Raw genomic sequence first — 226,915 nt, forward strand, 5'->3', positions numbered from 1 at the left:
CGGCCGCGATGGCCGCCGCGCTGCGGGCCATCGAGGGCGCGATCGAGCGGTCCGAGGCCAGCCCGACCGCCGCGGGCGCCGAAGCGGACGACGAGGGCGAGCGCTATGTCTCGCTGCGCCAGCGCGCCTGGCCGCTGATGGAGATGATGAAGCGGTCGCTCGCGGCGAACGTGCCGATCGTCTGGGGGGTGTGAGCGTCCCGTGCAAGGCGAGGCTGCACACGGGCCATCCCGGAACGGTTCGCCAGCGCACAGACTGGCGAACGCCGGCGACACAGACTGGCTGCCCGCCCTGGTCGCGAACCGGGGCCATTCACCGCCGAGGCACCATCATGACCATCGCACGCATCACCGAGATCAGCAGCGTCAGCACCAAGAGCTTCCAGGACGCCATCGAGCAGGGCGTGGCGCGCGCCCACAAGACACTGAAGAACGTCATGGGCGCCTGGGTGAAGGACCAGGAGGTCAGCGTCGACCAGGGCAAGGTGACGGGCTACAAGGTGATCCTCAAGGTGACCTTCGTCCTCAACGACTGAGCGCCGGCGCGATCGGCCCGCCGCTGCGGCGGGGCCGCATACTTCGCGCATGACCGACCCGACGCCCAGCGGAACCCGCGCCACCGAACCGCGAACACGCATCGTCGGCATCGGGGCCTCCGCCGGCGGGCTGGAGCCGCTGGAGCAGTTCCTCGCCCAGGTGCCGCCGGGCAGCGGCCTGGCCTACGTCGTCGTGCAGCACATGGACCCGCACCACAAGGCGATGCTGAGCGAGCTGCTGCAGCGCGCCACGGCCATGCCGGTGCACGAAGTCACCGAGTCGATGCGTGCGCAGGCCGATCGTGTCTACGTGATCCCGCCGAACGCCGAGATCACGGTGGCCGGCGGCGTCTTCCATCTGGCCGAGCCTTCCCAGCCGCGCGGCCAGCGGCTGCCGATCGACGTCCTGTTCAGCTCGCTGGCGCGCGACCAGGGCGAGCGCGCCATTGGCGTGGTGCTGTCGGGCATGGGCTCGGACGGCACCCAGGGGCTGCAGGCGATCCAGTCGCTCGGCGGGCTGACGCTGGCGCAATCGCCCGAGTCGGCGCAGTTCGACTCGATGCCGCGCAGTGCGATCGCCGCCGGCTGCGCGGACATCGTCGCCCCGCCCGGCGAGATGCCCGGGCGCATCCTCGCCGTCCTCGGGCAGCACGCGCCGTCCGAGCTGGCGGCGGCCGCCGCGTCGGCGCACGGCCAGGACGCGCTGGGCACCATCCTCGCCCTGCTGTACGAGCACACCCGTCACGATCTGGCCGCGTACAAGCCGAGCAGCCTGGTGCGCCGCATCGGCCGCCGCATGGCGGTGCACGGCCTCGAGACGCTGGACGCCTACGCCGCCTTCCTGCGCGAGAACGCCCACGAGCTCGATCTGCTGTTCAAGGAAGTGCTGATCGGCGTGACCGCCTTCTTCCGCGACCCCGAGGTCTGGCGGGAACTGCAGGACGAAGTCCTGCCCGCGCTGCTGGCCGGCCATGCCGGCGACGCAGGCCCGCTGCGCGCCTGGGTGGTGGGCTGCTCGACGGGCGAGGAAGCCTACTCGCTGGCGATGATCTTCACCGAAGTGGTCGAGGCATCGCCGGCCCACCGCGGCCGGCAGCTGCAGGTGTTCGCCACCGACCTGAGCGCCGATGCGATTGCGGTGGCGCGCTCCGGCCACTACCCCGCGTCGATCGCCAGCAACGTGCCGCCCGCGCGCCTGGCGCGGTTCTTCGCCGAACAGGCAGGCGGCTACCAGATCGACAAGCGCATCCGCGAGATGGTGTTGTTCGCGCAGCACGACGTGATCCTCGATCCGCCGTTCACGCGGCTGGACGTCCTCTCCTGCCGCAATCTGCTGATCTACTTCGGCGCGGCCCTGCAGCAGCGGCTGATGCCGCTGTTCCACTACAGCCTGCGGCCCGGCGGCGTGCTGCTGCTCGGCGCTTCGGAGACGGTGGGGCGCTCGCAGGCACTGTTCCGGCCGGCCCACCCGAAGTCGCGGCTATATTGGCGCAACGACCATGGCATGGCCTTCGGATCGGTGTACTTCCCCACGCCGCGCCGGCCCGCGTCGCGGCTGGCCACGCAGGAGACTTCTCTGCCCCACCTGAACGCCCCCCCGGCCAACCTGCAGGCGCTGGCCGACCAGTGGCTGCTGCAGAGCGCTACACCAGCGGCGGTGATGGTCAATGCTGCCGGCGACATCGTCTACATCAACGGCCGCACGGGCCGCTACCTGGAGCCGGCGGCCGGCAAGGCGAACTGGAACATCCACGTGATGGCCCAGCCGGGCATCCGCGCACAGCTGGCGGTGGCGCTGCGCAGCGCCTTCCAGGACGGCGCGACGGTCGAGCTGCGCGGCCTGCGGCTGGACGACGCGTCGCCCGGCAGCGTGGACATCACCGTGCAGGCCATCGCGCAGCCCCGGGCGCTGCAGGGCATGGCGATGATCGTCTTCCGTGACGTCGCCGCCACGCCGAGCCCGCGCGGGCGCAAGCACCGCACGGCCGGCGCCGTGGACCCCTCCCTGGCCGAGGAGCTGGCGCGTGCCCGCGAAGAGATCAGCGCGCTGCGCCAGGAGATGCATGCCTCGCAGGAGGCGCTGCAGGCCGCCAACGAGGAGCTGCAGTCGACCAACGAGGAGCTGCAGTCGGCCAACGAGGAGCTGACCACCTCCAAGGAGGAGGCGCAGTCGATGAACGAGGAGCTGCAGACCATCAACGGCGAGCTGCAGTCCAAGCTCGACGATCTCTCGCTGGCGCAGAGCGACATGCAGAACCTGCTGAACAGCACCGACATCGCCACGTTGTTCCTCGACAACGAGCTGAACGTGCGCCGCTTCACCGAGCAGATCTCGCGCGTGGTGCACCTGCGCGAGGGCGACATCGGCCGGCCGCTGAGCGAGCTGGCCACCACGCTGATCTATCCGGAGCTGCACGCCGACGTCCGGGAGACGCTGCGCACGCTGGCGTTCAGCCAGAAGGAAATCCCTACCACCGACGGACACTGGTTCTCGGTGCGCATCATGCCGTACCGCACCCTGGCCAACGTGATCCAGGGAGCCGTGATCACCTTCGTCGACATCACCGTCGCCAAGCAGCTCGAGTCGCGCCTGCGCGAGGCGTAGAGTCGGCGCAAACAGCAACGCGAGACACCATGGCAAACCATCCGATTCCTCACGAACGCCTGGCGGACCTGCGCCGCCGGGCTTCGACGCGCCTGACCGGCGCGCCCGCCGGAGCGCAGCCCTATGCGGCGTCGGACGCCCTGGCCGTGCTGCACGACCTGGCGTCTTCGCCGGACACCGCGGCCGACGCGCTCGCGCTGCTGCACGAGCTCCAGGTTCACCAGGTCGAGCTGGAGCTGCAGGCCGAGGAGCTGCGCGAATCGCGGGCCGAACTCGAGTCGATGCTGCAGCGGCAGATCCAGCTCTACGACCATCTGCCCGTCGGCTGCTTCACCATCGATCGGCAGCTGGTCGTGCACGAGCTCAATCTGCGCGGCGCCGCGCTGCTGGGCGTGCCGCGCGAGGAAGCCTATGGGCTGCGGCTCGACGCCTTTCTGTCGAGCCAGGGCGCCCAGCGGCTGCGCGCGATGCTGGACGGCACCGACTCCGCGATCCTGGAACTGGCGCCGCGGCAGGGTCGCGCCTGTCAGTTGCGTGCCGAGCTCGGCGCCGATCCGGCGGCAGACCGCTTCTTCCTGACGCTGTCGGGCGCCCAGTAGCCGCACCTCCGCGCGAACGGCCGCCGAAGTGCTGTCGACCGACGCATGAGCGCGCCGACATCGACACCGAGGCTCGATCGCCAGCTCTACAAGCGCTTCCTCCAGGTTGCCGGCGGCTTCTGGCGCTCCGAGGAGCGCGGCCGCGCGCGCCTTGCTCGTGGCGCTGGTGGCGCTGCTGCTCGCCCAGACGACCGCGAGCGCGCTGATGAACCAGGAGGCGGGCGAGATCACCTCGGCACTGGCGGCGGCCGATGCGCCGCGCTTCTGGGCCTCGATCCAGCGCTTCGTCGCCGTGCTGGTGGTCGCGGTGCCGCTGTAGGCCTTCTGCTACCACGTCCGCGACAACCTCGGGCTGCTGTGGCGCCGCTGGATGACCCACCACCTGCTCGAACGCTACCTCGGCGACCGGGCGTTCTACCGGCTCAACTCGGTGGCCGGCATCGACAACCCGGACCAGCGCATCTCGGAAGACATCAACGCCTTCACGCAGCAGTCGCTGTGCTTCCTGATGGTGGTGCTCGGCGCGCTGATCGAGCTGATCGCGTTCACCGGCGTGCTGTGGGCGATCGCCCGCGGGCTGCTCTCGCGGCCGCGCTACGTGATGCTCGACGAGGCCACCAGCGCGCTCGATGCGGCCAACGAGGAATCGGTCTGCCAGCAGCTCGTCGAGATCGCCACCACGCCGGTCAGCGTGAGCCACCGCGCCTCGCTGGTCCGCTACCACCGCCACGTGCTCGAGCTGCCCGGCGAGGGCCAGTGGTCGCTGCATCTGGCCGAGGGCTATCGATTCAGCTGAACCCGCCGGCGCAGCGCCGGCCGCCGTCAAGCTGCCGGTGCGTCTTCGCGCTTGGCGGGCTGGTCGCTCGCCGCCGGACTCGATGCGTCTGCCAGCGGCCCCGCGGCCGCACCGACCATCATGCCGCCGCCGGTCAGCACCGAGTTGGCCTCGCGCTCGGCTTCCCCGGGCTCCATCGGCATCTGGGCCGCGGGGTCCGGGTCCTGCGACGGAATGCCATGCCCGGGACGGGCTTGCCCGGCCAGGTCCTGATCGATTCGGACGGTCTTCGGAGTCGGAATTGCGGACATGATCATGTGCCCTCGTGCAGCCCATGCTTGCCCGGCGCGGGCGCCGCGTCTGTACTTCAACGCACAGAACCACGACGCGCGTTGCGCCATGCTGGCATGGGGTGGCCGGCGCTGGCGCGGCGGGACGGCTTCGGGCCGTGCCGCTCGAACGTGAACCGGCCACCCCGACCTTGTCGTCCAACCTGCGGGGTGCTGCCCATGAAGCTCTGTCCGATCGCCATCGCCGTCACGTGCCGGCGCTGCCCCATCGTCAAGGTCTGCCCGGTGAAGCGGGTCATCGGTGACTACGTCGACGCCCCTGCGGCCAGGCCCAGCAGCGGCCGGGCGAAGAAACCAAAGTGACCCGGCGCGGAATGCCGTGACGCGACCGGCTCGCGCGGCGTCAGCCCTTGGCGCTTCTGGTGGTCGGAGCCCTGGGCATGGCGATCGGCGGGCAGGTCGCGCACGACGACCGGAACCTCCTGCAGACCGGCACGAATTGCTGCGCGCAGGGGCTGGGCGCCGAAGTGGACCTCGTGCCGGCCATCGCTGTCTGCAGGGTGCACAACGAGCGGCTGCAGGACGCCGCGCTGCTGGATGTCCTCGACAAGCTCGTCAATCGACTCCTCGCGGAACCCGGTGCGCGGGTTGTGCGCGTCCTCGTAGAGCAGCGACACGGCGAGGAGCAACGGCCTTCCGTCGTTGCCGCTGGGCATGGCTGCAGCGGTTGAGTTCGCCGCTGCATCGGGGCTCGAGACGTCGGCATGCGTCGCGGCCGCTGCCGGTTGATGGGACGCTGATGCCCCCCGGCTCAGCGTCGAGCAGGTCGAGCTGAACCTCTCTGGACTTGCTCCACGGCAGGCGGATGAACGCATCGTGCCGCGGCCTTTCAAGACGGGGAAGTACCCGTCAAGCGTTGCGCTGATGCACGTCGTCGTCCCGCATGCACTCAAATGCACCTGGGATGTCCCTGCAAGTCCAGCCATCGTCACGGGTGGTTTCAACATTCTTTGACTCGCCCCTGCTGAAGCGTGACGCACCGTCCTGACCGGTCACTCGAACCTGCGCGCCATGCGACTTGGGCCTATGCATGCGCGCTCCCTGACGCGAATGCCGTCGGCAGCGGTGAACTGCGACTTCCCGGCGCGCAGCCGGCTGGCTCGCGTCGTTCAATGCATGAGCGTGACGACCAGCACCAAGGCACCCAGACCAAGGTTGACCGACACCCAGGTTCGGATCTGCACCAGGGCCGCCCCACCGGCGGACCACTCGGACGCGGCCACGGCCCGGCCGAGCCCGTTGAACAGCGCGAAGCGGATGTGCATGAAGATCGCCACCATGGCCACACCCAGCACGGCCATCACGGTCCACGCGAGCGGCATCTCGAAGCTGCCGCCTGACTGCACCACCTGTTTGGCCACGCGGCCCAGCATCCAGACGCCGCTGGAAAGTGTGAGCAACGATGTCACCAGCACGGCCTTGAAGAAGCGGCCCAGCACGTCGTGCATCAGGCGCAGCCGCACTGGTGGGTCGAGCTGAGCGACGGCTGGCCGCAGGAAGAGGTGCGCGAACACCATGCCGCCGATCCAGACGACGACGGACAGCACATGGACTGTCTTGAGGATTGCATCGATCATGGGTTCATTCCATTCGTACTCAGACCCAGCTCGCGATCCAGTCGCTGCCCCACGCTCCGGCGGCCAGCAGCAGGCCGATGGTGGCCGCCATCGCCAGCGCCGACATCAGAAGCCCCAGGACAAGCACAACACCGTCGCGGAACACCAACCCCAGCCCGACGAGCATCAGCGCCAGTGCCGGCAACACGTTGCCGAAAGGAACGGGCAAGACGACGAGAAGCGCCATGGCCCCTACCGCCGGGGTGATGAGCGAGCGCCGCCCGACGACTGCCAGGTGGCCAAGACGGGCCCGGGCGAGGCGACCGGCCAGCGCATAGGCTGACGCCAGCATCGACAGCACCCGCTGCGCCCATTGTCGCGGAAGCTCCAGCTCCGCCACTCGTTGCGGCAGGCACGGCTCGGCCTGGCCGTTCCACATGGCCACGGCCAGGGCCGCCATGCCCAGACCCAGCACCGTGCCGACGCCGGGCACGGGCAACAGACAGGGCGCGGCCAGCAGCAGAAGCAGCGTGCCGTGGGCCTGTGGCCCATGGGCCTGCACCAGGGCCTGCATCGTCACCCGGTCCTCCTGCAGCGCTGCCGCTGCCTCGCGTAGGCGCTGCGAGATCGGGGGCGTCATGTCGGCTCGGTGACCGCGGGCTGGCCGCGCGTCTTCCACAGCGACACCAGCACACCGCCGGCGATCAGGCCGAAGGTGACGCTCAGCGAGATCACCGCGGGGATCTTGCCGATGATGCCGACCAGAAAGATCTTGCTGCCGATGAACACCAGCACCAGCGCCAGGGCGTACTTCAGGTACTTGAAGCGGTGGATCATCGCGGCCAGCGCGAAGTACAGCGCCCGCAGGCCCAGGATGGCGAAGATGTTGCTCGTGTAGACGATGAAGGGGTCGGTGGTGATCGCGAAGATGGCCGGCACGGAATCGACCGCGAAGATCAGGTCGACGAACTCCACCAGCACCAGCGCCAGGAACAGCGGTGTCGCGAAGCGCTCCAGTTTGCCGGTCTTGGAATCGGTCTCGCGCACCCAGAAGGCGTTGCCGCGCAGGCCCTCGGTCACGCGCATGTGCCGCTTCAGGAACTTCAGCAGCGGGTTGTTCGCGATGTCCGGCACATGGTCGGCAATGATCCACATCTTGATGCCGGTGAAGATCAGGAACGCGCCGAACAGGTACAGCACCCAGCTGAACTGGCTGACCAGCGTGGCACCCAGCGCGATCATGATCGCGCGCAGCACGATCACGCCGAGGATGCCCCAGAACAGCACCCGGTGCTGGTACTGCCGCGGGATGGCGAAGAAGGTGAAGATCAGCGCGATGACGAAGACGTTGTCCATCGACAGCGACTTCTCGATCATGAAGCCGGTGTAGTAGTCCATGCCGCTCTGCGCGCCCAGGTACCACCACACCCAGGCACCGAAGATCAGCGCCACGCTGATGTAGCCCCCCGACAGCAGCAAGCTCTCGCGCACGCCGATCTCGTGGTCGTCCTTGTGCAGCACGCCCAGGTCGAAGGCCAGCAGCGCGACGACGATGCCGACGAATGCCAGCCAGACCCAGGCCGGCTTGCCCATGAAGTCGGAGGTGAGGAACGGAATCAGGAAGTCCATGGTGCGGCTTCAGACGACGGTGCTGACGACGGTGCCCACACCCAGCAGCCCGCTGAACACACCGAGGAGTGCAACGTCGCGCTTCTCATTGCCCAGGCGCCAGGCGTGGAAGGTGACGCCTGCCAGGGTGGCGAAGAGCGGCGTGCTGGTCTCCATGGTGGTGCTTCGGGTCTGTTCGAGTTGATGTTGGATCGATGAGCGTGGTACCGCGCGATCAGCCGGTCGCCAGCGAAGGGCCGGCGCCTGGGCCGGAACCACCGCTGCCGCGGCGGCGCCACATCGCGATAAGCAGGTGAAGGGCGGCACCCAAGAGCAACAGGAGCACGCCACCCATGGCCCAGACCACCCAGGTCGCCACGGTGAGCCCGCCGGCCAGGGCGGGCGCGGCCTGCAGCAGGCTGTCGACCAGCGGCCCCAGCCCCGCCACCATCTGCGTCATGGCCTGCAACAGTTCGGCCGGCACCCAGGGTGCCAGCCAATCCGGCAAGGCGATGCTGCCGACGCCTGAGGCGGCTCCGGTGAGCGCCCCCGCGTTGGAGACGGTCCAGACCGCCACGGCATGCAGCGCCCAGGCGGCCAGGGACCACAGTGCGAGCAGCGAAACGACGGCAAACCAGCTGAGGGCGTAGAACATGATGCAAGGACGGTCGAATGATCGGATGCCTGAAATGTGGGGACGGTTCGCATTCGAACAAACCAGAGCCGAACGCACCTATAGTTCGGTTTTCCCGAACCGGAGAACGTATGCTGAACTACCGACACCTGCACTACTTCTGGGTCGTCACCAAGGAAGGCGGCTTCGCCCGGGCCGCCGAGCGGCTGGACATGGCCGTGCAGACCATCAGCGCGCAGGTGCGGGAACTGGAGAAGGCGCTGGGCCATCAGCTGCTCAAACCCGCGGGCCGCGGCGTGGCCCTCACAGAGGCCGGCCAGGCCGCCTTCGCGCGGGCCGAGGAGATCTTCCAGCTCGGCCAGGTGATCCCCGAGGAGGTGCGGGAAGCGGCCAGCGGCCAGGTAGCACGCCTGGCAGTCGGCTTCTCGGACGGCATCTCCAAGCTGGCGGCGCACGCCCTGCTGGAGCCGGTGCTCGGCACCCCGCACCTGCGCCTTGTCTGCCATGAGGGCGAGTTCGAGCAGTTGCTGAGCGAGCTGGCGCTGCATCACCTTGACGTGGTGCTCGCGGGTCAGGCGGCGCCGCGCAACCCCAATCTGCGCCTGTCGAGCGAGCGCCTGGTCGATGCGCCGGTCGAGTGGTACGGGCCGGCACGCCTGATCGGCAAGCTGGAGCGCGAACGGTTTCCCAAGAGCCTGACCGACCTGCCTGTGCTGCTGCCCACCGGCCACTCGGCGCTGCGCACGACGCTGGAGCACTGGTTCGAGACGCAGGGCCTGCGGCCCCGCATCGTCGGCGAGTTCGAGGACAGCGCACTGCTGGCCGTCTTCGCCGCCCGCGGGCTGGGGGTGTTTCCGGTCAGCCGGCTGGGGGCCGACGACATCGGCCTGATGCGCGGGTTGCGACTGCTGGGCAGCAGCGAGGGCGTGAAGGAGGAGATCCACGCCATCCGGTCGCGGCGCGGCCAGCACCATCCGCTGGTGCAGAAGCTGATGGCCGCTGCGGCAGCCCGCACCGACGCCTGAGAGCGCGCCGGGCAGCCCGCCAGGTCAGGCCGGCTGCAGCACCTTCGCAGCCGGTTCGGTCCGGTGCATGCCGCCGATGCCGTGCCAGTGCTGGCGTGCGACCGCCACGACCAGGGCTTCGGCATAGGCCAGATGCCGGTCGGCCTCGGCCGCCGCGCCCGCCAGGTGCAGCACCTTGGCCTGTAAGGCGGGAGCATCCACCTCGGCCACCAGCGAGGCCAGGGTGTCCTCGTCCACGATGCACATCATCGAGCCGCGGCCGTAGGCACCCATCAGCAGGTCCTCGCACAGGGTGTGCACGACCTGCGCGAACGAGCCCGGCTTCAGCCCGAGCTCATGCTCGACCTGGAGATGCTGCAGGGCTTCGATCTCGGAACGGCAGACATGGCCGTCGGAGATCAGCACGAGCGCCACGATGCGCGCGGCGGCTTCGGGACTGTTGCGGGGGTAGCTGCGCATGGACGGATTCCTTTTCGATGAGCGATGGTTCGGATGACAGGGCGAGTGGCGTCAGAAGCCTCGGTGGCGATGTCGCTGAATGGCGTCCTGCCGCCTGCTGTCGACCTGGATCGGAATCGGCACAAGCGCCGGCGCCGGCCGAGGCACCCAGGTCCTCATCGACGCCTGCAGCGATCGCACGACCTGGCCCAGACGATCGCGCAATGGGGAAATGAACGTCGGCAGCATCTTCATGGTGTTTGGTGTGGAGAGAGTGAACATGCATCGAATGTGGGCCACGGCGGGGTTCGAAGGAAGCGCAGTTTTCAATCTCCCAACTCAGGAAAAGCCGAACCGCCTCAACGGTACAGTCCGGCCGGCGAAGACCCCGTCCGTCCGTTCCGCCGTCGTCGGGTCGGTTCCCTTGGGGACCGACCCGTGGACGCCGGCGCCTGCCACCACGCGACCACGACGAGGAGGCTGCGGAAGTTCCTGGCATCTCCGCTCGCGCGCTGGGAGGCCCCTGCGCACGCGGCATCAAGTGCCTGCCAGGGTGCCGGCGCTCAGTCGTGGACTGCCACCCGCGCCGGCCTGACCTCGCTCACCGTGGTGCGAACGAAGGCGCCAGCGTCTGCGGCAAAGTCCCATTGCTCGATCTGGCAACTGCCCGGTATCGAGTCCCGGCCCCAGCGCAGCAGATTCACCGAGTTGGGCACGCCCGGGCGCACGCGGGTCGAGACGGCGGTCCCGGCCTGCACTGCCCACATCGGCCGCACCAGGCCCTTCAGCGCCATGACGTACGGCAGGTGGATGTGGCCGCCCATGACGAGGTCGGCGCCGGCCGCGGCCCAGCGCGACAGCGCGGCGTGATGTCCGTGAAGACGGTTGGGCAGGTCCTCGTCGCGTGTCACGGCGATCGGCTGGTGCACCACCACCACCCGCAGTTGCGTCGTTGCGCCGCCTTCGAGGAGTCCGGCCACGCGCTCGATCTGCGGCGGCGAGATCTGCCCGTCCTTGTGGCGCCACGCTCGCGTGGTGTTCACGCCCACCACCAGGAGCTCCGGCGAGCGGTGCACCGGTTCGAGCTCGCTACCGAAGGCGGCGCTGTAGCGCGCATAGGGGCGCCGCAGGCGCGTCCACAGGTCGATCAGCGGAATGTCGTGGTTGCCCGGCACGGCCAGCAACGGCGCGCCCAGCCGGTCGGCGAAGGCGCGTGCGGCGCGGAACTGCGCCGGTCGGGCACGCTGCGTGATGTCGCCCGACAGCACGACCAGATCGGGCCGCTGCTGGCGGGCCAGGGCGGCCAGCGCGTCGACGACGATCGCCTGCTCGGTGCCGAAGTGCGGGTCGGAAACCTGGAGCAGGACCGTCATCCGGTGGCCTCCCCGCGCCGCCGCGCCAGCAGGTACAGCGGCTTCGCAAGCACGCGGAAGTCCAGCGGCGCGTGCAGCATCGTCACCTCGCCGTCGAAGGCCACCTTCACCCCGCGCCGCCCCTGCGGCAGCGTCGGCTTGACCACCATGTGCTGGAACTCGAACCGTTCCACGCCAGCGGCCTCGCCCAGCCGGCCCATCGCGCCGTGCAGCATCAGCCCGATCATGGATAGCGTACCTATGGGCCGCAACATCAGGGCAGCCACGCTGCCGTCGCCTGGCGTGCCGTCGATGGTGTCCTCCGGCTCGGCGCCGAGCTGCTGCAGTTGCAGCCGGTTGTTGCCTACGAAGAGCGTCAAGGTCTGCACGTCGCGCACCGTGCCGCCCATCTCGATGTGCACGCGCAACCGGCGCTGTGCGCGCAGCAGCGTCGCGCACCCCGCCAGGAACGCCACCCAGCGGCTGCGCCCGAAGCGCGCCTTGTATGCTTCGCGGTCCTCCAGCAGGTCCGGGTAGAGCCCGAGGCTGGCATTGACGAGGAACACCCGGTCGTTGACGCCGGCCACCTGCACCGGCACGGGCGTCGACCGCAGCAGCAGGTGCACGGCCTCGGTCGGGTCGACGGGAATGCCGTGGGTGCGGGCGAAGTAGTTGAAGGTGCCTTGCGGCACCACGCCCATGGCACAGCCTGTGGCATGGGCCGCCTGGGCCACGGCATTGAGCGTGCCGTCGCCCCCGACCGCCACCACGGCGGTGTGGGTTGACATGGCCCGTTGCGCCGATTCCTGCGCCACGCGGCTCAGGCTTTCGGGACGGCAGAAGTGCAACTCGCCACGCCGCCCCTGCGCATGCAGTGCCCGCTCGATGACAGCGCACCGGGTGCCCGCATCGCTGCTGCCCGCGGCTGCATTGATCACGAACTGGATCGGTGCCTCAGCGTCGAACTCGGGACTGGGGGCCATGGTCGTCGGGGTTGGTCGATCGGGTCGGGCGCGGAGCGGGGCGAACGGTGTGCGCCCTGCGAAGTTTGCCGTCGAGGCTGTGGATTCCGTTCAGGTTTTTTCGAAGCTAGGCGATGGGAAGTTCTGCTTTGGCCGTTCGCGTGCGACCCACAGATTGCATCCGTTGCCAAGCGAAGAAGGCCACGACATGCAAAGCCATCTCGAAGAACTGCTTGCGCGCATCCGCGCCCTTCAGTATGAGGTCGAAGAAGAGTACCGCCAGCAGCGCAGCATCTGGGAAGCCAGGCGCCGGGAACTGGCCGGTGATCTGTCGCGCCAGCAGAGGCGCTACAAGATCGGACTGTTCCGCTTCCTGCGACGGTCCAGCGCGCTTGCGATCCTCACCTCGCCGGTGATCTACCTGGGCTGGATCCCCTTCCTGCTGATGGACCTGTTCGTCACGATCTACCAGACGATCTGCTTCCCGGTCTACCGCATCCCCAAGGTGCGGCGCTCGGACTACCTGGTGTTCGACCGCGAAGACCTGCCGTACCTGAACGCGATCGAGAAGTTCAACTGCTTCTACTGCTCGTACGGCAACGGCGTGGCTGCCTACACCCGTGAGGTGGCGGCCCGGACCGAGCAATACTGGTGCCCGATCAAGCACGCGCGTCGGATCCGCGATGCCCATGGTCGATACCCGAAGTTCTTCGACCACGGCGATGCGGAGGCCTTCCGCCAGGGGCTGGCACGGCTGCGTCGGCAGTACGAGGAGGGCGACTCGGAGCATGAAGCTCGACACTGACGCCCGTGCAACTGCAGCAGGAAGAGTGTCGACTTGGTCTGCCGCCGAACACTTCGGGGAGAACCTCAGGCGGCGCGCAACGGGATCACGTTCGTGCCCGCGGCAAGCGCCTCGATGCGATCTGCCAAGTACTGCAGCGCCCTCTTCCGATCGGCCGCCAGTTCCATGTGGCTGTGGGCCGCCACGGTAGCGTTCTTCTCGCTGTGGCCCAGCAGCAGCTCGACCACATCGCGCCCGAACCCATGCTCGCGCAGCAGCGTTGCCGCCGTGCCGCGCGTCCCGTGTGGGCTGCAGTCGGGCACGCCAAAGTCGATGCGCTTGAAGAAGTGGTTCAGCGTCACATCGCCCATCGGCACGCTGCCGCGGAAGATCGACGGGAAGACGTACTCGCCGTGCCCCGCGAGCTCGTGCATCTGGCGCAGGATCTCGACGGCCTGGCGCGACAGAAACACGCGATGTGGCTTGCCCATCTTCATGCGCTCGGCGGGGATGTCCCACTGCGCGGCGTCGAGGTCGAACTCGGGCCATTTCGAGCGCAGCAGTTCGCTCTTGCGGGTCATCGTCAACAACAGCAGTTTGGTCGCCGCGATCGTCGTGGTGTGCGCGCCCTGCTCGTCGAGCTTGCGCCAGAAGGCCGCCAGGTCTTCGCGCCCGACGGCATGACTTCCAGCACCAGGCCGCCGCCATCGGGCAGGTCGTAGCGCTTGTCCTTCGCCTTCGCGCTGTCGATCGTCGCGGGCTTCAGGACGTAGTTGATGTGTCGCATGAGGGCTGCCCCAGATGGGGCCACGGCCGCCCCCTGTGGCCCCGTCCCGTTGCGATGTCAAGAAACAGCCAGGGACGCCAGAAGACAAAAACCCCAGTCGAATCAACGATCTGGGGTTTCGCGTGGGACCATCCGGGACGTCCGGAGACGCCCCGGGACGCCGTCACATGTGCTCGATCATCACCTGCCCGAAGCCTGAGCACGACACCTGCGTCGCACCGTCCATCAGGCGCGCGAAATCGTACGTCACCTTCTTCGACGCGATCGCCTTCTCCATCGAACTGATGATGAGATCGGCTGCCTCGGTCCACCCCATGTGGCGCAGCATCATCTCGGCCGACAGGATTTCCGAGCCCGGGTTGACGTAGTCCTTGCCGGCGTACTTGGGCGCGGTGCCGTGCGTCGCCTCGAAGCAGGCCACGGAATCGGACAGGTTCGCCCCCGGCGCGATGCCGATGCCACCGACCTGCGCCGCGAGTGCGTCGGAGATGTAGTCGCCGTTGAGGTTCAGCGTGGCGATCACCGAGTACTCCGCCGGACGCAGCAGGATCTGCTGCAGGAAGGCGTCGGCGATCGAGTCCTTGACGATGATGTCCTTGCCCGTCTTCGGGTTCTTGAACTTGCACCACGGGCCGCCGTCGATCAGTTCGGCTCCGAACTCCGTGCGGGCCAGGGCATAGGCCCAGTCGCGGAAGCCACCCTCGGTGAACTTCATGATGTTGCCCTTGTGCACGATCGTCACGCTGGGCTTGTCGTTGTCGATGGCGTACTGGATCGCCTTGCGCACCAGGCGCTCGGTGCCTTCGCGAGAGACCGGCTTGATGCCGATGCCCGAGGTGTCCGGGAAGCGGATTTTCTTCACGCCCATCTCGTCGATGAGGAACTTGATGAGCTTCTTCGCCTTGTCCGACTCGGCCTCGTACTCGATGCCGGCGTAGATGTCCTCCGAGTTCTCGCGGAAGATCACCATGTTGGTCTTCTCCGGCTCCTTCACCGGCGAAGGCACCCCCTTGAAGTACTGCACGGGGCGCAGGCAGACGTAGAGGTCGAGTTCCTGGCGCAGCGCGACGTTCAGCGAGCGGATGCCGCCACCCACCGGCGTGGTCAGCGGCCCCTTGATCGACACCACGTACTCACGCAGCACCTCCAGCGACTCGGCCGGCAGCCACACGTCGGGCCCATACACCTTGGTGGCCTTCTCGCCGGCGTAGATCTCCATCCAGTGGATCTTCTTCTTGCCGCCATAGGCCTTGGCCACGGCCGCGTCGACCACCTTGATCATCACGGGCGTGATGTCGAAGCCGGTGCCGTCGCCCTCGATGTACGGAATGATCGGGTTCGCCGGAACGTTCAGCGAGAAGTCGGCGTTGACGGTGATCTTCTGCCCGCCTTCGGGCACCTTGATGTGTTGGTACATGGAGAAGTCGCTCCGCGCTGGGCTGGGGGTCGTATCGGAAGGCGGAATTCTATTCCACGGTGTCTGTCATTCGACTGACATCCCGAGGGCGCGCAGCGCCGGCAGCGCGGCGCGCCAGCTCAGAACGGCAGGCAGAAGTCGCTGCCCATCGCCGTGGCCAGGCCATGGGCCAGCGCCCACGCCGACGCCCCTGCCAGCATCAGGCCGGCGATGCGCACGGCCAGCCCCTGGGCCTGTCCGGCATGGCGTCCGGCCAGGCGCAGCCACAACGCCGGCCCGAGCCACAGACCCAGCGCCGAGCCGGCGGCGAACAGCGCCATCAGCGTGGCGCCTTCGACCGGTCCGGAGCCGAGCGCGGCGACGACGAGCGCAGATTGCAGCAGGCCGCAAGGCAGCACCCCCCACATCGAGCCCGCCGCCGCAGCGCCGGCCGGTCCCTGCAGCCAGATCACCCGGCGCGCCGACGACCCGGCGCGGCCGAAGTTTTCGATGAAGGCCGGCTGGCGACCGCGTACCAACAGCCACAGGCCAAGCGCCAGCGCGGCAACCTGCAGCAGCGTCCACAGCGGCCGCAGCACGGCCACCTGGGCGCCCTGCGACGCCAGCCAGGCGACGCTGCCCGCGGCCAGTGCACCACCGGCCGCGTAGCTCGCCAGCCGCGCAAGATGGAACGCCAGCGTGCTGGAGGCCTGCGCCACGCCGCCCGCGCAACCGCGCACGATGCCCGTGCAGGCGGCGCCGCACATGGCAGCACAGTGGGGAGCGCCGGCCAGCCCCATCAACAGGGCGGTGGTGGCAAGCGCGGCGTTCATGCCTCAGATGATGCGCGAGAAGCGTTCGCGCGTGCGGTCCGCCTGCAGGTGCTTGTCGAACACCATCGCGACGCTGCGGATGAAGTACCAGCCGAGCGCAGTGACCTGGATCGCCGACGGCTCGATGACCACCAGCCCCGACTCCTCCAGCGCGCGAAGCTGCTCCAACTCGGCGGCGAAATGCTTGCGCACGTCGATCAGGTGCGCCAGCTCGATCGACTCGAACTCGAGCCGGCCCTGGCACATGATGGCCATGATGACCGCGCGGCGCAGCAGATCCTCGCGCGTCAGCGCCAGGCCGCGCACGACCGGAAACTGGCCGTGGTTCACCGCGTCGTAATACTCGGGCAGAGTCTTCGCGTTCTGACTGTAGGTGGCGCCCACGCGTCCGATCGACGACACGCCCAGGCCAATCAGGTCGCAGTCGGGCTGCGTGCTGTAGCCCTGGAAGTTGCGGTGCAACCGGCCCTGCCGCTTCGCCGCGGCGAGCGAGTCGCCGGGCAACGCGAAATGGTCCATGCCGATGTACTGGTAGCCGTGGCCGACAAAGCCGGCGATCGCCTCGGACAGCATGCGCACCTTGTCGCCGGCCGGCGGCAGCGCCGCGGCATCGATGCGGCGCTGCGGCTTGAAGCGCTGCGGCAGGTGCGCATACGAATACAACGCGATGCGCTCGGGCCGCAACTCGGCCACCTCGCGCACGGTGCGCTGCAGCGACTCGGGCGTCTGCTTCGGCAGGCCGTAGATCAGGTCGACGTTGGTCGACTCGAAACCGAGTTCACGGGCCGAAGCCATCAGCGAAGCCACCATCTCGCGGCTCTGCACGCGGTGCACGGCCTGCTGGACGGCCGGGTCGAAGTCCTGCACGCCGAAACTCAGGCGATTGAAGCCGAGGCTGGCCAGGTGCGCCAGGCGTTCGTGGTTGACTGTGCGCGGATCGACCTCGATCGACGTCTCCGCCCCGGGCGCGACGCGGAAGGACTTGCGCAGCACGCCCATCACGCGCGTCAGTTCGGCGTCGCTCAGGAAGGTCGGCGAGCCGCCGCCGAAGTGCAGTTGCGATACCGCTTGACCGGCGCCGAGCCGCGCGACGTGCAGCGCGACCTCCTTTTCGAGCGCGTCGAGGTACTCGGCGGCTCGCTCATGGTGCTTGGTGATGACCTTGTTGCAGGCGCAGTAGTAGCACAGCGACTCGCAGAAGGGGATGTGCACGTAGATCGACAACGGACTCGCGCCACCGATCACGCCTGCGCCCTCGGCGCGCTGGTCGAGTGCGCGGGCATAGTCGTCAGGCCCGAAGGCGTCGACGAAACGGTCGGCGGTCGGGTACGAGGTGTAGCGCGGGCCGTTGACGTCGAGCCGGCGCAGCAGCTCTTCGGTCACGACCGGTCGATCGGTGGAGGCGGACGTCAGCATGAGACAAGACTGTGCCTTGCCCTCGGTCAAGCGCCTTGACCTGCATCAACAGCGTTCCAAGTGGCGATCCGGAGAATAATCCCATGCGATCAACCACCCCGGAAGTGATGTTCATGACCGCGTCGCCAGCCAGTCGAAACACGGACGCCGGCCGCGCGTCGGAAACCGCCACAGCCACACGAAGCACCATGAATTCTGTCGCGCCGGTCCGGGCTGAGGCCTTCAAGGTCGCATGCTCCAACTGCAATCTGCGGGAGCTCTGCCTGCCGGTCGGCCTGTCCGACCCCGACCTCGAACGCCTGGACACGCTGGTGGCCAAGCGCCGCTCGGTGACGCGCGGTGACGCCCTCTTCCGCGCCGGCGATTCTTTCCAGTCGCTTTACGCGGTGCGCACCGGCTTCTTCAAGACCTGTGTCTCGTCCGAGGACGGTCGCGACCAGGTCACGGGCTTCCAGATGGCCGGCGAACTGCTCGGCCTGGACGGCATCAGCCACGACCGCCACAACTGCGACGCGATCGCGCTGGAGGACTCGCAGGTCTGCGTGATCCCCTTCGGCCAGCTCGAGGAACTCTCACGCGACTTCACGCCGCTGCAGCACCAGTTCCACAAGATCATGAGCCGCGAGATCGTGCGCGACCACGGCATGATGCTGTTGCTGGGCAGCATGCGCGCGGAGGAACGCCTCGCGGCGTTCCTGCTCAACCTGACCCAGCGGCTGCAGGCGCGCGGGTTCTCCGCCTCCTCGCTGATCCTGCGCATGACGCGCGAGGAAATCGGCAGCTATCTCGGCCTCAAGCTGGAGACGGTGAGCCGAACCTTCTCGAAGTTCCAGGACGACGGGCTGCTCGAGGTCAAGCAGCGGCACATCCGAATCCTCGACGAAGCCGGTCTGCGGCAGCTGATCAGCAGCACCGCCTGCTGAGGCGCATCGGCACTTATCGCGGCCAGTCGCGGCCGCGGTCGGCGTTGATGTCGTCGGCGCTGGTATCGAGCAGCGCCGTCAGCGCGCCGGCGATCGCGATCACGCCCCAGAAGATCAGAAAGGTCACGGTGTAGACGGCCTGGTGCGACCAGTTCAGCGCCTCGCCGCCGAACCAGTGCAGGTCGCCCGGGTCGACGACCACGAACACCAGCATCTCCAGCACGCCGGCCATCAGGAAGGCCGGCCAGAGCACGGTCAGGGCGCGCTGCTTGAGAAAGGCACCGGAGATTCGCATGTCAGGGCCGCGGCGTGGCCGCGTGGTTGCGCCCCTGCATCGCCGGCGCCAGCGTGTCCTTCGGACTCACCTTGGGCGCAACGTCATCGCCCGGGCGGATCTCGCCCTGTGTCGTGGTCGCGATCACCGGGTCGATGTGATTCCAGGCGATGACGGCGGTGGCAATGCTGGCCACCACCACCGACAGCGGCCCGCCCACCACCATCCACACCGTCGGCACGCGCCACCAAGGAATCGGCTTGTCGTTCGGGTTCTGCATGGTTCTCGTCCCTTTTCGGTTCAACGTGGCACGACGAAGGTCGACTTCTCGTGCACCGAGACTTCGCCGCCGGAGCCATCCGGCAGCCGCGTGATGGTGAAGCGTAGCGGATGTGCACCCGGGCCCAGCGCGCCGGCGGTGGCCGGTGGCACCTGCACCGCCACCGGGACCCAGCGAGCCTCGGTCGAGCCGACCTCGACCTCGTTCTTGGAGGCGACGACGGCGTCGCTGAGGCCTTCCACCTGGATGCGGAAACGGTGGGGCCGCTCGTTGGCGTTCATCAACTGCAGCCGGTAGACGTTCTCGATGCGGCCGTCCTCGACCAGTCGCGCGAGCGCACCCCGGTCACGCACCACGTCGACGCGGAACGGCGTGCGCAGCAGCAGGCTGGCGCCGAAGGCGGCGACGATGAGGATCATGATCGCCGTGTAGATCAGCACGCGCGGACGCAGCACGCGGCGCAGCATCTGTTCCTTGGTCCATCCTTGGGCGATGCCGTTCTGCGTGGCGTAGCGAATCAGCCCGCGCGGATAGTTCATCTTGTCCATAACGCTGTCGCACACGTCGATGCATGCGGCACAGCCGATGCACTCGTACTGAAGGCCCTTGCGGATGTCGATGCCCGTGGGGCAGACCTGCACGCACAGCGTGCAGTCGATGCAGTCGCCCTTGCCGGCAGACTTCAGCGCCTCGTGACCCATCGACTTCGGCCGCGAGCCGCGCGGCTCGCCGCGCGCGGTGTCGTAGCTGATGATCATCGTGTCGTGGTCGAACATCGCGCTCTGGAAGCGTGCGTACGGGCACATGTACTTGCAGACCTGCTCGCGCATGTAGCCGGCGTTGCCATAGGTGGCGAAGCCGTAGAACAGGATCCAGAACCACTCCCACGGGCCGAAGCCGAGGGTCATGGCCTCGGCGGCCAGCGTGCGGATGGGCGTGAAGTAGCCGACGAAGGTGAAGCCGGTCCACAGGCCGAAGGCGATCCAGACCGCCTGCTTGCCGCCCTTGCGCAGCAGCTTCTCGCCGTTCCACGGCCCCGCATCGAGCTTCATGCGCTTGGCACGGTCGCCCTCGATGCGGTTCTCGAACCACATGTAGATCTCGGTATAGACCGTCTGCGGGCAGGCGTAACCGCACCACAGGCGCCCCGCCACCGCCGTGAACAGGAACAGTCCGTAGGCGGAGAGGATGAGCAGGCCGGTGAGGTAGATGAAGTCCTGCGGGTACAGGACCAGGCCGCCGATGTAGAACCGGCGGGCCCCGAGGTCGAACAGCACGGCCTGGCGCCCGTTCCACTGCACCCAGGGCAGTCCGTAGAACAGGATCTGCGTACCCCAGACGAGCACCCAGCGCCAGGTGGCGAACCATCCGCTGACGGCCCGCGCATAGATCTTCCTCTGCGCGGCGTACAGCGAAACGATCTCGCCCGCCGCATCGGGGGCCTGCGCCCCCGGGGCGGCTGCGTGCGTGTCAGACATTCACTCTTTCCATCACTGCGCCGCGCCAGGCTGCGACAGGCTCCAGACGTAGGCGCCGAGCACGTGGATCTGCTCGGGCGTGAGGCGCGAGGCCTGCTGCGGCATGACGTTGGTCTTGCCGTTGTTGATCATCGCGACGATGGCCTGCTCGCCCCAGCCGTGCAGCCAGACCTTGTCGGTCAGGTTCGGTGCACCCAGCGCCTGATTGCCCTTGCCGTCGGCACCGTGGCAGGCGGCACAGGCACCGAACTTCGGCTTGCCGAGCTGCGCCGCGAGCTCGTTGTGCGGGCTGCCCGAGAGGCTCAGCACGTAGTGGGCGACGTTCTTCACGTCCTCCGAGGTGCCGACCGCGGCGGCCATCGGCGGCATCGCCCCCTGGCGCCCGCTCGTGATCGTCTCCTTGATCTTGTCGTGGGTGCCGCCGTACAGCCAGTCGCCATCGGTCAGGTTGGGGAAGCCCTTGCTGCCCTTCGCGTCCGAGCCGTGGCAGGCCGCGCAATTGTTGATGAACAAGCGCTCGCCGATGGCCATGGCCTGGGTGTCCTTGGCCAGGGCTTCTGCCGGCTGGCTGGTGAACTTGGCGTAGACCGGCGACATGGCCGCCTGTGCCTTGGCCTGCTCGGCCTCGTACTGCCCGGCGCTGGACCAGCCCAGCTTGCCCACCGCACTGCCCAGGCCCGGGTAAAGCACGAGGTACAGGCCGGCGAACACCACGGTCAACACGAACAGGCCCATCCACCAGCGCGGCAGCGGGTTGTTCAGCTCGCGCAGATCACCGTCCCAGACGTGGCCGGTGGTGTTGTCCTGCGCCATCACCTTGCGCTTGCTGGCCACGATCAGCAGCAGCAGGCAGGCGACGAGGCCGAGGATGGTGACGGCGGCGATGAAGATCGACCAGCCGTTGTTGATGAAGTCGCTCATTGTTGGTTTCCTCCACGCGAGGCACCTTCGGCGCCCTGCTCCTCGGCGAACGGCAGTTGCGCCGCTTCGTCGAACCCTGCACGGTTGCTGCGCGACCACGCCCAGGCCACGATGCCCAGGAAGGCGATCAGCGAGAACACGGTCACGATGCTTCTGAGGTCATTGATGTCCATGGTCCGCCCCCTCACTTGGCCGCACTGGCGGTGCCCAGCACCTGCAGGTAGGCGATCAGCGCTTCCATCTCGGTCTTGCCCTTGACCTCGTCGCCGGCCTTGGCGATCTCTTCGTCGCTGTAGGGCACGCCGATCACGCGCAGCGACTTCATCTTCGGCGCCATGTCGGCCGGATCCACGTTGGACTTCTCCAGCCACGGATAGGCCGGCATGTTCGACTCCGGCACCAGGTCGCGCGGATTGATCAGGTGGATGCGGTGCCAGTCGTCGCTGTACTTGCCGCCGACACGGTGCAGGTCCGGACCGGTGCGCTTGCTGCCCCACTGGAAAGGATGGTCGTAGACGAACTCGCCGGCCTTGGAGTAGTCGCCATAGCGCAGCGTCTCCGCGCGGAACGGCCGGATCATCTGCGAGTGGCAGTTGTAGCAGCCCTCGCGGATGTAGACGTCTCGACCGGCCAGCTGCAGCGCGGTGTAGGGCTTGAGGCCCGGCGCCGCCTGCGTGGTCGACTTCTGGAAGAACAGCGGGACGATCTCGACGATGCCGCCCACTGCCACGACCAGCAGGATCAGCACGATCATCAGGAAGTTGTTGGTCTCGATCTTCTCGTGGGAGAGACCGGTGGCTTGGTTGTTGGCCATTTTGTTGCTACTCCTCGGTCTCAGGCGTGGGCAGCCACGGCCGGGATCGGCACTGGCTCGTACTTGCCGGTGGTGGCGGTCTTGATCACGTTCCAGGCCATGATCAGCATGCCGCCCAGATAGAGTAGGCCACCGAGCAGGCGGATCACGTAGAAGGGGAAGGTCGCCTTCACGCTCTCGACGAAGCTGTAGACCAGCGTACCGTCGGGGTTGATGGCGCGCCACATCAGCCCCTGCATCACGCCGGCGATCCACATCGCAGCGATGTACAGCACGATGCCGATCGTGGCGACCCAGAAATGCAGCTCGATGGCACGCACGCTGTACATCTGCTTGCGTCCGAACATGCGCGGGATCAGGTAGTACAGCGTGCCCATCGACACCAGGCCGACCCAGCCGAGCGCGCCGCTGTGCACGTGGCCCACCGTCCAGTCGGTGTAGTGGGACAGCGCGTTCACCGTCTTGATCGACATCATCGGGCCTTCGAAGGTCGACATGCCGTAGAAGGACAGCGAGACGATGAGGAACTTCAGGATCGGGTCGTCACGCAGCTTGTGCCACGCACCCGAGAGGGTCATGATGCCGTTGATCATGCCGCCCCACGACGGCGCGAGCAGCACCAGCGAGAACAGCATGCCCACGCTCTGCGCCCAGTCGGGCAGCGCGGTGTAGTGCAGGTGGTGCGGGCCGGCCCACATGTACGTGAAGATCAGCGCCCAGAAGTGCACGATCGACAGGCGATACGAGTACACCGGGCGCTCGGCCTGCTTCGGAATGAAGTAGTACATCATCCCGAGGAAGCCGGCGGTGAGGAAGAAGCCCACCGCGTTGTGCCCATACCACCACTGCACCATCGCGTCCTGCACGCCGGCGTAGGCCGAGTAGCTCTTCGTCAGACTGACGGGAATCGCAGCGCTGTTGACGATGTGCAGCAAGGCCACGGTCAGGATGAAGGCGCCGAAGAACCAGTTGGCGACGTAGATGTGGCGCACCTTGCGCACGCCGATGGTGCCGAAGAACACGATCGCGTAGGACACCCACACGACGGCGATGAGCAGGTCGATCGGCCACTCCAGTTCGGCGTACTCCTTGCCCTGCGTCATGCCCAGCGGCAGGGTCAACGCTGCCAGCACGATGACCAGCTGCCAGCCCCAGAAGGTGAACCAGGCCAGCGGCCCGCCGAACAGCCGGACCTGCGAGGTTCGCTGTACCACGTAGTAGCTCGAGGCGAACAGCACGCAGCCGCCGAAGGCGAAGATCACCGCGTTCGTATGCAGCGGCCGCAGTCGGCCGTAGCTCAGCCACGAGATGCCCAGGTTGAGTTCGGGCCAGGTCAGCTGCGCGGCGATGATCACGCCGACCAGCATCCCCACCACCCCCCACAACACCGCGGCGAGCGAGAACGCTCGTACCACGGCGTCGTCATAGACCGGCCCGCCCTTCGCGGCCGCCGACGCGGTATTGACCATCGGAAACGCTCCTTCCTTCACTGTCCTGTTTCTGGATGAAATCATTGTTCCCTGCAGGGTCATTTGCGGGCTTGATCGCTGTCAATGTTTTCCGAAAGCGGGAACGCCGGCGCGTCGTCGCTGCCGAGAATGCGCTCACCCTCGCGCTCGAGATCGTCGAACTGCCCGGCGTTCAACGCCCAGGCGAAGATGCCGATGATGGCGAACACGAGCACCACGGACAGCGGAATGAGCATGAAGAGGATGTCCATGCGGCTCAGTCCCCGGCTGCGCTGTCGGGATCGATGCGTGCGAGGCGAAGTGCGTTGAGCACCACCAGCAGCGAGCTGGAGGCCATGCCGATTCCGGCCGCCCAGGGCGGCAGCCAGCCGACCAGGGCCAGCGGCACGCACGCCGTGTTGTAGAGCGCCGCCCAACCCAGGTTCTGGCGGATCACACGCAGCGTGCGCCGGGCCTGCCGACGCGCCAGCACGACGTCGCCAAGCCGCTCGCCGAGCAACACCACGTCGGCGCCGCTGCGCGCCACCGCCGAGCCGTGCGCGAAGGCGAACGAGACATCGGCCCGCGCCAGCACCGGCGCATCGTTGAGTCCATCGCCGACCATCGCCACGCGGCGGCCCTCAGCCTGCCAGGCAGCGACGGCGTCGAGCTTGTCGGCCGGCGTGGCGGCGCCGCGCACGTCGGCGATTCCCAGGCGCCGCGCCAGCTCCGTGGCGCGATCCGGTGCGTCGCCGGAGAGCAGCGCGACGCGCACGCCATCCGCCTGCAACCGGGCCAGCGTGGCCGCCGCATCGTCGCGGACCTGCTCGCGCAGCAGGAACTCGGCGCGCACCTCGCCCACGGGGCCGAAGCACAATGCGCCGTCCGGGGTGTCCGCCGGCGCGGCGCCGACCCACTCGCGACGGCCCAGCCTCCAGGTCACGCCATCCTCGGCGTGCGCCTCGAGGCCCTGACCGGGGACCTCCTGCACATCGCCCCACGCGACGTCGCCGTGCACCGGATCGGCCGCCTGAGCCAGCGCGCGCGATGCCGGATGCGCGGACAGCGCCGCGAGCGAGGCCGCCCTGGCCAGCAAAGCCGACGCATCGTCACCCGCGTGCGGCACGCGGATGTCGCCGAGTTCCAGCTGGTCGCGGGTGAGCGTGCCGGTCTTGTCGAACGCCACGGTGTCGATGTCGGCCAGCGCCTCGAGCGCCTCGATGCGCTGCAGCAGCACGCCGCGCCGCGCCAGTCCCCCCGTCGCGGCCAGCAAGGCCGACGGTGCGGCCAGCGAGAGCGCGCAGGGGCAGGTGACGATCAGCACCGACACCGCCACCCAGATGGCACGGGACGGCTCGAGCACCGACCACACCGCCGCCGCTCCGGCAGCCAGCGCGAGCACGGCCCAGAGGAACGGGCCGGCGATGCGCTCGGCGTGCAACACCAGGCGCGGACGCTGCGTCAGTGCACTGCGCATCAGCGCCACGATGCCGGCCTGGCGCGTGTCCTCGCCGAGGCGCAGCACCTGCATGAGCACTGGCGCGCGCAGGTTGATGCTGCCGGCCACCACCTCGTCCCCGGCCTGCTTGGGCACAGGCGCCGATTCGCCGGTGAGCAGCGCCTCGTCCGCGAGGCTGCGGCCTTCGAGCAGCACGCCGTCGGCCGGAAAGGCCTGGCCGGCCGGCACGCGCACGCGGTCGCCGGCGACCAGCCGGGCCACCGCGACCGCCTCGACAAGGCCGTCCTCGCGCAGCCGCTCCACGCTGTCCGGCAGCCGTGCCGTGCCGGCCTCCAGCGAGAGCGCCACACGATGCCGCGCACGCAGCTCGAGCCAGCGCCCGCCGAGCAGGAAGAAGACGAACATGGTCAGCGAGTCGAAATACACCTCGTGGCCGAACAGGCCGCCCGGGTCGAAGGTGGCGCCGGAACTGGCGACGAAGGTGACGGCGATGCCCAGCGACACGGGCACGTCCATGCCCATGCGACGCTGCTTGACGCTGTTCCAGGCACCTGCGAAGAACGGACCGGCGGAGAACAGCATCACCGGCAGGCTCAGCACCCAACTCGCCCACTGCAGCAGGCGCAGCATGTCCGGCGTGATGTCGCCGGGCTCGGAGACGTACGCCGGCGTGGCGTACATCATCACCTGCATCATGCAGAAGCCGGCCACGAAGAGCCGCCACAGCGCCTTGCGCTGCTCCGCTTCGCGCTGCGCACGGGCGCTCGCCGCGGCATCGGGCACGGCGCCATAGCCAGCGCGGCGTACGGCCTCGACCAGCGCCGAAGCCCGCGTGCGTTGCGGATCCCAGCGCACCAGCGCCAGCGAGGTGGCGGCGTGCACACGCGCCTCGCGCACGCCCTCCACATCGAGCAAGGCGTCCTCGATCACACCGGCGCAGGCGGCGCAGTACATGCCGGACAGGCGGAACTGCGAGGTCGCCTCGCGCTCGCCGCCCTGCCCCAGCGCCCAGGTCGTGAACGACGCCTGGTTCAGCGGATCGTCCAGCGCGCGCAGGTCGGGGTCAGCCGCACCGGCGACGGCGCGTTCAGTCATTGCGGAGGCCACCTTGATAATCTACCTCCGGAACCCCACATGCGCATGACATACATCAAGCCCCGCGTGCTGCTGGCCGCCGTCCTGAGCGCGCTGGCCAGCGCCGCCTTCGCGCAGGACGCCGCCCAGCCGCGCCTGCCGACGACCCGCCTCGCGGCGGGCTTCCACCTCATCACGGCCGAGGTGGCGCGCACACCCGAGCAGCGCGCCATCGGCCTGATGCATCGCCCCAGCATGCCTGCCAACGAGGGCATGCTGTTCGTGTCCGAGCAGCCCGGCCAGCAGTGCTTCTGGATGAAGAACACGCTGCTCCCGCTCTCCATCGCGTTCATCGCCGACGACGGCAGCATCGTCAACATCGAGGACATGAAACCTCAGGCGCTGGACTCGCACTGCTCGAAGAGGCCAGTGCGTTTCGCGCTGGAGATGAACAAAGGCTGGTTCGACAAGCGCGCCATCAAGCCGGGCGCGAAGCTCACCGGCGCACCCTTCGGAAACTGAGGCGCTTGCCGCGCACGAAGAAAAAGGCCGGTCGACGACCGGCCTTCTTCGTGGGTGACGCCTGGCGCGGCGATCAGCCGAAGTTCTTCTGTGCGAACTCCCAGTTGACCAGCGAGCCGAGGAAGGTCTCGACGAACTTCTGGCGCAGGTTGCGGTAGTCGATGTAGTAGGCGTGCTCCCACACGTCCACCGTCAGCAGCGGCTTGTCGCCGGTGGTCAGTGGCGTGCCGGCGGCGCCCATGTTGACGATGTCGACGCTGCCGTCGGCCTTCTTCACCAGCCAGGTCCAGCCGGAGCCGAAGTTGCCCACCGCGCTCTTCACGAAGGCCTCCTTGAAGGCGGCGTAACTGCCCCACTTCGCGTTGATCGCCGCAGCCAGCGCGCCCTGCGGCTCGCCGCCGCCGGCGGGCTTCATGCAGTTCCAGAAGAAGGTGTGGTTCCAGATCTGCGCGGCATTGTTGTAGATGCCGCCGCTGGACTTCTTGACGATGTCCTCGAGCGACATGCTCTCGAACTCGGTGCCCTTCTGCAGATTGTTCAGGTTCACCACGTAGGCGTTGTGATGCTTGCCGTGGTGGTACTCGAGCGTCTCCTTGCTGTAGTGCGGCGCCAGGGCGTCGATCGCGTACGGGAGCGGCGGCAGGGTGTGTTCCATGGTGTTCCTCTCTTCTCTCGATGGGGTCGGGTCGGCGCGCATTGTAGGCAGGCCGGCAAGGCCCTGCCCGCGAGGTTGCTGCTTCACTCCCGGGCCGCGGCTGCCACGGCCACCACGCTCAGCTCGGCATGGCCGTCGGCCAGCGTGGCATGGAGGTCCTGGCCCACGTCGAGCTGGCGCACCGAATGCAGCACGCGGCCCTGGCCGTCGGTCAGCCAGGCGTAGCCGCGTGCGAGCACGTGCTGGGGATCCAGCGCATCCAGGCGCGGCCCGAATGCGTCGAGCCGCCGCTCGCGCGAGCGCCGGTCGACCGCGGCGCCGCGCACCAGACGCTGTGCGAGTTGGACGAGTTGCAGGCCGCGACGGTCGCAAAGATGCTGGCCGGCGCCGAGCAGGCGCTGGCCGAGCAGCGCGAGCTGCTGCCGGCGCGCGCGCACTCCTTCGGCGGGCCGGGTGAGCCGCAGCGACAGGCTGTCCAGGCGTTGCGCCTGCGTGTCCAGCATCGCGTGCAGCCGCTGGGTAGCGCGCCGCTGCAGCACGGCCAGCGTCTCCATGCACGCCTCGGTGGCCGGCGCTGCCAGCTCCGCCGCTGCGGTGGGCGTGGGGGCGCGCAGATCGGCGGCGAGGTCGGCGAGCGTCACATCGGTCTCATGGCCGACGCCGCAGACCACCGGCACGCGACAGCCGGCCAGCGCGCGCACCACACGCTCGTCGTTGAAGGCCCACAGGTCCTCCAGCGATCCACCGCCTCGGCACAGCAGCAGCGTGTCGACCTCGCACCGATCGGAAGCCGTGGTCAGCGCCTGCACCAGCGACGCCGGCGCCTCGGCGCCCTGCACCAGGCTCGGATAGACGATCACCTCGACATGCGGGCTCCGCCGCGCCAGGGTGGTCAGCACGTCGTGCAAGGCGGCGGCAGCCAGTGAAGTGACGATGCCGATGCGCCGCGGAAAGGCCGGGATCGGGCGTTTGCGCTCGGCGTCGAACAGGCCCTGCGCCTCGAGCGCGGCCCTCAGGCGAAGGAACTGCTCGAACAGCGCGCCCGCGCCTGCACGCTGCATGCCTTCGACGATGAACTGCAATTCGCCGCGCGGCTCGTAAACGGCCAGGCGCCCACGGAGTTCGACCAGTTGCCCGTCTGCCGGCGCAAAGTCGAGCAGGCCGGCAGCGCGGCGGAACATCGCGCAGCGCAGCAACGCGGCTGCGCCGTCGGAGTCTTTCAGGCTGAAGTAGCAATGGCCGCTGGATGCACGCATGAGGGCGGACAGCTCGCCGCGCACCACGCACACGGGAAAGCGCGCAACCAGTGCGTCCGACACCGCCTGCACGAGGCCGGCAACGCTCCAGACGAGGCGGCCGGGCGCCTGCGCCGCCGACTCAGCCACGCGCAAACCCAATGCCGGCGCGGGCCGAGAACTCCACAATGGGGCGCCGCGCGGCTTGGTGTGCCTGGATGCCTGTCACGGCGTTGTCATCATCGTGCAAGTACTTGATTTTCAATGACTTCTCAGTGCACAAGATTTCAGCATTCCAGCCCTGCACGTGATTTCGCGCGGCCTCACACGCGACATTCGCCGGTTGCCCACAAAGTTATCCACACCAACGGTGGATTGCCTGCGGATGCTTGGCATCCGGATCGCGCCCGAGGCGCCGGCCGTACACCCATCGACTATCATCGCGCCTCGCCAAAGACCTGACTGCTGTCTTCGAAAGGGCTCGCTTGTTTTCGATCATACAAGCCGCTGGCTGGCCGATCTGGCCGCTCATCATCTGCTCGATCATCGCGCTGGCGCTCGTGGTGGAGCGCCTGTCCAGCCTGCGGGCCGCGCGCGTGGTGCCGCCGCGGTTGCTCGAGGAGGTGCTGTCGGTGACACGCGCCAACCTCCCCTCGCCGGATGTCGTCGGCAAGCTTGCCGACAATTCCATCCTCGGTCGCGTGCTCGCCAGTGGCATCCGGGCGGTGACTGCCGAACCGCGCATCACCGAGGAGGCGCTGCGCGGCACCTTCGAGTCGGCCGGTCGTGCCGCCGTGCACCGCATGGAGCGCTACCTGAACACGCTGGGCACGATCGCACAGTCGGCGCCCTACCTGGGACTGCTCGGCACGGTGATCGGCATGATCGAGATCTTCGCCTCGCAGTCGCCTGGAGGCAGCAATCCGGCGCAACTCGCACAGGGCATCTCGATCGCGCTGTACAACACCGCATTCGGCCTCATCGTGGCGATTCCGGCGCTGATCTTCTACCGCTACTTCCGCGGCCTCGTCGACCAGTACACGCTGGACATGGAGCAGGCCGCCAACCGCCTCGTGCCGCACCTGCTGCGCTTTGCCGTGCCACGCGGCGGCGCCAGCGCCTGAGGTCGCGATGTCGCTGAACTTCCGCAAGGGCCGTCCCGAGGAACCGGAGATCAACCTGATCCCGTTCATCGACATCCTGCTGGTCGTGCTCATCTTCCTGATGGCCTCGACCACCTACTCGAAGTTCACCGAACTGCAGGTCACGTTGCCGGTGGCGGACGCCGAGAAACTGCGCGACCGGCCGCGCGAGATCGTCGTGCTCGTCAGTGCCGACGGCCGCTACGTGGTGAACCGCAAGCCGGTCCAGGGGCGCAGCGTGGAAATCCTCGCGGCCGAGCTGACCGCCGTGGCCGACGGGGCGCAGGACCTCGTCGTCATCGTTTCCGCCGACGCGACCGCAGCGCACCAGAGCGTGGTCAACGTGATGGATGCCGCGCGCCGCGCCGGGCTGCCGCGGCTGACCTTCGCGACCCAGAACTCGGGCGGCGAAACGCGCTGAAGCGCGCGCTCGCCCGTGTCGATGCCGCCCTCCTTCACCGCCGGCCTGCAGCAGGCCTGGCTGTCGCGCAGCGCCCTGGCCTGCTCGCTGCTGCCGCTGGCCGCGCTCTTCGCGGCGCTGACCGCCGCGCGCCGAGCGCTCTATCGACTGGGCGTGCTGCGCGCCGAACGCATCGATGTGCCGGTGGTGGTGGTCGGCAATCTCATTGCCGGCGGTGCCGGCAAGACACCGACCACGCTCGCCTTGCTGGCGCTGCTGCGACGCGAAGGCTGGCATCCTGGCGTGGTGTCGCGCGGCCACGCACGAACGTCGGTCGGCATCGTGCATGTCGAGCCCGACACGGCGGCTGCGGATGCCGGCGACGAGCCGCTGCTGCTGCGCCTGCGCGGCGGCGTTCCGGTGTGCGTGGGCAGGAACCGCGTCGCGGCCGCGCGGGCGCTGCGCGCCCGCCATCCGCAGGTCGACATCGTCGTCTGCGACGACGGCCTGCAGCATCTGCGCCTGTCGCGCGACGTGCAGGTGCTGGTGTTCGACGAACGGGGGACGGGCAACGGCTGGCTGCTGCCGGCCGGTCCGCTGCGCGAGCCGCTGCCGTACGAACTGCCTGCGCGCAGCGTGGTGGTGTACAACGCCGAGCGGCCGAGCACACCCCTGCCCGGTCATCTGGCGCACCGTGCGCTGGCCGGCGTGGTGCCGCTGTCGGACTGGTGGCGCGGCGCCGCGCCCCGGCCGTTGGCGCTGTGCGAGCTCGTCGGCCGGCCGCTGCTCGCCGCGGCCGGCGTGGCCCGCCCGCAGCGCTTCTTCGCCATGCTGCGCAAGGCCGGGCTGACGATCGTGGAACATCCGCTGCCCGACCACCACGACTTCGCGCGGCTGTCGTGGCCGGCCGGCAGCAGCGACGTGATCGTCACCGAAAAGGACGCCGTGAAGCTGCGCCCCGAGCGCGCCGGCGGCGCTCGCCTCTGGGTGGCGGCGTTAGACTTCCGTTTCGATGCGGACTTCGAGCGTGACTTGCTCGCGCTGCTGCCGCCACGCCCCGAACATCGCGCCTGATCCCATGGAAACCCGTCTGCTCGAACTGCTGGTGTGCCCGATCTGCAAGGGCCCGCTGGAACACCGCCGCCCGCCGGTCGATGAACGGCACGAGCTGGTCTGCCACGCCGATCACCTCGCCTTCCCGGTGCGCGACGGCATCCCGGTGATGCTGGAGAGCGAGGCGCGGCCGCTGACCGACACGCCGGCGTCGTGAGCTTTACCGTGCTGGTGCCGGCGCGTCTGGCCTCGACGCGCCTGCCGAACAAGCCGCTGGCCGACATCGCCGGGCTGCCGATGATCGTGCGCGTCGCGCAACGGGCGGCAGGCTCGTCCGCCGCGGCGGTGGTGGTGGCGGCGGACCATGCGGACATCGTCGCTGCCTGCTCCGCGCACGGCGTGCGCGTCGTGCTCACCCGTACCGATCACACCACCGGCAGCGACCGCCTTGCCGAGGCCTGCGAACAGCTCGGCCTCGACGGCGACGACGTGGTGGTCAACGTGCAGGGCGACGAACCGCTGATCGAGCCGACGCTCGTCGATGCCTGCGCCGCGCTGCTCGGCGTGCGCGCCGACTGCGTGATGAGCACCGCCGCGCATCCGATCGCGTCGCGCGCCGAACTCGACAACCCCAACGTGGTGAAGGTCGTTCTCGACGCGGCGGGTCGCGCACTCTACTTCTCGCGCGCGCCCATCCCCTGGTGGCGCGACGGGCGAGCGGCGCAGACGGCACAGCTGCAATCGCCGGCGCCGCTGCGCCATGTCGGTCTGTACGGCTACCGGGCCGGCTTCCTGCGACGCTTCCCGGCGCTCGAGCCGGCACCTTTGGAGAGGCTCGAGTCTCTCGAGCAGCTGCGCGTGCTCTGGCACGGCCAGCGCATCGCGGTGCATGTCACCGAGCATGCACCCGGCCCCGGCGTCGACACGCCCGAAGACCTCGAACGCGTGCGCGCGCTGTTCACGTCCTGAGCCCTCGGCGCCACGAGGGAAGCGTCAGTTTCACGCAGGGACACGCGTGTTATTCTCGTTTTGATCCGGTTCGACGAGGTGCCCTGCATCGTCGTGACCCGCAGCACAAAGACAAACGAGGCAATCCCATGAGACTCATCCTGTTGGGCGCACCCGGCGCCGGCAAGGGCACCCAGGCAGCGTTCATCTGCAAGCACTTCGGCATCCCGCAGATCTCCACCGGCGACATGCTGCGCGCAGCGGTGAAGGCCGGTACCGAGCTCGGCATCGCCGCCAAGCGTGTCATGGATGCGGGAGGCCTCGTCAGCGACGACATCATCATCGGCCTCGTCAAGGAACGCATCACGCAGCCGGACTGCGCGAACGGGTTTCTCTTCGACGGCTTTCCGCGCACCATCCCTCAGGCCGACGCGATGAAGAGCGCTGGGGTCAAGCTCGACATCGTGCTCGAGATCGACGTGCCGGACGCTGCCATCATCGAGCGCATGAGCGGCCGCCGCGTGCACGTGGCGTCGGGCCGCACCTACCATGTCAAGTTCAACCCGCCCAAGGTGGCGGGCAAGGACGACGAGACCGGCGAAGACCTGATCCAGCGCGACGACGACAAGGAAGAGACGGTGCGCAGGCGGCTCGAGATCTACCAGAACCAGACGCGCCCGCTGGTCGAGTACTACACCCGCTGGGCCGCCACGGGAGAAGCAGGCGCACCGCGCTATCGCAAGATCGACGGCACCGGCAGCGTCGACGAGATCACCGCGCGCGCGCTGGCCGCGCTGAACTGAGGAAGGGACTCATGGACATCGCAGGCAAGGTCTTCATCGTCACCGGCGGCGCATCCGGCCTGGGCGAAGGCACGGCGCGCATGCTCGCCGCGAATGGCGGCAAGGTGGTCATCGCCGATCTGCAGGCCGACAAGGGCGAGGCGCTGGCCAAGGAACTCGGTGGCGTGTTCGTCAAGTGCGACGTCAGCCAGGAGGCCGACGGCCAGGCCGCCGTCGCCGCGGCCCTGAAGCTCGGCAAGCTGATGGGACTGGTCAACTGCGCGGGCATCGCGCCGGCGGCAAAGACGGTCGGCAAGGATGGCGCGCATGCGCTCTCGCTGTTCGCCAAGGTCGTCAACGTCAACCTGGTCGGCAGCTTCAACATGATCCGTCTTGCCGCCGAAGCGATGGCGAAGAACGAACCCGAGCCCACCGGCGAGCGCGGCGTGCTGATCTCCACCGCCAGCGTGGCCGCCTACGACGGCCAGATCGGCCAGGCGGCCTACTCGGCATCGAAGGGCGGCGTGGTCGGCATGACGCTGCCCATCGCGCGCGACCTGGCGCGCAACGGCATCCGCAACATGACCATCGCGCCGGGCATCTTCGGCACGCCGATGCTGTTCGCGATGCCCCAGGAAGTGCAAGACGCCCTCGCCGCCGGCGTGCCCTTTCCGAGCCGCCTGGGCACCCCGGCGGACTACGCCAAGCTGGTGCACCAGATCATCGTCAACGACATGCTCAACGGCGAGGTGATCCGCCTCGACGGCGCCATCCGACTGGCGCCGAAGTAGGCCCCCCGCCTCGCGGTCGCTGCGCCCCCGCCCCCGAGGGGGTGCCGTCCGGCCCCGGGACGGCCCAGCGCCGGGCGATCAGCTCTTGCGGCGCGCGTAGAGGCTCCACAGGCGTGCCAGATCGGCGGTACCGTCGGCGCCGCCGACGCTGCGCAGCGTCGCCTGCGCCTTCGGATCGCCGGCCAGCACCTGCGCGATGCCGAGGTGCAGCTTGGCGTCCTCCGGGCGCTTCAGGCCGCCCTTGGCAATGCCCTGCTGGATCAGCCGCAGCCCCTTCGCGGTGTCGCCGCCGGTGGCCTTCGCGTAGCCCAGCTTGACGAGCGCATTGCCGTCCTTCGCCGACAGCGCCTCGGCCTCCTCCGCCGCCTGCCCTGCCTTCGCCTCCTCGATCTTCCTCGTGACGAGATCACGCAGGCGCTTGTGGCGCTCCGCTTCGGCGCCCGTGCCCAGCACCCCGGAAGCGAAGCCCTTGTCCACCACCTGCCTGGCTTCGGCCTCGTGACCGGCCTGCAGCGCGAGTTGCCCCATTTCCATGAAGTCGGCGGCCGAGCTCATGCTGCCGGTGGCGAGGCTGAGCCGGTAGGTGTCGAGCACCAGCCGGTCGCTGAAGCCGGGCTTGCGCTGCATGCGGCTGAGCAGGTCGACCCAGTACTCCTTCTTCGGGTAGTAGGTCACCAGCCGCTCGAGCGCGAACACGGTGGTGCTGGAGTCCTTCATCTGCGCGGCCGCGTTGAGCAGCAGGTTGAGGCGGTCCTGAGCCGGCGGCGTGCCGCTCTTCTCGGTGGCCTGGATCTCGGCAGTCAGCTCTCGCGCAGCGCCCGCGAAGTCGCCACTGAGGTACTGGCTCTGGATCAGCAGCGTGCGCATCGAGCCGCTGCTGCCCCCCTCCTTGAAGTAGCGCTGGCCCCACTGCATGGCCTTGGCGTAGTCCTTGGCGCGGTAGTAGCCACCGGCGATCGATTCGGCCATGCGCGCCTTGTCGGTCGCGGAGACCTTGCCACTGGCTGCCAGCGCCTCGAACGAGCGGGCGGCCGTCTCGACGTCGCCGGCCCCCGACGCCGCGGCGATGCGCATGCGCTCGACGAGGTAGCTCTCGTTGGCGCTCTTGCCGCTCACGGCGTCGGCCTCGCGCACCTTGGCCAGGGCGTCCTTGTACTTGCCGCTCTTGATCAGCTCCTGCGCCGATTGCAGCGGCTTGCCCACTTCGGGCCGCACCGCCTCCTGCGCCTGGGCGCCGAGGGCGAAGAGCAAGGCCGCGGCCAGCGCGGTGATTCGAAGATGCTTCATGGCGCTATTTGACGAACTGCTCGTTGCCCACCATGCCGAGCTTGGTGACGCCCAGGCGCTGCGCAGAGGCGAGCACCATCGCGACCGACTTGTACTCGACCAGCTTGTTCGGCCGGATGTGCACCTCGGGCTGGTCGGCTTCGGCCGCGACCTGCGCGAGGCGCGCCTCGAGCGCGCTGCGGTCGGCAAGCGCCTCGCCGTTCCACAGCACGGTGCCATCGAAGTCGACGTCGATCGTCACCACGACCGGCTCCCGCGTGGCCGGCGGCGGCGTGCCCGACGGCATGTTGAGATTCACGCTGTGCAGCTGGATCGGGATGGTGATGATCAGCATGATCAGCAGCACCAGCATCACGTCGATCAGGGGCGTGGTGTTGATGTCGACCATCACGTCCGGGTCGCCCGAGCCGGAGCCCGAGCCGATGTTCATTCCCATGCGTTCACCCCTTCGGCGGCGGTTCGGTCACGAAGCTGATCTTGGCGATCGCTGCGCGCTGACAGGCGAAGACCACGCGCCCGATCGACTCGTAGCGCGCCTTCTCGTCGCCGCGAATGTGCACCTCGGGCTGCGGGTTCATCACCGCCACCTTCTTGAGGCGCTCGAACAGCGCGTCGCTGTCGCTCACTTGCTGGTTGTTCCAGAACACGTCGCCGTCGCGATTGACCGAGATCTCGATGTTCTCGGGCTTCGTCTGGCGAGCGATGTTCGTCTCCTGGGGCAGCTGCATCGCAATGGACTGCGTCACCACCGGGATGGTGATGAGGAAGATGATCAGCAGCACCAGCATCACGTCGACGAGCGGCGTGGTGTTGATGGTGCTGTTGACTTCGTCCTCGTCGCCGCCCGAGCCTACGTTCATGGCCATGGCGCTTCTCCTGGTCGGCCCGCGATCAGCGCGCCTGCTTGGCGCCCATCAGCACGCCGTGCACGTCGGCCGCGAAGCCGCGCACCGAGTCCATCGTCACCTTGTTGCGACGCACCAGCCAGTTGTAGCCGAGCACCGCAGGCACGGCGACGGCCAGGCCGATGGCGGTCATCAGCAGGGCCTCGCCCACGGGGCCGGCGACCTTGTCGATGCTGGCCTGCCCGGCGATGCCGATCGCGGTCAGCGCGTTCAGGATGCCCCACACCGTGCCGAACAGTCCGATGAACGGAGCCGTCGAACCCACGGTGGCCAGGAAGGCCAGTCCATCCTGCAGGCGAGACTGCACTTCCTCGACGGCACGCTGCACGCTCATCGACACCCAGGTGTTGCGGTCGATGTTCTCGGTGAGCGCGCCCTCGTGGTGGTCGCCCGCCTCGATGGCCGTCTCGGCGATGAAGCGGAAGGCGCTGCCGTCCTTCAGCTTCTTGGTGGCCTCCTGCAGGCTGGCGGCCTTGAAGAAGCCGCCGCGCGCCGCCTTGGCCTCGCCGCTGATCTTCAGGCTCTCGTACAGCTTGGTGACGAGGATGTACCAGCTGCCCATGCTCATGATCACGAGGATGATCAGCGTGCCCTTGGCGACGAAGTCGCCCTGGGCCCACAGCGCCTTCAGACCATAGGGATTCTCGACCTCTTCCTTGCTGACGCTGGGTACCGGCGCGGCAACCGGCGCAGCGGTTTCCTGGGGCGCCGCTTCAGTCGGCGCGGAGGCGGGCGCCGCCTCGGGCGCGGAGGCCTGCGCGAAGACGGTCTGCGGCGCCAGGCCGACGAACAGCGAGAGGACGGAAGCGATGATGTATTGACGCAATGACATGGTTCTCTTTCTGGGTGTGCAGAGAAATGGAAAGGCGAGCGATGGGCCGGGATCGGGCCGCGCTCAGTCCAGCTTGTAGAGGAACGGCACCTGGACGACCACGTCCTGGCCTTGTCCTTGGCAGGTGTACTCCTGCACGATCTGCGTCGCGGCGCGCGCGAAGATCGGATGCGACGAGCGCAGTGCCTTGACGTTCTTCACCTCGCCGTTGGGGCCGAGCGTGAACTGCATCAGCACCTCGCCCCGTTCGAGGCCGGCGCGGGCCGCATCGCGCGGGAACGACGCATCGCCCATTTTCTGTCGATAGTTGGAGCAGGCGACCGCGGCGGAAACCGGCGCCGGCGCAGCGGGCGGCGGTGCAGGCGCAACCACCACCGGCGGCGGGGCAGGCGCGATCACCACCGGTGCGGGAGGCGGCGTCGGCGTCACGGCCGTGATGGTCGGCTGCGGCGGCGGAGGCGTCGCGATCTGCACTTCAGGCGGCGGGATGAACGGCGGCGGAGGGGCTTCGAGCCGCGGCGGCGGCGGCACCACGATCTCCGGCGGCGGAGGCGGTGCCTTGACCTCTTCGATCACCTTGGTCTCGATCGGTGCGCGCACGACCTCGACCACCTTCTTGGCGAGGCCTGTCACCAGTGCGTACACGACGAGCACATGGAACAGGATGACAGCGCCGATGCCAACGAGGTGTCGCCTCGGATCGCGCTGCCGCTGAGCGAAATTCATGTCCTGGGGTCTCCAGTTCGCGGGCGGGCAAGGTTAACAAAAATGCCCGCCGGCTCGTGACCAGCGGGCATAGAGCTACAAATGAAACGTTGACCGGCGCGCGTCAGAAGAACTTGTAGGCTGCGCGCAGCATGAGGCTGCGGCCGAGCGGGTCGGTGAAGCGCGGATCATAACCACGCTGGAACGTGGTCACCTGGCCGGACAGCGGCGGATCGCGGTCGAACAGGTTGTTGATGCCGGCCGTCAGCGACAGGTTCTTCACGCCCGTCCAGGTCACCGCGAAGTCGTGCAGCGCATAGCTGGCGACACGATTCACGCCGTCCTGGTCGACATAGCCGCTCTTGAAGCGCTGGGCCAGCAACGCACTCCAGTCGCCCATGTTCCAGGTCGCCGTGGCGACGTGCTGCCAACGGAACACCGGCGCATTGTCGGAGTAGCGGCCGACGGCGCTGATGAAGGCGCCACCACGCTCACGCTGGTACTTGTACGAGGTGACGTAGGTGCCGTCCATGCCCAGGCCGAACACGCCCATCGCCGTCGCACCCGAGCGCCAGTTGACCGACAGGTCGATGCCGCGCGTCTTCAACTCGCCGAGGTTCTCGGTCGGCGTATCGATGTAGGCGATCGGATCGAAGGTCGGGAAGTTCAGGCAGGTGTCGATGTCGGAGCGGATGATGCCCGATCCGGTGGTCGGCAGCTGGCTGCAACGCACGAAGCGGCCGGTGTAGTTGGCGGCGCTGCCGAAGATCTCCTGTTCGGGCAGGCCGCTGATCAGGTTGCGGATGTTCACCTGCCAGTAGTCCACCGAGAAGCTGAGGTTCTGTGCCGGATCGAACACCAGGCCGACGCTGAAGTTCTTCGCCTTCTCGGGATCCAGCGCATCGGCGCCCAGGCCGTTGGGAATCGGGCCGACCTGGCGCTGCAGCACCTGCTGGTCGCACACCACGCCCGCCGAGGCGCCAGGCACCGCGGTGCCGCCCGGACACAGGAGCGGATCGTTGTAGTTGTCCGACGTGAAGGTCAGCGACTGCGGCTGGTTCAGCTCGTACAGCGTCGGCGCGCGGAAGCCGGTGTTGGCCGAGCCGCGGATCAGCAGCTGCCGCGTGGGCTGGTAGCGGATGCCGATCTTCGGGTTGACCGTGTTGCCGGTGCCGCTGTACTTGTCGAAGCGCAACGCGGTCGTGACCTCGAGCTCCTTCGTCACCGGGATGTTCAGTTCGGCATAGGCCGCGGCCATCTTGCGATCGCCGCTGGTGTCGCTGTCCGGGTCGATGCCCAGGCTGCCGAGTTCCGCCGTGATGTCCGTCGCCTCGAAGGCCGACTTCTCGGTGCGATACTCGACGCCGAAGGCCCCGGCCAGCATGCCCGAGGGCATCTGCATCAGTTCCTTCGAGACGCGCAGGTCGACGAAGTTGACCTTGTTCTCGCCGATCAGCGTGTCGGCAACGACCTGCGCGGCCTCGATGGCATCGAGGCCGGCCTGCGTCTGATCGCCGAACGGGTTGATGACGCCGTCCCACACGCCGCGCTGAATCAGGCCGTCGTTGACGTAGCCGCGGCTGACCGAGGCGGTGCTCTTGTTCTTCGTCTGGCCCAGCGCCGTGCGGTAGTCCCAGCCCGCGAAGAGGCCGGAGAGTTCGACCATGGCACGCGACGTCGTCGTGTCGTCGCCGCTGGTGCGCTTGCCCGCAGGGACCTGGCGCCAGTTGACGACTCCGCCTGGCACGAAGACCGGATTGAGCGGATCCGGTGAATCGATGTCCGGGATGCCGCCCGGGGTGAGTGGCGCACCTGCGGGGAAGAAGGGACTGGTCGCCGGCATCAGGTGGCTGGTCGGCGCTGGGGCGACGCGAGCCGTGCTCTTGTTGTTCGCGTGAAGGTACTCGGCAGAGAGCGTGTGTTCCGGCGTGAGGGCGAACGAGCCACGCAGCAGGCCGGTGACCTGCTCGTTCTCGGTGATGATGTCGATGTCGCGGGTGAAGTCGTAGCGGCAGGCCGTGCCGGCCGGGTTCGGGATCGACGAGGGCGGATTGCAGGTGGGCAGCGTGGGCTCGAAGCCGTTGAGGTCGCCCGGGAACGACGAACCACTGGTGCCGGCCGTCACCGCGCCGCGGATGACGCCGGTCTTCGAGAACGGACGATCCTTCGCCTCGAGCGCGTTCTGCTTGCGGAAGTCCAGGCTGCCGAAGATGTTGAACTTCTGCTCGGCCAGGGAGCCGTAGCCGCCCGAGACGCTGACCCGGTTCGAGTCGCCGCCGCCATCGCCGCGCGGCTGGATGGTCTGCGCACTGACGTCGAGGCCCTTGTACTCACGCTTCAGGATGAAGTTGATCACGCCGCCGATGGCGTCGCTGCCGTAGATCGCGGAAGCGCCATCGCGCAGCACTTCGATGCGGTCCACCGCAGCCAGCGGGATCGCGTTCAGGTCGACGGCCGCCGCGTCGAAGGCGTGGTTCGCCAGGCGACGGCCGTTGAGCAGCACCAGGGTCTTGTTGGAATAGCTGCCCGTCGGGCCGCTCAGGCCGCGCAGGTCGGCTTCGGCCTTGCCGCCGGTGGTGCCGCCGATCGCCGCGCTGGCGCCGAAGTTCGACTGGTTGGCGGCAATGCGCGCCATCGCCTGCTCGGTCGTGGTGACACCCTGCTTGGTGAGTTCCTCGACCTTGATGACCGTCACCGGCAGTGCCGTCTCGGACGAAGCACGGCGGATCGACGAACCCGTGATCTCGACACGCTCGAGCGTCTGCTGGGCATACGAGGGCACGCTCGCGAGGCCGATGACGCCTCCCAAAGCGGCCAGCACCGCGGCACTAACCTTCGTTCTTCTGAACATGTGATCTCCTCTGAAAGCGATGGACGATTGATCGATAGACCCTGCCCCGAGCAAGACACATGCCGCCTTTGTAAGCCGGCTGCGTCCCGTCTGCGAAGACATGTAAAAGAATTGTCACCACAGCGGCGCGAGGACTTGTCTAGGGGTTTCCTTGACACGGCGCACGTTCGCGTGCGCTGCCATGCCGGGCCGTCCATCAAGCCCCGGCGCCCAAACCCCCGCGTGGCGCGGCTTTGCCGAGGTGGTGCGCGGCGCAAGGCGGCGGCGTCGATGCGCGCGATGGCGCTTCGCCTAGGTGCATGTCCCTAGGATCGCCCGAATCCGTCGTTGGCTGTGTGCAACATGCACAGTCGCGCAGCCGCCTTGACATGGCCCTCGCCCGGACCCACCGTGCGGCCGGCACGATCACTGCCCTTCGCGATGAACCCACGCGCCCTTCGCCGTCGCGCCTTCGTCGGCCTCGCGCTTGGCGGATCGGCCATGCGCGCGTTCCCGTCCGTCCCGGTGATGGTCGAGGTCTGGGTGGACCTCAGCGAGCCGCCACCCCAACCCGGCATGAGCGCATCGGCAGCGCGAGCGCGCCGGGAGCGCGTGGCCGCCCAACAGGACGCCGTGGCGGACGCATTGCGGGATCTTGGCGCCGTCGAGCTGGCCCGCGTCCGCGTCACACGAAGCTCGGTCGCGGTGCGCATCGATGCGGCAAGGATCGATGAGCTCAGAGCAATCCCCGGCGTCAAGCGGGTTCGCCCTGCCCGCACGCGTCATCCACCCAAACCAATGCCTTGAGCCCCTGACCCCCGTGTCGGCCGTTCACGCTCGTCATGTGCCGTGATGCAGTGGCGAGCCGGGTGGGAACGACAGGACTGCAGGTCATCCGCCTGCGGCGGCGGGGACTCGCCGGACGCAACGTCCGCTGATGGCGCGCAGGCCACGGCCCTTTCGGCGGCCGCATCTGCCTATCGAACCCCGGCGCCCGAGGGCGCCACGGCCAGCCGCATCGACGCGCGCCTGCATGGCGCGCAGGGCCAGGTCAGGGTGTGGGTGTCTCTGCAGCAGAACTCGATGGCCGCGCAGCGCGCGACCCTGGCCGAGGCCGACGCGCTGCTTGCCTCCGACCGCATGGCGATCAAGTCCGCCGCCTCGCTTCGTGCAGGCGTGGCCGAGCATCGCCTGCGCATCCGCGACGCGCAAGGCACCATGGCTGCTCAGCTCAGTGCGCTGGGCGGCAAGGAACTGGCTCGCGTGCAGAACGCGCACAACGCCATCGCGGTGAGCATCGATGCCGCGCAGCTCGAGCGCGTCGCCGCGCTCAGCGGGGTGGCCAAGGTCCGGCCCGTGCTCGACTATCAGCTCGACCTCTCCGCCACCGTCCCCTACGTGGGCGCCACGGCGGTGCAAAGCGGTGGTGTCGATGGTTCCGGCGTCACCGTGGCGGTGCTCGACTCGGGCATCGACGACACGCACCGCAACCTTGGCGGCGAAGGCACGGCCGCCGCGTACGCCGCCGCCTACGGCACGTCGACGAGCGATCCGGCCAACACCACGCTCGACGGCTTGTTCCCCACGGCCAAGGTGGTGGCAGGCTACGACTTCGTCGGCGAGTCCTGTCCGAAAACGCCCGAAGCTGCCGATCCCGACCCGATCGACCTCGAAGGCCACGGCACGCACGTGGCCGACATCATCGCCGGCCGCAGCCAGGACGGCTCGCACAAGGGTGTCGCGCCCGGCGCCAAGCTGGTGGCGGTGAAGGTGTGCAGTGCCGTGGCCACCTCCTGCAGCGGCATCGCGTTGCTGCAGGGCATGGACTTCGCGCTCGACCCGAACGGCGACGGAGACACCAGCGATGCTGTCGACGTCATCAACATGTCGCTCGGCTCGTCTTATGGCCAGATCGAGGACGACCTGACGCTTGCCGCCACCAATGCAGTGCGGCTCGGCGTGGTCGTCGTCGCCTCCGCCGGCAACAGCGCGAACAAGCCCTACGTCGTCGGTTCGCCGTCGATCGCCCCCGGGGTGATCAGCGTCGCGCAGACCGAAGTGCCGGGCGCCGTGGCGATCCCGCTGATGGTGAACTCCCCGGCCTCGATCGCCGGCACCTACGCGAACACGCAGACGATGGACTGGGCGCCGGTCGGTGCCGGGGTCAGCGGTGACGTGGTGTTCGTCGGCCGCGCGTGCCCAGGCGACGCTCTGCTGGCCAGCCCGGCAGGAAAGATCGCCCTGGTCGATCGCGGTGCCTGCGCGATCAGCCTGAAGGTGGACGTGGCTGCCGACGCCGGCGCAACCGGCGTGCTGGTCGGCCTGGTGGCGCCGGGCGACGCGGTGTCGTTCTCCTACGGCGGCGGCGACACCTTCGTGCCTTCGCTCGTGATCCGGCAAACGCTGTCCAGCGCGATCAAGGGCCGCCTCACCGCCGGCGACACCGTCAACCTGACGATCTCCCCGGCCGGCGGCATCCCGCTGGTCGGCAGCATGGCAGCCACCTCGTCGCGTGGCCCGTCGATCAGCGCGCAATCCATCAAGCCCGAGATCGGCGCGCCCGGCGCATCGCTGTCGGCCGAGGCCGGCACCGGTGACGGGCAGACGGTGTTCGGCGGCACGTCCGGCGCGGCGCCGATGGTCTCCGGCGGCGCGGCGCTCCTGCTGCAGGCGTTCCCGAACCGCCGGCCCGAGCAGATCAAGGCGATGCTGATGAACAGCGCCGAGACGACGATCTACACCAACCCCGCACTGCTTCCGGGACAGCTCGCACCGATCACGCGCATCGGCGCCGGCGAGATGCGCGTGGACCGTGCGCTGGCCCTGAGCTCGCTGGCCTACAGCCGCGAGTCGAAGTCAGCATCGCTGTCCTTCGGCACGGTGGATGCGTCGGGACCGGTGGTGATCGAGAAGAAGCTGCGCATCGAGAACCTCTCGCGCCAGAGCCGCAGCTACAGCATCACGCCGAGCTTCCGCTACGCGGACGACCAGGCCAGCGGCGCGGTGAGGGTGGTGGTCAAACCCTTCGCCCACGTCTCCGGCCGCAGCCACGAAGAGATCACCGTCAAGCTGGTGATCGACCCGACCAAACTGCCGGAGTGGACACTCAATGGCGGCCCGCAAGGCGGCAACGGCGCTGCGCTCAACGGCCCGGAGTACGACGGCTACCTTACGCTGAACTCCGGCGGCGAGAAGCTGACCGTGCCCTGGCACGTGCTGCCGCGCAAGGCCACCGAGGCGAGCGCCGAGCTGAGCGGACACGGCAATCCCGGGCCGTCGCTGAAACTGCGCAACCGCGGCGTCGAGGTATCGGCGTACGAAGTGTTCTCGCTGACCGGCCAGAGCACGAAGATCCCGAAGAGCGAGATCCCCGGCCCGGGTTCCAACCAGGCGGTGATCGACATGCGCTCGGTGGGCGTGCGCTACCTGCCCGACGTGCTGGGCCCCGGCGCCGACGTGCTCGAGTTCGCGATCAACACCAACGGGCGTCGGGCGCACCCGAACTACCCGGCGGAGTTCGACATCGAGATCGACGCGAACGCAGACGGCACGCCGGATTACGTGGCCTTCAACGCAGAGAACGGAGGCTTTGCCGCCAGTGGCCAGAACCTGGTCTTCCTGGTCGACCTGCGCACCGGGTCCGCCCGCGCGTTCTTCTTCACCGATGCCGACCTGAACTCGGGCAACGTCATCTTCTCGGTGCCGGTGAATGCCGGGGCGGGAACCATGGCCTACACCCGCGGTGCGACCATCGGCTTCAGCGTGTACGCGTTCGACACCTACTTCAGCGGCATCAACACCGATGCGATCGAGGGCATGCGCTTCACGCCGGGACAGCAGCGCTTCGGTGTCGTCGGCGACGTGTCCGGCACGCTGGAGGCGCGCGGTGCTGCCAGCGTCGGCGTGACGACCGCGACGCTGCCCGACACGCTGAGCAGCGAGCGGGGCCTTCTGCTGATGTACCGCCGCAATGCCGGCAAGGAGGCCGACGCGATCCGTATCCGCTGATCGGCTTCCGCTTCGACGACGAGGGGCCGCGCGAGCGGCCCCTTTCTTTCCTCCCGCACCGCCTCGCGAGGCGCGCTCAGCCGGTCGCTGGCACCGCAATGCGCGGCACGGCGGACAGCAGCGTGCGCGTGTATGCGCTGCACGGCGCGCCCAGCACCTGCTCGACGCTGCCCTGCTCCTCGATGCGGCCGCGCTGCATCACCGCGATGCGGTCGGCGATGTACTCCACCACGCCGATGTTGTGCGTGATGAAGAGGTAGGACACGCCGGTGTCGCGCTGCAGGTCGCGCAGCAGGTTGAGGATCTGCGCTTGCACCGAGACGTCGAGCGCCGAGGTCGGCTCGTCGCAGACGATCAGGCGCGGTTCGACGGCAAGCGCGCGCGCGATCGCGATGCGCTGGCGCTGGCCACCGGAGAACTCGTGCGGGTAGCGCTGCAGCGCATCGCGGCGCAGGCCGACCTGGTCGACCAGCGTGAGCAGCCGCTCGCGCCGCGCCGCGGGAGCCAGATCGGGGCGCAGGGCGATCAGGCCCTCCTCCAGGATGTCGATCACGCGCATGCGCGGGTCCAGCGATGCGAACGGATCCTGGAAGACGATCTGTACCGCGCGCCGCGCCTGGCGCAGCGCCTCGCCTTCCAGCGTGAACAGGTCCTGGCCCTGGAAGCGTGCCTGTCCGGAGATCACCGCCTGATCACGCAGCAACTGCACGATCGCCTTGCCGGTGGTCGTCTTGCCGCAGCCCGACTCGCCGACCAGCGCCAGCGTGCGGCCCGCCGGGATGTCGAAGGACACACCGTCGACCGCCACGAAAGCGGCGGCCACGCGCTGCAGCAGGCCCTTGCGGATGGGGAAGCGCACCGACAGGTCGCGCACCTCGAGCAGTCGATGTTCGGTCTCCTCGCCGCTCGGCGCCTCGCGTCGCAACGACGCAGCGTCCGCGACCATCGCGTCGGCGGCGACGCTCGCGCCGTCGCGGTAAAGAAGGCAGCGCACGCTGGCACCACCGACCGTCTCCATGCCAGGCAGCGTGCGGTGGCAGGCATCCATCGCACGCTCGCAGCGCGGCGCAAACCGGCAGCCCTCGAAATCCTGCCACAGCGGCGGCACGGTGCCGCCGATCGCGGCCAGCGCATGGCCGCGCTTGCCGGTATCGGGCAGCGCGCGCAGCAGCGCTCTTGCATAGGGATGGCGGGGCGAGGAGAAGAACTCGGCCGCGCTCGCCACCTCGACGATCTGCCCGGCGTACATCAGCGCCACCTGCTGCGCCATGCCGGAGACCACCGCGAGGTCGTGCGTGATGAGCAGAAGCCCCATGCCCTGCTCTTGCTGCAATTGCCTGAGCAGGTCGAGGATCTGCGCCTGGATCGTCACGTCCAGCGCCGTGGTCGGCTCGTCGGCGATCAGGAAGTCGGGTTCGCAGGCCAGCGTCATCGCGATCATCACGCGCTGCTTCTGGCCCCCCGAGAGCCGGAACGGGTACTCGTCGATGCGCCGCTCGGGTTCGGGGATGCCCACCCTGCCCATCCACTCGACCGCCCGGGCGCGCGCCGCCTGCCCGCGCAGTTCGGTGTGGCTCTCGATCGCCTCGACGATCTGTTCGCCGACGCGCATCACCGGGTTCAGGCTGGTGGCCGGCTCCTGGAAGATCATGCCGATGCGCCCGCCGCGCACCGAACGCATGCTCGCTTCCGGCAGGGCCAGCACGTCGTGGCCCTCGATGAGGATGCGGCCGTCGGTGACGCTGCCGTTGTCCGGCAGCAGGCGCATCAGCGCCAGCGCCGTCATGCTCTTGCCGCAACCCGATTCGCCCACCAGCGCGAAGGTCTCGCCGCGGCGGATGGCCAGGCTCAGGCCGTCGATGGCGCGCACCAGTCCGGCGTCGGCGTCGAGGGCCACCTTGAGGTCGTCGATCTTCAGCATGTCGTCGTCCGCCTCAGGCCGCGATGCGCTTGATGAAGCGCGGTCGGAAACTGCGCGCGCGCGGATCGAAGGCGTCGCGCACGCCGTCGGCGAACAGGTTGGCGGCGAGCACCAGCGTGACCATGAAGCCGAAGGCCGCCGCGAAGCTCCACCACACCACCGGGTCGCGGCTCATCTCGCTGCGCGCCAGGTTGATCATGCCGCCGAAGCTGTTCATCGACGGGTCCACGCCCACGCCGACGTAGGTCAACACCGCCTCGTAGAGGATCAGGTCGGAAAAGCTCAGCACCGTAGTGATGAGCACCAGGTGCATCACGTTGGGCGCGATGTGCTTGGCCATGATGCGGGCATGGCCCACGCCGAAAGCGGTAGCAGCCTGCACGTACTCGAGCTCGCGCAGCTTCAGCGTTTCACCACGCACCAGGCGGCACAGCGTCGCCCAGCCGGTCAGGCCGAGGATCACGCAGAGCAGGAAGATCTTCAGGTCCGAGCGCTCCAGGCCGGTCTCGAACAGGTCCGGGTTCTTGTCGAGGAAGACCTGCACCATCAGCACGCAGGCGGCGATGAGCAGCACGTTGGGCACCGAACTGAGCGTGGTGTAGGCGTACTGGATCACCTCGTCGACCCAGCCGCGGAAGTAGCCGGCAAGGATGCCCAGCACCACCGCGAAGGGCAGCGTGGCCACGGTGGCCAGCGTGCCGATGACGAAGGCTGTGCGCACGCTCTTCAACGCCTGGTAGAGCACGTCGTTGCCGGTGCGATCGGTGCCGAACACGTGGTAATGGCCCATCAGCGCGACCATGGCGCCGCCGACCAGGCAGATCACCGCGACGGTGCACAGCGCGGCGCGCAGCGGCAGGTCGGTGCGGTCGGCGGCGATGTCGCGCAAGGCGCCGCCCACGCCGTGGTGCGAGCCGCGGATCAGCGCGGCCGCGGCCAGCGCGATCAACGCGGCCACCAGCAGCCCGCCGAGGGCGCCAGCGATGGCGCGCGCCGCCACGTCGCCGGCCCACTGCGTCGACGGGTCGGCCAGGTGCGCACCGCCGTGCTTCAGGCGCGGAAAGTCGCGCACCGGCTGACCGTCGCGCTCCATCGGCTCCTTGTTCAGCCCGCGCCAGGCCAACGGTACCGAATAGCCCGTCTCCCGCATGTCGATCTGGCGCGCCATCATCGCGTCGAGCAGGCTCTCGGTGCTGGTCGCGTAGAAGGTCTGGGTGCCCGCAGGCATGCCCGGCGGCGGCGGCAGCGCGCGGCGGAAGTGGATGCTGTCGGCCAGCGTGACCAGCGCGAACAGCACCAGCACGATGCCCGCGGAGAGGGCCGCGGGATCGCGCAGCACCTTCCACCAGTTGGCGCGCAGGTTGTCGTTGACGCGGATGCGCCAGCCGTACCAGGCGAGCGCGATCAGCATCGCGTACAGGACGACGTCGGTCCAGAGCAGGACGATCTTCGGCATGGTGTTCGTCTCGTTGGTCTCAGGACAGCCGCACGCGCGGATCGGCCCAGGTGTAGGCCACGTCGATGACCACGTAGCTGGCGATGTACAGCAGTGCGCCGAGGAAGACCATCGAGCGCACGATGGCGAAGTCCTGCCCGCTGATCGCCTCGATGACGAAGGCGCCCAGTCCCGGGATGCCGAAGAAGCTCTCGAACACCAGGCTGCCGAGGAACACGTAGGGCAGGTAGGAGCCGGCGCTGGTGATGATCGGGATCAGCGCGTTCCGCAGCACGTGGCGGAACAGCACCACCGCCTCAGACAGGCCCTTGGCGCGCGCGGTGCGCACGTAGTCCTTGCCGATCTCCTCGAGGAACATCGCGCGGTACAGGCGCGCCTCGCCGCCCAGCCGCGACAGCAGCGACAGCATGATCGGCAGGACGAGGAACTTCACCGCGTCCAGCCCCGGCGCGTAGCCGTTGATCGGCACGAGGCGCAGCACGCGCGAGAACAGGTACTGGCCGACGATGATGTAGAAGAGCGCCGAGATCGACAGCATCAGCACGCACAGCACCACGCCCCAGAAGTCGATGCGCGAGTGGCGGAAGAACACCAGCAGCAGCGCGAACGCCGTGCTGGCGATCACCTGCAGGATGAACAGCGGCAGCGCGAGCTGCAGGCTGACCACCATGCGTGTCTTGATCTCGTGGCCGATGTCGATGGCGTTGCGCGCGTCGGAGCGGCCGAATTTCAGCGCGAACAGCGACACCGAGCGCTCCCAGACGATCGTCCGGGTCAGCTTCGACGTGCCCTCCTCCTTGGCGTTCCAGTACAGCGGCTTGTCGTAGCCGCGCTCGGCCTTCCACTTGTCGATCTGCTCCTGCGTGACACGCTTGCCGCCGATGTTCAGCCGCGCCATGTCGTCGGGCGTGTTGACGGTGAAGAACAGCACGAAGGTGAAGAGGTTGACGCCGATGAGGATCAGCACTCCGTAACCGAGACGGCGGACCAGGTAGTTCAGCATGCTCAGGCCCCCGTGGCCGTTGCCGCGGCGGCGGCGTGCTTCGGCTTCGCGGTGGCGAGCTGGCGTGCGCGGTAGCCGCGCCACGCCAGGCCGACGAGCAGCAGCAGCGCCGCGGCGATCAGCGCCAGCGGCCAGCGCACCGGCTGGTTCCACTCGGCCTGCTTGGCCACGCGCATCGCCGGGTCAATGCGGTAGTACTTGGCGAGGTCGCGCACCAGGATGCTCGGCTTGCCGTTGTGCGCCCAGGGCTGGAAGGCCAGCGCCACGTAGGGCCAGTAGCCCCAGGCCCAGGGCGCGTCCTCGCGCACGATGGCGACCATCTGGTCGATGACCTTCTGCTTCTCGGGCCCGTCCTCCAGCGTCTGCATGATGCGGTAGAGGCGGTCGTACTCCGGGTTGCTGTAGTTCGCGGTGTTCTCGCCCTGGTTCGGGTACTTGGCGTTCGGCCCGTAGAGCAGGAAGAGGAAGTTCTCCGCGTCCGGGTAGTCGGCCAGCCAGCCCCACCAGAAGATCTGCTGCTTGCCCTTGAGCATCTTGTCCTGGAACTGGTTGTAGTCGGTGGCGCGGATCTCCAGCTGCACGCCGAGCTTGCCGAACTGCTTGACCATCCAGTCGAGCTCGGACTTCAGCTCCGGTGTCGGCGCACGCTGGTAGTCGTAGTTCAGCACCAGCGGCTTGCCGGTCTTCGCGTCGCGGCCCTCGGGATAGCCGGCCTCGGCGAGCAAGCGCTTGGCGTCCTCGATGCTGCGGCGCACCGGCTGGCCGTCGACCTCGCGGTGCGTCACCGGGTTGATGCCGCCGGGCTTGCCCTCGCGCGAGCCGAACATGCCCGGCGGCACGGGTCCGTGCGCGGCGACCCCGCCCTTGGTGCGGAAGATGCGCCCGTAGCCCTCCTCCCAGTCGATGGCGATCGACAGCGCCTGTCGCAGCTTGCGGTTCTTCAGTTGCTGCTCGGGCGTGTCGCCCTTGCCGACCACCGGGTCCAGCCAGTTGAAGCCGAGGTACCAGTTGTTGATGTCGGTGACCTGCGGGAAGGCGAAGCCGCGCGCCTCGTATTCGCGCTTGACTTCGTCGGAGTCCTCCATGTCGACGCGGAAGTCCACCCCCCATTCGGGACGCTCGATCTCGGGCACGTCGAGGTAGCCCTGCTTGAACATCTCCTTGCGCGGCACCTTCTCCTTGACGATGGTCGAGACGACGGTGTCGATGAAGGGCATGGTCTTGCCGCAGTCGTCGAGCAGCCCGGCTTCCTTGTCGCCGGGCTCGCCCTCGCACGGATAGGGCTCGCCGCGGAAGTTGGGGTTGCGCTTCATCACATGCCGGCGGTCCTGCACGTACTCGGTCATCATGTAGGGGCCCGTGCCCACCGGCCACTTCACCAGCGACAGGCCGTTGGCATTCATGCCCGGCTGCGCATAGAAGGCGTCGGCTTCCCAGGGCACCGGCGCGGAGAAGGTCATCGCCAGCCAGTACTTCCACTGCGGGTACCTGCCCTTGATGCGGAAGCGGATGGTGTGGCTGTCCAGCGCCGTGACGCCGGCCAGCGGCCACTTGCGGAAGTCGAGGAAGGGCTTGTCGACGGTCGATTCCGGCAGGCCCTGCAGCAGCTTGGCGTCCTCGGCCTTGATCAGCTCGGCGTATTCCTTCAGGCCGACCACGTACTCGGAGAAGATGGCGAAGATCGGCGCCTCGATGCGCGTGGTGGCGTGGCGCTTGAAGGCATAGACGTAGTCGTCGGCGACCAGCTCGCGCGTGCCCTGCTGGGCGAAGTCCCACGGCGAGCGCTTGTCGCCGACTTCGCCGGGCTTCATCGCGTGGTAGAGGTACTCGCCCTTGTCGTTCTTCGCGAAGGCCGGGTGCGGCGCGAAGAGGATGCCCTTCTTCAGGCGCACGTCGTAGATGCTCTCGGCGATCTGCTCGGTCGGCGCGTCGTCGGGCAGCGGCTGCCCGGCCTTGTCGACGTAGTGCGGCTTCACCACCGCCTCGGCCGTCTTCGGGATCAGCGTGTACGGCCGCTTCAGGTAGTGGTAGGCGTACAGCGGCTCGTAGGCCGAATAGGTGTAGGGCGTCTCGGGGTTGCTGTACGACGCCGTCGGGTCGAGGTAGCGCGGCGAGCGCTCGTCGAAGGAGTTGAAGAGGGTGTTCGTCGCCGCCGCCCCGTCCGGGTATGGGCTGTTGTTGCAGGCGGCCAGCACCAGCGTCAGCACCACAGCGACCCGCGCGCCCCACCGTTTCATCGGACCGTGCATGCGGTCGTCCCCTTCGTCGATCGGGAGCCCGTCGCAGGCTTGACGCGACGGCTCCGCCAAAAGAATCTGCCCCCGACGAACACCGGCTTGTGGCCGGGTCGCCGAAAGGCAGTCGCGGATCATAAGCGCCCCCGAAGCCGCCTCGCTCAGGGTTTCACCGGCCGCCGCCGCCGAAACTTGGGGCCCGGCGTCGGTTTAGAGCGGTGACTCCAGAGGTGCGGCTCACCATCCGATGAGCACGTCGCGTGCCTGCACGACGAGCTGGACGCGCGCCCCCACCGGCAGCGTCAGTTTGGTCGGCACATGGCCGAACGGCAAGCCGGTGAGGATGGGCGCACGGGTGGCGCTGCGCACCTTCGCCACCATGCTCTTCATCGTGTAGCCGCGGTCCAGCGGCGACTTCTTCCAGTCGGTGAAGGCGCCGAGCAGGACCGCCTTCTGCGCGTCGAGCACACCGGCCTGCTGCAACTGCAGCAGGCTGCGCTCGACGCGGTAGGGATGTTCGTTGACGTCCTCGAGGAACAGTACGCCGCCCCTGATGCGCGGCCAGTGCGGCGTGCCCAGTAGCGAACTGACCATGCACAGGTTGCCGCCCCAGAGCACGCCCTTCACGTCCAGGCCGTCGTAACCCGCCTCGGTGCGGAAGCCGACGGCTTCGAGTTCGCCGCTCATTGCCTCGAGGAAGCAATCGCGCGTGACCTCGTCCACCGCAGCGGCCGTCTTCTCGCCGTGCTCGCCCGCCTCCCGCCCGAAGTCGTAGCAGGCCATCGGGCCGGCCCAGGTGCGGCCGCGCCCATGGGCCAGCAGGCCGAGCTGAAGCACGGTGAGGTCGCTGTGGCCGACCCAGCGCGTGCCCTGCTCCACGCTGCGCGCCACTCGCTTCCAGTCGATGCGGTCGAGCAGTCGCGTGAGCCCGTAGCCGCCGCGCGTGGCCATGGCGATCGAAGGCGCCTGCGATGCGACGCGGTGCAGCGCGGCCAGGCGCGTGTCGTCGTCACCGCCGAATCGCTGGTGGCGATCGAGCGCGGCCTCGTCGAGCTGCACGTCGAAGCCGAGCCGAGCGAGACGCCGGGCGGCCAGGCGCAGCGGTCGTGCCGACGCCACCACCCCCGAAGGCGTGAACAGAGTCAGCGAAGTCATGCGGAATCCACCGGCGGCGGCACGTCGAGCTCGATGGCTTCGCCGGCAGGGATGGTGTCGGGCATGTCCTCGGCACGCTCGCCACGGCGCTGGCGATACTGCTCGCGGCGCTCGGCGAAGAACTCGCGCAGCAGCTGGCCGCACTCGTTGCCAAGCACGCCGCCGACGATCTCGGTGTGGTGGTTGAGCTGGCGGTTGGCGAACAGGTCGACCACCGACCCTGCCGCGCCGGTCTTGGGGTCGAAGGCACCGAAGACGACGCGCTTGAAGCGCGCGTGCATCAGCGCCATCGCGCACATCGCGCAGGGCTCGAGCGTCACGTACAGCTCGCACTCGGGCAGCCTGTAGTTGGCCAGCAGGGTGGCCGCATGGCGCAGCGCGACGATCTCGGCGTGCGCGGTCGGATCGTGCTCGGTGATCGGGCGGTTGTAGCCGGTGGCCACCACCTGTCGTCCGGCGGGCGTGTCGCGCACGATCACGGCGCCTACCGGCACCTCGCCGACCAGCCAGGCATTGCGCGCCTGATCGAGCGCCAGGCGCATGGACAGTTCATCCTTCGGATCGCTCATGGCCGCAAGCCTTCGACGCCTGCGGCGGCGCGGATCGGAGATTCCAGCGAGGACTCGCTGCAGGTCGCGGATCGCATCAGGCACGCCCCTTTCTGCGCCTATTGTGGCGGCAACCTCGACCGTCGCGCCGTGCGGCCCTCAGCCTGCGCCACGCGCCCAGGGCGAAGCGGCGCGGCCCTGGCGAGGGAGGAAGCCGGCGACGCTTCCCTGTGCCGGACTCCGCGCGGGGCCCGTCGCGGGAAGGGTCAAGCGCCGCAGCGCCGGGCGTTTCATTTGTCCACATGTATAGTGGTTCCGGCTGTGCCGGACCCGTGGCACGGGATGCCGGCTCAGCATCGCACTGATGACAAGGACTCGATATGACGCCGACCTCACGCGATACCGGGCAAGGACCCGAACGACTGCGAGCGGACGCGACGGCCGCTGCGCTGGTCTCCGGCAGTGCGCTTCGCGACGCCGACCTGCATTACTTCCGGGAGGGTACCCACGCCCGGCTGTACCGCGTGATGGGCTGCCAACAAGGCGATGGTGGCAGCCACTTCACGGTCTGGGCCCCCTCGGCGGCCTCGGTCGCCGTCATCGGCGACTTCAACGACTGGCGCGACGACGCCCATGTCGCGCAGCCGCGCGCCGACGGTTCGGGCCTGTGGCAGGTGTTCGTGCCGGGCGCAGCGCCTGGCCACCGCTACAAGTACCTGATCCACTCCCACACCGGCGAGCGCATGGAGAAGGCCGATCCGTTCGCTCGCTACGCCGAGCTGCCGCCGGCAACCGCCTCCATCGTCTGGCACGGCGACGACCATGTCTGGCACGACGACGCCTGGATGGGCAGCCGCGCGGGCCGCAATGCGCTTGACGCGCCGATGTCGGTCTACGAGGTGCACCTCGGCTCGTGGCGCCGGCGCGCCGACGGGTCGATGCTCGACTACCGCAGCGCGGCCGTCGAGCTGGCAGCGTACGTCTCCGGCCTGGGCTTCACCCATGTGGAGCTGATGCCGATCACCGAGCACCCGTTCTACGGCTCGTGGGGCTACCAGACGACGGGCTACTTCGCACCGACCTCGCGCTACGGCACGCCGCAGGACTTCAAGTACCTCGTCGACACGCTGCACCAGGCGGGTGTGGGCGTGATCCTGGACTGGGTGCCCTCGCACTTTCCCGCCGACGCCCACGGCCTGGCACGCTTCGACGGCACCTACCTCTACGAGCATGCCGATCCGCGCCAGGGCTTCCATCCCGAATGGAACTCGTCGATCTTCAACTACGGGCGCAACGAGGTGCGTGCCTTCCTGTTGTCCAGCGCGATGTTCTGGCTGGACGAGTTCCACATCGACATGCTCCGTGTCGACGCGGTGGCCTCGATGCTGTACTTGGACTATGCGCGCAATGACGGCGAGTGGATCCCGAACCGCCACGGTGGGCGCGAGAACCTGGATGCGATCGACTTCCTGCGCCTGCTCAACCAATCTGCCTACCGCGACCATCCGGGCGTGCAGATCATCGCCGAGGAATCCACCGCCTGGCCGATGGTCTCGCGCCCGACCGACGTGGGCGGACTCGGCTTCGGATTGAAGTGGAACATGGGCTGGATGCATGACACACTGGCCTACATGCGCGAGGACCCGGTGCACCGGCGCTGGCACCACGGCAGGCTCACCTTCTCGATGGTCTATGCCTTCAACGAGAACTTCATGCTGCCGCTGTCGCACGACGAGGTCGTCTACGGCAAGGGCTCTCTGATCAACAAGATGCCCGGCGACGAGTGGCAGCAGTTCGCGAACCTGCGGCTGTTGCTGGGACACATGTGGGCCCATCCGGGCAAGAAACTGCTGTTCATGGGCGGCGAATTCGGTCAGCGCAGCGAGTGGTCGCACGATTCGGCGCTCGACTGGCAGGCGCTGGAGGGCGAGCATCACCGCGGCCTGCAGCGCTGGGTCGAGGACCTGAACCGCCTGTACCGAAGCAAGCCGGCCCTGTTCGAGATCGACTTCGAGCCAGCAGGATTCCAATGGATCGAGGCCGACGATGCCGAACACAGCGTGCTCGCGTTCCTGCGCAAGGCGCGCGACGGCAGCACGCTGCTGGTCGTGGCCAACTTCACGCCGCTGCCGCGCGAGAATTACCTCGTGGGGGTGCCGCATGCAGGGCACTGGTGCGAGCTGCTCAACAGCGACGCCACGCTCTATGGCGGCAGCGGCATCGGAAACCTGAGCGGCACCGACACCGTTCCCGTGCCGGCACAAGGACACTTCCAGTCCTTGAACCTGCGCTTGCCGCCATTGGGGATATTGGTCCTCGAGCACGAAGGGGTTGCTGCATGAGCACGGACGACACCATCACGCCGATCGGGGTGCACGAGGGACGCATCCGGGTCGTCATCGAACACATCACGCCGTGCGTGGACGCCGGCCGCTTCGCGATCAAGCGCGTCGTGGGCGAGCCGGTGGTCGTCGAGGCGGACTGCTTCGCCGACGGTCACGACGTGGTGGCCTGCGAGCTCTTGTGGTGCCAGGCCGGCGCGGAGTCCGCCGCCTGGTCGAGCCGCCCCATGCGGCCGCTGGGCAACGACCGCTGGCGAGCCGAGTTCACCGTCGGCGCCATCGGCGACTGGCACTACACGGTGCGCGCCTGGGTCGACCCCTTCCTCTCGTGGCGACACGACTTCGCCCGCCGCGTCGAGCTCGACGACGTCCGGGTCGCAGCGCTCAGCGGCGCGACGCTCATCGAGGAGGCCGCTCGTCGCGCCGAACAGGCCGGCGACGGCGAGTTGCTCAGGGCATGGGCACACGAACTCGTGCAGGCCGTTCGGGACGGCGCCCCGCTGGAGGCGCTCATCCGGCTCGGTCTCGACGAGGCGCGCGGCGCGATCGCGCAGCGCCACCCCGATCTGAGGCACGCGCTCACCGAGTCACGGGTCTTCCGCGTCAGCGTCGAGCGCGTGCGGGCGCGCTTCTCGTCGTGGTACGAGTTCTTCCCGCGCTCGGCCGCCGGCGACGGCAAGCGGCACGGCACCTTCGCCGACTGCGAGGCCTGGCTGCCCTACGTGAAGGCCATGGGCTTCGACGTCCTGTACTTTCCGCCCATCCATCCGATCGGGCGCCAGCGCCGCAAGGGCATGAACAACACGCTTGACCCGCGGCCCGACGACGTCGGCAGCCCCTGGGCCGTCGGCGCCGAGGACGGCGGGCACGACGCGATCCTGAACGAGCTCGGCACGCGCGAGGACTTTCGACGGCTGCTCGGGCGCGCCGCCGAACACGGCATCGAGATTGCGCTGGACATCGCCTTCCAATGCTCGCCCGACCACCCCTGGGTGCGCGAGCACCCCGAGTGGTTCAGGAAGCGAGCCGACGGCAGCATCCAGTACGCCGAGAACCCGCCGAAGAAGTACCAGGACATCTACCCGCTCGACTTCGAGTCGGAGCAGTGGCGCGAGATGTGGCAGGCGCTCGCCGGCGTATTCGAGTACTGGGCCGCACAAGGCGTGCGCATCTTCCGCGTCGACAACCCGCACACCAAGGCCTTCCCGTTCTGGGAGTGGGCGATAGCCCGCGTGCGGCGCTCCTTCCCGGACGTGATCTTCCTGTCGGAAGCCTTCACGCGACCGCGCGTCATGCATCGCCTGGCCAAGCTCGGCTTCAGCCAGTCCTACACCTACTTCACCTGGCGCAACACCAAGCAGGAGCTGACCCAGTACTTCACCGAACTCAGCCAGGGCCCCGGCCGCGAGTACTTTCGGCCCAATGCCTGGCCGAACACTCCCGACATCCTTCCGGCCGCCCTGCAGTACGGCGGCCGGCCGATCTTCATGGCGCGGGTCGCGCTGGCTGCCACGCTGGCGGCCAACTACGGGCTGTACGGACCGGCCTTCGAACTGCTCGAGCACCGTGCCCTGCGCGAAGGCGGCGAGGAATACCTCGACTCCGAAAAGTTCCAGCTGCGCGCCTGGGACCGCGATCGCCCGGATTCGCTGGCCGACTTCATCGCCATGCTCAACCGCGTGCGCCGCGACAACCCCGCGCTGCAAAGCGACGCCGGCTTGCGCTTCCTGCGCATCGACAACGAGCAGATGATCGCCTACGCCAAGCTCACCCCCGACCTGTCGAACATCGTCGTGTGCGTCGTCAACCTCGATCCCCACCATGTGCAGAGCGGCTGGCTCGAACTGGACCCCATGGCGCTGGGCATCGATGCGCAGCAGGCCTACCAGATGCACGATCTCGTCAGCGGCTCGCACTTCCTCTGGCACGGTGCGCGCAACTTCGTCAGCCTGGATCCGCAGCGCAGCCCGGTCCACGTGATGCAGCTGCGCCGCCACCTGCGGCGCGAGCACGACTTCGACTACTTCTCGTGAGGTGCAGCCCTTGAAAGCCGAACCCGCCATCGAAGCCGCGGCACTGCGCAGCGCGATCAGCCAGGGTGACCCACACTGGTACAAGGACGCGGTCATCTACGAACTGCACGTGAAGGCCTACGCCGACGCCAACGGCGACGGCATCGGCGACCTGGCCGGCCTGACGCAGCGGCTCGACCACGTGCAGTCCCTGGGCGTCAACACCATCTGGCTGCTGCCCTTCTACCCTTCGCCGCTGCGCGACGACGGCTACGACGTCGCCGACTACGAGGGCGTGCATCCCGCGTACGGCACGCTCGACGACTTCCGTGCCTTCGTCGACGAGGCGCACCGGCGCGGCCTGCGCGTGATCACCGAGCTGGTGGTGAACCACACTTCCGACCAGCACCCCTGGTTCCAGGCCGCGCGCAGGGCCCCGAAGGGATCGCCGGAGCGCGACTTCTATGTGTGGAGCGACGACCCGAAGAAGTACGCCGGCACGCGCATCATCTTCACCGACACCGAGAAGTCGAACTGGACCTGGGACGAGGTCGCACAGCAGTACTTCTGGCATCGCTTCTTCAGCCACCAGCCCGACCTGAACTTCGACAATCCGGCAGTGATCGAAGCGGTGCTCAAGACCATGGAGTTCTGGCTCGACATGGGCGTCGACGGCTTCCGCCTCGACGCGATCCCCTACCTGATCGAGCGCGACGGCACCAGCAACGAGAACCTGCGCGAGACGCACGACGTCATCAAGCTGATCCGCAAGCGCATCGATGCGAAGTACCCGGGCCGGCTGCTGCTGGCCGAGGCCAACATGTGGCCGGAGGACGTGCGCGAGTACTTCGGCGAGGACGACGAATGCCACATGGCCTATCACTTCCCGCTGATGCCGCGCATGTACATGGCCATCGCGCAGGAGGACCGCCACCCGGTGGTGGAGATCCTCGCGCAGACCCCCGAGATTCCTGCCCACTGCCAGTGGGCCATCTTCCTGCGCAACCACGACGAGCTCACGCTCGAGATGGTGACCAGCAAGGAACGGGACTACCTCTACAAGATGTACGCGGCCGACACGCGGGCGCGCATCAATCTGGGCATCCGTCGCCGTCTGGCCCCTCTGCTCGAGAACGATCGGGCCCGCATCGAGCTGATGAACAGCCTGCTGCTGTCCATGCCGGGCACGCCCGTGCTGTACTACGGCGACGAGATCGGCATGGGCGACAACATCTTCCTCGGCGACCGCGACGGCGTGCGCACACCGATGCAGTGGACGAGCGACCGCAACGGCGGCTTCTCGCGCGCCGACCCGCAGCGCCTGTACCTGCCGCCGATCCAGGACCCGATCTACGGCTTCGAGGCCCTGAACGTCGAGGCGCAATCGCGTGAACTGTCGTCGCTGCTCAACTGGACGCGGCGCCTGCTCGCGGTGCGCAGCACGTCGGCGGCCTTCGGCCGGGGCCGGTTCACGATGCTGCACCCGGGCAATCGCAAGGTGCTGGCCTACGTGCGCGAGCATGAAGAGGACGTGATCCTGTGCGTGGCCAACGTCAGCCGCACCGCGCAGCCGGTGGAGCTCGAGCTGCGCGCCTACAAGGGGCGGGTGCCGGTGGAGATGATGGGGCGCAATGCGTTTCCGCCGATCGGCGATCTGCCCTACCTGCTGACACTGCCGGCGCACGGATTCTTCTGGTTCCGGCTGTCCAGCGACGCCCAGCCGCCGAGCTGGCACGTCGAGACCCTGCCGCTGGAGGACCTGCCCACGCTGGTGCTCTTCGACGGCTGGAACAGCTTCTTCCGCCATCGTGTGGTGCCCTGGCGCATGGGCCTGGCGGAGAAGATCCGCCATCAGTTCGAGGCGGAGCTGCTGCCGCACTTCATGCAGCGCCAGCGCTGGTACGCGGCCAAGGCCGACAAGCTCGCGCGCGCCGGCATTCTCGAGCACGGGGAACTCGTCGCGGACGGCCGGAGCTGGTTGCTCGCCGTCGTCGAGGCGCGCACCGCCGCCGATCCGGTGCGCTACTTCGTGCCGCTGACCATGGCCTTCGAGGATCGCGAGGAAGAGCGCATGCGCGCGTTGTCGGCGCTGGCCGTGACCAAGATTCGCCAGCAGGCCGAGGTCGGCATCATCGCCGACGCGATGGCCGACGAGAGCTTCTGCCACGCGCTGGTTGCGGCGATCGGCGAAGGCCGCACCGTGCGCACCGAGGGCGGCAGCCTGCGCTTCGTGCCGGGCAGCACGTTCGCCCAGGTGGTCGGCGACGCTCTCGATCAGCCCGCGCCGCTGCGCCGGCTGACCGCGAGCAGCAACTCGATCAGCCTGATCGGCGAGCGGCTGTTCCTGAAGGCGTACCGGTGCCTCCACCCCGGCACGAATCCAGAGCTCGAGATGGGGCGCTTTCTCACCGACAAGGCCGGCTTCGAGCATTGCGTGCCGGTCGCCGGAAGCCTGGAGTGGGTGTCCGACAAGGGCGACACCTGGACGCTGGCACTGCTGCAGGCACAGGTGCCCAACCAGGGCGATGCCTGGGCGGCCACCGTGGATCGGCTGGAACGCTGGCTGGAGACTTCCGGCACCGACGGCGAAGAGCCGGCCAGGACCCTCGCGGCCATGGCCGAAGGATTGCGCGTCCTGGCGCGCCGCGTCGCCGAGCTGCACCTGGCCCTGGCACGCAGCACCGGCGATCCGGCCTTCGACCCGGAGCCGATGACGCCGGCCGACATCACCCGCTGGTGTGCCGCGGTGCAGCGCGAGTGCCGCGCCACGCTGGACCAGCTCGGTCAGCGCGGCGAGCCCTGGCCCGAGGCGCTGGGCGGCCTGGTCGCCCAGGTCATCGCTGCCGCCCCGGCGCTGCTGTCGCGCATCGAGCAGGCCGGGCACGCGCCACCGACGCACCCGAAGACGCGGGTGCATGGCGACCTGCACCTCGGCCAGGTGCTGGTCTGTCGCGACGACTTCCTGCTCATCGACTTCGAGGGCGAGCCCAAGCGAGACTTCGAGGAGCGGCGCGCCAAGCAATCGGCGCTGCGCGACGTGGCCGGCGTGCTGCGCTCGTTCGACTACGCGCGGCACACGGCACTGCAGCAGACAGCGAAGACGGCGACCGAGATGGAGCGGCTGGCGCCGCTGGCGCGCGACTGGGAGCGCACGGTGCGCCAGGCGTTCCTGGAGACCTATGCCGAGGTGGCGGTGGCCGGCGGGCTGTTCGCGGACGCGGCAGCGTTCGCGCGCTCGCAGCCATTGCTGGACCTCTTCGAGCTCGAGAAGGCGCTGTACGAGCTTCGTTACGAGATCGACAACCGGCCCGACTGGATCGGCGTGCCATTGGCAGGCGTGGCCATGCTGGCCGGTCTGACGGCCTGAACAGGAGACACCATGCAGAACCTCGACGTCTTGCTCGAACCCGTGCGCGCCCTGCTCGCGCAGATCGGCGCCTTCCTGCCGCGGCTGGCCATCGCACTGGGGCTGCTGCTGCTGGGCTGGCTGCTGGCCAAGGCCTTCCGCTACAGCGTCGTGAAGGCGCTTCGCGCGCTGAACTTCCACGTCCTCACCGAGCGCGCCGGCATCGACGGCTTCCTGCAGCAGGGTGGCACCGAGAAGGACACCACCGAGCTGTTCGGGTGGATCGCCTATGCGCTGGTGCTCCTCGCCTCGCTGATCGTGGCGTCCAACAGCCTGGGACTGTCGCAGGTGACCGAGCTGCTGGGCAAGATCGTGCTGTTCCTGCCGCGCCTGCTGGTGGCGCTGCTGGTGGTGATCTTCGGCAGCTACTTCGCGCGCTTCGTGGCCGGCGCGGTGCGCGGCTACTGCAAGCGCGTCGAGATCAGCGACGGCGACCTGCTCGCGAGGCTGGCGCAGTACGGCATCATGACCTTCGTCGTGCTGCTGTCGATCGACCACCTGGACATCGGCGGCGGACTCATCCAGCAGACCTTCCTCATTCTCCTCGCCGGCGTGGTATTCGCCGGTGCCCTGGCGCTCGGACTCGGCGCGCGCGATCGCGCGGCGCTGCTCATCGAGCGATGGTTCCCACGCGACACCGCCGACAAGCAGGACGGCCGATGAGCGTGGCTCACGGCCGCATCGACGCCGTCTGGCCCGGTCGGCCCTGGCCGCGTGGCGCCACCTGGGACGGGCTGGGCGTCAATTTCGCGCTGTTCTCGGAACATGCCGAGCGGGTCGAGCTGTGCCTGTTCGACGCGACCGGCCGGCATGAACTGCAACGCGTCCGGCTGCCCGAGCAGACCGACCAGGTGTTCCACGGCTATCTGCCGCAGGCGCGGCCCGGGCTGCTCTACGCCTACCGCGTCTATGGACCGTACCAACCGCGCCACGGCCAGCGCTTCAACGGCCACAAGCTGCTGCTCGATCCGTACGCGCGCAACATCATCGGCAACCCGCGCTGGCACGACGCGCTGTTCGGTTATCGCATCGGCCATGCCGAACGCGACCTGTCGTTCGATCGCCGCGACAGCGCACCGTACATGCCGCGCTGCAAGGTCGTGGAAACCGCCTTCAGCTGGGGCGACGACCGCCGCCCCGCCGTGCCCTGGCACGAGACGGTGATCTACGAGGCGCACGTGCGCGGACTGACGATGCGCCATCCCGGCGTCCCCGAGCCGCTGCGCGGCACCTACGCCGGACTGAGCTGCGCGCCGGTCATCGACCACCTGAAGCGTCTGGGCGTGACGACGATCGAGCTGATGCCCGTGCATGCCTTCGTCGACGACCGCCACCTGGTGGAGCGCGGCCAGCGCAACTACTGGGGCTACAACACGATCGGCTACTTTGCGCCCGATCACCGCTACAGCGCATCGGGAAAGATCAACGAGTTCAAGACCATGGTGCGCACGCTGCACGCGGCCGGCATCGAAGTCATCCTCGACGTGGTCTACAACCACACCGCCGAGGGCAGCGAGCTCGGCCCGACGCTGTCGTTCCGCGGCATCGACAACACCTCGTACTACCGGCTGGTGCCGGATGCGCCGCGCCACTACCAGGACTTCACGGGCTGCGGCAACACGCTGAACATGCAGCACCCGCGCGTGCTGCAGATGCTCATGGACTCGCTGCGCTACTGGGTCAACGAGATGCACGTCGACGGTTTCCGCTTCGACCTCGCGTCGGCGCTGGCGCGCGAGCTGTTCGAGGTCGACCGGCTCAGCGCCTTCTTCGACGTGCTGCGGCAGGACCCGGTGCTCTCGCAGGTCAAGCTCATCGCCGAGCCCTGGGACCTGGGCACCGGCGGCTACCAGGTCGGAAACTTCCCGGCCGGCTGGACCGAGTGGAACGACAAGTACCGCGACACCATGCGCGCCTACTGGAAGGGCGACGGCGGCCTGATCGGCGAGTTCGCCCAGCGGCTGACCGGCTCCAGCGACCTGTACAACCGCAGCAGCCGCAGGCCCTACGCCAGCATCAACTTCATCGCGGCGCACGACGGCTTCACGCTGGCGGACCTGGTCTCGTACAACGACAAGCACAACGACGCCAACGGCGAGGACAACCGTGACGGCCACAACCACAACCTGTCGTGGAACTGCGGCGCCGAAGGCCCGACCGACGACGCCGAGGTGCTGGCGCTGCGCGCCCGACAGCAGCGCAACTTCCTCGCCACGCTGCTGCTGTCGCAGGGCGTGCCGATGATCCTCGCCGGCGACGAGTGCGGGCGCAGCCAGCAGGGCAACAACAACGCCTACTGCCAGGACAACGACATCAGCTGGGTCGACTGGACGCCGAGCGAAGCCCGGCGCTCGCTGCAGGCCTTCACGCGACGGCTGATCGCCCTGCGCGCAGCGCACCCGGTGTTCCGCCGCCGCGACTTCTTCCAGGACCGGCCGTTGCACGGCTCGGAAGTGCGAGACATCGTGTGGCTGCAGCCGGACGGCACCGAGATGAGCGCCGAAGCCTGGCAGCAGGACTTCGCGCGTGCACTGGCCGTCTTCCTGTCCGGCGAGGGGCGGGGCGACGTCGACGCGCGCGGCCGGCCGGTGCGCGACGACAGCTTCGTGCTGCTGTTCAACGCCGCCGCCGAAGGCGTGATCTTCAGCCTGCCTTCCGAACTGGGCTTGCCCCAGGGGGAACTGCTGGTCGACACCTCGCGCAGCGACAACGCGTTGCCCGGAACGGCTTTCCGTCCGGCCGAGCCCTTCACGCTGGCCGGCCGCGCACTCGCGCTGATCCGCTTCCCCCGCGAGGAGCAGGCATGAGGCGCCGGCACGAGATGCCGTTCGGCGCGCTGCGGCTGTCCGATGGCGGCGCGCGCTTTCGCCTGTGGGCGCCTGGCGCGCAACGCGTCGACCTGCTGGCCGATGGGGCCGAATGCCCCATGCAGGCCCGTGACGGCGGCTGGTACGAGACCTCGCTGGCGCAGGCGGCGACCGGGATGCGCTACGCCTTCCGCATCGACGGTGGGCTGACCGTGCCCGACCCGGCCTCGCGCAGCAACCCCGACGATGTGCACGCCGCGAGCGCACTGACCGATCCGCTGGCCTTCGACTGGCCCGACGAGGGCTGGCGCGGCCGGCCGTGGCACGAGGCGGTGATCTACGAAATGCACCTCGGCTGCTTCACGCCGGAGGGCACCTTCACCGCCGCCATCGCACGACTGGACGACCTCGTGGCCTTGGGGGTGACGGCCATCGAGCTGATGCCGGTGGCCGACTTCCCGGGGCGCCGCGGCTGGGGCTACGACGGCGTGCTGCCTTTCGCCCCGGAGGCCAGCTATGGGACGCCCGACGACCTCAAGCGGCTGGTTGCAGCCGCCCACGCGCGCGGCCTGATGGTGCTGCTTGACGTCGTCTACAACCACTTCGGGCCCGATGGCAACTACCTTCATGCCTATGCGCCGCCGTTCTTCAATGCGCAGGTGCATACGCCGTGGGGCGCGGCGATCAACTTCGACGGTCCGGGCAGCCGCACGGTGCGCGACTTCTTCATCCACAACGCGCTGTACTGGCTGGAGGAGTTCCACTTCGATGGGTTGCGCATCGACGCGGTGCATGCGATGCACGACGGCTCGCCGCTGCACTTCATCGACGAGCTGGCGCAGGCCGTTCGCGCCGGCCCCGGACGCGATCGCCATGTGCACCTGGTGCTGGAGAACGACGTCAACGATGCGCGCCGCCTGCCGCGCGACGCGGAAGGGCAACCTCGACTGGCCACGGCGCAGTGGAACGACGACGTGCACCATGCGCTGCATGTGCTGGTCAGCGGTGAGCGCGACGGTTACTACGCCGACTTTGCCGCGCAGCCGCTGTCGCTGTTGGGTCGCGCGCTCGCCGAAGGCTTCGCGTTCCAAGGCGAGGTCTCGGCCTACCGGGGCGGCGAGCCGCATGGCACGCCCTCGACCGGGCTGCCGCCGCTGGCCTTCGTGAACTTCCTGCAGACGCACGACCAGGTCGGCAACCGCGCCTTCGGCGACCGGCTGGCCATGCTGGCGGCGGCGGGCCATCGCGAGGAGATGCTGCACGCCGTGCTGGCCTGCGTGCTGCTCGCACCGGCGCCGCCGATGCTCTTCATGGGCGAGGAATATGCAGCCTCGACCCCGTTCCTGTACTTCTGCGACTTCAGCGGCGAACTCGCGACGGCCGTCACGCAGGGGCGCCGCAACGAATTCGGGCGCTTCGCCCGTTTCAACGATCCGGCCGCGCGCAACCGCATCCCCGACCCGAACGCCGAGGCCACCTTCCTGCGCAGCAAGCTGGCCTGGGACGAACGCGCGCAACCGGCGCACGCGTGCTGGCTGGCGCTGTACCGGCAGCTGCTCGGCATCCGCCGCGACAAGCTGGTGCCCCACCTGCCCGGTGCGGCCAGCGGCCAGTACCGCGAGATCGGCATCGGCCTGCTCGCGCTGCGCTGGCCGCTCGGGACAAGCGGCCGCCTCGACCTGCTCGCCAATCTGAGCGGCGCGGCCGAGACGGGACCGGACTTGCCGCCGGGCGAACCGATCTACCAGAGCCACGCCGGTGCGCAGCAGACGCTGCGGCCGCCGTGGTCGGTGCGCGTGTCGATGGAGCGGCCGTGACGGCGCCGAAGGGCCGGGCCGCCCCGCTGCACGCGGTCATCCCGCGCGCCACCTACCGCGTGCAGCTGCACGCCGGCTTTCGGTTCACGGATGCCACGGCGCTGGTGCCCTACCTGTGGGCGATGGGCATCAGCCACCTGTACTGCTCGCCCTTCCTGCGCGCGCGGGCCGGCAGCCTGCACGGCTACGACGTGGTGGATCATGGCGAGATCAACCCGGAGATCGGCACGCGCGCGGAGTTCGACGCCCTCGTCGAGGCGCTGCACCTGCGCGGCATGGGCATGCTCATCGACCTCGTGCCCAACCACATGGGCGTGCTCGGCGGCGACAACGCCTGGTGGCTGGACGTGCTCGAGAACGGTCGCGCTTCCGCCTACGCCGAGTACTTCGACATCGACTGGCGCTCCGCCGACCCGGCGTTGACCGGGCGCGTGCTGCTGCCCCTGCTGGGCGATCAGTACGGCATCGTGCTGGAGCGCGGCGAACTGACGCTGCAGTTCGCGCCCGAGTCGGGGCGCTTCACGCTGAACTACTTCGAGCACCGCCTGCCCATCGACCCGAGCTCGTACGGCCGCCTGCTGCGCGAGTCCGTGGCCGACCTGCCGTCGGCCGCATGGCCAGCCGACACCATGGCCTCGCTGAACGGCCTGATCGAGCACTTCGAGCGTCTGCCGCACCGCGACACCGCCGATGCGGCCGCGATGCGGCAGCGCCAGCGCGACAAGACCGTTCTCAAGCAGCAGTTGGCGAAGCAGCTGACTCAGACCCCGGCGCTGGCGCAGCGCATCGCCTCGCTGGTGGAGCGTCTGAACGGCGAGGTCGGCACGCGCAGCAGCTTCGACGCTCTCGACGAACTGATTGCCGAGCAGCCCTACCGCCTCGCGCAGTGGCGCGTGGCCTCGGACCAGATCAACTACCGGCGGTTCTTCGACATCAACGAGCTGGCAGCGATCCGCATGGAGCGGCCGGAGGTGTTCGAGGCGACGCACCGGCTCGTGCTGTCGCTGGCGGCCAGCGGCGCCGTCGACGGCGTTCGCATCGACCACCCTGACGGCCTGGCCGACCCGGCAGGCTACTTCCTGCGCCTGCAGCGACGCTATGCCGAGACGGCGGGGCTGACGCCGACGGCGCCGGCCGGCGCCGCACCGCCGGAGAAGCCGCTGTACGTGGTGATCGAGAAGATCGTCGCGCCGCACGAGCAGGTGCCCACGGACTGGGCCGTGCACGGAACCACCGGCTACCGCTTCGCCAACGTCGTCAACGGGCTGTTCATCGACGCCACGGCCAAGTCGCGGCTGGACCGAGCCTGGCGCGCCTTCGTGCGCGACGAGGCCGAGGACTTCGAGACGCTGTCGTGGCGCTGCCGCCATGCCGTCATGGACGGCCCGCTGGCCGGCGAGCTCACGGTGCTGGCCACCGCGTTGCTGCGCCTGGCGCGCGAGGACAGGCGCACGCAGGACTTCACGCTCAATTCGTTGCGCCGCGCACTGGCCGACGTGGTGGCGTCGTTCCCCGTCTACCGGACCTACATCATCGACAAGCCGAGCGCACAGGACCGGCGGTTCATCGGCTGGGCCATCGGCCGTGCGCGCCGGCGCTGCCTGGCCGCCGATGCCAGCGTGCTCGACTTCCTGCGCCGCGTGCTGCTCGGCCGCCCGTTGTCCGGCGCACCGGCCGGCCTGGGCGAGCGCTACCACGCCTTCGCGCGCCGGCTGCAGCAGTACACCTCGCCGGTGGCCGCCAAGGGCATCGAAGACACCGCGCTGTACCGTCATCACCGGCTGATCTCGGTGAACGATGTCGGCGGCGATCCCGATGCCTTCGGCATGTCGGTGTCGGCCTTCCATGCCGCCAGCCGCGACCGTGCGCTGCGCTGGCCGCACACCATGCTCGCCACGTCGACCCATGACGCGAAGCGCTCCGAGGACGTGCGCCTGCGCATCGACGTCATCAGCGAGATGCCGGGCGCCTGGCGATTGACGGTGCGCCGCTGGAGCCGCCTGAACCGACGCCACAAGTGCACGGTGGACGGCGCGAACGCGCCCAGCCGCAACGACGAGTACCTGCTCTACCAGACGCTGGTCGGCAGCCTGCCGGTGGGCACGCTGGACGACGAGGCGCTCCGCGTCTATGCCAGGCGCATCGAGCAGGCAATGCTCAAGTCGGCGCGCGAGTCCAAGACCGTCACCAGCTGGATGAATCCGCACCCGGGCTACGAGGCGGCGCTGTCGGGCTTCGTGCAGGCGCTGCTCGAGCGCCGCGACAGCAACCTGTTCCTGGCCGACCTGCAGCAGACGGCGCAGGTGTTCGCCTGGTACGGCGCGCTCAACAGCACCTCGATGGCCGCCATCAAGTGCCTGTCGCCGGGGGTGCCCGACTTCTACCAGGGCCATGCGGCGATCGAGCTCACCCTGATGGACCCGGACAACCGCGGCCTCATCGATCATGCCCGGCGACGCGCCCTGCTGGCGCGTGCCGAGGCGAGCCGCGATGCCATCGAGCCCGCGGTGCGGGCGCGCGAGTGGCGCGACCTGCTGGCGCGCGTCCAGGACGGCGAAGCGAAGTTCCGCGTCACCTGGATCGCATTGCAGCTGCGCCGCCAGCACGAGCTGATGCTGCAGGGCGCCGACTACCTGCCCCTGAAGGCGAGCGGCGTGCGTGCCGAGCACGTGGTGGCCTTCGCGCGGCGGCATGGAAGTCAATGGGTCGTCGTGATCGCCACGCGACTGTTCGCCTCCCTGGGCCTGGCGGTGGGCGAGGCGCCGTTGGGCGAGGTCTGGGGCGACACTGTCGTCGAGTGGCCAGCGGGCGACACGGCGTCAGGACAGGACGGGCTTCCTGCGGGAACCCGGCTGAAGGACGCGCTGTCCGGCCGGGAGCACGACATCGCGTCCGCCGGGCTGCGCCTGTCGGATCTGCTGCGCGACTTTCCGCTGGCGCTGCTCGACACGGCTTCTGCCGCCGGGTGATGATGCGGGACATGTCCCGCGTCCATGATCCCATCGCGCGCTGCCGCCAGGAGTCGCTGGCGCTGCTGGAGCGCAACCTCACGCCACAGGGCATCCTGGCGGCCAGCCGCACCGAAGCCGCCGAGGCCCGGCGCTACACGCGCATCTTCGGCCGCGATGCGGCGATCTGCGTGCTCGCCATGTGCGGCAGCGGCGTCGACGCGCTCGAGCGGGGCGCCGTGGCCAGCCTGGACGCGCTGGCCGCCCAGCAGGCGGCCAACGGTCAGATCGCCAAGTACGTCGACCCGGAAGGTCGCGACGCGGACTTCTGGTACCTCGGCTGCATCGATGCCACCTTGTGGTGGCTGCTCGCCGCCGACCACGTGCGCCGCACCAGCCCCCTGCCGGGCCTGGCCGCGCGCTGGTCGCGCGAGATCGAACGGGCCTTGTCGTGGCTGCTGGCCCAGGAACACCAGCGCCTGCGGCTGCTGCAGCAGAACGAGGCCAGCGACTGGGCGGACATCATGCCGCGCTCCGGCTACGTGCTCTACACCAATGCCTTGTGGTACGCGGTGAAGCAACGGTTCGCGGTGCCCGAGGCCGACGCCACGCGGCACCACTTCAATCACCTGTTCCATCCCTTTGCGCGCGACCTGCCCGAGTACCACCGCGCCAGGCTGCTGCAGCACTACGTGCGGCGCGGGCAGCGCGATCCGGGCCTGTACCTGAGCTTCGTGAACTTCGCCAGCTTCGGCGCCGAAGGGGACGTGTTCGGCAACCTGCTGGCCATCCTGTACGGGCTGGCCGACGAGGCGGCCGGTCATCGCATCGTCAAGACGCTGCAGGCGGCGGGCTGCGCGGTCCCCTACCCGATCCGCGTGACGCTGCACCCGCTGTCACGCGACCACGAGTTGTGGCGCCCGTACATGGCGCGACACCAGCAGAACGAGCCGCACCAGTACCACAACGGTGGCCTGTGGCCCTTCGTCGGCGGGTTCTGGGTGATGGCGCTGTCCCTGCTGGGCCTGGAGGACGACGCGCGCGACGCCCTGACGAGGCTGGCCGAGGTCAATGCGCTGGACGGCTGGCGCTTCACCGAGTGGTTCCACGGGCGCACGCTGAAGCCGATGGGCATGGCCGGCCAGAGCTGGAACGCCGCCACCTTCCTGCTCGCCTTGCGCGGGCTGGGCGGTCGACCCGGTTTCGCCCCGCGTAGCGGCCACTCGGCCTGACGCGCACGATCCGCGCGCGCCCACGCGAGCCTGCGGCCGGCGCGGACGTCAGTCCGGCGTCATGCCCGCGCCGCGCGGCGCAGCTGCGCCCGCAGCGCCGCCAGTTCGTCCTCGAGATCGGCCACCAGTGCCGCCAGCTCGGGCACGGCGTCGAAGTCGCGCTCCAGGCAGGCCATCCGCCGCACGCGGCGCAGGCCGGCCGCGTCGAAACGCCATTCGTCGTGAGCCCCTCGCGCAGCCACGGTCAGCAGCCCGTGTGCGAGGCGTTCGCGCAGCCAGGGCTCGGACACGCCCGCCAGCCGGCACAGTTCGAAGCGGTCGAGCCAGAACTCGTCGAGCTCGACGTCCAGGGATTGCAGCGACAACGTCATCGCTTCTCCTCCTCGCTGCCGCGCCCGGCCTCGGCGGCAGCCACCTTGCGGGCATCGAAGTCGCCGAGTTCGGCAGCCATGCGCTCGTAGAGCTGCCTGGCCCGCGGGTCGTAGGCACTGGGCAGCAGCACGCGCAGTCTCAGCTCCAGGTCGCCCGGGGTGCGCGCCGGCAGACCCTTGCCGCGCACGGTCAGGCTCTGGCCGCTCTGCGCGCCGGCAGGCACGCGCACTTTCAGGATGCTGTCGTCGGGCAGGGCGACCGGCACCACCGCGCCCAATGCCGCTTCCCATGGCGCCAGCGGCAGTTCGGTGATCAGGTCGGCGCCGTCGACACGGAAGCGTGAGTGAGGCTTGAAGTGAACCTCGAGCAGCAGGTCCCCGGGCGCGCCGGTGCCGAGTCCCGGCCCGCCCTGCCCGGCCAGCCGGATCACCTGGCCGGACCTGACGCCGGCCGGGATCTTCACCTCCAGCGTGCGCTGCGCCAGCGTCACGCGGCCCTGCCCGTCGAGTCGCGGCGCACGCAAGGTGAACTGGCGCACCGCGCCGCGCCAGGCATCCTCGATGTCGAGCACGATCTTGGCGTGGTGGTTCTCGCCCGGTGCGCTGAAGCCCGCCGCACCCTGCCCGTGCGGCGCCCCCCGCGCGTGCCGCCGCGCGCCGTGGCCCATGCGACCGAACAACTCGGCGAAGAAGTCGCTGAACTGGGCGGCCTCCATGTCCTCGAAGCCTTCGCCCGAGAACTCGAAGCCGGCATCCCAGTCCGGCGGTGGCGTGAAGCGCTCGCCCGGCCGCCGACCCTGACCGATGGCGTCGTAGGCGGCACGCCGCTGCGGGTCGGACAGCACCGCGTTCGCCTCATTGACATCGCTCATGCGCGCCGCCGCGTCGGGCTCCTTGCTGACGTCGGGGTGGAACTTGCGTGCCAGCCTGCGGTAGGCCTTCTTGATGTCGTCGGCGGTGGCGTCGCGCGGGACGCCCAGCACCTGGTAGTAGTCCTTGTATTCCACGCTGCGTGACTCTCCGCCGTTCGATGTGGGCTCGCCCGCGCGGACTTCAAGCGGGCCTTGAAAAGCGCGGCGGCGACTCTTACATCTTAGAGCGTCGGGGCATGCACCCTGTCGGGTCGCTGCCTCCGTCTCAACCCAAGGAGCGAAGGAGATCCGCACCATGTACCGCAGCCTCTTCTCGAGCGACCTGTTCGCCGAAATGGACCGCCTGCAGCGCCAACTGACGCAGGCCTTCGATCTGGCCTCGCCGAGCATCCGCGGCTCGACCGGCGGCTTCCCGGCCGTCAACGTGGGCCATGCGCCCGGGTCGACGGAAATCTATGCCTTCGTGCCCGGCATCGACCCGGCGCGCATCGACGTCACGCTGGACCGCGGCGTGCTGACCATCAGTGGGGAGCGCGCGCCGGTCACCGCGCAGGGCGACACCAAGACGACGTTGCACGCCAACGAGCGCTTCGACGGTCGCTTCCGTCGCGTCATCAGCCTGCCCGAGGACAGCGACACCGGCGCCGTCCAGGCCGAATGCCGCGACGGCGTGCTGCACATCAGCGTCAAGCGCCGGGAAGCCGCGCAGCCGCGCCGCATCCAGGTGCAATGAACCCAGGCCCAGACAACGAGGAGTGACTCCATGAACACCACTGCCGTTCAGAAGACTGCCGAGACGACTGCCGCCGCGCGCGAGGAGGCCGTGCTGCGCCCTCCGGTGGACGTGGTCGAGGACGAGACCGGCATCACGCTGTACGCCGACATGCCCGGCGTGAGCCGCGAGATGCTGAAGCTGCAGGTCGAAGCCGACACCCTGAGCATCGAGGGCGAGTTGTCGCTGCCGGTGCCGCAGGACATGCAGGCCAGCCACGCCGAGGTGCAGCGCTCGCGCTACCGCCGCAGCTTCACGCTCAGCAAGGAACTCGACGCCGGCAAGATCGGCGCCGAGCTCGCCCAGGGCGTGCTGCGCGTGCGCATCCCGAAGGCCGAGCATGCGCAGCCGCGGCGCATTGAGGTGAAGGGGGGCTGACGCGGGCGGGTCACTCCCACTCGATCATCAATCACACTGGCCAAGGAGACCACCCACGAGAGCCTTCGTGAACGCCTTCCTGGTCGCCTGTGCCGAGCGCCGCGTGGACGCGGCGATGGTGTAGGTCGCGCCCGATGCCGACATCGGGCTGTTCGGTACCGGTGTCGACGAGAAGCGTATCGGCCCGGCGGCCGTGCGCACGCAGCTGGAGCGTGACTGGGCGCAGTCCGACGCCTGCGTGTACGTGATCGGATGGAGCCAGGTCTCGGCGGCAGGCCCGGTCGCAGCCGGTAGCACCAGCTGCCGGCCGGTTGCCTGGCGTGTCGCGCGATCACCGCGTCCACCGCCACCCTACTCACCAGCCAGCAGAAGGAACCGATCAGGGCCGCAGCAGCACTTTCGCCGACGCGCAGCGCCCCTGGTCGAGGTCGATGAAGGCCTGCGCACCCTCGGCGAGCGGCCGCTCATCCACCCAGGTGAGGTCGCCGAAGGCACCCCGCGCCAGCGCGGCCACCGTGGCGCGCAGATCGGCCGTGGTGTAGGTGTAGGTGCCCAGCAGCGTGACCTCGGCCAGCGTGAGCTTGCGCATGTCGATCTCGCTGGCCCAGTCCTGCAGGCCCACGTGCATCAACACGCCGCCCGGCTTGACCGCGGCCATGGACTGATTGCGCGTGGCCTTCGCGCCCACGGCGTCGATCACCACGTCGAACGAGGATTCGGGCAGCGGCGTCTCGCGTGGGTCCACCGTCGCGGCGCCGGCGTGCCGGGCCACGGCCTCGCGGCGCAGGGGGTTGAGCTCGGCCAGCGTCACCTGTGCCGCGCCCAGGTGGCGCAGCAGCAGCGCCGAGAGCATGCCGATCGCGCCGCCGCCGATCACCAGCACGCGGCATTCGTGCACTGGCCTCACCAGCGCGCGCATCACCAGGTTGACCGCGTGCCACGCGGTGGCGGCCGGCTCGGTCAGCGCGGCGGCGCGCGCCGGCAGGTCCTGCGGCATCGCGATCAGCGAGGCGGCCGGGATGCTCATGTACTCGGCGAAGGCCCCTGCGCGTGTCATCCCGACCATCGTGCGGTTTGCGCACAGGTTGTTGCGGCCCTGCACGCAGTACTCGCAGGTGCCGCAGGTGATCAGCGGGTTGCCCGTCCAGCGCGTGCCGGCCTCGAAGCCGGATGCGGCGCTGCTCGCGATGCGGCCGACGAACTCGTGGCCCAGCACCAGACCAGGCTTGCGGCGCGGGTCGTGGCCGTGCCAGGCGTGCATATCGGAGCCGCAGATGCCCACGGCCTCGATCTGCAGCACCACCTCGCCCGGGACCAGCTCGGGCATCGGCAGCTCGCGCAACTGGGTTTCGTTCGGTGCGGTGTAGACGAGGGCCTTCATGACAGGGGCTCCAAAAGGGATGCAGTGGCAGCGATTGCCGCGCGCAGCCCGTCGACCATCCGGTCGACCTGCGCGGGCGTGGAAACGAACGGCGGGGCGAGCACCAGCGTGTCGCCGGGTGCGCGCGTCAGCACACCGTGGTCGAACGCGGCGGCCTGCGCCGCGGCTCCACGCCGGCCGGGGGCCCCCGGCACCGGGGTGAGCTCGACGCCTGCGGCCAGGCCGATGTTGCGGATGGCGACCACGCCGGGCGCGTCGGCCAGCGCGTGCACGGCACTCTCGAAGTGCGGCGCGAGCGCCGCGGCGCGCTCGCACAGCGCCTCCGACTCGATCACCTCCAGCATCGCCAGCGCCGCGGCGCTGGCCAGCGGATGGCCCGAGCAGGTGTAGCCGTGCATCAGCTCGGCCAAGTGCGGCGGTCCCTGCATCAGCGTGTCGTGGATCTCGCGGCGCACCAGCACGCCGCCCATCGGGGCGGCGCCGTTGGTCACCGTCTTGGCGAACACGATCATGTCGGGCACGACACCGAAGGCCTGCGCCGCGAACATCGCGCCCAGGCGGCCGAACCCGGTGATCACCTCGTCAAAGACGAGCAGCAGGCCATGGCGGTCGCAGATCTCGCGCAGGCGCTGCAGGTAGCCGCGCGGCGGCACCACCACGCCGGTCGAGCCGGCCACGGGCTCGACCACCACCGCGGCGATCGCCGAGGCGTCGTGCAGCGGCACGATGCGCGTCTCGAGTTCATCGGCCATCTCGGCGCCGGTGGGCGGCTGGCCGCGCACGAACGCCTGCGTCGCGGGATCCCAGGTGGCGCGCAGGTGGTCGCTGCGCAGCAGGCTGGTGCCGAAGGCGCGGCGGTTGTTCGTCATGCCGCCCACCGAGATGCCGCCGAAGCCGACGCCGTGGAAGCCGCGCTCGCGGCCGACGAACAGGTTGCGCTGCCCTTCGCCGCGCGCGCGCCAGTAGGCCAGCGCGACCTTCAGCGCGGTGTCGCAGGCCTCAGAGCCGCTGTTGGTGAGGAATACGCGGTCCAGCCCCGGCGGCGCGACGGCGGCCAGCCGCTCGGCCAGCGCGAATGCGCCGGGGTGGCCGACCTGGAAGTTCGAGGCGAAGTCCAGCGTGTCGATCTGCCGCTTCATCGCCTCGGCGATGCGCGGATGGCGATGGCCGGCGCCGACGCACCACAGCCCCGAGGTGCCGTCGAGCACCTCGCGGCCATCGGCGGTGCGATAGGCCACGCCTTCGGCGGAGACCACCAGCCGCGGCTGCGCCTTGAACTGCCGGTTCGGCGTGAACGGCATCCAGAACGCGTCGAGGCCGGGCATCGCGGTCGCCATGGGGCGGGCCTCAGCGCCGGCGCGGATGGTCCGGCGGCACGGCCGGCACGAACGGGAAGCGCCGCTTGGCCTTCGTCGCGGTGGTATTCGGATCGACCGCGCCGCGCACGAACTGCCGCGAGGCATCGTTCGCGGGCTGGAAATCCCATGCGGTCCACTGGCCCTGCAGCAGCGCCTCCTGGGCGAACAGCCGGCGCCGCTGCGACTCCAGCACATCGCGCTCGATGCCGGCGTAGTCCCAGCGCGCGTGCACTTCGGCATGCATCCCCTGCTCGACGGCGGCATGCGCCGCCACGCCCGCGAGGTTGACGAGTTCGTCGGGGTCGTTCTTCAGGTCGAACAGCATCGGCGGATCGTTGCGGCAGTGGACGTACTTGAAGCCGTCGCGCAGCAGGATGCACGCCGGCGCGTAGACGCCTTCGCCGAGGAACTCGATCCGCGTCGTGTCCTCCCGGGACGAGTTGTCCCCGCCGAGCATGCCCGCCAGGCTGGCGCCGTCCAGTGGATCGATCGGGTCCACGCCCCGACCGTCGCTGGCCAGGTCGTTGAAGGTCGGCAGCAGGTCGAGCAGCGAAACGGCCTTCTCCTCCCGGTGGCCGCGCTTCACGCCCGGGCCGCTCGCGATCATCGGCACGCGCACCGACCATTCGAAGGGCTGGAACTTGAACCACGAGCCCCGCTCGCCCATCATCTCGCCGTGGTCGGCGATGACGAACACGACCGTCTGCTCCGTCTGGCCGATCCGGTCCAGCACGCTGAGCAGCCGGCCGACCAGCGAATCGAAGTAGGAGGTCATCGCGTAGTAGGCATGGCGCGCCGTGCGGACCTGTTCCTCCGAGATGTCGTGCTCGTCGGCGCGGATCGTCAGCGCATAACGCTGCGACCACGGGTCGCGCTGGTCGAACGGGATGAACGGCACGCGCGGCAGGTCGATCTGCGCGTGGTCGTACAGATCCCAGAACGTCTTCGTCGTGATGAACGGGTTGTGCGGATGCGTGAACGACGCCCACAGCAGGAAGGGCCGCCGGTCGGTGTCGCGCGCCCAATCGAACAGCCACTGCTCGGCGTGGTAGGCCACGTGCTCGTCATAGTCGATCTGGAGGTTGCGCTCGCACAGCCCTGCCTCGACGATCGAGCGCAGGCTCATCCGGGACGGTGAGTACGGCTCGTCCGTCTTCGTCCAGTCCGCGGTCCAGCCATAGTCGGAGGGATAGATGTCGGTCGTCACCCGTTCTTCGAAGCCATGCAGTTGGTCGGCGCCGATGAAGTGCATCTTCCCCGACAGGCAGGTGCGGTAGCCCTGGCGCCGCAGGTAGTGCGCGATCGTCGGGGTGGCCGACGGGAACTCGCCGGCGTTGTCATACGCACCGATCGCCGACGACATGCGCCCCGTCAGCATCGAGGCGCGAGACGGCGCGCACACCGGGTTGTTGCAGTAGGCATTGACGAAGGTGACGCCTCGCTCGGCCAGGCGGCTCAGGTTCGGCGTGATGACCATGGGCTTGCCGTACATCGGCAGCACCTTGGCCGTGAGCTGGTCTGCCTGGATGACCAGGATGTTGGGACGCGACATGCGGAGCCTCCGGCGCTCGGATCACTCGACCTTGATGCCGGCGCTGCGGGTGATCTGCACCCAGCGCTGGTGCTCGGCTCGCACGAAGCTCGCGAAGTCCGCCACCGAGCTGCCCACCGGCTCGTCGCCCATCGTCGCCAGCGAGCGCTGGACGGCCTCGCTTTTCAGCGCCGCCGTGGCCGCGCCATTGAGCTGCTCGACGATGTCCGCCGGCGTTCCGGCGGGGGCGAACAGGCCGAACCAGGTCACGACGTCCACGCCGGGCGTGCCGGCTTCCGCCAGCGTGGGCAGGTCGGGCAACGCCGCCAGCCGCCTTTCGCCGGTCACCGCCAGGCCCTTGATCTTGCCGCCGCTGATCAGCGGCATGACCAGCTGCGTGTTGCCGATGATGTAGGAGACCTCGCCAGCCATGAGGGCGGTCATCGCCTGGCCGCCGCCGCGGTACGGAACGTGCTGCACGTTGATGCCCGCGGCCGACTTGAAGAGTTCGCCGGCCACGTGGAGCGCCGTGCCGTTGCCGGTCGACGCATAGTTGATCGTGCCGGGGCTGGCCTTGGCGGCAGCCAACAGCTCGCTCACGCTGCCCGCCTTGAACTGCGGCGCGGCGGCCAGCACGAGCGGGCCGCGCGTGAGCTGGGTGATCGGCGCGAAGTTGGCCAGCGGGTCGTAGCTGAGCTTGGGGTAGATGCCGGCGGCGATGGCGTGCGTGGCGACCGATCCGAGCAGGATCGTGTAGCCGTCCGGCGCGGCCCGGGCCACGTTGCCGGTGCCGACGGTTCCGCCGGCTCCCGGCACGTTCTCCACGATCACCGTCTGCCCGAGGACCTTGCGCATGCCCTCGGCCATCGGCCGGGCCACGGCGTCGAGCGCCCCTCCGGCGGGGAACGGCACGACCAGGGTGATAGGCTTGGACGGGAAGGCCTGCGCCTGCGCGGCGGTGGCCGTCATGGCGAACGTGCAGAGTGCGGCAAGTCGTGCCGGCCAGGTGCGGAAGCTCATGGTCTCGTCTCCTTCGTGGTGGCTGTGTCGCACGACGCCTGTCGCACGGGGTGATCGGATGAATGCGGTGACACGGACGACGCTCCGTCAGCGCGCGGTGAAGCCGCCGTCGACCATCAGGGTCTGGCCGGTGACATAGGCGCTGGCATCGCTGCACAGGAACACGGTGGCGCCCGCCAGATCGTCGAGCGCGCCGTTGCGGCCGATGCAGGTCTGGGCGGCGTTGCGCGCGGCCAGTTCGGCGTCGGCGAACACCGGCGCGGTCAGCGCGGTCGGGAAGAAGCCCGGGCCGATCGCGTTGCAGGTGATGCCGTGCGGCGACCACTCCTGCGCGATCGCCCGCGTGAGCTGCACCACCCCGCCCTTCGCTGCACCGTAGGGCGCGCTGCGCGCGAAGGCGCGGTACGACTGCAGCGAGGCGATGTTCAGGATGCGCCCCCAGCCGCGCGCCTTCATGCCCGGCGCAAGCGCTTGCGTGAGGAAGAACGGCGCCTCCAGGTGCAGCGCCAGCTGCAGCTTCCACGAGGCCGGTGTCACCCCGGCGAAGGGTTCGCGCAGGTTCACGCCGGCGGCGTTGACGAGGATGTCCACGCCGCCCAGGCGCTGCTCGGCAGCGCGCGCCACGGCCTGCGTGGCGTCGGTGTCGGCGAGGTCGGCCACGCACCATTGCGCGTCGATGCCGTCGCCGCGCAGCCGCGCCGCCGCCGCTTCCAGTTCGGCGTCGCGGCGCGCCACCAGCAGCACGCGCGCACCGGCCAGGCCCAGCGCCTGGGCCATCGCCTCGCCGATGCCCGAATTGCCGCCCGTGATCAGCGCACGCCGGCCCGTCAGGTCGAACAGGCGGGCGAGCTGCGCACGCTTCATACCTGCACCGGCTCGCCGAGCGCGAAGGTCTGCGCCGGGTAGTACTTGGCGAGGCGATCATCGGCCGTACGCGCATGCGCCTCCATGCCCTCCAGCCGCGAGATGCGCGCCGTGACCTCGCCGATGTCGCGCGCCGCCTCGCGCGTCATGCGCTGCCAGGTCAGCGTCTTCATGAACTTGTGCACCGACAGGCCGCCCGAGTAGCGCGCCGCGCCCTTGGTGGGCAGCACGTGGTTCGGCCCGCTGGCCTTGTCGCCGTAGGCCACCGTGGTCTCCTCGCCGAGGAACAGCGAGCCGTAGCAGGTCAGGTGCTCGAGCCACCAGTTCAGCTCGCGTGCATGCACCTCGAGGTGCTCGCTCGCGTAGCGGTCCGACACCTCGATGACCTCCTCGCGGCTGTCGCACACGATCACCTCGCCGTAGTCGCGCCAGGCCGCGCCCGCGGCGTCGCGCGCCGTCGGGGGCAGCTTCTCGATCAGCGCCGGCACGCGCTGCATCACCTCGTCGGCCAGCTCGCGCGAGGTGGTGAACAGCCAGGCCGGCGACTCGTGGCCGTGCTCGGCCTGGCCGACGAGGTCGCTGGCGACGATGGCCGGGTCGGCCGAGTCGTCGGCGATCACCGCCACCTCGGACGGCCCGGCGAACACGTCGATGCCCACCTTGCCGAACAGCGTGCGCTTGGCCTCGGCGACGAACTTGTTGCCCGGCCCGACGATCACGTCCGCCGGCTTGCCGGTGAACAGGCCGTCGGCCATGGTGGCGATCGCCTGCACGCCGCCGAGCGTCATGATCACGTCGGCGCCGGCGCGGTCGAAGGCGTACAGCAGGTATGGATGCATGGGCCCGCCGCGGAACGGCCCCGAGCAGGCAACGATGGTCTTCACGCCCGCCGCCTTCGCCGTGGCCACTCCCATGTAGGCCGAGGCGATGTGCGCATAGCGACCGGCCGGCGCGTAGCAGCCCGCCACGTTGACCGGCAGCACGCGCTGCCCCGCCACCACGCCGGGGTGCAGTTCGACGCTGAACTCGCTGAGCGAGCGGCGTTGCGCATGCGCGAAGTCGCTGACCTGGCGGATGGCGAAGTCGATGTCGCGGCGCACCTGTGCCGGCACCTCGGCGGCGCGGCGGTCGATCTCGGCGCGGCTGAGCACGATGTCGCCCTCCCAGCCGTCGAGCTTCCTGGCGTAGGCGCGCACCGCGGCCTCGCCGTTGGCGGCGATTTCGGCGAGCATCTCGGTCACCACCTTCTGCGCGGTGGCGGTTTCGGTCTCCGGCGTCTTCGCGGCCTTCTTGAGGGTGGTGATGGTCATGGTGGTCTCGGTCGTTGAAATCGATTACACGGCCTGCGGCGGCTCGGCGGCCGAAGCCACCGCCCGCCCCGTCTCCGCCCTCACTGGGCCTTGTTGGCGAACTCGCGCAGCTTGGGGTCGGCCTGCACGCGCTTCATGAAGGCGTCGGTCACGTACTCGGAGGCCTGCGGCACGCTCTGGATCGCTCCGGTGCCGCGCATGAAGGTGGCGATCTCGTTGAACCAGACATCCATCTCGGAACTGCCGCGGCTGCGGTCCATGCGCGAGAGCTGGCCGGCGAGATCGAAGGTCGGCCGGGTGTCGAACTCCTTGCGCATCGACGCCTCGCTGATCGTCACCCCGCCCTGCTCGTAGAACTTCTTCATCATCGCGATCGCCTCGGTCTGGTTCGCGTTGAGCCACTTCCAGGCGCGCAGGTAGACGGCCAGGAACTTGGCCACGTTCTCCGGGTTCTGCTCGGCATAGTCGCCGCGCGCGATCAATGCCCCCGGCACGATGGCGCCGCCTTCCTTGCCCGAGCACAGCACCCTGGCGCCGGCCTTCTCCTCGAGCGTGTAGATGTTCGGCGCCCACAGGCCGCCGAGGTCGGCATTGCTGGACGACATCGCCGAGATGATCTCGGCCTGACCCATGTTCTTGATCGTCACGTCGCCCTTGGCGATGCCCCATTTCTTCAGGCACGACTGCACGGCGTAGTCACCGGTGGAGTTGGCCGTCAGCACGATGGTCTGCCCCTTGATCGAGGCCGGGTCCTTGGCGAACTTGTCGGCCACGTCCTTGCGGGCGAGCAGCGCGTTGCCGGCCGACTCGTCGTTGGTGACGCCGATCGTCTTGATGCCGAAGCGCACATGGCCGAGCACCGCGGGCACCGAGCCGGTGCCTCCGACGTCCCAGCTCTTGCTTGCCGAGGCGGCGATCTGCGGCACGCCGGCGGGGAAGGTGCTGAACACCGGCTTGAGGCCGACCTCGGCCCACCAGCCCTTCTCGGTGGCGGCGTAGAACGGCAGCGCCCAGTACAGCGCGGGCTGGTAGCTGACCTTGATCTCGGTGAGCGCCTGCGCATGAGCGGCACCTGCCACGGCGAAGCCGGCGGCAGCGAGGGCGAGGCGAAGGGTCTTGTGCATGGCGTGTCTCCGTGTTGTCGCGGTGGGTTGTCGGGATGGCAGGTGCCGGGAAATCAGTGGACGTCGTCGCCCAGCTGGTCGCGCAGCAGCTTCCAGACGTGGGTGCGCAGGTGGACGAAGGACGGCAGGTCCATCACGTCCTCGATGCGCTTGTGCTGGTCCCAGTCCTCGCGCTCGCGGATCGTCTTCACGTCGATGACCTCGCGGATGGTGCCGGGCCGGCGCGACATCACGACGATGCGGTCGGCCAGGTACACCGCCTCCTCGACGGCGTGGGTGATGAACAGCACCGTGCGCGGGTTCTTGCGCGCCAGCCGCACCAGTTCCTCCTGCATGACCACGCGGGTCTGCGCGTCCAGCGCGCCGAAGGGCTCGTCCATCAGCAGCACCTGCGGGTCGAGCACGTAGGCTCGGGCGATCGCCACGCGCTGCTGCATGCCGCCGGACAGCTGGTGCGGGTAGGCGTGCTCGTAGCCGCCCAGGCCCATCAGCTCGATGTACTGCTCGATGCGCCGCTTGCGCTCGGCCGGCGGCACGGCGATCGACTTGAGGCCGAACTCGATGTTGTCCCACACCGTCTTCCAAGGAAACAGCGCGAACTGCTGGAACACCACCGCGCGGTCCGGGCCGGGCCGGCGCACGACCTCGCTGCCGACGCTCACCTGCCCGCCGGTGGGATGCTCCAGGCCGGCGGCCATGCGCATGCAGGTGGTCTTGCCACAGCCCGAGGGCCCGACGATGGCGACGAACTCGCGGTCCTGCACCTGCAGGTTGATGTCCTGCAGGGCCACGAAATCGCGGCCGTTCTGGTGGAACACCCGCTGCACGCCTTCGAACACGATGCCTGCCATCGACGACTTCTCCTTCAGAGTCCGCGGCGCTTCTCGATCACCAGCTGCACGCGGCGCAGCGCCACGTCGATCAGCAGACCGACCGCGCCGATCGCCACCATGCCGCTCATGACGGTGGCGGTGGACACCGCCGCCTGGCCCTTGACCATCAGGTAGCCGACGCCGCTGGAGGCCACGATCAGTTCCGCTCCCACCAGCGACTGCCAGCCCAGCCCGGCCGAGATGCGCAGGCCGGCGACGATCGACGGCACGGCCGCCGGCAGCAGCACCTCGGTCATGCCGCGCAGCGCGCTCGCACCCAGCATCTGCGAGGCCTCGATGTACTTGCGGTCGACCTGCTTCGCGCCGCGGTAGGTGTTGATGAGCACGGGCGGGAACGCGCCCATGAAGATGATCAGCACCGGCCCGCCAATGCCGGTGCCGAACCACAGCGCCGCGAACGGCACCCAGGCGATCGGTGCGACGAAGCGCACCGCCTCGAACGCCGGCGTGACGATGCGGTCGACCCAGCGGAACCACGCCATCAGCAGGCCGAGCGGAATGCCGACCACGACGGCCAGCACGAAACCCATGGCAAAACGCTGCAGGCTGGACAGCAGGTGCTCGAGCAGCACATGGCCGGCGAAGGGCTGCGCGAGCAGCTGCGCGAAGCGCGCGAGAACGTCCCACGGCGCCGGCAGGAACTCGCGCGAGGTCAGGCCGGCCAGCGCGGCTGCCGACCACACGCCGAGGAAGCTCAGCGCGCCGGCCGCGCTCAGGCGCCAGAAGCGGGCGGCGGGCAGTGGCGGTGCGATCACGGGTTGCTCCGCCACGGCATCACGCGCCGCTCGATCCAGCCCAGGCCCTGCGTCATCGCCCAGCCGGCCAGCGCGACGCTGGCCATGCCGACGAGGATCATCGCCGGGTAGATGTCCTGCGCGCCCTGGTTGAGGATCTGCCCGAGCCCGGCGACGGCACCGACCAGTTCGGCCGCCACCAGCGTCGTCCACGAGGCCTGCAGCGACAGGCGCAGCCCGGTGAAGATGCTCGGCAGCGCCCCGGGGATCAGCACCTCGCGCCAGTAGCGCCAGCCGCTGACCGCCAGCATGGCGCTGGCCTCGAAGATCGGCCGCTCGATCTGACGCACGCCGGTGAAGCTGTTGATCACCGAGGGCACGAAGGCGGCGACGAAGATCACCATGATCTTGGCCGCATCACCGAGGCCCAGCCAGACGATCGCCAGCGGAATCCACGCCAGCGGCGGGATCGGGCGCAGCAGCAGGAAGATCGGGTTGACGAAGGCCTCGACGGCGCGGCTCGCGCCCATCGCCAGGCCGAGCACGACGCCGACCGACGAGGCGACGGCGAAGCCCGCCGTCACGAGCAGCACGCTGCGCAGCACGTGTTCGTGCCAGCGCGCGTTGCTGTAGCCCTCGATGACGATCTGCTTCGCCGCGCCCCACACCTCGGGCGGCGTCGGGAATCGGGCCGGCGAGATGAAGCCGGTGACGCTGGTCAGCAGGGTCCACAGCACCAGCACGGCGGCGACGGCGATCGCCGCGGTGCCGATCGCACGCCAGGCGCCGCGGCGGCCATTTCCGCGCGGGACGTTCGCGACCCGGGCGGCGCTCGGCGTCGAGGTGGTCATGGTGCTCACGGGCGCTCGGAGGGGCTGATGCAGAAAGGCCTGTAATCGTTTTCAATAGTGGGCGCAGGAGGTGCGCGCGTCAAGGTCGATCGCCGTCGATATCGCCCGGAATTACCCTATGGATCGGCCTCGATCGTCGGCCGACCCGGCTACTGCAAACGAGTACATTGGCGACATGCCTGCCACCGACGACGAACTGCCCACGATCGAAGACGTCGCGCGCGCCGCCGGCGTGTCCACCGCGACGGTCTCGCGCGTGCTCAATCGCCCGGGCGAGGTGCGCGACGCCTTGCGCCAGAAGGTGCTGTCGGCGGTGGCCGAACTGGGCTACGTGCCCAACGCCGGCGCGCGCGCGATGAAGCTGCGCCGCAGCGGCACCGTCGGGGCAATCTTCCCGACGGTGGACAACGCCATCTTCGCCAAGGCCATCGACGCGCTGCAGCGCCGGCTTGCCGAGTCCGGCCTGCAGCTGCTGCTGGCCACCAGCGGCTACGACCCCGCCACCGAGACGCGCCAGGCGCTGAACCTGCTGACCTGCGGCGTCGATGCGCTGGTGCTGTGCGGTGTCGGCCAGCGCGAGGAGCTGCTGCAGCAGTTGCGCCAGCGCGGCGTTCCGGTGGTGCACGTGATGAGCTGGCCGGCTCCGCCCGACCGCATCGCGGTGGGCTTCGACAATGCCCGGGCGATGTCGCAGGTCGTGCGCTACCTGCTCGACCTCGGCCATCGGCACATTGCCATGCTGGCCGGCCAGACGCGCGACAACGACCGCGCCGCAGCCCGCGTGGCCGGCGTGCGCGAGGCACTGCGCGCGGCCGGCCTGTCGCTGCCGGCCTCGCGGCTGGTGGAGCGCCCTTACGAACTCGGCGCAGCGCGCGACGGCTTGCGCGTGCTGCTGCAGGCCGCTCCGGCACCGACGGCGGTGGTGTGCGGCAACGACGTGCTGGCCACCGGCGCGCTGCTCGAGGCGGCGCGGCTGGGCGTGGCCGTGCCGCAGCAGCTCTCGATCGTCGGCTTCGACGACCTCGAGCTGGCCGGCCACCTGCAGCCAGGTCTCACCACGGTGCGCGTGCCGGCCGAGGAGATGTGGCGACTGGCCGCCGACCGGGTGCTCGATACGCTGCGCGGCGTCGAGGTGCCACGCGCCACCGAGATCGAGGTGGCCCTGGTCGTGCGCGGGTCGACGGCGCCGCCGCCACGGGCACGCCGGTCGCGCGCGCGGCGCTGAGCGCTCAGGCCGCCGCGGCGGCGCGCAGCGAGGCCAGCATCGCGTCGGCCACCGCCAGGCCTTCGGCCTCGGCGCGGCGGCGCAGCGCCTCGCGGCGAGCCCCGGGCAGGCGAACGCCTTCGTCGACCAGCATCTCGCGCACCAGCACCTCCAGGCGGTCCAGGTAGTGCTCGCGGCCGGCCAGCGCGCCCGGGTCGACGATCACGAAGGCCTGGCCGATGCCCGGCCGGTTGCCTTCGTCGACGAAGAAGCTCGACGCCTCGAAGCCGAAGTTCGCGCCGATCAGCGCGCTGACCAGCAGTTCGACGACGAGCGCGAGCATGGCGCCCTTGCTCGAGGAGACGGAGCCGATCGGAAGCATGGAGCCCTCCAGCGCCGCCTTCGCGTCGGTCGTCGGCTGGCCGTCGCGGTTCAGCGCCCAGCCGAGTGGAATCGGCTTGCCCTCCTTCGCCGCGACCATCACCTTGCCGCGCGCCACCTCCGACAGGCTGAGGTCGATCTTCAGCGCATCGCCGGTGCGGCGCGGGAACACCGCCGCCACCGGATTGGTGCCGAAGATGGCGTGCCGGCCACCGGCCGCCGGCATGGCCGCCGGCGAATTCGCGAAGCCCAGGCCGACCAGCCCCGCCTTGGCCGCCGCCCGAAGGTGGTCGACGATCACGCCGGCATGGTGGCTGCGTACCACGCCGACGAAGGCAACGCCGTGCTCGCGCGCCCGCGCCACGCCTTCGGCCGCCGCCATCGCGCAGGCCGGAAAGGCCAGCCCTTCGCCGGCGTCGATCACGGCCGCCCCGCCCTTGGCCTGGGCCAGGCGAGGCTGCGCAGATCCATCCACACGGCCATTGCGCAGGTGCGTGGCGTATTGCGCGACGCGGGACAGGCCATGCGAGCCGATGCCCTGCGCTTCCGCCAGCACCAGCGCCGCCGCCGTGCTCGCAGCCATTGCCGGGTTGGCGCCGGCGCGCTGCAGTGCGGCGTCGACCAGGCCGCGCAGTTCGTCCAGTGAGATGTTGGCCATGTCAGCTCAGGGCCTCCAGCACCCGGTCGGCAATGGGGAATGAGACGCGCTCGTTGGCCTCGGCGGTCACGCCGGCGACGTGCGGTGTCAGGATCAGGTTCGGGCAATCCGCGAAGTGCGGCGCCACCGGCAATGGCTCGGCATCGAACACGTCGAGCGCCGCGCCCCCGAGCGTGCCCGACTTCAGCGCCGCGGCGACGGCCTGTTCGTCGACGATGCCACCGCGCGAGGTGTTGACGAGCACGGCGCCGCGCTTCATCGCCGCGATGCGGCGCGCATCGAACAGGCCCCTGGTGGCCTCGACCAGTGGCACGTGCAGGCTGACGACATCGGCCGTGGCGACCAGCTCGTCCAGCCCGACCGGCCGCACGCCCAGCCGCGCGAAGGCGGGATCCGAAGCGGCCAGCATCGCATCGTGCGCGACCACCTGCATGCCCAGTGCGCGGGCCAGCGTGGCGGTGAGCTGGCCGGTGGGGCCGAAGCCGACCAGCCCGAGCGTCTCGCCTGCTGTCTCGCGGCCGCTGGACAGCGCCGCGCGCGGCCACCGGCCGGCGCTCAGCGCCGCCGTGCTCTGGTAGACGCCGCGCAGCAGCAGCATGGCGGTGGCCACCACGTATTCGGCCACCGACAGCGCATTCGCGCCGGTGGCGGGGATGACGCGCAGGCCGCGTGCCTCGCAGCCCGGCACGTCGATGTTGTCGAGCCCGACGCCCAGCCGCCCGACCACGCGGCAGCGCGGTGCGAGCGCCTCCAGCAGCACGCCGCACACCTGCGTGCGGTTGCGCACCACCAGCGCGTCGCAGCGTGCCGCCTCGGCGGCCAGGCGCAGCGTGTCATCGACCAGGGCCGGGTCGTACAGCACCTCGTGCACCGCGGCCAGGCGCGCCACGGCGCGCTCGTCCATGAACTCGGTGACGACGACCCGGCTCATCTCAGTGGCGCCCGGCCGTTCCGAAGCCACTGAGAGCCCCTTCGAGGGGTGGCGAACCCAGTGAGCCTGGGGGCCTCATCGCCTCAAGCGGACTCGAACAGGCGCGTCAGCACGAACTCGCGGTGGCCCAGCGCCTCGGCGGCGGTCAGCCGGCCGTTGGCCGTGCGCAGCATGCACTCGAGCAGCTTGTCGCCGGCCTGGTCGAGCGTGATCTCGCGCTGCAGCAGCCCGGAGGTATCGACGTCGATGTGCTCGCTCATCAGGCGCACCGTGCGCGGGTTGGCGCAGATCTTGATCACCGGCACGATCGGGTTGCCGATCACGTTGCCCTGGCCAGTGGGGAAGAAGTGCACCGCGTAGCCGCTGGCCGCGCACAGCGTGACCATCTCGGCCGCGGCCGACGACGAGTCCATGAACCACAGCCCCGGGTGCGTCGGCATCTCAGCCTTGTCGATGACGCCGTCGACCGTGCACTTCTTGCCGATCTTCTGGATGTTGCCCAGCGCCTTTTCCTCGATGGTGGTCAGGCCGCCGGCGATGTTGCCCTTGGTCGGCTGGCTTTCGGACAGGTCGGTGGTCTTGTGGCGGTTGATCATGTCCTGGTAGCGGTTGAACATGAACATGAACTTCTCGGCCACCTCGGGCGTCTTGCAGCGCTCGACCACGATGCGTTCGCCGCCGGTGATCTCGCTGGTCTCGCCGAAGCACAGGTAGTTGCCCAGCGGGTGCAGCTTGTCGAAGGCGTTGCCCACGGTGGGGTTGGCGCCGCAGCCACTGGTGGTGTCGGACTCGCCGCACTTGGTGGACACCCACAGCTCGTGGATGGGGCAGGCCTCGCGCTGCTTCTCGCTGGCCCACTGCACGAACTCGCGCGCCGCCTTGCTGGCCCGCATGATGGTGTCGTGGTCGCCATGGCCCTCGATGCCGAAGCCGACGACCGGCTTGCCGGTGGCGGCGATGCCATCGACCACCTTCTTGGTCCAGCCGTCCTCGATGCCGATGACGACGACGGCGGCCACGTTCGGGTTGCAGCCGGTGCCGATCAGCGTGCGGAAGTGCAGGTCCAGGTCGGCGCCGAACTGCAGGCGGCCGTAGGGATGCGGAATCGCCATCGTGCCCTTGATGTTGTGGGCGACGGCCTCGGACGCGGCATTGGACAGGTCGTCCAGCGGCAGGATGATGACGTGGTTGCGCACGCCGACGCGGCCGTTCTCGCGGCGGTAGCCTAGGAAGGTGGTGTCTTTCGAAATCACGGACATGCGGTGCTCCTCGGCTTACCAGCGCTTGGTCTTGATGTTGTGCACGTGGGCGTGCTCGCCCGCCTGGATCGGCGCGACCACCTTGCCCATGTCGATGCCGTACTTCCACACGGTGTCGCCCGGATTCATGTCCTTGAGCGCCACCTTGTGGCCGATGGGGATGTCCTGGCGGGCGACCACCTGCGTGGACTTGTCCTCGTCCATGATCCAGCCGTTGAGCGTCATGCCGGCCTTCACGCCCTCGATCACCACGACCGCGACCGTGTCCTTCGCGTCGTGGAGCACGAAATGAATCATCTGTGAAGCTCCTTTGGTCAGGGGTGCATGCATCTTAGGCACCGGTCGCACCATGTCAAACAGGTCATCTATATGACTTGCATGAATGGCACGGCGAGCACTAGGATCCCCCGCCATGCCCGGCCCCCTGCCCCCGTTCCAGCCGATCGCGCCCGACGCCGAGGGCCTGCCGCTGTTCCGCGTGGTCAAGCGTTCTCTGCTGCGTGCCATCGAATCGGGTGCCGCGGCCCCCGGCTCGGCCCTGCCCAGCGAGACGGAGCTGGCGCAGTCCATGGGCGTGTCGATCGGCACGTTGCGCCGCGCGGTCGACGAGTTGACCGCGGAGCACATCGTGGTGCGCCGCCAGGGGCGCGGCACCTTCGTCGCCACGCACAACGTCGACCGCTTCCTGTTCCAGTTCTTCCACGTCGAGCGCGAGGATGGCCTGCACGAGGTGCCGCAGGTGGACCTGCTGTCGTTCGAGCGCGGCCGCATCGACGAAGAGGCCGCCGCGGCGCTGTCGGTGCGCGAGGGCGATCCGGCGATCGTGATCGAGAACCGCCTGTCGCTGCAGGGCCGGCCGGTCATCCATGACCGGCTGGTGCTGCCGGCCGCGCTCTTCCGCGGCCTGACCGAGACGAAGTTCGCGCGCCGGCCGAGCACCATCTACCACCTGTACCAGACCGAGTACGGCATCACCGTGGTGCGCGCCCACGAGCGCGCCCGCGCGGTCGCCTGCGAGCGCGCCATCGCGCGCGTGCTCGCCCTCGCACCCGGCGCGCCGGTGCTCAAGGTGCGCCGCACCGCGCTGACCTTTGGCGACAAGCCGGTGGAGTACCGCGTCTCCACTCTCAACACGGCGCATCACGAGTACGTGAGCACGCTGCAGAGGTCGGCATGACACCGCGGCAGCTCGCCGCCGGGCCGCGGCCGAAGCCGGCGCGCTTCTGAGCCGCGCCGCACGCGATCTGGCCACGCTGCAGGCCGAGGAAAAGGCCCCCGGCGACATGGCCAGCCGTGCCGACCGCGACTGCGAGGCACTGTTGCGCGCGCGGCTTCTGCAGGCCCATCCGGACTTCGGCTTCGTCGGCGAGGAAGGCGGCGGCCACATCGACGCGGGCACGCCGCACTGGTTGGTCGACCCGCTGGACGGCAGCTGGAGAGGCCGCGGCATGGCAGCCATAACGGGGCCGGAAGGCCGGGCACGACAGCCGGGGCCGCGGTGCCCGGACCGCCGTTCGGTACACTCCGTCGCTGATGCGCCGCACCGCCGTCCTCCTTGCCGTCCTGTTCGCCATGTTGTGGCAGAGCGTGGCGCTGGCGCGACCGGGTTCGACGGTGAACGTGCTCTCCGACACCGAACACGCGGCGCTGCACTGGCAGCAAGCGGGACACCACCATCACGAGGACGGCTCCTACCATCTGGATGACTCGAACGAGTCGGACCAGCATGTGATCGCCGACCACGTCTCGGCCTCGGCTGCGCTGGTGACGCTGGTCGGCCACGACTTTCCTTCCGCGCTGTCCTCGTCCCCCCGCGGATTGAACGAAGGGCGCGCGCCGCACCCCTTCCTCGACGGCCTGCTCCGGCCGCCTCGACGCCACTCCTGACCCGCCCTACCGGCGGGTGTCCACCCGTGGACACGCCGCCGCCAGCACGGCTGACGCCCCCGCATGGCGAGCCCTTCCTTGCTGTCCCACGTCAGGAGCATCGTGAGAAACCCACCCCGTCTGGCCGCCTGCGTACTCGCCGGCAGCCTGTTGTTCGGGCCCGTGGCGTCCCAGCCGGCGCCCGCACCGGATCGCTCGCAGCGCCCCGCGATCGGCGCTTCCGCGGCCCTGGCCTCCGCCCCCTTGACACTGGCCACGGCGCTGGAACTCGCCTGGCAGCGCGCCGTCAGTGCGCGCGAGTCCCACGCCCAGCGCCGCCGCGCCGATGCCGAACAAGCGGCGGCGACCAGCCTCTGGGGGGCCCCGCCCGCGCTCGAACTCAGTCATCGCAACGACCGCTGGAACGACAACACCGGCGCCCGCGAAACCGAGGTCGGTGTGGCGGTGCCCCTGTGGCTGCCCGGCCAGCGTGCGGCGCGTGGCGCTGCGGCCCAGGGCGCCATCGCCCAGGCCGACGCGGCCACCCAGGCTGCTCGCCTGCGCCTGGCCGGCGAGCTGCGCGAGGCCGCCTGGGCCGTCGCGGCATGGCAGGCCGAGGCGGTTCAGGCCGAGGCCTTGACGGTGTCGCACCGGCAACTCGCCGACGATGTCGAACGCCGCGTTCGCGCCGGCGACCTGGCCCGCGCCGATGCCCTGGTCGCACGGGCCGAGCTCCTGGCCGCGCAGGGCCAGCACGCCGAGGTGCTTCAGCAGCTGCAGTCCGCACGCATCCGCTGGGCCCTGCTCACCGGGATGACCGCCGATCCGGCACTCGAGGGCCAGGCCGGCCCGGAGGATGCCGGTGCGCCGCTCGCCGCGACCCATCCCGAGCTGGAACTCGCACGCCAGAACACCGTACACGCGCGTCAGCAGCTCGATCTCATGCGTCAGTCCCGGCGCGAGCCCCCCGAACTGACGCTGGGCGTGCGCCAGGACGTGCCGGGCCGCGCCGAAGCGAGCCGCAACAGCGTCGTCGTCGGCCTGAGGCTGCCGTTTGGAACCGACGACCGCAACCGTCCTCTCGAAGCGGCAGCGCTGAGCGAACTGGACATCGCGCAGACCGCCGAACAGCGACTGCGCGAGCGCCTCGAAGGCGAACTCGCCACAGCGCGCGACGCCCTGCGCTCGGCGCAGGTCCAGGCCGCGGTCGAGTCCGACCGCGCACGACTGCTGCGCGAACGCGCCACCCTGATCGACAAGTCGTTCCGTGCCGGCGAGACGTCGCTGCCCGAGCTGTTGCGCGCGCTCGCTGCCGCGGCCCAGGCCGACAGCGCCAGCAATCGACAGGCCGTCACGCTGGGCCTGGCCCGCGCCCGACTCCAACAAGCTCTCGGACTCCTGCCATGACCATCCATTCCCGCGCACCCCTGCCCCGGCGTGCCCTGTCGGCCGCGCTGACGGCCGTCGCCCTGGCGTCGGCGAGCCTGGGCGCCTCTGCAGCGCCCGGCGCGCACGGTCCGAACGGCGAGCACCTCGACGCTCCCGCCGCAGCGGTCGCCCCGTCCGCCCTGCCCCGCGTCGAGGCCCGATCGGAAGCCTTCGAACTCGTCGCCGAACTGCGCGCAGGCGCCATGACCATCCTCGTCGACCGCTACGAGACCAACGAGCCGGTGCTCGGCGCCACGCTGGAAGTCGAGAGCGGCCCGCTCAAGGCGGCCGCCGCCTTCCGCGCCGAGCAGGGCGATTACGCCGTCACCGACGCGGCGCTCCTGCAGGCGCTGGCCGTCCCCGGCGAGCACGCCCTCGTGTTCACGCTGATCGCCGGCAAGGACAGCGACCTGCTCGACGCAACACTGGTAACGACGAAGCCTGCGGCCCCGTCGCGCGACGGCGAGCACGGCCTTGACAACGGCGACGGCAGCAGCCCGCGGCTCGCGCCTGCGGCATGGATCGGCGCCGGCCTCGCCGCGCTCGGGCTGCTCGGCGGCTTGGCGTGGTGGCTTGGGCGCCGCCGCCACGGCACCACGACGTGGGGAGGACTGTGATGACGAACAAGCCCTGCGGGTTCGGCGCGCGAGCCGGCCTTCTGATCGTCGCGACCATGATCGCGTGGCGGCTCTTCGCCTCCGCGGCCTACGCCGCGCCCGGTGCCCACGGTCCGGACGGCGAGCACCTGGATGCCCCGGGTGCCGGCATCAACACCTCCGGACTCGCGCGTCTGCCCGACGGCAGCGTCCACGTGCCGAAGGCGGCGCAGCGGCGCATGGCCATCCGCACGCTGCTCGCACCCGAGAGCGAGGCGGCGGCGACCGTCGAACTGCCCGGTCGGGTCGTGATGGACCCTAACGCCAGCGGCCGCGTGCAGGCCGCGCACGGGGGGCGCATCGAGCCCGGGCCCAAGGGCCTGCCGGTGCCGGGCCGGGCCGTGCGGCGCGGTGAGCTGCTGGCCTATGTGCGCCACCACGCCGAACCTTATGCGCTGGGTGCGCAGCAGGCGCAATGGGCCGAGCTGCGCGCGCAGCGCCAGCTCGCCGAACAGCGGCTGCAGAGGCTCGAAGGCCTGGAAGGCACGGTGCCGCAGAAGGAGATCGACGCCGCACGCAGCGAGGCGCAGAGCCTGGCCGAGCGCGAGCGCAGCATCGGCGCCAGCCTCGCCGCGCGCGAAGCCCTGCACGCACCGGTGGGCGGCGTCATCGCCCGCGCCGAGTTGGTGGCGGGCCAGGTCGTCGAGCCGCGCGACGTGCTGTTCGAGATCGTCGACCCCACCCGCATGCTGGTCGAGGCCACCACGGCCGACCCCACCTTGGCCGCTCAGGTCGCAGGCGCCTCGCTCCAGGGCCGGGCCGATGCGAAGCTGCGGCTGCTCGGCGCCTCGCGTGTGTTGCGCGACGGCGTGCTGTCGCTGACGTTCGCGGTCACCGGGGCCCGGCCCGGCGCGCCGCTGGCGCTCGCGATCGGCCAGCCGGTCACCGTGGTGGCCCAGTCCCGCGAGCGCGTGAAGGGCGTGGTGCTGCCGGCCCAGGCCGTGGTGCGCAGCCCCGCCAACGAACCCATCGTCTGGATCAAGTCCGGCGCCGAACGCTTCATCCCGCAGCCGGTGCAGGTGCGGCCGCTCGATGCCGAAACGGTCGTGGTCACCCAGGGCCTCGGCGCCGACAACCGCGTCGTGGTGCGGGGCGCTCCGTTGATCGCGCAGATCCGCTGAACGGAGCCCCTCATGTTCAACTGGATCGTTCGCTACAGCCTGCACAACCGGCTGTTCGTGCTTGCAGTCGCGGCGCTGTTGATGGTCTACGGGGCGATGACGGCGTGGCGCACGCCGGTCGACGTCTTCCCGGACCTCAACAAGCCGCTGGTCACCGTGCTGACCGAAGCGGGCGGCATGGCGCCCGAAGAGGTCGAGCAGCTCGTCACCTTCCCCATCGAGACGGCACTCAACGGCATGCCCGGCGTGACACGCGTGCGCTCGACCTCGGGCGTCGGCCTGTCCATCCTCTACGCCGAGTTCGACTGGGGCACCGACATCTACCGCAACCGCCAGCTTGTCGCCGAGCGGCTGGCGCTGGTGCGCGAGCAACTGCCCGGCGACATCACGCCGGTGATGGGGCCGGTCTCGTCGATCATGGGCGAGGTGATGCTGATTGCGGTGCCGCTGGGGGACGACGCGGCGCAGCCGGCGCCGGGCCGCCCCGGGACGGCGGCGCCCCCCACCGGAGATCGCGCGGCGCACTCGCCGGGGACGGGGCCGTCGTCGCTGTCCATGGCCGCGCGCGAGTACGCCGACTTCGTGCTGCGTCCCCGCCTGCTGTCGATTCCCGGTGTCTCGCAGGTGATCCCGATCGGCGGCGAGGTGCGCACGCTGCGTGTCTCGCCCGACACGGCGCGCATGGCGCAATTTGGCGTGTCGCTCACCCAGGTGGAGCAGGCCCTGCAGGGCTACGCCGGCAACGCCGGCGGCGGCTTCATCGACCTGAACAGTCGCGAGTACCTGATCCGCCACCTCGGCCGCAGCAACCGGCCCGAGGACCTGGCCGGCACCGCCGTGGCCTGGAAGGACGGCCGCGCGATCCTGCTCGAGCAGGTGGCGCAGGTCGGCTTCGCGGCCGGCCTCAAGCGCGGCGACGCCGGCTACAACGGCGTTCCGGCGGTGGTGGTCAGCGTGCAGAAGCAGCCCGACGCCGATACCGTGAAGCTCACGGGCCAGATCGAAGCCGCGCTCGACGAACTGAAGGCCGGCCTGCCCAAGGGCCTGGCCGCGCCCAAGGTGCTGTTCCGCCAGGCCGACTTCATCCAGGCGTCGATCGGCAACGTCGCCGAGGCGCTGCGCGACGGCGCGATCATGGTCGCGCTCGTGCTGTTCGCCTTCCTGCTGTCGGCCCGCACGACGATCATCTCGCTCACCGCGATCCCGCTGTCGCTGGCGGTCACCGCGCTGGTGTTCCAGTGGCTGGGCCAGTCGATCAACGTGATGACGCTCGGCGGCCTCGCAATCGCCATCGGCGAGCTGGTCGACGACGCCGTGGTCGGCGTCGAGAACATACTGCGCCGGCTGCGTCAGAACCGCGCAGCGGGCTCACCGCTGCCTGCCTTCGACATCGTGCAGCGTGCCAGCGTCGAGGTGCGCTCCGGCATCCTCTACGCGACCATCATCGTGGTGCTCGTCTTCGTGCCGTTGTTCGCTCTGCCGGGCATCGAGGGGCGGTTGTTCACGCCGCTGGGCATCGCCTACATCGTGTCGATCCTGGCCTCGATGGGGGTGTCGATGACGGTCACGCCGGTGCTGTGCTACTACCTGCTGCCGAAGATGAAGGCGCTGGACCATGGCGACAGCCGGCTGGTCGCCTGGCTGAAGCGGCTGGACAGCCGGCTGCTGGCCTTGTCGTTCAGGCATGCACGCCTGCTGCTGGCCACCGCGGTGCTCGCCGTGGCGGTGGCGGCGGCGAGCGTGCCCTACATGCAGCGCCTGTTCCTGCCGCCCTTCAACGAGGGCTCGCTGGTGCTGGCGCTGGTGCTCACCCCCGGCACCTCGCTCGCCGAGGCCAACCGTGTGGGCGCGGTGGCCGAAAACCTGATCCGCGAGGTGCCCGAAGTGCTGCAGGTCGGCCGCCGCACCGGCCGCGCCGAACTCGACGAACATGCCGAAGGGGTGCACTCGGCCGAGATCGACGTCGACCTCCAGCGCAGCGAACGCAGCCGCGAACAGATCATGGCGCACCTCCGCGAGAAGCTCGCGGAGCTGCCCGCGCAGGTGGCAATTGGCCAGCCGATCTCGCACCGGCTGGATCACCTGCTGTCCGGCGTGCGCGCGCAGATCGCGCTGAAGATCTACGGCGACGACACCGACACGCTGCGCAGTCTGGCGGAGGCGATGCGCGCGCAGCTCGCCCAGGTGCCGGGACTGGTCGACCTGACGGTCGAGAAGCAGGTGCTGATCCCGCAGATCACGGTGCGGCTCGACCATCGCAAGGCCGCCCAGGCCGGACTTGCGCCCGGCGAGGCGATCCGCGTGCTGCAGGCGCTGACCGACGGCGCGCATGGAGCTCAGATCGTCGATGGCGCGCGGCGCTACGACCTGGTGCTGCGCCTGCCCGACGACCGGCGCAGCCCGCAGGATCTGGCGCGCACGCTGGTCGACACGCCGGCCGGCCGGCTGCCGGTGTCGGCCATCGCCACGGTGGAGGAGACCGACGGTCCCAACCAGATCGGCCGCGAGAACGGCCGCCGGCGCATCATCGTCTATGCCAACACCGACGGCGGCGACATGGGGCGCGTGGTCGCCGACATCCGGGCGCTGATCACCAGTCAGGCGCTGCCCAGCGGCACCTTCGTCAGCCTCGAGGGCCAGTTCCAGGCCCAGGAGCAGGCCACCTCGCTGATCGCCGGACTGTCGGTCGTTTCGCTGGCGATGATGTTCCTGGTGCTGTACTCCCGCTACCAGTCGGCGGTGCTGGCCTCGATCATCATGGCCAACATCCCGCTGGCGCTGATCGGCTCCGTGGTGGCAATGTGGATTGCCGGGGTGCAGTTGTCCGTGGCCTCGATGGTCGGCTTCATCACGCTGGCCGGGATCGCCACGCGCAACGGCATCCTGAAGATCAGCCACTACATCAACCTGTGCAAGTTCGAAGGCGAGACCTTCGGCCAGCCGATGATCGTGCGTGGTTCGCTGGAGCGGCTGACGCCGGTGCTGATGACGGCGCTCGTCGCTGCCTTCGCGCTGACGCCGCTGCTGCTCGCAGCGGACGCGCCCGGCAAGGAGATCCTGCACCCTGTGGCGGTGGTGATCTTCGGCGGACTGGTCAGCTCGACGTTGCTGGACACCTTGCTCACCCCGGTCATGTACGGGCTGTTCGGCCGCCGGCCGACCGAACGGCTGCTCGCCGAGCAAGCGCACACGCCGGCGGCGGCAGACACTCGCGAGGCCTTCTGAACCGGGCCCCGTGACGGCAACAGGCCTCGGCGGCGCCGCCTGACTGAAGCGCGCCGCGTTCCTACGGAGAAGAGCAACCATGATCAACAAAGTCCTCGCCTCGGCCCTTCTGGCCTGCTCTGCCCTCGTCGCCGCCCCGGCATTCGCGCACGGCGGTGGAGACCCGAAGCACGGCGGCGTGGTGCAGACCGCGAGCGACCTATCGTTCGAACTGGTGGCAGGAGCCGATGGCGCGACGATCTACGTCGAGGACCACGGCAAGCCGCTGGCCCCGGCCGGCATGAGCGGCAAGCTGACCGTGCTCAACGGCGCAGAGAAGTCGGAGGCCGCACTGGCCGCCGCGGGCGACAGGCTCGAAGCCAAGGGCGTCAGGCTGGCCAAGGGCGCCAAGGTCGTGGCCACCATCACGACCGCCAGCCAGAAGGCAATCACGGTGCGTTTCACGGTGCGCTGAAGAATCCTCGCGGTCCAGGCCGCCTGTGCGTGCGTCCGGCACGCGCACGAGCGACGGCAGACCGACGCCGGGCCAGTCGGGCGACGTGCGATCCGTCGGGATCGATGGCGAGGTCCGATCCTGGAGGACCTGGTCGGAACGGACCGCCAAGCCCGGGGCCCGGCTGCGGCACTCCGATCTGCAGCGCCTGCTGGCGATGGCGGGTTTCGGCGCCGTGATCGGCCCCGTGGCCCTGGCTTGGGGACTGCAGCACACCGGCGGCACCAGCGCAGCGCCGATGCTGACGCTGGCGGCCTTGTTCACCGCGGCTTGGGCCTGGCGCCCGTGCCACGAAGCCCTGGACGGCCGGATCCCGACGGCGATGGCCCTGCCGCTGGCCGGCGGCGTGGTGCTGCACCTGGCGAAGTCGCATGGCCACGACCATGGGCACGAGGCGCTGGAGCGCGGACACGCCCACCGCCACGACGACTCTCATCACCACCACGTGCACGATCCCATGCCGGAGGGCAATCCCAGCCACCCTCATCGCCGCGAGACCATGCGGCATGGGCATGCCCACGTGCCGGACGCGCACCACGCCCATCGACATCGACGCTCGGGGCCGTGGTCCACGCCGTCTGCGGCCGGCTCAGCGCCGGCTGACGGCTTGCCCGAGGCCGACGCGAACTGACCGGCTGCGCGAAAGGAACTTCGCCCAGGCCGTGGCGTGCGCCGCCGCACGCCGGCGATCCCGAAGGATCAGCAGCACGATCGTCGGGCCGCTGAAGAGCAGGTGCCAGTCCTGCGGCACGCTGAGCATGAAGGCGGCGCTGCCACCCACGAGCGACCATGCCAGCGGATTGACCAGCAGCCGGCGTGGGACAGGCGCCGACGTGAGCAGCAGCGCGCCGAGGTTGAAGAGCGTCACGGGGCACGGCGTCATGCCGAAAGTCGGCTGTTCGTGTGCCCGAAGACCAGTCGGCGCCCGGCGACACCGGCGACGAGGAACGGAAGGCCCTGCACCACGAACAGCGCGCCGAAAGCCAGCGCCGCCGGGTTGATCCGCGCAAGGAAGAGTCCGTGGTAGGCCACACCGGTCAACAGCAGCCGGCCGAACGCTCGGTTTCGAACCATTCGCGGACAGTGTGCATGGGCGGTTGAAGCGCCGTCTCCATGGACGATGGCATCAGGCCGGGCCTGCCGGCCGACGTTGGAATCGCGGCCGCAGCAGCGCTTCGTCCTCGATGGCGTGGCATCGATCCAGTCGGATGCGGCCCGCCGATCGGCGACATGATGACGGGATCGCCGTCGCCGCGAGAGCAAGATGGCGCCGCGACCCTCGCGGGTGCGGCACCATCACTCCAGCTTCCTCGACAGTGCTCGAACGCGCCGACGCTTACGGCATGGACGCGGCAACTGCCGCAGGCACATTCAGCATGCCTTGCCCGAACACCTGGCGGTCGCCCAGCGACTCGGCGGTGTCCTTGAGGATCGAGGCCACGGCGTTCGCATTGAGGCTGGGGTTGACATCAAACATCAGACCCGCGGCAGCCGAGACATGAGGCGTCGCCATGGACGTACCGCCCTTCCAGCCATAGCCGACGGCGCAGGACGCAGTGGCGGCGCAGAAGGGGTTGGGGCTGACGATCGTGCTCAGCACCAGGTACTCGGCCCAATTGGCGGGCCGGTTCGCATCGCAAGTGCCGATCTGGCCGCAGTCGCCGCCAGGCGCGGACAGCGTCACCGCAGCGCCCTGGTTCGAGTAGAACGCCTGGATGTCGACGGACACGCCCGGCTGGTAGCGCGGGTTGGGCTGGATGCCGGTCGCGGCCACGTTGATGATGCCCGGGATGTCGCCAGGGACGTGGACGAGCGTGCCATTCACGTCGAGCCCCTCGTTGCCCGCCGAAGCGACCATTGCCGTGCCCATCTTGAGCACCGCGTTGGCAACGCGCTTCTCTGCGGCGACGAAGGTCGCCAGGTCGCTCGTCCCTTGGCCACCGTATTGACCGACCCTGCCCAGGCTCATCGAAATGACCTGGAACCCTCTCGCAGCGGCGTCCAGCATGGCCATCCAGCGGCTCGAGGAATATGCGCACACGCCGCAGCCCGGGACGGGCTCGAACGTGTTGTAGCCTGCCAAGCCAAGGTTCGGTCCGACGCCGACGACGCGCCCCCCGCCGAAGGCCGCGGCGATCGTGCCCGCAACGTGCGTGCCATGGTCGCTGTAAGCCGGGTAGGGATTGCAGGCGCCGTCCGCGAACGAGCCTGCCGACGTGTAGCAGTCGGCGTACACCACGTTCGGTGCGAGATCAGGATGGTTCCAGGCGATTCCCGTGTCGATGACGGCGACGACGGTGCTGTGGCTGCCTGTGCGACCTGCGGCCCACGCGGCGGGCGCACCGACACGCTGGACGCCCCAAACCAAGCCACCGTTGTACAGGTCGTCGGCGGCCGTCGGTCCCTCGAGCGGGGCTTGCGCGACCACTGCGGGCAGCGTCCACGGCACGTCATGGTCCACACCGGCCACGCCGGTCATGCGCGCGGCAGCGGCGATGAAGTCAGGCCGATCGGAGCTCACGATCGCAATCCCCACCTTGGGCAAGGAGGCGACCAGGTTGCCACCAACGGCTGCGATCTGTTGCGCCGCGGCGGCGGGAACTGCGGCCTGCTTGTACATCACGACGTACCGAGAGCCCTGCGCCACGGCGCTGCTCATCGAGACCGCCATTGCGGCGGTGACGCCTACCAGTGCGAAGAGAGACTTCCTGATCATGCTGAATGACCTCCAAGGTTGAAGCGACCCACGAAAATGTTTGGCGACCCCGCGACGAGACACGAATGCGATCGTGGGTGCGACTCAACTGCTTGTCGAATTCGACGCGATCAGCCCACGGCACTCCGCGCCGAGACAACAAGCATCGCGCTCGCAAGGTGTGTGCAAGAAGATCGACCCTGCAGTGGCTGAGCTGACGGACATGAGACCCCGATGGGTTGAGTTCGCCCGAACTGGAAGCAGTCATCCGCCCGGCGCCGCCTTGTCGGCCGACCTCGACCGCACGCTTCGCGAGTTCAGCGGTCGCTCGTGGCGCGGACCTTCGGGCGACCGGCCTCGGCGAAGGCCAACGTTCGGCCCGCAAGCACGAACGTCTCAGTTCAGTCTGCAGCGGCCGTCCGACAGACCACTCCGAGCGCCCGCCTCTGACCGATCTCAGACCCATAACGCCCGTGCCCCTCATCGAGCCTAGGATTTCCAGCGCGCACATGGCGAGCTGCATGCGCGGCTGTTCCTCGAGTTCCGGTTCATCGCTACGGCGCAGTCGGCCCGGCGACCCACGGATAGGCGGACTGCTGCATCTCGGCCAGGCCAACGGCCGTGATGTAATCGTTCAGCCCCTGGATCGAGTACGGCGGCGCTTCGGAGCCGACCGCGATGTTCGGCTCCGGGTCGGTGGACATGAGCAGCTGCAGGAAGGCCTGCGCGGCAAACGAGGCCGGCACCCCGTTGGCCGTCATGGCGCGCACCGCCCCGAGAAAGGCCTGGAAATTGGGGTCGTACGGGGCATCGCCGTTGGCGTCAACCGGCTGCAGAAAGATCGGCCTCGTGCCCAGGGCCAGATCGGTGCTGACCGGCTGTGGGTTCACGGTGGAGACCCGGATCCCGATCTGTGCCGCATCCAGGAGGCCGCGCAGGCAGTTGGCATAGGCCAGCAGTGCCCGCTTGCCCGCGGTGTAGGCGTGGTAGTAGCTGGTGCCCGGCTCGCTTCCACCCACCCCGTAGGCCGCCACCGACGTGGTGAAGATGATGCGGCCGTAGCCCGCCGCGGCGCGTGCCGCAACCGCGTTGAGCAAGCCACTGGTGACCGCGACGTGCCCGCCGTAGAGCGTGGCCGAGGCCAGCCCGATGCCGCCGAAGAAGGCGCCGGCCTCGACAGGTATGACGCTGCCCAGTGCGAAGCGCCCGGCATTGTTCACGAGCATGTCGATGCCGCCATTGCCGACCACCTCGGGCCGGGCCTGCACCGTCGCGAGAAAGGTGTTGATCGAGGCCGGGTCGGCGAGATCGAGCGGCAGCAGCGTGAACGGATGCCCGGGGTAGGCACCGGGCTGGCGCGACGTGCCGATGACCGTGACCCCCGCCTGCTGGAGGGCCAGGCCGGTCGCCCGCCCCATGCCGCGTGAGGCTCCCGTGATCACCGCCACCTTGCCCGCGAGACTCAGCCCGGGGACAAAGGTCGCCTTGGGATAGTACTTCGGCTTCGCTCGAACCTGGAACGGCAGGGGGTCGGCTTTGGCCGCACCCGTTGCCAGCAGCGCATGCGCCACCGCGCCGCTCGTCACGAGCCCCGCAAGCAGCTGGCGCTTGGTCATCGACTTCGGTGCCGCAGCACCGGTATCTTGATTGATGGGTCCGGGCGTCTTGTCAGCCATGTCAACTCTCCTTGTTGAAGCGTTTACCCGCGGCGGAAGGGATCGAAAACCGGTGGCGGGTGGGCGCCACCTGGGCGGCGCCGGCCGCGCTCGGCAGCGCCGCGACAAAGAGCCGATGACACGTGCGCATGGTGGCTTGTCCTTGCTCGAGGGTGCTGGATGGGTCGCCCCACTGTGCGCCGGTCATGGTGCGACGTCCTGTAGCCGCCTTAAACGTTCCAAAACCGTGCCGGCCGCGGCAGCGGCGTGCTGGCCATGGCTGGCACGAGCGGCAAGCGGGTCGCGATCCACCGGCGGCGGCAGAGCAACCGCGGCGGCGGCCGCCCGCCGGGGCCGCGCCGCTAGACTTCGGCATGCGCTTTGACTACGTCATGGGCCCGGTCTCCATCAGGCCCAATGAGCGCTGCGTCTACGTGCACGGCCAACCGCTGGCGCTGGGCGCCCGGGCCTTCGACCTGCTGCTGGCGCTGGTCGAGCGCCGCGACCGCGTGGTCGGCAAGGAAGAACTGCTGGCCCTCGTCTGGCCCGGTGCCGTGGTGGAGGAAGGCAACCTGTCGGTGCAGGTCAGCACCCTGCGCAAGGCACTGGGCGAGAAGGTCATCTCGACGGTGCCCGGGCGGGGCTACCGCTTCACGGCGCAGGTGGTCGAACAGGCGCCCAGCGGCGCGCCACCGGCCGAGGTTCGCGGCCCGGCGGCGGCCGCGTTGCCGGTTCCCGGCCCCGAGGCCGGACGCGGCGGCTGGTTGCCGGCGGCAATGACGCCGCTGCTGGGCCGTGCCGCCGCCCTGGCCGAAACGCAGGCGCTGCTGCCCACGACGCGTTGCCTCACGCTCGTCGGTGCCGGCGGCGCGGGCAAGACCCGGCTCGCGCTGGCCCTGGCCGACGCCGTTCGCAGCCACTACCCCGGTGGTGTCTGGTGGATCGGTCTGGACGCGTTGAGCGACCCGGTGCTGCTGCCCCAGGTCGTGGCCGGCGCCGTCGGCGGCACCGACCTCCGCACTCCCCCGGTGGCGCTGCTCAAGAAGCGTCTGGCCGGCCGCGCGACGCTGCTGGTGGTGGACAACTGCGAGCACCTCGTGGAGGCCTGCGCCGATCTGGCCGTGCGTCTGCTGCGCGAGCTGCCCCAGCTGCAACTGCTCGCCACGAGCCGCGAGTCGCTGCGCATCGCCGGCGAGGTGGTGTGGAGCGTGCCGCCGCTTGACGTACCCGACGCCGCCGATCCCGCTGGCGCCGGCACCGCGCGTCTGGGCGCCTTGGCCCAGGTGCCATCGGTGCAGCTGCTGGTCGAGCGCATCCGGCAGCACAACACCGGCTTCGCGCTCGCGCCCGACAACGCAGTGCCGCTGGCGCAGATCTGCCGCGGCCTCGAAGGCCTGCCGCTGGCGCTGGAGCTCGTGGCCGCCCAGGTGGGGCCACGCACACTGGCCCAGGTGGCGGCCCGGTTGGACCGCAGTCTCGGCCTGCTGAACGTGGGCACGCGCGGCGGCATGCACCACCACCAGACCATGGCCGCGGCCATCGACTGGGGTTTCCGGCTGCTCGGCGAGCCCGACCAATCGGTGTTCCTGCGGCTGTCGATCTTTCTGGGCGGCTGGACCCTCGAGAGCGCGGCTGCCGCCTGCGAAGACCTGGAGCTGGGTGCCGAACCGTTGGCCGACGTGATGGGCCGGCTGCTGCGCGCGTCGATGGTGCTGGCCCGGCCGACAGCCGCCCCCCCCGATTCGCTGCGCTTCCGCATGCTGGAACCCATCCGCCAGTTCGGCCTGGCGCAGCTGGAAGAGCAGGGGCAGGTGGACGCCGTGAAGCAACAGGTGCTGCACTGGTACGGGGTGCGAGGCAAGCGCCTGGCGGCCCAACTGGGCGGGCCGCAGCAGGCGGCCGGCTACGCCGATCTGGCCGCGGAGTTCGACAACCTGCGCGCGTTGCTGTCATGGAGCCGCCACCACGATCTCGCCAGCGGGATGCAGTTGGCTTCCGACCTGTGGCGCTTCTGGCAGGTGCAGGGCCATGCTCAGGAAATGCTGGACTGGTTCGACGAGGTGCTGCCGCAGGCCGAAACGCGGGCGCTGCCCGAACGGCTGCGCGCCGAGGCCAGCAACGCCGCTGGCACGATGGCCCGGACCTGCGGCCAGTACGACAAGGCCCGCAGCCTGTACGAGGCCGCGCTGGCCCTGCAACGCCGCCTGGGCAGCCGCAGGGGCGAGGCGATCGTGCTGAACAACCTGTGCCTGATCGCCCGCGACCGGTACGACCATGCCGCCGTGTTGCAGCAGGGCAGCACGAGCCTGGCCCTCGCGCGCGAGATCGGCGACCGCAACCTCGAAGGGCTGGCCCTGATGCACCTGGGCACCGCCCTGCGCGGCCTGGACCGGCCGGCCGACGCCGAAGCCAGCTTCCGCCAGAGCCTGGAGATCTTCGTCGCACTGGGCGAGCAGCGGGCTCAGGGTGCGCTGCGCAACTTCCTGGGCAATCTCGCGTTGGCGGAGGGCCGCTGGTCCGAGGCCGAACGCGCCTTCCAGGAAGGCCTGGCCCTGAACCAGACGCTGCAGGACTTCTGGGGCCTGGGCATCTCCAGCTGCAACCTGGCGACGCTGCAGGCAGCCCGTGGCGACGACGGCGCGGCTCGGGAGCTGCTGCTGCGCAGCCTGGCGCACTACCGCCGCTCCGGCGCCCGGCATGGGGTGGAAGAGTGCTTCGAGCTCCTGGCGCGCCTGGAGCGGCGGAGGGGCGAATGGCTGCGCGCGGCATGGTGCTGGGGCGTGGTGGAGCGGCTCGAACGTGACATGGGCAAGCAGCTTCCGACCGCCCTGCAGGCGCGGCGCGACGCGGAGATCAGCGCGTTCAAGGGTGCGCTGCCGGAGGCGGAGTTCCGCACCGCCCACACGCAGGGGCAGCAGGTGGCGCTGGCGGACGCGTTTGCCACCGTGCTGAGCCACGCGGGCTCGTCGCCAGCCCGCCAGCCCCACTGATCGGGCCGTTTCGTCGGCCGGGGCAGCGCTCACGGTGCCCCGTCGCCGTGCGCCGCCGGTTTGGGAAGGTCTCGGACGGCTCAAGGACGCGGCGCCGGCAGGTCACGCACGGTGGCGGCACCGCGGGCTCGTGGACCCTCCCGATCGCCGTATCTCACCCGGACAGAACAGGGGCGACACGCACGGGCCGTGGCTCTGCCACGGCTGTGCGCGATCGCGATGTGGCCACGCCTGTGCCGGTGCCGGTGCCCCAGACGCTGGCACTGGCGGCCTGGGGCGCCACGGGCATGGCGAGCCGGACGCGACGTCGTCGAGACCGTGACGCGTCGGGCGCTCGGACGCTTTGGCGTGCCGAGCCCGCAAGATGCCGTCTGACTTCGGCAGTGCGCGGCTCGGTACTCTGCGCCGCCCACGCTGGCGCAGACGAGGACAGGTGTCGCTCGAAGACGCCTTCGCAGCCCTGCGGCGCGACGAGCCGGCGAGTTCAGGCCCCTGAGCGAGGCTGGAGCCCCGGTTCGTCGCACCGGTGCTGCCGACCCCAGCGGCTTAAGAACAATTTGGACGGCTACAGGACACCGGCCGATGAGGCCGCGCACAGTGGCGCATCGGTCGGCACGATGCCGGCTCTGCCTTCAGGCTCGACTCCGGAGGAGCCATGAGTGCCTACATCATGCGGTGCTCGGCGCACGATGGCTGACGCCGATCGGCATGCGCCAGCGCCACCGGCCGCCAGCGACGCCCCCGGCTGCGGCATGAGCGCGTGCGCCACCACGCCCGAGGACATCTTGGCTTTCTGGTTCCCCGACGGCGACACGCCCACGGCTCAGGAACACCAGCGTCTGTGGCACTGGCGGCTGCACGGCGGTGCACACCAGGAGGTGGTGGCCCGCTTCTCGACGTTGACCGCGCTCGCCGCAGCCGGCGAGCTCGACGACTGGGCGCACGCCCCAAGGGGCCGGCTGGCCTTGATCCTGATCCTCGACGCATTCGTCCGCGCGATAGGGTCGGGCACGCCGCGCGCCTATGCCGGCGAGGATCGCGCACTCGACCTCTGCCTGCAGGGGCTGGCCAACCGGCACTTCGACGCGCTGCCCACCGTCTGGCACAAGGCCACGTTCCTGACACCGCTGGAACAGGCCGAAGGGGACGATCCGGCCCGGCACCTGGCGAACCTGGAGGCGGCCATCATCCTCGCCGACCGGCTGGTCGGCCAGTCGCCTGCCGAACTGCGACCCTGGTACGAGATGCGCGCCGGCCAGCTGCGCCGGCACCACGCGGTCATCGCGCGCTTCGGCCGCTACCCGCACCGCAATGCCATCCTCGGACGTGCGAGCACGCCGCAGGAACTGGCTTTCGTCGCCAGCGGCGACCTGCAGCCGACCGAGCCGGCCGGTCGCGAGCACGACCGGCTCCGCGACCGTCAGCGCAGCCCACGGTGAGCGACGGCACTCGACCCAAAGGCGTGAGCCGTCGCCGGAAGAAGCGGACCTAAGCTCAGCCGAGCACGGACTTGCGCGAATACCAAGTCGAAGCGATTTGTACGCCTGCCTCAGGTGTGTGCATAGCCCCCACCAGCCCGGGTTCGGGCGGGGGCTGACGGCCGTCGAGCGCTGGGCGCGGTCGAGCCTGGTCAACGCTCATCGCGTCACGGCTGAGAGGTGCTTGGCGAGCGCGTGATAGGCCGGCAATGAGGTCGGGTCAATTGCCGCGTTGCCCGCCACCGGGTGCGATGCGAACCGCACGATCACCATCTCCGCCTTCGGGTCGATGTAGACCGTCTGGCCATGCACGCCGCGGGCGGCGAAAGCGCCATGCTCGTTGTGCGTGACCCACCACATGTTGCGGTAGCTCCAGCCCGGCAGCTGCGCGTAGCCGGCCTTGGCGAAGTCCGCTTGGCTGCCACCGCGGCGAATGTCCGCCACGGCCATCGCCGGCACGATCTGGCGGCCGTTGAAGGCACCGTTGTTGCGGATCATCTCGCCAAACCGTGCCAGGTCGCGCAGCCCGGTACTCAGGCCGCCACCCGCGAACGGCGTGCCGATGGAGTCCACCGACATGTAGGCGTCCTGCTCGGCACCCATCGGAGCCCAGATGCGCTCGGACAGCAGCTGTGCCACCGACTTGCCGGTCACTCGGGCCAGGATCCAGCCCAGGGCGTCGGTGTTGGCGGTGCGGTAGTGGAAGGCCTCGCCATGCACGCCCTCGGGCTTCACGGTCTGCAGGAACTCGTAGTAGCTGCGCGGGCCGGTGTAGTCCTTGGGCTTGGGCAGCGGGTTGCCGGCCGCGCCGTGGGCCCAGACCTCGGCGTTCGGGTCCGCGTAGTTCTCGCTGAACTTGATGCCCGTGGTCATGTCCATGACCTGGCGCACCGTGGCGCTGCCGAAGGCCGACGGCGCGAGCTCCGGCACGTAGTGGTCCACGCGCTTGGCGGCGTCCAGCGTGCCTTCGGCCACCAGCATCGCCGCCAGCGTGCCGATGAAGGTCTTGGTCACCGACATCACGCCGTGCTGCCCCCCAGGCTTGAGCACGCCGAAGTAGCGCTCGTAGACGATGCGGCCCCGGTGCAGCACCACGATGCCGTCGGTGTAGTTGGCGTCCAGCGACTGTCGCCAGGTCATGGTCCGGTCCGACCCCAGCGGCGTGAAGCGTACGCTGTCGATGTCGTCGCGCAGCGCCGCGGGCAGCGGCGCTGCGGGCCCGAGCCCACGCGACACGTTGACGGTCGGCATCAGCTGGCGAAAGTTGGACACCGTCCAGCGCATGGCCGGGAATTTCCAGTACGAGCCGTCGTCGAAGCGGATGACACGGTCCGGCGGTGGCGGCGAGCCCACCATCCAGCCCAGCCGGGCGGGGTCGCTGGCCTGGGCGTCCGGGAAGCCTTGGGATCCAGCGTGGCCATCGCCGTTGGGTTGGGCAGCCATCGCAGCGGCGAAGGTGAACGTCAACGAAACGGTGGCGAGCAAGGACGACCGAGTGCTCATGTGGGCTCCCGAGGGCGCAAGAGTAGAACCTTGCTGAAAGGCAGTCCGCTCACTCTACCTCGCACCGCAGCGCGCCGAACTGGACCAACGGCTCGTCCTGATGAGCGTCCACCAGACCACCGGTACCGCGGACTTGCCACTCGGTTGACCGCTTTCGAGGCGAAAGCTGAGCGTCTTCTCATGGCCGGGAGCGTGAACAGGCGGCGGCAGAAGGTAGCTGTCGTTGGCGGGACACGCCGACCGAACGACAGCTTCCTCAGGCCCTGGTCGGCGCAGGTCGACCCTGAAGAAACATCCGCTGTCCTGATCTCGTCGCCGCAAAGCTGTCGGTCGCGTCATCGGGGGATGGCTGCTCAAGCGACCGTTCGATCTCGCGTTACAGCACAGCCCGAACGGCGATGGCGGCCAGCTCGGGATCATTGCCGACATCCTCGGGCGCGCAGGGATCGAAAAGATCGTCACCCACCTGGGACTGGATCCGCAACTGCCGCCCGAGGGCGAGGCGCGATCGGCATCGCCGCCGCACGCGCCGCGCAGGCGGTCCGCGACTTGTCCGGATACACGCCGGTTACATGGCGGGCACACGCGGCGCCGGCGCCGAAGCGGTCGGATTACACGCCGTGGGCACGATTCCACCACTGCCCTTCGACCCTCACGACAGTCCGCCACGCACCCCGTCTTCCTCCGTTCACGGCCCAGGGCTGAGCTGACCACTGCGCAACCGGATCCCCCGCCCATCGACCGACGACAACCCCGCAAGGACTTGCCCATGGCACGCCACGACAGCATCCTCTCCACGATCGGCCACACCCCTCTGGTGCGCCTGCATCGCCTGGCGCCGCCCGGCGTGCACGTGCACGTGCACGTCAAGCTGGAGTCGTTCAACCCCCTTGGTTCGGTGAAGGACCGCATGGCGCTGGCGGTGATCGAGGACGCCGAGCGGCGGGGCTTGCTGCGCCCGGGGCAGACCGTGATCGAGGCCACCAGCGGCAACACCGGCATCGGCCTGGCCATGGTCTGCGCGCGCAAGGGCTACCCGCTCGTGCTGACGATGGCCGAGAGCTTCAGCGTCGAGCGGCGCAAGCTGCTGCGTTTTCTCGGCGCCCGGGTCGTGCTGACCCCCGCCTCGGCCAAGGGTACCGGCATGCTCGACAAGGCGATCGAGCTGGCCGAGCGGCATGGCTGGTTCCTCTGCCGGCAGTTCGACAACGAGGCCAACGCCGAGGTTCACACGCGCACGACGGCGCAGGAGATCCTGGCGGACTTCGAGGGCGAGAGATTGCACGCCTTCGTTTCCGGCTATGGCACCGGAGGCACGCTGCTCGGCGTCGCGCGCGGACTGAAAGCCCGCGACCCGTCGATCCAGGTCATCGCTGCCGAGCCGGACAACTCGCCCGTGCTGGTCAGCGGCGTGGCCCAGGCGCGCCGCGCCGACGGCTCGCCGAGCGCCAGCCATCCGCATTTCAGGCCGCACCCGATGCAGGGCTGGGCGCCGGATTTCATCTCGCACCTGACCGAGACGGCGCGGACCGAGGGCCTCATCGACCGGATCGTGCCAGTGAGCGGGGGCGAGGCGCTGCGCCTGTCGCGCGAGCTCGCCCGCCAGGAAGGCATATTCGTCGGCATCTCGTCGGGCGCGACACTGGCGGCGGCGCTGGAGGTGGCGCGCAGCGCTCCGGCCGGCAGCCATATCGTCTGCATGCTGCCCGACACCGGCGAGCGCTATCTATCGACGCCGCTGTTCGACGGCATCGACGTCGACATGAACGACGAAGAACTGGCGATCTCGCGCTCGACGCCGGGCGGCCGATTCGACCCACCGGCCGCGGCCGCGGCGGGGCCAGCGCCGGCCGCGCTGCCAGGGGTCGACGCCGAGGCGCAGGCCCACGTCGAGGCCGCCATTCGTGATCACGCGGTGGTGATGTTTGCGCTGGAGTGGTGCGAGTTCTGCTGGGCCGTACGCAAGCTCTTCGATCGTCTGGGCATCGCGTACCACGCCGTCGACCTCGACTCGGTGCCTTACCAGGCGCAGGACATGGGCATCCGGGTTCGCGCGGAGCTGCTACGACGCACTGGCGCGCCGTCGATCCCGCAGATCTGGATCCACGGCACCGCCATCGGCGGCGCCACCGACTTGTTCGATGCGATGCGCAGCGGGCGCGCGCAGGCCCTGCTGGCCGAGGCCGGCATCGCCTGCGACGCCGGCGTCGGCGTGGACCCGTACGCGTTCCTGCCGCGCTGGCTGCATCCGCGCAAGGTGGCCTGACGGTCACCCGCAGTGCGCACACCGATCGACGGAGCCAACCCATGCATGGACAGGCCAAGCCGCATCTCGATGACGACGAGCCCGCCTTCCGCTGGATCGTCCTGACCGCCGCCGCGTTGTCGCTGGCGGTCGCCATGGGACAACTCGTCAACGGCCTCTCGGTCTACTTCATTCCGCTGGAACGGGCGTTCGGCTGGCCTCGGGCCGAGGTCGCGCTGATCAACACGATCGGCCTGCTCGGCGTCGCGCTCGGCGGCATCGTGGTGGGGCGGGTGGTCGATCGGATCGGCACCCGGCGCGTCGTGCTCGGCGCGGCCATCGTCTTCAGCCTGTCCATCCTGCTGGCCTCCCGCGCCGAGGCGCTATGGCAGTTCTACGTGCTGTTCGGTATCGCAGGCTTCGTCGGCGGCGGCGCGATGTTCGCGCCATTGATCGCGCTCGTCGGGAACTGGTTTCGCAGCGGCGCCGGGCTCGCGATCGGGATCGCATCGGCAGGCCAGGCCCTGGGCCAAGGCGCTGTGCCGTTCGGCACGGCCTATCTCATCGATTCGTTGGGTTGGCGTGGGGCCATGGTCACGCAAGGCCTGGTTTCGCTGGCCGTGCTGCTGCCGATGGCGACGCTGCTGCGGGAGCCTCCCTGGCGCAGTGGCGGCGCGGCCGCCGCGACCGCGCCGGCCCCGCCGCTGCCGGGCCGCGTCGCCGTGCCTTGGCTGTCGCTGGCGGTTCTGGGATGCTGCACCTGCATGTCGGTGCCGCTGATGCACTTGGTCCCGCTGATCCAGGGCTGCGGCATTCCGGCGCCGGCCGCCGGCGGCGTCCTGTTCCTGATGCTGACGGTGGCCATCTGCGGCCGCGTCGCGTTCGGCAAGCTGGCCGACCACATCGGCGCGATCCCCGCATACATGACGGCATCGCTGTGGCAGACGGTGTTGGTCTATTTCTTCACGCAGATGTGGAGTTTGGACTCGTTCTACGTGCTCGCGGCGATCTATGGCTTCGGCTATGCCGGCGTGATGACTGGCCTGCTGATGACGGCGCGCGAACTCACCGACCCCACGAGGCGCGCGAGCCAGATGGGCATCATCCTGGCCCTCGCATGGCTGGGGCACGGCCTCGGCGGCTACCAGGGGGGGCTGTTCTACGACCTGACGGGCGGCTACCGGTGGACCTACGCCAACGCGGCCTTGGCCGGCGTGTTCAACCTTGTGCTGGTCGGCGCGCTGTACTGGCGCGTGCACCGGCGCGGCCGCCCGCTGCTGACACCGTCGCTGTCGCGCGCCTGAGCGAGCGCCGCCGCGACACCCGGATTGCACGGTAGCAGGAGGGCATCATCCACCTGCATCACGGCTGGCATCGCACGGATACGACGGGCCATCAAAGTGGCCGACACGGTGTCGCGGGCATGAACCACCCGACGAGGAGCCTGCCTTGCCAGCCGCCAATCTATTTCGTTGTGCGAAAGTCATCGAGGTGCGGCGAGTCGTTGGCTGAAGAACGGGAAGCAGCACCGTCGTCCGCTTCGCAGCTTCTGCTGCCGGTCAACGCCGACCGCCGCGTTCACCGTCTCGGCCTCCCCGTCGGTTCGTGCCGGCTTCGCTGTCACGTCGGGCAGGCCTTCCTAAGCGATCGGTCGTCAGCCAGTAGACCGCGAAGCGGCCACTGGTGCAGGGCAGTCCGCCACAGCAGGGGCAATGACCTTGGTTGATCGCGCACGACGAGAGCGCTGGAAAGACGGTTGGAACGCCTACCCAGCATCACGCGCGCCGCCGAGCGTGTGCACCTGTCGCAATCGGCGATGAGCAACGCGCTCGGCCACCTGCGCGACTACTTCGAGGATGAACTGCTGGTGCAGGTCGGTCGCCGGCTCGAGTTGACGCCGCGGGCCGAGGTGCTGCGCGAGGCGGTGCGCGACGTGCTGGTGCGCATCGACACCTCGATCGCCGCGCAGCCGCAGTTCGACTGCACGAACTCGGACCGCGAGTTCCGCCTGTGCATCTCCGACTACTCGATGGAGGTGCTGCTGCCGCGCGTGCTCGCGAACGCATCGCGCCTGCGCAGCACGGTGCGCTTCCGCCTGCAGCCGCAGGTTGCGTATCCGGCGCATGCGCTCGAGCGCGGCGAGGCCGACCTGCTCGTGATCCCGAAGGCCTACGTCTCGCCCGACCATCCGACCGACATGCTGTTCAACGACGAGTTCGTCTGCGCAGTCTGGCGCGAGAGCAGCCATGCGCGCCGCGGCCTTGGCTTCGAGGACTACGCGAGCGCCGGCCACGTCGTGATGCAGCCGGTGGACACAGACAAGCCGGCGCTCGAGAGCTGGTTCGTGCAGCGCTTCGGACTCTCGCGCCGCATCGAGGTGACAACCTACAGCTTCGCTGCGCTGCCCTTCCTCGTCGTCGGCACCGAGCGTGTCGCGACGGCGCATTCGATGCTCGCGCGAGCCGTCGAGCCCGCGCTGCCGATCAAGTTGATGCCGCTGCCGATGCCAATGCCGCCCTTCGAGCAGGCGATGCAGTGGCACAAGCACCGCTCGCTGGACCCCGGGCTGCTGTGGTTGCGCGATGTGGTGAAGCAGGCTGCGCGGGGCCTACCGGATGGCGAGACCCGCGCTTCAGCCAGCAGTTGAGCCGCTACAGGAGCGACGACTGTCGGCTTTGTGCCTTCGGGGTGAATGAGTCACGAGAGCGGACACTCGATGTCCAGCCAGATCTCGCTCACCCTCTTGCATCACGAACAAGCAGAGCTTCCACCCCTGCAGGCAGCGCAGTAGGGCTCCGTGAAGAGAGTCTGAAGGTTCGCCGACCGGCGGGCGTCGAATCGACCGCGCGACGACTACGCGATCATGCTTGTTGACAATGCGGCCGCATCGTCAATGAGCGTTCATAACTTTTTGCTTTTATTGATATTTTCGGTCGCCCGTCACTCCCACTCGATGATCAAGACGCGGGGGAGAACAGCACTCGAACGGGCGGTTTACCGTCGGAAGTACCGTCAGGCTCGAAAGCGGCACGATCGTGGCCGCTTCCTTGCGTTTGACTGTATCGCCTCGCCGATTTGCGTCGGTCTCGCCACACCGACCGACCGCTTGAATGCGGCTCGAGAGCTCACTGTCGATCCACTCCAGCCACTCGGTCACTCCGGAGACTGCCCCGTCAGCAGCAGGTCTGTGGGGCCTTGAGACCATCACGAAGTGCCCACCGACCCCGATATCGGCGATGCCGGCGATCGTGTTGCGGCGAGGGACGAACCCAGCAACCCTGGACGCCGACGAGCTCGCCGTCCAGGCCTCTACATCATCCCCAGCGTCTTCGGAAGCCACAGCGACAGTGGCGACCAGAACGTCACGATCATCAAGAACACCAGCATCGTCAACAGCCATGGGCCGACGGCCTTGCTCATGTCGGTCAGGCCGAGCTTGCTGATGCCGCTGGCGACGTAGAGGTTCAAGCCGACCGGCGGCGTGATCATGCCGATCTCCATGTTCACCGTGATGATGATGCCGAAGTGCACCGGATCGATGCCCAGGCTGGTAGCGATAGGAAACAGGATCGGCGCGAAGATGAGAATGATCGACGCCGGTTCCATGAAGTTGCCGGCGATCAGAAGGATGACGTTGGCCAGCAGCAGGAAGCCGATCGGTCCCAGCCCGCTCTTGATGATCCATTCGGACATCATCTGCGGCACCTGCTCGCTCGTCAGCAGGAACGAGAACAAGACGGCGTTGGTGATGATGTACAGCAGCATCGCGCTGAGGTTTGCCGACGACAACAGGACGCGCTTCAGGTCCGTCAGCCGCAGATCCTTGTAGACAAAGATCGCGATGAAGAATGCGTACACCGCACTCATCGCTGCGGCCTCGGTGGCGGTGAAGATGCCGCTGTAGATGCCGCCCATCACGATGACGATCAGCAGCAGGCCCCAGATTGAATCGCGGAAGGCCTTGCCTCGCTGGCGCCAAGTGGCCCTCTCGGCCTTCGGATAGCGGCCCTTCTTGGCGATCCAGAAGGTCGTCACCATCAGCATCGCCGCGAGCACGAGACCAGGCATGACGCCCGCCATGAAGAGCGCGCCGATCGAGCTGTTGGTCGACACCGCGTACATCACCATCGCGATCGACGGCGGAATCAGGATGCCCAGGCCGCCTGCCGAGGCGACGATGCCGGCGCCGTACTTGACCGGATAGCCCGCCTTGACCATCGCCGGCAGCAGGATCGAGCCGATGGCGACCACGGTGGCCGGGCTCGAGCCCGAGACCGCGGCGAACAGCGAGCAGGCAACCACGGCACTCAGCCCCAGACCGCCCGGCAGGTGCCCGACCATCGACGTGGCGAAGGCGATCATGCGCCGCGCCACCCCGCCGTGGGTGAGGAAGTTGCCGGCCAGGATGAAGAACGGGATCGCCATGATCTCGTACTTCTCGATGCCGGTGAACAGCTTCAGCGCAACGCTCTCGATGGGCACCGACGTGAAGGCTGCGAAGAAGGTCAGGACGGTCAGGCCGAGCGAGATGGAGATCGGCATGCCGGTCAGCATCAACGCCGCCAGCAGCAGGAAGATGATGGCGGGATTCACTTGCGACCTCCTTGGCCGTTGCCGGCATCGCCGTGCAGATCCTTCGGATAGACCGGACTCGGGTCGGGAAACTCGACGAACTCGTCGGCCTCGGACTCGATGCCGTCGACATGCCCTTCGTCGTGATGCGGCAACTGGCCGGTACGGATGAACGACATGCAGACCTGCAGGAAGCGGAAGCACATCAGTGCGCTGCCGAGCGGGATCGCCGAATAGACCAGCCAGGTCGGCATTTCGAGGTCGACCGTGACCGGTCCCGACAGCACGCCTTCGGTGCTGAATCCGAGCAGCGAGTAGATCCCGTAGTGGGCGCCGTTCTCCCAGACGAAGTGCGCCCCGAGGACGGCGATGATCCCGGTGAACAACGCGCCGGCCAGCAGGCCGAAGACGATGAACTTGGAGCGCAGCGCAGGCTTCAGCGTGTTGATCAGCACATCGACGCCGACGTGGATGCCGGTGCGGACGCCGTAGGCCGCGCCGAACTTGGCCATCCAGACGAACATGATGATCGTCAGTTCCTGGGCCCACGCCATGTTGATGCGCAGCAGCCAGTCCTGCACGCCCGGGATCGCGAAACCGGACCCGTAGCGGTGCAGCACCGCGGCGAAGGTGACGAGCGTGGCGGCGCCGATCAACAGCGTGACGATCCACTCCTCGAGTGCGTCGAGAACTTTCATGGTGGTCTCCGGGAGACGTGATGCCGCACTGCGGGCTACCACCAAAGGTGGGCGACCGCAGCGCCGTCGGGGGCCGGGCTACTTGCCGCCGGCCGTCTTGCGAATGGCGGCGACGAGGTCTGCGCCGACGCGGGACGCCATTTCGTCCTGAACCGGCGACATCGCCTTGACCCACAGCGCCTTCTCCTGCGGCGTCGGCACGTGGATCTCCGTCTTGCCCGATGCCTTGATCGCAGCCGTCGCCTTCGCGTTGTCCTCCTCGGTCACCTTGTCGTTCAGGTCCGTGGCGTCCTTCATCGCGTTCTGCAGCTCGCTGCGGATGTCGGTCGGCAACTTGTCCCAGAACGGCTTGTTGATAACGACGACATAGCCGCTGTAGGTGTGGTTCGTCATCGTCACGTGCTTCTGCACCTCGTACTGCTTCTGCGTGTAGAGGTTGGGCAGATTGCCGTCGGCGCCGTCGACCACGCCCGTCTGCAGCGCGGTATAGACCTCGGAGAAGGCCATCGTCTGCGGCAGCGCGCCGATCGAACGCATGATGGCCTGATTGACCTTCGACGAGTTGATCCGGATCTTCTGGCCCTTGGCCTCGTCCGGCGTTCGGATCGGCTTGTTCGAGCTCAGCACCCGGAAGCCGGCGTCCCAGTAGCTCAGGCCGACCATGTTGCGCGCCTCGAGCTTCTTCAGCAGGGACGCGCCGATCGGGCCCCGCGTCACGCGGTGCAGCCCTTCGGTGTCGGGAAACATGTACGGCAGATCGAAGACCTCGAATTCCTTGACGCCGGCCGGGCCGAACTTGCCCGCCACAGGCGCCAGCATCTGCACCGCACCGAGTTGCAGCGCCTCCAGCTCTTCCTTGTCCTTGTACAGCGTGCTGTTGGCGTAGACCTCGACCTTGACCCGGCCCTTGGTGCGTTCCTCGGCGCGCTTCTTGAAGTATTCCGCCGCCTGCCCCTTGGGCGTGTCAGCGGCGGCCACGTGCGAGAACTTGATGACGATCGGATCCTGGGCGTTTGCCGATGCGGCGAAGGCGATGCCGATGGTGGCGGCGATGCAGTGCAATGTCTTCATGTCTGTCTCCTGGGGGGCGAATGGCCGGTCGGTGCGGCACTGGTTGAATGGGAGGGTGGATCAGTGGGCCGCTTCGGGCTCGGCACGGTGGTCGGGGATTCTCGAACGCGTCATGACGGCGCGCCACTTGTGCAGTTCGGCGTCGACCAGCGCACGCAGCTCGTCGGGCGTGCCGCTGCGGACCTCTGCGCCGTGGTCTTCGATGCGCTTCATCGTGAGCGGCTCGCACAGCAGCTCGTTCAGCGCCCTATTCGTTCGGGCGATGACTTCGTCCGGCGTGGCAGCGGGCGCGAACAGGGCGTACCACTGCGTCACGTCGACGCCCTCGACGCCGGCTTCGGCCAACGTTGGCACGTCGGGCAGCGCGGCCACGCGCCGCGGGCCGGCGACGGCCAGGGCCCGCAGCCTGCCGGCGCGAAGGTGCGGCAAGGCGCTGAACAGGCTGGGGAACATGATCTGCGCGCGGCCCAGGATCGTTTCGTCGAGCGCCGGCGCGGCGCCGGGGTAGGGAATGCCGAACATCGACGTGCCGCTGCCGTGCATGAACAGCTCGGCCGCGAAGTGAGGTGCGGTGCCACTGCCGGCCGATGCGAAGCGATACCGGTTCGGCTGTTCGCGCAGCTGCCGCAGCAGATCAGGAATGTCGCGCACCGGCGTGTGCGCGTGAATGACCAGCAAAGTCGGCGACGTGGCGACCAGGCCGATCGGCTCGAAGTCGCGGCGCGGGTCGTAGTGCAGCTTGTGCAGCGCCGGGCTCATGGCATGGGTGCCGATGTAGCCCAGCATCAGGGTGGTGCCGTCGGCCGCCGAGTGCGCGACGAATTCGCTTGCGATCGAACCGTTCGCCCCGGGCCGGTTGTCGACCCTGACCGGCTGGCCGAGGCGCGGCGCCAGGCCGGCCGCGATCGCGCGGGCCATGGTGTCGTTGCCGCCGCCGGCCGAGGTCGGCACGACGATTGTGATCGCGCCGTGAGCCGCGGCACCAGGGGTCTTGCCCGTCGCGACCCGGGAGAAGACGTAGTCGGGGAGGTACAGCTCGCCCTGCAGGATCTTGCGCGCCGTCCGCACCAGGGCCGCCCGCTCGACACGGGCATCGTCGCCCTCGCCGCCGACGTCGACATCGACCTCGATCCGTCCCTGCGGATGGAGAACGGCGACGCGGCGTCGACCGCGCAGCCTCGTGCTGCTGCTGGCGACGGTCCCCGGCAGCGCGAACGCGGTGGCGATGCCGACCGCTCCGGTCACCGCGTGCGATGCGTGGCAGCGGCGCGGCGTGAAGTACCTCGAGGTCAGGCTGTGCTCGCCATCGCCCGCGCTGACGAGCACCGGCTTCGGAATCACGCTGTGGGACACGTCGCCGAGGCCCATCATCATCCCGGCCTGGCAGCGCATGAACTCCAGTCGCTCGAGCAGCGCCGGAATCGCATCGAGCTCGCCCGGCGGCTCGCCGCCGGTGACACCGAGATCGACCGCGCGCACGATCATCATCGGCATCGCGGCATCGATGCAGGTCACCTCGACGCCGTCGATGCGGTCGACGCGCCGGCCGGTCGGGAACAAGGAGCCCGTCACCGCCCCCCAGGCGTCGAGGAAGTCCAGCCGGATCGGCGCCGCCGTGCCGGCCACGCCGTCAAGGCGGGTGTCGCCTTCGTAGGTGACGCGGCGCTCGGGCGTCTGCACCGTGACGTCGATGCGCGAGCGGGTGTTGACGTTGAACACGCGTACCGTGGTCTCGCCGTCGGCGGCGTCGACCAGGCCCTGCTCGATCGCGAACGGCGCCACCCCGGAGAGCATGTTGCCGCAGTTGGGCCGCGTGTCGACCGACCGCTGGCCGACGCCGACCTGGGCGAACAGGTAGTCGACGTCGCAGCCGGGCTCGGCCGAGCGCGAGACGATCGCGACTTTGCTGGTGAGGGTGCTGCCACCGCCGACCCCGTCGAGCTGCAACAGGTCGGACGCACCGATCGCACCGATCAGCGCCTCGTCGCGCTGCACCTCGTCCTGCGGCAGCCACTCGCGCAGGAAGAAGGGACCGCGCGAGGTTCCGGCTCGCATCAGGACGCAAGGCAAGGTGCGTTTCATGGCGGCAATGATGGTTGGTGCCGCCGCGATCCGGAATTGCATAGTTGCGATCGATTGATCCACACTTGGCATCAGTCATTCCACACCGCACCACGGAGAACATCACCATGGCGATCAACTTCGACCTCAACGACCTGCTGGCCTTCCGTTCCGTGGCCGAGCTCGCGAACTTCCGCAAGGCCGCCGAGGCCGTGCACATCTCGCAGCCGGCCTTCAGTCGGCGCATCGACAAGCTGGAGCAGGCCCTCGGCGTGCGGCTGTTGAACCGGACGACGCGCCGGGTCGAGCTGACGGCGGTCGGCCGCGACTTCGAACGCAAGGTGCGGCAGATCCTCGACGAGCTCGACCTCACGCTGATGGGGATCCGCGGCGAACGGACCACGCGGATGACCGAAGTGACGATCGCCTGCGTCCCTTCCGCAGTGAACTACTTCCTGTCGCATGTGATGCGGCGAAACCGCGCCGCCAACCCGAACGTGCGCGTCAAGGTGTTCGATGCCAGCGCCAACGAGGTCCTGTCTTCGGTCGCCCGTGGCGATGCGGACTTCGGCCTCAACTTTATGGGCGCGCTGGAAGGCGATATCGAGTTCGAGACCCTGATCGAGGAGCGCTTCGTCGCCGCGTGCCGCCGCGACCATCCGTTGGCCCGCCGCCGTCAGGTGCGCTGGAAGGAACTGTCAGAACACGACTTCATCGCGGTCGGAAAGACCTCCGGGAACCGGCTGCTGCTCGACCAGGCGCTGGCAGGCGTCGCGGTTCAGCCGACCGGTATCTGCGAGACCCAGCACGTGACGACGACGCTCGGCCTCGTTGAGGCGGGTCTGGGCGTCGCGGTGGTGCCGTCGATGGCGATGCCCGGCCCCGGTCACCCGCTGCTCGTCAGCGTACCCCTGATCGAACCCGAAGTGACGCGCAAGGTCGGGCTGATCCGCCGTCGGGGCCGCTCGCTCACGCCGGCGGCGCAGCAACTGTACGAGCTGTGCGGCGCTCGGCGGGGGCAAGCGACTGCGCCGGGACCGGTGCCTTCTCGGTCCAGGCGATCGAAGGGCAAGGCCGGCTGACGCCAGCCTCCTGCGCGCCGCGACACCCGCGGTGCACCGGCTCGAAGGTCGCAGAACAATGCGCCTGGCGCATCAATCGATCGCAACTATGCAATTCACATCGAGGGCGATCACCTGAATCATCCCGGCGGTGAGTTGCCGGTACCTGCCCTTCGGCGTCCGGCGCGACCGACCTACCGACCAGGAGACTCCCCCGATGAGGAATTACGTTCTCGCCGCTGGCATCGCCGGCCTGTCCATCGTGCCGATGGCGCACGCGCAGGGCAACGTGACTGTGTTCGGCATCGCCGATGCCGCCGTGCGCCATGTCGACAACCAGGACCGCGGCTCGATCAGCAGCCTCGTCAGCGGGTCCAACGCCACCAGCCGGATCGGCGTTCGCGGGGTCGAGGATCTGGGTGGTGGCCTGAGCGCCAGCTTCCATCTCGAGCATGGGCTGCTGCTCGACACCGGCAGTACCGCGAGCAGCAGCAAGTTCTGGGACCGACGCTCGACGGTCAGCCTCGTCAGCAAGAGCCTGGGCGAGATCCGCCTCGGCCGCGACTTTGTCCCCACCTACCGGAACTGGAGCCGCTACGACCCGTTCTCCTACGTCGGCGTCGCGCGCACGAGCGATTTCTTTTCCAGCTCGCCGTCCGGCCCGATCCGGTCGGCATTTGGCTCGAACGACAACACCACGGTGCGCGCCGATAACGCGGTGCAGTACCTGCTTCCAAAGCTGAACGGCATCGAGGGTGAAGTGATGGTCGCCGCCGGCGAGGGCGGAGATGTCACGGTCGGGCGCACCAAGGTCGTCGGTGCCCGCCTGGGCTATTCGACCAAGGCCTTCGGCCTCTCCGCGGCGACGATGCAGTCCGAAAATAGCCTGACGACGGTTGACAAGTTCCGCGACACCGCGGTCGGGGGCAACTACATCCTCGGGCCGGTGGAACTGACAGCGGCCTGGCGGCAGCTGAAGTACGACGTCGCCAAGCAGACCAACCTGCTGATCGGTGCCACAGCCACCTTCGGGCTTCACGTCGTCAAGGCGTCGTGGCACAAGGTGAACATGGAGGGCCGCGCCGGCACGACGAACGTCAGCGCCAACGACGCGACGAAGCTCGGACTCGGCTACGTCTACTACCTGTCCAAGCGCACCGCGGCGTACTCGAGCCTGGCCCGAATCTCGAACGATGGAGGGGCGCGCTACACGATCCCGGGCGGCCCCTCGGGCCTTCTCGGCGGCGGGTCGTCGACGGGCTACGAGCTCGGCCTCATCCACAGGTTCTGACATCGGCCTGGTGGAAGGCCGAGGGCTCGAGCCCGACCGCAATCACGGGGCCCGGCGAAGTGTGGGCCCCGCTTTCATCAATTGACAGGTGCCGGGCCGATAGCCCTGCGGCCCGGGGGGCCGGCCCCAGGAACCGCTTCCAGGAGGAGAGCCCATGGTCGATGTCCTGGTGATCGGCGGTGGCAACGCAGCGCTTTGTGCCGCGCTGACGGCGCGCGAAGCGGGTGCGTCGGTGCTGTTGCTCGAGGCCGCACCGCGCGAGTGGCGCGGCGGTAACTCGATGCACGTGCGCAACCTGCGATGCATGCACGACGCACCGCAGGATGTGCTGGTCGAGTCATACCCCGAGGAAGAGTTCTGGCAGGACCTGCTGAAGGTCACCGGCGGTCTCACCGACGAAGTCCTCGCGCGCCGGGTGATCCGTGACTCGGCCACCTGCCGCCCGTGGATGGCGCGCCACGGCGTGCGCTTCCAGCCCTCGCTGTCGGGCGCGCTGCACACTGCACGCACCAATGCCTTCTTCATGGGTGGCGGCAAGGCGCTCGTCAACGCCTACTACCGCAGCGCCGAGGGCCTGGGGGTGCAGGTGCGCTACGAGTCGCCGGTCGACCGCATCGAACTGCGAGACGGCCAGTTCGTTGCCGCCTTCGTGCGTGGCGAACGCATCCAGGCGCGCGCCTGCGTGCTCGCGGCTGGCGGCTTCGAGTCCAACCGCGAGTGGCTGCGCGAGGCCTGGGGCCGCAACGAGCGCGGTGAATGGCCGGCCGACAACTTCCTGATCCGCGGCACGCGCTTCAACACCGGCGTGCTGTTGCGCTTCGCGCTCGACGCCGGCGCCGACCCGGTCGGCGATCCAACGCAGGCGCACATGGTCGCGATCGACGCCCGCGCGCCGCTGTACGACGGCGGCATCTGTACCCGCATCGACTGCGTCTCGCTCGGCGTCGTCGTCAACCGCGACGGCGAGCGCTTCTACGACGAAGGCGAGGACTTCTGGCCCAAGCGCTATGCGATCTGGGGTCGGCTGGTCGCGCAGCAGCCGGGGCAGATCGCGTGGTCGGTGATTGACGCCAAGGCGGCCGGCCGCTTCATGCCGCCGGTGTTCGCGGGCATGCGCGCCGAGACGCTGCCGGCGCTGGCGCGCGCGATCGGCATCGACGAGGCGCGCTTCGTGCGCAGCCTCGAGGCCTACAACGCCGCCTGTCGCCCCGGCCGCTTCGATCACACGCACCTCGACGATTGCCGCACCGCGGGTCTGGCGCCGCCGAAGACCCATTGGGCGCTGCCGATCGACACGCCGCCGTTCGTCGCCTACGCCGTTCGCCCGGGCGTGACCTTCACCTACCTGGGGCTCAAGACCGACGAGACCGCCGCGGTGCGCTTCGGCGGTCGGCCGAGCCCGAACCTGTTCGTTGCCGGCGAGATGATGGCCGGCAACGTGCTCGGCAGAGGCTACACCGCCGGCGTCGGCATGAGCATCGGCACGGCCTTCGGCCGGATCGCCGGGGCACAGGCGGCCGCGGCCGTCACATCGATGCAGGAGGACCGGCATGGCGCCGCTCGAACAACTGGTGCGTGAGGCGGCCGCCACCGCCGAGGGCCACGTTCCGCCCCCGCCGGCGCCCGCGGCAGTGGCGGCGCTCTCGGCCGCCGAGGCCGAGGTCGCGCGCGTGCTGCAGATCTGCAATGCGTGCCGCTACTGCGAAGGTTTCTGCGCGGTCTTCCCGGCGATGACGCGTCGCCTCGAGTTTCCGCGCGCCGACCTGCACTACCTCGCCAACCTCTGCCACAACTGCGGCGCCTGCCTGCACGCCTGCCAGTACGCGCCGCCGCACGAGTTCGCCGTGGCCGTGCCGCGCGCGATGGCGCAGGTGCGCGCACGGACCTACGCCGAGCACGCATGGCCGCCCGCACTGGGCGCGCTGTACGCACGCAACGGGCTGTTCGTGTCGATGTCGCTGGCGGCCGCAATGGCCTTGTTCCTCGTGCTTGCACTGGCGCTGACAGGCACGCTCTGGCACGAGCCCCTGGCAGGCGACTTCTACCGCGTCTTTCCGCACGGGTTGATGGCCGCGATCTTCGCGCCGGTGTTCGGCTTCGCGCTGCTGGCGCTGGCGATGGGCGTGCGGCGCTTCTGGCGCGGCCAGGCAGCCGGCCCCACATCGGCTGCAGCGCTGGCAGAGGCCACCCGTGACGTCCTGCGACTGAAGTACCTCGACGGTGGGCACGGCGAAGGCTGCAACGAGACCGACGATGCCTTCACGCTGGCGCGGCGGCGCCTGCACCACTTGACGTTCTACGGCTTCGGGCTTTGCTTCGCCGCTACATGCGTAGGCACGGCCTACCACTACGTGTTCGGCTGGATCGCGCCCTACGCCTTCACCTCGCTGCCCAAACTGCTTGGCGTCACCGGCGGGTTGTTGCTCGCCATCGGCAGCGCCGGGCTGTGGCGACTGCGCCGCAGGCGCCATCCGCGGCATGTCGAGCCGACGCAGGTAGCGATGGACATGGGCTTCATCGCGCTGCTTTTCGGCACGGCCACAACCGGCTTGCTGCTGACGGCATGGCGCGACACCGGCGCTCTGGCGCTGCTGCTGGCGGTGCATCTGGGCTTCGTGATGGCGCTGTTCGCGACGATGCCCTACGGCAAGTTCGCGCACGGCGTCTACCGAGCTGCGGCGCTGCTGAAGTGGGCGATCGAGAAGCGTCGGCCGTCGGCCCTCGCGGCGGGCCCTGAATAGCGCGCACAGGCCGAGCGTCGGAGATGCGCGTCTCGCACACCCGTCGAGTGGCGCCGACCCGCCGTTTACCGGCGCGTACCGAGCAATCGGCACCACCGCGGCACGCGCATCGCGAAGATTGTTAATGTTCTCCACACATCAATCGATCCGAATCTTGCACTTCCCTATCAAGACGTCGCGCCGGAAACTTCGCTGCACACCGCCGGGATAGATGACTCACCAGCACCAGCGAATGGAGACACACATGACCACGGATATGGACCTGACCACCTGGATCGGCCGCAGCGAAGTCGTCACCGACCGCATCGGACCGACCCCGATCAAGGCGCTGGACGCAACCCTGGATCACCCGAGCGCCGACGTGCCGGACGGCACGCCGTTTCGACCGCTGTGGCATTGGCTGTACTTTCTGCCTCTGCACCGGCAAAGCGAGATCGGTCCCGACGGCCATGCCAAGCGCGGCGGCTTCCTTCCGCCGGTGCCGCTGCCCCGGCGCATGTGGGCCGGCAGCCAGTTCGAGTTCCGCGCCCCGATTCGGGTCGGCGATGCCGTCGAGCGCCGTTCGACCATCGACGACGTGACGATCAAGCAAGGCCGGACCGGCACCCTGGTATTCGTCAAGGTGCGGCACGAGCTGCGCTGCAACGGCGCCGCCGAGGCGGCGCTGGTCGAATTCCACGACATCGTCTACCGTGAAGCGAAGAAGCCGACCGACGTCGAGCCCCCGCCGCAGAAGGCCGACGCCGATGCTGCCTGGCAGCGCGAGATCGTGCCCGACGACGTGCTGCTGTTCCGCTACTCGGCGCTGACCTTCAATGGCCATCGCATCCACTACGACCGCAGGTACGTGACCGAGGTCGAAGGCTATCCCGGCCTGATCGTCCATGGCCCGCTGATCGCGACGCTGCTGATGGATCTGGTGCGACGCCATGCGCCGGATGCACAGGTCGAGACCTTTCGCTTCAAGGCGGTGCGCCCGACCTTCGACTTGCACCCGTTCAAGGTCAACGGTCGCCCTCAGGGCAATACGGTCAAGCTCTGGGCGCAGGACCACGAGGGTTGGCTGACGATGGACGCGGTGGCCACCCTGCGCTGACTCTCTTTCCCCAACCCTCCTTCCGCCAGGATCCGCATGCAACCCCTTCGAGGCATCACCGTCGTCACGCTCGAGCACGCGATCGCGGCACCGTTCGCGACGCGCCAGCTCGCCGACCTCGGCGCACGCATCATCAAGATCGAACGCCCCGGCTCGGGCGACTTCGCCCGCGGCTACGACGCGCGTGTGCGCGGCCTGGCATCGCACTTTGTCTGGACAAACCGCTCGAAGGAGAGCGTCACGCTCGATGTCAAGCACCCCGACGCTGCGCGAGTCCTCGAGCGGCTGGTGCTGGAGAAGGCTGATGTCGTGGTGCAGAACCTCGCCCCAGGCGCCGCCGCGCGGCTGGGCCTGGGCTACGGGCGGCTCGCTGCACTGAAGCCCGGCATCATCGTCTGCGACATCTCGGGCTACGGCGCCGACGGCCCCTACCGCGACAAGAAGGCCTACGACCTGCTGATCCAGAGCGAGGCTGGCTTCGTGTCGGTGACCGGCACGGCCGACGAGCCCTGCAAGGCAGGCCCGTCGATAGCCGACATCGCCGCCGGCATGTACGCCTACACCAACATCCTGGCCGCGCTGATGCAGCGCGCCCAGACGGGCCAGGGCCAGCACATCGACATCTCGATGCTCGAGTCGCTGGCCGAATGGACGAGCTACCCGCTGTACTACGCCTTCGACGGCGCGCCACCGCCGCCGCGGACCGGCGCGGCGCACGCGACGATCTACCCGTACGGGCCGTTCCCGACCGGAGACGGCGCCTCGGTGATGATGGGGCTGCAGAACGAGCGCGAGTGGGCCAAGTTCTGCGAGGTCGTGCTGCAGCAGCCCGCCCTGACCACCGACCCACGCTTCACGGGCAACGCGAAGCGCGTCGCCGCCAGGGACGAACTGCGCGCCCTAATCGTCGAGGCCTTCAGCGGGCTGAGCGCGCCGCAGGTGGTGGAACGGCTGGAGGCCGCGCAGATTGCCAATGCCCGCGTCAACACCATGCACGAGGTCTGGGAGCACCCGCAGCTGCATGCACGAGGCCGGTGGCGCGAGGTCGGCACGCCGGCCGGTTCGATCCCGGCGATGCTGCCGCCGGGCACATGGAACGAGGGCCCGCGGATGGATCCCGTGCCGGCGCTCGGCGAACACACCGATGCCGTGCTCGCCGAACTCGGCATCGGCGCGGACGGCATCCGCGCGCTGCGCGCCGCCGAGGCGATCTGACATGGAGCTGCCGCGCACCTACCTGTTCGTCCCCGGCAACCGGCCCGAGCGCTTTGCCAAGGCCCTGGCCAGCGGGGCCGACGCGGTGGTTCTCGATCTGGAGGATGCGGTCGCCGGCGATGCGAAGGCCTTCGCGCGCAATGCCATCGCCGACTGGATCGCGGCCGCCGCGGCAGAAGACCGCCAACGCGTCGTCGTCAGAATCAACGACGCCCATCACCCCGGGTTCGCCGACGATCTGCAATTGCTGCGCGAGACCGGCATCGCGATTGCCATGCTGCCCAAGGCCGAAGAAGCGGGTCAGGTTGCCGCGGTGTGCGCCCGGGCGCCCGGCATCCAGGTGCTGGCGTTGGTCGAGAGCGCCGTCGGCATCGCGCGGGCCGATAGCGTGGCCGCGGCCCCGGGTGTGGTGCGGCTGGTGTTCGGGACGCTCGATTTCGCGCTCGACCTCGATCTCGACATCGCCGACGATGCCGACGCACTGGTCTATGCGGCCGGCCGCCTGACTGTGGCGTCGCGCGCGGCCGGCTTGCCATCGCCGGTGGCCGGCGTCACGCCGCAGCTCGACGACGAGGCGCGCCTGCTGGCCGACCTGGCGTGGTCGCGCCGGCACGGCTTCGGCGCCAAGCTCTGTATCCATCCCCGGCAGATCGCGGTGGTGCATCGTGCCTTGGCGCCCGATGCCCAGGCGCTGGACTGGGCGCGGCGCGTGCTGGCGGCCGAAGCCGCTTCGCCCGGGGCGGCCCGGCTCGACGGCCGGATGATCGATCGACCCGTCGTGCTCCAGGCCCGACGCTTGCTGCGGCGCGCGGGCGCCTGACGGTCCCGGGGCGCCCGCTTCGAATTCTTCGTTTCACAAAGGACATCCCCATGGCCTCCACCATCATCGACTCCTCGATCTTTCAGGGCATCTTCAGCAGCGACGAGATGCGACATGTCTGGTCGGACGAGAACCGCACCGCCAAGTACGTCGAGATCGAGCGCGCGCTGGCGATCGTCCAGGCCCGCCTGGGCCTGATTCCGCAGGAAGCCGCCGACGAAATCGTCAGCCATTGCCACCTGGACCAGATCGACATGGTCAAGCTGCGGGCGCAGACCGAGCGCATCGGCTACCCGATCCTCGGCGTCGTGTCGCAGCTCAACCTGCTGTGCCGCGACAAGCTCGGCGAGTTCGTGCACTGGGGTGCGACGACGCAGGACATCACCGACACCGCCACCGTGCTGCAGATCCGCGAGGGCCTGGACATTGTCGACCGCGAGCTCGCCGCGATCTCGGCCGCGATGGCGAAACTGGCCAAGCAGCACCGCGATACGCCCATGATTGGCCGCAGCAACCTGCAGCAGGCGATCCCGATCACGTTCGGCTTCAAGGTTGCGAGCTTGCTGGCCGCCATCGAGCGCCATCGCGAGCGGCTGGCGCAGCTGCGCCCGCGGGTGCTGGTCGGCGAGTTCGCCGGCGCGGCCGGCACTCTGGCGTCGCTCGACAAGGGTGCGATGGAAACTCAGGCCAGACTCTGCGCGGAACTCGGCCTGGGGCAGCCGCTGATTGCGTGGCACACCGTGCGCGACAGCATCGCCGAGGTCGGCGCGTTCCTCGGGCTGGTCGGTGGCACGCTCGGCAAGCTCAGCATGGACGTCAAGCTGATGATGCAGACCGAGGTCGGCGAGGTGCAGGAGCCGTACTACCACGGCCGCGGCAGCAGCAGCACGATGCCGCAGAAGCGAAACCCGATCAGCAGCGCGTACATCCACGGCGCGATCAGCGTGCTGCGACAGCACGCCGCCGCGCTGATGGATGCGATGGTCGCGGACCACGAGCGTTCGACAGGGCCGTGGCAGATCGAATGGATCGTGCTGCCCGAGGCGTTCTGCTTGCTGGCCGGCGCGCTGAAGCAGTCGCGGGTGGTTGTCGAGGGGTTGGTCGTCGACCCCGCGGCGATGCGGCGCAACATCGACCTGACCCACGGCTTGGTGATGAGCGAGGCGGTGATGATGGGGCTGGGCCCGTACATCGGGCGCGAGTACGCGCACGACTTGGTTTACGACATCTGCCGCGAGGCGATCGCGCAGCAGCGCCCGCTGCTCGACCTGCTGACCGAGCACCCCGAGATCAACGCGCACCTCGATCGCGCAGCGCTGGCGAGGCTTTGCGACCCGGCCAACTATCTGGGCCAGTCCGGGGTGATGGTGGACCGGGTGCTGGCGAGCTTGCGCTAAGCGTTCGCGGCCTTGCCATAGCGCGGTCGCTGGACCGCCGAATGCGGCCATGGCGTTTGAGCTAAGGGGCTGACGCCGGTGAGGCGCTTGGCCCGCGAGGCGGATGATGACAGCGAGCGCCTCGCGGGCCAAGTGCCTTGCCGGTGGCAGTCCCGCTTGAGCGACCAGTCAGGCGGCACGGCGCGGGAATGGAGACCAAGATCGGTTCGCAGGACGAGGACGCAGCGCAGGTGTGGCACTCAGCATCCCACGAAGCGCGGCGAGCGATCGCGCCGGTCGCGGACCGCCGCCCTGGCCGAGCTGGCGCCGCGCGTCCGGAGCGCCACAACGAACCGAACCGTCGGTTCCGGAGCGACTGGGCAGCGAGCGTGACTCGAAGCCGTGACTGCGCGGCCCATGGCCGCGTTACCGTCACAACAACCGACATCGCTGCGACCGTCGCGCCGAAAAAGTCCACATGAATCAACGAACCAGGACTCGTTGACGCTCGATTCCCGAATCATCAACGAGCCTCGTAAGTTGTTGCTTTTAAACGGCCCCCCTACTCCCACTCGATCGTCGCCGGCGGCTTGCTCGAGACGTCGTAGGTCACGCGGTTGATGCCGCGCACCTCGTTGATGATGCGGCTCGACACCTTCTTCAGCAGCGTGTAGGGCAGTTCGGCCCAGTCGGCTGTCATGAAGTCACTGGTCTGCACGGCGCGCAGCGCCACCACGTAGTCGTAGGTGCGGCCGTCGCCCATCACGCCGACGCTCTTCACCGGCAGGAAGACGGCGAAGGCCTGGCTGGTCAGGTCGTACCAGCTCTTGCCGGAGTGCTCGTCGATGGCCATGCGCAGTTCCTCGATGAAGATCGCGTCGGCGCGGCGCAGCAGTTCGGCGTACTCGCGCTTCACCGCGCCGAGGATGCGCACGCCCAGGCCCGGCCCGGGGAACGGGTGGCGGTAGACCATGTCGTGCGGCAGGCCGAGCGCCACGCCGAGTTCGCGCACCTCGTCCTTGAACAGGTCGCGCAGCGGCTCGAGCAGCTTCAGGCCCAGCGTCTCGGGCAGGCCGCCGACGTTGTGGTGGCTCTTGATCGTGGTGGCCTTCTTGGTCTTGGCGCCGCCCGACTCGATGACGTCGGGGTAGATCGTGCCCTGCGCCAGCCACTTGGCCGACCTGAGATTCTTCGCCTCGGCCTGGAACACCTCGACGAACTCGCGGCCGATGATCTTGCGCTTCTGCTCGGGGTCGGTCACGCCTTTCAGGTGGCCGAGGAACTGCTCGCTGGCGTCCACATGCACCACCTTCGCGTGCAACCGGCCGGCGAACATCTCCATCACCATGCGTCCCTCGTTCAGGCGCAGCAGACCGTGGTCGACGAACACGCAGGTGAGCTGGTCACCGATGGCGCGGTGGATCAGCGCGGCGGCGACGCTGGAGTCGACGCCACCCGACAGGCCGAGGATCACCTCCTCGTCGCCGACCTGTTCGCGGATCCGCGCCACCGCCTCGGCGATGTGGTCGCGCATGATCCAGTCGGGCCTCGCTTTGGCGATCTCCAGCACGAAGCGCTCGAGCAGGGCGCGGCCCTGCAGCGTGTGCGTGACCTCGGGATGGAACTGCACCGCGTAGTAGCCGCGCGCCTCGTCGGCCATGCCGGCGATCGGGCAACTCGGCGTGGAGGCCATCAGCTTGAAGCCGGGCGGCAGCTCGGTGACCTTGTCGCCGTGGCTCATCCAGACCTTGAGCATGCCGTGCCCCTCGGGCGTGGCGAAGTCCTGGATGCCCTCGAGCAGCCTCGTGTGGCCGCGCGCGCGCACCTCGGCGTAGCCGAACTCGCGATGGTCGCTCCACTCGACCTTGCCGCCGAGCTGGGCGGCCATCGTCTGCATGCCATAGCAGATGCCCAGCACCGGCACGCCCAGTTCCCACACCGCCTGCGGCGCGCGCAGTTCGTGCTCCTCGTAGGTGCTGGCGTGGCTGCCCGAAAGGATGACGCCTCTGGGCGAGAACTCGCGGATGAATGCGTCACTGATGTCGTTCGGGTGGATCTCGCAGTACACATGCGCCTCGCGCACGCGCCGCGCGATCAGCTGCGTGACCTGGGAGCCGAAGTCGAGGATGAGGATCTTGTCGTGCATGGATGGCAGCAGCTCAGGAGGAGGCCGGCGCGCCCGGCGGTTCGGACACGGTGTGCCGCGAGGATCGGAAGTGCAGCCAGGCCAGGGCCAGCGAGACGGCCTGCAGCGCAGCGCAGAAGTACAGCGGTGCGCCGATGCGCCAGTCGCCCTGCGGGAAGTGGGACACGGCGCCGAGCAGCGGCGTGGCGATCATCGGGGCGAGCACCGCCATGAGGCTGTTCAGCGAGCTCACCGCACCCATGGCCTCGCCCTGCTGGCTGGCGTCGGCCGCGCTGGAAACGATGCTCTGGATCGACGAGGCGGTGGTGAAGCCGAACACGTTGGCGACGATCACCGCGAACACCACCCAGCTTTGCCAGGCCGCACCCCACAGCGCGAACGCCACGGTCGACGACAGCAGTCCGAGCAGGGCCAGGCGCTGCGGGCTGAACACCTTCAGCAACTTGCCGAGCAGGAAGCCCTGCACCAGCACCGACATCACGCCGATGACGAACAGCGACCAGCCGCTTTCCTTCGGCCCCCAGCCGAACTTCAGGCTGCCATGCAGCACCCACACGGTGTAGAGGATGAACTGTGCCAGCCCTGCACAGGCAATCACCGCCACGAGCAGGCCCACGCCCTTCAGGCGCGCCAGCCCGTACAGCGAGGCCACCGGATTGAGCGCCTTCAGCGCGACGGGGCGGCGCCGCTCGCGAGGCAGCGACTCCGGCAGCACCCACCAGCCGTAGGCCAGGTTGGCCAGCGCCAGCGCGCCGGCGACGAAGAACGGCAACTGCAGATCGATCGCGCCGAGGAGGCCGCCAAGGACGGGGCCGAGCATGAAGCCGATGCCGAACATCGCACCGAGCATGCCGAAGCGCTTGGCGCGATCGTCGCGGCTGCTGATGTCGGCGACGTAGGCGTTGGCCACCGCGGCGTTGGCCTGCATCGCCCCTCCGACCAGCCGCGAGGCGATCAGCATCCACAGCGCCGCGGCCATCGCGGTGACGAAGAAGTTGATGGCCAGGCCACAGAAGCCGATCAGCAGCACGGGCCGGCGACCGTAGCGGTCGGACAGCGCTCCGAGCACCGGCGAGGCGACGAACTGCGCGAAGCCGTAGGTGAAGGCGATCACGCCGTACCAGGCCACCTGCTCCGTCGGGGAACTGGTGAAGCGGCCCACCAGCGTCGGCAGCACGGGGATGATCAGGCCGACCGACAGCATGTCGATCAGCACCGTCAGCATGATGAAGGGCATCGCGGCCTGCCGCGGCCCTCGCTTTGGTGTGGCCGGAACGGCTTGGCTCACGAACGCTCTCAATCCAGCCGATAGTTCGGCGCTTCCTTCGTGATCTGCACGTCGTGGACGTGGCTCTCGCGAATTCCGGCCGAAGTGATCTCGACGAACTCGGCCTTGCTGCGCATCTCCTCGATGGTCGCGCAGCCGCAGTAACCCATCGACGCGCGCAGGCCGCCGGCCATCTGGAAGACGATCGAGACCATCGAGCCCTTGTAGGGGACGCGGCCCTCGATGCCCTCGGGCACGAGCTTGTCGGCGTTCGGATTGGCGCCGGTGTTGTCCTGGAAGTAGCGGTCGGCGCTGCCCTGCTGCATCGCACCGATCGAACCCATGCCCCGGTAGCTCTTGTAGCTGCGACCCTGGAACAGCACGATCTCGCCGGGCGCCTCCTCGGTGCCGGCGAACATGCCACCCATCATCACCGTGTGCGCACCGGCAGCGATCGCCTTGGCGATGTCGCCCGAATAGCGGATGCCGCCGTCGGCGATCAGCGGCACGTCGGAGCCGGCCAGCGCACGGGCGACGTTGTCGATCGCGGTGATCTGCGGCACGCCGACGCCGGCGACGATGCGGGTGGTGCAAATCGACCCCGGGCCGATGCCGACCTTGACGCCGTCGGCACCGGCTTCGGCCAGCGCCAGCGCCGCCGCGCCGGTGGCGATGTTGCCGCCGACCACGTCGACCTGCGGGTAGTTCTTCTTCACCCAGCGCACGCGCTCGATCACGCCGGCGCTGTGGCCGTGGGCGGTGTCCACCACCAGCACGTCGACCCCCGCCTTGGCGAGCAGGTCGACGCGCTCCTCGGTGCCCTCGCCGACGCCGACCGCGGCGCCGACGCGCAGCTTGCCTTGCGCGTCGCGCGCGGCGTTCGGGAAGCTGGTCTGCTTGGTGATGTCCTTCACCGTCATCAGACCGCGCAGTTCGAAGGCATCGTTGACGACCAGCACGCGCTCCAGCTTGTGCTGGTGCATCAGCGCCTTGCCATCGGCCAGCGAGGCGCCCTCGCGCACCGTGACGAGGCGCTCGCGCGGCGTCATGATCTCGCGCACCGGCGCGTCGAGCCGGGTCTCGAACCTCAGATCGCGGTTGGTGACGATGCCGACGACGCGGCCCTCGTCGACCACCGGGAAGCCCGAGATGCCGTGCTGCTTCGACAGCTCCATGACGTGGCGCACCGGCACGCCGGGAGAGATGGTGATCGGGTCCTTCAGCAGGCCCGACTCGTAGCGCTTCACGCGTGCCACCTCGGCCGCCTGCTGTTTGGGCGTGAGGTTCTTGTGCACGATGCCGATGCCGCCCTCCTGGGCGATGGCAATCGCCAGGCGCGCCTCGGTGACGGTGTCCATCGCAGCGGACACCAGCGGCATGTTCAGTTGGATGTTTCGGGTCAGCCGGGTGGCCAGCGAGGTGTCGCGCGGCAACACCTGGGAGAAGGCGGGCACCAACAACACGTCGTCGAAGGTGAGCGCTTTGCCGAGAAGGCGCATGAGGAAAGCTCCAGACGCAAAAGCGAATTATACGGATCGCGCAGTACGGCACGCTTTGTGACCGATTGCGCAGTTCGAGGCCGGGGCGCGCCGCTAAACTGCGCCATCGTTGTCAATGCAGAAGTCGCCTGCCATGCGTCGCAGTCTCGCCGTCATCTCGCTCGCCCTGCTGGGCGCCATGCTGGCGCAGCCGGCCGCTGCGCAATGGAAATGGCGCGGCGCGAACGGCCAGATCCAGTACAGCGACCTGCCGCCGCCGTCCGGCGTGGCCGACAGGGACATCCTGCAACGCCCGAACCAGAACACGCTGCGCGCCACTCCGGCGGGGTTGCCAGCCCCGGCCGCATCGGCGCCGTTGCTCGTGCCGAAGAACGTGGATGCCGAACTCGAGGCCAAGCGCAAGAAGGCCGAGCAGGAACAGGCCGCCAAGGTCAAGGCCGAGGAGCAGCGCGTCGCCGCCGCGAAGGCGGAGAACTGCCAGCGCGCCCGCGAACACATCCGCACGCTCGAGAGCGGCATGCGCATGGCACGCGTCAACGACAAGGGCGAACGCGAGGTCATCGACGACACCATGCGCGCCGAGGAGCTCAAGCGCGCCCGCGACATGGTCAACGCCGACTGCGCGAAGTAGCCCACTCAGCCGCTGCGGCGGGCCGTGCGGTCGCTCTCTGCCGGCTTCCCCGACCTGCCCGTCTTGCGATAGCGCTGTCGACGCGCCTCCTTCGGGTCGACCCGCAGGCATCGGTAGATCTCGACCCTGTCCCTCTCGCGCAGTGGCGTGTCCGGCGGCTGCACGCGGCCCCAGATGCCCAGCTTCGCCTGCGCGATGTCGAGCTCGGCATGGCGCTCCAGCACGCCGCTGGCGCGGATGGCGTCGATCAGCGTGGCACCGGAACGCACACGGAGTTCCGACTCGTCGACCACTCCGGCGCCCGGGCTGTAGGCCACGCTGACGCGCAGCGTCTCAGCGGGGGCCATAGACTTCCTCGGCGCGCCGCACGAAGGAATCGACGAAGGTGTTGGCGACGCGGTCGAACACCGGGCTGACCACCGCCTCCAGCGCCTTGCTGCTGAAGGCGTAGCGCAGGTCGAAATCGATGCGGCAAGCCTGCGCCTCGTCGTCGCCCGGCATGGCCAGCGCGCTGAAGCGCCAGCTTCCCTCGAGCAGCGAGAACGGACCGTCGACCAGATCCACCTCGACCGAGACGTCGGGCACATGCGCGTTGCGCGTGGTGAACGCATGACGTACGCCGGCGTAGGCGAGGTGCAGCCGCGCCGTCATGCCGCCGTCGTGCTGCTCGAGCACCTCGGCGCGTTCGCACCACGGCAGGAAGTCCGGGTAGTCCGGGATGCCCGTGACGAGTGTGTACATCTCGCGCGGCGAGTACCACAGCAAGACCGACTTCTTCACGTGCTTCATACAATGATCAGATTGTATTGGCCGCCCTCGGCCTCAACTGGACTCCATGTCGATCGCCGAAAACCGCCGCGCCCGCTACGACTACCACATCGAGGAGCGTTTCGAGGCCGGCATCGTGCTGGACGGCTGGGAGATCAAGGCGATTCGCGCCGGCCAGGTGCAGCTGACCGACGGCTACGTGCTGATCCGCGACGGCGAGCTGTACCTGATCGGCTGCCGCATCAATGCCCTGCGCAGCGCGTCCACCCACGTGCACCCGGAGGCCGATCGCACCAAGAAGCTGCTGATGCACAAGGAGGAGATCCGGCGGCTGATCGGCAAGGTCGAGCAGAAGGGATTCACCCTCGTGCCGCTGGACCTGCACTACAAGGGCGGCCGCGTGAAGGTCGAGATCGCGCTGGCCAAGGGCAAGGCGCAGCACGACAAGCGCGAGACCGAGAAGAAGAAGGACTGGGAACGCGAGAAGGGCCGCCTCATGCGGCACAAGGTCTCAGCCAAGGCCTGAGACGCCCAGCGCTCGCTCGAGCGCCTGCTCGCAGTCGGCGATGAGGTCGGCCGCTGCCTCCAGCCCGACCGAGAAACGCACCAGCGTGCCCGTCCAGGCCGGCCGCTCGCGCATCGTCGCCAGCGTGTACGGCACCGCCAGGCTCACCGGCCCAGCCCAGGAGTAGCCGATCCTGAACAGGCGCAGCGCGTCGACGAAGGCGTCGACCTGCGCCAGGCTGAAGCGCTCGTCGAACACCACCGAGAACAGGCCGGCCGCGGCGCGGCAGCTCGACGCCCAGTGCTCGTGTCCCGGCGAGCCCGGCAGCGCCGGGTGCAGCACCTGCGCCACTTCCGGGCGCCCCTGCCACCAGCGGGCGAGCGACCGTGTTGTCGCATCCTGTGCCGCATAGCGCAGCGGCAGCGAGGGCAGCGAGCGCAGCACCGCCTCGACGTCGTTGGCGCCCACCCCCCAGCCCGTGCGCATGTGGGTGAACTTGATCTGCAGGTGCAGCGCCTCGTCGCGCGTGGTCACCGATCCCATCAGCACGTCGCCGCCGCCGGAGGGGTACTTGGTGAGCGCGTGGCAGCTGATGTCGACCCCGAGACCGTCGCCGAGATCGAAGGCGTCGAAGGCGATGCCCGCACCCCAGGTGTTGTCCAGCGCCACACGCACGCCACGCTCGCGCGCGATGCCCACCAGGGCGCGCAGGTCGGGGAACTCCATCGTCACCGAGCCGGCGGCCTCCAGCCACACCAGCTTCGTCGCGGGGCCGATCGCCGCGGCCAGCGCGGCCGGATCCGTCGCATCGTAGAAGCGGTGCGTGATGCCCCAGCCGGCGAGTTCGTTGCGCGCGAATTCCTTGTTCGGGCCGTAGGCGTTGTCGGGAATGAGCACTTCGTCGCCCGATCTCAGCAGCGCCATGTCGACCAGCGTGATCGCCGCCAGGCCGCTGGGCACGAGCAGCGTCTGCAAGCCGCCTTCCAGCGTGGCGATGCGCTCCTCCAGCGTGAAGGTGGTGGGCGTACCGTGCAGGCCGTAGGTATAGCCGGCCTTGGACTTCCAGTTGCGCGCGCGCAGCGCCGCGACGCTCGGGAAGATCACGGTCGAGGCCTTGTACACCCCTGGCTGCGGCGCGGCGAAGCCCGCGGGCGGCCGGTAGGGATGATGGATCAGCGTCGTGGCCGGATCGGGCTTCTTCGTCGCCATCGTGCTCACACCGGTGCGCCAACGAGGTCGTGGCCTTCCGCGGCGACGATGCGCGCGCGCGTGAACTCGCCCACCTTCAGCGTCTTCGAGGCCTTCTCCGGCGCCAGCAGGCGCACGCGTCCGTCGATCTCCGGCGCATCGGCGTAGCTGCGGCCCAGGCCACCGCGCCGGCCGAGCGCCGGCGCCTCGTCGACCAGCACCTGCATCGTCGCGCCGACGCGGCGCGCCAGCTTGTCCGCCGACACTTCCTCGGCCACCGCCATGAAGCGCGCGCGGCGCTCCTCGCGCAAGGCGGGCTCGAGCATGCCGGGCAGCTGATTCGCCGCCGCACCCTCCACGGGCGAGTAGGCAAAGCAACCGGCGCGGTCGATCTGCGCCTCGCGCATGAAGCCGAGCAGGTGCTCGAACTCCTCCTCCGTCTCGCCGGGGAAGCCGGCGATGAAGGTGCTGCGCACCACCAGCTCCGGGCAGATCTCGCGCCAGCGCTGCAGCCGTTCGAGGTTCTTCTCGCCGCTGGCCGGGCGCTTCATGCGCTTGAGCACGTCGGGGTGCGAATGCTGGAACGGTACGTCGAGGTAGGGCAGGATGCGCCCGCCGGCCATCAGCGGCAGGATCTCGTCGACATGCGGGTAGGGATAGACGTAGTGCAGCCGCACCCAGGCGCCGTGGCGCTCGGCCAGCAGCGCGAGCTTCTCGCACAGTTCGGACAGGCGCGTCTTCACCGGCATGCCGTCCCAGAACCCGGTGCGATACCTGACATCGACGCCGTAGGCGCTGGTGTCCTGGCTGATCACCAGCAGTTCCTTCACGCCCGACTCGAACAGGCGCTGCGCCTCAGACAGGACGTCGCCGATCGGCCGCGAGACCAGGTCGCCGCGCATGCTCGGGATGATGCAGAAACTGCAGCGGTGGTTGCAACCCTCGCTGATCTTCAGATAGGCATAGTGCTTCGGCGTGAGCTTGATGCCCTGCGGCGGCACGAGGTCGATGAACGGATCGTGCGGCTTGGGCACGTGCACGTGCACCGCATCCATCACCTCCTGCGTGGCATGCGGGCCGGTGACGGCGAGCACGCTCGGGTGCATCCGACGCACCAGGTTGGCGCCGCCCTCCCCGGCCTTGGCGCCCAGGCAGCCGGTGACGATCACCCTGCCGTTCTCGGCCAGCGCCTCGCCGATGGTGTCCAGGCTCTCCTTCACCGCGTCGTCGATGAAGCCACAGGTATTGACGATCACCAGGTCGGCGCCGGCGAAGGTCTTGGAGGTTTCGTAGCCCTCGGCGCGCAGCTGCGTGAGGATGAGTTCGGAGTCCGTCAGCGCCTTGGGGCAGCCCAGCGAAACGAAGCCGATCTTCGGCGCGGCGGCGGAAGCGGCAGGAGCAATGTCGGTCATGCGGCGATTTTCGCCGATGAGCTTCGGGCCCGCTCTCGCGTCGCCGCAGCCCGGCGCCGGGCGCTCAGCGCTTGGGTGGTGTGAAGCCGGGCATGCCCGGGAACAGCGACTCGGCCTGCTTGGCCATCTGCTCCTGCATCTGCAGGAACATGCTCTTGGACTGCTCGAGGTAATTGCCCATCAGGCCCTGCATCACCGGCGCCTGGCCTTGCAGGAACTTCGCCCACAACTCGGCGTTCATTGCCTTCGGGTCGTACAGCCCCTTGGACTGCTCGGCGAAGCGCTGCTGGATGTCGGTGAAGGTCTGCAGGTTCTTCTCCAGGTACGAACCCATCATGCCCTGCATCGCATGGCCGTAGAAGCGGATGATCTGCGAGAGCATCTGCGTGCTGAAAATGGGCACGCCGCCGGTCTCCTCCTCGAGGATGATCTGCAGCAGGATGCTGCGCGTCAGATCCTCGCCAGTCTTGGCGTCGCGCACGACGAAGGACTCCCCGCCCATCACCATCTGCTTGACATCGGCCAGGGTGATGTAACTGCTCGACTGCGTGTCGTAGAGGCGCCGGTTGGGATACTTCTTCAGCACGCGCACAGCGGCCTCGTCGTGCTGCGATGCGGCAGCCGCCTCGGGAGAGGCCTTGGCAGATCGACGGGTTGCAGGCATTCGGTGCGCTCCGGGGAGACTTTGTTGTGCAGGGCACAAAGATTCTAGTGAGCACGCTTCGGCGGCCTCGGAGGGGTTTTCCCGCCTGCGCGCCGCATACCTTCCGGGGCATCCTGGCACGGGGGTGATCGATGCCCTGACGGCCCCTGCATCGACCGAGCCACAGATCGCCTTCGTCCTCGCTGCAAGCGAGGAATGATCCGCACACGCGCGGCAGCCTTGCCGACCACGGTGCGGATCTCACTTTCGCCGAATTCGACTGTGCGATGACGCTCTCCCCCCCCCCCCCCGCTGCCACCCTGCTCGCCCCACCGCCGCAAGTGCTCCGGGCGCCTGCCTGGCCGGTCCTTGGCCGCTCGGCGGCGCCAACGGCTGTAGACCCGGAGTCTGGCGCTCCGGTGTGAACGCGGCTTGGCAGGCGCGGCGCGCGGGCAAGGGGGCCTCGCGCGCCTCGCCCGAACCGCGCCGTCGCGACAGCGTCGAGGCGTTGTTTCAACTCAAGGCCCGCCCCGAGGGACAGGGGTCTCTATTGCTAGGGGCCGAGTGGTCTCGCGTCGAACCATACGTCGACACCGGTCTCCTCAGCGCGGAGCGCTATGCGGAGATGCGCGCGAGTTGGCCGGGCCCCTTCACCTGGGTTGCTCCGCGCAGTGCCCGCACGCCGCCATGGCTTGTCGGCGAACACCGCGGCGTGGCGGTTCGGGTGACCGCACACGCTCCGGCAGCGGCGCTTTGCCGTGCAGCAGGCACAGCCCTTGTATCAACAAGCGCGAACCCGCACGGTATGCCAGCAGCCACGACGACGCAGCAGGTCCTAGGGTACTTTGGCGCAGCTTTGGCAGGCGTCCTTGACGCACCAGGGGGAACCCTGGAAGGTCCCACACCCATTCGTGACGCGATCACTGGACAGTACCTTCGCAGCTGAGCGAATCCCGGCACTGAGCCCCTTCTCTGCATCGTCGTTTTTCGTACTTTTTCCGTATCACCAAAGACAAAGGGCCCGGCATTTCTGCCAGGCCCTTGCTTCTTCGAGGTATGTTGATAGGCGCGATTGGACTCGGACCAACGACCCCCACCATGTCAATACAGGGAGGGGGTATTGGGGTTCCCTACATGATTGCTTCTCTCAATCGTTTGACGACTCGCGATGGGCGGGCGCGGCTCGTCGGCGAATTGATCGACGAGGCGCCCACCTACTCGGGGTTGAGGCGCCTGCCGGTCCCGGTTGGCTGGCGCTGCGGAGCTGGCAGCTGCTGGCCAGCGCCGGCTGCTCGCCGCTGCCATTGGGGGCCGCTGTCGTCGCCGCGGGTGCAGCGGGGGGGCTAAGACCCGCACGCACGAACTGGCATCGCCCGGCGCGACATCGAACCTCACCGGCAGGAACCTCTCGATCACCCCGATGTTGGTCGTGGCATGTGCGGTCAACTCGGTGCAGGTGAAAGTTGCCGCGCTACATCGATCTGTTCTGGGAACTGGTCGATGAAATCCTGAACACCGTGCTCTTCGTGCTGATCGGCATGGAAATGCTGCTGGTCAACTTCTCGGTCAGCATCTTCGTCGCGGCCGCCTTGGCGATGGCGGTCACCCTCGCCGCGCGTGCCCTCACGGTCGGGCTGCCGGTCAGCCTGCTGGAGCGCGCATTCAAGCTGCCGAAAGGCTCGGGCTGGGTACTCACCTGGGGCGGGCTGCGTGGCGGCATCTCGGTCGCGCTGGCCCTGTCCCTGCCCGCGGGCCCCGAGCGCAACATTGTGCTGGCAATGACCTATTGCATCGTCGTGTTCTCGATCATCGGCCAGGGCTTGACCATCGGACGGGTCGTGCACGCAGCCGTGACGCAACGGCGTTGATGCGCAAACCCGGCGTTGTCAGCGCGACGCTTGCGGAGCGCCAACCAGCTCAGGCGCCGGGACCAAAGCGCGGTCCAGCTTGTCCTCGATCTCGCCGAGATACGCCGACAGCGTGCGCGTCGCTTCCGCCAGCTTGTCCTGCATGCCCCGCTCCGACTGCTCGATCCGAGCGCCGAACTCGCGGTGGGATGCTGCACCCTGCGATTCGATCTTGCGCAGCTCAACTTCCAGCAAGGTGCGCAGCTCGGTGAAGCGGGATGCCTCTGCGGTATCCGCAAGCTCGCGCTGAGTCTTGACCTCCTTCGTCAAGCGCCGCGACTCGACGATGACGCTGGCCTGCAACAGGACGATGTAGACGACAAACAGACCGCTGATGGCGGCGGTGAACACCAGCATGACCATGCCGAGCGGAGCGCTGACGTCGGCAAACCCGAGATTCAATGTGGACGGCCCAGCCATGGCGGGCCAGTTCAGGACCGCGAAAGCGGCCAACAAGACAAAGGTCAGGACCAGGGTCAGCGAAAAGACACGGAGGTTCATGTGGGCTCCTTCGGGTTGTGGGCGGGACCGTGTTGGGTGGCTCCATCGGCGTGTTCGTTCCGTTCAACGGCGGACTCGGACACCGTTCGGTTCGTCGGTGAATCGGCTGCTCATGCGCACGCATCGGTACGAAGCGTCAGTGGTGATCCGGCGGCGCCCTCTTCCGGGAGCCGAAGGTGCGGGCGTAGACGCAGGTGAACTCCGCACCCACCAGCAGGATCTGCGCTGAAAAGTACACCCAGAGCAGCACCACCACCAGCGAACCGGCTGCACCGAAGCCCGACGCAACGCCGCTGCGGCCGATGTAGGCGCCGATGACGAACCTGCCGCCCGTGAACAGCAATGCCGCGAGCAAGGCGCCGAGCCATACGTCGGAGGCCAGCACACGCTGGCGCGGCATGACTTTGTAGATCAGACCGAACATGAAGGCCACGAGCAGGAAGCCACCGACGGCATTGCCCGTCTCCACCACCGTCTGCCAGCCGCCGAACACCGGGCCCAGACGCCGGCCCACGGCAGCGAGCATGGCGCTGGTGACCAGCGACACGATGAGCAGGAAGCCCACTGCGAGGATCATGCCGAAGGCCATCAGGCGGGCGCGAACCAGCGTGAGCCAGCCGGTCTTGCGCAGCCGTCCCGGCACGCGCCAGATGCGGTCGAGCGCGTCCTGCAGTTCGGCAAACACCGTGGTCGCGCCGACAAGCAGCAGCACCAGGCCCACGGCGGTGGCCGTCAGGCCCTCGGCCGGCTCACGCACGCTGGCCAGCAGACCCTGCACCGCGCCCGCGCCGGCTTCGCCCATCAGGTCTTGCAGCTGCGCCTGGATCTCGCCGCGGGCGGCGTCTTCACCGAACACGAGCCCGGCCACCGACACCACGATCAGCAGCAAGGGCGCCAGCGAGAACATCGTGTAGTAGGCCAGCGCCGCACCCATGCTCGGCACGTAGTCGTCGAGCCACGAGGTCGCGACCTGCTTGACGAGGCCCCACCAGGCAGCGGGCAGGCCAGACAGCGTCACGGCGTGTCGGCACCGCCTGCCGCCTCCGTGCAGACCTGGGTGCCCGCAGTGCCAGCGATCAGCTCTTCGATCCGGTCGAGCGAACCGATCACCGCGCGATGGCCGGTGGCCAGCACGAAGGCCCGGGCCGCCTCGACCTTCGGGCCCATCGAACCGGCCGCGAAGTCGTGGCCGGCCAGGGCCTGAGGGGTCACCTTGCCGATGGCGCGCTGCGTCGGCTGGCCCCAGTCCAGGAAGACCGCCGCCACGTCGGTGGCGATGACCAGCACGTCGGCCTGCAGCTCGCGCGCCAGCAGGCTGCTGCACAGGTCCTTGTCGATCACCGCGGCCACGCCGTGCAGGCCTTGAAGGTCCATCCCTGCGCTGTCGCGCGCCACCGGGATGCCGCCGCCACCGGCGGCGATGACCAGCGCGCCGTGCTCGAGCAACCAACGGATGGCCTGCAGGCCCAGCACGCGCAGCGGCTGCGGCGACGCCACGACGCGCCGGAATGCCTCACCGTCCGCCGCCATGACCCAGCCCTTGTCGGCGGCGATGCGCTCGGATTCAGTCTTCGAGTAGATCGGTCCGATCGGCTTGGTCGGATGCCTGAAAGCGGGGTCCTGCGGATCGACCTCCACCCGCGTGATGAGCGTCGTGACCGTGCGCGTGGCCGGTAGCAGGTTGGCCAACTCCTGCTCCAGCAGGTAGCCGATCATGCCGTCGGTCTGCGCGCCCAGCACGTCCAGCGGGTAGGCCTCGACCTTGACATAGGCGGCGGCCTGGAGCGCCAGCAGCCCCACCTGCGGACCGTTGCCGTGCGTCAGCACGAGGTCGTGGTCTGCAGCCACCCGGGCCAACTGCGCGGCGGCGTGGCGGATGTTCTCCAGTTGGTTCTCGGCCGTGAGCGGCTGGTCGCGCCGCAGCAGCGCATTGCCGCCCAGCGCCACGACGAGCTTCATGTCTGGTGGACCGGTGATTGGACAGCCGTCATTCGAGCACGTGTTGTCTGAGCGTGACCACGAGCACGGCCTTCATGGATCGCGGCATGTCTCGTCGGTGGCGCTGGCGGACCGCATTCACGCGCGCGAGTCAACCGTTGTCCGGGAAGACGATCTCGACCCGCCGGTTCTGCTGCCGGCCTGCGGCGTGGTCATTGCTCGCCAGGGGTTTGGCTTCGCCAAAACCCCGCGCCGAGAGGCGACTGGGCGCGATACCGCGGTCGACCAACGAGTTCTTCACCGCGATGGCACGTCGCTCCGAAAGCATCTGGTTCGACTGCTCGCTGCCGACGGCATCGGTGTAGCCCTCGATCGCGATCGTGCGCTCCGGATGTTCCTTCATGAACGCAGCGAGTTGGTCCAACGTATGCGCCGCTCCCGGATTGAGCTGAGCGCGACCGGTATCGAACAGCACGTCTCCCAGTGTGAGCACCATGCCGCGCTCAGTCGGCTTGGCCTTCAGTTCGGCAAGCTGCTCTTCCAGGGTCTTGGCGCGCGCGCGGGCACTTGCCGCCTGCGCCTGCGAAGTCTGTGCAGCCACCAGCCGCTCGTCAGCCAATTTGCGTGCGGCGTCAGCCTGGCCGCGTTGCGCCTCGGTGGCCGCGCGCGCTCTTTCGGCCTCGCGTGTTCGCGCGTCGATCAGGATGCTGTCGCGCTCGAGCGATGCGTCGGCTACCGCCTGCTCGGCTTCGGCGATCTTGCCGGCCTGCAGCGCAACCTCCGTGCGTTGTCTGGCGAGATACGCATAGTGCTCGACGGCCGACGAATCGTCGCCATCACGCAGCGCTGCTTGCGCCTGCTGCAACGCCTGTTGCGCCTTGCGCAACTCCACGGGCGCACTGCGCGCCACCTGTGGGTCGCTGGCAGTGCGGTCATAGGCAGCCTTCGCGTCGTCGAGCACGGCATTGCGGGTCGGTGCGGAAGCGCAAGCCGCCAAAGTGGCGGCGGCAACAGCCGCCAATGCCAGGTGGTAGCGGGAGGTGCGGTAACTGTTCATGGCGGTCGTGTCCTGCAGGATGGGTAGATGGCGATGCGAGCGCTGCGACGCGCTCACCGGGTGGTCTTGCGCTCGATCTCCGCGCGCAGCAAGTCGTTGCTGCGAGCGAGTTCGGTCGCGGCCGCCTGAGCTTTCACAGCACGCGCCTTGCGTTCCGCGAGTTCGGCGTCGGCCTCGGCACGTGCGGCCAGGCGCCGCGCCTCGTCGAAGCGCTCCGCGCGTGCGGAAGCCTCGGCCTTGCCGAGCTTGTCGCGCGCGGCCAGCAACTCGACGGGTGCAGCATCCAGGGCACCGGCGCTCTCGGCTTGTGCGATGGAGGCGCGCGCTGTGGTCAGCTCGGCCACCGGCGAGATGCCCTTGCTCGCGCAGGCGCCGAGCAGGGCCACCAGGCTTAGCGCGGCAGTCATGACCGTCCTGCGTGACGGGATCGGTAGCAATTTCATGGAAAGGCTCCTTGGTTGGGTTGGTTGCGCCGGGGCCGCGCGGCTGCGCCACGGCAAGTCAGCGGTGCGGGGTCGGCGCCTGTCGGCACTCCACCTGTGTTCATTCGCTTGTCATCCGAGCGTGGCCACGAGCACCGCCTTGATGGTGTGCAGGCGGTTCTCGGCCTGCGTGAAGACGATCGAGGCGTCGGACTCGAACACCTCGTCGGTGACCTCGAGCTCGCTCAGGCCGTACTTCTCGTGCACCTCGCGGCCGACTTCGGTGTCCAGGCCGTGGAATGCCGGCAGGCAGTGCATGAACCGAGCGCGCCGCTTGCCGGTGGCCTGCATCAGGGCGGTCGTCACCTGGTAGGGCAGCAGCTGGTCGATGCGCTGCTTCCACATCGCGTCGTCCTCGCCCATCGACACCCAGACGTCGGTGTAGACAAAGTCCACACCTGCCACGGCCTTCAGCGGCTCGGTCTCCAGCGTGATGCGCGCGCCGGTGCTGCGGGCCAGCTCTCGCATCTGTGCCACCAGTTCGGCCGGCGGCTGCAGCGCGGCGGGCGAGCAGATGCGCACGTCCATGCCCATCTGCGTGCCGCCCACCATCAGCGAGCTGCCCATGTTGAAGCTGGCATCGCCCAGGTAGCAGAAGCTCAGCTCGTGCAGCGGCTTCTCGCCGAACTCCTGCATCGTCATCAGGTCGGCCAGGATCTGCGTCGGGTGCGCTTCGTCGGTCAGCCCGTTCCACACCGGCACCCTGGCAAAGCGCGCCAGTTCCTCGACCACGCTCTGGTGGAAGCCGCGGTACTCGATGCCGTCGTAGTAGCGCCCGAGCACGCGGGCCGTGTCCTTCAGCGATTCCTTGTGGCCCAGCTGGGAACTGCCGGCATCGAGGTAGGTGACATGCCCTCCCTGGTCGTGCACGGCCACCTCGAAGGCGCAGCGCGTGCGCGTCGACGGCTTCTCGAAGATCAGGGCGATGTTCTTGCCCTTCAGGCGCGGCAGTTCGTTGCCGACGGCTTTCGAGCGCTTGAGCTCGGCCGCGAGGTCGAGCAGGAAGCGGATGGCATCGGGCGCGAAGTCCTTCAACGCCAGCAGGCTGCGGTTGCGCAGGTTGAAGCTCATGGATGCCTCGTCGTGGTCGGAAGTCAGATTGGGTCGCGCTCGATCGGACACGACATGCAGTGGCTGCCGCCGCGGCCACGGCCCAGTTCGGAGCCCGAGATCGTGATCACCTCGACGCCGGCCTTGCGCAGCAGGGTGTTGGTATGCGTGTTGCGGGCGTACCCCATCACCACCCCCGGTGCCAGTGCCAGCAGGTTGTTGCCGTCGTCCCATTGCTCGCGTTCGGCCTGCCAGGCGTCGCCGCCGGTGGCCACCGAGCGCAGCTTCGGCAGGCCGAGCGCGGAAGCCACCACGTCGAGGAAAGGTTCCGTCTCGGTGCGCACGTCGAGGCTGCCTTCGCGCTCTGCGGGCCGGAGGCTGTGCACGCGGATGGCGTCCACCATCTCCGGGAAGGTCGTCACCAGGTCCACGTCGCAGAAGGTGAACACGGTGTCCAGGTGCATGGCACCACGCGACTTCGGAATCTGCGCTGCCAGCACGCGGCTGGCAGCCCCCTTCGCGAACAGCGCACGCGCCAGCTGGCTCACGGCCTGTGGCGATGTGCGCTCGCCCATGCCCACCAGCACCACGCCCTGGCCCAGCGGCATGACGTCGCCACCCTCCAGCGTGGCGCCGCCGTGGTCCTGGTCCGGGTCACCCCACCAGGTGGTCACCTTGCCGGCGAACAGAGGATGGAAGCGATAGACCGCGGCGGTCAGCAGCGTCTCCTGCCGGCGCGCGGGCCAGTACATCGGGCAGAGCACCACGCCGTCACCGATCCAGCAACTGCTGTCACGGCTGAACAGCGTGTTGGGCAGCGGCGGCAGCAGGAAATCCGTCGCGGCGGCATAGCGCGCGAGCAGGCCTTCGGGTTCGAATGGCAGTTCGGCGCGCGCCAGGCCGCCGATCAGGTGCTCGGCCAGCCGCAGCGGCGGCAGGGCCTCCAGCCACGGCCGGAGCTGCCGCGTCAGCTCGGTGTCGACGGTGCCCGGCCCGAGCTTGCGGTCGAGCAGCCAGGTGCGTGCAACCGGGTCGGCCACGGTGGTGGCCAGCAGTTCGTGTAACTCCAGCACCTCGACATCGCGGTTCACCATCGCGTTGGTGAAGGCATCGTGGTCATTTCGCGCCTGCGACACCCACAGCACGTCGTCGAACAACAGCTCGCTGCAGTTGGCCGGCGTCAGGCGCCGCTGGGCCAGCCCGGGCCGGCACACCAGCACGCGGCGCAGGCGGCCGACTTCGGAGTTCAAACCCTTCGCCATGGTCACAGGCCGAGCCGTCCAGTGGCCAGGAGCACCGCCGCCACGCTTGCCAGTGCCACCAGCGTGGCCAGGATCGCCCACTCCCAGACCGTGAACACATGCTCGTGGCGCTGGCGCTTGGCCCAGGCGTACAGCACTACGCCTGGCGCATAAAGCAAGGCGCTCAGCAGCAGGTACTTGAAGCCCGCGGCGTACAGCAGCCACACGCAGTACAGCGTGGCGACGGCAGCGACGGGCAAGTCGCTGCGGTGGCGCGCGTCGCTGGGGCCCTCGCCCCGCCAGGCCAGCGAGATGCCGTAGGCCGCGCTGAACAGGTAGGGCAGCAGGATCATCGCGGTCGACAGCGAGATCAGCGCCAGGTAGGACGCCTCGGAGAACAATGTCAGCACCAGGAACAGCTGCACCATGCCGTTGGTCAGCCACAGCGCATTGGCGGGCACGCCCTTGTCGTTGGGCTGCGCCAGCCACTTCGGCATCACGCCGCCGCCGGCCGGCGTGAACAGCGACTCGGCGGCCAGCAGCATCCAGGCCAGGAAACCGCCGCCCACCGAGACGATCAGACCGACGTAGATCAGCACCGCGCCCCAGGTGCCGACGGCGCTTTCCAGCACGCCCGCCATCGACGGGTTTTTCAGGCCGGCCAACGCAGGCTGGTTGAACACGCCCAGCGACAGCAGCGACACCGACATCAGCAGCAGCAGGCAGATCAGGAAGCCGATGACAGTGGCGCGGCCCACGTCCTCGCGCTTCCTGGCCCGCGCCGAATACACGCTGGCGCCTTCGATGCCGATGAACACCCACACCGTCACCAGCATCGTGCTCTTGACCTGGTCGAGCACCGAGCCGAGCTTGGCGTCGCCCCAGAAGTCGAGGCGGAAGGTGTCGAGCTGGAAGGCCATGGCCACCAGCACGATGAACAGCAGCAGCGGCACGATCTTGGCCGCCGTGACCACCGCGTTCAGCACCGCAGCGCCCTGGATGCCGCGCAGCACCATGAAGTGGATGCCCCACAGCACCAGCGAGGCGCCCGCGATGGCTGCCGGTGAATTGCCGGTGCCGAACACCGGGAAGAAGTAGCCCAAAGCGCCGAAGGCCGCAACGAGGTAGCCGACGTTGCCGATCCAGGCGCTGACCCAGTAGCCCCAGGCGGAGTTGAAGCCGACGTACTCGCCAGACAGTGCGCGGGCATAGGCGTAGACGCCGTTGTCGAGTTCGGGCTTGCGCAGCGACAGCATCTGGTACACACGCACCAGCAGCAGCATGCCGATGCCGGTGATGGTCCAGCCGATCAGGATGGCGCCGGCACCGGCGCCGGCGGCCATGTTCTGCGGCAGGCCGAAGATTCCGCTGCCGATGATCGAGCCGACGACCAGCGCCACCAACAGGCCCAGGCCGAGCTTCCCTGGGATGGGTGCTGCAACGGCCTTGCCCGGCGTCGCCTGGTCTGTCGCCCCTGCTGTCGTGGCAGGTCCATGGAGCGGCAATGCGCCTGCCGTGCTCATCCGGCTTCGTCGCTCGACGCCTCCAGCTGGCACAAGCCCTTGACCCTGGCCTGCAGCGTGCTCGCGATGGCCCGCGCCTCTTCCGGTGTCGTTCCCGCCTTCAGGCGCATGGACATCGCGCCGCGGGCACCCGAGCTGCCCGGCACGTCCAGCGGTTCGCAGACGATGGTGATCGGAGCCTCGTCCGGCTCATGTTCGCTGGGGGCCAACTCACGGACGATGTAGTTGTAGATGGCAGAGCTCGACATCGGCATGCAAGGCCCCCAGCTGATAAGCAATGGACAAAGGTAGCGCGCGCGGCCCTGCCCATCTGTACGTCACCGAACATACCGCGTCATCGAGATGCGTCATCCCTGGGGCGCCATCGCGTCGAACCCGGCAATGACGTCGAACAGCTCCTCGTCGATGCCGCTCTGGCGGGTCCGATGGAACCTGGCATGGAGATCGGTGAGCAATTCGCCAATGTTGCGATCGGCGCGCTGCATGGCGGCAAGCCGACTGGCGTTCTCGCTGGCCAAGGACTCGGCGCTGGCGCGGAACAGCGAGACGAACAGGTGCTCACGGATGAAGGCGCGCAGCGCCTGACGGCCGGTGCCGAGGACTTCCGGCAATGGGGTCAAGGATCGGGCCGTGGGCCAGGGCCGGCGGGTCAGGTCGCGCTGCCAGTGGTCGTCCAACGGCAGCAGCCGCTGGCTCACGGGCTCGTAGCTGGCTCCGGTCGGCCGGTTGTAAAAGAGCATCAGCGTGCCAGCCTGCCGGTCACCGCCCCCTGTTCCGTCTGACACCTGCACTTTCAGCAGGATCTGCCCGACGAGTCGCGTGATCAGCTCCACCGATCCCGGGACCGGGAACGACCCCACGGGTGGCAGGCCGGCGTCGAGCAGCCGGGCCCGCACACGCTCGCCGACTGCCCAGACCTGGGCTTGCGCAGGCAACTCACCGAGGTGCGCCATCGCATGGTCGACCACCACCTCGTTGAACCGGCCCACCAGCCCCTGGTCGGAGCCGAACACGACAGCATGGACCACGGAATCTTCGGGCAGTGTCGGGCCAGCGTCCGCGTGGGCGCCGTCCGGATCGGCCGCGCGCAGGCACACGCCGAGACCGAGTTCGACCGTGCGCGCGTAGTCGGCAAGTGCGGCCACCGACTTCTCGTACTGGCCGATGGCCGACGCCGCCGAGGCCTTCATCGTGCGCACCACGGACTTGAGGCCGCTGGCGCTGCCGATCTGGCGGCGCAAGGCGGTCGTCGTCGTGGCCATCGGTGGCTTTCAGCGCGGCGCGGGTTCCGTGCCGGGCAAGGTCGGATCGGACGTGCGCTCGCCGTGCTGGCCGCGATGTTCATGCAGCCGCCCCAGCGTGCTGTCCAGCAGGTGAGCGAGCTTCTGCGCCGCACCTTGCACCGCCTGCTCCAGCGTGGCGGCGTGCGCCGTCACGGCCACCGGCTGGCGACCTTCAAGACGGGCTTCCAGCATGCAGCGATGGTCTTTCTGCCCGTTGTTGCCGGCGTTCTCGTCGGCCAGATGCACTTCGACCCTCGTGATGTGTTCGCTGAATCGATCGAGTGCCTGCTCGACCGTCGCGCTGACCTGCGCGGCGAGCGCTTCGTTGCCGTCGATGTGGACGTCGGTGTTGAGTTGGATCTTCAAGGGGTTCTCCTGTTGGATTCGGGATCTGCGCGGCGTCAATGCCGAAAGCTCGCCGCCACACCCGTGCGACAAGGCATGCGATCGGCGGGCAACACGTGGACCTGGCCGCCCATCTTCTCGACCAGCGCACCCAGGTCGTCGAGCACGTCGTCCGCGCGCGGGTGGCCGAGCTCGGCAGGATCGATGCGGCCGGTCGACCCATCGATGCGGCCGGTCACCTGGCGCTCGGCCTCGACCAGCAGCGTCGCCACGCGGCCGGCCACGGCGGCACGGGCGACCTGCGACAGGTCCTCGCTACCCAGCCCCTTGGCCGCGGCGGCCGCGTAGGCCTCACGCCATGCGGCCTGCTGCGCCTCTTGTTGCGGTGCCACCACCTCCCATGCGCGCAGGCACAAGGCGTCGGGCGCCAGGCTCTGCGGGTCGACCATCAGACCACCGGCCATCAGGAACGGGTTGTGGCTGAGCGCGCGGAACCGATGGTGGTGTTCGGGCAAGGCCGCGAGCATCAAGGGCAGGCCCGACGGGCGCGAGTGGTGTTCCAGCACGGCGCGGTCCACTGCGCGGAAGAAGCGCTCGGCGTCGCCGTCGATCTCGTCCTTCTTGCCGCCGTGGCCGTGGTGCATGGCGCCGTGGCCACCGCCGATGCCGCCATACGACGACACCGTGCTGTGCGGCTCGGTGCGCTCGTCGCCCAGCGCTGCATCCATCGTCGCCGGCACGCCGTCCGCCAGAGCCACCGCATCGAGCGCGTGACGATCACCTTCGAAGAGTTGAACCCGGTCGCGGCTCAGCGCCAGCACCTGGTAGCGATCGGTGGACTGCAGCACCTGCCGCAGCGGCTTGGTGTGGAAGCTGTCGGCCACCACGGCCAGTTCGCTCACCGACCGTTGCAGCGAAAACACGCGCAACCGCCCCGGTGCGCCCAGCACGGCCAAGCCGTCCTGCGTGTGGTTCCAGAAGTCGTGGTCCTGCGCCAGCGCCTCGAAGGGCGCCAGCAGGTCCCGGACGGCACCGGCCTTGTGCTGCTGCAGCAGCGATGTCTCCAGCGCCTTCACCAGATGGCGGAAGCGGATCGGGTCCTGCTGGTTGTCGGGATGGCGGCGGTGGGTCGGCTGGTAGAGCGACAGGCAGGGCCGGCCTGCGAACGAAACCAGTTCGGCCAGGCTGGCGGGGGTGAGGGTGTCGGGCAGGTGGGTGGTCTTCATGTCGCTTCCTTCGGTGCGTGGTTCGGTACGGGCGGCCCGGACTCGGGCGGAGCCGGTTCGGGCTCCGGCTCGGCCAGGAAGGGTGCAAGGGCCTGGCGGGCGGCATCGGTGACTTGCTGGCGATCGGCATCGGTCAGCGCTTCGGCGCCGGCAAGCCGCTCGGCCACGTCGTCGGGCATCGCGTGGGCCGCGTCTTCCACGGCACGCTGGGCCGCGGCCATGCGGTCCAACGGCACCGGGTCGAACAGCGCCGCGTTCAGTGCCAGCAGGATGGCGATCTGCGCTGGCACCGACACCGGTGACAACTCCGCCTGGCCCAGGCAGGCGCGGATGCGCTTGCCATGCGCGATGGATTGCCGCGTGTCGTCGTCCAGCCGGGCGCCGAAGCGGGCGAAGGTTTCCAGTTCCTCGAACTGCGCGTAAGCCAGCTTCAGATCGCCCGCCACCGCGCGGTAGGCCACGCGCTGCGCCTTGCCGCCCACGCGCGAGACCGACGGGCCGACATCGATGGCCGGCAGCACGCCCAGTTCGAAAAGCGACGGCGACAGTACGATCTGCCCGTCGGTGATGGAGATCAGGTTCGTGGGGATGTAGGCCGAGATGTTCTGCGCCTCGGTCTCGATGATGGGCAGCGCCGTCATCGAGCCGCCGCCGCGTTCGTCGTTCAGGTGCGTGGCGCGCTCGAGCATGCGCGAATGGATGTAGAAGATGTCGCCCGGGAAGGCCTCTCGCCCGGGCGGCCGGCGCAGCAACAGCGACAGTTCGCGGTAGGCGCGGGCGTGGTGGGTGAGGTCGTCGTAGACGATCAGCACGTCGCGGCCCGACTCCATGAAGTGCTCGGCGATGCTGGTGGCGGCATAGGGGGCGATGTAGGCCAGGCCCGGCGCGTCGTTGCCTTCGGCCACCACCACCACGGTGTAGGCCAGCGCGCCCTTCTCGCGCAGGTTCGCCACCGCCTTGGCCACCGCGGAAGCGCGCTGGCCGATGGCGCAGTACACACACAGCACGCCGGTGTCGCGCTGGTTGAAGATGGCGTCGATGGCGATCGCCGTCTTCCCGGTCTGGCGGTCGCCAAGGATCAGTTCCCGCTGCCCGCGACCAATGGGGATCAGCGCATCGATGACCTTCAGGCCGGTCTGCAGCGGCTCGGTCACTGGTGCGCGGTCCATGATGGCCGCCGCCGGCCTCTCGATGGGCAGGCGTTGGTTCGTCGCCACGCGCCCCAGGCCGTCGAGTGGACGGCCCAGCGGATCGATCACACGACCCAGCAAGGCATCGCCCACGGCCACGTCCATCACGCGCCCAGTGCGCCGCACCTCCTGCCCGGCCTGCAGGTGGGCGTAGTCGCCCAGCAGCACGACGTCGACGCCGTCCGCATCGAGGTTGAAGGCGATGCCCGACAAGCCGCCGGGAAATTCCAGCAGTTCGTCGAACCCCACCTGCGGCAGCCCGTGAACGCGCGCGATGCCGGTGGCCACGCTGGCCAGCGTGCCCACTTCGCGTGGCACCAGCTGCGGCTCGAACGCATCGAGCCGCTGCCGAATGCCGTCGAACGCGTCCAGCACCGCCCGTTGCAGTGTGCCGAGGCCTTGCAGGTCGGTTCTCACGCAAGGACAGTCACGACCTGCCGATCAAACGTCACCGTGCGGAAGGTGGGCATGGCATGGCCGCAGGATGGCAGCGATGACGACGGCATCCCGCACCGCGCGACGGTCGGGCATCAACGCCTGGCGCGAGAAGCGGCGCGGGCGGCGCGCTGGCTGCAGCATCAGCCCGGCCGCCATGGAGCTCGGCGCACGTGATGGAGTGACAGTCGCCGCTTCGAGCGTTGCCCGTGCACCCGTCGACGGCACCGGCAAGGGCGCCGGCACGCGCTGCGACTCGGGCTCGAGCGGCCGCTGCCGCGCCGCCGCCCTCCTGCGCCACAGCCTGAACACGAGCTGCACCAGCATCACGGCGCCGAAGATGAAGGCGATGAGCAGTTCCTGGGGAAGGCCGCGCATGGGAGCCCCGCTACTTCTTCGTTTCGCTCGGCGACTCGTCGCCGGTGCCGGCGATCTCCTCGCGCATGGCGGTGTCGGCCTGCATGTTCTGCATGCGGTAGTAGTCCATGATGCCCAGGTGGCCGGCGCGGAAGGCCTCGGCCATGGCACGCGGCACCTCGGCCTCGGCCTCGACGACGCGGGCACGCATCTCCTGCTCCAGCGCCACGGCCATGGCGCGGCGCTCTTCGGCCTTGGCCTGGGCGATCTGCTTGTCGGCATTGGCCTGGTCGATCTGCAACTTGGCACCGATGTTCTCGCCCACGTCCACATCGGCGATGTCGATCGACAGGATCTCGTAGGCGGTGCCGGCGTCGAGGCCCTTGGACAGGATGTGCTTGGAGATGTGGTCCGGGTTCTCCAGCACGTCCTTGTGGCTCCTGGCCGAACCGATGGTGCTGACCATGCCTTCGCCGACGCGCGCCATGATGGTTTCCTCGCCCGCGCCGCCCACCAGCCGGTCGATGTTGGTGCGCACCGTCACACGCGACACGGCGATGAGCTGGATGCCGTCCTTGGCCACCGCAGCGATGCGGGGCGTCTCGATCACCTTCGGGATCACCGACATCTGAACCGCCTCCAGCACGTTGCGCCCGGCCAGGTCGATGGCCGCGGCACGCTGGAAGGGCAGCGGGATGTTCGCCTTGTCGGCCGAAATCATGGCGTTGACGACCCGTGTCACGTTGCCGCCGGCCAGAAAGTGCGCCTCCAGGTCATTGATGGACAGCTCGATGCCGGCCTTCACGGCGCTGATGCGCGCCGTGACGATGGTGGCCGGTGGCACGCGCCTCAGGCGCATCGCGATCAGGGTGAACAGCCCCACATAGGCACCCGAGGCCCAGGCCGCGATCCACAGCGGCAAGGGCACCAGATAGAGCAGCAAGGCGAGCGCGGCGACCACGGCCACCAAAACGCCGAAGCTCCCGACAAGACCTGGCAGCAGTTCATTCATGGTTCATTCCTCTTTCGGTGAGCCGGGGGCGGAGGGTGTGACGTGCGCCCGCCGCACCACGATGCGGTTGCCATCGACGTGCGTGACCTGGATGGTCGCGCCGCGTTCGACGAGTTCACCGTCCGAGACGACATCCACCCGTTCGCCGTCGATGTCGGCGATGCCGGCGGGACGCAAGGCCGAAGCCGCGCGCCCCTGCTTGCCCAACCAGCGTTGATCGGACAGCGGAGCCGAGCCGTGGGCCGGACCGGTGCCGAGGTCCGACGCCAGGACCAGGCGGCGCGCGAAGGGCATGCGCGGCATGGCGCGCAGCAGGGCGATGCCCACCCCCAGCGCCACCAGCAAGGCGATCACCACACGCCACGCCGCCTGAGCGATGACCGCCGCCGTGTCCCCGGTACCGGTCATGCTGAGCACGAGCGCAGCCAGCAGCGCCGTGATGCCAAGCGCCCCCGCGATGCCGAAACCCGGGATGAAGAAGACTTCCGCGACCAGCAGCGCCAGGCCCACCGCCGCAAGAAGCATTTCTTCCCAGCCCGCCAGCTGCACCAACCAATGGCCCCAGAAGAACAGCGCCAGACTGGCCACACCCAGCGCCCCTGCGAGGCCGAAGCCGGGGGTTCGCATCTCGAGCACGATACCCAGCATGCCGATGGAGATGAGCAGCGAGCTCAACACCGGATGGGTCAGAAAGCGCACCAGCATTTCGGCCCAGTGCGGCGAGGCGGCGCGAACCTGCGCGCCTTCAAGGCCCAGCTGCGACAGCACGCCTTGCAGCGTGTCGGCACGGAAGTCCACGAGCTTGTGTTTCAGCGCCTCTTCGGTCGTGAGCGTCAGCAACTTGCCCTTGTTCACGACACCGGGCACTTCGACGTCGGCATCGACCATGGCCTCGGCCAGCAGCAGCGGCCGCTTGCGGGCCTCGGCGGTGGCGCGGAATTCCTTGCGCACGTACGACACCGTCTTCTCGTCCGCCGGCTTCGCTTCTGCACCGGACGCCCCGGTGTGCACTGGCGCTGCGGCACCGATGGTGCTGCCGGTGGCCATCACGAGTGTCTGGGTGGCCAGGCCGATCAGGGCGCCCGCGGAAATGGCGCGCTTGTTGACGAATCCGACGGTGCGCAGCGGGGTGTCGAGCAAGGCATCGCGGATCTGTACGGCCGCGTCGACACGGCCGCCGAAGGTGTCGATCTGCAGGATCAACGCCGCCGCGCCGGCCTCGGTGGCCTCTTGGATGACACGCTGGACGAAAGGCGACAAGCCGAGGTCGATGACGCCCTCGATGGGCAGCACGTAGACGATCGGCCTAGCTGCCGCTGGCTCCGCGACAGCGAAATGAGCGGCCACCCCCATCAGGCCGAGGGCCGCCAGCAAAAGGCTCGCGAGCCACCTCAGCATGCGCACGGCGACGCGAATCCCTTCGGCGGGGCCTGTGCTTCACGGCGCGCCAGGCCCATGGGCCTTGTGACGATGTTCATCGGTTCCCTCGGGAAGTGCAATCGGCAGCCGGCTCCAGGCGACCGCCTGCCCGGTTGCTTGTAGAGCGCTGGCATGGGGGTGGTCTGTGCGCTGCCGCACACACGGGCGACCGGCGGCGGCCGCTCGGGCCTGGTCTGCCTTCAGAGTGGGTGACCAGCGCCCCCGGCCTTGGGCAGCAGCGGCTCCAGGCCCAGCGACAGCGCGCTGAGGTAGCCCTCGACGCTCCAGGCCAGCTTCTGCCCCTGCGCGCTGAGCTCGATGCCGCTCACGAGCTCGGGGGTGACCTCGAACTTCAGCGGGATCCGATGCCCGAACGTTGCGTCCAAGGTGGACTGGACCGCGGCACGCTGCGCTTCCGGCAGCTCGAAGGTGCTGCGCACCCGTGCCGGCTCCGCATCGGACATCCCCTTGAGCGCCGCACCGAGCGTGGCCAGCGCGGGGCCTTCGAGGGCCTGCACGCGCTGGATGAAGACCTCGCACATCCGCTGCTCCAGCCCCATGCCTGCCAGGTCGCCAAGCACCCGGCGCGAGATGTCGAACACCTGCCGCTGCGTATGGCGCGTGATCTCGACGTGCAGGTTCCGCGTCTCGGTCAACAACGCCATGGCGCGCTGCGCGCGGGCGGCATCGGCCGCTTCGCGTGCCTCGAGCTGAAGGCGCTCGCGCTCGATCTTCGCTGCATCCTTGGCCTGACGCAGCAGCTCGGCGCGCTGCTCGTCGAGGTCCTGGATCTTCCTCCTGAACTCGTCGCGCTGCGTCTTCGCTTCGGCGCGCGTCGTGGCGGCGTCCGCCAGCTCGGTGGCGATCTTCTGCTCGCGTGCCGCGATGGCGTCAAGCACCGGCTGGTACAGGAATCGCTTCATCAGCCACACCAGGATGAGGAAGTTCAGCAGCTGCGCACCGACGGTGAACCAGTCGATCAGCACGATCTACTTCCCGGCCGCCTGGGTGGCGGCTGCGACCGCGGCATTCCAGAACGGGTTGGCGAAGATCAGGATCATCGACACCACGAAGCAGTAGATGGCCGTCGACTCGATCATCGCCAGGCCGACGAACAGGGTGCGGGTGATGGTGGCCGAGGCATCGGGCTGCTGGGCCAAAGAGGTCAGCGCCACCGCCACCGCCCTGCCCTCGGCCAACGCTGGCCCCATGGTGCCGAAACCGGTGGTCAGACCGGCCATGACGATCGATGCGACGGCGATCCAGGTGAGTGAGTCCATGAGATGTTCCTAGCGAGTTGAGCGGGGCAAGGCGCAGCGGCTCAGTCCGCCGCAGCCGGTTCGGCCTTGGGCTTGGCCTTGCCGATGCTGGACTTGCGCGTGGCGGCGGCGATGTACACCGCCGCCAGGATGGTGAAGATGTAGGCCTGCACCATGCCGGTGAGCAGGCCCAGCACCGTCATCACGATGGGGAAGACGAAGGGCGTGATCGACAGCAGGATGGCGATGATCATCGCCCCGCTCATCATGTTGCCGAACAGGCGCACGGCCAGCGCCAGCGTGCGCGAGACCTCGCTGATCAGGTTGAACGGCAGCATGATCGGCGTCGGCCGCACATACGACTTCAGGTAGGTGCCCAGGCCCTGCCCAGAGATGCCGAACAGCGGCACCGCCACCAGCACGCACAGGGCCAGCGCCGCCGTGGTGGACAGCGACGCCGTGGGCGGCTCGTAGCCCGGCACCACGGTGGCCAGCGCCGCCGCCGCGAGAAACAGGAACAAGGTGCCGAGAAAGCCCAGGTAACGGCGCGGCTCCTTCAGGCCGACGTCCTCGATCTGGCCCACGATGGCGGTGACGACGATCTCCAGCAGGTTCTGCCAGCGCGAGCGTTCGTGGCCCGTGGCCAGACGGCGCGTGATCAGCGCAGCGCCGATCGTCAGCACCGCCATCAGCGCCCAGGTGAACACGATGGTGGCGTTCAGCTTGAAGAAGCCGTGCTGCCAGAAGATCCAGGCATCCGGGGTCAGGCGCATGGTGGCCCCATCACGGCGGCGGGCGGTCGTGTGACACGCAGGACGATGGCCCTTGCCAGCACGAAGCCCAGCAGGCACAGCCCCAGCCGCACCGCTTGCCCCCCGCCTACGGCGTAGAAGCCGGCCAGCACGAAGGTGGTGCGAGCGACCAGGCTGCCGAGGAACCAGCGTGCCGGTACCGCCGAGACCGCCGCCCGCTGCACCGTCCACCACAGGCCACCGAAGAAGACGCCGCCCAGCAGCCCGCCCGCCAGCAGCGCAACCAACCAGACCCCTGCGTCGCTGAGATGCTCAGCCATCAGCGTCATCCTGCTCATCGCGCATCGCCTGGTCTTCCTTGGACACCCAGTGCCAGGCGTTCAGGCAACCGAGGGCCAGGCCCGCCATCAGCAGCGCCAGCGTCCAGGTGCGGCCGCCGGGATACCGCTGATCGAGCCACAGGCCGAGCGCAGCGCCCAGCAGCGTCGGCACAGCGACCGACCAGCCGATCAAGCCCATCATCCCGAGGCCGAACCAGACCCCGGGTGTGCCGCTGCGGCGCGCCTTGAGCTTGCGCGCTGCCTTGGCGCCGACCTGGTCGGCCAGGTTTGGGCGCGCCGGGCCCGGCGGCGTGCGCTTCGGGTCCTGATGCATCACGGTCGCTCCATCAGCGTCGCGAAGCGCCGCAAAAAGCCGGTCTCCAGCCGGTCCATGGCCGTGCGCATCTCTTCCTCTTGCGCGTCCAGCGTCAGGAACTCCCGTTCGACGGTGTCGCGCAGCCGGGCCAGATCGGTGCCGCGCAGCGCACGCCGCACCGAGACAACGACTGTCGGGCCGGTCTTGACGAGCACGCCTTCGTCCACGGCGACGAAGACCTCGCCATGCGCTGCCGAGACGTAGCTCAGGATGCCCGGCACCAGGGCCGCGACGCAGTCCAGCCGCCGCGGCAGCAGGCCGTACGAGCCTTGCGCCGTTTCCACGACGATGCTCGCCACGTCCGATTCGTCGGCGAAGATCTCGAAGGGCAGCAACACCCTAAGCGTCATCGACGGCATGCACCTCCTCTTTGGCGGGCTGCTGTGCGGACTCGGGCTGGGCCGATGGCTTGGCGGTTGCCTTTGCCTTGACGGTGGCTTCGTCCACCGCGCCGATCATGTACAGCGCGCTCTCTGGCAGGTGCTTGAACTCGTCGGCCACGATGCGCTCGCAGCCGTCCAGCGCGTCCTCCAGGCTGACGAGCTTGCCCTTCAGGCCGGTGAACTGCTCGGTCGTGAAGAAGGGCTGCGTCAGGAAGCGCTCGAGCCGGCGCGCGCGGGCGACCACCTTGCGGTCCTCGGGCGACAGCTGTTCCAGTCCCAACATTGCGATGATGTCCTTCAGCTCGGCGTACTGGGCCAGCGTGCGGCGGATGGCCTGCGCCAGCGTGTAGTGGCGCTCGCCGACGATGCCCGGCGTGACCATCTTCGAGCTCGACTGCAGCGGGTCGATGGCCGGGAACAGGCCTTCGCTGGCGCGCTTGCGCGAGAGCACGATGGAGGCTGAGAGGTGCGAGAAGGTGTGCACCGCCGCCGGGTCGGTGAAGTCGTCGGCCGGCACGTACACCGCCTGGATCGAGGTGATGGCGCCGCTGTCGGTGTTGGCGATGCGCTCTTCCAGCGTCGCCAGTTCGGTGCCCATCGTCGGCTGGTAGCCCAGGCGCGACGGCATCTGCCCCATCAGGCCCGAGACCTCGGCGCCGGCCTGGATGAAGCGGAAGATGTTGTCGATGAGCAGCAGCACGTCGCGGTGCTCGTCGTCGCGGAAGTATTCGGCCATCGTCAGCGCCGCATGACCGACCCGGAAGCGCGCACCGGGCGGCTCGTTCATCTGCGCGAAGATCATCACCATCTGCGGCAGCACGCCAGCGGCCTGCATCTCCCGGTACAACTCCTCGCCCTCGCGCGAACGTTCGCCGATGCCGCAGAAGATGCTCACGCCGGCCTGATGGCCGATCATGTTGTGGATCATCTCGGTCAGCAGCACCGTCTTGCCGACGCCGGCACCGCCGAACAGGCCGGCCTTGCCGCCGCGCTCCAGCGGCGTGAGCACGTCGATGGCCTTGATGCCGGTCTCGAAGACCTCGGACTTCGTCGAGCGGCGCACCAGCGGCGGCGGTGGGCGGTGTACCGATCGCCATGACACGTCGGCGAGTGCGGGTTCGCGGTCGATGGTGTTGCCGAAGACGTCGAACATGCGCGAGAGGATGGCCTTGCCGACGGGCGCCTGCAGCGGAGCGCCGGTGTCTACGACGGGCATGCCCCGAGCCAGGCCCTGGGTGGGGCTCAGCGCGATGCCGCGCACGTGCCGCGCGTCGCGCTGGGCCAGCACCTCGATGGCGACGCCGCCGCCATCGCCAGCGCGCAGCAGCGAATGGATGGCCGGCAGGCCCCCATCGAAGCGCATGTCCACCACGCTACCGCGCACCGCCACGACGACGCCGGCCTGTGGGACTGCGGTTTCTCGGTTCATGCGCTCGGGCCCTGGTTCAACCGATGGCACATCGGCGATGTCTGCCGCGGAATGCAGCGAAATCGGCATGCCACACGACCCGGGACGATGACGGCCGCCCACAAGCAGCCGTGGGGCGCTCTTGGAGTCTGCGCAGCGGGCGTGACCGGGTCTGTGCGACAGCGCACATACAGCGGCGTCGCAACTGTTGGTGCGCTAGCCGTGGAGGCTGCGCAGCGCCTGGTCAGCTGCCGCGAAGCTCGCTTCGACGGCGAGCCGATCATCCGCCTCTGGCACGGCGTCCCGCGCCGCTGTGACGATCATGCCGGCGTGGCGCTGGAGGCAGGCTGCGTCCCGTGTGTGCTGCAGGCGGCCGGCGATCTGGGCGATGACATCGAGCATGCGAATCGCCACGGCCGGGTTCGACCGGGCGCTCTGCCTGATCTGGTTGAAGGCCGCGTCCACCATACCCGCAAAGCTAGACCCTGGTGCCACCAGCCGCAGCCGCCCTTCATCGTCGTAGCGCAGCGGTGACGGAGCGTCCCTGCGGGCCAGGCGGCACAGGGCCGACCCGAGGCGGTCCACGCAGGCGATGGCCGTGAACGGATCGTTGATGCCCGGGGACAGCGCGCGCACGGCGATCTCGACCAGCTGGTGCAACGAGAACTCGACGTCCTGGGTGGCGGTGCGCTGGTTGCCGAACACGAAGGCATCGTTCAACTGGTCCACCAGGGCGTCAGTGACACGATCCCCGGGCCAGACCATGACCATGGTCTGGCCCTTGACCAGGTAGTGCCCGGGCCGACGCTCCAGCTGCAGCAGCAGGTCTTCCCGGCTGGCGAGCGCCATCAGGGCGTCGCCATCGACCAGCTGCAGATAGCCGTCTTCGGCCGCGCCCAGGGGACGGGCCTCGCGCGCGAACGCCGCCGGCAGCCCGGCCGTGTTTGACGAGTCCGAGGTCTCGCTGCCAGGCTGGCCCAAGTGGCCGGGAAACAGCCTGTCGATGCCATCGTCCAGTTCCCGGCCGACGTGGGCGATGACCTCATCCGCCTGGATCGACACCGAGACATGGTGGATGAAGTAGATCAGCACCCCGATGCTGACCATGGCCAGGAGCACGCCGATACTGACCGACAGATGCGGCACGAAGGCCACCTCGTCGGCGCGGCGGATGGTGCGCAGCACCAGCAGGCAGTACACGAAGGTGGCCACGAAGGTGCCCAGCACCACCTGGTTGGCGGTGTCGCGCATGAAGTTGCGCAGCAGGCGCGGACCCAACTGCGACGAAGCCAACGACATCGCCACCAGCGTCATCGAGAACACGGTCCCGGCGATGGCGATCATCGACCCGGCCACGGTGCCCAGCAGCAGGCTGGCCCCCTCGGCACCACCGGAATAGCTCCAGCCCAGGCGTTGCAGCCAGTCGTCGCCCGTGGCCTCGTCGATCGCGACGGCAGACAGGGCCAGCGCCGCCGCAAGGCAGGCCATGGCCGCTGGCACGAACCAGAAGCTGGACCGCAGGCGATCCCAGTATTTCAGCAGCAGTGCCTTCAAGCGACCTCGCTTCGACCCTTGGGGCCGAGCCTGAGCCCTTGAATCGAAAGGAACCGTTCGATACCGCACACAGCCACCGGCCACTCGAAGCGTTCGTCGGCGAATGGTCCATCGCCATGCCCCCTGCGGTAGCGCACCGACATCTCGTCACCCTGAGCGCAAGTTGGCGTGCCGCAACCCCTGCAAAGCCGGAACACCATGCTTCGCCCATCCAAGGACCTGCAGGATCTCGCGATCGTCCGATTCGGCTGGGCGCCGGTCTGGCTGCTGCGCGCGCGCACCGCGGTGGGAAGGGGTACGGCTGAATCCGATCCCGACGGCATGGCGCCGTCATAGCACCGCGGTCCGCGCCCGGTCTCGCCGATGTCGTGCGTTCGCCCTCGCACAGACAGGCCGGGCCGCGTGGCGCAATGTGGCCTTCGGTACGTCGGGTTCGACCCACCCGACAACGAAGTACGGAGACCGCATGAAATCAATACTCGCCATTCCCGCCGCGCTGACCCTTGCCCTGGGCGCAGGCTTGGCGCACGGGCAGGGCGGACACATGATGAACGGCGGCGGCTGGTACGGCGGTTGGATGGGTGGCTACGGCGGGGTCTGGATTCCGATCCTGCTGGTCGTCATCGTGGGACTGCTGGCGTGGATCGTGATCAAGAGGCGCAAGTGACCGGCGGGATCTGGACATGATCGCCGAGGTCCTGCACCCCGACCTCCCTCACGGGCCGGGCGCGCCCGCTGGAAAGCCCCGGCCCGGTGCCGGCAATGCCGCAGACCAGCCCGGAGGCGTCTACATCTGCCCCATGCACCCTGAGATCCGGCAGGACCAGCCGGGCAACTGCCCGAAGTGCGGCATGACCCTGGAACTGGCGATGCCCAGCGCGGGCGAGGACGAAAACAAGGAACTCCAGGACTTCCAGCGGCGCTTCGACTGGACGCTGCCGCTGACGCTGGTGGTCTTCGTGCTGGCCATGTTCGGGCACCGCATGGCGCTGTTCGACCGGGGCCCGCAGAACTGGATCGAGCTCGCGGTCACCCTGCCTGTGGTGCTGTGGGCCGGCTGGCCCTTCTTCGTGCGCGGCGCGCAGTCCATCGTCCACCGCAGTCCCAACATGTGGACGCTGATCGGCCTGGGCACGGGCTCGGCCTTCATCTACAGCGTCGTCGCCACGGTCGCGCCCCAGGTGTTCCCGGCATCGTTCGTGTCGGGGGGGTACGTGGCCGTGTCCTGCCCGACGTGGTGCTGAAGTGGCGGGATGTCGTCGTTGGCGCCGTCGTCACCTCGGTACTGTTCTCCGTCGACCGCTACGGCATCGCCGTCTATCTGACCTACACCGCCACCGCCTCCACCTACGGAGCGGCCGGTTCGGTGGTGCTGATCCTGCTGTGGGTGTACTACACGTCGCTGATCCTGCTGTTCGGGGCCGCCTTCACCAAGACCCAGCTCCTGGCGCGTGGCCGCAGCGTCGTGCCTCGCAATTCGGCGGTGCTGGTCAGACGGGAACTCTTGACCGATGCGTAGACGCCTCGAAAGGCCCCTGGCGGACGCACCGACCGCCCCCACGCCGTTCGCCCCCTCTGCCGCGCCGCACGGACGCCTGCGGGGCGCGCTGCCAACTGCCTGCCGGTCAGCCAGAGGCGGCTGCACGACACGCCGCCCGGGTCGACGCCGCATCAGTCAGTCGGCGCACCTCATCCGGTCGCGCAAGCGCCTGGGCAACCCGCTGCCCCCACCCTCAGATGCTTCGCTGAAGAAGCGCCCAGCGCCATGAACCTCACACCCCAGGAACGCCCCCCCGCTGTCGAGACGCGTGCCTTCGTGCTGCTGCTGGTGATCGTCACGCTGGCCTTCGGCGTGGTCCTGCTGCCCTTCTGGGGAGCGGTCTTCTGGGGTGTGATCATCGCGATCCTGTCTGCGCCGCTGCGGCGACTGCTGGTGCGCCGAATGCGGCAGCGCAGAACCTGGGCTGCGCTTGCCACCTTGGCGATCGTCCTTCTGGTCGTCACGCCGCCGCTGATCCTCATCGCCGCCTCGCTGGTACAGGAAGGCTCGGACGTCTACGCGCGCATCAAGTCCGGCGAACTGAACTTCGGCCGCTACTTCCGGGAGATCGTCGGCGCATTGCCGCCGTGGTTCACGCAGGTGCTGGACTGGTTCGGGATCGGCAATCTCGTCGACATCGAACAGCGGCTGACGTCTGCGGTGACGCAGGCCAGCCAGTTGATCGCCACCCAGGTGCTCGGCGTCGGACAGAACACGCTGGAGTTCGTCGTCGGCTTCTTCGTCGCGATGTACCTGGCCTTCTTCCTGCTGCGCGACGGCGCGGCGCTGGCGCCGCGCGTGAAGGCGGCGATCCCTCTGGACGAGACGCACAAGCAGGCGCTGGAGCAGAAGTTCGCCACCGTGATTCGCGCCACCGTCAAGGGCAACATCGTCATCGCGCTCATCCAGGGCACCCTGGGCGGTCTCGCGCTCTGGGTGCTCGATGTTCGCGGCGCGCTGCTGTGGGCGGTGCTGATGGCCTTCCTGTCGCTGCTGCCGGCGGTCGGAGCGGGCCTGATCTGGGCGCCGGTGGCCGTGTACCTGCTGGTCACCGGTTCGGTGATCCAGGGCGCGGGGCTCATCGTCTTCGGTGTGCTCGTCATCGGGATGGTGGACAACGTACTGCGCCCGATCCTGGTCGGCAAGGACACACGCATGCCCGACTACGTCGTCCTGATCTCGACGCTCGGCGGGCTGGCGGTGTTCGGCATCAACGGCTTCATCATCGGCCCGGCGATCGCCGCGATGTTCATCGCGGTGTGGGACATCTACGTCACCGAGCGCATCGAGCCGCCGCGATGAAGGCCTCCCGCGCTGCCGCCTGTACCTGCCGTCGCCCGAAGCGGGGGCCGTGTCGGCTGCTGCAGACCGGGCCTGCGGGTGGCTGAGGCCGACCTGCCGGAGCTGCCATGAACCCTATGAATTCGCACTGGGTGCCCGGCAACCGCATCACCTTGCTCGAGAACGGCGAGGGCTTCTACCCGCGCGTGTTCGACAGCATCGGCGCGGCCGAGCACGAGGCGCTGCTCGAGACCTTCATCCTGTTCGACGACAAGGTGGGGCGCGCACTGCAGCAGGCGCTGTTGCGCGCCGCGAGCCGGGGCGCCAAGGTGGACGTGCTCGTCGACGGTTGGGGCTCGCCCGACCTGCCCTCGTCCTTCGTGCAGCCGCTGCAAGAGGCCGGCGTCAGGCTGCGCAGCTTCGAACCCGTGCAGCGGCTGTTCGGAACCCGGGTCAACATGCTGCGCCGCATGCATCGCAAGCTGGTGGTGGTGGACGGCCGGCGGGCGTTCGTCGGCGGCATCAACTATTCCGCCGATCACCTCGCCGACTTCGGGCCGCTCGCCAAGCAGGACTACGCGGTCGAGATCGAGGGGCCGCTGGTCGGGCAGATCCAGGCCTTCTGCCGCGCCAGCCTGGCCGCACCACAGCCGACTCGGCGCCTGTGGCTGCCGAAATGGCGCCTGGGCCGCGTCCGCGACGACGAGGTCGCGCCGAGCGACGATGCGGACATGGCATCCGAGGACGGCGCGCGGGCCGCCTTCGTGACGCGTGACAACCGCAGCCACCGCAACGACATCGAGCGCCACTACCGCGCAGCGGTGCGCACCGCCCGCCACCGCGTGCTCATCGCCAATGCGTACTTCTTCCCCGGCTACCGGCTGCTGCGCGACCTGCGCCGCGCGGCCGGGCGCGGCGTGCAGGTCGACCTGGTGCTGCAGGGCCGGCCCGACCAGGCCTGGGTGCAGCGTGCCTCCGAGCTGCTGTACGGCTACCTGATGCGTGCCGGCGTGTGCGTCCACCTCTACGACGAGCGCCCGCTGCACGCCAAGGTGGCGGTGGTCGACGACCGCTGGGCGACCGTCGGCTCGAGCAACCTCGACCCGACGAGCCTGAGCCTGAACCTGGAAGCCAACATCGTGGTGCGCGACTCGGCGTTCGCCACCCAGTTGCGCGAGCGGATCGAATGCCTGATGCAGCAGCGCTGCCAGCTCGTGCGCCTGCCGATGCCGGGGCCGCTGCGGTCGGCCTGGATCGCCTTGCGCAGTCTGGTCGTGTACCACGCCATGCGTCACTTCGCGGCCTGGGTGCGGCACGCGCCGGACGGTGCGCCGCGCGTCGTGCCGCTGCAGGCCGATCGATGGTGAGTGCCGGCGGGACCGGGGCCCGCCGGCCCGGGCCCGGCGGGGCGCCGTCCACCCGGCACCGGCTCGTCAGTGGTGGCACGGGCAGCGCGCCGTCGGGCTCGCGATGGTGGCGGTGGCGCTGATCTACCTGACGCTGTGCCGCTTCGCGCGTCGGCGCCAGCTGACGTGGAGCACGCGCACGCTGGTGCTGCCCGGCGGCGGCCTGGCTGCCGGGCAGGCGTTGGCAGGCGGCGCCAACTGGCTGCTGGTCGCCGCCATCCCCTGGCTCATGCTCGGCGGTCGCATCGACCATGCCACGGTGCTCGGCACGATGCTGCTCGCAGCCGTGGCCGGCGTGGTGACGCATGTGCCGGCCAACCTGGGGGTGCTGGAAGCCGTGGTCGTGGCGACGCTGGGCGGGCGCCTGCCGGCGCATGAACTGCTGGCCGCGATGCTGGCGTTTCGCGCCACCTACCACCTGCTGCCGCTGGCCCTGGCGCTGCCCGCCTACGCGCTGAGCGAGGCGGCAGCGCGGCGGGCCGAACGCGCGCATCGGCGGCACGTGCACACCTGATTCGCCTGCTGGGCGGCCATGCCCGCAGAGGCGCCGGTGCCACGCCTGCGTCGCACCGCGCCGCATGCCGGCAAACCATCGGCGTCGGCCGTCCTCCATGGCTCGCAAGGTCTCGGCGCGCCGCGGCTGCCGAGCGCCCTGCCCCGCGACCTCGCGGCGGCGCATCGAATCGTCGGGGGCGCGGAAGCCATGCCGCCCGCCCGGCGCGCTGCCGGTACGTCGCGGGCCGCAGGCCCGCTACGTGCCCATCAGCTCGCCGATCGGCTTGAGCTCGTCGACGCGGTCGCACACGGCCTTCAGCGTCGTGAGGATCGGTACGCCCAGCAGCAGGCCCCACACGCCCCACAGCCATCCGAAGGCCAGCACACCGACGAACACCGTGACCGCGTTCATGCGGCTGGTGCGGCTGGTCAGCCAGGGCGTCAGCAGGTTGCCCGAGACCGCGTGGACCAGCATGCCGATGCCGGCCACCAGCACCACCATGTCCAGGCTGCCGAACTGCACGAAGGCCATCAGCCCCGAGCCGGCGCTCAGCACCACGGTGCCGAGGTAGGGCACGAAGTTCAGCACGAAGGCGATCACGCCCCAGACGGCGACGTGCTCCAGGCCGACGGCGACGAAGGCCAGGCCGGTGGCCAGCCCCACGAGAAAACTGACGAAGACTTGCACGAGCATGAAGCGGTGGATCTGCGCCGTGATCTCGTCGAGCAGCTGAACCGTGATGCGCTTCTCCGCGAAAGTCGGTCCGGCGAGCTTGACCATCTTGCGCCGGAAGCGGCTGCCCGACGCGAGCAGGAAGAAGGCGATGAACACCACCGCCTGGCCCGCCGACGCCGCCGCGCTCAGCGTGCCCGACCACAGGTAGTCCTGGACGTCGAAACGCTCGGGCTCGATGCTGACGCGGGTGACGCCGCGCACCGGGGGCGCCCGCGACGCGCCGCCTTCGGTGGCCACCTCCTCGATCTCCTCCGCCGCACGCTGCACCTTCTCGATCGTCGACTCGCTCTGGCCGCGCTGTGCGTGCACCAGCTTGCGCAGCTTCTGCATCGCCACGGGCACCGACTCGATCAGCACGCTGGCGTCGTCGCTCAGCGTGGCGACCGTCCAGCCCACCACCGCACCCAGGCCCAGGATGAGCAGGCCGGCACCGAGTGCACGCGGCAGGCGCCAGCGCTCGAGCAGGTCGACCAGCGGGCTGAGCGCATAGCTGAGCGCCACCCCGAGCAGCAGCGGGATGAAGACCGCGCTGGCCACGTGCAGCGCGAACAGCGTGGCGATCAGCGCCAGCAGGGACAGCGAGACGCTGCGCACGTCCACCGGCATGTGCACCGGCACGCGGTCGGGCGCGGCTTCCGACGCCTCGAGCCAGGGCGCAGCGTTGCGGGCGGCGGGGCGCCGTGATCGTTCATGGTCTGGCTCGAGCCTCAGGTTCGCCGCAGCACGGCGGCCATCAGGGGTTTGACGCTGATGCCGTGCATCAGGATCGACAGCGTCACGACGACCAGCGTGGTCTGGATCAGCTGCAGCGCCAGCGCCTCGGGCAGGCCCTGCTGGATCGCGTACATCAGGTAGTACAGCGACCCGATGCCACGCACGCCAAACCACGCGACCATGCCCCGCGTGCGCAGCGGCATGCTCCCCGGCCAGAGCGCGGGCAGCACGCTGAGCGGGCGCGCGACGACGAACAGGAACAGGGCCGTGGCCACCGCCGGCCAGCTCCACGAGTCGATGAACAGCGTGCCGCCGAGCAGCAGCACCAGCGCCAGCTCGGACAGCCGCTCCAGGTGCTCCTTGAAGATCAGCGAGCCGGTGCTCACCATCGGCGCGGCCGGGCTGTCTGCGGGCGCGCCACCCGGTTCGGGCACGGGGGCGGCCGGCGGTGCGCCGTCGTCCCGGCGCGGCCGCGCGCGCGACGTCTTCAGCTCGGTCTGGCGCAGTGCGACGGCGGCGAAGAAGACCGCCAGGAAGCCCCAGGCGTGGGCCAGCACCGACACGCCGTAGACGACACCGATCAGGCCCAGGCCCAGGAAGTCGTCCATCAGCGCTTGCCGGTAGGGGGCGCGCCTGAGCATGCCGGTCAGGCGCGCCAGCGCCGTGCCGGCGGCCACGCCGATGCCGATCCCGGCCAGCGTGGCCCAAAGCGCGTCGACGAGGACCCAGCGCAGCCCGAAGGAGCCCAGGTCGTGCAGGCCGAGCAGACCCAGCCCCAGGACCACGAAGGGGAAGGCGCTGCCGTCGTTCATGCCGGCTTCGCAGGTCAGGTGGAAGCGCAGCTGGTCGCGGTCACCGGGGTGGCGGCTCTGCACGTCGGTGGCGAGCACCGGGTCGGTCGGCGCCAGGATCGCACCCAGCAGGATGCCCGCGCCTACCGGCAGTCCCAGCACGGCGTGAGCGAACAGCGCCACCAGGCCCACCGTGATCCCCATCGACAACGTCGCCAGCAGGATCGGCGCGCGCCAGCGGGCCAGGCTGAACGGCACCGGCATCTTGACGCCGGCGGAGAACAGCGAGATCAGCACCGCCACCTCCGTCATCACTTCCAGCAGCGCCGCTTCCTTCAGCGGGTTGAACCGGAACAGGTCGAGCACGGTGGGGCCGACGATCATGCCCACGGCCAAGTAGATGATGGCCGAGGTGATCGGCGTGCGGCGCAGCAGCGACGAGGTCATGCCCATGACGAGCAGCAGCCCGCCGATGAGGATGAACCAGGGCGCGGCGCTCATCGTCGCGGATCAGGTCGGCCGCGCGAGGAGACGCGCTGCCGGGCCACGGCCCGTGCAACGTGCGCATGGGCGCGCGTTCACGGGCTGCAAGCCGGGCCGGTCGTCACCCGCGGCGGCTGCACGGCGAGGCCGACCGGCCGCGCACACCGATGCCGCCGGCCAACGGCACCGGCGATCGACCGACGCGGGGGGCGACGGGCCTCATGCAGCGGCCGGGGTGTGGATCCTCATCGCTGCATTCTGGACCGGCACCGCGCCGGCGTCGGTTCGCAGTGCCACACAGCCGGCCGCGGGACCGGCCCCGGCCCGCCATCGGCGTGGCCCGCCCGCAGCCTTCGCCGGGGTCGTCACGCGCCCTCCGCCCCCCAAGGTCTTTGGGTCTGACGCGCTCCGGCGCCGCGGTTTCATGCTCCAATTGGCATCCAATTGGATTCCAAATGGATGTCATGATCAGCAAGAGCACGGCCATCGACCACCGGCACCGCGCCGGTGAGACGGAGAAGATGACGGTCAACGTCGGCGTCGTCGACCTCGGACAAGTCGACCTCCTGGTGCAGGAAGGCTTCTATTCGAACCGCTCGGACCTGGTGCGGACCGCGCTGCGAAACCAGCTGGCGCTGCACGCCGACGCGGTCCGGCAGACCGTCGCACGCAGGACGCTCACGGTCGGCCTGCAGCACTACGGCCGCGCCGAGCTCGAGGCGGTGGTGGCGGCGGGCCAGCGGCTGCAGGTCCAGGTCGTCGGGCTGGCCCGCATCGCCGACGATGTACCGCCCGAGCTGGCGCGCGCCGCCATCGAGTCGGTGACCGTGCTGGGCGCGTTCCAGGCCAGCCCCGCGGTGCGCCGCGCCCTGGCCGATCGCCTGCGCTGAACCACCCCACCCTCCACTGAAAGAACACATGAAGAACCCCTTCCACGGCCTGGCGCCCCCCTTCGATGCCGACGCGATCAACGAGACGATTCAACGGGCGCTCGCGGCGGCCGGACTCGACACCCAGGCCGGCCCGATGCGCGACGTGACCGAAACCGTCCGGCGCGCGCTGGCCTCGGGGCGTCCTGGCGGGGCCGCCCCGAACAGCGACCACGCATCCGTCATCGACGTCGACGCACGCGTCGTTCCCGCCGGCGCGGACACCGACACGGACCCGGCCACGGCGCGGCGGCGCCAGCCGTCGACCGGTGAGGCGCGCCAATGGCGCGGCAGCGTCGAGACACACGAGTTCGGCAACGACGCCGGCAGGCGGATCTACAAGGTCTATGTGCCTGCGGGCACCTGCGACGCGCCGCGCGCAACGGTCGTGATGCTGCATGGCTGCACCCAGTCGGCGGACGACTTCGCGGCCGGTACGCAGATGAACCGCCTCGCGGACGAACACGGCTTCCTCGTTGTGTATCCCGAGCAGCCCGCGCAGGCGAACGCGTCGAAGTGCTGGAACTGGTTCCAGCCGCAGGACCAGCGGCGCGGCACCGGCGAACCGGCGCTGATTGCCGGTATCGTCACCGAGGTCGTGCAGCGGCAGGGCGGCGACCCGCGCCGCGTCTTCGTCGCCGGGCTGTCGGCCGGCGCAGCGATGGCGGTGGTGCTGGGCCAGACCTACCCGGAGCTGTTCGCCGGCGTCGGCGCCCACTCGGGCCTGCCCTACGGCAGCGCGCACGACCTGCCTTCGGCGCTGGCTGCGATGAAGGGTGGGCGCAGCGGCATGCCTGGGCTGAAGGGCGCAGGAACACCGCAGGGCAAGGCCTCGCAGGCCGTGCCGGTCATCGTGTTCCACGGCGACCGCGACCACACCGTGCGTCCGACCAACGGCGCCGGCATCGCGCAGCAGGCACGGGACGCACATGCCGCCCAGCGGCCGGGCGCCGACCTGCAGGTCAGCACGCAGTCGGGCGTGGCGCCGGGTGGCCGGCGTTTCAGCCGCACCGTGCACGCCGATCGCGAGGGTCGGGCCCGCATCGAAAGCTGGACCTTGCACGGCGCCGGGCACGCTTGGTCGGGCGGCCACGCAAGCGGCTCCTACACCGACGGCAGCGGCCCGGATGCGTCTGCGGAGATGGTGCGCTTCTTCCTGGCCCTGCCCCGCGCCGGCTCGGCTTGAGCGACCGCTCCGAGCGAGGTCCGTTCCGCGCAACCGACCCGACGGCGCTTCGGCTTGCCGAGCAGCGACCAGCCCGGCGCGGCGTGCGCCGCCGTACAGACCGAAGCCCCGGCGGGGACGAGCATGCATGCAACACCGGCATCTCCTGGTGTGCGTGGAGTCCGCACAACGACTCCTGGAGCACCCTCAATGCAAGCATCCCGCCTTCTCATCTCGGCCCTCACCGCCATCGGCGTCGTCGGCGCCGTCGGCCTGGCCGTCGCGCAGACAAGCACGACCACCGATCCGGCCGCGGCCACCGTCACAACCCCGGGCGGCAGCACCACGGTCACCGCACCTTCGGTCACCACCCGCAGCGAAACCGAGGCCGAGCGCATGGACCGCGAGCGCACGGATCGCGATCGCATCGCCCGCGAGGCCATGAACACGCCGGCCGCGACCGACCGCATGGACACGCGCAGTGACCGCAGCACGATGGGCGACACGGCCCGCCGCGACGCCAACGGTGATCTGGTCGCCAGGACCGATCGCAACTGACGCAAGGGCACGCGAGGCAGGCCCGCCGGCCTCGCCTTCCGATGGCTGCCTCCGGGCGATCCCCGACCGACTCGTCGAACGGCTGCCTCGCGGCCGTTCGGCGTGGCCTGCTGGCCGGCGTCGCCGGCCTGATGCTCGTCGGCACGCCGCCGGCCCCCACCGATGCGCGGCCGATCGCCGAACCGGCGGCCGCGCCAGCAGCCCTGGCCATGGTCCGGGTCGCCGCGACGGCCGACTTCGGCACCACCTTGCCTGGCGCAGACGCACGCCGCTTGGCCGACTGGGTCGTCCGCGTGGGCGACCACCAGGGCCGGCCCTTCTTCCTGGTCGACAAGGCGCACGCCACGCTGTACGCCTTCGACCGTGACGCGCGGCTGCAGGCCAGCACACCGGTGCTGCTGGGCGCCGCGCCTGGCGACGACTCGGTGCCAGGCATCGGCACGCGTCCGATGGCGCAGATCCTGCTCGCCGAACGCACCACGCCGGCCGGGCGTTTCGTTGCCGAGGCCGGGCGCAATCTGCAGGGCGAAGACATCGTCTGGGTCGACCATGGCGCCGCGATCTCGATGCACCGCGTGCGCACCGGCAACCCGCGGGAGCGACGCGCACAGCGACTCGCTACACCGACGATCGACGACAACCGCATCTCCTACGGCTGCATCAACGTGCCGGTGGCCTTCTACGATCGCCACGTGCAGGCGGTGTTCGCCGACCGACGCAGCGCGATCGTCTACGTGCTGCCGCAGACGCGGCCGCTGGAGGCCCAGGCCGGGCTGATGCGCGAGCCTGCGCCGGTGCTCGCGCGCGCGTCCCGACCCCACTGACGCCCCGGCGTCGATGCGGCGTCGCGGCGCGCAGCAATGCGCACCGATGGCACTGGCCCAGCCGCCGACTCCGGCTCGTCAGCGTCGCCTGGCGAGCGGCCACAGCGTGATCTGCTCGAGTCTGTCGAGCACGCGCTCCAACTCGCCCGAGGCGACGATGGAACGCCGGGACAGGCCGGTCGTGACGGCCCTCGCGTATCGATGGCGCAGCGCGTCGAAGGGCCTGGCAAGGAAGCCCTGATCCGCGGCGCCGAGCACTGGCCAACCGCGGGACCGGCCCGTCGGCTCGTGCGTGTCAGCGCGAGTGTCAGACCTGGCAGGTAGCGCGCGATTGATTGGGAGCATCATCATTGAAAGATGCACGGCCGGAGTTCGGTGCAGCGGTACTCCATGGACAGGACCGGACTGTCAGGGTCTCAGAGCGGTGCGGCCTCGTCTGTCCGTCGACGCACATTCGGGCCCAGCTCGCGGGTTCGCACCCGCACCCCACGCGAAGGTCCGCTGCCGCGGTGCCTCGGGCCGGCGCACGGCCCGCAGCTGCCAGCGGTGGGGTCGCTCGGTTCGACAGCGCACCGTCAGCCGAGGCGGAAGTCACGATGCACGGATGCGCCCGATACGTCATCGGCATGGGCGACGCGCCCGCAGGACGCCATGCGAACCTCATCCTCACCAGCCCGCGGCCCTCGTGCAGCGGGCTGCCTGCTGCTCCTCGCCGTGCTGGCCTTCAGCGCCGGTGGCGGCTTGCTGCTGGCATTCGGGGCTCTGCGTTCTACCTGGCCGCGGCAACCGCACCGGCGGTCGTCGGCAGCCTGCTGCTGCGCGCCTCCCCACTGTCGCTGCGGGGCCATGCGGCTGTGTTCGTGGGGGCGATGGCGTCAGCGAGGAGTCTCTGGCGTGGGCACGCATTGTGTCGATGCAGGCCAGCCTCAAGGCCACGCTGGACTGTCTGAAGTCGTTCTCCAGCACCGACTTCCGCGGCGATCTCGGCGCGTTCAAGGTGCCCACGCTCATCATCCACGGCACCGAGGACAGGACGGTGCCGATCGACGCGTCGAGCCGGGCCGCCGCGAAGGGCATCAAGCACGCCACCCTGGTCGAGTTCGAGGGCGCGCCGCACGGCCTATTCGCGACCCACAAGCGTCGGCTCACCAAGGACCTGATCGACTTCCTTGGGCGCTGAGCGGCGCGCAGGCTTCGCCGCGCAGCGGATCCTCTGCATCGGGTTCTTCATGCTCGAACCGGTCTCGCGGCGTGCGGTCCGACCCCTGGTCGTCGGGTCCGAGGAGCAGGCGGTGTCCAGCGACGCGCCGCGCCGCCCGGCGAGTCCGCCGATCCAGCGCCGGTCGCACCGTTCCCGGGACATGCCGGGCCCACGCGATGAGCGCGTCATGCTCGGCCGGGCCCCCTGGATTTTCGTCTTGCCATGCGCTGCCTGCTGATCCTTGCCCACCCCCGCCGTGACAGCCTGTGCGGCGCGCTCTTCGACGCCTTTGGCCGAGGCGCGCGCCAGACCGGCGTGGAGTGCTGTGAGCTGATCCTGAGCGAGATGCGTTTCGACCCCGACGTGCACGCCGTCTCACCCGAACTGCAGCCGCAGGAGCCGGACCTGCTGCGCGCAGCGGGACATCCTCTGGGCCGAGCACCTGGTCTTCGTCTACCCCACCTGGTGGGGCACCTTCCCGGCCCTGCTCAAGGGCTTTCTCGATCGGGTGCTGACACCGGGATTCGCCTTCCGGCATGCGGCGCACGGGCCGGCGGACAAACTGCTCGGCGGCCGCACAGTGGACCTGATGACGACGATGGACACGCCGTCATGGGTCTATCGGTTCATCTACCGTGCGCCGGGGCAGCAGGCGCTGGCGCGCGCGACGCTCGGCTACTGCGGCGTCCGCAGCGTGGTCATCGAGACCTTCGGGCCAGTGATCGCCGCCGATGCCGGGCAACGCCAGGGATGGCTGGACCGTGCCGGGTCGCTCGGGGCTCGCCTGGCCGACGGCGCGCTCTCGCCCGCGCAGCGCCGCACGCAGCAGCTCACCGCGTGCCTCGCCGCGCTTCGGCTGCAGTTCTATCCGATGACGTGGATCAGCGCCTTTCCTTCGTTCGTTCTTCTGCCTTGAGCGGGAAGCTCAGTTCCAGCGAGCGCGCACAAGGCGCCACGTTGGGCTGCCTCGACAACCGCAGCGGACACCTCAGTGTCCGGGCGCAGCCCATGCCGGTCTCACAACTTGCGTCTGTGACGCAGCGTTGGATTGGAACGCATGGGGTGAGCGCTCAAACCTGCCCGTCGTCTGTGACCGCAGCTGGCCGGGCGCTGCCGCAGAGCACGCCATGCCCAAGGTCGACTCAACGCAGCATTGCCGACGTTGAGGACCAGCCAGCCGGCCTCGCGCTTGACGACACCCAAGCGGCCCGGATGGGGTCACGCGAAGGCGCTTTTTGGTACCTTTTTGGTACCACCAAGAAAAAAAGCACTTGGCGTCGCCGCTAAGTGCTTGTTCTCTCTACCGAATTTGGTAGGCGCGATTGGACTCGAACCAACGACCCCCACCATGTCAAGGTGGTGCTCTAACCAGCTGAGCTACGCGCCTACGTAAGCCTTGCAGTATAGCAGCATGCTCCAGCCTCCTACTTCCGCCGCGCAGCCCGCACGCCGGACACGCGTGACACCAGGCCCAGCACCTGCGCCAGCCGTGACGCGTCGCCCACCTCCACGGTGAAGGTCATCCACGCGGTGCCGCCTCGCGCGTCTTTGACGCTCTGGGTCTTCACGCCGGTGACGTTCATCTTCTCCTTGGCGAACACCTCGGTGATGTCACGCAGCAGGCCCTGTCGGTCGTTCGCTTCGATCGCCACGTCGACGGGATAGACCGCGGCGCGGTCGCCGCGCGGCTCGCCCCAGGCGACCGCGATGACCCGCTCGGGCGCTCGCGCCGCCATCTGGCGGAAGTTGCTGCAGTCGGATCGATGAATGGCCACGCCCTTGCCGCGCGTCACGTAGCCGCCGATCGCGTCCGGCGGCGCCGGCCGGCAGCAGCGCGCCAGGCTGGTCAGCAGCGACTCCACGCCCACCACCAGCACGCCACCCTGCGGCGCCTGGCCCGGCGTGCGCACATGCCTGGAGACGATCGCTTCCTCTTCGCTGGGAGCCGGCTCGGCCGGGCGCAGCAGGCTCTCGATGTGGCGCAGCGAAAACTCGTCCTTGCCGACCACCTCGAACAGTGCGTCTGCATTGCGGAAGCCGAGCTGCGTGGCCAGGTCGTCGAGCTTCATCGCCGTGCGCCCTTCGCGCTGCAAGAGCTTCTCGACCGCCTCACGGCCGCGCGCGATGGTGTCGCGCAGCGCCAGCGCGTTGAACCACGCACGCACCTTGGCCTTGCCACGGGAGCTCTGCAGGAATCCGAGATCGGCGTTCAGCCAATCCAGCGACGGGCCGCCCTCCTTCACCGCCGTGACCTCCACCGTCTGGCCGCTGGCCAGCCGCGTGTTCAGCGGCACCATCTGCCCGTCGACCTTGGCGCCGCGGCAGCGGTGGCCGAGATCGGTGTGCAGCGTGTAGGCGAAGTCGATCGGCGTGGCGCCGGCCGGCAGTTCCACCACTGCCGCCTGCGGCGTGAAGACGTAGATGCGGTCGTCGAACACGGCAGCGCCGGCTGGCGCACCCTGTTCCACGAAGTCACGCTCCCAGGCCAGCAACTGGCGCAGCACCGCCTTGCGCGCCTCGGCCACCTGCGCATCGAAGTCGCCACTGGCGCTGACTCCGGCGTAGCCCTTGGTGCCGGCCTCCTTGTAGGCCCAGTGCGCCGCCACACCGTGCTCGGCATGCTCGTGCATCTCGCGCGTGCGGATCTGGATCTCGACCGGACGGCCCGCGCCGTCGAGCACCACCGTGTGCAGCGACTGGTAGCCGTTCGGCTTGGGTCGGGCGATGTAGTCGTCGAACTCGCCAGGCACCGGCCGGTACTGTTCGTGCACGCGCCCGAGCACCGCATAGCAGGCCGACACGTCGGCGACGATCACGCGCATCGCGCGCACGTCGAACACATGGGCGAAGTCCAGCCCTTTGCCGCGCATCTTCTTCCAGATGCTGTACAGGTGCTTGGGCCGGCCCTGCACCTCGGCCTTCAGGCCGCCGCTCGCAAGCACCTCGCTCAGTTCGGCGCGGAAGGCCTCGACGCCCTGCTCGCGCTCGACGCGCTTCTCGTCGAGCAGTTTCGCCACCTGGCGATACTGCTCGGGCTCGAGGAAGCGGAAGGCCAGGTCCTCGAGCTCCCACTTGATCTGCCAGATGCCCAGCCGGTTGGCCAGCGGCGCGAACACCTGCATCGACTCCTCCGCCAGCGCGCGCGGGCAGGCGGTCTTGCTGGCGGCGTACCAGCGCAGCGTCTGCAGGCGCGAAGCGAGCCTCAGCAGCACGACGCGCAGGTCGCGCGAGAAAGCGAGCAGCATCTTGCGCACGCGCTCGGTCTGCTCGGCGCGCTGCTCTGCACCGACCTGCGCCTCGCGCGCGGCGCGCTGGATCTGCACCAGCCGCCGCGTGTGGCTGACCAGGCTGGCGTAGGAGTCGCCGAAGGCCTTGGCGACCACATCCTCGGGCTTGTGCAGGTAGTCGCCGGCATAGACGAGGTAGGCCGCGGCGCGCATCGACGGCGCCGCGCCAATGCTCTGCAGGATGGCGGCGACGCCGTCGGCATGGGCGAGCGCATCCTCGCCGGTGTCGAGCGCACGACCGGCGAGCAGCGGCTCGGCGAAGGCATGCGCCCTGTCCAGCGGCGCAAGATCGGCCTCGGCGCCGGGCGTCGTCGCCGGCCCTGCCTCTGCCAGTTGCACGATGGGCGCTGCCTGGTCGCGTGCGTCCCGCAGGCTCGTCTTCATGGCGCCAGCAGGAACTCCCTCACCACCGCGATCTGCTCGGGCGCCACCAGCGTCGGCGCGTGGCCGACACCGGCGAACTCGACCAGGCGGGCCTTCGGGCCGCGTTGCGTCATCGCCTGCGCGGTCTCGTGCGACAGCAGGTCGGACTCGGCGCCGCGCAGCAGCAAGGTCCGGCAGCGCAGCGCGTCGTAGCTCGCCCACAGCATCGCCTCGCCGGCGCGCGCCAGCTCCGGGGTCACGGCGCGAAAGGGCACGGCGATGGCCGGGTCGTAATGCAGCCCGAACCCGTCGCCATCGGGCTTGAGCATCGGTCGTGTCAACGCCAGCCATTGCTCGCGGCTGTGCGGCCCGAATCCGGCAGAAATGCCGCGCAGATAGTCGGCCGCCTCCTCGACGCTGCTCCAGCGCAGCGGCTGACCGAGGTAGGTCCCGATGCGCTGCAGGGCCGCGGCCTCGATCGCCGGCCCGACGTCGTTGAGCACCAGCCGCCGCACGGGCGAGTCGGGCAGCGCCGCCAGGCCCAGCCCGATCAGTCCTCCCATCGACGTGCCGACCCAGTGCAGTTCCTGCGCGTCCAGCCGCGCCAGCAGCGTGACCATGTCGGCCACGTACGCCGGGATGTGGTAGCCGGCCGGGTCGGTCAGCCAGTCCGAACGGCCACGGCCGACCACGTCCGGACAGACCACGCGGTAGCGGTCGCTCATCGCCCGCGCGAAGGTGTCGAAATCGCGTCCCTGGCGCGCCAGGCCGTGCGCGCACACCAGCACGTGGCGGTTGGCCGGGTCGCCCCATTCCACGTACGCCATGCGATGCAGGCCGCGGGCACCAAGGCATTGCACGCTGTCCAGGCGCGGTTCGGTCATGGTCGGTTCAGTTTGGTCCTCGATAATCCATCCTAAGGTAATCGACGGAGATCCATCATGCTCAAAGGAAAGACTGCCCTCGTCACCGGCTCCACCAGCGGCATCGGACTGGGCGTGGCCTGCCGCCTGGCCGCCCAGGGCGCCAACGTGGTGCTCAACGGCTTCGGCGATGTCGAGGGGCCGAAGGGCGAAGTGGCCGCCGCCGGCCGCGCACACGGCGTGCGCGTCGGCTACCACGGCGCCGACATGAGCAAGCCGGCCGAGATCGAGGCGATGATGGCTCACGCGGCGAAGGAATTCGGCGGCGTCGACATCCTCGTCAACAACGCCGGCATCCAGCATGTGGCGAACGTCGAGGATTTCCCGGCCGAGCGCTGGGACGCCATCATCGCCATCAACCTCAGTTCGGCTTTCCACGCGATGCGCCTGGCGATTCCCGCCATGCGTGCGAAGAACTGGGGGCGCATCATCAACATCGCCTCGGCGCACGGCCTGGTGGCCTCGGCGCAGAAGTCGGCCTACGTGGCGGCCAAGCACGGCGTCGTCGGCCTGACCAAGGCGAGCGCGCTGGAACTCGCCACCACCGGCGTGACGGTGAACGCGATCTGCCCCGGCTGGGTACTCACGCCGCTGGTACAGAAGCAGGTCGATGCGCGTGCCGCGAAGGACGGCGTCGACAACGAGGAGGCCAAGCGCCGGCTGCTCGCCGAGAAACAGCCCTCGCTGCAATTCACCACGCCCGAGCAACTCGGCGAGCTGGCCGTGTTCCTGTGCTCGCCGGGCGCGGACAACGTGCGCGGCGTGGCCTGGGCCGTCGACGGGGGCTGGACGGCCCAGTGAGCCGGCTCACTTGGTCATCTGCACCGTTCCGCTGACGTTGACGACGATCTGCGCCTTGCCGGCCTCCAGCGGCAAGGACTCGTCGGCGGCGGCGGACATCGCCTTGGCCCTCAGCATCGGCACCGGCACGAAGCCCGGCGGCTCCGAACTGCCGACGTTGACCTCGCGGATCGCGTAGCCTGTGTAGCCGAACTGCTTCGCGACCTCGGCCGCCCTGGCGCGATAGCGCGCGATCGCCTGGGCGCTGACCTCGCCCTCGACCTTCTCGCGCAACTCGCGCGACACGCCGTAGCTGACGCGCGCGACGGTCATGGTGCCGATGCGGCCGGTGAGCGCGCCGATCGCCGGCATGTCCTTGCCCTCGAGCACCAGTTCCGCCGTGCCCTGCCAGCCGCTGATGCCGCCCTTGGGGGCGTGGCGCGGGTAGAGCGAGAAGTTGCCGGTCTGCACCTCCAGCTGCCCCGGCTTCGCGGCCTTGCGCGCCTCGGCCAGCGCGGCGTCTAGCGCCTGCTTGAGCTGGCCTTGCACGATGCTCGCGTCCTGGCCTTCGCGGCTGGTGGTCAGCACGATGTTGAGCAGATCCTTGGTGACCTCCACGCTGGCGCTGGCCGACAGTGACACCACCCCCTGCAGGGGCGGGGTGTCGGCCTGGACTGGGCCGGCGGCAAGGGTGGTGGCGGCCACCAGGAGCGGAGCAAAAGGTGTTGATCGCATGGGCTGGCGGTCCTCGTGACGTGAACGACGAAGGCTTATACGTGAGCGCGGTCTTGACGGGGTGATTGCACTTTGCCGAGCGTCGGGGCAAGATTTGTAACAGATGGTCAGGCCTCCCGAAACACCCCGGAAAGCCGCGCAGAATCCCGCTTGTTACAAGTTCGGAGTCCCCGATGACCCCCAATCCCAACCAGCGCCCCGACCGCATCGTGGTCGTCGACGACGACGCCCGCATCCGCGACCTGCTGCGCCGCTATCTCACCCAGGAGGGTTTCGAGGTCTTGCTCGCCGAAGATTCGAAAGCCCTCAACCGCGTGCTCACCCGCGAGACCGTCGACCTGATCGTGCTCGACCTGATGCTGCCCGGCGAGGACGGCCTGTCGATCTGCCGCCGGCTGCGTGCGGCCAACGACGTGACGCCGATCATCATGCTCACCGCCAAGGTGGAGGACGTGGACCGCATCGTCGGCCTCGAGGTCGGCGCCGACGACTACCTGCCCAAGCCCTTCAATCCGCGCGAGCTGCTCGCCCGCATCCACGCGGTGCTGCGCCGCCGCCCGACGCTGGAGGCGCCGGGCGCGCCGGCCAAGGAGGCGCAGACGGTCACCTTCGGCCCGTTCGAGTTCGACCTGGCGCTGCGCCGCCTGACCAAGGACGGCGAGCAGATCGCGCTGACCACCGGCGAGTTCTCCATGCTCAAGGCGCTGGTGCGCCACCCGCGCCAGCCCCTGTCGCGCGACAAGCTCGCGCAGCTCGCGCGCGGCCGCGAGTTCGAGCCCTTCGATCGCAGCCTCGACGTACAGATCTCGCGCCTGCGCAAGATGATCGAGCCCGATCCGGCGCAGCCGCGCTACATCCAGACGGTGTGGGGCGTGGGCTACGTGTTCGTGCCGGACGGCACCGCATGACCCACCGCCTTCTCGGCGGCACCACGGCCCCGCGCGTCGGGGCCTTTTTTGCGCCGCGCGATCGCGGCTGACTGCCCTCTCCCCGCCCCATGGCCCGCAGCAAAGTCGCCTTCAGCCTGTTCTGGCGTACCTTCTTCCTGCTCGCGCTGCTGCTGGTCGGCGGGGTGTTCGCCTGGACGCAGACCTTCCGCGCGCTGGAGTTCGAACCGCGCGCGGTGCAGGCGGCGCAGCAGATCGCCAGCCTGGTGAACCTGGCGCGCACGGCGCTGCAGGCCAGCGACACGATCAATCGCGTCGCGCTGATCAAGAACATGGCCAAGCAGGAGTCGGTGCGGCTGTCGCCGCGCGAGCCGGGCGACAAGTGGGAGCCGTTCGAGGTCGACCGCTTCTCCAGGGCCATCGGCGCCGAACTGCGCGCCCAGCTCGGTCCGGACACGCTGGTGGCCAGCTCGGTGAACAAGCAGGCCGGGCTGTGGGTCGGTTTCAGCATCGACAAGGATCCGTACTGGCTGCAGGCCGACTCGTCGCGCGTGGCGGCCATCACCTGGAGCACGCTGCTGCTGTGGGGCGGCATCGCGGTGCTCGCCTCCATCTTCGGCTCGGCGCTGATCGCCCGCGCCATCAACCGGCCACTGCAGGAGCTCTCGTTCGCCGCCAGCCGCATCCGCGAGGGCGAGTTCGACTCGGTGCTGGACGAGAACACCATGACCAGCGAGATCCGCCAGGTCAACATGGGCTTCAACCGCATGGCGCGGGAACTGGCCAAGGTGGAGGAAGACCGCGCCGTGATGCTCGCCGGCATCAGCCACGACCTGCGTACGCCGCTGGCACGGCTGCGCCTGGAAGCCGAGATGAGCGTGCAGGACGACGAGGCCAAACGCAACATGGCCTCCGACATCGACCAGCTCGACGCCATCATCGACAAGTTCATGGACTACGCGCGGCCCGGCGACGTCAAGCTGGTGCCGGTGCACCTGTCGAGCCTGGTCGACCGCGAGATGGCCGCCTTCCGCGACACCAGCCAGATCCGCATCACCGCGCGCGTGGCCATCGACACCAAGGTGATGGCCGACGAGACCGAGCTTGGTCGCGTGCTGCAGAACCTGTTCGAGAACGCGCGCCGCTACGGCCGCAGCACCGACACCGGCATCGCGAAGGTGGCGGTGACCTACGCGCGCACCGGTCCCTGGGTGATCCTCAGCGTGCGCGACCACGGCCCCGGCGTCGACCCGGCCAAGCTCGGCCAGCTCACCACGCCGTTCTTCCGCGGCGATGCTGCACGCACCGCCGCCACCGGCGCCGGCCTCGGACTGGCCATCGTCGAGAAGGCGGTGCAGCGCATGGGCGGCACTTTCGAGGTCACCAACGCGCCCGAGGGCGGGCTGGTGGCGCACATCCGCCTGAAGAAGGCGCCCTGAAGAAGCGGCACGAGCCGTTCAGGCCGGCACCACCGGCCGACGCAACGTGTAGAGCAGGCACACGGCGCGCGCCTCGATCGACTGGCCCTCGCCGACCGGCCCGAGCTTCTCGGCCGTCTTCGCCTTCACGCTGACCTGCTCGACCTTGATCGCCAGGGCCTGTGCGATGCGCTGGCGCATGGCCAGGATGTGCGGCGCCATCTTCGGCGCCTGCGCGACGATGGTGCTGTCCACGTTGGCGACGTGCCAGCCGGCCTGCAGCACGCGCCGGCCGGCCTCGGCGAGCAGCGCCAGCGAGTCGGCGCCACGGAAACGCTCGTCGGTGTCGGGGAAGTGGTGACCGATGTCACCCAGCGCCACCGCACCGAAGATCGCGTCGGTGATGGCGTGGCACAGCGCATCGGCGTCGGAGTGGCCGAGCAGGCCATGGCTGTGCGGGATCGTCACGCCACCGAGGACCAGCGGACGGTCGGGTACCAGCACGTGGCTGTCCCAGCCTTCGCCGATGCGGATGTTGGGCAGGCTCATGAGCGTCCTTTCGCGCGCGCGGCGAGCACGCGTTCGGCCAGCGTGAAATCGGAGGGCCAGGTGACCTTGAGGTTGGCGGCATCGCCCTCGACGAGCCGCGGCCGCAGGCCCATCGCCTCGATCGCGCTCGAGTCGTCGGTCACGGCCGTGCCGGCCCGTGCGAGCGCCTCGCGCAGCAGGCCGATGCGGAACATCTGCGGTGTCTGCGCGGCCCACTTGTCGTCGCGCGGCAGCGTCTCCGCCACGCGGCCGCCTTCGGCGCGCTTGAGCGTGTCGGCGATCGGCAGGGCGAGCAGGCCGCCGACCGCGTCGGCGAGGCAGGCGTCGATCAGCCGGTCCACCCATTCGGGCCGCACCAGGCAGCGTGCGGCATCGTGCACCAGCACCCAGTCGTCGGCCTGCGCGCCGCGCGCGAGCAGTTCCTCGAGGCCGCCGACCACCGTGTCGGCGCGCTGCGCCCCGCCGCGACGGCAGAGCCAGCCACGCTCGCCGGCAAAGCCGGGCAGCATCGCTTCGAAGCGATCGTCGTCGGGCGCCAGCACCACCAGCGTGGCCTGGAGGCGCCGCACCTCGGCCAGCGCTTCCAGCGTGTGCGCGACCATCGGCCGACCGGCCAGGCTCACGTACTGCTTGGGCAGGCCGGCGCCGGAACGCGAGCCGACGCCGGCACAGGGCAGCAGCGCAAAGCAGCGTGGGGCGGTGGTCTCGATCATGCAGGGCGCGAAGCGGAGGCGAATTCTATAATTCGCGCCATGCATCGCCCCGTCGGGAGGACCTCGCGGGGCGTTTTGCTTTGGCTTCCACACTCCGATGCAGCTCCCCTCGATCGCGCCCGGCAAGCGCTTCACCCTGCCCCGCCCGATCGGCTCGGCCGACGCGCTGCTGCTCGCCCGGTTCGCGCAGGCACAGGCGGCAGGCAAGAAGCTGCTCGCCGTCGTCACCGCCGAGCCGGCCGACACGCAGCGCCTGGAGGGCGAACTGGCCTTTTTCGCGCCGGATCTGCGCGTCGCCGTGTTTCCCGACTGGGAGACGCTGCCCTACGACACCTTCTCGCCGCACCAGGACCTGATCTCCGAGAGACTGGCCACGCTGTGGCGCATCCGCCAGGGCGATGTGGATGTGGTGCTGCTGCCGGCCTCGACCGCACTGGTGCGCCTGGCGCCGCCGAGCTTCCTCGCCGCCTACACCTTCCACTTCAGGCAGAAGCAGCGCCTGGACGAAGCGGCCTTGAAGGCGCAGCTCACGCTGGCCGGCTACACCCACGTCAGCCAGGTGGTGTCGCCGGGCGAGTACGCGGTGCGCGGCGGGCTGATCGACCTGTTCCCGATGGGCTCGAGCGTGCCCTACCGGGTCGACCTGTTCGGTGACGAGGTCGACTCGATCCGCACCTTCGACCCCGACTCGCAGCGCAGTCTCTATCCGGTGCCCGAGGTGCGCCTGCTGCCCGGCCGCGAGTTCCCCATGGACGAGGACTCGCGCGCCGCCTTCCGCGCCCGCTGGCGCGAGAAGATGGAAGGCGACCCGACCAAGGTGCGCCTGTACAAGGACATCGGTGCCGGCATCGCCACCGCCGGCATCGAGTACTACCTGCCGCTGTTCTTCGAGCACACCGCGACGATCTTCGACTACCTCGGCGAGAGCGCGGCGCTGGCCCTGCATGGCGAGATCGATGCCGCACTGCAGCGCTTCTGGACCGACACACGCGAGCGCCACCGCTTCCTGCAGCACGACAAGGAGCGTCCGATCCTGCCGCCGGAAGACCTGTTCCTGCGCAGCGAGGACTTCTTCGCCCGCGCGAATGCCCTGGCCGCGCTCGCACTGCGCGGCCACGAGGCGGTGGACTGGGCCAGGCCGCTGCCCGACCTGAGCGTGGAGCGCGGCGCCCCCGTGCCGCTGAAGAAGCTGCAGCACCATGTGGCGAACACGCTGAACCGGGTGCTCATCGTCGCCGAGAGCGAAGGCCGGCGCGAGAGCCTGCTCGAGCTGCTGCGCGACAACCGCATCGAACCGCCCACGGTGGCCACGCTGGCCGCGTTCGAGGACGGCGATGCGCACTTCGCGATCACCGTCGCCCCCCTCGCCGAAGGCTTCTTCTGGCACGAACCGCGCGACGGCAAGGCGATCCAGTTCGTCACCGAGACCGAGCTGTTCGCCACCTCGCCCAGCGCACGGCGGCGGCGCCGCCAGGAGCAGGTCAGCGACGTCAACGCGCTGATCAAGGACCTGTCGGAGCTGAACGTGGGCGACCCCGTCGTGCACGTCAACCACGGCATCGGCCGCTACCTCGGCCTGATGAACATCGACCTCGGCGACGGGCCGAGCGAATTCCTGCACCTGGAATACGCCGACCAGGCCACCCTCTACGTGCCGGTGGCGCAGCTGCACCTGATCGCGCGCTACACCGGCGTGAGCCCGGAAGAGGCGCCGTTGCACAAGCTCGGCTCGGGCCAGTGGGAGAAGGCCAAGCGCCGTGCCGCCGAGCAGGTGCGCGACACCGCCGCGGAACTGCTCAACCTCTACGCGCGGCGTGCCGCCCGCGAGGGCCATGCGTTCCGCTTCCAGCCGCACGACTACGAAGCCTTCGCCGCCAGCTTCGGCTTCGAGGAGACGCCGGACCAGCAGGCCGCCATTCATGCGGTGATCCACGACATGATCAGTCCCAAGCCGATGGACCGCCTCGTCTGCGGCGATGTCGGCTTCGGCAAGACCGAGGTGGCGCTGCGCGCCGCTTTCGTCGCGGTGACCGGCGGCAAGCAGGTGGCCATCCTCGCGCCGACCACGCTGCTGGCCGAGCAGCATTACCAGAACATCGCCGACCGCTTCGGCAAGTGGCCGGTGAAGGTGGCGGAACTCTCGCGCTTCCGCTCCGCCAAGGAGGTGAAGGCGGCGCTGGAGGGCATCGCCGACGGCACCATCGACATCGTCGTCGGCACGCACAAGCTGCTCAGCCCCGACGTCAGGTTCAAGCGCCTCGGCCTGCTGGTGATCGACGAGGAGCACCGCTTCGGCGTGCGCCACAAGGAGGCGATGAAGGCGCTGCGCGCCGACGTCGACGTGCTCACGCTGACCGCCACGCCGATCCCGCGCACGCTGGGCATGGCCCTCGAGGGCTTGCGCGACCTCAGCGTGATCGCCACCGCGCCGCAGCGGCGTCTGGCGATCAAGACCTTCGTGCGCAACGAGAGCAGTGGCACGATCCGCGAGGCGGTGCTGCGCGAGCTCAAGCGCGGTGGCCAGGTCTACTTCCTGCACAACGAGGTCGAGACCATCCAGGCACGGCGCGACAAGCTCGCCGAGCTGCTGCCCGAGGCGCGCATCGCCATCGCCCACGGCCAGATGCCCGAGCGCGAGCTCGAGCGCGTGATGCGCGACTTCGTCGCCCAGCGCCACAACCTGCTGCTGTGCTCGACCATCATCGAGACCGGCATCGACGTGCCCAGCGCCAACACCATCGTCATCAGTCGCGCCGACAAGTTCGGCCTGGCGCAGCTGCACCAGCTGCGCGGTCGCGTCGGCCGCTCGCACCACCAGGCCTACGCCTACCTGCTGGTGCCCGACGTCGAGGGCCTGACCAAGCAGGCGGCGCAGCGGCTGGAGGCGATCCAGCAGATGGAGGAGCTTGGCAGCGGCTTCTACCTCGCCATGCACGACCTGGAGATCCGCGGGGCCGGCGAGGTGCTGGGCGAAAACCAGAGCGGCAACATGATGGAGGTCGGCTTCCAGCTCTACAACGACATGCTCGCCGAGGCCGTGCGCTCGCTGAAGGCGGGCCGCGAACCCGACCTGCTGTCGCCGCTGGCGGCCGCCACCGAGATCAACCTGCACGCCCCGGCGCTGCTGCCGGACAGCTACTGCGGCGACGTGCACACGCGATTGAGCCTCTACAAACGCCTGGCCACGGCCGAGAAGGCCGAGCAGATCGACGCCATGCTCGAGGAGATCACCGACCGCTTCGGCAAGCTCCCCGCCCAGGGCCAGACCCTGTTCGACGTGCACCGCCTGCGCGTGCTGGCCAGGCCCTACGGCGTGGTCAAGATCGACGCGGCGCCCAGGCTGATGGTGATCAGCTTCCGCCCCAATCCGCCGGTCGACGCGATGAAGATCATCGAGCTGGTGCAGAAGAACCGCCACATCAAGCTCGCCGGAAACGACAAGCTGCGCATCGAGCGCGACACGCCCGAGCCCAGGGACCGCGCGCAGCTGATCCGCGACGTGCTGCGCTCGCTGGGCGTGCCGAAAACCGCCGACGCGGTCTCCTGAGCGTCCTCTGACCGGGAGGCTGACGCTTCGTCGTCGCCGCTGCCGAGGCAGGTAACATCCGACTCGATGTCCCGCACCGAACATGCCCCCGGTCTCGTCATCCGCGACTTCGCGCCGCCGCTGCGACTGACCGACTTCAAGCTCATCGCCTTCGACATGGACTCGACGCTGATCAACATCGAGTGCGTCGACGAGATTGCCGATGCCGTCGGCCGCAAGGCCGAAGTGGCGGAGATCACCGAGGCGGCGATGCGCGGCGAGATCGCGGACTACAAGGACAGCCTGCGTCGCCGCGTCGCGCTGCTCGCCGGTGCGCCCGTGAGCGCGCTCGAGACGGTGTGGCGCGAGAAGCTGCGCCTCAATCCCGGGGTGCCGGCCTTCGTCGAGGCCTGCCAGGCCGCCGGGCTGAAGACGCTGCTCGTCTCGGGCGGTTTCACCTTCTTCAGCGAGCGCATCCGCCGTCAGCTCAAGCTCGATTTCGCCCGCGCCAACACGCTCGGCGTGGCCCATGGGCGCCTGACCGGCACGCTGTTCGACCGGCCCTGGGGCGATATCGTCGACGGCGCCGAAAAGAAGCGCGTGCTGCTGGAAGTGGCCGAGCTGATGGGCATCGAGACCGGCCAGACCATCGCCGTCGGCGACGGCGCCAACGACCTTCCGATGATGGCTGCGGCCGGCCTGTCGATCGCCTACCACCCGAAGCCGACGGTGGCCGAGAAGGCAATGATCTCGATCAATTCCGGCGGCCTGGACCGCGCGCTCGAAGTGCTCACGGTCTGAGCCGACCCTGGGGCAAACCTGCCTTGGCGCGGCGCGCCGGGCTCCTACGATGCGGCCTCACACCACCTCCACACAGGCCCACGAGGAGACCGCATGAGCACGCCGACCAAGTTCCTGCTCGACGAGAGCAGGATGCCCAAGTACTGGTACAACATCGCCGCCGACCTGCCGGTGCCTGCGCCCGCGGTGCTGCACCCCGGCACGATGAAGCCGGTGGGTCCGGACGACCTCGCGCCGCTGTTCCCGATGGAACTGATCCTGCAGGAGGTCAGCACCGAGCGCGAGGTGCCCATCCCGGAACCCGTGCGCGAGGTGTTCAGGCTCTGGCGCCCCTCGCCGCTGGTGCGCGCGCACCGTCTGGAGAAGGCGCTGGGTACGCCGGCGAGGATCTACTACAAGTACGAGGGCGTCTCGCCGGCCGGCTCGCACAAGCCCAACACCGCCGTGCCGCAGGCCTGGTACAACGCCCAGGTCGGCATCAAGAAGATCGCCACCGAGACGGGTGCCGGCCAGTGGGGCTCGTCGCTGGCCTTCGCCGGCGCCCTCTTCGGCATCGACGTGACGGTCTTCCAGGTGCGCGTCTCCTACGACCAGAAGCCCTACCGCCGCGCGCTCATGGAGACCTACGGTGCGCGCTGCATCGCCAGCCCGTCGAACGAGACGAACTCCGGCCGCGCCATCCTCGCCCTGCACCCGGACCATCCCGGCTCGCTGGGCATCGCGATCTCCGAAGCGGTGGAGGTCGCGGCCACGCACGACGACACCAAGTACGCGCTCGGCTCGGTGCTCAACCACGTGCTGATGCACCAGACCATCATCGGCCAGGAGGCGATGCTGCAGCTCGAGATGGCCGGCGACGACCCCGACGTGGTGGTGGGCTGCACCGGCGGCGGCTCCAACTTCGCCGGCATCTCCTTCCCCTTCATCGGCCAGCAGTTGCGTGGCGGCAAGAAGCGCCGCATCGTCGCGGTGGAGCCGGCGGCCTGCCCGTCGCTGACGCGCGGCAAGTACGCCTACGACTTCGGCGACACCGCGCACCTGACCCCCCTGACCAAGATGCACACGCTGGGCTCGACCTTCACGCCGCCGGGCTTCCACGCCGGCGGCCTGCGTTACCACGGCATGGCGCCTCTGGTGTCGCACCTGAAGGAACTCGATCTGATCGAGGCGACCGCCTACCACCAGAACGCCTGCTTCGAGGCCGGCGTGCTGTTCGCGCGCAGCGAAGGCATCGTGCCGGCGCCCGAGGCGAACCATGCGGTGAAGGGTGCCGTCGAGGAGGCCTTGCGCTGCAAGCGCGAGGGCCGCTCGGAGGTGATCCTGTTCAACCTCTGCGGCCACGGCCACTTCGACATGTCGGCCTACAGCAACTACATGGCCGGCAAGCTGGTCGACCAGCCCTACGACGAGAAGGAGCTGGCGATGGCGCTGTCCGGGCTGCCGGCGGTGCCCGCCTGACCGTTCAGGCGACCGGCGACGGCACCACCACGATGCCGTCCTCGTCGGCATAGAGCCAGTCGCCCGGTCGCACCCAGACGCCCTGGATCAGCACCGGCACGCCGGTCTGGCCGGGCGCCTTGCGGTCGGTGGGCATCGGGAACAGCGCGAGCGCGCGGATGCCCACGTCGGCCGCGGCAAGTTCGGCCTTGTCGCGCGCTGCACCGTCGATCACCACACCGGCCCAGCCGTTCTTCGCCGCCGCGGCGGCGAGGTTGCCGCCGATCAGCGCGCGGCGCAGCGAGCCGCCGCCATCGACCACCAGCACCCGCCCACCGCCGGCGGACTCCACCGCCGCCTTCACCGGCGAGTTGTCCTCGAAGCACTTCACCGTGACCACCGGCCCGCAGAACTTGCGTCGCCCGCCGTAATCGTGGAACACCGGCGGCAGCACGCGGAAGGCGCCATCGCCGGTCGCATAGGCGGCCTTGTGCGTGTCGCAGAGGTCGCAGGTGGCAAAGTCGGCAGGGGTGGTCATGCGTTCAACACTTTCCTGATCGGCGGCTTCACGTCCTCGCGGCGCGGCGGCAGCATCGGCTGGTGCTCGCGCGCGGGGTTGAGGATGATGGAGGTGGCGGTCTCGGTGAGGATGCAGAACTTGCTGACCACCGCATCGAGATGCGCCACGTCGATGACGGCGATCTCCAGCACCCAGCTGTCCTCGCCGGTGACGTTGTAGGCATTGATGCACTCGGGCGTCTGCTGGATCAGCTTGATCACGCGCGCGTACTCGGCGCGGCCGATGCGAATGAGCGCGCGGATGCCGTAGCCGAGCTTCGTCAGGTCCACCGTCGCGCGGTAGCCCGTGATCACGCCGGCGGACTCCAGCTTGCGCACGCGCTCGGTGACGGCCGGCTGGCTGAGATGGACGCGTCGGCCCAGTTCGGCCAGCGTCAGGCGCGCATCGGCCTGCAGTTCGGCAAGGATCCGGGTGTCGTGGGCGTCGAGCTCGAAGTTCAAGGCCATGGCATCGAAACTCCTTCAAAGTCATCCGCATTGTGCCTTCACGAACTTTATTCGACCGTGGATTCGAGGCCTCGCCTTTCATACGATGTCGATCCAGTTCCGGAATCGCCTCCATGTCCTCGACCATGCTCGCCGCCGGCGCACCGCGCGCCGCGCCGCTGTCCACGCTGCTGCTGCTGTGCCTCGCGGCCACCTGGCTGATCTGGGGCTCGACCTACCTCGCCATCAAGTTCGCGCTGTTGAGCTTTCCGCCCTTCTTCCAGATGGGCACGCGCTTCCTCGCCGCCGGCGCGCTGCTGATGGTCTGGATGCGCTGGCGTGGCGCGCCCTGGCCCAGCCTCGCACAATGGCGCAACGCGCTGATCGTCGGCACGCTGATGCTCGGCGGCGGCATGGGCGGCACCGCCGTTGCCGAGGTGTCGGTGGGCTCGGGCCTGGTGGTGGCCTTCATCGCCGTGGTGCCGTTGATGATCGCAGCACTGAACCTGCTCTGGGGCGTGGTGCCGGGGCGGCTGGAACTGGCGGGCATCGTCGTCGGCCTGGCCGGCGTGCTGATGCTGACCCAGGGGGCAGGCTTCCAGGCCTCGCCGGGCGGACTGGCGGCGATCGCGATCGCCTGCGTCACCTGGTCGCTGGGCAGCGTGCTCAGCCAGCGCAAGCTGCCGCTCGCGCCGGGCGCGACCGGGTTCGCCAGCGAGATGCTGTGCGGCGGCGCGGTGTTGATGGGCTTGTCCTGGCTCGCCGGCGAGCACCCGACCTGGCCACCGCAGCCGGCCGCCGCGCTCGCCTGGCTCTACCTGGTGGTGTTCGGTTCGCTGATCGCCTTCAACGCCTACATGCACCTGCTCGCCCATGCGAGCGCAGGGCTGGCGTCGAGCTACACCTTCGTCAATCCGGTGATCGCGATGCTGCTCGGCGTGGCCGTGCTCGGCGAGGCGGTCAGCGACTTCGAATGGGCGGCGGCCGGCGTGGTGCTGGTCGGCGTGGTGCTGATGCTGCGCGGAGCAGCCGTCAAGCGCGCCTGAGCGCCGCGTCGCGGATCGCGCTCAGCGTGCTGCGCGTGGTGCTCACGTCGGTGTCGAGCTTGAGGTGCAGCAGCGACGGCCCCGCCGCCGCCAGCGCCTCGCGCAGCGCGGGCTCGAACTGCTCGGTGCGCTCCACCCTGGCGGCGTGCCAGCCATGGGCCCGCGCCAGTGCGGCGAAGTCCGGGTTGAACAGGTCGCTGCCCGAGACGCGCCCCGGGAACTCGCGTTCCTGGTGCATGCGGATGGTGCCGTAGCTGCCGTTGTCGACGACGAGGCTGACCAGCTTGCCCGCGCCGCGCCCGGCACCGTAGCCGGTGGCGGTGGCGAGTTCCTGGCCGGTCATGAGGAAGTCGCCGTCGCCGGCGACGTTGATCACCGTGCGCTCGGGATGCAGCAGCGATGCGGCGATTGCCGCTGGCACCCCGTAGCCCATCGCCCCCGAGGTGGGCGCGAGCTGCGTGCGGCCGTGGTGCTGCAGCCCGCGGTAGCGCACGTAGCGGTGCAGCCAGCCGCTGTAGTTGCCGGCGCCGTTGGTGAATACGGCGTTCTCCGGCACGAGTCGCTCGACGGTGAGCATCACCTGCGCCATGTCCAGCGGCGAGACCGGCGGCGGCACGCGGTTCGCGGCGAAGTCGGCCGCGGCAGACTCGGACCAGGCGCGCCATGCCGACTCGGCCGGCGCAGCCAGCGACTCCAGCGCCTTGGCGGCGTGGCTCACCGACGCCTGCAGCATCAGGTCGGCGGCGTAGACGCGGCCGAGTTCCTCCGCGCCGGCATGGATGTGCACCAGGGTCTGCCTCGGCCGCGGCGCTTCGAGCAGCGTGTAGCCGCCGGTGGTCATCTCGCCGAGGCGCACGCCCAGCGCGATCACCAGGTCAGCCTCGCGGATGCGCGCGGCGAGCTTGGGATTGATGCCGATGCCCACATCGCCGGCATAGAGCGGGTGGCGGTTGTCGAAGGTGTCCTGGAAACGAAAGCCGCAGCCCACCGGCAACTGCCAGTTCTCGGCGAAGCGCTGCAGGGCACGGGCGCCTTCGGCATCCCAACCCCCGCCCCCGGCGATGACGAAGGGGCGTTGCGCGCGCACGAGCAGCGCGCGCAGGTCGCGCAAGGGCCCGGGCGCCGGCCAGGCCTGCGCCGGCTCGACGCGCGGCAGCACCGGCGCGGACGTCGGCAGGGTCAGCAGGTCCTCGGGCAGCACCAGCACCACCGGTCCGGGCCGGCCCTGCATCGCGGTGTGGAAGGCACGCGCCACATACTCCGGCAAGCGATCGGCGCTGTGTACCTCGCCCACCCACTTGGCCATGCCCAGCGTGCCGGGGCCGAACACCTGGCGGTAGTCGAGTTCCTGGAAGGCTTCGCGGTCGCGCTGGTCGCCGGCCACCTGGCCGACGAACAGAATCATCGGCGTGCTGTCCTGGAAGGCGGTGTGCAGCCCGATGCTGGCATTGGTCGCGCCGGGGCCGCGCGTGACGAAGCAGATGCCCGGCCGGCCGCTCAGCTTGCCCTGCGCCTCGGCCATGAAGGCCGCGCCGCCTTCCTGGCGGCAGGCGACGAAGCGGATGTGCGCGCGGTGCTCGTGGAAGCCGTCGAGCACGGCAAGATAGCTCTCCCCCGGCACGCCGAAGGCGGTGGTCACGCCCTGGGCAACGAGCGCCTCGACCAGCGCGTGGCCGGCAATGCGGGTGGGACTTGCGGTGGGTGAAGTGTCGGCGGGCACGTTCATGCCGGCATTTTCGCCGTCGCGCCCTGCGTGCGCGCCACACGCACGCCGACCAGGGCGGCCGACACCACACCGCCGACCAGGGCCAGCGCCGCACCGCTGAACACGCCCGAGGGCGACCCATGGTCGAGGATGGCGCCGAACACCGGCGCAGCCAGCGCGAAGCCGAGGTCCAGCCCCGAATAGACGGTTCCGTAGACGCGCCCGGTGGCACCGGGCGGCGCGGCGCGCTTGATCAGCATGTCGCGCGAGGGGCCGGCCAGTCCGGTGCCGAAGCCGGCCAGCGCAGCCAGCGCCGCCGCCAGCAGCCCGGGCAGCGTGGGCAGGCCGGCGAGGAAGAGCAGCAGCGCCGCGCCCAGCAGGCAGGCGCCGATGGTGCGCTCCAGCCGCTCGCCGCGCGCGGCGAGGAAGCCCCCCACCACCATGCCCGCCGCACCGCAGAGCATGAAGCCGGTGACGACGAACGAGGTGATCGACAGCGGAAGCTCATGCAGCTTCTGCAACGCAGGGCCGGCGAAACTCTGCACCGCCGACAGCGCGCAGGTCGACCAGAAGAAGAAGGAGAAGCACAGCCACACCGAGGGCAGGCGCAGGAAGGCGAGCGGGTGTTCGGCAGTCGCGGTGGCCGGCAGGCCGGACGCGGCGTGCGGCCATCCGACCGAGCGGTCGTCGATGGCGCGCCGGTTCGCGACCAGCGTCGCCAGCACCAGCATCGCCCAGGCCGCCGCACCGGCGGCGGCCCAGCGCCACGAGCCCGTCGCCGCCGTGAGCGCAGTCATGAACACCGGCGCAGCCGCCCAGCCCAGGTTGCCCGAGATGCCGTGCACCGAGAAGGCATGCCCCAGCCTTGGCTGCGAGACACGCTTGTTGAGGATGGTGAAGTCCACCGGGTGGAACGGAGAATTGCCCAGTCCGGACAGTGCCGCGGCGAGCATCAGTCCGCCATAACCCTGCGCGGTGGCCGCCGCCAGCGCCGCCAGCGCGAAGCAGGACAGTGCCGCGAACAGCACCGGCCGTGCGCCGACACGGTCGACGAGGAAACCGGCAAGCGCCTGGCCAATGCCGGAGATGACGAAGAAGGTGCTGACCAGCAGCCCCAGTTCGGCGTAGCTCAGGCCGAAGTCCCGGATGAACAGCGGGAACAGCGGCGGCAGCAGCATGTGGAAGAAGTGCGACGTGCCATGCGCCAGGCCGACCAGGCCGATGGTGCGGGCATCGTCGCGCAGGGGAACGGTGGAAGCGGTCATCGCGGTTGGGTGCAGCCGAGGACTCTGACTCTAGGCGCCGGGACTGCGTCGCAGTTACGATAGAAGGTCAATCGCTGTCGAGAATCTGCCAATGCCTGCCCACCGCGCCGCGCGCGCCCGCCGCTCGAGCGTGCCGCCGATCGATCCGCTGGCCTACGCACCCACGCCGGCGCGGCCGCTGCGCGCCAAGCTGCGACGCCTGCGCGCCGCCACGCGCGTCGAGCCGCACAGCCATCCCTGGGCGCAGGTGGCCATGTCGGCCACCGGAGTGATCCGCATGAACGCCGGCCGCAGTACCTACCTCGTGCCGCCGTCGCGCGCCCTCTGGATCCCGCCCGGCGTGGAGCATGTCGTCACGGTGCTGGAGGACGCGGAGATCCGCACGCTGTATGTGCACCCCAGCGCGCGCTTCTTCGGCCCTGAGGCCGAGACGCCCTTCCAGCGCTGGCCGGCGTGTCGTGTGCTCGAGGTGTCGCCGCTGCTGCGCGAACTGGTGGCGCACCTCGACACCGCGCCGGGGGCATGCGCCTTCGATGAACGCGAGGCCTGCCTCGCCGCGCTGATCCTCGATGAGCTGCGGCGCGCCGCGCCGGTGCGCCTCGGCGTGGACCTGCCGCTCGACAAGCGCCTGCGCCAGCTGTGCGAGGCGGTGCTCGACGAGCCGACGCGCTGGGCGACGCTGGAGGATTGGTCGCGACAGGCCGGTGCCAGCCCGCGCACGGTGGCGCGCCTGTTCCGCAGCGAGTTGGGCACCACCTTCCTGCAGTGGCGGCAGCAGGTGCTGCTCGCGCATGCGCTGGCGCTGGCGGCGCGCAAGCTGCCGATGGCCACGATCGCCGCGGAGCTGGGTTACGCCAGCGCCAGTGCCTTCAGCGCGATGGTCAAGCGGACGCTGGGCGCGCCGCCGACCCGCTTCTTCGCCCAGGCCCCCTGAACCCGGGGAAGCCGGTGACGCCTTGCAACATCTCTTCCATCTGTAGCGAGAATGCCCGCACGGTGTTGAACGTAGGCTGAACAACGACGCGGAAAGCGCGATTCCCAGCTGCGTCGCCATGGAGGGAAGCCATGCTGAAGTCGCTGTTCGGTGATCTTGGTTCCGCCGAAGACCCGCGTCTGCGTGCTGCCACGCCCGACGAGACCGATGGCGGGTTCGCCGCCACCGCCATCCTGGAGAGCGTCGCCACCGAAGTGAACGAGCGCGGCCAGATGGTCGACCGCCATGTGCGCGACCTGGTCGTCACCGGCTCGCCGGCCGCCGCCATCCGCGAGCACTTCGCCGCCACGCGCGCCGACCTGGGAGCCGCCACGCGGCAGATCACCTTGCTCGACCCGACGGGCGTGTGGGCCTCGGCGGTCATCAAGGCCCTGTCCGACGCTGGCGGCCAGCCGGTCGAGCGGCTGCACTTGCGCGAGCACACCACGCTGAAGACGCTGGCGTTGATCGAACGCACCAGCCTCGTGCGCCGCCACGAGGAGAAGCTCAACCTCTACCACGCCGACGTGCGCGAGCCCGGGCACGACAACGCCGAGATCCCGGTGGCGCTGATGGAGCACAGCCACCTCACGGCAGTCATCGTCGGGCCGATGCAGCCGCATGCCATCGACGCTCTGCTCGCCTCGCTGAACGACGCCACGCAACTGTCCGGCTGGCGCTGTCCCAACCTGCTCTTCATGCTGCCGCCCAACGCGGTGTGGATCGCCAACAAGATCTCCGCCGTGCGCTGGCCGGCCCGACTGCAGGTGCACGTGATCGACGAGCCCTTGATCAGTGCCTCGGCGGTCTGGAACGCGATGCTGGGCATCTGGAACCTGGTCAAGCTGCAGCCGGCCTGGGAGGCCAAGCCGGCGACGTCCGAGTTCCCGTTCAAGGTGGCCGACCTGTCCGCTTCGCCGCAGGTCAGGACGCTGCCCGCCGCGCCGGTGGCGCGGCTCGGCCGCGCCGTGCTCGACCCGGCGCGCGCCAGGCAGGCGCTGGCCGACATGCTGCCGCTCGAGGGCATGCTCGGCTGCGCGGCGGTGGATGCCACCACCGGCCTCGTGCTCGCCCGCGAGGTGCGCGAGGATCAGCCGGTCGACATGGACGTGGTCGGCGCCGCCTGCGCGCAGATCCTGCGCGACCATCGTGCGGCATCGAACGCCATGGGCCTGGGCGGACCGGTCGAGGAGATCATGACCAGCACCAGCGCACGCCAGCAGGTCATGCGCGTCATCTCCCGCTACCCCGACGTGTTCATCGTCGCCCTGCTCGACCGCCAGCGCACCAACCTGCCGCTGGCGCGCTACAAGCTGTTGGAGCTCGACAAGGCCTTGCTCTGACCCCGCCGCAGCCCCGGCGCGGCGGGGCTAACATCGCAGGTCCTGCGGGCTGCGGAGCCCGCGCACGACGGGCACCGGCCCGACCCTGCGATGAGCCACCAAGTCCTCTACGACTACACGCGGCAGGACGCCAGCGGCGCCAGCTGCGTCGCCCATGCCTGGGCCAAGACGCCCGAACCCCTGACACCGGACCAGCGCCGCGAGTGGAAGGCACGCGCCGCCGCGCTGCTGAAGCAGCATGGCGCCGTGCTCGTGGCGCATTACTACGTCGATGGCGACCTGCAGGACCTGGCGCTGGAGACCGGTGGCTGCGTCGCCGATTCCCTCGAGATGGCACGCTTCGGCCGCCAACACGCCGCCAAAACGCTGGTGGTGGCCGGCGTGCGCTTCATGGGCGAGACGGCGAAGATCCTCTCGCCCGAGAAGCGCGTGCTGATGCCCGACCTCGACGCCACGTGCTCGCTCGACCTCGGCTGCCCGGCGGATCAGTTCGCCGAATTCTGCGACGCCCACCCCGACCGCACCGTGGTCGTCTATGCCAACACCAGCGCCGCGGTGAAGGCGCGCGCCGACTGGATGGTGACGAGTTCCTGCGCGCCGGCGATCGTGAAGCACCTGAAGGAGCGCGGCGAGAAGATCCTCTGGGCGCCGGACCGCCATCTCGGCCGCTACATCCAGGAACAGACCGGCGCCGACATGCTGTCGTGGCACGGCGAATGCATCGTGCACGACGAGTTCAAGGGCCTGGAGCTCGAACTGCTGCGCAAGGAGCACCCCGGCGCCAAGGTGCTGGTGCACCCGGAGTCGCCGCAAAGCGTGGTCGCGCAGGCCGATGTGGTCGGCTCGACGACGCAGATCCTCAACGCCGTGCTCAGCCTCGATGCGCAGACCTTCATCATCGCCACCGACAACGGCCTGATGCACCGCATCCGCCAGCTTGCGCCGGACAAGACGCTGCTGGAAGCGCCCACCGCCGGACGCAGCGCCACCTGCAAGAGCTGCGCGCACTGCCCATGGATGGCGATGAACGCCCTGCAGGGCGTGGTGCATGCGCTCGAGCATGGCAGCGGAGAGATCGCCGTCGACGAGACGGTCCGTGCGAAGGCGCTGGGCTGCATCGAGCGCATGCTCGACTTCACCGCGAAGAACGCGGCGGCGCCGGCGCCTGCCTTCGTGAAGCACATCGGACCCGCCTGACCATGTTCGAGTTCAACGAGACGCTGGATCAGGCCCGCGCGCGAAACATCCGGGATGCGCTGGCCGAGGACATCGGCCGCGGCGACTGGACGGCGCGTCTGGTGCCCGAGTCGCAGCGGGTGCGCTCGCGCGTGATCGTGCGCGAGGCGGCGGTGCTGTGCGGCCGCGACTGGTTCGACGGCTGCGTGCTCGCGCTCGACCCGCAGGCGCGCATCTCCTGGCGCGCCGACGAGGGAGCGCGGCTGCGCGCCGGCGACACGTTGTGCGAGATCGAGGCCAACGCGCGCGCCCTGCTCTCCGCCGAGCGTCCGGCGCTCAATTTCCTGCAGCTGCTGTGCGCCACCGCGACGCTGACGCGCGCCCATGTCGACGCGATCGCCGGCGCCTCTTCGAATCCGCGCGGCTGCGCCATCCTCGACACGCGCAAGACGCTGCCGGGGCTGCGCCAGGCGCAGAAGTACGCGGTGCGCGTCGGCGGCGGCCGCAACCAGCGCCTCGCCCTGTGGCACGGCATCCTGATCAAGGAGAACCACATCGCCGCCGCCGGCGGCATCGCGCAGGTGCTGGCGCAGGCGCGCGCGCTCGAGGCCGATGTGGAGATCCAGATCGAGGTCGAGTCGCTCGAGCAGCTGGCCGAGGCACTGGACCACGGCGCCACCAGTGTGATGCTCGACAACTTCGACCTCACCGGCATGCGCCGCGCGGTGGCGCTCACCGCCGGCCGCGCCGAGCTGGAGGTCTCCGGCGGCGTGCAGCTCGAACAGTTGCGGGCGATCGCCGAGACCGGCGTGGACCGCATCTCGATCGGCGCGCTGACGAAGAACGTCCGCGCGGTCGACCTGTCGATGCGCGTCATCGAGCGGCTCTGAGATCGGTCGAACTGGGGCGACACGGCGCCGCTTATCGGGTCTCCGTAGCTCGGAGGTCGGCCTAGAGTGGCATGCACCGCCGTTCCGCGAGGCCCCGCCATGAGTGCCGACTTCGAGTCGATCTTCAACCACCACGAGCGCGCCGTGTACGAGACCGTGAGGGCGCAGGCCGCGCGCTTCCCGCACATGGCCACGCCCGAATTGCTGGCCGACATCGCCTGCGTGACCCTGAACCGACTGCCGCCGCGCTACATCCGCCACGAGGTGGATTTCGCTTTCTACCTGACCGACAGGGAGCGCGGCGAGAACGAACGCGCCATCGCCGAGGCCGTCAACTTCGCCTTCGAATTCGTGCAGGCCCGCCGGGCCATGAGAGCGCGCGTCTGACTTCCTAGTGCACCGGCGCCGTGTCGGGCGCCTCGGGCGTGGTGATCTCGCCCGGCACGCCCCGGCGCGCGAACAGCGTGTACATCGTCGGCACGACGAAGATGGTGAGCAGCGTGCCGAAGCTCATGCCGCCGACGATCACCCAGCCGATCTGCTGGCGGCTCTCGGCGCCCGCACCGCTGGCCAGCGCCAGGGGCAGCGCACCCAGCACCATGGCCGCCGTGGTCATCAGGATGGGCCGCAGGCGCAGCGCGGCCGCCTCGACCACCGCGGTGCGGATGTCGCGCCCCTGCTGGCGCAGCTGGTTGCTGAACTCGACGATCAGGATGCCGTGCTTGGTGATGAGCCCGACCAGCGTGATCAGGCCGATCTGCGAATAGACGTTGAGCGTACCGCCGCTGAGGTGCATCGCGCCCAGGGCGCCGACCATCGACAGCGGCACCGCGAGCATGATCACGAAGGGGTCGACGAAGCTCTCGAACTGCGCCGACAGCACGAGAAAGATGAACAGCAGGGCCAGCACGAACACCAGTCCGAGCGCACCGCTGGACGCGCGGAGTTCGCGCGACACGCCGTTCAGTTCGGTCGAGTAGCCCGGCTTGAGCACCCTGGCCGCCGTCGCGTCCATGAACTGCAGCGCCTCGCCGAGCGCGTAGCCCGGCGCGAGGTTGGCGGTGATGGTCACCGAGCGCCTCTGGTTGAAGTGGTTCAGCTCGCGCGGGCTGACCGATTCCTTCACCGTCACCAGCGACGCCAGCGGCACCATCACATCGCCGCGGCCGCGCACGAACATCCTGTCGATGTCCTCCGGCGTGGTGCGGCCGCGCCCCTCCGTCTGCACGATCACGTCGTACTGCTCGGCGTCGCGCTTGTAGCGGGTCACGTTGCGCCCGCCGAGCAGTGTCTCGATGGTGCGCGCCACCTGATCCACGGCGATGCCGGCGTCGGCCGCCCGGTCGCGGTCGACCTGGATGAACAGTTCCGGCTTGTTCAGCCGCAGATCGACGTCGGGCTGCACGATGCCCGGGTTCTTCGCCATCTCGGCGACCATCTGCTGCGCCACCTCTGCCATGGCGGGGTAGCTGTCGGAACTGACGATGACGAAGTTGATCGGCCGCTCGCGGAATCCCTGGCCGAGCGACGGAGGCGTCACCGGAAAGGCGGACACGCCGGGCAGCTGCGCGAACCGAGGCTGCAGATCCTGAACCAGCTGCGGCGTGCGGCGCTCGCGCTCGTTCCAGTCGATGGTGCGCAGGATCGCGATGCCCTGAGACACGGTCGGGTTGCCGGTCACGACGAAGACGCGGTCGAACTCGGGATATTCCATGGCGTTGCGCTCGAGCGCCTGCATGTAGCGCTGCGTGTACTCCAGCGTCGAGCCGTCGGGTGCGTTCACCGAGGTGAAGATCACGCCGCGGTCCTCCTGCGGTGCGAGTTCGCTCCTTGCGTTCTTGAACAGCCACCAGCTCGCCGCGCCGCAGGCCAGCATCACCAGCATCACCAGCCCGCGGCGCAGCAGCACCCAGCGCAGGGCCACCTCGTAGCGTCGGCTCAGACCGACCAGCAGCGACTCCATCAAGCGGTCGAAGCGGCTGGGCGCCGGGTTGTGGCGCAGCAGCTTGCTGCACATCATCGGCGTGAGCGTCAACGCGACGAATCCGGAAACGATCACCGCGCCAGCGAGCGTCAGCGCGAATTCGATGAACAGCCGCCCGGTGCGCCCCGGCGTGAAGGCCAGCGGCGCATAGACGGCGGCCAGCGTCATCGTCATCGCCACCACCGCGAAGCCGACTTCCCTGGCCCCTTTCAGCGCCGCCTGGAATGGCGTCAGCCCCTCCTCGACATGACGGAAGATGTTCTCCAGCATGACGATCGCGTCGTCGACCACCAAGCCGATGGCCAGCACGAGCGCGAGCAATGTCAGCGTGTTGACGGTGAATCCCGCCGCCGCCATCAGGCCGAAGGCACCGATCAGGCTGACCGGAATGGTGACCAGGGGAATGACCGAAGCGCGCAGCGTGCGCAGGAACACGAACACCACCAGCGCGACGAGCAGCACGGCCTCGGCGATGGTGGTGTAGACCGACTTGATCGAACGGTCGATGAACACCGAGTTGTCGTTGGCCAGCCGCACGGTCACGCCGGCCGGCAGGTCCTGCTGGATCTTCGGCAGGATGCCGCGCACGTCGGCGGCGACTTCCAGCGGGTTGGCGGTGGCCTGGCGCACTACGCCCATGGACACCGCCGGCACGCCGTTCAGGCGCACGCTGGAGCGTTCGCTCGCCGCGGCCTGCTCGACGCGCGCCACGTCGCGAAGGCGCACCACGTGACCGCTGGCGCTCTTCAGCGTGATGTCGGCGAACTGCGCCGGCGTGGTCAGGTCGGTCCGCGCGGTGACGCTGAACTCGCGCTGCCGGCTCTCGATGCGCCCGGCCGGCACCTCGAGGTTCTGCCTGCGCAGCGCGTCCTCGACGTCCTGCACCGTCAGCCGGTAGGCGGCAAGCTTGTCCGGATCGACCCAGATGCGCATCGAGAACAGGCGGTCGCCGTTGATGTTGACGTTCGCCACCCCCGGCACGGTCTGCAGCCTTGGCTTGACGATGCGGTTGATCAGGTCGGTGATCTCCAGCGCCGACAGCGTCTCGCTGCTGAAGGCGATCCACACCGTCGGGGTGGCATCGGCCTCCACCTTGGAGATGACCGGCTCGTCGATCGCGTCCGGCAGACGGCCGCGCACGCGCGAGACGCGGTCGCGCACGTCCGCGGCGGCATCTTCCGGGCTCTTGCTGAGCTTGAAGCGCGCCGTGATCTGGCTCTGCTCGGCGCGCGACACCGAGGTGATGATGTCCACGCCTTCGATGCCGGAGATCGAGTCCTCCAGCGGCTTGGTGACCTGCGACTCGATCACCTCCGACGAAGCACCGGTCAGCTGGGTGGTCACGTTGACCACCGGTTCGTCGATGCGCGGGTACTCGCGCACCTGCAGACCCTGGAACGACACCGCGCCGATCAGCACCAGCAGCAGCGACATCACGGTGGCGAAGACCGGACGGCGGATCGACGTCTCGGACAGCTTCATTGCCGCGGGCTCACGCTCAGACCGCCGGCCGGACACCGGAGGCGGCGCGCGGCGGCGCACTCGCCGGCGCCGCGACCCCCACCTCGACCACCCGCACGGGCAGCGCGTCACCGCGCAACAGCCGCGCCTGGCCGGCGGTGACGACCAGGTCGCCGGGCTCGAGGCCCGAGAGGATCTCGGCGCGCCCCGGCAAGCGCATGCCGATGTTTGCCTCGATGCGCTGCGACACCTTGCCGGCCGCGCCGTCGACCACCTTGATCAGGTACTGCTTGCCGCCCTGCGGCACCAGTGCCTCTTCGGGCACCACCAGGGCCCGCTCGCGCACGGCGAAGACGGTGCGCGCGCGGGCGAACATGCCCGCCTTCAGCTCGCCCTTGGGGTTGGGCAGGCGCGCACGCACGAGCAGCGAGCGGCCGGCCGCGTCCACCTGCGAGTCGACCGCGTCGATGCGTCCCAGGAAGATGCGGCCGGGCAAGGCATCGACGCGCACCTCGACCGGCTGCCCCGGCTTCAGCCGCGCCAGGTAACGCTCGGGCAGCCGGAAGTCGGCCGACATCGACGAGGCGTCCTCGATGTTGACGAGGTCGGCGCCGTCCTTCACGTAGTCGCCCAGGCTCACCGAGGCGATCCCGGCCACGCCATCGAACGGCGCGACGATGCGCATGCGCTCGAGTTGGGCCTGCGCCAGCGCCACCTGCGCCTGGGCCACCTCGAGCGCGGCGGCGCTCTGGTCCACCGCACTGGCACTGACGAAGTTCTGCGCCAACAGCTCGCGGTTGCGCTGCAGGTTGGTGCGGGCAATGCTGGCCTGCGCCTGAGCCTGCTGCAGTTGGGCCCGCTGCAATGTGTCGTCGAGTTGCACCAGCAACTGCCCGCGCTTGACGCGCTGCCCATCGCCGAAGCCCAGCCTGGCGATGCGCCCGCTGACCTCCGGTCGCAGCATCACCCCCTGGCGCGAGCGCAGCGAGCCGACCGACTGGGCATCGTCCTCGATGCGCTCGACGGACACGCGCGCCACCTCGACCGACACCGGACCGGGCGCACCCGCAACGATGCCAGCTGCGGCCGAAGGCGCCGACATCGCCGGTGCCACGGCTGGCTGGCTGCCGCCGCTGCCCTTGTGCTGGACCCACCAGGCCGCAGTGCCTGCTGCCGCGATGCCGACCACGGCGACGACGGTATGAAGCGTCTTCAAGTCACTGCCTTCGTTGCTCTTCCACTGTGCTGTGCGAACTGTAGCGTTCAGTCCGCAAACCCGCAGTCACGTCAACCACTCAGGTCTGCGATTCGACGCCGCGGTTGGCAAGCGCGTCGGCGCGCTCGTTGCCGGCGTTGCCGGAATGCCCTTTCACCCAGCGCCACTCGACGTGATGGAGTTGCCGAAGCGCATCGAGGCGCTGCCACAGCTCGGCATTCTTCACCGCTTTGCGGTCGGCCGTCTTCCAGCCACGCTGCTTCCAGGCGTGGATCCACTCCGTGATGCCCTTGCGGACATATTCGCTGTCCGTGTGGATGGTCACGTCACAGGTGCGCTTCAACGAAGCCAGCGCCTCGATCACCGCCGTGAGTTCCATGCGGTTGTTGGTGGTCATCGCCTCGCCCCCGAACAGCTCCTTCTCGTGCTCGCCGGTGCGCAACCACGCGCCCCAGCCGCCGCGGCCCGGGTTGCCCTTGCACGCGCCATCCGTATAGACGGTCACGTGCGGTCTCTTCGGCGCCGGCGCGGCAGCAGTCATGCTGGTTCTTCCTCGCGTTCGCCGCGCTTCTGGGTGAGTACGGCGGCACCGGCCTTGGCGCGCTGAGGCTGGTCCCGCACCAGTCCGACGAGGCGCATGCCGCGCACGCGCTTGACGGCCACGACGAAGTAGGCCGCGCCGAACACCGGCCACCAGCGCTCGCCGGAACCGTCCATCCATTCGTAGCGCTGCAGCCAGCGATCCGACAGCACCGGCATGCGGTAGCAGCCGAAGCGCCCCGACTCGACCTCGAAGCTGAGCAGTCGAAGCCAGTCGCGAAGCCGGCGATAGCCGAGGAACTCGCCGCTGGCCGGCAGGAACAGCGGCTTGTGGCGCGCCACGCCCAGGCCGAGGCGCAGGCGGCCCATCGCCTGTCGCAGCCCCCACAGGCTGGCCGGATTGAAGCCGACCACCACCACGCGCCCTTCGGGCCGCAGCACGCGCTCGACCTCGCGCAGCGTCTGGTGCGGATCGCGTGCCAACTCCAGCGTGTGCGGCAGCACGACGAGGTCGAGGCTGGCGCCATCGAAGGGCAGCGCGTCGAAGTCGAGGTTGAGTGCCACCGTCGCGCGCGGCATCGCCCCCGGCCCGGCCGGCGAAGTGTGCTCGCAGGCCACCCAGCGGTGCGGCATGCGGTTGTTGCGCAGCGCATCGAGTTCGGGCAGGCCGACCTGCAGCGCATGGAAGCCGAACAGGTCGGCCACCGCCAGATCGAGGTGGCGCTGCTCCCACTCGAGCAGGTATCGGCCTGCCGGCGTGGCGAGCCACTGGGCCAAACCTATAATTCGCTCGCCTTTCGCCATGGAACTGATCGCCCTGCCCGCCTTCACCGACAACTACATCTGGATGCTTCACGACGGCGCGAATGCCATCGTCGTCGACCCAGGTGAAGCAGCGCCGGTGTCGGCCGCGCTCGACGAGCGGCATCTGGCGCTGTCGGCGATTCTAGTGACCCATCACCACGGCGACCACGTGGGCGGCGTCGATGCGCTGCGCGACCGGTTGCAGGGCCGCGTCTATGGGCCGCGCCGCGAATCCATCCCCGCCCCTTTCGTGCCGCTGGACGATGGCGACGAGATCGAGGTGCTCGGCCTGTCCTTTCGCATCCTCGACGTGCCGGGCCACACGGCGGGGCACATCGCCTACTTCCATGAGGGACGCGACGGCGCCCCGATGCTCTTCTGCGGCGACACTCTCTTCTCCGGCGGCTGTGGACGCCTGTTCGAGGGCACGGCCGAGCAGATGCATGCCTCGCTCGCGCGCCTGGCCGAACTGCCGGGGGACACTCGCGTGTGCTGCGCCCACGAGTACACGCTGTCCAACCTGAAGTTTGCGCGCGCCGTCGAACCCGGCAACGCGGCACTGGCTCGCTACGTCGCCGACTGCGAGGCCGCGCGCGCAGCCGGACGGCCGACGCTGCCGTCGCGCATCGCGCTCGAGCGCGAGATCAATCCCTTCCTGCGCTGCGACCGGGACGAAGTGGTGCGCTCGGCGGCCGCCCATGGCGCCGCCAGTGCGGCAGGCCCCGAAGTACTGGCCGCGCTGCGCCGCTGGAAGAACGAATTCCGATGAACCGATTACGAACCTCGGCCTCGACTGCCCTGCTCTGTCTGATCCTGGCCGCTGTGGCGGGATGTGCGACCACGCCGGGCGGCGATGCCGCGGCGACAGCCCCCGTCGAGGCACCTGCTGCTCCGCCGGCGCCGGTGCAGCCCCCGGCCGAGCCCGAACCGGCGCCCGCTGCCGCGCAAGAAGAAAGCCCCGCACCCACACCACCCGCCGTCGACCCGCTGCGCCCCGAGGTCCGCCTGGATCTCGACGACGAGCGCAGCGCCAGCCTCGATCTCTGGACGCGCGTGCGCGACGGCTTCACGCTGACCGACCTCGACAACCACTTGGTGCGCGACCGCGAACGCTGGTACGCCGCGCGGCCCGACTACGTGCAGCGCATGACCGAACGCGGCAGCCGCTACCTGTTCCACATCGTCGAGGAAGTCGAGAGGCGCGGCCTGCCCACCGAGCTCGCCCTGCTGCCGTTCATCGAGAGCGCCTTCAACCCGCAGGCGCTGTCCTCGGCCAAGGCCTCGGGCATCTGGCAGTTCATGCCGGCCACCGGCCGCCATTTCGAGCTTCGCCAGAACGTCTTCCGCGACGACCGGCGCGACGTGCTCGCCTCCACCCGCGCGGCGCTCGACTACCTCGAACGGCTGCACGGCATGTTCGGTGACTGGCACCTCGCCCTGGCCGCCTACAACTGGGGCGAAGGCAACGTGCAGCGCGCCATTGCGCGCAATCGCCGCGCCGGCAAGGACACCGGCTACGAGAGCCTGCGCATGCCTGCCGAGACGCGCCTGTACGTGCCGAAGCTGCAGGCCGTGAAGAACATCGTCGCGCGCCCCGCCGACTTCGGGCTCGAACTGCCGGAGCTGACCAACCACCCCTATTTCCTCGCCGTCAGCATCGAGCGCGATATTGACGTCGAACTCGCGGCGGAACTCGCGGAATTGCCGCTGGACGAGTTCAAGGCGCTCAACCCGCAGATGAACAAGCCAGTGATCCTCGCCGCCGGCACGCCGCAGGTGCTGCTGCCCTACGACAACGCCAACCTGTTCGTGCGCGCGCTGCCACAGCATCGCGGCCCGCTGGCGAGTTGGACGGCCTGGGTGGCGCCGAAGACTCTCAAGCCGGCGGAGGCCGCCAGGCTGGTCGGCATGCACGAGGACGAACTGCGCGAGGTGAACAAGATCCCGCCGCGCATGCTGGTGCGGGCCGGCTCGACGCTGCTCGTGCCGCGCAGCCCGAACCGCGAAACGGACGTCTCCGAGCACCTCGCGGAGAACGCCACCATCGCGCTCGCGCCCGATGGCCCGGGCCTGCGCCGCCTGTCGCTGAAGGCCGGCAAGCGCGACAGCGTGGCCAGCGTGGCACGCCGCTACCGAGTCAAGGCCTCGCAGGTGGCGCAGTGGAACGGGGTCAGTGCGGGGTCGCGCTTCCGGCCGGGACAATCCATCGTCGTCTACGTGTCGCACAAGCCGGCCAAGGCCGGCGCCAAGAAGAAGACGGCCAAGGTGAGCGCGCCTCGCAAGTCGGCGGCGGCCAAGCCGACGCGCAAGGCCGGTGGATCGGCGAGCGGCAAGGCGCCGGTGCGCGCCTCGCGCCGATAGCGCCAGCCGGCCTCAGCGCCGATCGCTCAACGCGTGGGCGATGGTGCCCAGGTCCACGTACTCCAGCTCGCTGCCGATCGGCACGCCGCGCGCCAGCCGCGTGACCTTGAGGCCGCGCGCCTTCAAGGCCTCGGACAGCACATGCGCCGTCGCCTCGCCCTCGGCGGTGAAGTTGGTGGCGATGATCACCTCCTCGGTGACGCCGTCGGCGGCGCGCTGCAGCAGTTCGCGCAGACCGATGTCGCTGGTGCCCACACCGTCGAGCGGGCTCAAGCGGCCCATCAGCACGAAATACAGGCCGCGGTAACTGCCGCTGCGCTCCAGTGCCGCCTGGTCGGCCGGCGTCTCCACCACGCAGAGCTGGCGCGTGTCCCGATGCGCATCGAGACAGATGTCGCACACCGGCGCCTCGGTGAAGGTATGGCAGCGCTCGCAGTGGCGGACGCTCGCGCACGCGGCCGTCAAGGCCTGCGCGAGCCGCTGCGCACCTTCGCGGTCGTGCTGCAGCAGGTGGAAGGCCAGCCGCTGCGCCGACTTCACGCCGATGCCGGGCAGGCGACGCAGCGCCTCGATCAGTGCATCGAGCGAGGAACCGGCCACGCCCGGCTCAGAAGGGGAACTTCATGCCGGGGGGCATGGGCATGCCGGCAGTGAGCTTGCCCATCTTCTCCTGGCTGACCTGCTCGGCGCGGCGGATCGCGTCGTTGAACGCAGCGGCGACCAGGTCCTCCAGCATGTCCTTGTCGTCGGCGAGCAGGCTGGGATCGATGGCGACACGCTTGACGTCGTGCTTGCAGGTCATGGTGACCTTCACCAGCCCGGCACCGGACTGGCCCTCGACCTCGATCAGCGCCAGTTCCTCCTGCGCCTTCTTGAGGTTGTCCTGCATCGCCTGGGCCTGCTTCATCAGGCCGGCCAGCTGGTTCTTCATCATGGTCAATGCTCCTTTGGAATCAATGCGGCTTGACCGAGCCGGGCACGATGCGCGCGGTCTTGTACTGCGCCATCAGGGCCTGCACCAGCGGGTCGTCGTGGATGATCTGCTCGGCCTCGGCCTGGCGGCGCGCGCGCTCGGCCGCATCGCGCCGCGCCGGTGAATCCTCGGCCGCGCCGGCCTCGACGTGCAGCTTCACCGGCCTGCCGAGCGACTGCGCCAGCGCCGCCTGCAGCTTGTCGACGTTGGCAGGGCTGCGCAGTGTCTCGCGCTCGACGCGCAGCGTCCAGCGCGCCGGGGTGGCCATCTCGTCGACGGCCACGCACTGCGACTGCATCGCCAGCTCGCGCACCAGCGCACCGATCGAGCCGCCGTCGCACAGGCTTCGCACCTGAGCCGCCCAGCGGTCGCCCAGCGGCGTGGAGGCGACGCTGGGCAACTCGGCGCGCGGCATCGGCGTCGGCGCTGCGAGCGGTGTCGGCGTCTCGACGTCGAGCTCGTCCGGCGCGTCGAGCCAGGGCGGTGGCTCGGGGGCGCGCGCCACCGGCGCTCGGGCCACCGGGGCACGCGTCGCCGGTGTCGGGGCGGGCCGGGGCGCCGCAGGTTCGGCAGCCCCCGACCCGGCGGGGCGGAAGGCCAGCATGCGCAGCAGCACCATCACCAGGCCGCTGTATTCGTCGGGCGCCAGCGCCAGCTCGGCGCGGCCGTGCACGACGATGCTGTACAGCAGCTGCGTCTCGTCGGGGGGCAGCGCCCGCGCGAGCTTCTCGACGGCGGGCGTGTCCGGGTCGTTCGCGTCCAGCGCGCCGGGCACCGCCTGCTGCACCGCCATCTGCTGCAGCAGCGAGGCCATCTCTTCCAGCGTGCCGGCGGCCGCCAGGCCGAGCGAACGCAGGCCGTCGACCGCAGCGATCACCGCCGAGCCGTCGCCAGCCGCGAGCGCCTCGACGAGGCGCTCCGCGTGACCACGATCGACCGCACCGAGCATGCGCCGCACGCCGGACTCTGCCAACGCGCCGGCACCGAAGGCGATCGCCTGGTCGGTCAGCGACAGCGCGTCGCGCATCGAGCCGCGCGCGGCACGCGCGAGCAGGCGCAGCGCGCCCGGCTCGGCGACGATGCCTTCCTCGGCGAGCACGGCGCCGAGGTGCTCCTGCACCGTCTGCGGCGCCATCGGCCGCAGGTTGAACTGCAGGCAGCGCGACAGCACGGTCGGCGGTACCTTCTGCGGGTCGGTGGTGGCCAGCACGAACTTCAGGTAGTCCGGCGGCTCCTCCAGCGTCTTGAGCATCGCATTGAAGGCGGTGGTCGAGAGCATGTGCACTTCGTCGATCATGTAGACCTTGAAGCGGCCGAGCACCGGCTTGTAGACGGCCTGGTCGAGCAGCTGCGAGATCTCGTCGACGCCGCGGTTGGAGGCGGCGTCGAGCTCGACGTAGTCGACGAAGCGCCCGGCATCGATGTCGCGGCAGGCATCGCACACGCCGCACGGCTGCGCGGTGATGCCGCCCTGCCCGTCCGCGCCGGTGCAGTTGAGCGACTTGGCGAGGATGCGCGAGACGGTGGTCTTGCCGACACCGCGCGTGCCGGTGAACAGATAGGCATGGTGCAGCCGCTGCTGCGTCAGCGCATTGGACAGCGCCTGCACGACGTGCTCCTGCCCGACCATCGCATCGAAGCTGCGCGGCCGGTACTTGCGGGCGAGCACCAGGTAACTCATGCGGGTCATTCTACGGGCCGCCCTGCGCCCCTCCCGGCCCATGGGCTGACCGATAATCCAGCCCCATGACCGATGCCGCCCGCCCCGACTCCACCCACACGCTCAGCTACGAACAGGCCGGTGTCAACTACGAGCTGATCGACCCGCTGAAGGTCGCCGCGCAGCGCGCCGCGGCGGCCACCGCCGGCAACCTCGCCGCGCACGGATTCGCCGAGATCGCCGCCTCGCGCGGCGAGTCGGCCTACGTTGTCGATGTCGGGCCGTTCTACCTGGCGAGCATCGTCGAGTGCCTGGGCTCGAAAGCCCTGGTGGCCGACGAGATGAAGGCGCTCACCGGCCGCAGCTACTACGCTGCGATCGCGCAGGACACCATCGCGATGGCGATCAACGACCTCATCACCGTCGGCGCCACGCCGCTGGTGGTGCAGGCCTACTGGGCGGCCGGCGGCTCCGACTGGTTCAGCGACGCGCAGCGCGCGCAGGCGCTGGTGCAGGGTTGGAAGCAAGCGTGCGACACCTGCGGCGTGGCCTGGGGCGGCGGCGAGACGCCCGCGCTGGCCGGCATCGTCGAGGGCGGGCGCATCGACCTCGCGGCGAGCTGCACCGGCATCGTCAACCCGAAGCAGCGCCTGTCCGTCGGCGACCGCCTTGCCGCCGGCGACGCGATCGTGCTGCTCGCCTCCAGCGGCATCCATGCCAACGGCCTGAGCCTGGCGCGCAAGCTGGTCGAGCGGCTGGCGCAGGGTTACCTCACCGAAGTGGCGACGGGGCTGAGCTACGGCGACGCCCTGCTCGCGCCGACAGTGCTGTATTCGCCGGTCACCGAGGCGCTGTTCCGGGCCGGCATCGTGCCGCACTACTGCGCCAACATCACCGGCCACGGATGGCGCAAGCTGCTGCGCCATCCGGCGACACTGACCTACCGCATCCACAGCGTACCCGCGGTGCCGCCGGTGCTCAAGTTCATCCAGCAGCATGCCCGGCAGGACGACCACGAGGCCTACGGCACGCTCAACATGGGCGCGGGCTTCGCGCTCTTCGTCGGCGCGGACGAGGCGCAGCGCTGCGTCGAGATCGCCGCGGCGCAAGGCGTCGAGGCCATCGTCGCCGGCCGCGTCGAGGCGGGGCCGAAGCGGCTGATCGTCGAGCCGCTCTCGCTCGAGTGGGGCGACGACGCGCTGCAGTTGCGCTGAGGCCCACGCGAAGGGCCTTCGGGCGTCGCCTACAATCGTCGGCGACGGGCCTCCCCGCATGGGAGCGCGCCCAACCGGGTCAGGTGGGGAACCAAGCAGCCCTAAGCGTTGCGACCAGTGCCGGGGGTAAGGCTCGTCACCCTTCTCCGATTCCGCGTTCGAGGCGCAACCGTGGCAACATGGCTGCATGAGCCAAGACTTCGGCAGCGAGTCCCCGCGTGCGCACTCGCAGACTTCGCATCGAAAGCCGGCACGCTACCTCGTCGTCATCGACTCCGGGGGCGTGCCGCTGGCGCGCCTCTTCCTCGACACGCTGCAGCAGGTCGCCGAGTTCGACGCCGGCACCGAGGAAGTCACGCAGATGACCGCGGGGCTGGTTCCCGCCAAGGGCGCAGATGCGCCCCGATGGGACCGTGCCCTCGAAGGCCACAGCGATGTCGAACGACGGGCCGCCGACGTCTACACGCTCGACGTCTGAGCCGGCTCAGTTCGCCTGCCTGAAGGCCATCACGGCTTGGTTGCGCAGCGTGCGCAGCAGCGACAGTTCCTTCTCGCCGAGTTCGATGCCGCCGGCCCTTGCGTTGTCGGCGTAGATCAGCGCGAACGGCGCACCCTTCAGCGTCAGCGGCAGCAGCAGGAAGGCCGGCGCGCGCACGGCGCTGCGGTACCAGGCCGGCAGCCGCGCCTCGATGTTGGGCACCGTCGCGTCGCTGATCAGCGTGTCGGCACCCTTCACGCAGACCGCGGCGAACAGGTCCGTACCTCCGCGCAGCGGCACCTTGAACTGCGCCGCGACGCCCTCGGCGCCCTCGCCGAGGCCGAAACGCCCGGTCAGCGTCTCGGTCTTGGCGTCGCGCAGGCAGAAGACGACGCGGCGGAAGCCGAGCGCGCGGAACATCGTCTCGAGGATCATGCGCAGCACTTCGTTGAGCTTGGAGCTCTCGACCATCGAGTTGGTGATGTCGGCAATGCCGGCAGCCAGCACCTCGGCAGCGCTCTCGCGCGGTGGCTCGGGCCGCGTGGCGTCGATGCGCGTGGCCTCAAAGGCGGCCACGGTGGCCTGCAGGCTGTGCGGCGAGAGCGTGTCGGCGTCGGCCGCACCGGCGGGTGGCGCGACGACCACGGTGGCCAGCAGCCGGCGCGCTGGAGAACCCAGCGCGACCTGCAGGTTCATCGCCTGCGCGGCCTGCGAGAGGCGTTGCCGTGCGTGGTCGGTCGCCGCCTGGATCTCGCGCACCGTGAGACCGATGCCACGCGCATGGCGTGCAGCCACGCCGGCCAGGCGTGTCGCCGGATCGCCCTCCGTGCGCAGCAGCGTGTCGGTCAGTTCGTTGGCCGCCAGGGTCAGCCAGCGCAGCCGCTCGCCCGGCGTGTCGGGCACGCGCGCCGGCGGCTCGCCCTCGGGCTGCCGCATGCAGCGCTGCAGGTTGTCCGGCAGGCCCCAGTTCCTCGCGATGCCCAGGCCCAGTTCTTCGAAGCTCAGGCCGAGCACGCTGATCGACGCGGCCGTCTCCGCCTGCACGAGGGCGGCCGGCGAGCCGGCGTCACGCACTCCGGCAGCCGCCATGCTGCGGATCTGCCGCGCTTCCTCGGGAAAGTAGTATTCGGTGAGCAGTCGGCCGAGGTTCTGGAACATCGCGCCGATGAAGGCCTCCTCGCCCTCGCGGCCGACACGGCACAGTTCGCCGGCCAGCGAGCCGGCCATCAGCGCGCGCAGGAATTCCTCCATGAGCTGGTTGGCGTGGCCCTTGTCCTGCATGTGCTCGAGCAGCACCAGGCTCAGCGCCATGTTGCGGATGCCGGCGAAGCCGACCAGCGCCACCGCGCGCGATACCGTGCTGATGCTGCCGCCGCCGGCATGCGAGAAGTGCGCGGTGTTGACCAGCCGCAGCAGCTTGTTGGTCAGCGCCACGTCCTTGAGGATCTCGGCCGACAGGCTGGCCAGGCTCTCGTGCTCCGAGGTGGCGATGCGCTGGATGCGCGCCACCGAGTCCGACAGCGCCGGAAAGTCGCTCTTGTGGCGCATGCACCGCAGCAGGAATTCGAGCGTCCCGCTGTTGCCGGTGGCCGCTTCGGCCTCGCCGGCACGCGGCGTCATCCACGCGCGAAGGGCATCGGCCAAGGCCGCCGCATTCGCGTAGCGCTGCGCCGGGTCGCGCGCGATGGCGCGGCGCAGCACCTTGCGCAGGTTGTCGTCCACGCTCGAGGGCAGTTCCGGCGGCAGCGGCAGGTCCTCGCCGGCGATGCGCTGCATCGCCGAGTAGGGATCGCGCTCGCGCACCATCGCACGACCGGCAAGCATCTCGGCCAGCACCAGACCGGCGGCAAAGACGTCCATCGCCGGAGTCGGCGCCGCGCCCCGGGTGGCCTCGGGCGACATGTAGCCGGGCGTGCCGACGATCTGCCCCTGGGCGCTCGGACGCGGGCCGTCGTGCAGCCGCGCGGCGATGCCGAAGTCCATGACGCGCGCTCGGCCGCCGCCGTCGACGAGGATGTTCGAGGGTTTCAGGTCGCGGTGCACCACGCCGCCGGCATGGGCGGCCTGCAGCGCGTCGAGCACGCCCAGCATCAGCGCCAGCGCCTCGTGGGGAGGCAGGCTGCCGCGCGCGCGCAGGTGCTCGGCCAGCGTGCGGCCCGGCACGTACTCGAAGACCAGGTAGGGCCGTCCGTCCTGCACGTCGGCCTCGAACACCGGCACGATGTTCGGATGGGTGAGGCGGCTGACACTGCGCGCCTCCTGCAGCCAGTGGGTGATGTGCTGCGGGTCGACATCGGCGCCGGCGCTGATCACCTTGACGGCGACCTCGCGTTCCAGCCTGGCGTCGAATGCCAGCCGGACGCTTGCCTGCGCGCCCTCGCCGAGCACGCGGCGCAGCTCGAAGCGGCCAAGCCGGCACGGCGCGGTGACCGGCGCGGCGTGGCTCACGCGGCGCCGCCGCTGGTCTGCATGGTCTCTCCCTCGGCGTCGCGGTCGCTGGTCGCGGTGCGCGGCATCGCGGCGGCGGCCGTGCCGTTGTGCAGCGCTGCGCGCGCGCCTTGCAGGGCGTCCTGCAGGTCGCGGGCGCTGAGCTCCAGCACGCGGGAGTAGCGCTGCGCCACATGCGCCAGCGCTGCGCCGACCTTTGCGGCGCTCAGCCGCGTCATCGCATCCACCGCCTCGTTGGCGGCGCTGGCGGCAGCGCGCAGCATGTCGGCATCGTCGTCGGGCAGGCGCACGGGCTTGTCCACTGGCAACCGGCGGATCATGTGCTGCACTTCGTCGCCCAGGCCCCAGTGCCGCGCGACCGCAGCGCCGAGCGACTCGATGCCGGTACCGAGCACGGCGTAGGAGGACGAGTCCTCGCTCATGCCAGGATGCTCGCTGCCGCCGGCCCGCGCGCTGGCCACGGGCTGCATGAGCTGGCGGATCTGCTCGGATTCCTCGGGGAAGTGATACTGCACCAGCAGGCGGCCGAGATTCTGCAGCACGGCCACCAGGTAGACGACCTCCGGGTCGTAACCTGGCGGGCGCAACGCCTGCGCAGCATGCCCTGCCAGGTGCACCTGGTTCATCACGCGCGCCAGCGCCGCGGCACCTGACTCCGACATCGGGCCCGGCCATTGGCGCAAGGCGTTGGCGGCACTGCGCACGCCGTCGACGCCGAGCAGCGCGATCGCGCGGCGCAGCGTCAGCACCGGGCCGATGCCGGCCATCTGCGTGCCACGCACCTGCGCCGAATTGACGGTGCGCAACAACTCGAAGCTCAGCGCCATGTCCTGCAGCAACTGCTCGGCGATCTCGTCGGTGCGCTGCGTGTCCGTGAAGGAAAGCCTGGCCATGCGCCGCGAGATGCCCGGCAGCGCCGGCAGGTGGCCGACGGTGCGCAGGCGATCGAGGAGCAGCGCGATCGGGTCGCCCTGGCCTTTCGCCTCGACCTCGCGCCAGCCCTCCAGCGCGCGCAGCAGTGTGCGCGCATTGTGGTAGCGCTGGCGCTCCAGCGTCGCCGTGCAGCGGTTGGCGATGGCGCGCAGTCCCTCGGGCACCGGCTGCGGCGTGGACCAGGGCAGTCGCACGAGGTCGCGCCCCGGCGGCGCCAAGCGCGCGAGGACGACGCCCACGTCGGGTTCATCGAGCACCGGCGCGCCGGCCAGCAACTGGTGCAGCAAGACGCCGCAGGCGAGCACGTCGCGTCCGGCGGCGTCGCGCAGGGTGCGCAGCGCACCTGCGTCCATGGCCATGCCGCGTTCGTTCGCCGGGCCATCGCCCGGGCTCGCGGCGCCCGCCCCCACGGCCCCCAGGGCGGTCACCCGTACTTGCCCTTGCGGCCCGACCAGCAGCGCATGCAGTTGCAGGTCGCAGTGCACCGCGCCCGACTCGTGCGCGAAGGCCAGGCCCTGCAGGGCCTGGCAGATCAGTTCGACCACCTCCAGCGGCGTGGGCCGCGGCTGGGCGATCAGCCACTCGCCGAGCGTGACACCGAGCGCACGGTCGCAGGCGATGTAGGGCCATTGGTCCTGCACGCCGACTTCGACGACATGGGCCAGGTTCGGGTGATTCAGCCGCGCTGCCCGTTTCATCTCGCGCAGGCGGTGTTCGAGCGCGACGGCATCGGCCGGCTGCACGCGCGGCAGCGTCAGCATGACTTCTTGGCCGAGTCGAGGGTCGAAGGCCAGCCAGGCCATGGTGCCCTGGCTCCTGCTCAGCAACTGGCGCAGCTCGAAGCGGCCGAAGGCACGCGTCGGGCTGGATCGGGCGGCAGTGGCGGGCGGGGCTGAGGCGGCCATCGGTCGTGGCAGGTGACGTCACCGGATTGGAAGCGACGGTAACAGGGGCCGAAGGCACGATCAGGGGGTCGAAAGCGGCCCAATCGTGTGCTTCGCCACGCGCCCGGGCGATTTGCGAACAATGCCGCGCGCGGCCGGCTCAGGCCGACTCGATCAGGCGGCCGTCACCGGCGATGAACGCGCTGCGCACCCGGGCGCCGGGCTGGGCCTGCCGAACCGCGGCGCGGTAGGCGGCGAGCTGGTCGTGGTAGACCGACAGTTCTTCCGGGCGATGCTGGAGCTTGTAGTCGAGCACCCACCAGGTGTCGACGCCCTGCTCGTCCATCCGCACCAGGCGGTCGATGCGCAGCACCGTGCCGTCCAGGCTGACCGGTACCTCGTTGCCTGCCCAGCGCAGTGCCGACGGATCGAAGAATCGCGCGCACTCCGGGCTGGCGAGGATGCGGCCGATGACGCGGGCGACCGCCTCGACCGGTGCGCCGAACTCGGCGGCCGCGGCCTCGGCCAGACGAGCCGGCTCGCCGCCGGTGCTGCCGTGCCACTCGAGCACGCGGTGCACCGCCTGGCCGAGGCGCGAGGCGGCACTGTCCTGGCGAGGGCGCGGCGCGATCGACGAGGGTGCGCCCGACCAGCGCGGCAATTCGTCCAGCAGCGGCGGCGGCTCGACGCGCGCCTCGGACCGGACCGCAGGCTGTGCCGGCCACGGCGACGCCACGGCCTCGATGCGCTGCCACCAGCTCGCCGGCGCGTTCTGGCGCGGCCGCGGCTGCGTCGCGCTGAACACCAGCCGGCGGCGCGCGCGCGTCATCGCGACGTACAGGCCGTTGAGCTCCTCGCGGCGGCGCGAGCGCCTCTCTTCGTCGAGCGGTCCGGCCAGGTCGAGCGGGCAGCGGCCCTCGCTGTAGAGGAAGGCACAGCGCCGCGGCGCGTCGGCCTGCACCGGCCAGTCGACCAGCAACGTGGCGGTCTCTGCCTGCGGTGGCTCGGGGTCCGCATCCATCACGAACACCACATCGGCCTCGAGACCCTTCGCTCCGTGCACGGTGAGCAGCCGCACCGCGCCACCCAGGTCGGGCGCCGGGACCGTGATGGTGCGGCGCTTGAGGGCACGCACGAAGCCGTAGGGCGTGGCGTATCGCCCGCCGTCGAGCTCCAACGCCTGGGCCAGCAGTGCGTCGACATGGGCCAGCGCGGTGGCGCGCTGCGCGGCCGGCACGCGGGCGGCGAGCCGCTCGCGCAGCTCGCCCTGCGCGACGATGCGGTCGAGCAGGTCGTGCGGCGGCAGTCCGCGCGCCGCCTCCTGCCAACCGGCCATCAGCGCCTTGGCGCGCTGCAGCGCCGCACTGCCGCCGTCGTGGTCGAGCAGCGCCTGCCACCAGTCGCCGCTCGGCTCGGCGCGCTGCGACAGCTCGAGCAGGTCATCGTCACTGGCGTCGAACAGCGGGCTGCGCAGCGCGCGCGCCAGCGACAGCCGGTGCTGCGGCGACACCAGCGCGTCGAGCACGGCCACCAGGTCCTGCGCCTCGGGGGCCTCGATCAGCGAGGCATCGTCCACCGCCACATGGGCAATGTGTCGCTGCTTGAGCGCCTGTGCGAGCAGGCGCAGCGGCGCACGCTTGCGGCTGAGCACCATGATGTCGCCGGCGTCCACGCCCTCGTCGAGCTGCTGCTGGATTGCCTCGGCCACCTGCTGCGCCTCCTGCTCGCGTCGCTCGGTCTCGGGCTCGTGGCGCGCCTGCGTGAGGCTGTCGCGCCAGGGCGCCGTTTCGGCCGGTGCGGCGCGGCGTTCGCTCGGCGGGCGCGACACGCGTGGCAGTGCGAACAGCGCCGGCTCGGCGTCGGCCTCCACCTCGGAGGTATGGGCACGGTAGCCACCGAACTCGCCGGCCTGCTGCGCCTCGTGAAATACCGCGTTGAGCGCGTTCAGCACGCCCGGAACGTTGCGCCGCGTGTGGTCGCACTCGAGCACGCAGCCGCCGAGCGCCTCGACGACGAACTCGCGCACCGCACCGAACACGCGCGGCTCGGCGCGGCGGAAGCGGTAGATGCTCTGCTTGGGGTCGCCGACGACGAACACCGAGGGCGGCCGCTGGCCGCTCGCGCCGCCGCCGGCACCGGCGTAGCCCGACAGCCAGGCATGCAGCGCATGCCACTGCAGCGGGCTGGTGTCCTGGAACTCGTCGATGAGCACATGGCGGATGCGCGCATCCAGCCGCTCCTGCACCCAGCCCGACAGCGACGCATCGCGCAGCAGCGCCAGCGCACCGCGCTCGAGGTCGTTCATGTCGAGCAGGCCGCGCTCGCGCTTGTAGGCGGCGTACTCGGCCAGCAGCACCCGCGACAGGCGCACCATGCGCGCATGCTCGAGGTGGCAGTCATGCTGGTGCTGGCGCACGGCGAGCGCCTCCAGCGCGCGCTGCGTGGCCGCGAGGCCGTCGACCTCGCCGAGCTGGCGCGGCTCTGCGTCCTTGGTGAACAGGGCCGCCCAGACCACGTCGAAGCGCGCCTCGGCGGCGTCGATCGCCAGTGCGCGTTCGAGCGCCACCGCCGCGCCGGCGGCCTTCTTGCCGCCGCGCGCCAGCGCCACGGCGAGCGCCGAGAGGTCGTCTCGCCACGCCGCACGGCACAACTCGGCGCGCGGCTCGGGCTCGCCCGCCGCGACCGCCGGCGCCACCGCGTCCTCCAGACTGCCCTCGCGGTCGGCGAGTTCCAGTTCGACGCGCCGCGCCAGCACCGCATCGAACCACTTCCCCGCCTGGCTGCGACCGCGCGAGGCAATCAGTGCGGTGTGGTCGTCGCACCGCGCCGGCTCGCGCAACAGCGCGGCATGGAAGCGCCGCATCACCTCGCTGCGGTGGTCGGCGAGGTCCTGCAGCAGCTCGCCGTCGGGATCGATGCCGATTTCGTCCAGCAACTCGTACGGCGCGGCGCGCAGCAGCTGCGCGAACCAGGCATGGAAGGTGCGCACCTCGACGGCCCGGCCGCCGTCGAGCACGCGGCGCTGCAGGCCAGCCAGCGCTTCGCCGAGCCGCGCCGCCTCGACGGCGGGCACGCCGCGGGCACGCAGCTGCGCCTCACGATCGTCCGCGCTCAGAGTCGGTGCCGCGAACTCGCGCAGCCACTGGTCGAGCCGATCGCGCATCTCGCCGGCGGCCTTGCGCGTGAAGGTGATGGCGAGGATCTCCTGCGGCTGCGCGCCATCCAGCAGCGCGCGAACGATGCGCGACACCAGCATCCAGGTCTTGCCCGCGCCGGCGCAGGCCTCCACGACCACGCTGCGGCGCGGATCGCAGGCCAAGGCGTAGAAGGTCTCGCGAGAGACCGGCGCGCCATCGGCGCGATAGGCCGGCGCGCCGCTCATGACGCCGTGCCGTCCGGCCAATGGTCGCGCCGGCACAGGCCACGCGCCTCGCAGTACTCGCAGGTCTCGCCTTCGCCCAGGGCCGGCAGGGGCGCGCCGGCGCGCAGCCGGTCGAACTCGGCCCCGAGCTCGCGCAGCAGCACCTCGGCGGTCTGCTGCACCTGGTCGTGCGCCAGCGGCGTGAGGCTGTCGCCATGGTCCAGCGGCAGGTAGCAGGCCCGCAGCGGCAGCGTCGATTCGGGCGCGAGCAGGGCCGCGTAGATGGCAAGCTGAGTGTCCTCCAGCGGCTCGGCGAGCTGGCGCTTGAGCTTGTCCGGCGCCACTGTCTTGTAGTCGATGAGCTGCAGGGCCTCACCATGGTCGACACGGTCGATGCGGTCGATCACGCCCTGCAGCTCGATGCCGCCGAGCTCCTGCGGCCGCGTGCGGCAGTCGCGCTCGCCGGCCTGCCATCGCGCGCCGGCGGCGTCCCGCTCGTGCAGCCAGGCCAGGTAGCGCGGCACGAAGCGGGCGAACGATGCGGCGAAGGGCAGGAACTCGTCCTCGGCCAGGCCCATCTCGACCCGCTGCGCGCGCGCGACCTCGTGCATGCGCGCGGCCTCGGTTTCCGTGGCCGCGGGCGCGTCGCGCGTGGCGTGGAAGCGCAGCAGCACGGCGTGCAGCCAGGTGCCGTAATCGCGCTTCTCGAGTTCGACCTCGAGTTCGTCGTCCTCGCGCAGCCCGAGCACGTGGCGCGAGAAGAATCGGTAGGGGCAGTCGCGCAGGGCCTGTACCGCGCTGGCCGAGATGCGCCCGGGCAGGCGATCGGCGGCGGTCGGCCGCGGGCGATCGAGCGGCTTCGCGTCCAGCCTGCGCCGCTCACGCGGGTCCTGCCAGATGTGCAGGCCGCGCCTCTGCTCGGCCAACACCAGCGACAGGCGAAGCAGCAGCGGGCTGTCGGCAAGCGGCTCTCCGCTCGCGTCGACATGGCGACGCAGGAAGCACACCTGCGGCAGCGTGAGTGCATGCGCGAAAGCCAGTGCTTCCCGCTGCCGGCGATCGGCGCGCCCGCCCAGGCCCAGCGCGACCTGCTCGGCCTCCGACAGCAACGGGTGAGCCGGTGCGGCGGCGCCGAGGTGACGATCGTCCGCGCCGGGACAGACCAGCGCGGCGAACGGCCGCAGCATGGCGCGCGCGAGCGGCGTGATGATCACACGCGCCTCGCCCGCGCCCGCATCGCCGGGCGTGAAGCTCGCCCCCTCCAGCACCGCGTCCACCCATGCGGTGAAGCCTTCGAGCGTGAGCGTTGCATGTCTCGCAGCGTCCTGCCAGGCGGCGCCCGTCGAGGCACCGGGTGACCAGCGCAACGACTGCAGCACGGCCTGCCCGGCCTCGTCTGCCGCCAGCGCGTCCCACCCACCGCAGACCTGCAGCGCCTCGCGCAGTCGGTCCAGCCACTCGCCCACGTTGAGACGCCCCGCGCGCAGCCCCTCGAGCGTGGCGATGACCGCGGACCGGAACGACGCGAGCTCACCCTCCAGCGCGATGGGCTGCAGATGCTCGATGCGCGCGATGGCACGGCGTCGGCACAGCCGCTCGAGTTCGCGCACCAGTGCCGAGGATTCGGCAAACCCGGGCCAGGGCGGCAGGCTCTTCAACCAGTCGAACAGGGCGTCGGTGCCGGCGCGCGGCGGGGCGGCACGCAGCAGCGCCATCACCTGCGCCGCGGCGCGGGTGGTCGACAGCGCCCAGCCGGTCTCGTCTGCCAGCGGCACCTGCTGGCGCTCGAGCAGCGCACGCACGCGACGCAGCAGTTGCCGGTCCTGCCCGATCAGCGCCACCGGCGTCTGGCCGCGTTCGAGGTGCAGCAGCACCTGGGCGGCAGCACATTGCGCTTCGTCCTCGAAGCCGTCACAGCGCGCCAGGCTGGGGATCTGCGCGGCGGACGGCGGTGACGCCAAGGAAGCGTCTGCATCGACGACCAGGCAGGGCCGCTGTGGGGCTGCCGCCGCGAGCACGGCTTCGGCCAGCGCATCGGCCCCTCCGGCCTGCAGCACGACCCAGCCCGCGGGGCGCGCCTCGAACAGCCTGTCGGTGGCCGGCGCGCCACATTGGGCCGCCCACTCCAGCGCGACACGGGCCAGCCAGCGCTGCAATGTGCCTGGGCCGCTGGCAGGCGACAGCAAAGCGCGCGCCGCCTCCCAATGTGCCTCGCGCGCCGTCGGCGGCAGGGTGAAGGCGGCATGAGCAAGGTCCTGCGCGAGCTGCACCACGGTGGCCACGACGCGCTCGAAGCGGCGCGGATCCTGCCGCGCCCATGTCGCCCCGGGGCCCTGACTGCGCAGCAACCGTGAAGCGGTCAGTCGGTCGGCGGCGGTGTCGAAGCACAGCTCCCTCGGCTGCGCCGCTGCGGCTGGGCCCAGGGTCGCCGCCAAGGTGCGCGTCGTCTCGATGCGCGGCTGCCAGCCGCCGGTGCACGCAAAGGCGGCGCGCGCGAGCGGCAGCAGCTGCGCGAAAGGCAGCAGCACGACGATGTCGCGCCGGGGCACCGACTCGCGCGCCGCCCAGGCCGACACCTGCTTCGCGAACGCGCTCCAGGGGTCGGCGGACGCTGGGTCCAGAGGAATTCGCGCTATCGCGGCCATAGGAGAAGCTGGGGCAGCGCTGCCGGCGCCGTGCGGGGCTTTGTGTCAGAATCATTGTGCCTTGCCACCTCGTCTGCGTGGTGCTTGCCCGAGGACATTCCATGAGCAGCGAATTGATCAAACACATTTCCGACGCCTCGTTCGACAGCGAGGTCCTGAAGTCCGACAAGCCGGTGCTGGTCGACTACTGGGCCGAGTGGTGCGGCCCCTGCAAGATGATCGCCCCCATCCTCGACGAGGTCTCGAAGGACTACGACGGGCGCCTGCAGATCGCCAAGATGAACGTCGACGAGAACCGCGACGTGCCCGCCAAGTTCGGCATCCGCGGCATCCCGACGCTGATGCTGTTCAAGGATGGCCAGCTGGCTGCCACCAAGGTCGGCGCCCTGTCGAAGGCGCAATTGACGGCCTTCCTCGACGGTCATCTATAATTTCCTGAATCGCAGCGCAGCCCGGGCCCACGAGTCGCCGGGCTTCGCCGCAGGAAATCCAGCCACCACGCCCGGAAGAGCACCCAGACACAGCGGGTGCGGCTTCCAGCCCGAAACGGGCCCCGCGTGGATTCGGCTCCCACTCCAGCGTTCCGAATTCCCAGACGCAGGTCCACGCCGCAGGGCATGAAGGCGGATCGTGGCGGTGGGCCGAAACTCCGGTCGTACGCCCTTGGCGCGGCGCGCGACACATCACCCCAGGGTGTCCCCCCATGCATCTTTCCGAACTGAAAGCGCTCCACGTCTCCGAGCTCATCAAGATGGGCGAGGGACTCGAGATCGAGAACGTCGCCCGCATGCGCAAGCAGGAGCTGATGTTCGCGATCATGAAGAAGCGCGCCAAAGGCGGCGAGCAGGTCTTCGGCGACGGTGTGCTCGAAGTGCTGCCCGACGGCTTCGGCTTCCTGCGCTCGCCCGATGCCAGCTACATGGCGTCGACCGACGACATCTACCTCAGCCCGAGCCAGATCCGCCGCTTCAACCTGCACACCGGCGACGCCGTCGAAGGCGAAGTCAGGGTTCCGAAGGACGGCGAGCGCTACTTCGCGCTCGTCAAGGTCGACCGCGTCAACGGCCTGACCCCGGAGGAGAGCAAGCACAAGATCATGTTCGAGAACTTGACGCCGCTGTTCCCGAAGGAACAGTTCAAGCTCGAACGCGAGATCAAGTCGGAAGAGAACATCACCGGGCGGATCATCGACCTGATCGCGCCGATCGGCAAAGGCCAGCGCGCACTGCTCGTCGCTCAGCCGAAGACCGGCAAGACGGTGATGATGCAGCACATCGCGCACGCGATCGTCGCCAACCACCCCGACGTCTACCTGATCGTGCTGCTGGTCGACGAGCGTCCCGAGGAAGTGACCGAGATGGTCCGCACGGTGCGCGGCGAGGTGATCAGCTCGACCTTCGACGAGCCCGCCGCCCGCCACGTGCAGGTGGCCGAGATGGTGATCGAGCGCGCCAAGCGCCTGGTCGAGCTGAAGAAGGACGTGGTGATCCTGCTCGACTCGATCACCCGCCTGGCCCGCGCCTACAACAATGTGCTGCCCTCCTCGGGCAAGGTGCTGACCGGCGGCGTCGACGCCAACGCGCTGCAGCGCCCGAAGCGCTTCTTCGGTGCGGCGCGCAACGTCGAGGAAGGCGGTTCGCTGACCATCATCGGCACCGCACTGATCGACACCGGCAGCCGCATGGACGAGGTGATCTACGAGGAGTTCAAGGGCACCGGCAACTGCGAGATCCACCTGGATCGGCGCATGGCCGAGAAGCGTGTCTATCCGTCGATCCTGATCAACAAGTCGGGCACGCGCCGCGAGGAGCTGCTGCTCAAGCCGGAAATCCTGCAGAAGACCTGGATCCTTCGCAAGCTGCTGTACAACATGGACGAGATCGAGGCGATGGAGTTCATCCTCGACAAGATGAAGCAGTCGAAGAACAACCTGGACTTCTTCGACATGATGCGGAGGGGCGGGTAGGTTATACTTCGCGGTTTTCCAGCGTCGGAAAGTGCGTCGAGCGGTTCGGCGTGGCTCCCGAGTCAACAGCGCAGAGGCAAGTCATGAAAGAAGGCATCCACCCCAGCTACCGCGAAGTGTGCTTCGTGGACCTGTCCAACGGTTTCAAGTTCGTCACGCGTTCGACCGTGCAGACGAAGGAAACCATCAAGATGGAAGACGGCCGCGAACTGCCGCTGATGAAGCTGGAAACCACCAGTGAATCGCACCCGTTCTACACCGGCACGCAGAAGAGCGTGGACTCGCTGGGCGGCCGCGTCGAGAAGTTCCGCAACAAGTTCGCGCACCTGAAGAAGTGATCTTCCTCCCGCGCCCGTGCACCAAGGCAGCTTCGGCTGCCTTTTTCATGCGCGCCGGGTTCTTGCGGCATCATTCGCTGCCCTTCGTCTCCAGCCCGCGTTGAACACCCTCACACCTGCACTCGTCACGCAGCGCGCCGCTCAGCGGCTGCCGCGCGTCGCCCTGCTGCTGTTCTGTGCGGCCTATGTGCTGCCCGGAGTGTTCGGACGCGATCCCTGGAAGAACGCCGACGTCAGCGCCTTCGGCCACATGGCGAGCATCGCCTCGGGCCGCTCGGGCTGGCTTTCCCCTGCACTGGCCGGCCTGCCGACGGACGGCGCCCTGGTTCCCTACTGGCTGGGCGCGGCCTTCATCCGCGGGTTGAGCCCCTGGCTGGATCCGGCCATGGCGGCACGCATACCGTTCGCGCTGCTGCTCGTGCTGGTGCTGATGCTGACCTGGTACGCCACCTACCACCTCGCACGCACCGAGGCTGCCCAGCCGCTGCCCTTCGCCTTCGGCGGCGAGGCCACGCCGGTCGACTATGCGCGCGCCATCGCCGACGGCGCGCTGCTCGCGGTGATGGCCACGCTCGGCCTGCTGCAACTCGGACACGAAACGACGCCGGAACTGGTGCAGTTGGCCGGTGCTGCGCTGTTCCTCTACGCGCTGGCCGCCAGCCCGTTCCGCAAGGGCCGTTCGCGCGCAGCCGCGCTGGTTTCTCTCGCGACGATGGCGGCCAGCGGCGCGCCGGCCATCGCCGTGGTGCTGGGCATCGTCGGGACGGTGATCTGCGCGAGGTCGGCCTACGCGCAGGTGCGCGCCACGGCGCTGTGGGTCGCGGCCGCCGGCATGCTCGCCATCGCCTGCGGCACGGCGCTGCAGGCCTGGGCCTGGCGCGTGGCGGACATCGAGAGCCTGCAACCGTTCGGCGCGCTGCGCCTGCTGTTCTGGTTCACCTGGCCGGCCTGGCCGCTGGCGCTGTGGACGCTGTGGCGCTGGCGCAGCCATCTGCTGCACCGGCACATTTCGGTGCCTCTGGGCTGTGCGCTGACCGCCGTCTGCGCCAGCCTGGTGATGGGTGGCTCGGACCGCGCGCTGATGCTGGGCGTGCCGGCGCTGGCCGTGCTGGCCGCCTTTGCCTTGCCCACCCTGCAGCGCAGCACGGCCGCTGCGATCGACTGGTTCTCGGTCTTCTTCTTCAGCATCTGCGCACTGGCGATCTGGATCATCTATGCCGCGATGCACACCGGCGTACCAGCGAAACCGGCTGCCAACGTCGCACGCCTCGCGCCGGACTTCCAGCCCAGCTTCTCGCTGCTCGCGCTCGTCTTTGCCGCCGGCGGCACGCTGGCGTGGATGTGGCTGGTGCGCTGGCGCACCGGCCGCCACCGCCACCCGCTGTGGAAGAGCCTCGTGCTGCCCGCAGGCGGCGTGGCGCTGTGCTGGCTGCTGTTGATGACGCTGTGGCTGCCGCTGCTTGACCACGCGCGAAGCTACCGGCCGCTGCTCGGTCGCATCGCCGCGCACGTGCCGCAGGAGGCGTGCATCGCCGCGCCTCAGTTGCCACGCGCGCTGCTGGCGGCGCTCGAGGCGATGGGCGGCTATCGCGTCGACGCCATCACGCCGGCCGAGTTGTCTCCCTGCGAGTTCCTGCTCGCCGCGCAGACGCCGACGAGGCCTGCTTCAGTCATTCCAGGATGGGAGCTCGTCACGCGCGTGCAGCGGCCCACCGATCGCCAGGACCTCACCGCCATCTACCGTCGCGCGCCGACGGAACGCTGAGAGCACTTAACCGACCGCGCCCGAAGGACGCACGCGTGCGGAGGGAAAGACCAGCCGGAAGCGCGACCCTCGCCCAGGCTCGCTGTGGATGTCCAGCTCGGCGCCATGTCGCTGCATCACGTGCTTGACGATCGACAGACCGAGGCCAGTGCCACCGGTGTCGCGCGAGCGGCTGCCGTCGACGCGGTAGAAGCGCTCCGTCAGCCGCGGGATGTGCTCGCGCGCGATGCCCGGGCCGGTGTCGGCCACCGACAGTTCGCCGCTGCCGTCGCCCAGCAGTCGCCAGGTCACGTCGATGCGACCGCCCGCTGGCGTGTAGCGCACGGCGTTGCTGACGAGATTGGTGATCGCGCTGAGCAGTTCGCTTTGCGCGCCCGCCAGTTCGATGTCGCCGACCTGCGCCACCGTCAGCAGGTGCTTGCCGTCGGAAAGCGCCCGCGCGTCCGCCTCCACCTGCGCCAGCAGCGGCGCAAGCGCCACCCAGCGGTCTGCCGCCGGGCGCGGGCTGCCTTCGAGCTGCGCGAGGGTGAGCAGGTCGCTGACCAGCGTCTGCATGCGCTTCGTCTGCTGTGTCATCAACTCGAGCACACGCTTGCGCTCGACTTCGGTCAATGGCAGGTTGCTCATCGTCTCGATGAATCCAGCCAGCACGGTCAGCGGTGTGCGAATCTCGTGCGATACGTTGGCGACGAAGTCGCGACGCATCGCCTCGTTGCGCTCGCGGTCGGTGATGTCCTGGGAAAGCACCAGCTTCATGCCTTCACCGTACGAACGAAGCAGCACCGAAAGTGTGCCGTCGCCACGTGGGTTGGAGAAGCTGATGGGCTCGATGAACTCGCCTTGCTGCAGGTAGGCCACGAAGGCCGGCGCGCGGACCAGGTTGGTGATAGGCTGTCGCCGGTCTCGCTGCGGGTCCAGGCCGAAGTGGTCGGCCGAGACCGAATTGCACCAGACGATCTGGTCGTTCTCGTCGAGCATGAGCACGCCGTTCGGCGAGGCCTCGATGGCCGAAAGGAACTGCTCCAGTCGCAGCCGCTCTTGCGCGAGGCCCTGTTCGCGCAGCCGGATCGAGCGCTCGACGCGATAGCCCAGTTCGCCCCAGAATCCGGCGTCTCGAGGTGCCTGCTGCTCCTGACTGCCGCGCAGCCAGTTGATCAGGCGGTAGCCGCGTGCAGTGTCGAGCATCGCCACGATCGCCACGCCGATGCCGCCGCCGCCCAGGACGCGCCAGACCACCGTCTGCTCGGCGCTCGAGGCCAGAAAGCCGATGAAGCCGCCTGCCAGCATGGCCAGCACGCCGGCCGCGAGGCGGGGCAGCAGCCAGCTCATCGCGCGCTCCGGGACCTCACGCCTGCGATGCCGCCACCTGCTGGGTCAGGCGGTAGCCAGCGCCGCGCACTGTCTCGACCATTTGCGAGCAGTGCGCTGGCGCGAGCGCCTCGCGCAACCGCTTCACGTGCACGTCGACCGTGCGTTCCTCGATGAAGACATGGTCGCCCCAGACCCGGTCGAGCAGTTGTGCTCGGCTGTGCACACGCTCCGGGTGCGTCATGAGGAAGTGCAGCAGGCGGAATTCGGTCGGTCCGAGCTTGAGCTCGATGTCGCCTCTCGCTACCCGGCGCGTGGAGGGGTCCAGGCGCAGCCCACCGAGTTCCACCGCCGAGTCCAGCGCTTCCGGCGCCTTGCGCCTGAGCACGGCACGAATGCGCGCCATCAGCTCGTTGGTGGAGAACGGCTTGGCGAGATAGTCGTCGGCACCGGCATCCAGCCCGGCCACCTTGTCGGACTCGTCGGCCCGCGCCGTCAACATGATGATCGGCAACTCGCGCGTGCGCGCATCGGCCCGCCAGCGGCGCGCCAGCGCCAGGCCCGACTGGCCCGGCAGCATCCAGTCCAGCAGCACCAGGTCGGGCAAAACGCCGTCCACCGCCGCCTGGGCCTGCTCGGCGCTCGCCGCCAGCGTCACCTCGTAACCTGCGTGGCGCAGGTTCAGCGAGATCAACTCGGCGATTGCCGCTTCGTCCTCGACCACCAGCACGCGACTCATGCAGTCACCCTCATCGCACGATCGACTCGACGTTCTCGAGCGTGTGATGGCGCACGTCGGTGCCCTTCACGATGTAGATGATCTGCTCGGCGAGGTTCTTCGCGTGGTCGCCGATGCGCTCGATCGCCTTGGCCACGAACACCAGGTCGATCGACGCCGAGATCGTGCGCGGATCTTCCATCATGTAGGTGATCAGCTTGCGCATCAAGCCGTCGAATTCCTGGTCGATCTGGTTGTCGTCCTTGATGACTTCCAAGGCCTTCGCGGCGTCGAGCCGAGCGAAGGCATCGAGCGCCTTGCGCAGCGAGGCCGTGGCCAGCGAGGCCTCGAACGACACGTCGCCGACCGGCAGCCGCATGCGGCTGGAGAATCCCGAGTTGATCAACCGCTGCACCGTTCGGCCGATGCGAGCCGCTTCATCGCCCACGCGCTCCAGGTTGCCGATGGTCTTGGAGACGGCGATGAGCAGGCGCAAGTCGCGTGCGGTGGGCTGGCGACGCGCGATGATGGTGGAGAGGTCCCGGTCGATCTCGATCTCCATCCGGTTGACCAGTTCCTCCTGCTTGAGAACCTCGCTGGCCGTATCGCCGCTGAAGTTCACCAGGGCATAGATCGCCTGCGCGACCTGGGACTCCGCCAATCCGCCCATCTCGAGCACTCGGGTGGAGATGGCGCTCAGTTCGGCATCGAACTGGGTGGAGAGGTGTTTCTCGGTCATGGTGGGTGCTCCCGGGTCAGCCGAAGCGACCGGTGATGTAGTCCTCGGTGTCCTTCTTCCTCGGCTTCATGAACAGTTCGGAGGTGGGGCCGAACTCGATCAGGTCGCCGAGGTACATGTAGGCGGTGTAGTCGGAACAGCGCGCCGCCTGCTGCATGTTGTGCGTCACGATGGCCACGGTGTAGTCAGCCTTCAGCTCGGTGATCAGTTCCTCGATCTTGCCCGTCGAGATCGGGTCCAGTGCCGAGCAGGGTTCGTCGAGCAGCAGCACCTCGGGCTTGATCGCGATGCCGCGCGCGATGCACAGCCGCTGCTGCTGTCCGCCGGACAACCCCGAGCCGCTCTGGTTGAGCTTGTCCTTCACCTCGGTCCACAGTGCCGCCTTCTTCAGCGCCCACTCGACGCGCTCGTCCATCTCCACGCGCGGCAGGTTCTCGAACAGCCGCACGCCGAAGGCAATGTTGTCGTAGATCGACATCGGGAACGGCGTCGGCTTCTGGAACACCATGCCGATCTTGGCCCGGATCAGGCTCACGTCGAGCTTCT

The 226,915-nt window shown here is 69.4% G+C and carries 208 protein-coding genes, 1 tRNA gene, 1 other RNA gene and 4 pseudogenes (2 of these 214 running past the window's edge); 89 read left to right on the plus strand and 125 right to left on the minus strand.

All coding sequences use genetic code 11. The annotated features are described in order from the left end of the window. From Q0599_RS11650 to Q0599_RS11670, 5 genes and pseudogenes are all read left to right on the plus strand, one after another. Positions 1–194, plus strand: the 3' portion of a protein-coding gene (locus tag Q0599_RS11650; protein ID WP_298829615.1) for a DUF1840 domain-containing protein. 115 nt of this gene lie to the left of the window's left edge; 194 of the gene's 309 nt are visible here — the last part of the coding sequence; the start codon falls outside the window, past its left edge; its stop codon occupies positions 192–194. 137 nt (positions 195–331) lie between these two features. Next, positions 332–535 (plus strand): dodecin family protein, encoded by a 204-nt coding sequence (locus tag Q0599_RS11655; protein WP_298829617.1) that lies wholly within the window; start codon positions 332–334, stop codon positions 533–535. A gap of 49 nt (positions 536–584) precedes the next feature. After that, a complete protein-coding gene (locus tag Q0599_RS11660; protein WP_298829620.1) occupies positions 585–3,140 on the plus strand; it encodes a chemotaxis protein CheB in 2,556 nt (851 codons plus the stop codon). A gap of 29 nt (positions 3,141–3,169) precedes the next feature. Then, positions 3,170–3,739: a PAS domain-containing protein gene (locus Q0599_RS11665; RefSeq protein ID WP_298829622.1), complete on the plus strand. Its 570-nt coding sequence runs from the start codon at positions 3,170–3,172 to the stop codon at positions 3,737–3,739. Between the two features lie 166 nt (positions 3,740–3,905). Then, positions 3,906–4,535 (plus strand): annotated as a pseudogene (locus Q0599_RS11670) (SbmA/BacA-like family transporter). 98 nt (positions 4,536–4,633) lie between these two features. Here Q0599_RS11670 and Q0599_RS11675 read toward each other — a convergent pair. The 8 genes and pseudogenes from Q0599_RS11675 to Q0599_RS11710 all read right to left on the minus strand — a co-directional run. Continuing rightward, positions 4,634–4,831: pseudogene (locus Q0599_RS11675) on the minus strand (hypothetical protein); the annotation flags it as partial. A 50-nt stretch (positions 4,832–4,881) separates the two neighbouring features. Next, positions 4,882–5,103 (minus strand): hypothetical protein, encoded by a 222-nt coding sequence (locus Q0599_RS11680; protein ID WP_298829624.1) that lies wholly within the window; start codon positions 5,101–5,103, stop codon positions 4,882–4,884. Positions 5,104–5,109: 6 nt separating this feature from the next. Next, positions 5,110–5,520 (minus strand): ParB/RepB/Spo0J family partition protein, encoded by a 411-nt coding sequence (locus Q0599_RS11685; RefSeq protein ID WP_298829626.1) that lies wholly within the window; start codon positions 5,518–5,520, stop codon positions 5,110–5,112. A 453-nt stretch (positions 5,521–5,973) separates the two neighbouring features. After that, positions 5,974–6,441, minus strand: a complete 468-nt coding sequence (locus Q0599_RS11690; protein ID WP_298829628.1) for a CopD family protein — start codon at positions 6,439–6,441, stop codon at positions 5,974–5,976. 19 nt (positions 6,442–6,460) lie between these two features. Further along, entirely contained in the window at positions 6,461–7,060 is a 600-nt protein-coding gene (locus Q0599_RS11695) for an exopolysaccharide biosynthesis protein (protein WP_298829630.1), read from the minus strand. Continuing rightward, entirely contained in the window at positions 7,057–8,049 is a 993-nt protein-coding gene (locus tag Q0599_RS11700; RefSeq protein WP_298829632.1) for a TerC family protein, read from the minus strand. The genes Q0599_RS11695 and Q0599_RS11700 overlap by 4 nt, the downstream gene beginning before the upstream one ends. Before the next feature lie 9 nt (positions 8,050–8,058). Next, complete coding sequence (locus tag Q0599_RS11705) at positions 8,059–8,205, minus strand: hypothetical protein (RefSeq protein WP_298829634.1); 147 nt, start codon at positions 8,203–8,205, stop codon at positions 8,059–8,061. Positions 8,206–8,263: 58 nt separating this feature from the next. Continuing rightward, positions 8,264–8,683 (minus strand): hypothetical protein, encoded by a 420-nt coding sequence (locus Q0599_RS11710; RefSeq protein ID WP_298829636.1) that lies wholly within the window; start codon positions 8,681–8,683, stop codon positions 8,264–8,266. Positions 8,684–8,793: 110 nt separating this feature from the next. Between Q0599_RS11710 and Q0599_RS11715 the strand changes: the two genes are divergently transcribed. Continuing rightward, on the plus strand, positions 8,794–9,687 hold the full coding sequence (locus Q0599_RS11715) for a LysR family transcriptional regulator (protein ID WP_298829637.1): 894 nt from the start codon (positions 8,794–8,796) through the stop codon (positions 9,685–9,687). Positions 9,688–9,711: 24 nt separating this feature from the next. Here the strand turns inward: Q0599_RS11715 and Q0599_RS11720 are convergent, their stop codons facing one another. The 4 genes from Q0599_RS11720 to Q0599_RS11735 form a co-directional block, all read right to left on the minus strand. Continuing rightward, a complete protein-coding gene (locus tag Q0599_RS11720; RefSeq protein WP_298829639.1) occupies positions 9,712–10,146 on the minus strand; it encodes a TerB family tellurite resistance protein in 435 nt (144 codons plus the stop codon). A 51-nt stretch (positions 10,147–10,197) separates the two neighbouring features. Beyond that, entirely contained in the window at positions 10,198–10,380 is a 183-nt protein-coding gene (locus Q0599_RS11725) for a hypothetical protein (RefSeq protein ID WP_298829641.1), read from the minus strand. A 308-nt stretch (positions 10,381–10,688) separates the two neighbouring features. Next, a complete protein-coding gene (locus Q0599_RS11730) occupies positions 10,689–11,498 on the minus strand; it encodes a metallophosphoesterase (RefSeq protein ID WP_298829643.1) in 810 nt (269 codons plus the stop codon). After that, positions 11,495–12,460 (minus strand): diacylglycerol kinase family protein, encoded by a 966-nt coding sequence (locus Q0599_RS11735; RefSeq protein ID WP_298829645.1) that lies wholly within the window; start codon positions 12,458–12,460, stop codon positions 11,495–11,497. The genes Q0599_RS11730 and Q0599_RS11735 overlap by 4 nt, the downstream gene beginning before the upstream one ends. A gap of 187 nt (positions 12,461–12,647) precedes the next feature. Between Q0599_RS11735 and Q0599_RS11740 the strand changes: the two genes are divergently transcribed. Beyond that, entirely contained in the window at positions 12,648–13,244 is a 597-nt protein-coding gene (locus tag Q0599_RS11740) for a hypothetical protein (protein ID WP_298829647.1), read from the plus strand. Between the two features lie 65 nt (positions 13,245–13,309). On the opposite strand, the gene Q0599_RS11745 is transcribed toward Q0599_RS11740, so the two are convergent. The 4 genes from Q0599_RS11745 to hemN all read right to left on the minus strand — a co-directional run bounded on the left by Q0599_RS11745 (position 13,310) and on the right by hemN (position 17,655). Next, entirely contained in the window at positions 13,310–14,116 is an 807-nt protein-coding gene (locus Q0599_RS11745; protein ID WP_367180935.1) for a tyrosine-type recombinase/integrase, read from the minus strand. 57 nt (positions 14,117–14,173) lie between these two features. Continuing rightward, complete coding sequence (icd, locus tag Q0599_RS11750; RefSeq protein WP_298829649.1) at positions 14,174–15,427, minus strand: NADP-dependent isocitrate dehydrogenase; 1,254 nt, start codon at positions 15,425–15,427, stop codon at positions 14,174–14,176. Positions 15,428–15,546: 119 nt separating this feature from the next. Beyond that, positions 15,547–16,239, minus strand: coding sequence for a sulfite exporter TauE/SafE family protein (locus Q0599_RS11755; RefSeq protein WP_298829651.1), 693 nt, complete (start codon positions 16,237–16,239; stop codon positions 15,547–15,549). Positions 16,240–16,242: 3 nt separating this feature from the next. Further along, the gene (hemN, locus tag Q0599_RS11760; RefSeq protein WP_298829652.1) at positions 16,243–17,655 is read right to left on the minus strand and encodes an oxygen-independent coproporphyrinogen III oxidase; all 1,413 of its coding nucleotides are present in this window, start codon (positions 17,653–17,655) and stop codon (positions 16,243–16,245) included. Positions 17,656–17,843: 188 nt separating this feature from the next. Between hemN and fnr the strand changes: the two genes are divergently transcribed. Continuing rightward, positions 17,844–18,578 carry a fumarate/nitrate reduction transcriptional regulator Fnr gene (fnr, locus tag Q0599_RS11765; RefSeq protein ID WP_298829654.1) on the plus strand — a complete coding sequence of 245 codons (735 nt, stop codon included), beginning with the start codon at positions 17,844–17,846 and terminating at the stop codon, positions 18,576–18,578. 13 nt (positions 18,579–18,591) lie between these two features. Here fnr and Q0599_RS11770 read toward each other — a convergent pair whose 3' ends face one another. From Q0599_RS11770 to Q0599_RS11810, 9 genes are read right to left on the minus strand one after another with little or no spacing between them, the layout of a single operon-like run. Further along, complete coding sequence (locus Q0599_RS11770) at positions 18,592–18,873, minus strand: hypothetical protein (RefSeq protein WP_298829656.1); 282 nt, start codon at positions 18,871–18,873, stop codon at positions 18,592–18,594. A gap of 1 nt (position 18,874) precedes the next feature. Next, complete coding sequence (locus tag Q0599_RS11775) at positions 18,875–19,132, minus strand: nitrogen fixation protein FixH (protein WP_298829657.1); 258 nt, start codon at positions 19,130–19,132, stop codon at positions 18,875–18,877. A gap of 20 nt (positions 19,133–19,152) precedes the next feature. Further along, positions 19,153–20,610, minus strand: coding sequence for a cytochrome c oxidase accessory protein CcoG (ccoG, locus tag Q0599_RS11780; protein ID WP_298829659.1), 1,458 nt, complete (start codon positions 20,608–20,610; stop codon positions 19,153–19,155). 12 nt (positions 20,611–20,622) lie between these two features. Next, positions 20,623–21,531 carry a cytochrome-c oxidase, cbb3-type subunit III gene (gene ccoP / locus Q0599_RS11785; protein WP_298829661.1) on the minus strand — a complete coding sequence of 303 codons (909 nt, stop codon included), beginning with the start codon at positions 21,529–21,531 and terminating at the stop codon, positions 20,623–20,625. Beyond that, complete coding sequence (locus Q0599_RS11790) at positions 21,528–21,704, minus strand: cbb3-type cytochrome c oxidase subunit 3 (protein ID WP_298829663.1); 177 nt, start codon at positions 21,702–21,704, stop codon at positions 21,528–21,530. Before Q0599_RS11790 ends, ccoP begins: the two co-directional genes overlap by 4 nt. An 11-nt stretch (positions 21,705–21,715) precedes the next feature. Further along, the gene (ccoO, locus tag Q0599_RS11795) at positions 21,716–22,345 is read right to left on the minus strand and encodes a cytochrome-c oxidase, cbb3-type subunit II (RefSeq protein ID WP_298829667.1); all 630 of its coding nucleotides are present in this window, start codon (positions 22,343–22,345) and stop codon (positions 21,716–21,718) included. A gap of 20 nt (positions 22,346–22,365) precedes the next feature. After that, complete coding sequence (gene ccoN, locus Q0599_RS11800) at positions 22,366–23,814, minus strand: cytochrome-c oxidase, cbb3-type subunit I (RefSeq protein WP_298829669.1); 1,449 nt, start codon at positions 23,812–23,814, stop codon at positions 22,366–22,368. Between the two features lie 59 nt (positions 23,815–23,873). Further along, positions 23,874–24,065 (minus strand): cbb3-type cytochrome oxidase assembly protein CcoS, encoded by a 192-nt coding sequence (gene ccoS / locus Q0599_RS11805; protein ID WP_298829671.1) that lies wholly within the window; start codon positions 24,063–24,065, stop codon positions 23,874–23,876. A gap of 5 nt (positions 24,066–24,070) precedes the next feature. Further along, positions 24,071–26,347, minus strand: a complete 2,277-nt coding sequence (locus Q0599_RS11810) for a cation-translocating P-type ATPase (RefSeq protein ID WP_298829673.1) — start codon at positions 26,345–26,347, stop codon at positions 24,071–24,073. A 45-nt stretch (positions 26,348–26,392) separates the two neighbouring features. On the opposite strand from Q0599_RS11810, the gene Q0599_RS11815 reads away from it, so the two are divergent. Next, entirely contained in the window at positions 26,393–26,848 is a 456-nt protein-coding gene (locus tag Q0599_RS11815; RefSeq protein WP_298830441.1) for a DUF192 domain-containing protein, read from the plus strand. A 73-nt stretch (positions 26,849–26,921) separates the two neighbouring features. Here the strand turns inward: Q0599_RS11815 and Q0599_RS11820 are convergent, their stop codons facing one another. Continuing rightward, positions 26,922–27,503 (minus strand): Fe-Mn family superoxide dismutase, encoded by a 582-nt coding sequence (locus Q0599_RS11820; RefSeq protein WP_298829675.1) that lies wholly within the window; start codon positions 27,501–27,503, stop codon positions 26,922–26,924. Between the two features lie 83 nt (positions 27,504–27,586). Further along, positions 27,587–28,888 carry an exodeoxyribonuclease VII large subunit gene (gene xseA / locus Q0599_RS11825; protein ID WP_298829677.1) on the minus strand — a complete coding sequence of 434 codons (1,302 nt, stop codon included), beginning with the start codon at positions 28,886–28,888 and terminating at the stop codon, positions 27,587–27,589. 335 nt (positions 28,889–29,223) lie between these two features. On the opposite strand from xseA, the gene Q0599_RS11830 reads away from it, so the two are divergent. The 7 genes from Q0599_RS11830 (at position 29,224) to Q0599_RS11860 (ending at position 33,854) form a co-directional block, all read left to right on the plus strand. Then, positions 29,224–29,862: a MotA/TolQ/ExbB proton channel family protein gene (locus tag Q0599_RS11830; protein WP_298829679.1), complete on the plus strand. Its 639-nt coding sequence runs from the start codon at positions 29,224–29,226 to the stop codon at positions 29,860–29,862. Between the two features lie 13 nt (positions 29,863–29,875). Then, positions 29,876–30,301 (plus strand): biopolymer transporter ExbD, encoded by a 426-nt coding sequence (locus Q0599_RS11835; RefSeq protein WP_298830443.1) that lies wholly within the window; start codon positions 29,876–29,878, stop codon positions 30,299–30,301. Between the two features lie 21 nt (positions 30,302–30,322). After that, positions 30,323–31,354, plus strand: coding sequence for a tetraacyldisaccharide 4'-kinase (lpxK, locus tag Q0599_RS11840; protein WP_298830445.1), 1,032 nt, complete (start codon positions 30,323–30,325; stop codon positions 31,352–31,354). A gap of 4 nt (positions 31,355–31,358) precedes the next feature. Then, positions 31,359–31,550, plus strand: a complete 192-nt coding sequence (locus tag Q0599_RS11845) for a Trm112 family protein (protein WP_298829681.1) — start codon at positions 31,359–31,361, stop codon at positions 31,548–31,550. Next, positions 31,547–32,302, plus strand: coding sequence for a 3-deoxy-manno-octulosonate cytidylyltransferase (gene kdsB, locus Q0599_RS11850; RefSeq protein WP_298829683.1), 756 nt, complete (start codon positions 31,547–31,549; stop codon positions 32,300–32,302). Before Q0599_RS11845 ends, kdsB begins: the two co-directional genes overlap by 4 nt. 128 nt (positions 32,303–32,430) lie before the next feature. Then, positions 32,431–33,084, plus strand: a complete 654-nt coding sequence (adk, locus tag Q0599_RS11855) for an adenylate kinase (RefSeq protein WP_298829685.1) — start codon at positions 32,431–32,433, stop codon at positions 33,082–33,084. Between the two features lie 11 nt (positions 33,085–33,095). Beyond that, on the plus strand, positions 33,096–33,854 hold the full coding sequence (locus Q0599_RS11860) for a 3-hydroxyacyl-CoA dehydrogenase (protein ID WP_298829687.1): 759 nt from the start codon (positions 33,096–33,098) through the stop codon (positions 33,852–33,854). A gap of 78 nt (positions 33,855–33,932) precedes the next feature. Here Q0599_RS11860 and Q0599_RS11865 read toward each other — a convergent pair whose 3' ends face one another. From Q0599_RS11865 to Q0599_RS11890, 6 genes are all read right to left on the minus strand, one after another. Then, on the minus strand, positions 33,933–35,141 hold the full coding sequence (locus Q0599_RS11865) for a hypothetical protein (RefSeq protein ID WP_298829689.1): 1,209 nt from the start codon (positions 35,139–35,141) through the stop codon (positions 33,933–33,935). A gap of 4 nt (positions 35,142–35,145) precedes the next feature. Next, positions 35,146–35,577, minus strand: a complete 432-nt coding sequence (locus Q0599_RS11870; RefSeq protein ID WP_298829691.1) for a biopolymer transporter ExbD — start codon at positions 35,575–35,577, stop codon at positions 35,146–35,148. A 4-nt stretch (positions 35,578–35,581) separates the two neighbouring features. Then, positions 35,582–36,007: a biopolymer transporter ExbD gene (locus Q0599_RS11875; protein ID WP_298829692.1), complete on the minus strand. Its 426-nt coding sequence runs from the start codon at positions 36,005–36,007 to the stop codon at positions 35,582–35,584. Between the two features lie 25 nt (positions 36,008–36,032). After that, a complete protein-coding gene (locus tag Q0599_RS11880) occupies positions 36,033–36,878 on the minus strand; it encodes a MotA/TolQ/ExbB proton channel family protein (protein ID WP_298829694.1) in 846 nt (281 codons plus the stop codon). A 63-nt stretch (positions 36,879–36,941) separates the two neighbouring features. Beyond that, positions 36,942–37,604, minus strand: coding sequence for an energy transducer TonB (locus Q0599_RS11885; RefSeq protein ID WP_298829696.1), 663 nt, complete (start codon positions 37,602–37,604; stop codon positions 36,942–36,944). A gap of 103 nt (positions 37,605–37,707) precedes the next feature. Next, positions 37,708–40,434: a TonB-dependent receptor gene (locus Q0599_RS11890; RefSeq protein ID WP_298829698.1), complete on the minus strand. Its 2,727-nt coding sequence runs from the start codon at positions 40,432–40,434 to the stop codon at positions 37,708–37,710. Between the two features lie 420 nt (positions 40,435–40,854). Between Q0599_RS11890 and Q0599_RS11895 the strand changes: the two genes are divergently transcribed. Both Q0599_RS11895 and Q0599_RS11900 read left to right on the plus strand, forming a co-directional pair. After that, positions 40,855–41,220 carry a hypothetical protein gene (locus tag Q0599_RS11895; protein WP_298829699.1) on the plus strand — a complete coding sequence of 122 codons (366 nt, stop codon included), beginning with the start codon at positions 40,855–40,857 and terminating at the stop codon, positions 41,218–41,220. Positions 41,221–41,496: 276 nt separating this feature from the next. Further along, entirely contained in the window at positions 41,497–44,421 is a 2,925-nt protein-coding gene (locus Q0599_RS11900; protein ID WP_298829700.1) for a S8 family serine peptidase, read from the plus strand. Positions 44,422–44,497: 76 nt separating this feature from the next. Here the strand turns inward: Q0599_RS11900 and Q0599_RS11905 are convergent, their stop codons facing one another. The 6 genes from Q0599_RS11905 to tadA all read right to left on the minus strand — a co-directional run bounded on the left by Q0599_RS11905 (position 44,498) and on the right by tadA (position 52,759). Continuing rightward, positions 44,498–46,342 (minus strand): ABC transporter ATP-binding protein, encoded by a 1,845-nt coding sequence (locus Q0599_RS11905; RefSeq protein WP_298829701.1) that lies wholly within the window; start codon positions 46,340–46,342, stop codon positions 44,498–44,500. A gap of 13 nt (positions 46,343–46,355) precedes the next feature. Continuing rightward, entirely contained in the window at positions 46,356–47,798 is a 1,443-nt protein-coding gene (locus tag Q0599_RS11910) for an ABC transporter permease (protein WP_298829703.1), read from the minus strand. A gap of 19 nt (positions 47,799–47,817) precedes the next feature. Then, positions 47,818–48,801, minus strand: a complete 984-nt coding sequence (locus tag Q0599_RS11915; RefSeq protein WP_298829706.1) for an ABC transporter permease — start codon at positions 48,799–48,801, stop codon at positions 47,818–47,820. 2 nt (positions 48,802–48,803) lie between these two features. After that, positions 48,804–51,050, minus strand: a complete 2,247-nt coding sequence (locus Q0599_RS11920; RefSeq protein ID WP_298829708.1) for an ABC transporter substrate-binding protein — start codon at positions 51,048–51,050, stop codon at positions 48,804–48,806. Positions 51,051–51,272: 222 nt separating this feature from the next. Next, positions 51,273–52,190, minus strand: a complete 918-nt coding sequence (locus Q0599_RS11925; protein WP_298829710.1) for an LD-carboxypeptidase — start codon at positions 52,188–52,190, stop codon at positions 51,273–51,275. Further along, positions 52,187–52,759 carry a tRNA adenosine(34) deaminase TadA gene (gene tadA / locus Q0599_RS11930; protein WP_298829712.1) on the minus strand — a complete coding sequence of 191 codons (573 nt, stop codon included), beginning with the start codon at positions 52,757–52,759 and terminating at the stop codon, positions 52,187–52,189. Before tadA ends, Q0599_RS11925 begins: the two co-directional genes overlap by 4 nt. 359 nt (positions 52,760–53,118) lie before the next feature. On the opposite strand from tadA, the gene glgB reads away from it, so the two are divergent. Genes glgB through Q0599_RS11970 form a run of 8 tightly spaced genes read left to right on the plus strand, consistent with a single transcriptional unit; the run spans position 53,119 to position 69,302 of the window. Further along, a complete protein-coding gene (gene glgB / locus Q0599_RS11935) occupies positions 53,119–55,080 on the plus strand; it encodes a 1,4-alpha-glucan branching protein GlgB (protein ID WP_298829714.1) in 1,962 nt (653 codons plus the stop codon). Next, positions 55,077–57,113 carry an alpha-1,4-glucan--maltose-1-phosphate maltosyltransferase gene (locus tag Q0599_RS11940; RefSeq protein ID WP_298829716.1) on the plus strand — a complete coding sequence of 679 codons (2,037 nt, stop codon included), beginning with the start codon at positions 55,077–55,079 and terminating at the stop codon, positions 57,111–57,113. Before glgB ends, Q0599_RS11940 begins: the two co-directional genes overlap by 4 nt. A gap of 10 nt (positions 57,114–57,123) precedes the next feature. Further along, complete coding sequence (gene treS, locus Q0599_RS11945; RefSeq protein ID WP_298829718.1) at positions 57,124–60,459, plus strand: maltose alpha-D-glucosyltransferase; 3,336 nt, start codon at positions 57,124–57,126, stop codon at positions 60,457–60,459. A 12-nt stretch (positions 60,460–60,471) separates the two neighbouring features. After that, positions 60,472–61,161, plus strand: a complete 690-nt coding sequence (locus Q0599_RS11950; protein ID WP_298829720.1) for a hypothetical protein — start codon at positions 60,472–60,474, stop codon at positions 61,159–61,161. Then, positions 61,158–63,305 carry a glycogen debranching protein GlgX gene (gene glgX, locus Q0599_RS11955; RefSeq protein WP_298829722.1) on the plus strand — a complete coding sequence of 716 codons (2,148 nt, stop codon included), beginning with the start codon at positions 61,158–61,160 and terminating at the stop codon, positions 63,303–63,305. The genes Q0599_RS11950 and glgX overlap by 4 nt, the downstream gene beginning before the upstream one ends. Next, the gene (gene treZ, locus Q0599_RS11960) at positions 63,302–65,122 is read left to right on the plus strand and encodes a malto-oligosyltrehalose trehalohydrolase (RefSeq protein WP_298829724.1); all 1,821 of its coding nucleotides are present in this window, start codon (positions 63,302–63,304) and stop codon (positions 65,120–65,122) included. Before glgX ends, treZ begins: the two co-directional genes overlap by 4 nt. Further along, positions 65,119–68,091: a malto-oligosyltrehalose synthase gene (treY, locus tag Q0599_RS11965; RefSeq protein WP_298829726.1), complete on the plus strand. Its 2,973-nt coding sequence runs from the start codon at positions 65,119–65,121 to the stop codon at positions 68,089–68,091. Before treZ ends, treY begins: the two co-directional genes overlap by 4 nt. 11 nt (positions 68,092–68,102) lie before the next feature. After that, positions 68,103–69,302, plus strand: a complete 1,200-nt coding sequence (locus Q0599_RS11970) for a glycoside hydrolase 100 family protein (RefSeq protein WP_298829728.1) — start codon at positions 68,103–68,105, stop codon at positions 69,300–69,302. A gap of 59 nt (positions 69,303–69,361) precedes the next feature. On the opposite strand, the gene Q0599_RS11975 is transcribed toward Q0599_RS11970, so the two are convergent. Beyond that, the gene (locus tag Q0599_RS11975; RefSeq protein ID WP_367180936.1) at positions 69,362–69,673 is read right to left on the minus strand and encodes a chaperone modulator CbpM; all 312 of its coding nucleotides are present in this window, start codon (positions 69,671–69,673) and stop codon (positions 69,362–69,364) included. Next, positions 69,670–70,680, minus strand: a complete 1,011-nt coding sequence (locus Q0599_RS11980) for a DnaJ C-terminal domain-containing protein (RefSeq protein ID WP_298829730.1) — start codon at positions 70,678–70,680, stop codon at positions 69,670–69,672. Before Q0599_RS11980 ends, Q0599_RS11975 begins: the two co-directional genes overlap by 4 nt. Before the next feature lie 160 nt (positions 70,681–70,840). Between Q0599_RS11980 and Q0599_RS11985 the strand changes: the two genes are divergently transcribed. Continuing rightward, positions 70,841–71,278, plus strand: a complete 438-nt coding sequence (locus tag Q0599_RS11985; protein WP_298829732.1) for an Hsp20/alpha crystallin family protein — start codon at positions 70,841–70,843, stop codon at positions 71,276–71,278. Positions 71,279–71,308: 30 nt separating this feature from the next. After that, on the plus strand, positions 71,309–71,695 hold the full coding sequence (locus Q0599_RS11990) for an Hsp20/alpha crystallin family protein (protein WP_298829734.1): 387 nt from the start codon (positions 71,309–71,311) through the stop codon (positions 71,693–71,695). Between the two features lie 379 nt (positions 71,696–72,074). On the opposite strand, the gene Q0599_RS11995 is transcribed toward Q0599_RS11990, so the two are convergent. The 10 genes from Q0599_RS11995 to Q0599_RS12040 form a co-directional block, all read right to left on the minus strand. Then, the gene (locus Q0599_RS11995) at positions 72,075–73,076 is read right to left on the minus strand and encodes an alcohol dehydrogenase catalytic domain-containing protein (protein WP_298829735.1); all 1,002 of its coding nucleotides are present in this window, start codon (positions 73,074–73,076) and stop codon (positions 72,075–72,077) included. Next, positions 73,073–74,413 carry an aspartate aminotransferase family protein gene (locus Q0599_RS12000; protein WP_298829737.1) on the minus strand — a complete coding sequence of 447 codons (1,341 nt, stop codon included), beginning with the start codon at positions 74,411–74,413 and terminating at the stop codon, positions 73,073–73,075. The genes Q0599_RS11995 and Q0599_RS12000 overlap by 4 nt, the downstream gene beginning before the upstream one ends. Before the next feature lie 10 nt (positions 74,414–74,423). Further along, on the minus strand, positions 74,424–75,986 hold the full coding sequence (gene betC / locus Q0599_RS12005; RefSeq protein WP_298829739.1) for a choline-sulfatase: 1,563 nt from the start codon (positions 75,984–75,986) through the stop codon (positions 74,424–74,426). A 21-nt stretch (positions 75,987–76,007) separates the two neighbouring features. After that, positions 76,008–76,985, minus strand: coding sequence for a tripartite tricarboxylate transporter substrate binding protein (locus Q0599_RS12010; RefSeq protein ID WP_298829741.1), 978 nt, complete (start codon positions 76,983–76,985; stop codon positions 76,008–76,010). Between the two features lie 87 nt (positions 76,986–77,072). Continuing rightward, complete coding sequence (locus Q0599_RS12015; protein ID WP_298829743.1) at positions 77,073–77,849, minus strand: SDR family oxidoreductase; 777 nt, start codon at positions 77,847–77,849, stop codon at positions 77,073–77,075. Continuing rightward, positions 77,846–79,159 carry a histidinol dehydrogenase gene (gene hisD / locus Q0599_RS12020; protein WP_298829745.1) on the minus strand — a complete coding sequence of 438 codons (1,314 nt, stop codon included), beginning with the start codon at positions 79,157–79,159 and terminating at the stop codon, positions 77,846–77,848. The genes Q0599_RS12015 and hisD overlap by 4 nt, the downstream gene beginning before the upstream one ends. An 80-nt stretch (positions 79,160–79,239) precedes the next feature. Beyond that, complete coding sequence (locus tag Q0599_RS12025; protein ID WP_298829746.1) at positions 79,240–80,283, minus strand: ABC transporter substrate-binding protein; 1,044 nt, start codon at positions 80,281–80,283, stop codon at positions 79,240–79,242. A 53-nt stretch (positions 80,284–80,336) separates the two neighbouring features. Next, complete coding sequence (locus Q0599_RS12030; RefSeq protein ID WP_298829749.1) at positions 80,337–81,134, minus strand: ABC transporter ATP-binding protein; 798 nt, start codon at positions 81,132–81,134, stop codon at positions 80,337–80,339. Positions 81,135–81,148: 14 nt separating this feature from the next. Further along, positions 81,149–81,931 (minus strand): ABC transporter permease, encoded by a 783-nt coding sequence (locus tag Q0599_RS12035; RefSeq protein ID WP_298829751.1) that lies wholly within the window; start codon positions 81,929–81,931, stop codon positions 81,149–81,151. Then, positions 81,928–82,761 carry an ABC transporter permease gene (locus tag Q0599_RS12040; protein ID WP_298830447.1) on the minus strand — a complete coding sequence of 278 codons (834 nt, stop codon included), beginning with the start codon at positions 82,759–82,761 and terminating at the stop codon, positions 81,928–81,930. Before Q0599_RS12040 ends, Q0599_RS12035 begins: the two co-directional genes overlap by 4 nt. 175 nt (positions 82,762–82,936) lie before the next feature. On the opposite strand from Q0599_RS12040, the gene Q0599_RS12045 reads away from it, so the two are divergent. After that, the gene (locus Q0599_RS12045) at positions 82,937–83,986 is read left to right on the plus strand and encodes a LacI family DNA-binding transcriptional regulator (RefSeq protein WP_298829752.1); all 1,050 of its coding nucleotides are present in this window, start codon (positions 82,937–82,939) and stop codon (positions 83,984–83,986) included. 4 nt (positions 83,987–83,990) lie between these two features. Here Q0599_RS12045 and Q0599_RS12050 read toward each other — a convergent pair whose 3' ends face one another. The 4 genes from Q0599_RS12050 to Q0599_RS12065 form a co-directional block, all read right to left on the minus strand. Continuing rightward, on the minus strand, positions 83,991–85,004 hold the full coding sequence (locus tag Q0599_RS12050; RefSeq protein ID WP_298829754.1) for an Ldh family oxidoreductase: 1,014 nt from the start codon (positions 85,002–85,004) through the stop codon (positions 83,991–83,993). A gap of 1 nt (position 85,005) precedes the next feature. After that, positions 85,006–85,935: a hydroxyacid dehydrogenase gene (locus Q0599_RS12055; protein WP_298829756.1), complete on the minus strand. Its 930-nt coding sequence runs from the start codon at positions 85,933–85,935 to the stop codon at positions 85,006–85,008. Between the two features lie 83 nt (positions 85,936–86,018). Continuing rightward, positions 86,019–87,194 carry a UxaA family hydrolase gene (locus tag Q0599_RS12060; protein ID WP_298829757.1) on the minus strand — a complete coding sequence of 392 codons (1,176 nt, stop codon included), beginning with the start codon at positions 87,192–87,194 and terminating at the stop codon, positions 86,019–86,021. 15 nt (positions 87,195–87,209) lie between these two features. After that, positions 87,210–87,491, minus strand: a complete 282-nt coding sequence (locus Q0599_RS12065; RefSeq protein ID WP_298829758.1) for a UxaA family hydrolase — start codon at positions 87,489–87,491, stop codon at positions 87,210–87,212. A gap of 115 nt (positions 87,492–87,606) precedes the next feature. Here Q0599_RS12065 and Q0599_RS12070 point away from each other — a divergent pair, with 115 nt between their 5' ends. The 9 genes and pseudogenes from Q0599_RS12070 (at position 87,607) to Q0599_RS12105 (ending at position 96,614) form a co-directional block, all read left to right on the plus strand. Further along, the gene (locus Q0599_RS12070) at positions 87,607–88,371 is read left to right on the plus strand and encodes a GntR family transcriptional regulator (RefSeq protein WP_298829759.1); all 765 of its coding nucleotides are present in this window, start codon (positions 87,607–87,609) and stop codon (positions 88,369–88,371) included. 16 nt (positions 88,372–88,387) lie between these two features. Further along, positions 88,388–88,900 (plus strand): annotated as a pseudogene (locus Q0599_RS26175) (inositol monophosphatase family protein); the annotation flags it as partial. Next, complete coding sequence (locus Q0599_RS12075; RefSeq protein WP_367180951.1) at positions 88,815–89,081, plus strand: hypothetical protein; 267 nt, start codon at positions 88,815–88,817, stop codon at positions 89,079–89,081. The pseudogene Q0599_RS26175 and the gene Q0599_RS12075, both read left to right, overlap by 86 nt. A gap of 102 nt (positions 89,082–89,183) precedes the next feature. Beyond that, on the plus strand, positions 89,184–90,467 hold the full coding sequence (locus tag Q0599_RS12080; RefSeq protein WP_298829763.1) for a TolC family protein: 1,284 nt from the start codon (positions 89,184–89,186) through the stop codon (positions 90,465–90,467). Further along, positions 90,464–91,105 carry a hypothetical protein gene (locus tag Q0599_RS12085; RefSeq protein WP_298829765.1) on the plus strand — a complete coding sequence of 214 codons (642 nt, stop codon included), beginning with the start codon at positions 90,464–90,466 and terminating at the stop codon, positions 91,103–91,105. The genes Q0599_RS12080 and Q0599_RS12085 overlap by 4 nt, the downstream gene beginning before the upstream one ends. Before the next feature lie 56 nt (positions 91,106–91,161). Further along, positions 91,162–92,265, plus strand: a complete 1,104-nt coding sequence (locus Q0599_RS12090) for an HlyD family efflux transporter periplasmic adaptor subunit (RefSeq protein WP_298830449.1) — start codon at positions 91,162–91,164, stop codon at positions 92,263–92,265. A 12-nt stretch (positions 92,266–92,277) separates the two neighbouring features. Further along, positions 92,278–95,490, plus strand: a complete 3,213-nt coding sequence (locus Q0599_RS12095) for an efflux RND transporter permease subunit (RefSeq protein WP_298829767.1) — start codon at positions 92,278–92,280, stop codon at positions 95,488–95,490. Positions 95,491–95,569: 79 nt separating this feature from the next. Continuing rightward, positions 95,570–95,944 (plus strand): hypothetical protein, encoded by a 375-nt coding sequence (locus tag Q0599_RS12100; protein WP_298829768.1) that lies wholly within the window; start codon positions 95,570–95,572, stop codon positions 95,942–95,944. 100 nt (positions 95,945–96,044) lie between these two features. Continuing rightward, the gene (locus Q0599_RS12105) at positions 96,045–96,614 is read left to right on the plus strand and encodes a DMT family transporter (RefSeq protein ID WP_298830450.1); all 570 of its coding nucleotides are present in this window, start codon (positions 96,045–96,047) and stop codon (positions 96,612–96,614) included. Here Q0599_RS12105 and Q0599_RS12110 read toward each other — a convergent pair. The 5 genes from Q0599_RS12110 to Q0599_RS12130 form a co-directional block, all read right to left on the minus strand. Beyond that, a complete protein-coding gene (locus tag Q0599_RS12110; RefSeq protein WP_298829770.1) occupies positions 96,573–96,866 on the minus strand; it encodes a DUF6064 family protein in 294 nt (97 codons plus the stop codon). The genes Q0599_RS12105 and Q0599_RS12110 overlap by 42 nt on opposite strands. Beyond that, positions 96,863–97,057 carry a hypothetical protein gene (locus Q0599_RS12115; RefSeq protein WP_298829772.1) on the minus strand — a complete coding sequence of 65 codons (195 nt, stop codon included), beginning with the start codon at positions 97,055–97,057 and terminating at the stop codon, positions 96,863–96,865. Before Q0599_RS12115 ends, Q0599_RS12110 begins: the two co-directional genes overlap by 4 nt. A gap of 262 nt (positions 97,058–97,319) precedes the next feature. Beyond that, a complete protein-coding gene (locus Q0599_RS12120) occupies positions 97,320–98,699 on the minus strand; it encodes a S8 family serine peptidase (protein WP_298829774.1) in 1,380 nt (459 codons plus the stop codon). A gap of 533 nt (positions 98,700–99,232) precedes the next feature. Next, positions 99,233–100,354 carry an SDR family NAD(P)-dependent oxidoreductase gene (locus tag Q0599_RS12125; RefSeq protein ID WP_298829776.1) on the minus strand — a complete coding sequence of 374 codons (1,122 nt, stop codon included), beginning with the start codon at positions 100,352–100,354 and terminating at the stop codon, positions 99,233–99,235. Between the two features lies 1 nt (position 100,355). After that, positions 100,356–100,541: a hypothetical protein gene (locus tag Q0599_RS12130; protein WP_298829779.1), complete on the minus strand. Its 186-nt coding sequence runs from the start codon at positions 100,539–100,541 to the stop codon at positions 100,356–100,358. Between the two features lie 166 nt (positions 100,542–100,707). On the opposite strand from Q0599_RS12130, the gene Q0599_RS12135 reads away from it, so the two are divergent. Continuing rightward, positions 100,708–103,323, plus strand: coding sequence for a tetratricopeptide repeat protein (locus Q0599_RS12135; RefSeq protein WP_298829781.1), 2,616 nt, complete (start codon positions 100,708–100,710; stop codon positions 103,321–103,323). Positions 103,324–104,012: 689 nt separating this feature from the next. Next, positions 104,013–104,762 carry a DUF924 family protein gene (locus Q0599_RS12140; RefSeq protein ID WP_298829783.1) on the plus strand — a complete coding sequence of 250 codons (750 nt, stop codon included), beginning with the start codon at positions 104,013–104,015 and terminating at the stop codon, positions 104,760–104,762. Between the two features lie 198 nt (positions 104,763–104,960). Here Q0599_RS12140 and Q0599_RS12145 read toward each other — a convergent pair whose 3' ends face one another. Then, a complete protein-coding gene (locus Q0599_RS12145; protein WP_298830452.1) occupies positions 104,961–106,244 on the minus strand; it encodes a serine hydrolase in 1,284 nt (427 codons plus the stop codon). Positions 106,245–107,073: 829 nt separating this feature from the next. Between Q0599_RS12145 and cysK the strand changes: the two genes are divergently transcribed. From cysK to Q0599_RS12165, 3 genes are all read left to right on the plus strand, one after another. Continuing rightward, positions 107,074–108,570, plus strand: a complete 1,497-nt coding sequence (cysK, locus tag Q0599_RS26180) for a cysteine synthase A (protein WP_367180938.1) — start codon at positions 107,074–107,076, stop codon at positions 108,568–108,570. A 41-nt stretch (positions 108,571–108,611) separates the two neighbouring features. Next, positions 108,612–109,853 carry an MFS transporter gene (locus tag Q0599_RS12160; RefSeq protein ID WP_298829785.1) on the plus strand — a complete coding sequence of 414 codons (1,242 nt, stop codon included), beginning with the start codon at positions 108,612–108,614 and terminating at the stop codon, positions 109,851–109,853. Positions 109,854–110,305: 452 nt separating this feature from the next. After that, positions 110,306–111,196, plus strand: a complete 891-nt coding sequence (locus Q0599_RS12165; protein WP_298829787.1) for a LysR family transcriptional regulator — start codon at positions 110,306–110,308, stop codon at positions 111,194–111,196. 662 nt (positions 111,197–111,858) lie between these two features. Here the strand turns inward: Q0599_RS12165 and Q0599_RS12170 are convergent. The 4 genes from Q0599_RS12170 to Q0599_RS12185 form a co-directional block, all read right to left on the minus strand. Beyond that, complete coding sequence (locus Q0599_RS12170; protein ID WP_298829789.1) at positions 111,859–113,142, minus strand: TRAP transporter large permease; 1,284 nt, start codon at positions 113,140–113,142, stop codon at positions 111,859–111,861. Further along, the gene (locus Q0599_RS12175; protein WP_298829791.1) at positions 113,139–113,819 is read right to left on the minus strand and encodes a TRAP transporter small permease; all 681 of its coding nucleotides are present in this window, start codon (positions 113,817–113,819) and stop codon (positions 113,139–113,141) included. Before Q0599_RS12175 ends, Q0599_RS12170 begins: the two co-directional genes overlap by 4 nt. A gap of 78 nt (positions 113,820–113,897) precedes the next feature. After that, on the minus strand, positions 113,898–114,890 hold the full coding sequence (locus Q0599_RS12180) for a DctP family TRAP transporter solute-binding subunit (RefSeq protein ID WP_298829792.1): 993 nt from the start codon (positions 114,888–114,890) through the stop codon (positions 113,898–113,900). Positions 114,891–114,950: 60 nt separating this feature from the next. Next, positions 114,951–116,972 (minus strand): 4-oxalomesaconate tautomerase, encoded by a 2,022-nt coding sequence (locus Q0599_RS12185; RefSeq protein ID WP_298829793.1) that lies wholly within the window; start codon positions 116,970–116,972, stop codon positions 114,951–114,953. Positions 116,973–117,079: 107 nt separating this feature from the next. Here Q0599_RS12185 and Q0599_RS12190 point away from each other — a divergent pair, with 107 nt between their 5' ends. The 8 genes from Q0599_RS12190 (at position 117,080) to Q0599_RS12225 (ending at position 126,572) form a co-directional block, all read left to right on the plus strand. Further along, complete coding sequence (locus tag Q0599_RS12190) at positions 117,080–118,033, plus strand: LysR family transcriptional regulator (protein WP_298829796.1); 954 nt, start codon at positions 117,080–117,082, stop codon at positions 118,031–118,033. Positions 118,034–118,280: 247 nt separating this feature from the next. Further along, positions 118,281–119,303: a porin gene (locus Q0599_RS12195; protein WP_298829798.1), complete on the plus strand. Its 1,023-nt coding sequence runs from the start codon at positions 118,281–118,283 to the stop codon at positions 119,301–119,303. 154 nt (positions 119,304–119,457) lie between these two features. Then, entirely contained in the window at positions 119,458–120,882 is a 1,425-nt protein-coding gene (tcuA, locus tag Q0599_RS12200; RefSeq protein ID WP_298829800.1) for an FAD-dependent tricarballylate dehydrogenase TcuA, read from the plus strand. Then, a complete protein-coding gene (gene tcuB / locus Q0599_RS12205) occupies positions 120,854–122,044 on the plus strand; it encodes a tricarballylate utilization 4Fe-4S protein TcuB (protein WP_298829802.1) in 1,191 nt (396 codons plus the stop codon). Before tcuA ends, tcuB begins: the two co-directional genes overlap by 29 nt. Before the next feature lie 256 nt (positions 122,045–122,300). After that, a complete protein-coding gene (locus Q0599_RS12210) occupies positions 122,301–123,140 on the plus strand; it encodes a MaoC family dehydratase N-terminal domain-containing protein (protein WP_298830456.1) in 840 nt (279 codons plus the stop codon). A 36-nt stretch (positions 123,141–123,176) separates the two neighbouring features. Next, a complete protein-coding gene (locus Q0599_RS12215) occupies positions 123,177–124,355 on the plus strand; it encodes a CaiB/BaiF CoA-transferase family protein (protein ID WP_298829804.1) in 1,179 nt (392 codons plus the stop codon). Position 124,356: 1 nt separating this feature from the next. Then, positions 124,357–125,175: a CoA ester lyase gene (locus tag Q0599_RS12220; protein ID WP_298829806.1), complete on the plus strand. Its 819-nt coding sequence runs from the start codon at positions 124,357–124,359 to the stop codon at positions 125,173–125,175. 50 nt (positions 125,176–125,225) lie between these two features. Next, positions 125,226–126,572: an adenylosuccinate lyase family protein gene (locus Q0599_RS12225; RefSeq protein WP_298829807.1), complete on the plus strand. Its 1,347-nt coding sequence runs from the start codon at positions 125,226–125,228 to the stop codon at positions 126,570–126,572. A gap of 541 nt (positions 126,573–127,113) precedes the next feature. On the opposite strand, the gene guaA is transcribed toward Q0599_RS12225, so the two are convergent. From guaA to guaB, 3 genes are read right to left on the minus strand one after another with little or no spacing between them, the layout of a single operon-like run. Further along, a complete protein-coding gene (guaA, locus tag Q0599_RS12230) occupies positions 127,114–128,697 on the minus strand; it encodes a glutamine-hydrolyzing GMP synthase (protein ID WP_298829809.1) in 1,584 nt (527 codons plus the stop codon). 13 nt (positions 128,698–128,710) lie between these two features. Next, on the minus strand, positions 128,711–129,934 hold the full coding sequence (locus tag Q0599_RS12235; RefSeq protein WP_298829810.1) for an MFS transporter: 1,224 nt from the start codon (positions 129,932–129,934) through the stop codon (positions 128,711–128,713). Between the two features lie 59 nt (positions 129,935–129,993). Continuing rightward, complete coding sequence (gene guaB / locus Q0599_RS12240) at positions 129,994–131,463, minus strand: IMP dehydrogenase (RefSeq protein ID WP_298829812.1); 1,470 nt, start codon at positions 131,461–131,463, stop codon at positions 129,994–129,996. 133 nt (positions 131,464–131,596) lie between these two features. Between guaB and Q0599_RS12245 the strand changes: the two genes are divergently transcribed. Beyond that, positions 131,597–132,094 carry a DUF4124 domain-containing protein gene (locus Q0599_RS12245; RefSeq protein WP_298829814.1) on the plus strand — a complete coding sequence of 166 codons (498 nt, stop codon included), beginning with the start codon at positions 131,597–131,599 and terminating at the stop codon, positions 132,092–132,094. Positions 132,095–132,099: 5 nt separating this feature from the next. On the opposite strand, the gene Q0599_RS12250 is transcribed toward Q0599_RS12245, so the two are convergent. Beyond that, positions 132,100–132,441 carry an RnfH family protein gene (locus Q0599_RS12250; RefSeq protein ID WP_298829815.1) on the minus strand — a complete coding sequence of 114 codons (342 nt, stop codon included), beginning with the start codon at positions 132,439–132,441 and terminating at the stop codon, positions 132,100–132,102. Further along, positions 132,428–132,883, minus strand: a complete 456-nt coding sequence (locus Q0599_RS12255) for a type II toxin-antitoxin system RatA family toxin (RefSeq protein ID WP_298829816.1) — start codon at positions 132,881–132,883, stop codon at positions 132,428–132,430. The genes Q0599_RS12250 and Q0599_RS12255 overlap by 14 nt, the downstream gene beginning before the upstream one ends. Positions 132,884–132,929: 46 nt before the next feature. Here Q0599_RS12255 and smpB point away from each other — a divergent pair, with 46 nt between their 5' ends. Further along, positions 132,930–133,388: an SsrA-binding protein SmpB gene (smpB, locus tag Q0599_RS12260; RefSeq protein WP_298829818.1), complete on the plus strand. Its 459-nt coding sequence runs from the start codon at positions 132,930–132,932 to the stop codon at positions 133,386–133,388. Here smpB and Q0599_RS12265 read toward each other — a convergent pair. From Q0599_RS12265 to phaR, 3 genes are all read right to left on the minus strand, one after another. After that, on the minus strand, positions 133,374–134,576 hold the full coding sequence (locus Q0599_RS12265) for a PLP-dependent transferase (protein WP_298829820.1): 1,203 nt from the start codon (positions 134,574–134,576) through the stop codon (positions 133,374–133,376). The two genes, smpB and Q0599_RS12265, sit on opposite strands and share 15 nt — an antisense overlap. Before the next feature lie 5 nt (positions 134,577–134,581). Continuing rightward, positions 134,582–135,967 (minus strand): 30S ribosomal protein S12 methylthiotransferase RimO, encoded by a 1,386-nt coding sequence (rimO, locus tag Q0599_RS12270; RefSeq protein WP_298829822.1) that lies wholly within the window; start codon positions 135,965–135,967, stop codon positions 134,582–134,584. Positions 135,968–136,031: 64 nt separating this feature from the next. Further along, positions 136,032–136,631, minus strand: coding sequence for a polyhydroxyalkanoate synthesis repressor PhaR (phaR, locus tag Q0599_RS12275; protein ID WP_298829823.1), 600 nt, complete (start codon positions 136,629–136,631; stop codon positions 136,032–136,034). Between the two features lie 400 nt (positions 136,632–137,031). Between phaR and Q0599_RS26185 the strand changes: the two genes are divergently transcribed. Both Q0599_RS26185 and Q0599_RS12280 read left to right on the plus strand, forming a co-directional pair. Further along, positions 137,032–137,556, plus strand: coding sequence for a Sua5/YciO/YrdC/YwlC family protein (locus Q0599_RS26185; protein WP_367180939.1), 525 nt, complete (start codon positions 137,032–137,034; stop codon positions 137,554–137,556). A 517-nt stretch (positions 137,557–138,073) separates the two neighbouring features. Next, entirely contained in the window at positions 138,074–138,478 is a 405-nt protein-coding gene (locus Q0599_RS12280) for a hypothetical protein (RefSeq protein WP_298829824.1), read from the plus strand. 18 nt (positions 138,479–138,496) lie between these two features. On the opposite strand, the gene Q0599_RS12285 is transcribed toward Q0599_RS12280, so the two are convergent. From Q0599_RS12285 to Q0599_RS12400, 24 genes are all read right to left on the minus strand, one after another. Further along, positions 138,497–139,018, minus strand: a complete 522-nt coding sequence (locus Q0599_RS12285) for a LapA family protein (RefSeq protein ID WP_298829825.1) — start codon at positions 139,016–139,018, stop codon at positions 138,497–138,499. 136 nt (positions 139,019–139,154) lie between these two features. Continuing rightward, on the minus strand, positions 139,155–140,036 hold the full coding sequence (locus tag Q0599_RS12290) for a YihY/virulence factor BrkB family protein (protein WP_298829826.1): 882 nt from the start codon (positions 140,034–140,036) through the stop codon (positions 139,155–139,157). Then, a complete protein-coding gene (gene arcC / locus Q0599_RS12295; protein ID WP_298829827.1) occupies positions 140,033–140,977 on the minus strand; it encodes a carbamate kinase in 945 nt (314 codons plus the stop codon). Before arcC ends, Q0599_RS12290 begins: the two co-directional genes overlap by 4 nt. Positions 140,978–141,107: 130 nt before the next feature. Further along, on the minus strand, positions 141,108–142,013 hold the full coding sequence (locus tag Q0599_RS12300) for an OmpA family protein (protein WP_298829828.1): 906 nt from the start codon (positions 142,011–142,013) through the stop codon (positions 141,108–141,110). 53 nt (positions 142,014–142,066) lie between these two features. After that, positions 142,067–142,456, minus strand: a complete 390-nt coding sequence (locus Q0599_RS12305) for a DUF4398 domain-containing protein (protein ID WP_298829829.1) — start codon at positions 142,454–142,456, stop codon at positions 142,067–142,069. A gap of 111 nt (positions 142,457–142,567) precedes the next feature. Further along, the gene (argF, locus tag Q0599_RS12310; RefSeq protein ID WP_298829830.1) at positions 142,568–143,566 is read right to left on the minus strand and encodes an ornithine carbamoyltransferase; all 999 of its coding nucleotides are present in this window, start codon (positions 143,564–143,566) and stop codon (positions 142,568–142,570) included. Between the two features lie 23 nt (positions 143,567–143,589). Further along, entirely contained in the window at positions 143,590–144,807 is a 1,218-nt protein-coding gene (gene arcA / locus Q0599_RS12315) for an arginine deiminase (RefSeq protein WP_298829831.1), read from the minus strand. Between the two features lie 2 nt (positions 144,808–144,809). Next, complete coding sequence (gene arcD, locus Q0599_RS12320) at positions 144,810–146,216, minus strand: arginine-ornithine antiporter (protein WP_298830458.1); 1,407 nt, start codon at positions 146,214–146,216, stop codon at positions 144,810–144,812. Between the two features lie 89 nt (positions 146,217–146,305). Then, entirely contained in the window at positions 146,306–146,557 is a 252-nt protein-coding gene (locus tag Q0599_RS12325) for a hypothetical protein (protein ID WP_298829832.1), read from the minus strand. Between the two features lie 99 nt (positions 146,558–146,656). Next, positions 146,657–147,550: a F0F1 ATP synthase subunit gamma gene (locus Q0599_RS12330; protein ID WP_298829833.1), complete on the minus strand. Its 894-nt coding sequence runs from the start codon at positions 147,548–147,550 to the stop codon at positions 146,657–146,659. A 30-nt stretch (positions 147,551–147,580) separates the two neighbouring features. Then, complete coding sequence (locus Q0599_RS12335) at positions 147,581–147,958, minus strand: HPF/RaiA family ribosome-associated protein (protein ID WP_298829834.1); 378 nt, start codon at positions 147,956–147,958, stop codon at positions 147,581–147,583. Positions 147,959–147,993: 35 nt separating this feature from the next. Continuing rightward, a complete protein-coding gene (locus Q0599_RS12340; protein WP_298829835.1) occupies positions 147,994–149,163 on the minus strand; it encodes a hypothetical protein in 1,170 nt (389 codons plus the stop codon). Continuing rightward, positions 149,160–150,770 carry an alternate F1F0 ATPase, F1 subunit alpha gene (locus Q0599_RS12345; protein WP_298829836.1) on the minus strand — a complete coding sequence of 537 codons (1,611 nt, stop codon included), beginning with the start codon at positions 150,768–150,770 and terminating at the stop codon, positions 149,160–149,162. Before Q0599_RS12345 ends, Q0599_RS12340 begins: the two co-directional genes overlap by 4 nt. Positions 150,771–150,794: 24 nt before the next feature. Further along, the gene (locus Q0599_RS12350) at positions 150,795–151,166 is read right to left on the minus strand and encodes a hypothetical protein (RefSeq protein WP_298829837.1); all 372 of its coding nucleotides are present in this window, start codon (positions 151,164–151,166) and stop codon (positions 150,795–150,797) included. A gap of 10 nt (positions 151,167–151,176) precedes the next feature. After that, positions 151,177–152,157: a flotillin-like protein FloA gene (floA, locus tag Q0599_RS12355; RefSeq protein ID WP_298829838.1), complete on the minus strand. Its 981-nt coding sequence runs from the start codon at positions 152,155–152,157 to the stop codon at positions 151,177–151,179. 3 nt (positions 152,158–152,160) lie between these two features. Beyond that, positions 152,161–153,555: an NfeD family protein gene (locus tag Q0599_RS12360; protein ID WP_298829840.1), complete on the minus strand. Its 1,395-nt coding sequence runs from the start codon at positions 153,553–153,555 to the stop codon at positions 152,161–152,163. A gap of 221 nt (positions 153,556–153,776) precedes the next feature. Next, a complete protein-coding gene (locus tag Q0599_RS12365; protein WP_298829843.1) occupies positions 153,777–154,562 on the minus strand; it encodes a F0F1 ATP synthase subunit delta in 786 nt (261 codons plus the stop codon). 3 nt (positions 154,563–154,565) lie between these two features. Then, complete coding sequence (locus Q0599_RS12370) at positions 154,566–154,856, minus strand: F0F1 ATP synthase subunit C (RefSeq protein ID WP_298829845.1); 291 nt, start codon at positions 154,854–154,856, stop codon at positions 154,566–154,568. A gap of 41 nt (positions 154,857–154,897) precedes the next feature. Beyond that, positions 154,898–155,608 carry a F0F1 ATP synthase subunit A gene (locus Q0599_RS12375; RefSeq protein ID WP_298829847.1) on the minus strand — a complete coding sequence of 237 codons (711 nt, stop codon included), beginning with the start codon at positions 155,606–155,608 and terminating at the stop codon, positions 154,898–154,900. Continuing rightward, the gene (locus Q0599_RS12380; RefSeq protein WP_298829848.1) at positions 155,599–155,907 is read right to left on the minus strand and encodes an ATP synthase subunit I; all 309 of its coding nucleotides are present in this window, start codon (positions 155,905–155,907) and stop codon (positions 155,599–155,601) included. The genes Q0599_RS12375 and Q0599_RS12380 overlap by 10 nt, the downstream gene beginning before the upstream one ends. Then, the gene (locus Q0599_RS12385) at positions 155,900–156,241 is read right to left on the minus strand and encodes an AtpZ/AtpI family protein (RefSeq protein ID WP_298829849.1); all 342 of its coding nucleotides are present in this window, start codon (positions 156,239–156,241) and stop codon (positions 155,900–155,902) included. Before Q0599_RS12385 ends, Q0599_RS12380 begins: the two co-directional genes overlap by 8 nt. Next, positions 156,241–156,633, minus strand: a complete 393-nt coding sequence (locus tag Q0599_RS12390; RefSeq protein ID WP_298829857.1) for a F0F1 ATP synthase subunit epsilon — start codon at positions 156,631–156,633, stop codon at positions 156,241–156,243. Before Q0599_RS12390 ends, Q0599_RS12385 begins: the two co-directional genes overlap by 1 nt. Then, positions 156,623–158,095 (minus strand): F0F1 ATP synthase subunit beta, encoded by a 1,473-nt coding sequence (gene atpD / locus Q0599_RS12395; protein WP_298829859.1) that lies wholly within the window; start codon positions 158,093–158,095, stop codon positions 156,623–156,625. The genes Q0599_RS12390 and atpD overlap by 11 nt, the downstream gene beginning before the upstream one ends. 195 nt (positions 158,096–158,290) lie before the next feature. Next, positions 158,291–159,628 (minus strand): DUF2254 domain-containing protein, encoded by a 1,338-nt coding sequence (locus Q0599_RS12400; protein ID WP_298829861.1) that lies wholly within the window; start codon positions 159,626–159,628, stop codon positions 158,291–158,293. A gap of 198 nt (positions 159,629–159,826) precedes the next feature. Here Q0599_RS12400 and Q0599_RS12405 point away from each other — a divergent pair, with 198 nt between their 5' ends. The 7 genes and pseudogenes from Q0599_RS12405 to Q0599_RS12435 all read left to right on the plus strand — a co-directional run bounded on the left by Q0599_RS12405 (position 159,827) and on the right by Q0599_RS12435 (position 164,369). Next, complete coding sequence (locus tag Q0599_RS12405) at positions 159,827–159,964, plus strand: hypothetical protein (RefSeq protein WP_298829863.1); 138 nt, start codon at positions 159,827–159,829, stop codon at positions 159,962–159,964. Positions 159,965–160,094: 130 nt separating this feature from the next. Beyond that, a complete protein-coding gene (locus Q0599_RS12410) occupies positions 160,095–160,295 on the plus strand; it encodes a hypothetical protein (protein ID WP_298829865.1) in 201 nt (66 codons plus the stop codon). 124 nt (positions 160,296–160,419) lie between these two features. Then, positions 160,420–160,851: pseudogene (locus Q0599_RS12415) on the plus strand (heavy metal-binding domain-containing protein); the annotation flags it as partial. Positions 160,852–160,862: 11 nt separating this feature from the next. Continuing rightward, the gene (locus Q0599_RS12420; RefSeq protein ID WP_298829867.1) at positions 160,863–161,147 is read left to right on the plus strand and encodes a YhjD/YihY/BrkB family envelope integrity protein; all 285 of its coding nucleotides are present in this window, start codon (positions 160,863–160,865) and stop codon (positions 161,145–161,147) included. A gap of 246 nt (positions 161,148–161,393) precedes the next feature. Further along, positions 161,394–162,470: an AI-2E family transporter gene (locus tag Q0599_RS12425; protein ID WP_298829869.1), complete on the plus strand. Its 1,077-nt coding sequence runs from the start codon at positions 161,394–161,396 to the stop codon at positions 162,468–162,470. Positions 162,471–162,577: 107 nt separating this feature from the next. Further along, on the plus strand, positions 162,578–163,816 hold the full coding sequence (gene clsB, locus Q0599_RS12430; protein WP_298829871.1) for a cardiolipin synthase ClsB: 1,239 nt from the start codon (positions 162,578–162,580) through the stop codon (positions 163,814–163,816). Positions 163,817–163,928: 112 nt separating this feature from the next. Continuing rightward, on the plus strand, positions 163,929–164,369 hold the full coding sequence (locus Q0599_RS12435; RefSeq protein WP_298829872.1) for a hypothetical protein: 441 nt from the start codon (positions 163,929–163,931) through the stop codon (positions 164,367–164,369). Positions 164,370–164,606: 237 nt separating this feature from the next. Here the strand turns inward: Q0599_RS12435 and Q0599_RS12440 are convergent, their stop codons facing one another. Both Q0599_RS12440 and Q0599_RS12445 read right to left on the minus strand, forming a co-directional pair. Continuing rightward, the gene (locus tag Q0599_RS12440) at positions 164,607–165,704 is read right to left on the minus strand and encodes an AI-2E family transporter (RefSeq protein ID WP_298829873.1); all 1,098 of its coding nucleotides are present in this window, start codon (positions 165,702–165,704) and stop codon (positions 164,607–164,609) included. Between the two features lie 89 nt (positions 165,705–165,793). After that, positions 165,794–167,092: a cation:proton antiporter gene (locus Q0599_RS12445; RefSeq protein ID WP_298829874.1), complete on the minus strand. Its 1,299-nt coding sequence runs from the start codon at positions 167,090–167,092 to the stop codon at positions 165,794–165,796. Positions 167,093–167,538: 446 nt separating this feature from the next. Between Q0599_RS12445 and Q0599_RS12450 the strand changes: the two genes are divergently transcribed. The 4 genes from Q0599_RS12450 (at position 167,539) to Q0599_RS12465 (ending at position 170,550) form a co-directional block, all read left to right on the plus strand. Next, positions 167,539–167,964 (plus strand): CopG family transcriptional regulator, encoded by a 426-nt coding sequence (locus Q0599_RS12450; protein WP_298830460.1) that lies wholly within the window; start codon positions 167,539–167,541, stop codon positions 167,962–167,964. 28 nt (positions 167,965–167,992) lie between these two features. Then, positions 167,993–169,189 (plus strand): PHB depolymerase family esterase, encoded by a 1,197-nt coding sequence (locus Q0599_RS12455; RefSeq protein WP_298829875.1) that lies wholly within the window; start codon positions 167,993–167,995, stop codon positions 169,187–169,189. A gap of 189 nt (positions 169,190–169,378) precedes the next feature. Next, positions 169,379–169,726: a hypothetical protein gene (locus Q0599_RS12460; protein WP_298829876.1), complete on the plus strand. Its 348-nt coding sequence runs from the start codon at positions 169,379–169,381 to the stop codon at positions 169,724–169,726. Positions 169,727–169,767: 41 nt separating this feature from the next. After that, positions 169,768–170,550, plus strand: a complete 783-nt coding sequence (locus tag Q0599_RS12465) for a hypothetical protein (RefSeq protein WP_298829877.1) — start codon at positions 169,768–169,770, stop codon at positions 170,548–170,550. 78 nt (positions 170,551–170,628) lie between these two features. On the opposite strand, the gene Q0599_RS12470 is transcribed toward Q0599_RS12465, so the two are convergent. Then, positions 170,629–170,808: a hypothetical protein gene (locus Q0599_RS12470; protein WP_298829878.1), complete on the minus strand. Its 180-nt coding sequence runs from the start codon at positions 170,806–170,808 to the stop codon at positions 170,629–170,631. Positions 170,809–171,463: 655 nt separating this feature from the next. On the opposite strand from Q0599_RS12470, the gene Q0599_RS12475 reads away from it, so the two are divergent. Continuing rightward, on the plus strand, positions 171,464–171,730 hold the full coding sequence (locus tag Q0599_RS12475; RefSeq protein WP_298829879.1) for an alpha/beta hydrolase: 267 nt from the start codon (positions 171,464–171,466) through the stop codon (positions 171,728–171,730). 463 nt (positions 171,731–172,193) lie between these two features. After that, the gene (locus tag Q0599_RS12480; protein WP_298830462.1) at positions 172,194–172,667 is read left to right on the plus strand and encodes an NAD(P)H-dependent oxidoreductase; all 474 of its coding nucleotides are present in this window, start codon (positions 172,194–172,196) and stop codon (positions 172,665–172,667) included. Positions 172,668–173,061: 394 nt separating this feature from the next. Here the strand turns inward: Q0599_RS12480 and Q0599_RS12485 are convergent. The 3 genes from Q0599_RS12485 to Q0599_RS12495 form a co-directional block, all read right to left on the minus strand. Next, positions 173,062–173,138, minus strand: a tRNA-Val gene (locus tag Q0599_RS12485). A gap of 37 nt (positions 173,139–173,175) precedes the next feature. Next, complete coding sequence (locus Q0599_RS12490) at positions 173,176–175,422, minus strand: bifunctional (p)ppGpp synthetase/guanosine-3',5'-bis(diphosphate) 3'-pyrophosphohydrolase (RefSeq protein WP_298829880.1); 2,247 nt, start codon at positions 175,420–175,422, stop codon at positions 173,176–173,178. Beyond that, positions 175,419–176,285 (minus strand): alpha/beta hydrolase, encoded by an 867-nt coding sequence (locus Q0599_RS12495; RefSeq protein WP_298829881.1) that lies wholly within the window; start codon positions 176,283–176,285, stop codon positions 175,419–175,421. Before Q0599_RS12495 ends, Q0599_RS12490 begins: the two co-directional genes overlap by 4 nt. A 57-nt stretch (positions 176,286–176,342) precedes the next feature. Between Q0599_RS12495 and Q0599_RS12500 the strand changes: the two genes are divergently transcribed. After that, a complete protein-coding gene (locus tag Q0599_RS12500; RefSeq protein ID WP_298829882.1) occupies positions 176,343–177,125 on the plus strand; it encodes a 3-hydroxybutyrate dehydrogenase in 783 nt (260 codons plus the stop codon). 6 nt (positions 177,126–177,131) lie between these two features. Here the strand turns inward: Q0599_RS12500 and Q0599_RS12505 are convergent, their stop codons facing one another. Next, positions 177,132–177,809, minus strand: coding sequence for an SIMPL domain-containing protein (locus Q0599_RS12505; RefSeq protein WP_298829883.1), 678 nt, complete (start codon positions 177,807–177,809; stop codon positions 177,132–177,134). 203 nt (positions 177,810–178,012) lie between these two features. Between Q0599_RS12505 and ompR the strand changes: the two genes are divergently transcribed. Together ompR and Q0599_RS12515 are read left to right on the plus strand one after the other, a co-directional pair. After that, the gene (gene ompR / locus Q0599_RS12510) at positions 178,013–178,747 is read left to right on the plus strand and encodes a two-component system response regulator OmpR (RefSeq protein ID WP_298829887.1); all 735 of its coding nucleotides are present in this window, start codon (positions 178,013–178,015) and stop codon (positions 178,745–178,747) included. Positions 178,748–178,836: 89 nt separating this feature from the next. Next, positions 178,837–180,165, plus strand: a complete 1,329-nt coding sequence (locus tag Q0599_RS12515; protein ID WP_298829889.1) for a sensor histidine kinase — start codon at positions 178,837–178,839, stop codon at positions 180,163–180,165. Positions 180,166–180,183: 18 nt separating this feature from the next. Here Q0599_RS12515 and ispF read toward each other — a convergent pair whose 3' ends face one another. Together ispF and ispD are read right to left on the minus strand one after the other, a co-directional pair. After that, positions 180,184–180,693, minus strand: a complete 510-nt coding sequence (ispF, locus tag Q0599_RS12520) for a 2-C-methyl-D-erythritol 2,4-cyclodiphosphate synthase (protein WP_298829892.1) — start codon at positions 180,691–180,693, stop codon at positions 180,184–180,186. Then, a complete protein-coding gene (gene ispD, locus Q0599_RS12525) occupies positions 180,690–181,406 on the minus strand; it encodes a 2-C-methyl-D-erythritol 4-phosphate cytidylyltransferase (protein WP_298829894.1) in 717 nt (238 codons plus the stop codon). The genes ispF and ispD overlap by 4 nt, the downstream gene beginning before the upstream one ends. Positions 181,407–181,503: 97 nt before the next feature. On the opposite strand from ispD, the gene mfd reads away from it, so the two are divergent. From mfd to Q0599_RS12540, 3 genes are all read left to right on the plus strand, one after another. Beyond that, a complete protein-coding gene (gene mfd / locus Q0599_RS12530) occupies positions 181,504–184,953 on the plus strand; it encodes a transcription-repair coupling factor (protein WP_298829895.1) in 3,450 nt (1,149 codons plus the stop codon). A gap of 66 nt (positions 184,954–185,019) precedes the next feature. Next, positions 185,020–185,733 carry a phosphoserine phosphatase SerB gene (gene serB / locus Q0599_RS12535; RefSeq protein WP_298829896.1) on the plus strand — a complete coding sequence of 238 codons (714 nt, stop codon included), beginning with the start codon at positions 185,020–185,022 and terminating at the stop codon, positions 185,731–185,733. 93 nt (positions 185,734–185,826) lie between these two features. Continuing rightward, positions 185,827–187,191 (plus strand): TrpB-like pyridoxal phosphate-dependent enzyme, encoded by a 1,365-nt coding sequence (locus tag Q0599_RS12540; protein WP_298829898.1) that lies wholly within the window; start codon positions 185,827–185,829, stop codon positions 187,189–187,191. 4 nt (positions 187,192–187,195) lie between these two features. On the opposite strand, the gene rraA is transcribed toward Q0599_RS12540, so the two are convergent. Continuing rightward, complete coding sequence (gene rraA / locus Q0599_RS12545) at positions 187,196–187,708, minus strand: ribonuclease E activity regulator RraA (protein ID WP_298829899.1); 513 nt, start codon at positions 187,706–187,708, stop codon at positions 187,196–187,198. Further along, positions 187,705–188,196, minus strand: a complete 492-nt coding sequence (locus Q0599_RS12550; protein ID WP_298829902.1) for an Lrp/AsnC family transcriptional regulator — start codon at positions 188,194–188,196, stop codon at positions 187,705–187,707. Before Q0599_RS12550 ends, rraA begins: the two co-directional genes overlap by 4 nt. A gap of 113 nt (positions 188,197–188,309) precedes the next feature. Between Q0599_RS12550 and yedA the strand changes: the two genes are divergently transcribed. After that, a complete protein-coding gene (yedA, locus tag Q0599_RS12555; RefSeq protein WP_298829904.1) occupies positions 188,310–189,221 on the plus strand; it encodes a drug/metabolite exporter YedA in 912 nt (303 codons plus the stop codon). Here the strand turns inward: yedA and Q0599_RS12560 are convergent. After that, positions 189,208–190,947 carry a thiamine pyrophosphate-binding protein gene (locus tag Q0599_RS12560; RefSeq protein WP_298829905.1) on the minus strand — a complete coding sequence of 580 codons (1,740 nt, stop codon included), beginning with the start codon at positions 190,945–190,947 and terminating at the stop codon, positions 189,208–189,210. The two genes, yedA and Q0599_RS12560, sit on opposite strands and share 14 nt — an antisense overlap. Next, positions 190,944–192,191: an MFS transporter gene (locus tag Q0599_RS12565; RefSeq protein WP_298829906.1), complete on the minus strand. Its 1,248-nt coding sequence runs from the start codon at positions 192,189–192,191 to the stop codon at positions 190,944–190,946. Before Q0599_RS12565 ends, Q0599_RS12560 begins: the two co-directional genes overlap by 4 nt. Before the next feature lie 91 nt (positions 192,192–192,282). Here Q0599_RS12565 and Q0599_RS12570 point away from each other — a divergent pair, with 91 nt between their 5' ends. The 5 genes from Q0599_RS12570 (at position 192,283) to Q0599_RS12590 (ending at position 196,960) form a co-directional block, all read left to right on the plus strand. Continuing rightward, on the plus strand, positions 192,283–193,125 hold the full coding sequence (locus tag Q0599_RS12570) for a helix-turn-helix transcriptional regulator (protein WP_298829908.1): 843 nt from the start codon (positions 192,283–192,285) through the stop codon (positions 193,123–193,125). A gap of 131 nt (positions 193,126–193,256) precedes the next feature. After that, positions 193,257–194,507: a hypothetical protein gene (locus Q0599_RS12575; RefSeq protein ID WP_298829909.1), complete on the plus strand. Its 1,251-nt coding sequence runs from the start codon at positions 193,257–193,259 to the stop codon at positions 194,505–194,507. A 90-nt stretch (positions 194,508–194,597) separates the two neighbouring features. Next, positions 194,598–195,704 (plus strand): quinolinate synthase NadA, encoded by a 1,107-nt coding sequence (nadA, locus tag Q0599_RS12580; protein WP_298829910.1) that lies wholly within the window; start codon positions 194,598–194,600, stop codon positions 195,702–195,704. Positions 195,705–195,706: 2 nt separating this feature from the next. Further along, positions 195,707–196,573, plus strand: a complete 867-nt coding sequence (gene nadC, locus Q0599_RS12585) for a carboxylating nicotinate-nucleotide diphosphorylase (RefSeq protein ID WP_298829912.1) — start codon at positions 195,707–195,709, stop codon at positions 196,571–196,573. 99 nt (positions 196,574–196,672) lie between these two features. Further along, entirely contained in the window at positions 196,673–196,960 is a 288-nt protein-coding gene (locus Q0599_RS12590; protein WP_298829914.1) for a late competence development ComFB family protein, read from the plus strand. Between the two features lie 4 nt (positions 196,961–196,964). On the opposite strand, the gene Q0599_RS12595 is transcribed toward Q0599_RS12590, so the two are convergent. The 4 genes from Q0599_RS12595 to Q0599_RS12610 all read right to left on the minus strand — a co-directional run bounded on the left by Q0599_RS12595 (position 196,965) and on the right by Q0599_RS12610 (position 202,578). Continuing rightward, positions 196,965–200,039 carry an efflux RND transporter permease subunit gene (locus Q0599_RS12595; protein ID WP_298829916.1) on the minus strand — a complete coding sequence of 1,025 codons (3,075 nt, stop codon included), beginning with the start codon at positions 200,037–200,039 and terminating at the stop codon, positions 196,965–196,967. Between the two features lie 16 nt (positions 200,040–200,055). Further along, positions 200,056–201,234, minus strand: a complete 1,179-nt coding sequence (locus Q0599_RS12600) for an efflux RND transporter periplasmic adaptor subunit (RefSeq protein ID WP_298829918.1) — start codon at positions 201,232–201,234, stop codon at positions 200,056–200,058. Between the two features lie 79 nt (positions 201,235–201,313). Then, entirely contained in the window at positions 201,314–201,775 is a 462-nt protein-coding gene (gene rnhA, locus Q0599_RS12605; protein WP_298829920.1) for a ribonuclease HI, read from the minus strand. Next, positions 201,772–202,578, minus strand: a complete 807-nt coding sequence (locus tag Q0599_RS12610; RefSeq protein WP_298829922.1) for a methyltransferase domain-containing protein — start codon at positions 202,576–202,578, stop codon at positions 201,772–201,774. The genes rnhA and Q0599_RS12610 overlap by 4 nt, the downstream gene beginning before the upstream one ends. Between Q0599_RS12610 and gloB the strand changes: the two genes are divergently transcribed. Both gloB and Q0599_RS12620 read left to right on the plus strand, forming a co-directional pair. Continuing rightward, positions 202,577–203,347: a hydroxyacylglutathione hydrolase gene (gene gloB, locus Q0599_RS12615; protein WP_298829924.1), complete on the plus strand. Its 771-nt coding sequence runs from the start codon at positions 202,577–202,579 to the stop codon at positions 203,345–203,347. The genes Q0599_RS12610 and gloB overlap by 2 nt on opposite strands. Beyond that, positions 203,344–204,939 carry a transglycosylase SLT domain-containing protein gene (locus Q0599_RS12620; protein WP_298829925.1) on the plus strand — a complete coding sequence of 532 codons (1,596 nt, stop codon included), beginning with the start codon at positions 203,344–203,346 and terminating at the stop codon, positions 204,937–204,939. The genes gloB and Q0599_RS12620 overlap by 4 nt, the downstream gene beginning before the upstream one ends. Before the next feature lie 12 nt (positions 204,940–204,951). Here Q0599_RS12620 and recR read toward each other — a convergent pair whose 3' ends face one another. Genes recR through dnaX form a run of 3 tightly spaced genes read right to left on the minus strand, consistent with a single transcriptional unit; the run spans position 204,952 to position 207,593 of the window. Beyond that, positions 204,952–205,539: a recombination mediator RecR gene (recR, locus tag Q0599_RS12625; protein ID WP_298829926.1), complete on the minus strand. Its 588-nt coding sequence runs from the start codon at positions 205,537–205,539 to the stop codon at positions 204,952–204,954. A gap of 7 nt (positions 205,540–205,546) precedes the next feature. Beyond that, positions 205,547–205,873, minus strand: a complete 327-nt coding sequence (locus Q0599_RS12630) for a YbaB/EbfC family nucleoid-associated protein (RefSeq protein WP_298829928.1) — start codon at positions 205,871–205,873, stop codon at positions 205,547–205,549. 19 nt (positions 205,874–205,892) lie between these two features. Further along, positions 205,893–207,593, minus strand: coding sequence for a DNA polymerase III subunit gamma/tau (dnaX, locus tag Q0599_RS12635; protein ID WP_298829930.1), 1,701 nt, complete (start codon positions 207,591–207,593; stop codon positions 205,893–205,895). Positions 207,594–207,658: 65 nt separating this feature from the next. Between dnaX and Q0599_RS12640 the strand changes: the two genes are divergently transcribed. The 3 genes from Q0599_RS12640 (at position 207,659) to Q0599_RS12650 (ending at position 209,264) form a co-directional block, all read left to right on the plus strand. Beyond that, the gene (locus Q0599_RS12640) at positions 207,659–208,786 is read left to right on the plus strand and encodes an AIR synthase-related protein (RefSeq protein WP_298829932.1); all 1,128 of its coding nucleotides are present in this window, start codon (positions 207,659–207,661) and stop codon (positions 208,784–208,786) included. Positions 208,787–208,829: 43 nt separating this feature from the next. Continuing rightward, an RNA gene (gene ffs / locus Q0599_RS12645) (signal recognition particle sRNA small type) lies at positions 208,830–208,927 on the plus strand. A gap of 46 nt (positions 208,928–208,973) precedes the next feature. Beyond that, the gene (locus Q0599_RS12650) at positions 208,974–209,264 is read left to right on the plus strand and encodes a hypothetical protein (protein ID WP_298829934.1); all 291 of its coding nucleotides are present in this window, start codon (positions 208,974–208,976) and stop codon (positions 209,262–209,264) included. 6 nt (positions 209,265–209,270) lie between these two features. Here Q0599_RS12650 and Q0599_RS12655 read toward each other — a convergent pair whose 3' ends face one another. The 4 genes from Q0599_RS12655 to Q0599_RS12670 all read right to left on the minus strand — a co-directional run bounded on the left by Q0599_RS12655 (position 209,271) and on the right by Q0599_RS12670 (position 219,466). Continuing rightward, positions 209,271–211,712, minus strand: a complete 2,442-nt coding sequence (locus Q0599_RS12655; protein WP_298829935.1) for a serine/threonine protein kinase — start codon at positions 211,710–211,712, stop codon at positions 209,271–209,273. Beyond that, positions 211,709–213,550: an HDOD domain-containing protein gene (locus tag Q0599_RS12660; protein ID WP_298829936.1), complete on the minus strand. Its 1,842-nt coding sequence runs from the start codon at positions 213,548–213,550 to the stop codon at positions 211,709–211,711. Before Q0599_RS12660 ends, Q0599_RS12655 begins: the two co-directional genes overlap by 4 nt. A 139-nt stretch (positions 213,551–213,689) precedes the next feature. After that, positions 213,690–216,911: an exodeoxyribonuclease V subunit beta gene (locus Q0599_RS12665; RefSeq protein ID WP_298829937.1), complete on the minus strand. Its 3,222-nt coding sequence runs from the start codon at positions 216,909–216,911 to the stop codon at positions 213,690–213,692. Then, complete coding sequence (locus Q0599_RS12670) at positions 216,908–219,466, minus strand: PD-(D/E)XK nuclease family protein (protein ID WP_298829938.1); 2,559 nt, start codon at positions 219,464–219,466, stop codon at positions 216,908–216,910. Before Q0599_RS12670 ends, Q0599_RS12665 begins: the two co-directional genes overlap by 4 nt. Positions 219,467–219,636: 170 nt before the next feature. Here Q0599_RS12670 and trxA point away from each other — a divergent pair, with 170 nt between their 5' ends. The 4 genes from trxA (at position 219,637) to Q0599_RS12690 (ending at position 223,604) form a co-directional block, all read left to right on the plus strand. Then, entirely contained in the window at positions 219,637–219,966 is a 330-nt protein-coding gene (gene trxA, locus Q0599_RS12675) for a thioredoxin TrxA (protein ID WP_298829939.1), read from the plus strand. A 272-nt stretch (positions 219,967–220,238) separates the two neighbouring features. Beyond that, positions 220,239–221,501, plus strand: coding sequence for a transcription termination factor Rho (gene rho / locus Q0599_RS12680; RefSeq protein WP_298829941.1), 1,263 nt, complete (start codon positions 220,239–220,241; stop codon positions 221,499–221,501). A gap of 83 nt (positions 221,502–221,584) precedes the next feature. Continuing rightward, a complete protein-coding gene (locus tag Q0599_RS12685; protein ID WP_293430994.1) occupies positions 221,585–221,839 on the plus strand; it encodes a type B 50S ribosomal protein L31 in 255 nt (84 codons plus the stop codon). A gap of 100 nt (positions 221,840–221,939) precedes the next feature. Continuing rightward, positions 221,940–223,604, plus strand: a complete 1,665-nt coding sequence (locus Q0599_RS12690) for a hypothetical protein (protein WP_298829943.1) — start codon at positions 221,940–221,942, stop codon at positions 223,602–223,604. Between the two features lie 6 nt (positions 223,605–223,610). Here the strand turns inward: Q0599_RS12690 and phoR are convergent, their stop codons facing one another. The 4 genes in view from phoR to pstB are tightly spaced (at most 16 nt apart) and all read right to left on the minus strand, a layout consistent with a single transcriptional unit that may run on beyond the window. Beyond that, positions 223,611–224,933, minus strand: a complete 1,323-nt coding sequence (phoR, locus tag Q0599_RS12695; protein WP_298829945.1) for a phosphate regulon sensor histidine kinase PhoR — start codon at positions 224,931–224,933, stop codon at positions 223,611–223,613. A 16-nt stretch (positions 224,934–224,949) separates the two neighbouring features. Next, complete coding sequence (phoB, locus tag Q0599_RS12700; protein WP_298829947.1) at positions 224,950–225,651, minus strand: phosphate regulon transcriptional regulator PhoB; 702 nt, start codon at positions 225,649–225,651, stop codon at positions 224,950–224,952. Between the two features lie 10 nt (positions 225,652–225,661). Next, a complete protein-coding gene (gene phoU, locus Q0599_RS12705) occupies positions 225,662–226,369 on the minus strand; it encodes a phosphate signaling complex protein PhoU (RefSeq protein ID WP_298829949.1) in 708 nt (235 codons plus the stop codon). A gap of 16 nt (positions 226,370–226,385) precedes the next feature. Further along, positions 226,386–226,915 carry the 3' portion of a phosphate ABC transporter ATP-binding protein PstB gene (gene pstB / locus Q0599_RS12710; protein WP_298829951.1) on the minus strand. Its footprint extends 256 nt past the window's final position, so the window shows 530 of its 786 coding nt (coding positions 257–786); its start codon lies off the right edge, out of view — the gene reads right to left on this strand; the stop codon is at positions 226,386–226,388.

The sequence above is a fragment of the uncultured Piscinibacter sp. genome, from assembly GCF_937952055.1.
Lineage (GTDB): Bacteria > Pseudomonadota > Gammaproteobacteria > Burkholderiales > Burkholderiaceae_C > Piscinibacter.

Excerpts from the sequence above, each read along its gene's own strand:
- Q0599_RS12065 (WP_298829758.1), bottom strand. The coding sequence starts at position 87,491 with ATGATTCATTTCGTGCTCCACGACGCGAAGGACACGGTCGCGGTCGTG.
- Q0599_RS12660 (WP_298829936.1), bottom strand. The coding sequence starts at position 213,550 with ATGGCCGCCTCAGCCCCGCCCGCCACTGCCGCCCGATCCAGCCCGACG.
- Q0599_RS12175 (WP_298829791.1), bottom strand. The coding sequence starts at position 113,819 with ATGAAAGTTCTCGACGCACTCGAGGAGTGGATCGTCACGCTGTTGATC.
- Q0599_RS11655 (WP_298829617.1), top strand. The coding sequence starts at position 332 with ATGACCATCGCACGCATCACCGAGATCAGCAGCGTCAGCACCAAGAGC.
- Q0599_RS12285 (WP_298829825.1), bottom strand. The coding sequence starts at position 139,018 with ATGAACCTCCGTGTCTTTTCGCTGACCCTGGTCCTGACCTTTGTCTTG.
- adk (WP_298829685.1), top strand. The coding sequence starts at position 32,431 with ATGAGACTCATCCTGTTGGGCGCACCCGGCGCCGGCAAGGGCACCCAG.
- Q0599_RS12460 (WP_298829876.1), top strand. The coding sequence starts at position 169,379 with ATGCAAGCATCCCGCCTTCTCATCTCGGCCCTCACCGCCATCGGCGTC.
- Q0599_RS12120 (WP_298829774.1), bottom strand. The coding sequence starts at position 98,699 with ATGATCAGGAAGTCTCTCTTCGCACTGGTAGGCGTCACCGCCGCAATG.
- Q0599_RS11660 (WP_298829620.1), top strand. The coding sequence starts at position 585 with ATGACCGACCCGACGCCCAGCGGAACCCGCGCCACCGAACCGCGAACA.
- glgB (WP_298829714.1), top strand. The coding sequence starts at position 53,119 with ATGACGCCGACCTCACGCGATACCGGGCAAGGACCCGAACGACTGCGA.
- Q0599_RS11770 (WP_298829656.1), bottom strand. The coding sequence starts at position 18,873 with ATGCGAATCTCCGGTGCCTTTCTCAAGCAGCGCGCCCTGACCGTGCTC.
- Q0599_RS11845 (WP_298829681.1), top strand. The coding sequence starts at position 31,359 with ATGGAAACCCGTCTGCTCGAACTGCTGGTGTGCCCGATCTGCAAGGGC.
- Q0599_RS12210 (WP_298830456.1), top strand. The coding sequence starts at position 122,301 with ATGGACCTGACCACCTGGATCGGCCGCAGCGAAGTCGTCACCGACCGC.
- dnaX (WP_298829930.1), bottom strand. The coding sequence starts at position 207,593 with ATGAGTTACCTGGTGCTCGCCCGCAAGTACCGGCCGCGCAGCTTCGAT.
- ccoP (WP_298829661.1), bottom strand. The coding sequence starts at position 21,531 with ATGAGCGACTTCATCAACAACGGCTGGTCGATCTTCATCGCCGCCGTC.
- mfd (WP_298829895.1), top strand. The coding sequence starts at position 181,504 with ATGCAGCTCCCCTCGATCGCGCCCGGCAAGCGCTTCACCCTGCCCCGC.
- Q0599_RS12015 (WP_298829743.1), bottom strand. The coding sequence starts at position 77,849 with ATGAAGCGTGCGCAGCTCGCCCGCCTGTTCGACCTGACGGGCCGGCGT.
- Q0599_RS12380 (WP_298829848.1), bottom strand. The coding sequence starts at position 155,907 with ATGGCTGAGCATCTCAGCGACGCAGGGGTCTGGTTGGTTGCGCTGCTG.
- atpD (WP_298829859.1), bottom strand. The coding sequence starts at position 158,095 with ATGAACCGAGAAACCGCAGTCCCACAGGCCGGCGTCGTCGTGGCGGTG.
- Q0599_RS11910 (WP_298829703.1), bottom strand. The coding sequence starts at position 47,798 with ATGCCGAAGATCGTCCTGCTCTGGACCGACGTCGTCCTGTACGCGATG.
- Q0599_RS12030 (WP_298829749.1), bottom strand. The coding sequence starts at position 81,134 with ATGGCAGGCATCGTGTTCGAAGGCGTGCAGCGGGTGTTCCACCAGAAC.
- cysK (WP_367180938.1), top strand. The coding sequence starts at position 107,074 with ATGGCACGCCACGACAGCATCCTCTCCACGATCGGCCACACCCCTCTG.
- ccoO (WP_298829667.1), bottom strand. The coding sequence starts at position 22,345 with ATGGCCAACAACCAAGCCACCGGTCTCTCCCACGAGAAGATCGAGACC.
- Q0599_RS12360 (WP_298829840.1), bottom strand. The coding sequence starts at position 153,555 with ATGCTGAGGTGGCTCGCGAGCCTTTTGCTGGCGGCCCTCGGCCTGATG.
- Q0599_RS12160 (WP_298829785.1), top strand. The coding sequence starts at position 108,612 with ATGCATGGACAGGCCAAGCCGCATCTCGATGACGACGAGCCCGCCTTC.
- Q0599_RS12055 (WP_298829756.1), bottom strand. The coding sequence starts at position 85,935 with ATGAGCCGGGTCGTCGTCACCGAGTTCATGGACGAGCGCGCCGTGGCG.
- phoB (WP_298829947.1), bottom strand. The coding sequence starts at position 225,651 with ATGAGTCGCGTGCTGGTGGTCGAGGACGAAGCGGCAATCGCCGAGTTG.
- Q0599_RS12130 (WP_298829779.1), bottom strand. The coding sequence starts at position 100,541 with ATGACCGGCGCACAGTGGGGCGACCCATCCAGCACCCTCGAGCAAGGA.
- Q0599_RS12590 (WP_298829914.1), top strand. The coding sequence starts at position 196,673 with ATGAGTGCCGACTTCGAGTCGATCTTCAACCACCACGAGCGCGCCGTG.
- Q0599_RS12565 (WP_298829906.1), bottom strand. The coding sequence starts at position 192,191 with ATGACCGCTTCCACCGTTCCCCTGCGCGACGATGCCCGCACCATCGGC.
- phoR (WP_298829945.1), bottom strand. The coding sequence starts at position 224,933 with ATGAGCTGGCTGCTGCCCCGCCTCGCGGCCGGCGTGCTGGCCATGCTG.
- Q0599_RS12610 (WP_298829922.1), bottom strand. The coding sequence starts at position 202,578 with ATGGCGAAAGGCGAGCGAATTATAGGTTTGGCCCAGTGGCTCGCCACG.
- Q0599_RS12225 (WP_298829807.1), top strand. The coding sequence starts at position 125,226 with ATGGCCTCCACCATCATCGACTCCTCGATCTTTCAGGGCATCTTCAGC.
- tcuB (WP_298829802.1), top strand. The coding sequence starts at position 120,854 with ATGGCGCCGCTCGAACAACTGGTGCGTGAGGCGGCCGCCACCGCCGAG.
- Q0599_RS12620 (WP_298829925.1), top strand. The coding sequence starts at position 203,344 with ATGAACCGATTACGAACCTCGGCCTCGACTGCCCTGCTCTGTCTGATC.
- Q0599_RS12185 (WP_298829793.1), bottom strand. The coding sequence starts at position 116,972 with ATGAAACGCACCTTGCCTTGCGTCCTGATGCGAGCCGGAACCTCGCGC.
- arcA (WP_298829831.1), bottom strand. The coding sequence starts at position 144,807 with ATGGCGAAGGGTTTGAACTCCGAAGTCGGCCGCCTGCGCCGCGTGCTG.
- Q0599_RS12110 (WP_298829770.1), bottom strand. The coding sequence starts at position 96,866 with ATGACGCCGTGCCCCGTGACGCTCTTCAACCTCGGCGCGCTGCTGCTC.
- Q0599_RS12515 (WP_298829889.1), top strand. The coding sequence starts at position 178,837 with ATGGCCCGCAGCAAAGTCGCCTTCAGCCTGTTCTGGCGTACCTTCTTC.
- Q0599_RS11975 (WP_367180936.1), bottom strand. The coding sequence starts at position 69,673 with ATGACGTTGTCGCTGCAATCCCTGGACGTCGAGCTCGACGAGTTCTGG.
- fnr (WP_298829654.1), top strand. The coding sequence starts at position 17,844 with ATGAATTCTGTCGCGCCGGTCCGGGCTGAGGCCTTCAAGGTCGCATGC.
- phoU (WP_298829949.1), bottom strand. The coding sequence starts at position 226,369 with ATGACCGAGAAACACCTCTCCACCCAGTTCGATGCCGAACTGAGCGCC.
- Q0599_RS12550 (WP_298829902.1), bottom strand. The coding sequence starts at position 188,196 with ATGGCCTTGAACTTCGAGCTCGACGCCCACGACACCCGGATCCTTGCC.
- argF (WP_298829830.1), bottom strand. The coding sequence starts at position 143,566 with ATGAGCTTCAACCTGCGCAACCGCAGCCTGCTGGCGTTGAAGGACTTC.
- Q0599_RS12325 (WP_298829832.1), bottom strand. The coding sequence starts at position 146,557 with ATGTCGAGCTCTGCCATCTACAACTACATCGTCCGTGAGTTGGCCCCC.
- rraA (WP_298829899.1), bottom strand. The coding sequence starts at position 187,708 with ATGACCACCCCTGCCGACTTTGCCACCTGCGACCTCTGCGACACGCAC.
- ccoS (WP_298829671.1), bottom strand. The coding sequence starts at position 24,065 with ATGGACATCCTCTTCATGCTCATTCCGCTGTCCGTGGTGCTCGTGTTC.
- Q0599_RS11705 (WP_298829634.1), bottom strand. The coding sequence starts at position 8,205 with ATGGAGACCAGCACGCCGCTCTTCGCCACCCTGGCAGGCGTCACCTTC.
- ispD (WP_298829894.1), bottom strand. The coding sequence starts at position 181,406 with ATGATCGAGACCACCGCCCCACGCTGCTTTGCGCTGCTGCCCTGTGCC.
- Q0599_RS12235 (WP_298829810.1), bottom strand. The coding sequence starts at position 129,934 with ATGCCCTTCATCATGCTGACGGTGCTGATCGACATGCTGTCGGTCGGC.
- Q0599_RS11860 (WP_298829687.1), top strand. The coding sequence starts at position 33,096 with ATGGACATCGCAGGCAAGGTCTTCATCGTCACCGGCGGCGCATCCGGC.
- treZ (WP_298829724.1), top strand. The coding sequence starts at position 63,302 with ATGAGGCGCCGGCACGAGATGCCGTTCGGCGCGCTGCGGCTGTCCGAT.
- phaR (WP_298829823.1), bottom strand. The coding sequence starts at position 136,631 with ATGCCTGCAACCCGTCGATCTGCCAAGGCCTCTCCCGAGGCGGCTGCC.
- Q0599_RS12000 (WP_298829737.1), bottom strand. The coding sequence starts at position 74,413 with ATGGCGACCGCGATGCCCGGCCTCGACGCGTTCTGGATGCCGTTCACG.
- Q0599_RS12450 (WP_298830460.1), top strand. The coding sequence starts at position 167,539 with ATGATCAGCAAGAGCACGGCCATCGACCACCGGCACCGCGCCGGTGAG.
- Q0599_RS12575 (WP_298829909.1), top strand. The coding sequence starts at position 193,257 with ATGCTGAAGTCGCTGTTCGGTGATCTTGGTTCCGCCGAAGACCCGCGT.
- Q0599_RS12305 (WP_298829829.1), bottom strand. The coding sequence starts at position 142,456 with ATGAAATTGCTACCGATCCCGTCACGCAGGACGGTCATGACTGCCGCG.
- Q0599_RS11810 (WP_298829673.1), bottom strand. The coding sequence starts at position 26,347 with ATGACTGAACGCGCCGTCGCCGGTGCGGCTGACCCCGACCTGCGCGCG.
- guaA (WP_298829809.1), bottom strand. The coding sequence starts at position 128,697 with ATGCACGACAAGATCCTCATCCTCGACTTCGGCTCCCAGGTCACGCAG.
- Q0599_RS11685 (WP_298829626.1), bottom strand. The coding sequence starts at position 5,520 with ATGCCCAGCGGCAACGACGGAAGGCCGTTGCTCCTCGCCGTGTCGCTG.
- Q0599_RS11695 (WP_298829630.1), bottom strand. The coding sequence starts at position 7,060 with ATGACGCCCCCGATCTCGCAGCGCCTACGCGAGGCAGCGGCAGCGCTG.
- Q0599_RS11715 (WP_298829637.1), top strand. The coding sequence starts at position 8,794 with ATGCTGAACTACCGACACCTGCACTACTTCTGGGTCGTCACCAAGGAA.
- Q0599_RS12050 (WP_298829754.1), bottom strand. The coding sequence starts at position 85,004 with ATGGCCAACATCTCACTGGACGAACTGCGCGGCCTGGTCGACGCCGCA.
- icd (WP_298829649.1), bottom strand. The coding sequence starts at position 15,427 with ATGTACCAACACATCAAGGTGCCCGAAGGCGGGCAGAAGATCACCGTC.
- Q0599_RS12070 (WP_298829759.1), top strand. The coding sequence starts at position 87,607 with ATGCCCGGCCCCCTGCCCCCGTTCCAGCCGATCGCGCCCGACGCCGAG.
- Q0599_RS11970 (WP_298829728.1), top strand. The coding sequence starts at position 68,103 with ATGTCCCGCGTCCATGATCCCATCGCGCGCTGCCGCCAGGAGTCGCTG.
- Q0599_RS11740 (WP_298829647.1), top strand. The coding sequence starts at position 12,648 with ATGCAAAGCCATCTCGAAGAACTGCTTGCGCGCATCCGCGCCCTTCAG.
- Q0599_RS12685 (WP_293430994.1), top strand. The coding sequence starts at position 221,585 with ATGAAAGAAGGCATCCACCCCAGCTACCGCGAAGTGTGCTTCGTGGAC.
- Q0599_RS12475 (WP_298829879.1), top strand. The coding sequence starts at position 171,464 with ATGCAGGCCAGCCTCAAGGCCACGCTGGACTGTCTGAAGTCGTTCTCC.
- Q0599_RS11720 (WP_298829639.1), bottom strand. The coding sequence starts at position 10,146 with ATGCGCAGCTACCCCCGCAACAGTCCCGAAGCCGCCGCGCGCATCGTG.
- Q0599_RS12255 (WP_298829816.1), bottom strand. The coding sequence starts at position 132,883 with ATGAAGCACGTGAAGAAGTCGGTCTTGCTGTGGTACTCGCCGCGCGAG.
- Q0599_RS11940 (WP_298829716.1), top strand. The coding sequence starts at position 55,077 with ATGAGCACGGACGACACCATCACGCCGATCGGGGTGCACGAGGGACGC.
- Q0599_RS11895 (WP_298829699.1), top strand. The coding sequence starts at position 40,855 with ATGAACCCACGCGCCCTTCGCCGTCGCGCCTTCGTCGGCCTCGCGCTT.
- Q0599_RS12405 (WP_298829863.1), top strand. The coding sequence starts at position 159,827 with ATGCTTCGCCCATCCAAGGACCTGCAGGATCTCGCGATCGTCCGATTC.
- nadA (WP_298829910.1), top strand. The coding sequence starts at position 194,598 with ATGAGCCACCAAGTCCTCTACGACTACACGCGGCAGGACGCCAGCGGC.
- ccoG (WP_298829659.1), bottom strand. The coding sequence starts at position 20,610 with ATGTCTGACACGCACGCAGCCGCCCCGGGGGCGCAGGCCCCCGATGCG.
- Q0599_RS11995 (WP_298829735.1), bottom strand. The coding sequence starts at position 73,076 with ATGAAGGCCCTCGTCTACACCGCACCGAACGAAACCCAGTTGCGCGAG.
- Q0599_RS11905 (WP_298829701.1), bottom strand. The coding sequence starts at position 46,342 with ATGCTGAAGATCGACGACCTCAAGGTGGCCCTCGACGCCGACGCCGGA.
- Q0599_RS11870 (WP_298829691.1), bottom strand. The coding sequence starts at position 35,577 with ATGGGAATGAACATCGGCTCGGGCTCCGGCTCGGGCGACCCGGACGTG.
- Q0599_RS12215 (WP_298829804.1), top strand. The coding sequence starts at position 123,177 with ATGCAACCCCTTCGAGGCATCACCGTCGTCACGCTCGAGCACGCGATC.
- Q0599_RS12060 (WP_298829757.1), bottom strand. The coding sequence starts at position 87,194 with ATGTCCGTGATTTCGAAAGACACCACCTTCCTAGGCTACCGCCGCGAG.
- Q0599_RS11985 (WP_298829732.1), top strand. The coding sequence starts at position 70,841 with ATGTACCGCAGCCTCTTCTCGAGCGACCTGTTCGCCGAAATGGACCGC.
- Q0599_RS11890 (WP_298829698.1), bottom strand. The coding sequence starts at position 40,434 with ATGTTCAGAAGAACGAAGGTTAGTGCCGCGGTGCTGGCCGCTTTGGGA.
- Q0599_RS11885 (WP_298829696.1), bottom strand. The coding sequence starts at position 37,604 with ATGAATTTCGCTCAGCGGCAGCGCGATCCGAGGCGACACCTCGTTGGC.
- Q0599_RS11755 (WP_298829651.1), bottom strand. The coding sequence starts at position 16,239 with ATGAACGCCGCGCTTGCCACCACCGCCCTGTTGATGGGGCTGGCCGGC.
- Q0599_RS11815 (WP_298830441.1), top strand. The coding sequence starts at position 26,393 with ATGACATACATCAAGCCCCGCGTGCTGCTGGCCGCCGTCCTGAGCGCG.
- Q0599_RS12350 (WP_298829837.1), bottom strand. The coding sequence starts at position 151,166 with ATGCGCGGCCTTCCCCAGGAACTGCTCATCGCCTTCATCTTCGGCGCC.
- Q0599_RS12455 (WP_298829875.1), top strand. The coding sequence starts at position 167,993 with ATGAAGAACCCCTTCCACGGCCTGGCGCCCCCCTTCGATGCCGACGCG.
- serB (WP_298829896.1), top strand. The coding sequence starts at position 185,020 with ATGTCCCGCACCGAACATGCCCCCGGTCTCGTCATCCGCGACTTCGCG.
- Q0599_RS11920 (WP_298829708.1), bottom strand. The coding sequence starts at position 51,050 with ATGCACGGTCCGATGAAACGGTGGGGCGCGCGGGTCGCTGTGGTGCTG.
- Q0599_RS12265 (WP_298829820.1), bottom strand. The coding sequence starts at position 134,576 with ATGGCGACGAAGAAGCCCGATCCGGCCACGACGCTGATCCATCATCCC.
- Q0599_RS12595 (WP_298829916.1), bottom strand. The coding sequence starts at position 200,039 with ATGAAGCTGTCCGAGACGTCGATCCGCCGTCCGGTCTTCGCCACCGTG.
- Q0599_RS12025 (WP_298829746.1), bottom strand. The coding sequence starts at position 80,283 with ATGCACAAGACCCTTCGCCTCGCCCTCGCTGCCGCCGGCTTCGCCGTG.
- clsB (WP_298829871.1), top strand. The coding sequence starts at position 162,578 with ATGAACCCTATGAATTCGCACTGGGTGCCCGGCAACCGCATCACCTTG.
- Q0599_RS11990 (WP_298829734.1), top strand. The coding sequence starts at position 71,309 with ATGAACACCACTGCCGTTCAGAAGACTGCCGAGACGACTGCCGCCGCG.
- Q0599_RS12195 (WP_298829798.1), top strand. The coding sequence starts at position 118,281 with ATGGCGCACGCGCAGGGCAACGTGACTGTGTTCGGCATCGCCGATGCC.
- ompR (WP_298829887.1), top strand. The coding sequence starts at position 178,013 with ATGACCCCCAATCCCAACCAGCGCCCCGACCGCATCGTGGTCGTCGAC.
- Q0599_RS12495 (WP_298829881.1), bottom strand. The coding sequence starts at position 176,285 with ATGACCGAACCGCGCCTGGACAGCGTGCAATGCCTTGGTGCCCGCGGC.
- lpxK (WP_298830445.1), top strand. The coding sequence starts at position 30,323 with ATGCCGCCCTCCTTCACCGCCGGCCTGCAGCAGGCCTGGCTGTCGCGC.
- Q0599_RS11735 (WP_298829645.1), bottom strand. The coding sequence starts at position 12,460 with ATGGCCCCCAGTCCCGAGTTCGACGCTGAGGCACCGATCCAGTTCGTG.
- Q0599_RS12095 (WP_298829767.1), top strand. The coding sequence starts at position 92,278 with ATGTTCAACTGGATCGTTCGCTACAGCCTGCACAACCGGCTGTTCGTG.
- Q0599_RS12640 (WP_298829932.1), top strand. The coding sequence starts at position 207,659 with ATGACCGATGCCGCCCGCCCCGACTCCACCCACACGCTCAGCTACGAA.
- Q0599_RS12445 (WP_298829874.1), bottom strand. The coding sequence starts at position 167,092 with ATGAGCGCCGCGCCCTGGTTCATCCTCATCGGCGGGCTGCTGCTCGTC.
- Q0599_RS12040 (WP_298830447.1), bottom strand. The coding sequence starts at position 82,761 with ATGACCACCTCGACGCCGAGCGCCGCCCGGGTCGCGAACGTCCCGCGC.
- Q0599_RS12425 (WP_298829869.1), top strand. The coding sequence starts at position 161,394 with ATGAACCTCACACCCCAGGAACGCCCCCCCGCTGTCGAGACGCGTGCC.
- ccoN (WP_298829669.1), bottom strand. The coding sequence starts at position 23,814 with ATGGTCAATACCGCGTCGGCGGCCGCGAAGGGCGGGCCGGTCTATGAC.
- Q0599_RS12135 (WP_298829781.1), top strand. The coding sequence starts at position 100,708 with ATGCGCTTTGACTACGTCATGGGCCCGGTCTCCATCAGGCCCAATGAG.
- Q0599_RS12385 (WP_298829849.1), bottom strand. The coding sequence starts at position 156,241 with ATGCATCAGGACCCGAAGCGCACGCCGCCGGGCCCGGCGCGCCCAAAC.
- Q0599_RS11710 (WP_298829636.1), bottom strand. The coding sequence starts at position 8,683 with ATGTTCTACGCCCTCAGCTGGTTTGCCGTCGTTTCGCTGCTCGCACTG.
- Q0599_RS12145 (WP_298830452.1), bottom strand. The coding sequence starts at position 106,244 with ATGGCTGCCCAACCCAACGGCGATGGCCACGCTGGATCCCAAGGCTTC.
- Q0599_RS11925 (WP_298829710.1), bottom strand. The coding sequence starts at position 52,190 with ATGACTTCGCTGACTCTGTTCACGCCTTCGGGGGTGGTGGCGTCGGCA.
- Q0599_RS12650 (WP_298829934.1), top strand. The coding sequence starts at position 208,974 with ATGAGCCAAGACTTCGGCAGCGAGTCCCCGCGTGCGCACTCGCAGACT.
- gloB (WP_298829924.1), top strand. The coding sequence starts at position 202,577 with ATGGAACTGATCGCCCTGCCCGCCTTCACCGACAACTACATCTGGATG.
- hisD (WP_298829745.1), bottom strand. The coding sequence starts at position 79,159 with ATGACCATCACCACCCTCAAGAAGGCCGCGAAGACGCCGGAGACCGAA.
- nadC (WP_298829912.1), top strand. The coding sequence starts at position 195,707 with ATGTTCGAGTTCAACGAGACGCTGGATCAGGCCCGCGCGCGAAACATC.
- ispF (WP_298829892.1), bottom strand. The coding sequence starts at position 180,693 with ATGAGCCTGCCCAACATCCGCATCGGCGAAGGCTGGGACAGCCACGTG.
- tadA (WP_298829712.1), bottom strand. The coding sequence starts at position 52,759 with ATGAGCGATCCGAAGGATGAACTGTCCATGCGCCTGGCGCTCGATCAG.
- Q0599_RS12045 (WP_298829752.1), top strand. The coding sequence starts at position 82,937 with ATGCCTGCCACCGACGACGAACTGCCCACGATCGAAGACGTCGCGCGC.
- smpB (WP_298829818.1), top strand. The coding sequence starts at position 132,930 with ATGTCGATCGCCGAAAACCGCCGCGCCCGCTACGACTACCACATCGAG.
- Q0599_RS12465 (WP_298829877.1), top strand. The coding sequence starts at position 169,768 with ATGGCTGCCTCCGGGCGATCCCCGACCGACTCGTCGAACGGCTGCCTC.
- Q0599_RS11820 (WP_298829675.1), bottom strand. The coding sequence starts at position 27,503 with ATGGAACACACCCTGCCGCCGCTCCCGTACGCGATCGACGCCCTGGCG.
- trxA (WP_298829939.1), top strand. The coding sequence starts at position 219,637 with ATGAGCAGCGAATTGATCAAACACATTTCCGACGCCTCGTTCGACAGC.
- Q0599_RS12125 (WP_298829776.1), bottom strand. The coding sequence starts at position 100,354 with ATGGCTGACAAGACGCCCGGACCCATCAATCAAGATACCGGTGCTGCG.
- Q0599_RS12630 (WP_298829928.1), bottom strand. The coding sequence starts at position 205,873 with ATGATGAAGAACCAGCTGGCCGGCCTGATGAAGCAGGCCCAGGCGATG.
- Q0599_RS12560 (WP_298829905.1), bottom strand. The coding sequence starts at position 190,947 with ATGAACGTGCCCGCCGACACTTCACCCACCGCAAGTCCCACCCGCATT.
- Q0599_RS12570 (WP_298829908.1), top strand. The coding sequence starts at position 192,283 with ATGCCTGCCCACCGCGCCGCGCGCGCCCGCCGCTCGAGCGTGCCGCCG.
- Q0599_RS12490 (WP_298829880.1), bottom strand. The coding sequence starts at position 175,422 with ATGAAGACGAGCCTGCGGGACGCACGCGACCAGGCAGCGCCCATCGTG.
- Q0599_RS11950 (WP_298829720.1), top strand. The coding sequence starts at position 60,472 with ATGCAGAACCTCGACGTCTTGCTCGAACCCGTGCGCGCCCTGCTCGCG.
- tcuA (WP_298829800.1), top strand. The coding sequence starts at position 119,458 with ATGGTCGATGTCCTGGTGATCGGCGGTGGCAACGCAGCGCTTTGTGCC.
- Q0599_RS11875 (WP_298829692.1), bottom strand. The coding sequence starts at position 36,007 with ATGGCCATGAACGTAGGCTCGGGCGGCGACGAGGACGAAGTCAACAGC.
- Q0599_RS12410 (WP_298829865.1), top strand. The coding sequence starts at position 160,095 with ATGAAATCAATACTCGCCATTCCCGCCGCGCTGACCCTTGCCCTGGGC.
- rho (WP_298829941.1), top strand. The coding sequence starts at position 220,239 with ATGCATCTTTCCGAACTGAAAGCGCTCCACGTCTCCGAGCTCATCAAG.
- Q0599_RS12300 (WP_298829828.1), bottom strand. The coding sequence starts at position 142,013 with ATGAACAGTTACCGCACCTCCCGCTACCACCTGGCATTGGCGGCTGTT.
- Q0599_RS11665 (WP_298829622.1), top strand. The coding sequence starts at position 3,170 with ATGGCAAACCATCCGATTCCTCACGAACGCCTGGCGGACCTGCGCCGC.
- Q0599_RS12115 (WP_298829772.1), bottom strand. The coding sequence starts at position 97,057 with ATGGTTCGAAACCGAGCGTTCGGCCGGCTGCTGTTGACCGGTGTGGCC.
- guaB (WP_298829812.1), bottom strand. The coding sequence starts at position 131,463 with ATGCGCCTTCTCGGCAAAGCGCTCACCTTCGACGACGTGTTGTTGGTG.
- Q0599_RS12220 (WP_298829806.1), top strand. The coding sequence starts at position 124,357 with ATGGAGCTGCCGCGCACCTACCTGTTCGTCCCCGGCAACCGGCCCGAG.
- rnhA (WP_298829920.1), bottom strand. The coding sequence starts at position 201,775 with ATGACTGCTGCCGCGCCGGCGCCGAAGAGACCGCACGTGACCGTCTAT.
- Q0599_RS12370 (WP_298829845.1), bottom strand. The coding sequence starts at position 154,856 with ATGGACTCACTCACCTGGATCGCCGTCGCATCGATCGTCATGGCCGGT.
- Q0599_RS11775 (WP_298829657.1), bottom strand. The coding sequence starts at position 19,132 with ATGCAGAACCCGAACGACAAGCCGATTCCTTGGTGGCGCGTGCCGACG.
- Q0599_RS12245 (WP_298829814.1), top strand. The coding sequence starts at position 131,597 with ATGCGTCGCAGTCTCGCCGTCATCTCGCTCGCCCTGCTGGGCGCCATG.
- rimO (WP_298829822.1), bottom strand. The coding sequence starts at position 135,967 with ATGACCGACATTGCTCCTGCCGCTTCCGCCGCCGCGCCGAAGATCGGC.
- Q0599_RS12250 (WP_298829815.1), bottom strand. The coding sequence starts at position 132,441 with ATGGCCCCCGCTGAGACGCTGCGCGTCAGCGTGGCCTACAGCCCGGGC.
- Q0599_RS12665 (WP_298829937.1), bottom strand. The coding sequence starts at position 216,911 with ATGAGCGGCGCGCCGGCCTATCGCGCCGATGGCGCGCCGGTCTCTCGC.
- Q0599_RS11880 (WP_298829694.1), bottom strand. The coding sequence starts at position 36,878 with ATGTCATTGCGTCAATACATCATCGCTTCCGTCCTCTCGCTGTTCGTC.
- Q0599_RS12500 (WP_298829882.1), top strand. The coding sequence starts at position 176,343 with ATGCTCAAAGGAAAGACTGCCCTCGTCACCGGCTCCACCAGCGGCATC.
- yedA (WP_298829904.1), top strand. The coding sequence starts at position 188,310 with ATGTCCTCGACCATGCTCGCCGCCGGCGCACCGCGCGCCGCGCCGCTG.
- Q0599_RS12375 (WP_298829847.1), bottom strand. The coding sequence starts at position 155,608 with ATGCGCCTGACCCCGGATGCCTGGATCTTCTGGCAGCACGGCTTCTTC.
- hemN (WP_298829652.1), bottom strand. The coding sequence starts at position 17,655 with ATGCTGACGTCCGCCTCCACCGATCGACCGGTCGTGACCGAAGAGCTG.
- Q0599_RS11700 (WP_298829632.1), bottom strand. The coding sequence starts at position 8,049 with ATGGACTTCCTGATTCCGTTCCTCACCTCCGACTTCATGGGCAAGCCG.
- Q0599_RS12180 (WP_298829792.1), bottom strand. The coding sequence starts at position 114,890 with ATGAAGACATTGCACTGCATCGCCGCCACCATCGGCATCGCCTTCGCC.
- Q0599_RS12340 (WP_298829835.1), bottom strand. The coding sequence starts at position 149,163 with ATGAAGACCACCCACCTGCCCGACACCCTCACCCCCGCCAGCCTGGCC.
- Q0599_RS11790 (WP_298829663.1), bottom strand. The coding sequence starts at position 21,704 with ATGGACATCAATGACCTCAGAAGCATCGTGACCGTGTTCTCGCTGATC.
- Q0599_RS12140 (WP_298829783.1), top strand. The coding sequence starts at position 104,013 with ATGGCTGACGCCGATCGGCATGCGCCAGCGCCACCGGCCGCCAGCGAC.
- Q0599_RS11865 (WP_298829689.1), bottom strand. The coding sequence starts at position 35,141 with ATGAAGCATCTTCGAATCACCGCGCTGGCCGCGGCCTTGCTCTTCGCC.
- betC (WP_298829739.1), bottom strand. The coding sequence starts at position 75,986 with ATGTCGCGTCCCAACATCCTGGTCATCCAGGCAGACCAGCTCACGGCC.
- Q0599_RS12010 (WP_298829741.1), bottom strand. The coding sequence starts at position 76,985 with ATGAGCTTCCGCACCTGGCCGGCACGACTTGCCGCACTCTGCACGTTC.
- Q0599_RS11725 (WP_298829641.1), bottom strand. The coding sequence starts at position 10,380 with ATGAAGATGCTGCCGACGTTCATTTCCCCATTGCGCGATCGTCTGGGC.
- Q0599_RS12085 (WP_298829765.1), top strand. The coding sequence starts at position 90,464 with ATGACCATCCATTCCCGCGCACCCCTGCCCCGGCGTGCCCTGTCGGCC.
- Q0599_RS11680 (WP_298829624.1), bottom strand. The coding sequence starts at position 5,103 with ATGACCCGCTTCACCGGGCAGACCTTGACGATGGGGCAGCGCCGGCAC.
- Q0599_RS12100 (WP_298829768.1), top strand. The coding sequence starts at position 95,570 with ATGATCAACAAAGTCCTCGCCTCGGCCCTTCTGGCCTGCTCTGCCCTC.
- Q0599_RS11900 (WP_298829700.1), top strand. The coding sequence starts at position 41,497 with ATGGCCGCGCAGCGCGCGACCCTGGCCGAGGCCGACGCGCTGCTTGCC.
- Q0599_RS11690 (WP_298829628.1), bottom strand. The coding sequence starts at position 6,441 with ATGATCGATGCAATCCTCAAGACAGTCCATGTGCTGTCCGTCGTCGTC.
- Q0599_RS11915 (WP_298829706.1), bottom strand. The coding sequence starts at position 48,801 with ATGCTGAACTACCTGGTCCGCCGTCTCGGTTACGGAGTGCTGATCCTC.
- Q0599_RS12190 (WP_298829796.1), top strand. The coding sequence starts at position 117,080 with ATGGCGATCAACTTCGACCTCAACGACCTGCTGGCCTTCCGTTCCGTG.
- Q0599_RS11730 (WP_298829643.1), bottom strand. The coding sequence starts at position 11,498 with ATGACGGTCCTGCTCCAGGTTTCCGACCCGCACTTCGGCACCGAGCAG.
- Q0599_RS12390 (WP_298829857.1), bottom strand. The coding sequence starts at position 156,633 with ATGACGCTTAGGGTGTTGCTGCCCTTCGAGATCTTCGCCGACGAATCG.
- Q0599_RS12540 (WP_298829898.1), top strand. The coding sequence starts at position 185,827 with ATGAGCACGCCGACCAAGTTCCTGCTCGACGAGAGCAGGATGCCCAAG.
- arcC (WP_298829827.1), bottom strand. The coding sequence starts at position 140,977 with ATGAAGCTCGTCGTGGCGCTGGGCGGCAATGCGCTGCTGCGGCGCGAC.
- floA (WP_298829838.1), bottom strand. The coding sequence starts at position 152,157 with ATGAATGAACTGCTGCCAGGTCTTGTCGGGAGCTTCGGCGTTTTGGTG.
- Q0599_RS12090 (WP_298830449.1), top strand. The coding sequence starts at position 91,162 with ATGATCGCGTGGCGGCTCTTCGCCTCCGCGGCCTACGCCGCGCCCGGT.
- glgX (WP_298829722.1), top strand. The coding sequence starts at position 61,158 with ATGAGCGTGGCTCACGGCCGCATCGACGCCGTCTGGCCCGGTCGGCCC.